Origin of the sequence: Vibrio sp. B1FIG11 (genome assembly GCF_905175335.1) — a bacterium.
GTDB lineage: Bacteria > Pseudomonadota > Gammaproteobacteria > Enterobacterales > Vibrionaceae > Vibrio > Vibrio campbellii.
On sequence record NZ_HG992751.1, the window covers coordinates 115,343 to 346,028 of the forward strand.

General features: G+C 45.0%; 214 protein-coding genes, 13 pseudogenes and 1 riboswitch (2 of these 228 cut by a window edge). Of the genes and pseudogenes, 143 read left to right on the plus strand and 84 right to left on the minus strand.

From position 1 onward, the window contains the following. Positions 1-323, minus strand: the beginning of a protein-coding gene (locus KHO06_RS00550; protein ID WP_212581929.1) for a DMT family transporter. The gene continues 586 nt to the left of window position 1, outside the view; the window shows 323 of its 909 coding nt (coding positions 1-323); its start codon is at positions 321-323; its stop codon lies off the left edge, out of view. Between the two features lie 169 nt (positions 324-492). Here KHO06_RS00550 and rmuC point away from each other — a divergent pair, with 169 nt between their 5' ends. The 7 genes from rmuC (at position 493) to tatC (ending at position 6,678) form a co-directional block, all read left to right on the plus strand. Then, positions 493-2,025 (plus strand): DNA recombination protein RmuC, encoded by a 1,533-nt coding sequence (gene rmuC, locus KHO06_RS00555; protein WP_005430064.1) that lies wholly within the window; start codon positions 493-495, stop codon positions 2,023-2,025. A gap of 78 nt (positions 2,026-2,103) precedes the next feature. Beyond that, a complete protein-coding gene (ubiE, locus tag KHO06_RS00560) occupies positions 2,104-2,883 on the plus strand; it encodes a bifunctional demethylmenaquinone methyltransferase/2-methoxy-6-polyprenyl-1,4-benzoquinol methylase UbiE (protein ID WP_005429980.1) in 780 nt (259 codons plus the stop codon). Positions 2,884-2,894: 11 nt separating this feature from the next. Then, entirely contained in the window at positions 2,895-3,530 is a 636-nt protein-coding gene (locus KHO06_RS00565) for an SCP2 domain-containing protein (protein WP_212581930.1), read from the plus strand. Further along, positions 3,527-5,161, plus strand: coding sequence for a ubiquinone biosynthesis regulatory protein kinase UbiB (gene ubiB, locus KHO06_RS00570; protein ID WP_038890193.1), 1,635 nt, complete (start codon positions 3,527-3,529; stop codon positions 5,159-5,161). Before KHO06_RS00565 ends, ubiB begins: the two co-directional genes overlap by 4 nt. A 48-nt stretch (positions 5,162-5,209) precedes the next feature. Then, entirely contained in the window at positions 5,210-5,458 is a 249-nt protein-coding gene (tatA, locus tag KHO06_RS00575) for a Sec-independent protein translocase subunit TatA (protein ID WP_005429959.1), read from the plus strand. 3 nt (positions 5,459-5,461) lie between these two features. After that, complete coding sequence (tatB, locus tag KHO06_RS00580) at positions 5,462-5,860, plus strand: Sec-independent protein translocase protein TatB (RefSeq protein ID WP_005430029.1); 399 nt, start codon at positions 5,462-5,464, stop codon at positions 5,858-5,860. 68 nt (positions 5,861-5,928) lie between these two features. Next, positions 5,929-6,678, plus strand: a complete 750-nt coding sequence (gene tatC / locus KHO06_RS00585) for a twin-arginine translocase subunit TatC (protein ID WP_005429982.1) — start codon at positions 5,929-5,931, stop codon at positions 6,676-6,678. A 590-nt stretch (positions 6,679-7,268) separates the two neighbouring features. Here tatC and KHO06_RS00590 read toward each other — a convergent pair. Next, positions 7,269-8,033, minus strand: a complete 765-nt coding sequence (locus KHO06_RS00590; RefSeq protein WP_212581931.1) for a TatD family hydrolase — start codon at positions 8,031-8,033, stop codon at positions 7,269-7,271. A 186-nt stretch (positions 8,034-8,219) separates the two neighbouring features. Here KHO06_RS00590 and hemB point away from each other — a divergent pair, with 186 nt between their 5' ends. The 3 genes from hemB to polA all read left to right on the plus strand — a co-directional run bounded on the left by hemB (position 8,220) and on the right by polA (position 13,254). Further along, positions 8,220-9,281 (plus strand): porphobilinogen synthase, encoded by a 1,062-nt coding sequence (gene hemB / locus KHO06_RS00595; RefSeq protein ID WP_212581932.1) that lies wholly within the window; start codon positions 8,220-8,222, stop codon positions 9,279-9,281. A 125-nt stretch (positions 9,282-9,406) separates the two neighbouring features. After that, positions 9,407-9,841 carry a GNAT family N-acetyltransferase gene (locus KHO06_RS00600; protein WP_038890195.1) on the plus strand — a complete coding sequence of 145 codons (435 nt, stop codon included), beginning with the start codon at positions 9,407-9,409 and terminating at the stop codon, positions 9,839-9,841. 620 nt (positions 9,842-10,461) lie between these two features. Further along, positions 10,462-13,254 carry a DNA polymerase I gene (gene polA / locus KHO06_RS00605; protein WP_212581933.1) on the plus strand — a complete coding sequence of 931 codons (2,793 nt, stop codon included), beginning with the start codon at positions 10,462-10,464 and terminating at the stop codon, positions 13,252-13,254. Between the two features lie 757 nt (positions 13,255-14,011). Here polA and yihA read toward each other — a convergent pair. Then, the gene (yihA, locus tag KHO06_RS00610) at positions 14,012-14,671 is read right to left on the minus strand and encodes a ribosome biogenesis GTP-binding protein YihA/YsxC (RefSeq protein ID WP_005429993.1); all 660 of its coding nucleotides are present in this window, start codon (positions 14,669-14,671) and stop codon (positions 14,012-14,014) included. Positions 14,672-14,830: 159 nt separating this feature from the next. Between yihA and KHO06_RS00615 the strand changes: the two genes are divergently transcribed. The 5 genes from KHO06_RS00615 (at position 14,831) to hemN (ending at position 19,477) form a co-directional block, all read left to right on the plus strand. Beyond that, entirely contained in the window at positions 14,831-15,448 is a 618-nt protein-coding gene (locus tag KHO06_RS00615; protein ID WP_005430024.1) for a c-type cytochrome, read from the plus strand. Positions 15,449-16,223: 775 nt separating this feature from the next. Beyond that, positions 16,224-16,862 (plus strand): class I SAM-dependent methyltransferase, encoded by a 639-nt coding sequence (locus KHO06_RS00620; protein ID WP_005430039.1) that lies wholly within the window; start codon positions 16,224-16,226, stop codon positions 16,860-16,862. Further along, a complete protein-coding gene (gene yihI / locus KHO06_RS00625; RefSeq protein WP_045402659.1) occupies positions 16,862-17,404 on the plus strand; it encodes a Der GTPase-activating protein YihI in 543 nt (180 codons plus the stop codon). The genes KHO06_RS00620 and yihI overlap by 1 nt, the downstream gene beginning before the upstream one ends. 7 nt (positions 17,405-17,411) lie before the next feature. Beyond that, positions 17,412-17,900, plus strand: coding sequence for a DUF2489 domain-containing protein (locus tag KHO06_RS00630; RefSeq protein WP_212581934.1), 489 nt, complete (start codon positions 17,412-17,414; stop codon positions 17,898-17,900). Between the two features lie 185 nt (positions 17,901-18,085). Then, complete coding sequence (gene hemN, locus KHO06_RS00635) at positions 18,086-19,477, plus strand: oxygen-independent coproporphyrinogen III oxidase (RefSeq protein ID WP_212581935.1); 1,392 nt, start codon at positions 18,086-18,088, stop codon at positions 19,475-19,477. Positions 19,478-19,545: 68 nt separating this feature from the next. Here the strand turns inward: hemN and add are convergent. The 6 genes and pseudogenes from add to glnA all read right to left on the minus strand — a co-directional run bounded on the left by add (position 19,546) and on the right by glnA (position 28,189). Continuing rightward, positions 19,546-20,549 (minus strand): annotated as a pseudogene (gene add, locus KHO06_RS00640) (adenosine deaminase). Between the two features lie 151 nt (positions 20,550-20,700). Beyond that, positions 20,701-23,247, minus strand: a complete 2,547-nt coding sequence (locus KHO06_RS00645) for an EAL domain-containing protein (protein ID WP_212581936.1) — start codon at positions 23,245-23,247, stop codon at positions 20,701-20,703. 112 nt (positions 23,248-23,359) lie between these two features. Next, positions 23,360-24,763 carry a nitrogen regulation protein NR(I) gene (glnG, locus tag KHO06_RS00650; RefSeq protein ID WP_038890201.1) on the minus strand — a complete coding sequence of 468 codons (1,404 nt, stop codon included), beginning with the start codon at positions 24,761-24,763 and terminating at the stop codon, positions 23,360-23,362. Positions 24,764-24,823: 60 nt separating this feature from the next. Beyond that, positions 24,824-25,870, minus strand: a complete 1,047-nt coding sequence (gene glnL, locus KHO06_RS00655; protein ID WP_005430202.1) for a nitrogen regulation protein NR(II) — start codon at positions 25,868-25,870, stop codon at positions 24,824-24,826. Positions 25,871-26,000: 130 nt separating this feature from the next. Next, a complete protein-coding gene (locus tag KHO06_RS00660) occupies positions 26,001-26,582 on the minus strand; it encodes a DUF4124 domain-containing protein (protein ID WP_212581937.1) in 582 nt (193 codons plus the stop codon). A gap of 197 nt (positions 26,583-26,779) precedes the next feature. Beyond that, a complete protein-coding gene (gene glnA / locus KHO06_RS00665; RefSeq protein WP_005529054.1) occupies positions 26,780-28,189 on the minus strand; it encodes a glutamate--ammonia ligase in 1,410 nt (469 codons plus the stop codon). Positions 28,190-28,720: 531 nt separating this feature from the next. On the opposite strand from glnA, the gene typA reads away from it, so the two are divergent. Together typA and KHO06_RS00675 are read left to right on the plus strand one after the other, a co-directional pair. Further along, positions 28,721-30,550, plus strand: a complete 1,830-nt coding sequence (gene typA / locus KHO06_RS00670) for a translational GTPase TypA (protein ID WP_005430066.1) — start codon at positions 28,721-28,723, stop codon at positions 30,548-30,550. 74 nt (positions 30,551-30,624) lie between these two features. Then, a complete protein-coding gene (locus tag KHO06_RS00675; RefSeq protein ID WP_212581938.1) occupies positions 30,625-31,179 on the plus strand; it encodes an AAA family ATPase in 555 nt (184 codons plus the stop codon). A gap of 89 nt (positions 31,180-31,268) precedes the next feature. Here the strand turns inward: KHO06_RS00675 and KHO06_RS00680 are convergent, their stop codons facing one another. Further along, a complete protein-coding gene (locus tag KHO06_RS00680; protein ID WP_005529068.1) occupies positions 31,269-31,910 on the minus strand; it encodes a DUF2959 domain-containing protein in 642 nt (213 codons plus the stop codon). A gap of 35 nt (positions 31,911-31,945) precedes the next feature. Here KHO06_RS00680 and KHO06_RS00685 point away from each other — a divergent pair, with 35 nt between their 5' ends. The 3 genes from KHO06_RS00685 to KHO06_RS00695 all read left to right on the plus strand — a co-directional run bounded on the left by KHO06_RS00685 (position 31,946) and on the right by KHO06_RS00695 (position 34,322). After that, positions 31,946-32,890 carry a virulence factor BrkB family protein gene (locus KHO06_RS00685; RefSeq protein ID WP_047480163.1) on the plus strand — a complete coding sequence of 315 codons (945 nt, stop codon included), beginning with the start codon at positions 31,946-31,948 and terminating at the stop codon, positions 32,888-32,890. Then, positions 32,862-33,296 (plus strand): D-aminoacyl-tRNA deacylase, encoded by a 435-nt coding sequence (dtd, locus tag KHO06_RS00690; RefSeq protein ID WP_010650498.1) that lies wholly within the window; start codon positions 32,862-32,864, stop codon positions 33,294-33,296. The genes KHO06_RS00685 and dtd overlap by 29 nt, the downstream gene beginning before the upstream one ends. Positions 33,297-33,404: 108 nt before the next feature. Beyond that, positions 33,405-34,322: a bifunctional GNAT family N-acetyltransferase/hotdog fold thioesterase gene (locus KHO06_RS00695; RefSeq protein ID WP_038890206.1), complete on the plus strand. Its 918-nt coding sequence runs from the start codon at positions 33,405-33,407 to the stop codon at positions 34,320-34,322. Here KHO06_RS00695 and KHO06_RS00700 read toward each other — a convergent pair. From KHO06_RS00700 to hslR, 4 genes are all read right to left on the minus strand, one after another. Beyond that, entirely contained in the window at positions 34,308-36,503 is a 2,196-nt protein-coding gene (locus tag KHO06_RS00700; RefSeq protein ID WP_212581939.1) for an AsmA family protein, read from the minus strand. The genes KHO06_RS00695 and KHO06_RS00700 overlap by 15 nt on opposite strands. 160 nt (positions 36,504-36,663) lie before the next feature. Then, positions 36,664-38,292: a phosphoenolpyruvate carboxykinase (ATP) gene (pckA, locus tag KHO06_RS00705; protein WP_045368262.1), complete on the minus strand. Its 1,629-nt coding sequence runs from the start codon at positions 38,290-38,292 to the stop codon at positions 36,664-36,666. A 338-nt stretch (positions 38,293-38,630) separates the two neighbouring features. Then, on the minus strand, positions 38,631-39,506 hold the full coding sequence (gene hslO, locus KHO06_RS00710; RefSeq protein WP_212581940.1) for an Hsp33 family molecular chaperone HslO: 876 nt from the start codon (positions 39,504-39,506) through the stop codon (positions 38,631-38,633). A 31-nt stretch (positions 39,507-39,537) separates the two neighbouring features. After that, the gene (gene hslR / locus KHO06_RS00715) at positions 39,538-39,924 is read right to left on the minus strand and encodes a ribosome-associated heat shock protein Hsp15 (RefSeq protein WP_005430076.1); all 387 of its coding nucleotides are present in this window, start codon (positions 39,922-39,924) and stop codon (positions 39,538-39,540) included. 256 nt (positions 39,925-40,180) lie between these two features. On the opposite strand from hslR, the gene gspC reads away from it, so the two are divergent. The 12 genes from gspC to KHO06_RS00775 are packed head-to-tail and all read left to right on the plus strand — an operon-like array spanning position 40,181 to position 51,575. Next, entirely contained in the window at positions 40,181-41,104 is a 924-nt protein-coding gene (gene gspC / locus KHO06_RS00720; protein ID WP_005430158.1) for a type II secretion system protein GspC, read from the plus strand. Positions 41,105-41,140: 36 nt separating this feature from the next. Continuing rightward, complete coding sequence (gspD, locus tag KHO06_RS00725) at positions 41,141-43,168, plus strand: type II secretion system secretin GspD (RefSeq protein ID WP_038890211.1); 2,028 nt, start codon at positions 41,141-41,143, stop codon at positions 43,166-43,168. Next, positions 43,161-44,663, plus strand: a complete 1,503-nt coding sequence (gene gspE / locus KHO06_RS00730; protein ID WP_038890212.1) for a type II secretion system ATPase GspE — start codon at positions 43,161-43,163, stop codon at positions 44,661-44,663. The genes gspD and gspE overlap by 8 nt, the downstream gene beginning before the upstream one ends. Next, entirely contained in the window at positions 44,663-45,883 is a 1,221-nt protein-coding gene (gene gspF / locus KHO06_RS00735) for a type II secretion system inner membrane protein GspF (RefSeq protein WP_005430086.1), read from the plus strand. Before gspE ends, gspF begins: the two co-directional genes overlap by 1 nt. A gap of 60 nt (positions 45,884-45,943) precedes the next feature. Further along, positions 45,944-46,387 carry a type II secretion system major pseudopilin GspG gene (gene gspG / locus KHO06_RS00740; protein WP_005430189.1) on the plus strand — a complete coding sequence of 148 codons (444 nt, stop codon included), beginning with the start codon at positions 45,944-45,946 and terminating at the stop codon, positions 46,385-46,387. Positions 46,388-46,418: 31 nt separating this feature from the next. Beyond that, positions 46,419-47,024 carry a GspH/FimT family pseudopilin gene (locus KHO06_RS00745; protein WP_005430102.1) on the plus strand — a complete coding sequence of 202 codons (606 nt, stop codon included), beginning with the start codon at positions 46,419-46,421 and terminating at the stop codon, positions 47,022-47,024. Continuing rightward, on the plus strand, positions 47,005-47,400 hold the full coding sequence (gene gspI / locus KHO06_RS00750) for a type II secretion system minor pseudopilin GspI (RefSeq protein WP_005430093.1): 396 nt from the start codon (positions 47,005-47,007) through the stop codon (positions 47,398-47,400). Before KHO06_RS00745 ends, gspI begins: the two co-directional genes overlap by 20 nt. A 22-nt stretch (positions 47,401-47,422) precedes the next feature. Next, positions 47,423-48,139, plus strand: a complete 717-nt coding sequence (gene gspJ, locus KHO06_RS00755) for a type II secretion system minor pseudopilin GspJ (RefSeq protein WP_086371192.1) — start codon at positions 47,423-47,425, stop codon at positions 48,137-48,139. Continuing rightward, the gene (gene gspK, locus KHO06_RS00760; RefSeq protein ID WP_010650507.1) at positions 48,132-49,142 is read left to right on the plus strand and encodes a type II secretion system minor pseudopilin GspK; all 1,011 of its coding nucleotides are present in this window, start codon (positions 48,132-48,134) and stop codon (positions 49,140-49,142) included. The genes gspJ and gspK overlap by 8 nt, the downstream gene beginning before the upstream one ends. Then, entirely contained in the window at positions 49,111-50,313 is a 1,203-nt protein-coding gene (gene gspL / locus KHO06_RS00765; RefSeq protein ID WP_212581941.1) for a type II secretion system protein GspL, read from the plus strand. The genes gspK and gspL overlap by 32 nt, the downstream gene beginning before the upstream one ends. A 7-nt stretch (positions 50,314-50,320) precedes the next feature. Next, positions 50,321-50,812: a type II secretion system protein M gene (locus tag KHO06_RS00770; RefSeq protein ID WP_005430160.1), complete on the plus strand. Its 492-nt coding sequence runs from the start codon at positions 50,321-50,323 to the stop codon at positions 50,810-50,812. Position 50,813: 1 nt separating this feature from the next. Beyond that, a complete protein-coding gene (locus KHO06_RS00775) occupies positions 50,814-51,575 on the plus strand; it encodes a type II secretion system protein N (protein ID WP_212581942.1) in 762 nt (253 codons plus the stop codon). Between the two features lie 290 nt (positions 51,576-51,865). On the opposite strand, the gene cysQ is transcribed toward KHO06_RS00775, so the two are convergent. From cysQ to KHO06_RS00795, 4 genes are all read right to left on the minus strand, one after another. Then, positions 51,866-52,693, minus strand: a complete 828-nt coding sequence (cysQ, locus tag KHO06_RS00780) for a 3'(2'),5'-bisphosphate nucleotidase CysQ (protein WP_005430183.1) — start codon at positions 52,691-52,693, stop codon at positions 51,866-51,868. A gap of 47 nt (positions 52,694-52,740) precedes the next feature. Then, the gene (nudE, locus tag KHO06_RS00785) at positions 52,741-53,307 is read right to left on the minus strand and encodes an ADP compounds hydrolase NudE (protein WP_005430103.1); all 567 of its coding nucleotides are present in this window, start codon (positions 53,305-53,307) and stop codon (positions 52,741-52,743) included. Positions 53,308-53,482: 175 nt separating this feature from the next. Then, positions 53,483-54,067, minus strand: a complete 585-nt coding sequence (nfuA, locus tag KHO06_RS00790; protein ID WP_005430072.1) for a Fe-S biogenesis protein NfuA — start codon at positions 54,065-54,067, stop codon at positions 53,483-53,485. Positions 54,068-54,164: 97 nt separating this feature from the next. Continuing rightward, positions 54,165-54,890 (minus strand): ComF family protein, encoded by a 726-nt coding sequence (locus KHO06_RS00795; protein WP_212581943.1) that lies wholly within the window; start codon positions 54,888-54,890, stop codon positions 54,165-54,167. An 84-nt stretch (positions 54,891-54,974) separates the two neighbouring features. On the opposite strand from KHO06_RS00795, the gene bioH reads away from it, so the two are divergent. After that, the gene (bioH, locus tag KHO06_RS00800; RefSeq protein WP_212581944.1) at positions 54,975-55,739 is read left to right on the plus strand and encodes a pimeloyl-ACP methyl ester esterase BioH; all 765 of its coding nucleotides are present in this window, start codon (positions 54,975-54,977) and stop codon (positions 55,737-55,739) included. Between the two features lie 135 nt (positions 55,740-55,874). Further along, a complete protein-coding gene (locus KHO06_RS00805) occupies positions 55,875-56,339 on the plus strand; it encodes an ATP-dependent Lon protease (protein WP_212581945.1) in 465 nt (154 codons plus the stop codon). Positions 56,340-56,461: 122 nt separating this feature from the next. Here KHO06_RS00805 and KHO06_RS00810 read toward each other — a convergent pair whose 3' ends face one another. Beyond that, positions 56,462-58,783 carry a Tex family protein gene (locus tag KHO06_RS00810; protein WP_212581946.1) on the minus strand — a complete coding sequence of 774 codons (2,322 nt, stop codon included), beginning with the start codon at positions 58,781-58,783 and terminating at the stop codon, positions 56,462-56,464. Positions 58,784-59,005: 222 nt separating this feature from the next. Between KHO06_RS00810 and KHO06_RS00815 the strand changes: the two genes are divergently transcribed. Further along, positions 59,006-60,877 (plus strand): RimK/LysX family protein, encoded by a 1,872-nt coding sequence (locus tag KHO06_RS00815; RefSeq protein ID WP_212581947.1) that lies wholly within the window; start codon positions 59,006-59,008, stop codon positions 60,875-60,877. 72 nt (positions 60,878-60,949) lie between these two features. On the opposite strand, the pseudogene KHO06_RS00820 reads toward KHO06_RS00815, so the two are convergent. Beyond that, a pseudogene (locus KHO06_RS00820) lies at positions 60,950-61,283 on the minus strand (GreA/GreB family elongation factor); the annotation flags it as partial. 379 nt (positions 61,284-61,662) lie between these two features. Here KHO06_RS00820 and gmtY point away from each other — a divergent pair. From gmtY to greB, 5 genes are read left to right on the plus strand one after another with little or no spacing between them, the layout of a single operon-like run. Then, positions 61,663-62,733, plus strand: a complete 1,071-nt coding sequence (gene gmtY / locus KHO06_RS00825) for a gamma-mobile-trio recombinase GmtY (protein WP_244858372.1) — start codon at positions 61,663-61,665, stop codon at positions 62,731-62,733. Then, complete coding sequence (locus KHO06_RS26420; protein ID WP_244858373.1) at positions 62,666-62,935, plus strand: site-specific integrase; 270 nt, start codon at positions 62,666-62,668, stop codon at positions 62,933-62,935. Before gmtY ends, KHO06_RS26420 begins: the two co-directional genes overlap by 68 nt. Continuing rightward, complete coding sequence (locus KHO06_RS00830) at positions 62,935-66,738, plus strand: VPA1269 family protein (protein WP_212581948.1); 3,804 nt, start codon at positions 62,935-62,937, stop codon at positions 66,736-66,738. The genes KHO06_RS26420 and KHO06_RS00830 overlap by 1 nt, the downstream gene beginning before the upstream one ends. A gap of 1 nt (position 66,739) precedes the next feature. After that, positions 66,740-67,363: a gamma-mobile-trio protein GmtX gene (gmtX, locus tag KHO06_RS00835; protein WP_212581949.1), complete on the plus strand. Its 624-nt coding sequence runs from the start codon at positions 66,740-66,742 to the stop codon at positions 67,361-67,363. Positions 67,364-67,381: 18 nt separating this feature from the next. Further along, the gene (gene greB / locus KHO06_RS00840) at positions 67,382-67,861 is read left to right on the plus strand and encodes a transcription elongation factor GreB (protein WP_042604367.1); all 480 of its coding nucleotides are present in this window, start codon (positions 67,382-67,384) and stop codon (positions 67,859-67,861) included. On the opposite strand, the gene KHO06_RS00845 is transcribed toward greB, so the two are convergent. Further along, a complete protein-coding gene (locus KHO06_RS00845; RefSeq protein ID WP_212581950.1) occupies positions 67,858-68,172 on the minus strand; it encodes a helix-turn-helix transcriptional regulator in 315 nt (104 codons plus the stop codon). The two genes, greB and KHO06_RS00845, sit on opposite strands and share 4 nt — an antisense overlap. Before the next feature lie 98 nt (positions 68,173-68,270). Between KHO06_RS00845 and KHO06_RS00850 the strand changes: the two genes are divergently transcribed. The 7 genes from KHO06_RS00850 (at position 68,271) to KHO06_RS00880 (ending at position 79,533) form a co-directional block, all read left to right on the plus strand. Next, on the plus strand, positions 68,271-68,801 hold the full coding sequence (locus KHO06_RS00850) for a hypothetical protein (protein WP_212581951.1): 531 nt from the start codon (positions 68,271-68,273) through the stop codon (positions 68,799-68,801). Then, the gene (locus KHO06_RS00855) at positions 68,795-70,177 is read left to right on the plus strand and encodes a DEAD/DEAH box helicase family protein (RefSeq protein ID WP_212581952.1); all 1,383 of its coding nucleotides are present in this window, start codon (positions 68,795-68,797) and stop codon (positions 70,175-70,177) included. Before KHO06_RS00850 ends, KHO06_RS00855 begins: the two co-directional genes overlap by 7 nt. A gap of 80 nt (positions 70,178-70,257) precedes the next feature. After that, positions 70,258-72,354, plus strand: coding sequence for a type I restriction-modification system subunit M (locus tag KHO06_RS00860; RefSeq protein WP_212581953.1), 2,097 nt, complete (start codon positions 70,258-70,260; stop codon positions 72,352-72,354). A gap of 14 nt (positions 72,355-72,368) precedes the next feature. Next, on the plus strand, positions 72,369-73,940 hold the full coding sequence (locus KHO06_RS00865; protein ID WP_212581954.1) for a type I restriction-modification system subunit M: 1,572 nt from the start codon (positions 72,369-72,371) through the stop codon (positions 73,938-73,940). Then, complete coding sequence (locus tag KHO06_RS00870) at positions 73,937-75,178, plus strand: restriction endonuclease subunit S (RefSeq protein ID WP_212581955.1); 1,242 nt, start codon at positions 73,937-73,939, stop codon at positions 75,176-75,178. Before KHO06_RS00865 ends, KHO06_RS00870 begins: the two co-directional genes overlap by 4 nt. A gap of 67 nt (positions 75,179-75,245) precedes the next feature. After that, positions 75,246-78,134: a type I restriction endonuclease subunit R gene (locus KHO06_RS00875; protein WP_212581956.1), complete on the plus strand. Its 2,889-nt coding sequence runs from the start codon at positions 75,246-75,248 to the stop codon at positions 78,132-78,134. A 1-nt stretch (position 78,135) separates the two neighbouring features. Then, a complete protein-coding gene (locus tag KHO06_RS00880; protein WP_212581957.1) occupies positions 78,136-79,533 on the plus strand; it encodes a hypothetical protein in 1,398 nt (465 codons plus the stop codon). 38 nt (positions 79,534-79,571) lie between these two features. On the opposite strand, the gene KHO06_RS00885 is transcribed toward KHO06_RS00880, so the two are convergent. The 3 genes and pseudogenes from KHO06_RS00885 to KHO06_RS00895 all read right to left on the minus strand — a co-directional run. Beyond that, positions 79,572-79,829, minus strand: coding sequence for a bacteriocin immunity protein (locus tag KHO06_RS00885; RefSeq protein ID WP_212581958.1), 258 nt, complete (start codon positions 79,827-79,829; stop codon positions 79,572-79,574). After that, a complete protein-coding gene (locus tag KHO06_RS00890; protein ID WP_212581959.1) occupies positions 79,826-82,405 on the minus strand; it encodes an S-type pyocin domain-containing protein in 2,580 nt (859 codons plus the stop codon). Before KHO06_RS00890 ends, KHO06_RS00885 begins: the two co-directional genes overlap by 4 nt. A gap of 313 nt (positions 82,406-82,718) precedes the next feature. Next, positions 82,719-82,859 (minus strand): annotated as a pseudogene (locus tag KHO06_RS00895) (transcription elongation factor GreB); the annotation flags it as partial. A gap of 214 nt (positions 82,860-83,073) precedes the next feature. Here KHO06_RS00895 and ompR point away from each other — a divergent pair. Both ompR and envZ read left to right on the plus strand, forming a co-directional pair. Beyond that, positions 83,074-83,793, plus strand: a complete 720-nt coding sequence (ompR, locus tag KHO06_RS00900; RefSeq protein WP_005430151.1) for a two-component system response regulator OmpR — start codon at positions 83,074-83,076, stop codon at positions 83,791-83,793. Between the two features lie 125 nt (positions 83,794-83,918). After that, complete coding sequence (envZ, locus tag KHO06_RS00905) at positions 83,919-85,211, plus strand: two-component system sensor histidine kinase EnvZ (protein WP_041057249.1); 1,293 nt, start codon at positions 83,919-83,921, stop codon at positions 85,209-85,211. Between the two features lie 78 nt (positions 85,212-85,289). Here envZ and KHO06_RS00910 read toward each other — a convergent pair. The 14 genes and pseudogenes from KHO06_RS00910 to KHO06_RS00975 form a co-directional block, all read right to left on the minus strand. Beyond that, positions 85,290-86,680: pseudogene (locus tag KHO06_RS00910) on the minus strand (uracil-xanthine permease family protein). A 252-nt stretch (positions 86,681-86,932) separates the two neighbouring features. Continuing rightward, positions 86,933-88,918, minus strand: a complete 1,986-nt coding sequence (locus KHO06_RS00915) for a S9 family peptidase (protein ID WP_212581960.1) — start codon at positions 88,916-88,918, stop codon at positions 86,933-86,935. A 234-nt stretch (positions 88,919-89,152) separates the two neighbouring features. Beyond that, positions 89,153-91,233: pseudogene (gene recG, locus KHO06_RS00920) on the minus strand (ATP-dependent DNA helicase RecG). Positions 91,234-91,605: 372 nt separating this feature from the next. Beyond that, positions 91,606-92,289, minus strand: a complete 684-nt coding sequence (trmH, locus tag KHO06_RS00925) for a tRNA (guanosine(18)-2'-O)-methyltransferase TrmH (RefSeq protein WP_005430068.1) — start codon at positions 92,287-92,289, stop codon at positions 91,606-91,608. A gap of 53 nt (positions 92,290-92,342) precedes the next feature. Beyond that, positions 92,343-94,463, minus strand: coding sequence for a bifunctional GTP diphosphokinase/guanosine-3',5'-bis pyrophosphate 3'-pyrophosphohydrolase (gene spoT / locus KHO06_RS00930; protein WP_005434453.1), 2,121 nt, complete (start codon positions 94,461-94,463; stop codon positions 92,343-92,345). A gap of 39 nt (positions 94,464-94,502) precedes the next feature. Beyond that, on the minus strand, positions 94,503-94,775 hold the full coding sequence (gene rpoZ / locus KHO06_RS00935) for a DNA-directed RNA polymerase subunit omega (RefSeq protein ID WP_005379346.1): 273 nt from the start codon (positions 94,773-94,775) through the stop codon (positions 94,503-94,505). Positions 94,776-94,938: 163 nt separating this feature from the next. Further along, entirely contained in the window at positions 94,939-95,562 is a 624-nt protein-coding gene (gene gmk / locus KHO06_RS00940) for a guanylate kinase (RefSeq protein ID WP_005430186.1), read from the minus strand. Positions 95,563-95,927: 365 nt separating this feature from the next. After that, entirely contained in the window at positions 95,928-97,142 is a 1,215-nt protein-coding gene (locus tag KHO06_RS00945) for a hypothetical protein (RefSeq protein WP_045368228.1), read from the minus strand. Between the two features lie 11 nt (positions 97,143-97,153). Next, positions 97,154-97,786 carry an energy transducer TonB gene (locus tag KHO06_RS00950; RefSeq protein WP_005529132.1) on the minus strand — a complete coding sequence of 211 codons (633 nt, stop codon included), beginning with the start codon at positions 97,784-97,786 and terminating at the stop codon, positions 97,154-97,156. 4 nt (positions 97,787-97,790) lie between these two features. Further along, positions 97,791-98,198, minus strand: a complete 408-nt coding sequence (locus KHO06_RS00955) for a biopolymer transporter ExbD (RefSeq protein ID WP_005430119.1) — start codon at positions 98,196-98,198, stop codon at positions 97,791-97,793. 25 nt (positions 98,199-98,223) lie between these two features. Continuing rightward, positions 98,224-98,751: a MotA/TolQ/ExbB proton channel family protein gene (locus KHO06_RS00960; protein ID WP_005430146.1), complete on the minus strand. Its 528-nt coding sequence runs from the start codon at positions 98,749-98,751 to the stop codon at positions 98,224-98,226. Between the two features lie 9 nt (positions 98,752-98,760). Further along, positions 98,761-100,122 carry a MotA/TolQ/ExbB proton channel family protein gene (locus KHO06_RS00965; RefSeq protein WP_045368224.1) on the minus strand — a complete coding sequence of 454 codons (1,362 nt, stop codon included), beginning with the start codon at positions 100,120-100,122 and terminating at the stop codon, positions 98,761-98,763. A 3-nt stretch (positions 100,123-100,125) separates the two neighbouring features. Next, positions 100,126-100,890, minus strand: coding sequence for a DUF3450 domain-containing protein (locus KHO06_RS00970; protein WP_045368222.1), 765 nt, complete (start codon positions 100,888-100,890; stop codon positions 100,126-100,128). A 73-nt stretch (positions 100,891-100,963) separates the two neighbouring features. Then, on the minus strand, positions 100,964-103,567 hold the full coding sequence (locus KHO06_RS00975; protein WP_045379240.1) for a TonB-dependent receptor: 2,604 nt from the start codon (positions 103,565-103,567) through the stop codon (positions 100,964-100,966). An 821-nt stretch (positions 103,568-104,388) separates the two neighbouring features. On the opposite strand from KHO06_RS00975, the pseudogene KHO06_RS00980 reads away from it, so the two are divergent. The 8 genes and pseudogenes from KHO06_RS00980 (at position 104,389) to KHO06_RS01015 (ending at position 112,348) form a co-directional block, all read left to right on the plus strand. Beyond that, a pseudogene (locus KHO06_RS00980) lies at positions 104,389-105,415 on the plus strand (ABC transporter permease subunit). 1 nt (position 105,416) lies between these two features. Continuing rightward, positions 105,417-106,460, plus strand: a complete 1,044-nt coding sequence (locus tag KHO06_RS00985; protein WP_005430115.1) for an ABC transporter permease subunit — start codon at positions 105,417-105,419, stop codon at positions 106,458-106,460. 38 nt (positions 106,461-106,498) lie between these two features. Next, complete coding sequence (locus KHO06_RS00990; protein ID WP_045368218.1) at positions 106,499-108,325, plus strand: extracellular solute-binding protein; 1,827 nt, start codon at positions 106,499-106,501, stop codon at positions 108,323-108,325. 9 nt (positions 108,326-108,334) lie between these two features. After that, positions 108,335-109,192 (plus strand): ABC transporter ATP-binding protein, encoded by an 858-nt coding sequence (locus KHO06_RS00995; RefSeq protein WP_005430191.1) that lies wholly within the window; start codon positions 108,335-108,337, stop codon positions 109,190-109,192. 36 nt (positions 109,193-109,228) lie between these two features. Then, positions 109,229-110,068, plus strand: coding sequence for an ABC transporter ATP-binding protein (locus tag KHO06_RS01000; RefSeq protein ID WP_005529144.1), 840 nt, complete (start codon positions 109,229-109,231; stop codon positions 110,066-110,068). 163 nt (positions 110,069-110,231) lie between these two features. Beyond that, positions 110,232-110,657, plus strand: coding sequence for a phosphate-starvation-inducible PsiE family protein (locus KHO06_RS01005; protein WP_212581961.1), 426 nt, complete (start codon positions 110,232-110,234; stop codon positions 110,655-110,657). 167 nt (positions 110,658-110,824) lie between these two features. Then, on the plus strand, positions 110,825-111,196 hold the full coding sequence (locus KHO06_RS01010; protein WP_050910382.1) for a hypothetical protein: 372 nt from the start codon (positions 110,825-110,827) through the stop codon (positions 111,194-111,196). A gap of 198 nt (positions 111,197-111,394) precedes the next feature. Further along, a complete protein-coding gene (locus KHO06_RS01015) occupies positions 111,395-112,348 on the plus strand; it encodes a DMT family transporter (protein WP_212581962.1) in 954 nt (317 codons plus the stop codon). A gap of 66 nt (positions 112,349-112,414) precedes the next feature. On the opposite strand, the gene KHO06_RS01020 is transcribed toward KHO06_RS01015, so the two are convergent. After that, positions 112,415-113,281: a YicC/YloC family endoribonuclease gene (locus KHO06_RS01020; RefSeq protein WP_045402608.1), complete on the minus strand. Its 867-nt coding sequence runs from the start codon at positions 113,279-113,281 to the stop codon at positions 112,415-112,417. 174 nt (positions 113,282-113,455) lie between these two features. On the opposite strand from KHO06_RS01020, the gene rph reads away from it, so the two are divergent. Together rph and pyrE are read left to right on the plus strand one after the other, a co-directional pair. After that, entirely contained in the window at positions 113,456-114,172 is a 717-nt protein-coding gene (rph, locus tag KHO06_RS01025) for a ribonuclease PH (RefSeq protein WP_212581963.1), read from the plus strand. Positions 114,173-114,413: 241 nt separating this feature from the next. Then, on the plus strand, positions 114,414-115,055 hold the full coding sequence (gene pyrE, locus KHO06_RS01030; protein ID WP_005379384.1) for an orotate phosphoribosyltransferase: 642 nt from the start codon (positions 114,414-114,416) through the stop codon (positions 115,053-115,055). A gap of 70 nt (positions 115,056-115,125) precedes the next feature. Here pyrE and KHO06_RS01035 read toward each other — a convergent pair whose 3' ends face one another. From KHO06_RS01035 to coaBC, 3 genes are all read right to left on the minus strand, one after another. Next, positions 115,126-116,076, minus strand: a complete 951-nt coding sequence (locus tag KHO06_RS01035) for a Kdo(2)-lipid IV(A) acyltransferase (RefSeq protein ID WP_212581964.1) — start codon at positions 116,074-116,076, stop codon at positions 115,126-115,128. A 5-nt stretch (positions 116,077-116,081) separates the two neighbouring features. Next, entirely contained in the window at positions 116,082-116,672 is a 591-nt protein-coding gene (gene slmA, locus KHO06_RS01040) for a nucleoid occlusion factor SlmA (RefSeq protein ID WP_005434407.1), read from the minus strand. A 169-nt stretch (positions 116,673-116,841) separates the two neighbouring features. Then, complete coding sequence (gene coaBC / locus KHO06_RS01045; RefSeq protein ID WP_212581965.1) at positions 116,842-118,044, minus strand: bifunctional phosphopantothenoylcysteine decarboxylase/phosphopantothenate--cysteine ligase CoaBC; 1,203 nt, start codon at positions 118,042-118,044, stop codon at positions 116,842-116,844. 207 nt (positions 118,045-118,251) lie between these two features. Between coaBC and KHO06_RS01050 the strand changes: the two genes are divergently transcribed. The 6 genes from KHO06_RS01050 to mutM all read left to right on the plus strand — a co-directional run bounded on the left by KHO06_RS01050 (position 118,252) and on the right by mutM (position 123,023). Next, on the plus strand, positions 118,252-119,925 hold the full coding sequence (locus KHO06_RS01050; protein ID WP_005434404.1) for a methyl-accepting chemotaxis protein: 1,674 nt from the start codon (positions 118,252-118,254) through the stop codon (positions 119,923-119,925). A 113-nt stretch (positions 119,926-120,038) separates the two neighbouring features. Next, positions 120,039-120,713: a DNA repair protein RadC gene (gene radC, locus KHO06_RS01055; RefSeq protein WP_103410327.1), complete on the plus strand. Its 675-nt coding sequence runs from the start codon at positions 120,039-120,041 to the stop codon at positions 120,711-120,713. 303 nt (positions 120,714-121,016) lie between these two features. Beyond that, entirely contained in the window at positions 121,017-121,253 is a 237-nt protein-coding gene (gene rpmB, locus KHO06_RS01060) for a 50S ribosomal protein L28 (protein WP_005384783.1), read from the plus strand. Between the two features lie 13 nt (positions 121,254-121,266). Continuing rightward, positions 121,267-121,437 (plus strand): 50S ribosomal protein L33, encoded by a 171-nt coding sequence (gene rpmG, locus KHO06_RS01065; protein WP_004410866.1) that lies wholly within the window; start codon positions 121,267-121,269, stop codon positions 121,435-121,437. A gap of 165 nt (positions 121,438-121,602) precedes the next feature. Then, complete coding sequence (locus KHO06_RS01070) at positions 121,603-122,079, plus strand: hypothetical protein (RefSeq protein ID WP_047480269.1); 477 nt, start codon at positions 121,603-121,605, stop codon at positions 122,077-122,079. A 134-nt stretch (positions 122,080-122,213) separates the two neighbouring features. After that, on the plus strand, positions 122,214-123,023 hold the full coding sequence (mutM, locus tag KHO06_RS01075; protein WP_212581966.1) for a bifunctional DNA-formamidopyrimidine glycosylase/DNA-(apurinic or apyrimidinic site) lyase: 810 nt from the start codon (positions 122,214-122,216) through the stop codon (positions 123,021-123,023). 23 nt (positions 123,024-123,046) lie between these two features. Here mutM and KHO06_RS01080 read toward each other — a convergent pair whose 3' ends face one another. From KHO06_RS01080 to KHO06_RS01100, 5 genes are read right to left on the minus strand one after another with little or no spacing between them, the layout of a single operon-like run. Next, a complete protein-coding gene (locus KHO06_RS01080; RefSeq protein WP_005428228.1) occupies positions 123,047-123,973 on the minus strand; it encodes a glycosyl transferase family 90 in 927 nt (308 codons plus the stop codon). Continuing rightward, positions 123,970-124,449 carry a pantetheine-phosphate adenylyltransferase gene (gene coaD, locus KHO06_RS01085; RefSeq protein WP_005428202.1) on the minus strand — a complete coding sequence of 160 codons (480 nt, stop codon included), beginning with the start codon at positions 124,447-124,449 and terminating at the stop codon, positions 123,970-123,972. The genes KHO06_RS01080 and coaD overlap by 4 nt, the downstream gene beginning before the upstream one ends. Further along, on the minus strand, positions 124,446-125,477 hold the full coding sequence (locus KHO06_RS01090; RefSeq protein WP_009707936.1) for a glycosyltransferase family 4 protein: 1,032 nt from the start codon (positions 125,475-125,477) through the stop codon (positions 124,446-124,448). Before KHO06_RS01090 ends, coaD begins: the two co-directional genes overlap by 4 nt. A gap of 1 nt (position 125,478) precedes the next feature. After that, the gene (locus KHO06_RS01095) at positions 125,479-126,261 is read right to left on the minus strand and encodes a glycosyltransferase family 2 protein (protein WP_212581967.1); all 783 of its coding nucleotides are present in this window, start codon (positions 126,259-126,261) and stop codon (positions 125,479-125,481) included. A 38-nt stretch (positions 126,262-126,299) separates the two neighbouring features. Continuing rightward, entirely contained in the window at positions 126,300-127,355 is a 1,056-nt protein-coding gene (locus KHO06_RS01100) for a glycosyltransferase family 9 protein (RefSeq protein WP_069542510.1), read from the minus strand. Between the two features lie 103 nt (positions 127,356-127,458). Between KHO06_RS01100 and KHO06_RS01105 the strand changes: the two genes are divergently transcribed. The 5 genes and pseudogenes from KHO06_RS01105 to KHO06_RS01125 all read left to right on the plus strand — a co-directional run bounded on the left by KHO06_RS01105 (position 127,459) and on the right by KHO06_RS01125 (position 130,570). After that, positions 127,459-127,863, plus strand: coding sequence for a diacylglycerol kinase (locus KHO06_RS01105; RefSeq protein WP_020195869.1), 405 nt, complete (start codon positions 127,459-127,461; stop codon positions 127,861-127,863). Positions 127,864-127,890: 27 nt separating this feature from the next. Then, positions 127,891-128,607 (plus strand): 3-deoxy-D-manno-octulosonic acid kinase, encoded by a 717-nt coding sequence (locus KHO06_RS01110; protein ID WP_212581968.1) that lies wholly within the window; start codon positions 127,891-127,893, stop codon positions 128,605-128,607. A 3-nt stretch (positions 128,608-128,610) separates the two neighbouring features. Further along, positions 128,611-129,336, plus strand: coding sequence for a glycosyltransferase family 25 protein (locus KHO06_RS01115; RefSeq protein WP_005428216.1), 726 nt, complete (start codon positions 128,611-128,613; stop codon positions 129,334-129,336). Position 129,337: 1 nt separating this feature from the next. Then, positions 129,338-129,805, plus strand: a complete 468-nt coding sequence (locus KHO06_RS01120) for a serine acetyltransferase (protein WP_182052816.1) — start codon at positions 129,338-129,340, stop codon at positions 129,803-129,805. A gap of 67 nt (positions 129,806-129,872) precedes the next feature. Further along, positions 129,873-130,570: pseudogene (locus tag KHO06_RS01125) on the plus strand (acylneuraminate cytidylyltransferase family protein). Here KHO06_RS01125 and KHO06_RS01130 read toward each other — a convergent pair. The 9 genes and pseudogenes from KHO06_RS01130 to KHO06_RS01170 all read right to left on the minus strand — a co-directional run bounded on the left by KHO06_RS01130 (position 130,565) and on the right by KHO06_RS01170 (position 139,989). Next, positions 130,565-131,560 (minus strand): glycosyltransferase 52 family protein, encoded by a 996-nt coding sequence (locus KHO06_RS01130; protein WP_212581969.1) that lies wholly within the window; start codon positions 131,558-131,560, stop codon positions 130,565-130,567. The pseudogene KHO06_RS01125 and the gene KHO06_RS01130 overlap by 6 nt on opposite strands. Positions 131,561-131,563: 3 nt before the next feature. Then, complete coding sequence (waaA, locus tag KHO06_RS01135; RefSeq protein ID WP_212581970.1) at positions 131,564-132,829, minus strand: lipid IV(A) 3-deoxy-D-manno-octulosonic acid transferase; 1,266 nt, start codon at positions 132,827-132,829, stop codon at positions 131,564-131,566. Continuing rightward, positions 132,823-133,881, minus strand: coding sequence for a lipopolysaccharide heptosyltransferase II (gene waaF, locus KHO06_RS01140; protein WP_212581971.1), 1,059 nt, complete (start codon positions 133,879-133,881; stop codon positions 132,823-132,825). The genes waaA and waaF overlap by 7 nt, the downstream gene beginning before the upstream one ends. Further along, a complete protein-coding gene (gene lpxM / locus KHO06_RS01145; protein ID WP_212581972.1) occupies positions 133,878-134,867 on the minus strand; it encodes a lauroyl-Kdo(2)-lipid IV(A) myristoyltransferase in 990 nt (329 codons plus the stop codon). Before lpxM ends, waaF begins: the two co-directional genes overlap by 4 nt. A 116-nt stretch (positions 134,868-134,983) precedes the next feature. Further along, positions 134,984-135,926: pseudogene (gene rfaD / locus KHO06_RS01150) on the minus strand (ADP-glyceromanno-heptose 6-epimerase). Positions 135,927-136,062: 136 nt separating this feature from the next. Then, on the minus strand, positions 136,063-138,261 hold the full coding sequence (locus tag KHO06_RS01155; protein ID WP_212581973.1) for a YjbH domain-containing protein: 2,199 nt from the start codon (positions 138,259-138,261) through the stop codon (positions 136,063-136,065). 2 nt (positions 138,262-138,263) lie between these two features. Continuing rightward, positions 138,264-139,026: pseudogene (locus KHO06_RS01160) on the minus strand (YjbG polysaccharide synthesis-related protein). Next, positions 139,023-139,697: a YjbF family lipoprotein gene (locus tag KHO06_RS01165; RefSeq protein WP_212582435.1), complete on the minus strand. Its 675-nt coding sequence runs from the start codon at positions 139,695-139,697 to the stop codon at positions 139,023-139,025. The pseudogene KHO06_RS01160 and the gene KHO06_RS01165 overlap by 4 nt, the downstream one beginning before the upstream one ends. A 73-nt stretch (positions 139,698-139,770) precedes the next feature. Then, a complete protein-coding gene (locus KHO06_RS01170; RefSeq protein WP_017449110.1) occupies positions 139,771-139,989 on the minus strand; it encodes a hypothetical protein in 219 nt (72 codons plus the stop codon). 653 nt (positions 139,990-140,642) lie between these two features. Between KHO06_RS01170 and KHO06_RS01175 the strand changes: the two genes are divergently transcribed. The 24 genes and pseudogenes from KHO06_RS01175 (at position 140,643) to KHO06_RS01295 (ending at position 168,158) form a co-directional block, all read left to right on the plus strand. Then, positions 140,643-141,158, plus strand: coding sequence for a porin family protein (locus KHO06_RS01175; RefSeq protein WP_045482916.1), 516 nt, complete (start codon positions 140,643-140,645; stop codon positions 141,156-141,158). 68 nt (positions 141,159-141,226) lie between these two features. Next, on the plus strand, positions 141,227-143,920 hold the full coding sequence (locus KHO06_RS01180) for an SLBB domain-containing protein (RefSeq protein ID WP_212581974.1): 2,694 nt from the start codon (positions 141,227-141,229) through the stop codon (positions 143,918-143,920). A gap of 307 nt (positions 143,921-144,227) precedes the next feature. After that, the gene (locus KHO06_RS01185) at positions 144,228-145,220 is read left to right on the plus strand and encodes a Wzz/FepE/Etk N-terminal domain-containing protein (RefSeq protein ID WP_212581975.1); all 993 of its coding nucleotides are present in this window, start codon (positions 144,228-144,230) and stop codon (positions 145,218-145,220) included. 161 nt (positions 145,221-145,381) lie between these two features. After that, entirely contained in the window at positions 145,382-146,572 is a 1,191-nt protein-coding gene (locus tag KHO06_RS01190; RefSeq protein ID WP_212581976.1) for a UDP-N-acetylglucosamine 4,6-dehydratase, read from the plus strand. A gap of 12 nt (positions 146,573-146,584) precedes the next feature. Continuing rightward, entirely contained in the window at positions 146,585-147,736 is a 1,152-nt protein-coding gene (locus KHO06_RS01195) for a LegC family aminotransferase (RefSeq protein WP_212581977.1), read from the plus strand. Continuing rightward, positions 147,736-148,729 (plus strand): annotated as a pseudogene (locus tag KHO06_RS01200) (GNAT family N-acetyltransferase). Before KHO06_RS01195 ends, KHO06_RS01200 begins: the two are co-directional and overlap by 1 nt. Before the next feature lie 8 nt (positions 148,730-148,737). After that, entirely contained in the window at positions 148,738-149,739 is a 1,002-nt protein-coding gene (neuB, locus tag KHO06_RS01205; protein ID WP_212581978.1) for an N-acetylneuraminate synthase, read from the plus strand. Next, positions 149,739-150,902, plus strand: a complete 1,164-nt coding sequence (neuC, locus tag KHO06_RS01210; protein WP_009707911.1) for a UDP-N-acetylglucosamine 2-epimerase — start codon at positions 149,739-149,741, stop codon at positions 150,900-150,902. The genes neuB and neuC overlap by 1 nt, the downstream gene beginning before the upstream one ends. Next, positions 150,886-151,872: a pyridoxal phosphate-dependent transferase gene (locus KHO06_RS01215; RefSeq protein WP_212581979.1), complete on the plus strand. Its 987-nt coding sequence runs from the start codon at positions 150,886-150,888 to the stop codon at positions 151,870-151,872. The genes neuC and KHO06_RS01215 overlap by 17 nt, the downstream gene beginning before the upstream one ends. Then, a complete protein-coding gene (locus tag KHO06_RS01220) occupies positions 151,869-152,372 on the plus strand; it encodes a GNAT family N-acetyltransferase (RefSeq protein WP_032803136.1) in 504 nt (167 codons plus the stop codon). The genes KHO06_RS01215 and KHO06_RS01220 overlap by 4 nt, the downstream gene beginning before the upstream one ends. After that, positions 152,369-153,427: a nucleotidyltransferase family protein gene (locus tag KHO06_RS01225; RefSeq protein WP_212581980.1), complete on the plus strand. Its 1,059-nt coding sequence runs from the start codon at positions 152,369-152,371 to the stop codon at positions 153,425-153,427. The genes KHO06_RS01220 and KHO06_RS01225 overlap by 4 nt, the downstream gene beginning before the upstream one ends. Before the next feature lie 342 nt (positions 153,428-153,769). Further along, positions 153,770-155,176 carry an O-antigen polysaccharide polymerase Wzy gene (gene wzy, locus KHO06_RS01230; RefSeq protein ID WP_212581981.1) on the plus strand — a complete coding sequence of 469 codons (1,407 nt, stop codon included), beginning with the start codon at positions 153,770-153,772 and terminating at the stop codon, positions 155,174-155,176. Beyond that, positions 155,148-155,489, plus strand: coding sequence for a hypothetical protein (locus KHO06_RS01235; RefSeq protein WP_212582488.1), 342 nt, complete (start codon positions 155,148-155,150; stop codon positions 155,487-155,489). Before wzy ends, KHO06_RS01235 begins: the two co-directional genes overlap by 29 nt. A 1,059-nt stretch (positions 155,490-156,548) precedes the next feature. After that, positions 156,549-156,866 carry a hypothetical protein gene (locus tag KHO06_RS01245; protein ID WP_212581983.1) on the plus strand — a complete coding sequence of 106 codons (318 nt, stop codon included), beginning with the start codon at positions 156,549-156,551 and terminating at the stop codon, positions 156,864-156,866. Then, complete coding sequence (locus KHO06_RS01250) at positions 156,866-157,738, plus strand: glycosyltransferase (protein ID WP_212581984.1); 873 nt, start codon at positions 156,866-156,868, stop codon at positions 157,736-157,738. Before KHO06_RS01245 ends, KHO06_RS01250 begins: the two co-directional genes overlap by 1 nt. Before the next feature lie 162 nt (positions 157,739-157,900). Further along, positions 157,901-158,755: a hypothetical protein gene (locus tag KHO06_RS01255; RefSeq protein ID WP_212581985.1), complete on the plus strand. Its 855-nt coding sequence runs from the start codon at positions 157,901-157,903 to the stop codon at positions 158,753-158,755. A gap of 2 nt (positions 158,756-158,757) precedes the next feature. Continuing rightward, positions 158,758-159,795 (plus strand): polysaccharide biosynthesis protein, encoded by a 1,038-nt coding sequence (locus KHO06_RS01260; protein ID WP_212581986.1) that lies wholly within the window; start codon positions 158,758-158,760, stop codon positions 159,793-159,795. After that, complete coding sequence (locus tag KHO06_RS01265) at positions 159,796-160,899, plus strand: capsular polysaccharide biosynthesis protein CapF (protein ID WP_212581987.1); 1,104 nt, start codon at positions 159,796-159,798, stop codon at positions 160,897-160,899. 20 nt (positions 160,900-160,919) lie between these two features. After that, the gene (gene wecB, locus KHO06_RS01270; RefSeq protein ID WP_212581988.1) at positions 160,920-162,050 is read left to right on the plus strand and encodes a UDP-N-acetylglucosamine 2-epimerase (non-hydrolyzing); all 1,131 of its coding nucleotides are present in this window, start codon (positions 160,920-160,922) and stop codon (positions 162,048-162,050) included. Position 162,051: 1 nt separating this feature from the next. Further along, positions 162,052-163,260 carry a glycosyltransferase family 4 protein gene (locus KHO06_RS01275; RefSeq protein WP_212581989.1) on the plus strand — a complete coding sequence of 403 codons (1,209 nt, stop codon included), beginning with the start codon at positions 162,052-162,054 and terminating at the stop codon, positions 163,258-163,260. Further along, positions 163,257-164,171 (plus strand): NAD-dependent epimerase/dehydratase family protein, encoded by a 915-nt coding sequence (locus KHO06_RS01280; protein WP_212581990.1) that lies wholly within the window; start codon positions 163,257-163,259, stop codon positions 164,169-164,171. Before KHO06_RS01275 ends, KHO06_RS01280 begins: the two co-directional genes overlap by 4 nt. Before the next feature lie 3 nt (positions 164,172-164,174). Then, the gene (locus KHO06_RS01285) at positions 164,175-164,723 is read left to right on the plus strand and encodes a sugar transferase (protein WP_212581991.1); all 549 of its coding nucleotides are present in this window, start codon (positions 164,175-164,177) and stop codon (positions 164,721-164,723) included. A 165-nt stretch (positions 164,724-164,888) separates the two neighbouring features. Next, positions 164,889-166,835, plus strand: coding sequence for a nucleoside-diphosphate sugar epimerase/dehydratase (locus KHO06_RS01290; protein WP_212581992.1), 1,947 nt, complete (start codon positions 164,889-164,891; stop codon positions 166,833-166,835). Positions 166,836-166,991: 156 nt separating this feature from the next. Next, the gene (locus KHO06_RS01295; RefSeq protein ID WP_212581993.1) at positions 166,992-168,158 is read left to right on the plus strand and encodes a nucleotide sugar dehydrogenase; all 1,167 of its coding nucleotides are present in this window, start codon (positions 166,992-166,994) and stop codon (positions 168,156-168,158) included. Positions 168,159-168,232: 74 nt separating this feature from the next. Here the strand turns inward: KHO06_RS01295 and KHO06_RS01300 are convergent, their stop codons facing one another. Continuing rightward, complete coding sequence (locus KHO06_RS01300; RefSeq protein ID WP_212581994.1) at positions 168,233-169,582, minus strand: MBL fold metallo-hydrolase; 1,350 nt, start codon at positions 169,580-169,582, stop codon at positions 168,233-168,235. A 572-nt stretch (positions 169,583-170,154) separates the two neighbouring features. Further along, positions 170,155-170,925 carry a triose-phosphate isomerase gene (gene tpiA, locus KHO06_RS01305; protein ID WP_005428123.1) on the minus strand — a complete coding sequence of 257 codons (771 nt, stop codon included), beginning with the start codon at positions 170,923-170,925 and terminating at the stop codon, positions 170,155-170,157. Positions 170,926-171,196: 271 nt separating this feature from the next. Between tpiA and KHO06_RS01310 the strand changes: the two genes are divergently transcribed. From KHO06_RS01310 to KHO06_RS01320, 3 genes and pseudogenes are all read left to right on the plus strand, one after another. Further along, on the plus strand, positions 171,197-171,544 hold the full coding sequence (locus tag KHO06_RS01310; RefSeq protein ID WP_212581995.1) for a 5-carboxymethyl-2-hydroxymuconate isomerase: 348 nt from the start codon (positions 171,197-171,199) through the stop codon (positions 171,542-171,544). 63 nt (positions 171,545-171,607) lie between these two features. Continuing rightward, a pseudogene (locus tag KHO06_RS01315) lies at positions 171,608-172,029 on the plus strand (DUF805 domain-containing protein). A gap of 405 nt (positions 172,030-172,434) precedes the next feature. Beyond that, on the plus strand, positions 172,435-172,722 hold the full coding sequence (locus KHO06_RS01320; RefSeq protein WP_212582436.1) for a GIY-YIG nuclease family protein: 288 nt from the start codon (positions 172,435-172,437) through the stop codon (positions 172,720-172,722). On the opposite strand, the gene KHO06_RS01325 is transcribed toward KHO06_RS01320, so the two are convergent. The 3 genes from KHO06_RS01325 to glpX form a co-directional block, all read right to left on the minus strand. Beyond that, positions 172,719-173,081, minus strand: a complete 363-nt coding sequence (locus KHO06_RS01325; RefSeq protein ID WP_080992253.1) for a DUF3135 domain-containing protein — start codon at positions 173,079-173,081, stop codon at positions 172,719-172,721. The genes KHO06_RS01320 and KHO06_RS01325 overlap by 4 nt on opposite strands. Before the next feature lie 120 nt (positions 173,082-173,201). Then, positions 173,202-173,816, minus strand: a complete 615-nt coding sequence (locus KHO06_RS01330; RefSeq protein WP_212581996.1) for a metalloregulator ArsR/SmtB family transcription factor — start codon at positions 173,814-173,816, stop codon at positions 173,202-173,204. A gap of 325 nt (positions 173,817-174,141) precedes the next feature. After that, on the minus strand, positions 174,142-175,149 hold the full coding sequence (glpX, locus tag KHO06_RS01335) for a class II fructose-bisphosphatase (protein ID WP_012126871.1): 1,008 nt from the start codon (positions 175,147-175,149) through the stop codon (positions 174,142-174,144). Positions 175,150-175,496: 347 nt separating this feature from the next. On the opposite strand from glpX, the gene zapB reads away from it, so the two are divergent. After that, a complete protein-coding gene (gene zapB, locus KHO06_RS01340; RefSeq protein WP_005428165.1) occupies positions 175,497-175,739 on the plus strand; it encodes a cell division protein ZapB in 243 nt (80 codons plus the stop codon). A gap of 107 nt (positions 175,740-175,846) precedes the next feature. Here the strand turns inward: zapB and rraA are convergent, their stop codons facing one another. From rraA to priA, 7 genes and pseudogenes are all read right to left on the minus strand, one after another. After that, on the minus strand, positions 175,847-176,368 hold the full coding sequence (gene rraA / locus KHO06_RS01345; RefSeq protein WP_212581997.1) for a ribonuclease E activity regulator RraA: 522 nt from the start codon (positions 176,366-176,368) through the stop codon (positions 175,847-175,849). A gap of 75 nt (positions 176,369-176,443) precedes the next feature. Beyond that, positions 176,444-177,361: a 1,4-dihydroxy-2-naphthoate polyprenyltransferase gene (locus tag KHO06_RS01350; RefSeq protein WP_010646387.1), complete on the minus strand. Its 918-nt coding sequence runs from the start codon at positions 177,359-177,361 to the stop codon at positions 176,444-176,446. Between the two features lie 293 nt (positions 177,362-177,654). Next, the gene (gene hslU, locus KHO06_RS01355; RefSeq protein ID WP_212581998.1) at positions 177,655-178,986 is read right to left on the minus strand and encodes an HslU--HslV peptidase ATPase subunit; all 1,332 of its coding nucleotides are present in this window, start codon (positions 178,984-178,986) and stop codon (positions 177,655-177,657) included. Positions 178,987-179,015: 29 nt separating this feature from the next. Continuing rightward, positions 179,016-179,567 carry an ATP-dependent protease subunit HslV gene (gene hslV, locus KHO06_RS01360; RefSeq protein ID WP_005435051.1) on the minus strand — a complete coding sequence of 184 codons (552 nt, stop codon included), beginning with the start codon at positions 179,565-179,567 and terminating at the stop codon, positions 179,016-179,018. Positions 179,568-179,682: 115 nt separating this feature from the next. Beyond that, entirely contained in the window at positions 179,683-180,234 is a 552-nt protein-coding gene (locus tag KHO06_RS01365; protein WP_212581999.1) for an SPOR domain-containing protein, read from the minus strand. Positions 180,235-180,402: 168 nt separating this feature from the next. Beyond that, positions 180,403-181,413: pseudogene (cytR, locus tag KHO06_RS01370) on the minus strand (DNA-binding transcriptional regulator CytR); the annotation flags it as partial. 203 nt (positions 181,414-181,616) lie between these two features. Then, positions 181,617-183,818 (minus strand): primosomal protein N', encoded by a 2,202-nt coding sequence (gene priA / locus KHO06_RS01375; RefSeq protein WP_212582000.1) that lies wholly within the window; start codon positions 183,816-183,818, stop codon positions 181,617-181,619. 295 nt (positions 183,819-184,113) lie between these two features. Here priA and rpmE point away from each other — a divergent pair, with 295 nt between their 5' ends. The 29 genes from rpmE (at position 184,114) to rplQ (ending at position 198,467) form a co-directional block, all read left to right on the plus strand. After that, complete coding sequence (gene rpmE, locus KHO06_RS01380) at positions 184,114-184,332, plus strand: 50S ribosomal protein L31 (protein WP_038890899.1); 219 nt, start codon at positions 184,114-184,116, stop codon at positions 184,330-184,332. Between the two features lie 473 nt (positions 184,333-184,805). After that, the gene (gene rpsJ / locus KHO06_RS01385) at positions 184,806-185,117 is read left to right on the plus strand and encodes a 30S ribosomal protein S10 (protein ID WP_004410492.1); all 312 of its coding nucleotides are present in this window, start codon (positions 184,806-184,808) and stop codon (positions 185,115-185,117) included. Between the two features lie 14 nt (positions 185,118-185,131). Continuing rightward, positions 185,132-185,761, plus strand: coding sequence for a 50S ribosomal protein L3 (rplC, locus tag KHO06_RS01390; protein ID WP_005435072.1), 630 nt, complete (start codon positions 185,132-185,134; stop codon positions 185,759-185,761). A 17-nt stretch (positions 185,762-185,778) separates the two neighbouring features. Beyond that, complete coding sequence (gene rplD, locus KHO06_RS01395; protein WP_005435074.1) at positions 185,779-186,381, plus strand: 50S ribosomal protein L4; 603 nt, start codon at positions 185,779-185,781, stop codon at positions 186,379-186,381. Continuing rightward, positions 186,378-186,680 (plus strand): 50S ribosomal protein L23, encoded by a 303-nt coding sequence (gene rplW / locus KHO06_RS01400; protein ID WP_004398471.1) that lies wholly within the window; start codon positions 186,378-186,380, stop codon positions 186,678-186,680. The genes rplD and rplW overlap by 4 nt, the downstream gene beginning before the upstream one ends. 15 nt (positions 186,681-186,695) lie before the next feature. Continuing rightward, complete coding sequence (rplB, locus tag KHO06_RS01405) at positions 186,696-187,520, plus strand: 50S ribosomal protein L2 (RefSeq protein WP_005528534.1); 825 nt, start codon at positions 186,696-186,698, stop codon at positions 187,518-187,520. Between the two features lie 21 nt (positions 187,521-187,541). After that, positions 187,542-187,820 (plus strand): 30S ribosomal protein S19, encoded by a 279-nt coding sequence (gene rpsS / locus KHO06_RS01410; RefSeq protein WP_005431614.1) that lies wholly within the window; start codon positions 187,542-187,544, stop codon positions 187,818-187,820. A 10-nt stretch (positions 187,821-187,830) separates the two neighbouring features. After that, the gene (gene rplV / locus KHO06_RS01415; protein ID WP_005528535.1) at positions 187,831-188,163 is read left to right on the plus strand and encodes a 50S ribosomal protein L22; all 333 of its coding nucleotides are present in this window, start codon (positions 187,831-187,833) and stop codon (positions 188,161-188,163) included. Positions 188,164-188,181: 18 nt separating this feature from the next. After that, positions 188,182-188,880 (plus strand): 30S ribosomal protein S3, encoded by a 699-nt coding sequence (gene rpsC, locus KHO06_RS01420; RefSeq protein WP_005435080.1) that lies wholly within the window; start codon positions 188,182-188,184, stop codon positions 188,878-188,880. A gap of 11 nt (positions 188,881-188,891) precedes the next feature. After that, positions 188,892-189,302: a 50S ribosomal protein L16 gene (rplP, locus tag KHO06_RS01425; protein WP_005379577.1), complete on the plus strand. Its 411-nt coding sequence runs from the start codon at positions 188,892-188,894 to the stop codon at positions 189,300-189,302. Continuing rightward, positions 189,302-189,493: a 50S ribosomal protein L29 gene (gene rpmC, locus KHO06_RS01430; RefSeq protein WP_004410456.1), complete on the plus strand. Its 192-nt coding sequence runs from the start codon at positions 189,302-189,304 to the stop codon at positions 189,491-189,493. Before rplP ends, rpmC begins: the two co-directional genes overlap by 1 nt. After that, positions 189,493-189,747 carry a 30S ribosomal protein S17 gene (gene rpsQ / locus KHO06_RS01435; protein WP_005435082.1) on the plus strand — a complete coding sequence of 85 codons (255 nt, stop codon included), beginning with the start codon at positions 189,493-189,495 and terminating at the stop codon, positions 189,745-189,747. Before rpmC ends, rpsQ begins: the two co-directional genes overlap by 1 nt. 164 nt (positions 189,748-189,911) lie before the next feature. Next, positions 189,912-190,283 carry a 50S ribosomal protein L14 gene (rplN, locus tag KHO06_RS01440; protein ID WP_004410450.1) on the plus strand — a complete coding sequence of 124 codons (372 nt, stop codon included), beginning with the start codon at positions 189,912-189,914 and terminating at the stop codon, positions 190,281-190,283. Between the two features lie 13 nt (positions 190,284-190,296). After that, the gene (gene rplX, locus KHO06_RS01445) at positions 190,297-190,614 is read left to right on the plus strand and encodes a 50S ribosomal protein L24 (protein ID WP_005435084.1); all 318 of its coding nucleotides are present in this window, start codon (positions 190,297-190,299) and stop codon (positions 190,612-190,614) included. Positions 190,615-190,637: 23 nt separating this feature from the next. After that, entirely contained in the window at positions 190,638-191,177 is a 540-nt protein-coding gene (gene rplE / locus KHO06_RS01450; protein ID WP_005528536.1) for a 50S ribosomal protein L5, read from the plus strand. A 17-nt stretch (positions 191,178-191,194) separates the two neighbouring features. Then, positions 191,195-191,500: a 30S ribosomal protein S14 gene (gene rpsN, locus KHO06_RS01455; RefSeq protein WP_004410442.1), complete on the plus strand. Its 306-nt coding sequence runs from the start codon at positions 191,195-191,197 to the stop codon at positions 191,498-191,500. Positions 191,501-191,529: 29 nt separating this feature from the next. After that, positions 191,530-191,922: a 30S ribosomal protein S8 gene (rpsH, locus tag KHO06_RS01460; protein WP_005450567.1), complete on the plus strand. Its 393-nt coding sequence runs from the start codon at positions 191,530-191,532 to the stop codon at positions 191,920-191,922. Between the two features lie 12 nt (positions 191,923-191,934). Then, complete coding sequence (gene rplF / locus KHO06_RS01465) at positions 191,935-192,468, plus strand: 50S ribosomal protein L6 (RefSeq protein WP_005528537.1); 534 nt, start codon at positions 191,935-191,937, stop codon at positions 192,466-192,468. Between the two features lie 9 nt (positions 192,469-192,477). Further along, positions 192,478-192,831 carry a 50S ribosomal protein L18 gene (gene rplR, locus KHO06_RS01470; protein ID WP_005435088.1) on the plus strand — a complete coding sequence of 118 codons (354 nt, stop codon included), beginning with the start codon at positions 192,478-192,480 and terminating at the stop codon, positions 192,829-192,831. 14 nt (positions 192,832-192,845) lie between these two features. Next, the gene (gene rpsE, locus KHO06_RS01475; RefSeq protein ID WP_005435090.1) at positions 192,846-193,349 is read left to right on the plus strand and encodes a 30S ribosomal protein S5; all 504 of its coding nucleotides are present in this window, start codon (positions 192,846-192,848) and stop codon (positions 193,347-193,349) included. A 7-nt stretch (positions 193,350-193,356) separates the two neighbouring features. Further along, positions 193,357-193,533 (plus strand): 50S ribosomal protein L30, encoded by a 177-nt coding sequence (gene rpmD, locus KHO06_RS01480; RefSeq protein ID WP_000201159.1) that lies wholly within the window; start codon positions 193,357-193,359, stop codon positions 193,531-193,533. A 5-nt stretch (positions 193,534-193,538) separates the two neighbouring features. Beyond that, complete coding sequence (gene rplO / locus KHO06_RS01485) at positions 193,539-193,973, plus strand: 50S ribosomal protein L15 (protein WP_005528539.1); 435 nt, start codon at positions 193,539-193,541, stop codon at positions 193,971-193,973. 20 nt (positions 193,974-193,993) lie between these two features. Then, positions 193,994-195,328 (plus strand): preprotein translocase subunit SecY, encoded by a 1,335-nt coding sequence (gene secY / locus KHO06_RS01490; RefSeq protein ID WP_005435093.1) that lies wholly within the window; start codon positions 193,994-193,996, stop codon positions 195,326-195,328. A gap of 38 nt (positions 195,329-195,366) precedes the next feature. Beyond that, positions 195,367-195,480 carry a 50S ribosomal protein L36 gene (gene rpmJ, locus KHO06_RS01495; RefSeq protein WP_000868186.1) on the plus strand — a complete coding sequence of 38 codons (114 nt, stop codon included), beginning with the start codon at positions 195,367-195,369 and terminating at the stop codon, positions 195,478-195,480. Between the two features lie 149 nt (positions 195,481-195,629). Then, a complete protein-coding gene (rpsM, locus tag KHO06_RS01500) occupies positions 195,630-195,986 on the plus strand; it encodes a 30S ribosomal protein S13 (protein ID WP_005450559.1) in 357 nt (118 codons plus the stop codon). A gap of 18 nt (positions 195,987-196,004) precedes the next feature. Beyond that, positions 196,005-196,394 (plus strand): 30S ribosomal protein S11, encoded by a 390-nt coding sequence (rpsK, locus tag KHO06_RS01505; protein WP_001118870.1) that lies wholly within the window; start codon positions 196,005-196,007, stop codon positions 196,392-196,394. Between the two features lie 28 nt (positions 196,395-196,422). Continuing rightward, positions 196,423-197,043, plus strand: coding sequence for a 30S ribosomal protein S4 (rpsD, locus tag KHO06_RS01510; RefSeq protein ID WP_005383146.1), 621 nt, complete (start codon positions 196,423-196,425; stop codon positions 197,041-197,043). Between the two features lie 24 nt (positions 197,044-197,067). Next, positions 197,068-198,060 carry a DNA-directed RNA polymerase subunit alpha gene (gene rpoA, locus KHO06_RS01515; protein ID WP_005383143.1) on the plus strand — a complete coding sequence of 331 codons (993 nt, stop codon included), beginning with the start codon at positions 197,068-197,070 and terminating at the stop codon, positions 198,058-198,060. A 26-nt stretch (positions 198,061-198,086) separates the two neighbouring features. Further along, entirely contained in the window at positions 198,087-198,467 is a 381-nt protein-coding gene (gene rplQ, locus KHO06_RS01520) for a 50S ribosomal protein L17 (RefSeq protein WP_005383141.1), read from the plus strand. A 158-nt stretch (positions 198,468-198,625) separates the two neighbouring features. Here rplQ and KHO06_RS01525 read toward each other — a convergent pair whose 3' ends face one another. Then, positions 198,626-199,105 carry a DUF2780 domain-containing protein gene (locus KHO06_RS01525; protein ID WP_045370153.1) on the minus strand — a complete coding sequence of 160 codons (480 nt, stop codon included), beginning with the start codon at positions 199,103-199,105 and terminating at the stop codon, positions 198,626-198,628. A gap of 153 nt (positions 199,106-199,258) precedes the next feature. Continuing rightward, complete coding sequence (locus KHO06_RS01530) at positions 199,259-199,879, minus strand: FKBP-type peptidyl-prolyl cis-trans isomerase (protein WP_005437303.1); 621 nt, start codon at positions 199,877-199,879, stop codon at positions 199,259-199,261. A gap of 231 nt (positions 199,880-200,110) precedes the next feature. Here KHO06_RS01530 and KHO06_RS01535 point away from each other — a divergent pair, with 231 nt between their 5' ends. Beyond that, positions 200,111-200,707, plus strand: a complete 597-nt coding sequence (locus tag KHO06_RS01535; RefSeq protein ID WP_212582001.1) for a LysM-like peptidoglycan-binding domain-containing protein — start codon at positions 200,111-200,113, stop codon at positions 200,705-200,707. Positions 200,708-200,789: 82 nt separating this feature from the next. Here the strand turns inward: KHO06_RS01535 and KHO06_RS01540 are convergent, their stop codons facing one another. Further along, the gene (locus KHO06_RS01540; protein ID WP_086369744.1) at positions 200,790-201,644 is read right to left on the minus strand and encodes a DMT family transporter; all 855 of its coding nucleotides are present in this window, start codon (positions 201,642-201,644) and stop codon (positions 200,790-200,792) included. Beyond that, positions 201,645-202,097, minus strand: coding sequence for a GNAT family N-acetyltransferase (locus KHO06_RS01545; RefSeq protein WP_045370147.1), 453 nt, complete (start codon positions 202,095-202,097; stop codon positions 201,645-201,647). It abuts the gene before it with no gap. A gap of 146 nt (positions 202,098-202,243) precedes the next feature. On the opposite strand from KHO06_RS01545, the gene dbpA reads away from it, so the two are divergent. Beyond that, on the plus strand, positions 202,244-203,623 hold the full coding sequence (gene dbpA / locus KHO06_RS01550; protein WP_005430562.1) for an ATP-dependent RNA helicase DbpA: 1,380 nt from the start codon (positions 202,244-202,246) through the stop codon (positions 203,621-203,623). Between the two features lie 66 nt (positions 203,624-203,689). Here dbpA and KHO06_RS01555 read toward each other — a convergent pair whose 3' ends face one another. Together KHO06_RS01555 and cpdB are read right to left on the minus strand one after the other, a co-directional pair. Next, positions 203,690-204,262, minus strand: coding sequence for a Crp/Fnr family transcriptional regulator (locus KHO06_RS01555; protein WP_012126886.1), 573 nt, complete (start codon positions 204,260-204,262; stop codon positions 203,690-203,692). A gap of 97 nt (positions 204,263-204,359) precedes the next feature. Then, positions 204,360-206,321, minus strand: a complete 1,962-nt coding sequence (gene cpdB / locus KHO06_RS01560; protein WP_047480418.1) for a 2',3'-cyclic-nucleotide 2'-phosphodiesterase — start codon at positions 206,319-206,321, stop codon at positions 204,360-204,362. Between the two features lie 275 nt (positions 206,322-206,596). Between cpdB and cobA the strand changes: the two genes are divergently transcribed. The 5 genes from cobA (at position 206,597) to cysC (ending at position 212,466) form a co-directional block, all read left to right on the plus strand. Continuing rightward, on the plus strand, positions 206,597-207,472 hold the full coding sequence (cobA, locus tag KHO06_RS01565; RefSeq protein WP_212582002.1) for a uroporphyrinogen-III C-methyltransferase: 876 nt from the start codon (positions 206,597-206,599) through the stop codon (positions 207,470-207,472). A gap of 59 nt (positions 207,473-207,531) precedes the next feature. Then, positions 207,532-208,440 (plus strand): sulfate adenylyltransferase subunit CysD, encoded by a 909-nt coding sequence (cysD, locus tag KHO06_RS01570; RefSeq protein WP_005430587.1) that lies wholly within the window; start codon positions 207,532-207,534, stop codon positions 208,438-208,440. An 18-nt stretch (positions 208,441-208,458) separates the two neighbouring features. Beyond that, entirely contained in the window at positions 208,459-209,889 is a 1,431-nt protein-coding gene (gene cysN, locus KHO06_RS01575; protein ID WP_005528550.1) for a sulfate adenylyltransferase subunit CysN, read from the plus strand. Between the two features lie 210 nt (positions 209,890-210,099). Beyond that, a complete protein-coding gene (locus KHO06_RS01580; RefSeq protein WP_005528556.1) occupies positions 210,100-211,824 on the plus strand; it encodes an SLC13 family permease in 1,725 nt (574 codons plus the stop codon). A gap of 24 nt (positions 211,825-211,848) precedes the next feature. Next, complete coding sequence (gene cysC / locus KHO06_RS01585; RefSeq protein WP_005430514.1) at positions 211,849-212,466, plus strand: adenylyl-sulfate kinase; 618 nt, start codon at positions 211,849-211,851, stop codon at positions 212,464-212,466. Between the two features lie 91 nt (positions 212,467-212,557). Here cysC and KHO06_RS01590 read toward each other — a convergent pair whose 3' ends face one another. From KHO06_RS01590 to KHO06_RS01620, 7 genes are all read right to left on the minus strand, one after another. Next, positions 212,558-213,463 (minus strand): TIGR03899 family protein, encoded by a 906-nt coding sequence (locus KHO06_RS01590; RefSeq protein ID WP_212582003.1) that lies wholly within the window; start codon positions 213,461-213,463, stop codon positions 212,558-212,560. Between the two features lie 371 nt (positions 213,464-213,834). Further along, positions 213,835-214,329, minus strand: a complete 495-nt coding sequence (locus KHO06_RS01595; protein WP_005430529.1) for a DUF3299 domain-containing protein — start codon at positions 214,327-214,329, stop codon at positions 213,835-213,837. A 5-nt stretch (positions 214,330-214,334) separates the two neighbouring features. After that, positions 214,335-215,594: an ABC transporter permease gene (locus KHO06_RS01600; RefSeq protein WP_212582004.1), complete on the minus strand. Its 1,260-nt coding sequence runs from the start codon at positions 215,592-215,594 to the stop codon at positions 214,335-214,337. After that, the gene (locus tag KHO06_RS01605; protein WP_212582005.1) at positions 215,591-216,319 is read right to left on the minus strand and encodes an ABC transporter ATP-binding protein; all 729 of its coding nucleotides are present in this window, start codon (positions 216,317-216,319) and stop codon (positions 215,591-215,593) included. Before KHO06_RS01605 ends, KHO06_RS01600 begins: the two co-directional genes overlap by 4 nt. A 52-nt stretch (positions 216,320-216,371) precedes the next feature. Continuing rightward, positions 216,372-217,085, minus strand: coding sequence for a DUF2796 domain-containing protein (locus KHO06_RS01610; RefSeq protein WP_005430523.1), 714 nt, complete (start codon positions 217,083-217,085; stop codon positions 216,372-216,374). A gap of 98 nt (positions 217,086-217,183) precedes the next feature. After that, positions 217,184-217,483 (minus strand): DUF2607 family protein, encoded by a 300-nt coding sequence (locus KHO06_RS01615; RefSeq protein WP_191117780.1) that lies wholly within the window; start codon positions 217,481-217,483, stop codon positions 217,184-217,186. A 164-nt stretch (positions 217,484-217,647) separates the two neighbouring features. Beyond that, complete coding sequence (locus tag KHO06_RS01620; RefSeq protein ID WP_005430577.1) at positions 217,648-218,199, minus strand: YtfJ family protein; 552 nt, start codon at positions 218,197-218,199, stop codon at positions 217,648-217,650. 216 nt (positions 218,200-218,415) lie between these two features. On the opposite strand from KHO06_RS01620, the gene KHO06_RS01625 reads away from it, so the two are divergent. After that, the gene (locus KHO06_RS01625; RefSeq protein ID WP_005528565.1) at positions 218,416-218,616 is read left to right on the plus strand and encodes a DUF1107 domain-containing protein; all 201 of its coding nucleotides are present in this window, start codon (positions 218,416-218,418) and stop codon (positions 218,614-218,616) included. A 49-nt stretch (positions 218,617-218,665) separates the two neighbouring features. On the opposite strand, the gene msrA is transcribed toward KHO06_RS01625, so the two are convergent. Further along, entirely contained in the window at positions 218,666-219,304 is a 639-nt protein-coding gene (gene msrA, locus KHO06_RS01630) for a peptide-methionine (S)-S-oxide reductase MsrA (RefSeq protein ID WP_081234229.1), read from the minus strand. Between the two features lie 166 nt (positions 219,305-219,470). Here msrA and KHO06_RS01635 point away from each other — a divergent pair, with 166 nt between their 5' ends. The 5 genes and pseudogenes from KHO06_RS01635 (at position 219,471) to KHO06_RS01655 (ending at position 226,211) form a co-directional block, all read left to right on the plus strand. Further along, a complete protein-coding gene (locus tag KHO06_RS01635) occupies positions 219,471-221,183 on the plus strand; it encodes an autotransporter assembly complex family protein (protein WP_212582006.1) in 1,713 nt (570 codons plus the stop codon). Next, positions 221,180-225,051, plus strand: a pseudogene (locus KHO06_RS01640) (translocation/assembly module TamB domain-containing protein). Before KHO06_RS01635 ends, KHO06_RS01640 begins: the two are co-directional and overlap by 4 nt. 33 nt (positions 225,052-225,084) lie before the next feature. Then, positions 225,085-225,432 carry a gamma-glutamylcyclotransferase gene (locus KHO06_RS01645; RefSeq protein ID WP_005430563.1) on the plus strand — a complete coding sequence of 116 codons (348 nt, stop codon included), beginning with the start codon at positions 225,085-225,087 and terminating at the stop codon, positions 225,430-225,432. Between the two features lie 64 nt (positions 225,433-225,496). Next, on the plus strand, positions 225,497-225,835 hold the full coding sequence (locus KHO06_RS01650; protein ID WP_038890882.1) for a DUF2799 domain-containing protein: 339 nt from the start codon (positions 225,497-225,499) through the stop codon (positions 225,833-225,835). Between the two features lie 16 nt (positions 225,836-225,851). Further along, positions 225,852-226,211 (plus strand): DUF2799 domain-containing protein, encoded by a 360-nt coding sequence (locus KHO06_RS01655; RefSeq protein WP_005430559.1) that lies wholly within the window; start codon positions 225,852-225,854, stop codon positions 226,209-226,211. 80 nt (positions 226,212-226,291) lie between these two features. Here KHO06_RS01655 and ppa read toward each other — a convergent pair whose 3' ends face one another. Together ppa and fbp are read right to left on the minus strand one after the other, a co-directional pair. Continuing rightward, the gene (ppa, locus tag KHO06_RS01660; protein ID WP_038890881.1) at positions 226,292-226,822 is read right to left on the minus strand and encodes an inorganic diphosphatase; all 531 of its coding nucleotides are present in this window, start codon (positions 226,820-226,822) and stop codon (positions 226,292-226,294) included. Between the two features lie 125 nt (positions 226,823-226,947). Then, a complete protein-coding gene (fbp, locus tag KHO06_RS01665) occupies positions 226,948-227,964 on the minus strand; it encodes a class 1 fructose-bisphosphatase (protein WP_005430527.1) in 1,017 nt (338 codons plus the stop codon). Between the two features lie 314 nt (positions 227,965-228,278). On the opposite strand from fbp, the gene mpl reads away from it, so the two are divergent. The 3 genes from mpl to thiB form a co-directional block, all read left to right on the plus strand. Then, positions 228,279-229,637 carry a UDP-N-acetylmuramate:L-alanyl-gamma-D-glutamyl-meso-diaminopimelate ligase gene (mpl, locus tag KHO06_RS01670; protein WP_212582007.1) on the plus strand — a complete coding sequence of 453 codons (1,359 nt, stop codon included), beginning with the start codon at positions 228,279-228,281 and terminating at the stop codon, positions 229,635-229,637. An 8-nt stretch (positions 229,638-229,645) separates the two neighbouring features. After that, a complete protein-coding gene (locus KHO06_RS01675; RefSeq protein ID WP_212582008.1) occupies positions 229,646-230,275 on the plus strand; it encodes a flavin prenyltransferase UbiX in 630 nt (209 codons plus the stop codon). A gap of 32 nt (positions 230,276-230,307) precedes the next feature. Continuing rightward, positions 230,308-230,457: riboswitch (TPP riboswitch) on the plus strand. Positions 230,458-230,525: 68 nt separating this feature from the next. Beyond that, positions 230,526-230,686 carry the start of a thiamine ABC transporter substrate binding subunit gene (thiB, locus tag KHO06_RS01680; protein WP_212582009.1) on the plus strand. It continues 832 nt past the right edge of the window, so the window shows 161 of its 993 coding nt (coding positions 1-161); it begins with the start codon at positions 230,526-230,528; its stop codon lies beyond the right edge, outside the window.

Here is a 230,686-nt window from a genome sequence, read left to right on the forward strand (position 1 = left end):
ATCGCCCAGCTGTAGTTGATTGCCTGCGCTTGAGAGGCTGGCAGTAAGTCGTAGGCTTTAAACAGAATAAGGTAGTACGCTAGCGGGTTAATCAGCCCAAGTAGTAAGTAGTACCAAGGGTTGGAAAGGAATGTTGAGCTGAGCTGATTCAACTTCCCCTGTACACCACATACCATGATGAGTGCGATGGCCGAGACAATACTCGCCATGGTCAGCATCTGAATCGGTGTGAATTCCGCCAAAGTCAATTTAAATGCGGTCGCTACTGTTGACCAAAGTAATACCGCTGATAGCCCAAATCCTAGGGCGCGACGCTCGTTCATGATGCCTCTGTGTGATGATGTACCGCTCATTGCTGTTGGTTTGAGCTAGTGTGAGAATGTTGTACGGAGCGCCTAGTGTATGCGAGGATTTTTCATCCAACAAACTGGACATTTATCCAGTATGTAAATACCATTATTAGAGATAAAAAACACAGGCTAACTCGCTATTATGCAATGGATTCTTGAGCATCAATCTCTCATTTTGTCTTCTCTTTTTACCGCGACCATCAGCGGTGTTGCAGTGGGTTGGTGGGTCAAACAGCGCTTTGCCACACAAACTCAATTGCTCGAACAACAGCTCTCCTCTGAAAAACAGCTTCATCAACAACAACTTGAACAGGTGAAGCAAAACCTCTCCGATGCGCAGCAGGAATTGGATGAGCTCGATGATGAACGCGATAAAGCGGCATTCGAGGTGCGCCAAACTCATGGTAAATTGATGGCGGCGATGGAAAAACTGCGCTATTTCGAAGCTGTGAAGCAAGAGCGTCAGCAGTATTTTGATGAGCTAGGGCAGATGCGTGAACACAAATCGCGCCTTGAAACTCAGCTTCGTGAACAGCAAGCGCGCCACGAACAAATCAACCAAGCCAATGCGGAAAAACTGCAAATTCTTGAGCAAGCAGAAACGCGTTTGAAGCAGCAATTTGAGCACTTAGCGAATCAGTTGTTTGAAGAGAAAACCGCCAAAGTCGACATGCAAAACCGCCAGAGTTTGGAAGGTTTGCTGTCTCCACTGAAAGAGCAGTTAGAAGGGTTCAAAAAACAAGTTAACGACAGCTTCAGCCAAGAAGCCAAAGAGCGTCACACCTTGGTGCACGAGCTTAAAAACCTACAACGCTTGAATGAACACATGACCCGAGAAGCGGTCAATCTGACTCAAGCGCTGAAAGGTGACAACAAACAGCAAGGCAACTGGGGTGAAGTGGTTCTGGCTCGTGTCTTGGCAGAATCTGGCTTACGTGAAGGGCACGAGTATCAAACTCAGGTGAGCTTGCAAAACGAAGCCGGCAAACGCTATCAACCGGATGTGATTGTTCACTTACCGCAAAACAAACAAGTGGTGGTTGATTCGAAAATGGCGTTAGTGGCGTACGAGCGCTACTTCAACGCAGAGAACGACATTCAACGAGAGCAGGCGCTGAGCGATCACTTAGCCGCGCTGCGCGCGCACATCAAAGGCTTGAGTCTTAAGGATTACCACCAGTTAAAAGGCATACAGAGCTTAGATTATGTGTTGATGTTTATTCCGGTAGAGCCGGCATTCCAAGTTGCGATTCAAGCTGACCCAAGCTTGGTTAAAGATGCAATGGAACAAAACATTATTTTGGTCAGCCCGACCACTTTGCTGGTGGCGCTACGTACGATAGATAACTTGTGGCGTAACGAACGCCAAAACGAAAACGCCCAATTGATCGCTGAACGTGCTGCGAAGCTGTATGACAAACTGCGCTTGTTTGTAGACGATATGGAAGGGCTTGGCGGCGCATTAGACAAAGCCAACCAGACTTACCAAGGGGCGATGAATAAGTTGGCGACAGGGCGTGGCAACGTGATCCGTCAGGCGGAGAGCTTTAAGCAACTTGGTGTTGAGGTAAAACGTCCTATTTCTCCTGACCTTGCTCAGTTGGCGCAGACGGAGTCATTTTCGGAAAATGCTTCTTTAGTAGAAAGACATCCGGCTGAGGATAAAGTAAACTAATCGCCCGCAGTACAGTGGGCGAATATATTTGTCAGCAACCGCCCCGAAGTGAGAAAGTGCTGCCCAAGAGGAATCAGAATGACGGACACAAGTGTGCAATCAAATACAGCGTTAGATAACGACACTACCCACTTTGGTTTTACCACAGTGGCAAAAGACGAAAAAGTGACCAAAGTTGCCGAAGTTTTTCACTCAGTGGCAGCGAAATACGACATCATGAATGACTTGATGTCCGGCGGCGTTCACCGCCTTTGGAAGCGATTCACTATTGATTGCAGTGGCGCTCGTCCAGGTCAACGTGTTCTTGACCTAGGTGGTGGTACTGGTGACCTGACGGCGAAATTCTCGCGCATTGTTGGCGACCAAGGTCACGTGATCCTAGCGGACATCAACAACTCAATGCTGAATGTAGGTCGTGACAAACTGCGCGACAACGGCATTGTAGGTAACGTGCATTACGTGCAAGCGAACGCAGAAGAACTGCCGTTCCCAGATGATTACTTTGACGTGATCACTATCAGCTTCTGTCTACGTAACGTAACTGATAAAGACAAAGCACTGCGCTCGATGTTCCGTGTGTTGAAGCCAGGTGGTCGTCTGTTGGTGCTTGAGTTCTCAAAACCAATTCTAGAGCCGCTATCAAAAGTGTACGACGCGTACTCTTTCCACCTATTGCCGAAAATGGGTGAGCTAGTGGCAAATGACGCAGACAGCTACCGTTACCTAGCAGAATCTATCCGCATGCACCCAGACCAAGACACGCTGGAAGGCATGATGAAAGAAGCGGGCTTCGAAAACACCAAATACTACAACCTAACGGGTGGTATTGTGGCGCTGCACCGCGGCTACAAATTCTAAGGATAAGCGGTATGCCATTTGAACCTCTTATCACTGCCGTTATTGAAACGACATTAAATACGCTGATTAAAGACGATCCTGAATTGGGTCGTCGTTTATCACGTCTTAAAGGTCAGGTGATTCAAATTCATCTGAAAGAAATCAATAAGACGCTGACGTTCATCTTCAGCCAGCAAATTGATGTTTTGGGCAACTACGAAGGTCAACCAGATTGTTATCTGTCACTGAATCTAAGCGTACTGCCTGAGTTGCGCGATCAAGCCAACATCACTCGCCTTATCAAACAAGACAAACTTGAACTTGAAGGTGACATCCAATTGGCACAGAAATTCTCTCAATTGATGGTGGATTGCAAACCCGATATCGAAGAGTGGCTGTCTCGCGTGACGGGTGATGTTGTGGCGCATACTTTTGTGCAAGGCACCAAAAACGTCGGCGGCTTCTTTGCTTCTCAAGCAGAAAAACATCAACGCCATCTTGCTCAAGTAGTAACAGAAGAGTGGAAACTGGCGCCAGTACCGCTAGAAATTGCCCACTTCTGTGACCAAGTGGACGACGTACGCAGCCAAGCCTCTCGCGTTGAAGCGCGCCTAAACGCATTACTAAACAAATTCGATTCGGATAAGCCTGCGCTGGAGAACTCATGACGCCAGCAGAAATAAAACGCTTATACCAAATCATTAAAGTTCAGCTGGAATACGGCTTGGATGAGTTGCTGCCTGATCATCAACTGACCAAAGCGCCGCTTTTGATGCGCAAAAGCCTATTCTGGATTAAGAACAAGCACCCAGAGAAACCGCTGGGTGAGCGCCTTCGTCTCGCTCTGCAAGAACTTGGTCCGGTTTGGATTAAGTTCGGTCAGATGATGTCGACTCGCCGTGACCTTTTCCCTCCGCATATCGCTGATCCTCTTGCGCTTTTGCAAGACCAAGTAGCGCCATTTGATGGGCAGTTAGCGAAAGAACAAATGGAACTCGCTCTGGGCGGTCCATTAGAAAACTGGTTTACTGAATTTGATATCAAACCGTTAGCGTCTGCGTCGATTGCTCAGGTGCATACCGCGCGATTAAAAGACACTAACCAAGAAGTGGTATTAAAGGTCATCCGTCCAGATATTCGTCCGGTCATTGATTCAGATCTAAAACTGATGCACCGAATGGCGCGTATAGTCGCCGGAGCGATGCCTGAAGCACGTCGTTTGAAACCCGTCGAAGTGGTTCGTGAGTACGAAAAAACCTTACTTGATGAACTCGATTTGCGTCGTGAAGCGGCGAACGCGATTCAACTGCGTCGTAACTTCGAAGGCAGTGAAGAGCTTTATGTACCAGAAGTTTTTCCTGACTTTAGTAATGAAACTGTCATGGTTTCTGAGCGAATATATGGCATCCAAGTCTCTGATATTGAAGGCTTGGAAGCGAATGGCACCAATATGAAATTGCTCGCGGAACGCGGCGTGAGTGTGTTTTTCACTCAGGTGTTCCGAGACAGCTTTTTCCATGCCGACATGCACCCGGGCAACGTGTTCGTTAAACCGGAGCATCCAGAGAATCCGATGTGGATTGGGCTGGATTGCGGGATCGTTGGTACACTTAATAGTGAAGACAAACGCTATCTGGCGGAAAACTTCCTCGCTTTCTTCAATCGTGACTACCGCCGCGTAGCGGAATTGCACGTTGATTCGGGCTGGGTACCTGCTGATACCAATGTCGATGAATTTGAATTTGCGATTCGCATTGTGTGTGAGCCAATCTTTGCCAAGCCACTTTGTGAGATCTCTTTCGGTCACGTATTGTTGAACCTATTCAACACAGCGCGTCGATTCAATATGGAAGTGCAGCCGCAGCTTGTATTGTTACAAAAAACGCTGTTGTACGTCGAAGGTCTGGGCCGCCAGTTGTACCCGCAACTTGATTTGTGGGAGACCGCGAAGCCTTTCCTTGAAGAATGGATGATGAACCAAGTTGGTCCGCAGGCTTTAGTGAATGCCATTAAAGACCGCGCGCCGTTTTGGGCAGAAAAGTTACCGGAACTGCCGGAGCTGCTTTACGATAGCCTGAGACAAGGTAAAGCCATGAATCAACGCATGGATCAGCTTTATCAAGGTTACCGTCACAGCAAGCGTCAGCAGGCGACAGGAAAGTTTTTATTTGGCGTTGGAGCCACTTTAGTCGTATGCTCGGCAATATTGGTGGATAACGCTTATGAGCAGCTATCGATCGCTAGCGGTATCGCAGGGGTCACATTTTGGCTGCTTAGTTGGCGAGCTTATCGTCGATAGACGTTAAACTCTTGAAATAATTTTGTTTAAAGACCCGAGGTAAAAAGAATGGGTGGTATCAGTGTTTGGCAACTTCTAATCATTGCTGTAATTGTTGTATTGCTATTCGGAACTAAGAAACTACGCGGTATCGGTGGCGATCTGGGTGGTGCCGTTAAGGGCTTCAAAAAAGCAATGAGCGAAGATGAGCCTGCGAAGAAAGACGACAAAGACGCAGACTTCGAGCCAAAAAGTCTAGAAGAGCAGCAAAAGAAAGAAGCAGCTCCTGAATCGAAAAAAGACAAAGAGCAGGCGTAAAACGTGTTTGATATCGGTTTTTGGGAACTGGTATTAATATCTGTTGTTGGTCTGGTTGTTCTTGGTCCCGAGCGTTTGCCACATGCCATCCGCAGTGTCTCTCGTTTTGTCGGAGCAGCGAAGAGTATGGCAAACAGCGTCAAAGACGAGTTGTCACACGAGCTGAAAGTTCAAGAACTGCAAGAAAACTTGCGCAAAGCTGAGCAAATGGGGATGGATGATCTGTCTCCTGAGCTAAAATCTTCAGTCGAAGAATTGAAGAAAGCGGCGCAATCTGTAAACCGCCCTTACGCGGAGCCAACCAAATCAGAAGCGGAGCCTAAACAAGAGGCACCTGCGACTGAAACCGTTGAGAAAGCGGAAGAGATTAAGGTTACAGCGGCAGATAAGAAAGCCGAATAGTCTCATTAGGAGGAGCTACTAGTGATTGGTAGCTCCTTTTTGATCAGGTTTTAAAAAAGAGGTTTGCCATGTCTACCGTCGAGCAGACACAACCTTTAATTAGTCATTTATTAGAACTTCGCAACCGACTGCTTAAAGCCATTGCTGCAGTATTGGTGGTGTTTGTTGGACTAATTTATTTCTCTAACCACATCTATGAGTTTGTCTCAGCTCCTTTGGTAGAGCGTCTACCTGAAGGTGCCACGATGATTGCAACCGATGTGGCTTCACCGTTTTTCACGCCTTTGAAGCTAACCTTGATTGCTTCGGTGTTTATTGCGGTGCCGTTTATCTTGTACCAAGTGTGGGCATTTGTTGCACCGGGCTTATACAAGCATGAACGTCGATTGATCATGCCATTGCTGTTTTCTAGCTCACTGTTGTTCTACTGCGGTGTGGCGTTTGCTTACTTCGTGGTATTCCCACTGGTGTTTGGCTTCTTTACCGCCATCTCTCTTGGTGGGGTGGAATTCGCAACCGACATCTCGAGTTACCTCGACTTTGTACTGGCGCTGTTTATGGCGTTTGGTATCGCGTTTGAAGTGCCTGTAGCGATTATCTTGCTATGTTGGACTGGCGCAACCACACCACAAGATCTGAAAGAGAAGCGTCCATACATCATCGTGTGTGCGTTTATTGTCGGTATGCTATTGACGCCGCCAGACATGATCTCGCAGACCCTACTGGCAATTCCTATGTGTTTGCTGTTTGAGGTAGGCTTGTTCTTCGCGCGTTTCTACACACGTAAAGACGACGAACAAGAAGAAGTGGAAGAGTAATTCCAAACTTCAATATTGAAAAAGCGGCGTACAGCCGCTTTTTTGTTTAACTTCAATCATCACCTGATTCGTCTGATGTGCCCGCATTGAGAACAGACATATACTTCTTTAATTCCAATCAATTTTTGAAACCAACTGCGCTGTTGACGTTGTAAATACACTCCGTGATTACACATTGCTAATCCTATCTTTTTTATTTTATAAGCCGGCGGGCATTTTATGTAAAACAATGTGCATAACTCAATAGGACTAACTATATAGTTGAGTATGAGATTGTATGATTATGAAATGATTGGTTTGTAGCACTAAATTATCCATACCAAGACTATGTAATTTTGCGGATGTATCCACATTTAGTGCAAATGTAGATCTCTTTAATGCCTATCAGTCTTTGCAGTAGAGTGCGCTTTTGACGTTTTAGGTAAATACCATGCTGGCAAGTATTCATAGGTTGCCCACTGTGTTGAATGTGTGGGCAATATTTTAGGAAGGACAAGTGTTACATCTCAATAGCACATTATTTATACTTTCAAATATAATGCCATGAAATATAAGAAGTTGTTTGATTGTAACTTATATAAGTGCGGGTATTAGCTTAGGTTAAACAATGCCTCGGCGTTTTTGGTTGTAATAGCATCAATTGCTTCAACGCTCTCTCCGCGTAATTCCGCTACTCGCGCTGCCACCAGAGAAGTGTAAACCGGCTCGTTGCGTTTACCACGATGTGGTACCGGTGCAAGGTAAGGACAGTCTGTTTCTAGAATCACCCAATTCATGTCCAGATGCGGTATAACTTTATCCATACCGCCATTTTTAAACGTAGAGACACCACCCAGACCTAAGTGGAAGCCTAGCTCATTGATTGCTTGCGCTTCTTCTACACTGCCACCAAAACAGTGGAACACACCACGCAAACTGCCGTCTTGTTCTTGACGAAGTAAGGTCAGCGTTTCTTCAATCGAATCACGAGTGTGGATAACGACAGGTAAATCCATCTCTTTTGCCCAGTTTAACTGAGTCACAAACGCCATCTCTTGTTCTGCTCGGAAGGTTTTATCCCAGTACAGATCGATACCGATTTCACCCACTGCAATGAAGTTGTGCTTTTCAAACCAGCCACGAATGATTGCTAGTGTTTGCTCGACATTACCATCGACGTAGCATGGATGCAGACCCATCATAGAACGACAAATCTCAGGATAAGCCGCCTCGGTTTTTAGCATCGGCTCAATAGATTCAAGATCGATGTTCGGCAGCAGAATTCTATCAATGCCTTGTTCTAAAGCGCGCTTCACCACCTCGTCGCGGTCGTTATCAAATTCGCTAGCGTAAATATGAGCGTGAGTATCGATCATGGTTGGTCTCTATGGGTTATCGGTGCATGGAATTAGTGAGAAGTATACTTGAGTGTGAGTGCTGGGTCATTTTCGGTTTTTTTCATGCCGTTTTTCCATATTGCTGCTCGCAAGGTGCATCAAGAGTGATATGATTTTGCCACCAGATGATTTGATCATCGTAACCTTCCAGACAAGGAGAAAGTGGTGTCTGTATCAATTCAAGGTCCATTCCCTGCACGCCGTATGCGTCGTATGCGTAAGCACGATTTTAGTCGTCGTCTGATGGCTGAAAACCAAGTTTCAGTAAACGATTTGATTTACCCAATGTTCATCCTGATGGGCAAAGATCGTCGTGAAAGTGTTGAATCGATGCCGGGTGTAGAACGTTTGTCGATTGATTTAATGCTAGAAGAAGCACAATACCTAGCAAACTTAGGCGTACCAGCAATCGCGCTTTTCCCTGTCGTAAACCAAGACGCTAAAAGTTTATGTGCTGCTGAAGCTTACAACCCAGAAGGTTTGGTTCAGCGCGCAGTACGTGCATTAAAAGAGCACGTGCCTCAAATCGGCGTGATCACAGATGTGGCACTCGACCCATTCACTACACATGGCCAAGATGGCATCATCGATGAAGATGGCTATGTAATGAATGATGAGACAACTGAAGTACTTGTAAAACAAGCGCTGTCTCATGCAGAAGCGGGTGCAGATGTGGTTGCACCATCAGACATGATGGATGGTCGTATTGGTAAAATCCGTGAAGCACTAGAAGAAGCGGGTCACATCCATACTCAGATCATGGCTTACTCTGCGAAGTACGCATCAAACTACTACGGTCCATTCCGTGACGCAGTTGGTTCATCAGCGAACCTAAAAGGCGGCAACAAGAAAAACTACCAAATGGATCCTGCGAACACGGATGAAGCGCTACATGAAGTGGCTCTCGACATCAATGAAGGCGCGGATATGGTGATGGTTAAGCCAGGCATGCCTTACCTTGATGTGGTTCGCCGCGTGAAGACTGAGCTTCAAGTTCCAACCTTCGCTTACCAAGTTTCTGGTGAATACGCGATGCACAAAGCGGCCATCATGAATGGTTGGTTGAAAGAGCGTGAGACTGTGATGGAATCGCTTCTTTGCTTCAAGCGCGCAGGTGCTGATGGCATCCTGACTTACTTCGCGAAAGATGTAGCAGAATGGCTAGCGGAAGAAAACGCACAAACTGCAGAGCACTTAGTGAAAGCGCTAGAAGCGACAGACGAGTAATTATCGCTCAATGAGAAAAGCCAGACCGACAATTGTTGTCGGTCTGAATATACCCAAGTACCCTCAAGACGGAATACAAACGGCTTGAAGTTACTTGGGTATATTTATTTCTGGAGAGTAAGACAATGACAATGCTGATTCGTGAAGGCACGCTGGAAGAAGCGATCCAAGTGGTGGCTCGTGTTACTGAGTTTGCACGTGGTGAGACGGTTGAATCTATGGCGGAGCGCCTTGGAGAGAAAAAGAGCCTAATCTTAGTGGCTGAGAAAGCTGGGACGATCCTTGGTTTTAAAATTGGCTACGAATTAGATGATTACACCTTCTACAGCTGGTTTGGTGGCGTTGCACCAGAAGCGCGCAATGAAGGTGTGGCGCAGATGTTGTTGGAAGCACAAGAAGACTGGGTCGCTGAGCAGGGTTATAAAACGTTAAAAGTAAAATCGCGCAACCAATTTCCTGCCATGCTTCGTCTATTGCTAAGAAATGACTACATCATTGAAAAATTTGAAGAAAAGTCGAATTTGCGTGAGTCTCGAGTCCACTTCATTAAAGCGCTATAAAAAATAAATGAGATTTCTTCTCATTTATTTGTTGACTGTTAAATGAGAATCATTATTATTAAACCTGTCTTAGGGAATGAGGAAAGTTCATAAGGACGTTGAATTGCTAATTAACTGCAGTTTATTAACTGAGTGTTGAGAAGGTGATGAAACAATTTTCCCAGAACTTGCACGAATTCTTTTTGACACGACATTGCTCACATTGCTTCCAGTGTAATTTATAGCTTCTTGGTTAAGCTGCCATACAAATGGAAATAGCTTCACCACTTCTGCTAGGCGACCCAATTGGGTCGCTTTTTTCTTTTCTGAGATTTCTAATTGACGCCTCTATTGGCAACTTTTCCACATGACATGATCATTTTAGGATCGTTGATCTTCTCGCCTGTTGGTATTTATTTTTAATAAAAACAAGTATTTATTGTTGTGTTTTGTTGGTTTTATTTCCGTTGGATAACCAGTGGATAATTTCTATAAACAGAGTTATCCACAAGAGAGTGCAAATTTCGTGAATAATATCGGAAAATTTCCGCGACCTCGATCGAGCGAACAAGATAGATTCAGCTTAGCAGTCATGGCATTCTAAGCAGATCTATTAAGTACTGATTTGGATACAGACAATTATGGCAAGTATTCCTGAAAATCCGTTGATTCTGATCGACGGCTCTTCTTATCTATATCGCGCTTTTCACGCTTACCCAGGCACGATGAGTAACGGTGAAATTCCAACTAACGCAGTTTACGGTGTAGTAAACATGTTACGCAGCATGATGCGTCAGTTTGCTTCTGATCGTATCGCAGTAGTTTTTGATGCGAAGGGTAAAACCTTCCGTGACGATATGTACCCGGAATACAAAGCGAATCGTCCACCAATGCCGGATGATCTTCGTTGCCAGATTGAACCTCTGCATAACGTTATTCGTGCTATGGGCCTGCCATTGATCTGTATTCCAGGTGTAGAAGCCGATGACGTGATTGGTACTCTGGCTTATCAAGCATCGCAGCAAGGCATGCCTGTTTTGATCAGTACTGGCGATAAAGATATGGCGCAGCTGGTGGATGACAACGTTACCTTGATCAACACCATGACCAACGTCGTGATGGATCGTGAAGGTGTGGTTGAGAAGTTTGGTATCCCACCAGAATTGATCATCGACTACCTAGCGTTGATGGGCGATAAAGTCGATAACATTCCTGGCGTTCCGGGCGTGGGTGATAAAACCGCAACTGCTCTGCTACAAGGTATTGGCGGTCTGACAAAGCTGTATGAAAACCTCGATGATATTGCAGCGCTTGGCTTCCGTGGTTCAAAAACCATGGCGAAGAAGCTAGTCGATAACAAAGACAACGCAATGCTGTCTTACGAGCTTGCGACCATCAAGCTGGATGTGGAACTGGAAGAGACGCCAGAATCATTGCAAAAAGCAGAACCAAGCACCGATGAGCTGATCAAACTGTACGGTCAGTTGACGTTCAAGTCTTGGTTGAACGAGCTATTAGAAGGCGGTACAGGTGTGGTTGAAGCGGATGAATCAACTGGCGCAGCGCGTGGTGGTTCTGCTGCATCTAAAGCTGATATGGATACTTCAGCGGTAAAAATAGACCGTAGCCAATACGAAACCATCCTAGATGAAGCTTCATTCAATGCTTGGTTAGACAAACTAAAAGCATCGGAGTTATTCGCGTTTGATACCGAAACTGACAGCCTAGATTACATGGTGGCAAACTTGGTTGGTTTGTCATTTGCAACTGACGAAGGCATTGCTGCTTATGTACCAGTGGCCCACGACTACCTAGATGCGCCGCAGCAGCTGGATCGTGATTGGGTACTGGCACAGCTAAAGCCGATTCTTGAAGATGAGGCTCAGGCGAAAGTTGGTCAAAACCTAAAATACGATGCATCTGTGTTGGCTCGCTACGGCATTGAGATGAAAGGCATCAAGCACGACACCATGTTGGCGTCTTATGTCTACAACAGTGTAGGTGGCAAGCACGATATGGACAGCTTGGCACTGCGCTTCTTGCAGCACAGCTGCATTTCATTCGAGCAAATTGCAGGTAAAGGTAAGAACCAGCTGACCTTCAACCAAATCGATCTGGATGAAGCTTCACCATATGCTGCGGAAGATGCGGACGTGACACTTCGTCTGCATAACCGTTTGTTTGCTAACATCGAACAAGATGAAAAGCTAAAAACCGTATACGAAGAAATCGAAATGCCACTCGTGCCCGTGCTGTCTCGCATAGAGCGTACTGGTGTGTTGATTGATGACATGAAGCTTAGTGCGCAATCTGTAGAAATTGCTGCACGCCTAGACGAGCTTGAGCAAAAGGCGTACGAGATTGCAGAACAAGAGTTCAACATGAACTCACCAAAGCAACTGCAAGCGCTTCTGTTTGAGAAAATGGGTCTGCCAGTCATCAAGAAGACACCATCAGGCACACCTTCTACCAATGAAGAAGTGTTGCAAGAGCTGGCTTTGGATTACCCATTACCAAAACTGATTTTGGAATACCGTGGTCTGGCGAAGCTAAAATCAACGTACACCGATAAGTTGCCGAAGATGATCAACCCATCGACGGGTCGTGTGCATACTTCTTACCACCAAGCGGTGACCGCAACGGGTCGTCTATCATCCACTGATCCTAACTTGCAGAACATCCCAATTCGTAATGAAGAAGGTCGTCGTATTCGTCAGGCATTTGTTGCCCCTACGGGTTACAAGATTCTGGCAGTCGACTACTCTCAAATCGAATTGCGTATTATGGCGCACCTATCAGGTGACCAAGCACTGCTTGATGCGTTCCGTGACGGTAAAGATATCCACGCGGCAACCGCAGCAGAAATCATGGGCGTTTCTATTGAAGACGTTTCAAGTGAGCAACGTCGCCGTGCGAAAGCGGTTAACTTCGGTCTTATCTACGGCATGAGTGCGTTTGGTTTGGCGAAGCAACTGGGCATTCCTCGTGGTGAGGCACAAGCATACATGGACAAGTATTTCGAGCGCTACCCAGGCGTAATGCAGTACATGGAAGACACGCGCAGTGCGGCTTCAGAGCAAGGTTTCGTCGAGACAATCTTTGGTCGTCGTTTGCACCTTCCTGAAATTCAATCTCGCAACGGCATGCGTCGTAAGGCGGCAGAGCGTGCAGCGATCAACGCGCCGATGCAAGGCACCGCTGCGGACATCATCAAGAAAGCGATGCTGTTAGTTGATCAGTGGATTCAAGAAGAAGGCAATGGTCGAGTGAAACTTCTGATGCAAGTACACGATGAACTGGTGTTTGAAGTTGAAGAGTCGTCTTTGTCCGAAATTGAAAGTAAAGTACAGAATTTGATGGAATCTGCAGCAGAGCTGAAAGTGCCTCTAGTGGCAGAAGCGGGTCACGGTGACAACTGGGATCAAGCACACTAGTCATTTTTAAGCCAATTTAGCCGATTTAATATGAGCCAGCGCACAAACGCTGGCTTTTTTGTGCCATTAAAAAAGCAAATCCGATCTGAGATTTAATGTTAATTAATAAAACTTTCATGAAAAAAAACTACAAAAGTTCTTTGCATATCTGACCAATTGTTGTACATTATCTCTCGTAGGGTACAGAGGTAAGATGTTCTATCTTTCAGACCTTTTGTTTCACGTTATTGGATTAGGCTGATTCAGCCGCCCCAGTCAGTTTTTGACTGGGGCGTTTTTTATTGGGCGAAAGAAAGTTTTTCTTTTTGATCAATAAGTTAAACTAAATCCTCAAAAACCTTCTCTTTTGACCTCTCTAAGTCACTGCAAAATCAAAAGTTTTCCTTCAAATTTATTGCGTTATTCATGCTGTAAATTTACGCCAGTCACACTATTATTTTTTCTTGAAAGAAACTAAGTTACGTACTTCTGATACTTTGTTTAACTTAACTATCTGAATATTAAAGTTATTGGATGGTTTGAGAGGAAATGTTTGGTATGAGGCAGGATGTAAGATTGCTTTTTAACCTATTGAAATCGAATCTCAGTTCAGTAATGCTTCGCCACATAACAATAATTACCAGTTTTTCTCTCCCGTTATCCCTGCCAGGAAGGTGGGGATTTTTATTGCCTGAAATTCACGTTTTCCGATAGCGAATAAACAAAAGCCCCACCAAAAGGCAGGGCTGTGTCGAAAAATTTTAACAAATTTTGTTAATTATTCTTCGCCGTTCTCTGGAACGTCTTGCTCGTCTTCTTCAATCAAGTGTGCAAATGCTGGTGCAAACCAAGTGTCCAGTTTGGCACGAAGCTGATCGACACCTAGACCTTTCAGTGAAGAGAACACATCAACCGATACGTCACCACCAAATGTTTCCACTTGTTTGCGGATTTTTAGCAGCGTTTGTTTGCGAGCACCGCTTTTCAGTTTGTCTGCTTTAGTCAGAAGAACTTGAACAGGGATGCGGCTGTCGATTGCCCAGAAAATCATTTGCTGATCGAGGTCTTTCATTGGGTGACGGATATCCATCAGAACCACCAAGCCTTTTAGGCACTCGCGTTTCTGTAGGTATTCACCTAATGATTTTTGCCATTTGTTCTTCATCTCAACCGGTACTTGAGCGAAGCCGTATCCTGGCAAATCGACAATGTGACAACCTTCTTCCACTTTGAAAAGGTTGATCAATTGAGTACGACCGGGTGTCTTTGATGTCTTCGCTAAGCTTTTTTGGTTAGTAAGACGGTTAAGTGCACTCGATTTACCAGCGTTTGAGCGTCCTGCAAACGCAATTTCGACACCTTCGTCCTCAGGTAAGTGACGAATATCGGGTGCGCTGGTGATGAAATGCGTGTTTTGGTAATGAATTTTTACGCTCACTGTTAACTCCATCTCGACTTTGTGTAGTCGATTGATTACTTTTTTGTGAAATTGTGTAAAATAACCGTGCTCGGCATAAGGTCGCCTATTGTACCATGAGTGTACGCGGTATGTTCACATTCCGTGGTACTGGAAGCTTGATAATTATAATGGAATGTCATGAAGAAATTAGCGCTAATTTTGAGTCTTTTAGCCAGTTGCTCAGTATGGGCCCAAGGTAATATTGAAGCTGGTAAAGCAAAATCACAAACTTGTGTCGCCTGTCACGGAGCGGACGGTAACAGTGCAATCGCAATGTACCCGAAACTTGCAGGCCAACACGCTAAGTATCTTGAGAAGCAGTTAAAAGATCTGAAACTAGGAATGACTAGTGGTGGTAAGCAAGGTCGTTACGACCCTGTAATGAGTGGTATGGCAATGCCACTGAGCGATGAAGACATCGCTGATCTATCTGCATACTACGCCTCTCTACCAATCTCAGAGAGCTCAACACCAGAAGACGTTGTTGAGAAAGGTAAAGTACTGTACACCGCTGGTGATGCAGAACGTGGTCTAACCGCATGTATCGCATGTCACGGCCCTCGTGGTAACGGCACTGAGCTTTCAGGTTTCCCTAAAATTTCTGGTCAGCACTCTGACTACATCAAAGCTCAGCTAGAGAAGTTCCGTGATGGTAACCGTGGTAACGATATGAATGCCATGATGCGTGACATCGCGAAGAAAATGACAGACGAAGACATCGAAGTTCTGTCGAAATACGTTGGCGGTCTGCACTAAACCCCTACAAAGTTCGAGCACAGTTATACAAATATGCCCTAGCGTTCTCGCTGGGGCATTTTTGTTGGTGGTGCATTGGCTAACGTCCGGTGCGTTAGTGATCTCAGTCACACATGGTTATTCAAGGTAAAGAGATAGTTCGCTCGGGGCTTTGTGAGATATTTGCCATACTTGTTCGATACTATTTCTCTCTCCTTGTTTTAAGTTATTGATAGAAATGGCTATTTATTTTTCTGGAAAAATTCGTATCAATAATTGCTTTCAATGACTTGTTGGTTTTTATCCAATCCGTAAAGTAGACGTTGTTCACAGGGAGTGAATCACAGGAATTTAGACCATGGATATGAGGTCTCCAAGGACGCAAACGAAGGATGTTTGGTAGTCGGAAAAGGGACTTAGATAGGCAAGGAGCCTATCAGATATGGATGGTCATCTAGTCTAACGGTTAAGACAGCGAAACGGATCAAGCTCAGGAAGTAGCTCAGCTGACAGGAAGTAAAAGGATAGCCAAAACTCATCAGGAAGATGAAGAACAACACTTTTTGGCATGGAAAGCTCGAAAAACAAAAGGATTCTTGGTGCACCAAATGAGTGCAACACAGTTTCGCCACCAATGGTGGCATTCAGAAAGCGACAGTATCACTGTCGCTTTTTTTTATATCTATTTTTCCCAATCAAAGTTTTTTTAATAAAAACTGCTGAAAAAGTATCCAGTAACACTCCAATCTGAGTCCACTTTCTGGTATGTTTCGCATCCCTGTTTGAGGAAGTCAGCATGCACACCTGTCCTTTATGCCAGAATCAGCGCACTCACCACTTTTTTGAAGACAAGCAACGCGAGTATCTTCAGTGTGAGCAGTGCAGTTTGGTATTCGTCAATCCAGATCAACGTTTGGATGCGGAAACTGAAAAAGCTCACTATGATCTGCATGAGAACAATCCTGAAGATATGGGATATCGCCGCTTTTTGGCGAGAATTGCTGATCCAATCTCAGAGCGAATTTCACCACAATCGAACGGAATCGACTTTGGTTGTGGTCCGGGCCCAACGCTTTCCTTAATGTTAGAAGAAGCGGGGCACAACATGGCGTTGTACGATCTTTACTATCACCCAGATACTTGTGTGTTAGAAAAGCAGTATGACTTCATGACAGCAACAGAGGTGATCGAACACCTCTACCACCCAGATTTGGTGTGGAAGCAATGGTTGAATTTAGTTAAGCCAGGTGGCTGGATAGGCCTGATGACGAAAATGGTCATCGACGTAGAAGCCTTTCGGACATGGCATTATAAGAACGATCCTACGCATGTGGTGTTCTTTAGCCGTGACACGTTCCAGTTCCTAGCAGAGCGGGATAAGCTCGAACTCGAATTTATTGGTAATGATGTAATTTTACTGAGGAAGACCCAGTAATGAGCCGTAAAAAGAAATCAAGAAAGCCGGGTGCCTCTGGTGCACCTGAGTTTGTCGTCACTCGTAACCGTACAGAGTCAGATGTAGAAGGTCGTCTACGCAAGCGTGCGAAAAAGCGCAAAGGCTTGAAGACTGGTAGCCGTAACTCTGATGCGGAAGAGCAGAAGAGACAAGCAGCAGCACAGAAACGCGATCCTCGCCTAGGCAGCAAGAAGAAAATCCCTCTGATTGTTGAACCGGTGAAGAAGCAAACTAAACAAGAGCGTCGTCTATCTGCAGAGCAAGAGCTGGAGATGCTAGAGAACGATGCACAATTGAACGTGTTGTTGGATCGCATCGAAGCGGGTGAGAATCTAGGCACTGGTCTACAAAAATACGTAGACGAGAAGCTAGATCGCATCGAGAAGCTGATGGATCAACTGGGTCTACTAGAGCCGGAAGAAGACGAAGACTTTACTGCACCAGCGGCGAAAGGTTCTCGTAACGACGATGATCTGCTAGCAGACTTCGACGATATCAACTTCGACGACTACAAAGGATAAGTAATTCATGAATGTAACCTTATTAGCGATTGCGGGTGCAGTGATCATTATCGCGCTGGCTTCTTATGCAGGTTACCTTCTGCTTCAATTGAAAAAGCAAAAGGAATTGCAGCTGAAGCATCAAAAATTGGCGATCGATAAGCGTAACGCCAACATTTTTGAGAACGTGCATACCTTGTGTCAGGCGGGCATCCAAGGCCAGTGTGATTTGTCGGAAATCACTATCCGTGTTTACAACATCATGGACTATGTTCAAGGTGAAGACCGTGTTGATTTTGACGCCACATATCCTGCGATTTCAGAGCTTTACCATGTCGTGAAAGATATGGCGCGTGGCGAAGATCGTCAGCAGCTTGCCAAGAAAGAACGTATGCAGCAGAACCTGACGCGTCATAAAGCAGAACAGCGCTTAACAGACGCGATCATCGAAGAGCTCAAAGTGTTGCAAAAAAACGTTAAGCCACTGAATAACCAAATCAATATTCAGATGATCTAATTGCTGCCCCTAATGGTTTCCTTATAACTATTAGGGGTATCGTGATCACGCTAGCACTTCTTTAGTTTTATACTTAAAAAGCCGCCTGTGGCTGCCGTAGTTGTCATCGTCGTATGGCAGAATAACGGTTTCTGAATATTGGGGGACGGCTTTCGTCTCCCTCGCATTTTACGGAAAGTACCACCATGTCGAATCAACATACTGAATCGAAACAGCAAATCGTCTGGGATCAAGCGGTATTGGATAAGTACAACTATTCCGGTCCGCGTTACACGTCGTACCCGACAGCACTGGAGTTTCATGAAGCGTTTACCATTTCGGACTATGATATGGCATGCACTCAGTACCCAGATCGTCCGCTGTCTTTGTACGTTCACATTCCGTTCTGTCATAAGCTTTGCTACTACTGTGGCTGTAATAAAGTGATTACTCGTCATTCGCACAAAGCTGACGAATATTTGGATGTACTTGAGCACGAGATCCGCCAACGCGCGTCACTATTGGGTGAACGCCAAGTGACTCAATTGCATTTTGGTGGTGGTACACCAACTTTCCTATCTGAGAAGCAGATTACGCGTGTGATGGACTTGTTGCGCCAAGAGTTCACTTTCAGTGCCGATGCGGAAATCAGTATTGAAGTTGATCCACGTGAGATTGAGCTCACTATGCTGGATCACTTACGCAGTGAAGGCTTTAACCGTCTAAGTATTGGTGTACAAGACTTCAACAAAGAAGTTCAGCAGCTTGTGAACCGTGAGCAAGATGAGGAATTTATCTTTGCGATGGTTGCTCGTGCAAAAGAGCTTGGTTTCCGCTCTACTAACCTTGATTTGATTTACGGCTTGCCGAAGCAAACCAAGGCATCTTTTGCGAAGACACTAGAGCAAGTGCTAGAAATGCAGCCGGGTCGTTTGTCCGTGTTTAACTACGCGCACATGCCACAACTGTTTGCGGCGCAGCGTAAGATTAAAGATGAAGATCTGCCAAAAGCGGAAGAGAAGATGGCGATTCTGCAAGATACCATCGCGACGCTAACAGGTGCTGGTTACCAGTTTATCGGTATGGACCACTTTGCGATGCCGGATGATGAGCTTGCTGTGGCTCAGCGTGAAGGCATTTTGCACCGCAACTTCCAAGGCTACACTACACAAGGTGAATGCGACTTGGTTGGCTTTGGTGTTTCGGCGATTTCAATGATTGGTGATGCGTACGCGCAAAACCAGAAAGAATTGAAGAAGTATTACGCACAGGTGAATGAATCTCGCCACGCGCTGTGGAAAGGTGTGTCACTGGATGCGGATGACTTATTGCGCCGTGAAGTGATTAAACAGCTTATCTGTAACTTCAAGCTGGATAAGAAGTCGATTGAGTCTGAGTTCGGCATGAAGTTCGAGCAATATTTCAAAGAAGATTTAGGTCTACTGCAAACCTTCATCAATGATGAATTGGTGGAAGTGGATGACAACGAAATTCGCGTAACACTGCGTGGCCGCCTTCTGATTCGTAATATCTGTATGTGCTTTGATAAGTACCTACGAGCGAAAGCGCGTCAGCAACAATTCTCTCGCGTGATTTAATCTCTTACAGATTTTCGGATACAAAAAATGCCAGCAGATGCTGGCATTTTTTATACCTTTCGCGGCAATTATACGCGATCTTTCACTTTTTCTTTCAGTTCAGTTTTCTCTGCATCTGATAGGAAAGCGATGTCTAGACCGTTGATTTGCGCTTGGCGAATTTGCTCTTGAGTCAGGCCTGCTGCTGGTGCCGCCACTTCGTATTCGTATGGCAGTTCAATGCCTTCCACCGCTGGATCGTCCGTGTTCAGACATGCAAGTACACCGTGCTCAAGGAATTGCTTAAGAGGGTGGTTAGCTAGTGATTCAACTGTACTGGTTTGGAAGTTTGACGTTAGGCACGATTCAATACCAATGCGGTTTTCTGCAAGGTAGTCCATCAGTTTAGGATCGTGGATTGCTTTCACACCGTGGCCGATACGTGTTGCACCAAGCTCTTGAATTGCTTGCCACATGCTCTCTGCACCCGCTGCTTCACCAGCGTGTACGGTCACGTTCAGGCCTGCGTCGCGAACTTGTTTGAAGTGAGACACAAAACGATCACCCGGTTGACCAAGTTCATCACCAGCTAGGTCAACAGCAACCATGTGGTCCTTCTGACTAAGAATCGCATCCAGCTCTTGCTGACAAGCGTCAGTGCCGAAAGTACGGCTCATGATACCGATTAGGTTTGCCTTGATGCCAAAATCACGCATACCCGCTTGTACGCCATCAACCACGGCTTCTACAACACCAGCTACAGGTAATTTGTGTTTCATTGCCATGTAGTAAGGTGAGAAGCGAAGTTCGGCATAGTCGATTTGTGCGTTCAGTGCGTCTTCTACGTTTTCGTAAGCAACGCGGCGGCATGCGTCTAGATCGCCCAACACTGCCACGCCCCAATCAAGCTTAGAAAGGAAAGCAACAAGAGATGGCTCAGCTTCAACAATTTGAACGTGTGATGTTAGCGACTCGATATCGTAACTGGTAGAGCAATACCAAATTGCTGGCCAAGCTCAAGAATAGTCTTAGTGCGAATGTTGCCGTCAAGGTGACGGTGCAAATCAGTTAGGGGAAGATTCTTAGTTATCATTATGTCGATCCGGGTTGTTTGTTGTGAACAGGAACTCAGCCCAAACATTATCAATGACAATACATGGGGAAGATTTGCAGTTAAGTATAAATAACAGTTAGGTAGATTGTCAGTAGACGATGACTAGGAAATCAACGATTTCAGCTGTTTTCTACTTCATGTTAACCAAATGTGTTGGCCATTCTTCCATCGCCATCGGGCGGCTATAGTAGAAGCCTTGAACTTGGTCACAGCCAAGTGAACGGAGCAGTTGTGCTTGTACTGCGGTTTCTACTCCTTCCGCGACCACATTCGCTTTCATACCTTTCGTGATGTTGATGATCGCCGCTACCACTGAGCTGTCGAGATTCTCTTTGGTCAGACGGTTAATGAAGGTGCGATCTATCTTCAAACAGGTGAATGGCAGAGCATGCAAGTAGGCGAGTGACGAGTAACCCGTACCGAAATCGTCAATCCCAATACCCAGCCCCATCTCTCTGAGCTTGATTAAGTTATCTAGCGTGGTTGGTGCGCTATCAATGATACGCGACTCGGTGATCTCTAATGTTACGTTAGTTGCCGATAGACCTGTTTTAAGCAGTATTTTCGCGACAGATTCGACGAAGTTAGGGCTCGATAACTGATGAACGGACACATTGACGTGTAGCTGGAAGTCTTCAGGCCATTGCTTATTATCGATGGCTTTACGTGTGTCACGGCAAGCTTGAAGTAGGATTTGTTGGCCAATCGCTTTGATCATGCCATTTTCTTCAGCGATAGGAATGAAGTCCAATGGGGAAATCATACCGGATTCACTGTGCCAGCGTGCGAGCGCTTCTGCACCACAAATATTGCCGCTCTCAAGGTCAATAATTGGTTGGTAGAAAGGGACGAATTCATGATTATCGATGCCCGTTTGAATCTTCGCCAGCATTTGTGTCCGGAACTTAGATGCACTCGCCATCTCTGGACTGTAGTGACACACGCTGGTGCGCGAGTCTTGCTTGGCAGAGCTCAGAGCAATACTTGCGTTACGTAACCAGAGCGACATGCTTTGCGAAGCTTGCGTACGCACGACGCCGATAGAGATCTTTATCACCACGGTTTCTCCGTCTAGCATAAACGGAGCAGCGAGCAACTGCTGTAGGCGTCGCTCTGTCGAGCGTATTTCTTCATCATCGTGTGTGTTTGGCATAAATACCGCAAACTCATCACCGCCGATTCGAGCTAGAATCGCTTCATCTTGCAGCTGCTGTTTTAGGCGCTCAGCGATGTGGACCAGCAGTTGATCACCATTGTGATGGCCGATGCTGTCATTGATATCTCTAAATTTGTTGATCCCGATAAGGTACAAGCTGCTTTGGCCTGAATGAGTCAGGGTTTCACTTACTTCAATTAAACCTTGTCGGCTGTATAAGCGCGTTAAGGAGTCAAATTCGAGTTGCTCGCGAAGCGCTTTGAATGAGGCTTTTAGGTTGCTGGCCATTTCATTAAATGCTTGTACTAACACAGTCGTTTCGTACACGTAACCTGGGCGAGGCATGGAGCTATCCCAATCCCCTTCGGCTAAGTGCTGCGCCGCTGTTGCCGTGGCATTGATAGGGCGAGTAACGCGATTGAATATCAGTAGGCTAATCCCAATACCAAATAAGCTCACCAAGGCACCGACCATCCAACTTTTCTGTTGGCTATTGGGCAGGTTGCCGAGTAGATCGGTTTCAGAAACCGAAGTGCCAATAAACCAAGTTAAGCCATTGGCGTCATGATATGGCGTGATACGGCTAAAGGTGCGTTGACCGTTGAAGTCGAACTCGAATGTGTAAGGTTTGTCGCTGTGGCTGAGGTCTTGGCCCATTAGGCGAGACGCACTCATTTGGATGATAGGATCTGCACTTTCCGAAGCCAGTAAACGCTGTCCCTTTTCTGAGAACTTCGTTCCCCAAGAAATCACACTGCCTTGCCCTGAATGCGCCACTAAGCGGTGTTCCTGATCCATGATGTAAACGGATGCGCTGGTATCTCGCTTGAGATCTTGTAAGAACAAGTTAAAGGTGTTGATGCGAATGTCGGTAACGAGGACTCCTGCAAACTCACCCAGCTCGTAAATGGGAGTCATGGCCGAAAGGGTGATGTCTTGGCGCTCATCGGCATTGGCGTAAATCGGTGACCAACGGGCTCTGTGGTCTTGTGCGACGGGCTGATACCAAGGGCGGGTGCGAGGGTCGTACGGAGCAATCACAGTACGAATATCATCACTGACGTCTTCACTGCCGTAAATAACCAAATTACCATCAGTACGATGGTCTTGAACCATCAGCGTGTAGCTGTCACCCGCTTCGCGTCGGAAGCCGGTAAAGTCACCGGATTCAGATCCAAATGCAATCACATCCAGCTGCGGTATTGAGTGGTACAAATCTTTAAATGCACTCAACAAATAAGCTTGGATATCTTTGGTGTCGTTAGGATGATATAAGTTGTGGTAGCTAACGTTGTGCCCCAGCGCATTGACTGCGGTGAAAGGTTTACGCAGGTAGTCGTTGAGGTGGTCGTGAACACTTTCGGTCAATACTGAAAGTTGCTTATCACTGATGTCGGTGACAACTTCCTCATAGCTCTGTTTTTGGACGTAGACAATCACACCGATAGCCAGCAGAAAAATCATCACGAAAGGGATGAGAACAGCAGTACGTAGTGTAATTTGAGTCGTCGCGTTTGACATTGCCTAGTCACATAAGGGGTGTCGTACCATAATTGTACTGACACTTAGGTTATCAAGCGAGGGAAAAATTGTGCGCTTGATAACCATTGGCCAAACTCGTATCCGTTCGAGATCAGTACAATTCTTTCAATTTTCGGGTTAGGGTATTGCGTCCCCATCCTAGTACTTTAGCGGCATCTTGCTTGTGACCTTTAGTGTGTTCTAACGCAGCTTCCAATAAAATGCGTTCAAACTCAGGTAATGCGTAGGAAAGCAGCTCTTTGTCTCCAGCTTCTAAGGCTTGGCGAGCCCAATCTGCTAATTGATCTTGCCAGCTGCCGCTGGTGGTTTCCGTGGCGATTTTCTTCTCTTCCAGCAACTCTGCGGGTAAATCACTTGGCAAGACTTCACTGCCGCTTGCCATAACGGTCAGCCAACGACAGATGTTTTCCAGTTGACGCACGTTACCTGGCCAGTCAAGGCGGTTCAAAATCTCCACCGAAGAAGGGTGCAGGGTTTTGGTTTCAACACCGAGTTCATCCGCCGCTCGAACGAGGAAGTGTTGCGTCAGCTTCTCTATGTCTTGCTTACGTTCTCTCAGCGCAGGGATCTGAACTCGAATGACATTCAAGCGGTGGAATAAATCCTCACGGAAATCTCCCTCGTGCACCAACTTTTCAAGGTTTTGGTGGGTTGCCGCTACGATGCGAACATCCACGCGAATTGGCGAGTGGCCGCCGACTCGGTAGAACTGACCGTCCGCCAAAACACGCAGCAAACGAGTTTGGATGTCCAGCGGCATGTCACCGATTTCGTCCAAAAACAGGGTGCCACCATTGGCCTGCTCGAAACGACCTTGACGGACGCTATTCGCACCAGTAAACGCGCCCTTCTCATGACCAAACAGTTCCGATTCAATCAAGTCTTTCGGGATTGCAGCCATATTGAGGGCAATAAAAGGTTTGTTGGCGCGCGGGCTGTGGCGGTGTAAGGCATGAGCAACTAACTCTTTACCGGTACCAGACTCACCGTTGATTAGAACGGAAATAGAAGAACGCGATAAGCGACCGATGGCGCGAAACACTTCTTGCATCGCTGGTGCTTCACCAATGATTTCAGGCGTATCGGTTGGGATGTCGTCTGGCAGAAGTTGCTCACGCTTATTCTCTTGGCTATGGGCTATCGCACGCTCTACCAGCGTTAGTGTTTCATCAATATCAAACGGCTTAGGCAAATATTCAAAAGCACCTTTTTGGTAAGCGTTCACCGCCGCATCCAAATCGGAATGTGCTGTCATGATGATCACGGGTAGGTCTGGGTAGTCACGTTGAACTTGTTTGAGTAGCTCTAAGCCATCGATACCCGGCATGCGAATGTCTGAAACCAAAACGTCTGGTACTTCGCGCTCTAGCGCCATTAACACGCTTTCCCCATCCGCATAGGTTTCGCATTTGATGTTGGCAGAGGAGAGGGTTTTCTCCATTACCCAGCGAATTGAACTGTCGTCGTCGACGACCCAAACATATCCTTTACTCATGTAATAAATCCTTGCAGCAAAAGCCTAAAAACTGACGGATTGAATAGCCTTTCAATCAAGTCAGATTGGCAAATAAATCGTAAAAGTGGTGTGACCCGGCCAGCTCTCGACATCAATCTTGCCGCTATGCTGGTCGATCAAATTTTGGGAAATTGACAGCCCAAGTCCTGTACCGCCCTCACGGCCACTGACCATCGGGTAGAAGAGGGTGTCTTGTAACTCGGGTGGAATGCCCGGACCGTTGTCGGTGATCTCGACACGAGCCGCGAGTTTGCAACGCTGGCCATGAATGTTGGCTTGATGCACCGTTCTGGTGCGTATGGTTATTTTGCCGTGCTCTTGGTGAGAGAGGATTTGCGCTGCATTGCTAACAATGTTGAGCATCGCCTGCTCGATTTGGTCAGCGTCCATCAAGATCTCTGGCAAGCTCGGGTCGTAATCACGCTCAATCACAACCGAATGTTGCGATTCTAACTCAACCAATTGACGCACTTTTTCAAGCACTTGGTGTAGGTTCTCTTGGGTCTTTTTGCCCGGTTTTTGAGGTCCTAGCAAGCGATCGACGAGTGCTCTCAAGCGGTCGGCTTGTTCAATAATGATGTGGGTGTATTCCGTCAAAGAAGGATCGGGCAGCATTTTCTCCAGCAGCTGTGCTGCGCCGCGTAAACCGCCAAGTGGGTTTTTAATTTCATGCGCCAAACCACGCACTAAAAGCTTCGCCGCCTGTTGTTGGGCATGTTGGTTAAGCTCTTGAGTGAGTCGGCGTTGCTGATCAATTTTGCGCATCTCAACCAGCAGCATTAACTGCTTCTGCCATGTGATCGGGCTGACAGTCACTTCCAGCATCAAAGGGCGGCCATCAACCACAAAGGTCACGTCACTGTCCGTGATGCTTTGTCCGCTCTGCAATGGCTGAGTGAGCAGCGCAAGATCCAATGACGCATGCTGAATTAGCTGAGACAACGACTGCTCGACAATACGCTTGGCGCTTTGTGAGAACAATAACTCAGCCGCAGGGTTGGCGTAGCGAACGGCTAATCCATCATCGAGAATCAGCGTTGCTGTCACCATGTTGTTGAGAATGGCACTGGAGAGACTGGTATCCACATTACGTCCTTGTTTGCGTTGTATTTGTGCGCTGCACTATATTGGTGCAATAGAACGTAAGTATGGCGAATAAACCTAAGAAGAAAAAGTGAAAAGCGCCATCAGAGTGCGGTTTTTTTCACTTAATATTCTACTTTGCCCCTTTAATGGTTGGCTTGATACTCGCTCTATGTAAATGCACCGTTATAGGGCTAGTAGATGCAATAAGCTTGCCGCTTCTTTTGGCTTGTACCGCGAGGGTGTGTGTACCACGATCGATGTTCTTCAATTGCCAAGTTAAACGGCTTTGTGGCGCCCCATATGGCTTACCATCAAGGAAGAGTTGCAATTGCTCGCCAATCCCCAATTTACGGTTGGCTTCGAGTTGGATATTGATAGCGCCAGGGTTGCTGCGAATGGTTTCATCATGCTGTGGCGTGAGCATAGAAAGGGAAAGAGGCAGTGGCTTTTCTGCCTTTGTTTGCTCATCTGTTGTGGGCTCTGATGTCGTTTTTGCTTGTGGTGCCAGAGACTCGGTACTTTCTACTTTTGGTGCTGGCGCACTGGATTCTAGATTAGGTAGCGAGATGGCTTTTGCGCCTTGGTTTGGAGTATCGCTAAAATGCACAACGCCGTCTTTATCGACCCAAGTGTAAGCGACTTGAGCAGAGGCTGTTGTGGCGATCAGTAAGCCACTTAAGGCGTATAGCGATGGTAAAAGCTGAACTTTCATTGCTCACCTTCTTTTGATAGATGATTTCACGTTTGGATTGCTTAGCTCTTTGACTTAGCAAGTAAAAGAGTTTGAGCGTATTTTAGTTATCCCTCCATGTTAAACGCCCATATAGGGCGAGCGAATACAAAAAAGGCCCGCCTGCGAGGCGAGCCTAATATTTTGTTTCTGTGTTTACATTTTACACAGTTGAGACCTTATACAGAGTAGTAAAGTTCGAACTCAAGTGGGTGAGTTGTCATGTTTACTTTCTCTACATCTTGAGACTTAAGACCGATGTAAGAATCGATGAAGTCATCAGAGAATACGCCGCCTGCTGTTAGGAACTCACGGTCAGCATCTAGTTCTTCTAGAGCATCTTTCAGTGAGTATGCAACAGTTGGGATTTCTGCTGCTTCTTCAGCTGGTAGGTCGTAAAGGTCTTTATCCATCGCTTCGCCTGGGTGGATCTTGTTCTTAATACCGTCAAGACCAGCCATTAGCATTGCTGCGAACGCTAGGTATGGGTTAGCCGCTGGGTCACCAAAACGAACTTCGATACGACGCGCTTTAGGGCTTGGTACCACTGGGATACGGATAGAAGCAGAACGGTTACGTGCTGAGTAAGCTAGCATAACTGGCGCTTCGAAGCCTGGTACAAGACGCTTGTACGAGTTAGTTGATGGGTTAGCAAATGCGTTGATTGCGCGAGCGTGCTTGATGATACCGCCGATGTAGTAAAGTGCAGTTTCAGATAGGCCGCCGTACTTGTCACCAGCAAATAGGTTTACACCGTCTTTTGCAAGAGATTGGTGAACGTGCATACCGCTACCGTTGTCACCAACAAGTGGCTTAGGCATGAATGTCGCTGTCTTACCAAACGCGTGAGCAACGTTGTGTACAACGTACTTGTAGATTTGGATTTCGTCAGCTTTCGTTGTTAGCGTGTTGAAGCGAGTTGCGATTTCGTTTTGACCCGCAGTTGCTACTTCGTGGTGGTGCGCTTCAACAACTAGGCCCATCTCTTCCATTACTAGACACATAGCAGAACGGATGTCTTGAGATGAATCTACTGGAGCTACTGGGAAGTAACCACCTTTAACGCCTGGACGGTGACCTTTGTTACCTTCTTCGTAATCAGAACCTGTGTTCCACGCTGCTTCTACGTCGTCAATCTTAAAGAAAGAACCAGACATGTCAGTCGCGAACTTAACGTCGTCAAATAGGAAGAACTCTGGCTCAGGACCGATAAGAACAGTATCTGCAATACCAGTAGAACGCATGAAGTCTTCAGCACGCTTAGCGATAGAGCGAGGGTCACGGTCGTAGCCTTGCATTGTTGCAGGCTCAAGGATGTCACAACGGATGTTTAGCGTTGCATCTTCAGTGAATGGGTCAAGCACTGCAGAAGATGCGTCTGGCATCATAACCATGTCTGATTCGTTAATGCCTTTCCAGCCAGCAACTGATGAACCATCGAACATTTTACCTTCTTCGAAGAAGTCTGCGTCGATTTGGTGAGCAGGGATAGAGATGTGCTGCTCTTTACCTTTTGTATCAGTGAAGCGTAGGTCAACAAACTTAACTTCGTTTTCTTGGATCAGTGATAAAACGTTTTCTACTGACATCTTGGATAACCTCCAGTGTTAATAAAGCGGTAAAAGCTCGATTTATGAAAAATTGATTAAATCCAGCATTGATTAATTTATTTGACATTTTATTAATCGATGCTGTTTTCTCTAAAGCCAAAACCGTGCCAAAAAAATTATTCCATTAATTTCAAGGAATTATGTTTTTAGATACTAGTTTGGTGCAAACGATTGCACCAAAATGATCTTTGGCTGCACTGTAATGGTGCATATTTTTATTATTGCACCACAATGTGACAACCGTGTTGCTTATCTAGCCCAGTTTTTGAGCAAGAGTCAATTTCTAATAAGCAACGATTGGAATAAAATTGCGTTGAATCAATTCGCTGGGCGAGAGAAAGTGGGCGCTAAGCGTAAATTTGCTATAAAAGCTAAGGAGTAGATCACATATTTCTAGGCTTTTTGCTAAAATCTGGTACATTATGGCCGTTTTTTTAATCAGCAAATGTCGCCAGAGAGCACCCGTTCTCGGCATGGGGGCATTTCATCTATCTAAGTGAATCAATATCCATGGCTACTCCACAGATTGATAAATTAAGAAATATCGCGATTATCGCGCACGTTGACCACGGTAAAACAACCTTGGTTGACAAGCTGCTACAACAATCAGGCACGCTAGAGTCTCGCGGTGAAGCTGAAGAGCGAGTCATGGACTCGAACGACATTGAGAAAGAGCGTGGCATCACCATTCTTGCTAAAAACACAGCAATTAACTGGAATGACTACCGCATCAACATCGTAGATACTCCGGGACACGCGGACTTCGGTGGTGAAGTAGAACGTATCATGTCGATGGTAGATTCAGTACTACTTATCGTTGACGCAGTTGATGGCCCAATGCCACAAACGCGTTTCGTAACGCAAAAAGCATTTGCTCACGGCCTTAAGCCAATCGTTGTAATCAACAAGATTGACCGCCCTGGTGCACGTCCTGATTGGGTTATGGATCAAGTATTCGACCTATTCGACAACCTAGGTGCAACTGACGAACAGCTAGACTTTAAAGTTGTTTACGCGTCAGCACTTAACGGTTGGGCTGCGCTAGAAGAAGGCGAAACTGGCGAGAACATGGAACCACTGTTCCAAACTATCGTTGAAGAAGTAACTGCACCTCAAGTTGACCTAGACGGCCCACTACAGATGCAAGTTTCTCAGCTAGATTACAGCTCTTACGTTGGTGTTATCGGTGTTGCTCGTGTAACTCGTGGTAGCGTTAAGCCAAACCAACAAGTAACAGTTATCGGCGCTGACGGTAAAACTCGCAACGGTAAAGTAGGTACAGTAATGGGCTACCTAGGCCTAGAGCGTCACGAAGTTGAGCAAGCGAATGCGGGTGATATCATTGCAATCACTGGTCTTGGCGAGCTAAAAATCTCTGACACTATCTGTGCACAAAACCAAGTTGAAGCACTACCACCGCTATCTGTTGATGAACCAACAGTAACGATGACGTTCCAAGTAAACACGTCTCCATTCGCTGGTAAAGAAGGTAAGTTCGTAACTTCACGTAACATCCTTGAGCGTCTAGAGAAGGAACTGGTACACAACGTTGCACTACGTGTTGAGCAAACAGACGATCCAGACAAATTCCGCGTATCAGGCCGTGGTGAACTTCACCTATCTATCCTGATCGAGAACATGCGTCGTGAAGGCTTCGAGCTTGCTGTATCTCGTCCAGAAGTAATCATCAAAGAAGAAGATGGTCAGCTAATGGAACCGTTCGAGACTGTAACGATCGACGTTATGGAAGAGCACCAAGGCGGCATCATGGAGAACATCGGCCTACGTAAAGGTGAGCTGAAAGACATGTCTCCAGATGGTAAAGGCCGTGTACGTATGGACTTCGAAATGCCATCACGTGGTCTGATCGGTTTCCAAACTGAGTTCATGACACTGACTTCAGGTTCTGGTCTTCTATACCATACATTTGACCACTACGGCCCACACAAAGGCGGTAACATCGGTCAACGTGTTAACGGTGTACTAATTGCTAACGCAATGGGTAAAGCGCTAACTAACGCACTATTCAACCTTCAAGAACGTGGTCGTCTATTCATCGGTCACGGTGTTGAAGTTTACGAAGGCATGGTTATCGGTATCCACAGCCGCGACAACGACCTAACAGTAAACGCACTGAAAGGTAAGCAGCTAACTAACGTTCGTGCATCTGGTACAGATGACGCACAGGTTCTTACTCCGCCAATCAAGATGACTCTTGAGCAAGCACTAGAGTTCATCGATGATGACGAACTAGTAGAAGTAACACCTGAAAGCATCCGTATCCGTAAGAAATTCCTAACGGAAAGCGATCGTAAACGTGCTTCACGTTCAGCAAAATAATCTGCTGTAACGGATTCGATTAAGAAAAACCCGAGTTTCGCTCGGGTTTTTTTTGTATCTAAAGGAATAAGGCTATGCAGCCAATCGTGATTACGGGTGGTCCTGGGGCGGGTAAAACCACGTTACTGAATGCGTTAGGTGGGTTGGGCTATGCCACCTTTGCTGAGGGCTCTCGCACTTTAATTGAACAGCAAAGCCAGCTGGATAAGGGTGTCTTGCCTTGGACCAACCTACCTGAGTTCGCTAACTTATGCCTTGAGTTGATGGGTAAGCAAAAGCAAGAGGCACTGAGTCATGAGGTCGCTTTCGTTGACCGCGCTATCCCAGACATCGTGGCATACCTAAAAGTGGGCGGCTGCCCTGTTGAGCAAACCTTCTTGACCGAGAGTGCTGGGTACCAGAGTAAGGTGCTCACTTGTCGACCTGAAGCCTCTATTTATGTTCAAGATGATGTGCGTCCACACAGTTTTGAAGAGGCCCTGCAAATCCATCAAACCTTAGTCGATACCTATGCTGAGCTGGGCTATGAGGTGATCGATGTTCCATGGGGTAGTGTCGAAAAGCGTGTTGCGTTTGTCCGCCAAGTGATGGGCTTAGTGGTCGAGGTAGACGGGGATAAAGGTGAATAGAGCTTGGCCGGTATTTAGCTCACTTAGCGAAGAACTGAGTTTGGTCGCCAGATAGCAAAACCTCCTCATGAGGAGGAGGCTTTATCGAATTACTTTTGATTCAGCTGTTGCAAGAACTTGTCTGATTCAGCAATCGCGGCATTCATTTGCTTAATTGCGTATTGAATGTCTTTCTCTAGGCTAGAGAACTCGCCTTTCAGTGAGCCGATCGCGCTCGCGTTCAAGTTATGCTTGAGGTAAAGCGTGTTGTCACGCAGCGTATTCAACACCGGCGTCATCTTGTCTTCTGCACGCTTCATCGCGCTTAGCATACTCTTGTAAGAGGCTTTGGTTTCACGCAGCTTCTGTTCGCTAGAGCGACGCAGTTTGGCGCTAGTATACAGGTCTAGCTCGCCTTGCCACTCTTCAAATAGTGCATCCGACACATCTTCAATTGCCGCAATACGGTCGCGCACATCTTGCGCCGCTTTTTCGCTGTCTTCGTATTTGTCGTTAATGTTGTTGTAGACGCTTTCTAGCTCACCGCCATCAAAGTTGGTCAGTGCCGAAAGGGCTTCTAGCGCACTGGTAAATTCTTCTTGTGCATCTTGTTGAGACTCTTTGGCGTCTTCCACGCGGTCAACCATAATGTCGCGTTTGTGGTATCCCACTTGCTCCATTGCTGAATAATATGCGGATTGACATCCTGTCAAAGTGAAAATTGATAGTACAATTGCTAATAAATAAGGCATTCTTATGTCCTCGACGCTAATTTATGGGATGAACTATGAACCAGTTATCAGAGAGTTACAAGGTGAGATTGAGCAAGCTCGTGCCGGGGAGCGTCGCGTTTTTCCAATATTTGCTCAAGCGCATGACGCACGATCGCGTCAATGTTAACGCAGGCTATTTAGCTTACATCACTTTGTTGTCTATTGTGCCGATGTTGACGGTATTGCTGTCGATATTGTCGAAGTTTCCGGTATTTGAGAATGTGGGCGAAACCTTGCAAGGGTATATCATTGATAACTTCGTCCCCGCTTCTGGTGATGCGGTAAGAACCGCATTGCAAGAGTTTGTATCGAACACAGGCAAGATGACCGCCGTGGGTGGTGCGTTCTTGTTTGTCGCAGCCTTGATGCTGATTTCCAACATCGACAAAAACTTAAACTACATTTGGCGAGTGAAAGACAAACGTCGTCCTGTGTTCTCTTTCTCTATGTATTGGATGGTGTTGACGCTTGGCCCTATCTTAGTAGGTGCAAGTATTGCAGCAACCTCTTACGTAACATCGCTTAAGCTGATTGAAAACGAAACCTTGTCGGGCGCTTATAACCTGTTTTTGCGCTGGCTGCCTCTGCTGCTGTCATTCTTCGCATTCATGGGGCTGTACTTCTTAGTGCCAAACAAGAAGGTTTATCTGTCCCACGGTGCTATTGGTGCTGCCATCGCTGCGGTGTTGTTTGAATTGAGTAAGAAGGGCTTTGCTTTCTACATTACTCAATTCCCTTCTTACCAATTGATTTACGGCGCGCTTGCTGCGATTCCGATTCTGTTTGTGTGGGTGTATTTGTGCTGGTTGATTGTGCTCATTGGTGCGGAAGTCACGGCCGCTCTGGGTGAAAGAGAGCACTGGAGTGACGACTTAGAAATGATACACTCGACCGCTGAATTACAATTAACAGATGAAGGAAGCGAGAGTAGTGATAGCGCTAATTCAACGAGTCAGTGAAGCCGCCGTTCGTGTAGACGGTGAAGTTGTCGGTGAAATCGACCAAGGTCTACTTGTCCTACTTGGTGTAGAGAAGGACGATGATGAAGCAAAAGCAAAACGTTTGATGGAGCGCGTAACCACTTATCGTGTGTTTGAAGACGATGAAGGCAAAATGAACCTCAACGTCAAACAAGTGAACGGTCAGGTTTTGGTGGTGTCTCAATTTACGTTACCAGCGGATACTAAAAAGGGCACTCGCGCAGGTTTTTCTCGCGGCGCGCATCCTGCGGATGCAGAACGTCTGTATGACTACTTCTCGGACTTGTGTGAGCAAGAACTGCCAACACAACGCGGTCGCTTCGCGGCGGATATGAAAGTGTCATTAATTAATGACGGTCCAGTGACTTTTTGGCTACAGGTCTAATCTGGCAACCACAACATCATGGTCTAAGCTTTAAGCCCAAGTAAATTGAATTTGCTTGGGTATTTTCTCCTAAGGCTTTCATTTGATTTGTACTTTCAAAGGATTGATATGTTCAAACTCATAACTCCAAAAACAGAAAATCAGCTCAACAAGTACTATCAATTTCGTTGGCAGTTGCTACGCGAACCTTGGCGTATGCCTGTAGGTTCCGAGCGTGATGAGTACGATGGCATGAGCCATCACCGCATGATTACCGACAGCCGTGGTCGTCCGATGGCGATTGGTCGGTTGTACATTACCCCAGATAACGATGGTCAGATCCGCTATATGGCGGTGAAGAACAACCGTCGCAGCAAAGGCATGGGCTCATTAGTGCTGGTGGCGCTTGAGTCGTTAGCTCGGCAAGAAGGGGCGAAGCGTCTGGTGTGTAATGCCCGTGAAGACGCGATTGCCTTCTATGAGAAGAATGGTTTTGAGCGTCGCGGTGAGCTTACCGATGAACGTGGTCCTGTACGTCACCAACAAATGGTTAAACAGCTTGACCCAATGGCGGATGTGCTACGTCGCCCGGATTGGTGTACCGAGTTGCAACAGCGTTGGGAAGCGCAGATCCCGATCGCGGATAAAATGGGGATCAAAATCAACCAATACACAGGTTACCAGTTTGAGTGTAGCGCGCAGCTTAACCCAAACTTGAATCCACATAATACCATGTTTGCAGGCTCTGCTTTTACTCTGGCGACACTGACTGGGTGGGGCATGACGTGGCTGTTGATGAAAGAGCGTGGCTTGCACGGTGACATCGTATTAGCAGACAGTTCAATTCGTTATCGTCATCCGGTCGAGCAGAACCCAGTAGCGAGTACCTCGCTCGATGGCATTAGTGGTGATTTGGACAGGCTCGCATCGGGGCGTAAAGCGCGTATTGTTATCCATGTGGTGATTTACAGTGGAGACGTACCAGCGGTTGATTTTGTCGGCACGTACATGCTGTTGCCAAATTACTCTCAGTTACTTAGCTGTTAGGCTGGCTGAGTCTGGTGTTTCTTGTGGCGCATCTTGGTTAGCTGATGCGCCTTGCTCCATCGCTGAATGGTTCGTCTCTGGAGTATTACGTTCTTCTGGAGATGCTTCTTCGTTAATCGAGTCGTTCGCTGAGATCTCTGGAGCAGAGATAAGTTGCTCTTCGGAATGTGATGTTGCGGTTGGCTCTTCCTCCTCCATCACTTCCTCACTTACCTCTTCTTCATGCTGTTTTAAGTTGATTGCCGCAATGTGCGTGACCTTGCTTGGTTCGGGAGTGCTTTGTTCTGGCTCCGCTTGCTCAGTCTGTTTTGGCTTATGTTGGCACTCATTTGTTTCGATTTCGCCACTCAGCACATCACCTTTAATCACGCCACACGTGTCTTTGAGTTGATAAATCACGCCAGAAAGCGGGTTGTTTGCCATATCAAATTCACCAGACAAGTTACCCGAAATAGCCTTGCCTGAAATGGTCACTGGTTGAAGTTTTACTTCACCACGCTGAGCACGTAAACGTAATGGGCTGAAGGTGATCGCCTTGAGTGAATCATCCGCTTGTGACTTCAGGGTGGTATCGCGCAGGTTGGCTTCCACTTCTCCCGACAAGCTGTAAGCAAGCATATTTTGATCACCCGCCAAGCCTTTTAAATCGAGGCTTAAATCGGAGAAACCATTGACCGCGAGTGCTGTTGGTAAGTAGGGATGAAGCAACAGCAGAGGGATTCCATCCGCATTGAGGTTAAGCGTCCAAGGTTGGCTGGTGGTACTGAAGTCGATTTGGCCTAAGCCTTCAATATAGCCTTGCTCCAGAGGGGCGAACAAACGCGTTAACTGCCAGAGTCCATCGTCACTTTGTGTTGTAATCGCAGCATGTGATGTGATGACTTGGTCGTAACTTGCGTTTACCACGCTGGCATCAAGCTTGCCACTCCAAATGCCCCAATGACCGTTGTTGTGCTTTACTTCGAGCTGGTCACCTTCCAAATTCAAGCCAGAAAGCTGCCAGTAAGGCTGTTTGGATAACTGGATAACTTGGCTGCGTTCAATCTCTAATTGCTTCACATTGACTTGCTGGAGCCTCTCCGTGGCTTTTTGCCACCAGTCCACCTTGTCATCTGGTTGGATCGCCCATTTCAATCCACTGATAGTCGCGTTGTTGATTTTCCAATGCTCAGGCTCAAACTCACCAGATACCTGCACACGACCTTGTTGCCAATCCAAACTCAGTTCTTTCAGTTGAATCGAACCCGGCTTGAGCGTGGCATTTAAGCGAGGTTCAATCGCAGTTTGATCTTGAAAACTGACGCTGTCTGCCTGCAGAGAAAGCTGCGCAGTTGTCCCCCACAGTGACAACGGTAAAGAGGCGTTTTCTAGCGATAGCTCTAGGTTTTGCCAATGCCAATCTCCGTATTCGATATCTGCATTCAACAGATCGAGACTGTTGATATGGCTGATATGAACCGGCAGGGCTTGCCAAGGCTTAGCAAGCAAAGATTGTAGTTGTAGGTTGTCGATTTTCAGTTTATCGACGGTCATGTTGATGATTGACCAACCTTGTGGGTATTGTTCGCCTTGACCCGATACTTCGCTGCCACGCCAGTTAAATGAGGCGCCGTAAAGTGTACTGTCTTGTACTTTGTAATCTACGTCGATGAGTAATTTATCAAAGGCTTCGCCATTCCAATGCAATTGTTCGGCAGAGAGCTGAATCTCACCGTATGGCACTTGCTGAGTGTCGCTCGACCATATTGGCTCTTGGATTTGTACATTTAATCCCGTAATGCTGAATGCATCATCGGCGTAATCGAGGTTCTTCAAGGCGATTTGATGGAAGTAAACGTTGCCCAGCGCCGGCAGTGTTGGCATACCTTGCTGTAGACTCAACCCATCAATCAGCAAGCTGTCGACAATCCATTTTCCATCGCGACGAACATCTGGGTTCAGCCAGAGATCGACTTGCTCAATGAAGGGTAGATTTTGTTGTTTGGTTGCCACGCCATTGAGTGTGAGGTGGTAAGGAAACTCGTATTGAACGTTATCCGCTTGCAGTGGCAAATCGACTAAATCGGAAAACAGATTCCACGTTTGGCGAGAATGCGAGGTGGTCAGCATGCCTAAAAAGACGGCCGGAACTGCGATCGCCAGTATGAGTATTAGAAGTAGAACTCGACTTGCTGTTTTCATCCCTGCCCAAACCTGTACATAAATTGGAGTAAGTGAATATTGAATTACTTAGATAGGCTTAAGCTTGTATCAATCTTGGGCTGGATTCAATAAAAAGCCCCTCAAAAGAGGGGCTTGAAGATTCTTTTTGTAGCTAGGTCACTAAGGTCTAGTGAGTGGCTTAATCCAGCTGAGGACCTGCTGCCACTAGTGATTTACCTTCTGCGTTGTCAGTGTACTTATCAAAGTTGTTGATGAAGCGCTCTGCCAAGTCTTTCGCTTTGCTTTCCCATTGTAGTGGGTCAACGTAGGTATCACGAGGGTCAAGGATGCTTGGATCGACGCCTGGAAGTGAAGTTGGTACTTCTAGGTTGAAGATTGGAATGTGTTTGGTTGTCGCATCTTCAATAGAGCCATCAAGGATTGCATCAATGATGCCGCGTGTATCTTGGATGGAGATACGTTTGCCGCTACCGTTCCAGCCGGTGTTGACTAGGTAAGCTTCTGCACCTGCTGCTTCCATACGTTTCACTAGCACTTCAGCGTACTTAGTTGGGTGTAGGGTTAGGAACGCTGCACCAAAACACGCCGAGAAGGTTGGTGTCGGCTCAGTGATGCCACGCTCTGTACCCGCTAGCTTAGCGGTAAAGCCAGACAAGAAGTGGTACTTAGTTTGCTCAGGCGTTAGTTTTGAAACCGGAGGTAACACGCCGAACGCATCTGCCGATAGGAAGATCACTTTGTTTGCGTGACCGCCTTTTGATACTGGCTTCACGATGTTGTCGATGTGATGCAGTGGGTAAGACACGCGGGTATTCTCTGTCTTAGAGCCATCATCAAAGTCGATAGAACCATCGCTACGAACCGTCACGTTTTCTAATAGAGCATCGCGGCGGATTGCGTTGTAGATATCAGGCTCGGCTTCTTTCGATAGCTTGATGGTCTTCGCGTAACAGCCGCCTTCGAAGTTGAATACGCCGTCGTCGTCCCAGCCGTGCTCGTCATCACCAATCAGTGCACGTTTAGGATCGGTAGATAGGGTAGTTTTACCTGTGCCAGACAGGCCGAAGAAAATCGCTACGTCGCCTTCTTCGCCCATGTTTGCACTACAGTGCATCGATGCGATGTCTTTCAGCGGAAGGAAGTAGTTCATCATAGCGAACATGCCTTTCTTCATTTCGCCGCCGTACCAAGTACCGCCGATCAGTTGCATGCGCTCTGTTAGGTTGAACACAGTAAAGTTTTCAGAGTTCAGTCCCTGTTCTTCCCACTTGTCGTTCGTGCACTTCGCGCCGTTCATTACCACGAAGTCAGGTTCAAACGTCGCCAACTCTTCTTCTGTTGGGCGGATGAACATGTTTTTCACGAAGTGCGCCTGCCACGCTACTTCGGTGATCACTCGAATGCTCAAACGAGTGTCTGGGTTTGCACCACAATAACCGTCAATCACAAATAGACGCTTACCTGAAAGCTGGTTGGTCACTAGCTCTTTTAGGTCGTCCCATACTTCTTTGTTGATTGGTTTGTTGTCGTTTTTCACTGCGTCAGAAGTCCACCACATGTGCTCTTCTGTCGTTGCATCTTTAACAATGTACTTATCTTTTGGTGAGCGACCAGTAAAGATACCAGTGTCTACGGCAACCGCGCCGAGTTCTGTAACCACACCACGTTCATAACCTGTTAGGTCAGCACGGGTCTCTTCCTCAAACAGCATTTCGTAGCTTGGGTTGCGAACAACCTCTTTAACGTTATGCAGTCCGTGTTTGGTCAGATCAATTGTTGCAGCCTTTGTATGTTCCATAACGGTCATAGGTGCTCCTTATAAGGATTTTTGTAGGGATTTTGTAAGAATGTTTTAATTTTTATCTGCTCACCATGCTAGCAACGGGGTGGGGATAAAACAGGGATATAGCTCAAAAAAATACCCATGATTTAAGTAAGGTTTTAGGTAACCCGTCACATATTGGTGCGAATAGTTTATCGTGGGCGCAAACCTTTGCGCTAGGGGAAAAGAATTATTAATTATTTAAAATTAAGCGGTTGCTTTATTACGTCTGAGGCTAGGTAATTAGAGGGTTTGATCACAAAAAGGCCAGCATGATGCTGGCCTTTTGAAGGGTAAATTACAAGCTTGTTAAGCTATGAAAATTAATGCAGTGTTTTCTTCTCTTGAGCGGCTTGTGCATACAGCTCAGTGATCTCCGCTTCGTCAAACGAATATGACGTGCCACAGTAATCACAATGTAAAGAAACTGATCCTTCTTCCGCTAAAATGTCATTAATTTCAGCACGCTCAACGGTAATGATCGCTGCACCACTACGTTCACGAGAACAGCCACAGTGGAACTCCACTGGTTGAGGTTCGTATAGACGAACAGAATCTTGGTTGTACAAGCGGTAAAGCAGTTCGTTTGCCGGTAGAGTGAACAGTTCTTCGTTCTTAACGGTTGCTGTTAATTGCTCTAGGTGCTCGAAGTCTTCTGGTGTACCTGTGCCGTCTGGCATTACCTGAATCATCATGCCTGCTGCGTGAGCTTTACCTTCGTGTTCACCAGTACGGATCCACAGACGCGTCTTCAACTGCTCTGAGTTTGCGAAGTAGCCTTCGATAACGTCAGCCAGTGTTTCACCTTCTAGGCCAACGACACCTTGGTAACGTTCGCCTTTCTTCGGCTCGATAGTGATCACTAGGTAGCCTTTACCCATCATGTCGTGCAGGCTTGCGTCATCCGCAATGTCGCCTTCCCAACGTGCAACGCCACGGATCTTCTGATCGTGATCGCCATTGATTACAGCCAGTGATACAGGACCATCACCTTGTAGTTGGATAGTGATTGAGCCTTCGAACTTCAAAGTTGCCGTTAAAAGAGTGGTTGAAACGAGTAGCTCACCCAACAGTTTTTGCAGTGCTGCCGGATATTCCTTGCTGGAGATAATACGTTGGTATGCTTCATCCAATTGAACCAACTCGCCACGTACTGAAAGATCTTCGAATAGGTAGCGGTTTAAAACATTATTTGCCATGGAGTGCTTTCCTCGTCGGTAATTCCGGCTTTTATTGGTGTTTGAACTTAATGATGTCACGGCGCTGCTTCTTATCTGGGCGGCGTTCCGGACTTGGGTTGTGGGCGTTGAGTTTACGCTGTTTCGCGAACTCTTCGCGTTGGCTGACGCTTTCGTCAGTTTCACGATAGAGCGTTTGAGCGATTGGTGCGCCCATGCGACGATCAGAGATTTTCTCGATAATCACCGTCTTCTCTTCATTACCTTGGCGAAGACGAATCTCAGCGCCCAACTCAACGATTTTGCTTGGTTTGCTTCGTTGCCCATTATAGTGGACTTTACCGCCATCGACCATATTGCGTGCGATGGAGCGGGTTTTATAAAATCTGGCAGCCCATAGCCATTTATCTAGCCTTACGGCTTCATTTGCGGAACTCATACGACTCTACACTATCTAATCACTGCGATAATAAGGCAGTGACTGGTGGATTATTCACCTACAGATGGAGCCAAGGCTGTTTTTTTTTCAAGGGAGTTGGCAAAAACTGCATAAGAAAAAGGTATGAAAAAGAACTTGTGATATAGTTCACTGCTCTTTGTTGAGTAGTAATTTTATTGCAAATTTAGCAAGATAGAGTCGACAATCTTTACTTATACTTAAGGTCGACCGACGTCAGAATAAAGGAATCAATTCAGTGAAGCGTTTAGAGCTAAGTGCAGGATTAGCAAGCAGCCCGCTACTGGCTCAGATTAAGTCCAACAATCACACCATACAAGCGAAACTCAGTTTGTTCTTAACTTGTCTATTTATAGCAATGACAGGCTGGATATTGGGTAAAGTGGTGTGGTTAGCAATGCCTCAAACTTCTGATGTGACTCAATGGAAGCCATCAGCAGGTGCTGTTGCGTCTACGAATAAAAAGGACGCGATTGATTTCAATGCCCTTCAAAATGCGAACTTGTTCGGAAAGTACACTGAGCAAAAGCCGGTCGTAGTAGAACAACCTGTTGTGCAAGATGCGCCTAAAACTCGCTTAAACCTAACACTTGTTGGTGCAGTTGCGAGCAGCAACGCAAAAACGAGCCTAGCGGTGATCGCCAATCGAGGCAAGCAAGCCACTTATGGTATCGGCGAAGAAATTGATGGCACACGTGCAGAATTAAAAGCGGTATTGGTCGATCGTGTGATCATCGACAACCAAGGCCGTGATGAAACCCTAATGCTCGAAGGTATCGAGTACAGCAAACTGTCTGAAACACGTCCAGCAGCCCGCCCGCAAGCGGCGAAAGCGGATAAATCATCAGCGGTGAGTGAGAAGGTCGACCAAATTCGTGCGGAGATTTCCAAAGATCCGCAAAGCGTATTCAAGTACATCAACATTTCTCCAGTCAAAAAGGATGGAGGAATCGTCGGTTATCGCGTCTCACCAGGTCGTGATGCGGCGTTGTTTAATGATGTCGGTCTAAAACCTGGTGATATTGCGGTGCAATTAAATGGGATCGATTTAAGTGATCCTTCATCTTCAGTAGAACTGATGCAAGTGATGAACGATCCGCAAGAACTGAATTTGACTGTTGAGCGCGATGGCCAGCAGTACGACATCTATATCCAATTGTAATACTTAGGCAAGCTGCGTAAGTTCAGGGAGACATACGTGAAACATTGGTTTAGCAAAAGTACTTGGTTACTTGCAGGGACACTACTCTGCGCTCCGGGTGCGATGGCGAACGAGTTTAGTGCCAGCTTCAAAGGCACTGATATTCAAGAATTCATCAATATTGTTGGTCGCAATCTAGAGAAGACCATCATCGTTGACCCGTCTGTACGCGGTAAGATTGACGTACGTAGTTACGACGTTCTTAACGAAAAGCAGTACTACAGCTTCTTCTTGAACGTTCTGGAAGTGTACGGTTATGCCGTTGTCGAAATGGACAATGGTGTGTTGAAAGTCATCAAAGCGAAAGATTCAAAAACGTCAGCAATCCCGGTTTTGGGTGATGACAGCGCGCAAGGCGACAGCGTGATTACCCGTGTGGTTGCGGTGCGTAATGTGTCGGTTCGTGAACTTTCTCCGCTACTGCGTCAACTGATTGATAACGCAGGTGCCGGTAACGTGGTGCACTACGATCCAGCTAACATCATCTTGATCACGGGTCGCGCTGCGGTAGTAAACCGCCTAGCGGAAATCATCAAGCGCGTTGACCAAGCGGGTGACAAAGAAATTGAAGTCGTAGAGCTGCGCAATGCGTCTGCTTCTGAGATGGTGCGTATCGTTGATGCCCTGAACAAAACGACCAACCAAAAGAGCACACCTGAATTCCTAGAACCAAAAATCGTAGCGGATGAGCGTACTAACTCCATCCTGATTTCTGGTGACCCTAAAGTTCGTGCACGTCTGAAGCGTTTGATTCGTCAACTTGACGTTGAAATGGCGACCAAAGGCAATAACCGCGTGGTTTACCTAAAGTACGCGAAAGCGGAAGACCTGGTTGATGTACTAAAAGGCGTATCTGACAACCTACAGGCTGAGAAGCAAGCTGGTCAAAAAGGCGCATCAAGTGCACAGCGTGGTGAAGTGGTGATCGCCGCTCACGAAGCAACCAACTCGCTAGTTTTGACTGCGCCGCCAGATATTATGATGGCACTGCAAGATGTGATCGCTCAGCTTGATATTCGTCGTGCACAGGTTCTGATTGAAGCGCTCATCGTGGAAATGTCAGAAGGTGACGGCATCAACCTAGGTGTTCAATGGGGTAACCTAGAAACCGGCGCAGTGATCCAATACGGCAATACTGGCGCACAAATCGGTAATGTCATGGTTGGTCTTGAAGAAGCGAAAGACCAGACTCGTACAGAGTACTACACCAACAGCGACGGTGAACGAACGCCTTATGATGTCACGGAATCTGGTGACTACTCTACTCTAGCGGCAGCACTTGGTGGTGTTAATGGTGCGGCAATGAGCATCATGATGGGTGATTGGACGGCATTGATTACTGCTGTGTCATCGGATTCAAACTCAAACATTCTGTCTTCTCCAAGCATTACAGTAATGGATAACGGTGAAGCATCATTCATCGTAGGTGAAGAAGTGCCGGTAATTACAGGTTCGACAGCAGGCTCAAACAACGATAACCCATTCCAAACGGTCGATCGTAAAGAAGTCGGTATCAAACTGAAAGTGGTTCCTCAAATCAACGAAGGTGACTCAGTTCAGCTAAACATTGAGCAAGAAGTGTCTAACGTGTTGGGTGCAAATGGTGCGGTTGACGTACGTTTTGCTAAGCGCCAGCTAAATACCTCTGTGATGATCCAAGACGGCCAAATGCTTGTGCTTGGTGGTCTCGTCGATGAACGTGCGCTAGAAAGTGAGTCAAAAGTGCCACTATTGGGTGATATCCCAGTGATTGGTCAATTGTTCAAATCAACCAGTACGCAAACTGAGAAACGTAACCTAATGGTATTCATTAAGCCAACTATCATCCGCGATGGTATGACGGCGGATGGCATCACTCAGCGTAAATACAACTTCATTCGTGCAGAGCAGTTATACAAAGCGCAAGAAGGCTTGAAGTTGATGGATGATTCAAATATTCCAGTGATGCCAGAATTTGGTCAGGAGCGTAAGCATCCTACTGAAATCCAAGCGTTCATTGATCAGATGGTAAAGAATAATGGTTGATATGTTAGACACCGCGCCAAGTATGCGCCGTCTGCCATTCAGTTTTGCCAATCGCTTTAAACTGGTTTTGGAGACGGAGCACCCTGAGCGCCCTCCAATTCTGTATTACGTAGAGCCGCTTAACCCTGCGGCTCTGGTTGAAGTACGCCGAGTACTGAAACAAAACTTTATTCCTCAAGTGATGGACAAAGAAGCGTTCGATAAAAAGCTCACTGAAGCTTATCAACGTGATTCTTCTGAAGCCCGTCAGTTGATGGAAGACATTGGCGCAGACAGTGATGACTTCTTCTCATTAGCAGAAGAACTGCCTCACGACGAAGATTTGTTGGAATCGGAAGATGATGCGCCAATCATCAAATTGATTAACGCCATGTTGGGTGAAGCGATCAAAGAAGGGGCGTCGGATATCCATATTGAGACGTTCGAGAAAACCCTTTCGATTCGTTTCCGTGTCGATGGTGTATTGCGTGAAGTCTTAACCCCGAGCCGCAAGCTAGCCCCTTTGCTGGTTTCTCGTGTGAAGGTTATGGCGAAGCTGGATATTGCGGAAAAACGCGTACCTCAAGATGGTCGTATTTCACTGCGTATCGGTGGTCGTGCGGTGGACGTGCGTGTATCGACCATGCCTTCATCGCATGGTGAGCGTGTGGTAATGCGTCTACTGGATAAGAACGCGACTCGTCTTGATCTGCATAGTTTGGGTATGACCCCTTCAGTGCATGACAACTTCCGTCATTTGATTGGTCGCCCTCACGGCATTATCTTGGTAACCGGTCCGACAGGTTCGGGTAAGTCGACGACCTTGTACGCGGGTTTGCAAGAGATCAACAGCAATGAACGCAACATTCTGACTGTTGAAGATCCTATCGAATTCGATATCGATGGCATTGGCCAAACACAGGTAAACCCTAAGGTTGATATGACCTTTGCGCGTGGTCTGCGTGCGATTCTTCGTCAAGACCCGGATGTAGTGATGGTCGGTGAGATCCGTGACTTAGAGACTGCACAGATTGCGGTGCAAGCCTCTTTGACTGGTCACTTGGTTATGTCGACACTACACACCAACACGGCTGTGGGTGCGATTACTCGTCTGCGTGACATGGGTATTGAACCCTTCCTGATCTCTTCTTCGCTATTGGGCGTGCTAGCACAGCGCCTAGTTCGCACCCTTTGTTCTGACTGTAAAGAGCCATACGAAGCGGATAAAGAACAGAAGAAACTGTTCGGTCTGGAAGAGCACGAATCGCTGGTTCTACATCGTGCAAAAGGCTGTGAAGTGTGTAACCAAAAAGGTTACCGCGGTCGTACTGGTATTCACGAACTTCTAATGGTGGATGAGAAAGTTCAAGAACTGATCCACAGTGAAGCGGGTGAACAAGAAATTGAAAAAGCCGTACGAGCGCACACGCCAAGCATTCGTAGTGATGGCCTAAGCAAAGTCAGTCGTGGTATCACTTCTCTTGAAGAGGTGATGCGAGTGACCAAGGAAGCGTAATGGCAGCATTTGAATACAAAGCGCTAGACGCGAAAGGCAAACAAAAGAAAGGCACCATTGAAGGGGATAATGCTCGTCAGGTGCGCCAACGCCTAAAAGAACAGGGCATGATCCCTGTTGAGGTGATGGAAGCCAAAGCCAAAGCTGCGAAGTCTTCAGGTGCATCAGTTGGATTCAAACGTGGTATCAAAACCGCAGAGCTTGCCCTAATTACGCGTCAGCTATCAACGCTTGTGCAATCTGGCATGCCATTGGAAGAGTGTTTGAAAGCCGTCTCAGAGCAGGCTGAAAAGCCACGTATTCGCTCAATGATTGCGGCCGTGCGCTCGAAAGTCACTGAGGGTTATCCGCTTGCAGACAGTTTGGGTGATTATCCACATGTGTTTGACGAGCTATTTCGTTCTATGGTGGCGGCTGGTGAAAAATCCGGTCACTTAGATGCGGTACTTGAGCGTTTGGCGGATTATGTAGAAAACCGTCAGAAGATGCGCTCTAAACTGCTTCAAGCCATGATTTACCCAGTGGTGCTGGTGGTGTTTGCGGTGGGCATTGTGTCATTGCTGCTTTCTTCAGTGGTGCCGAAAATCATTGAGCCAATCATTCAAATGGGGCAAGAGCTACCACAGTCTACGCAAATGCTATTGTCTGCGAGTGAGTTTGTCCAAGAATGGGGCTTAATCATTTTTGTTGTCTTTGTGGTGTTCTTTTACGGTTTAAAACTGGCACTACAGAAACCAAATTTTCGCTTGGCTTGGGACCAAAAAATTCTTAGCTTACCGCTAATTGGCAAGATTTCTCGCGGTCTGAACACATCGCGATTTGCTCGCACCTTATCGATTTGTACTTCAAGTGCGATTCCTATTCTTGAAGGCATGCGTGTGGCAGTTGACGTTATGTCGAACCGTTATGTGAAACAACAAGTGTTAGTGGCGGCAGACAACGTACGTGAAGGGGCAAGTCTGCGTAAAGCGCTCGACCAAACTCGCTTATTCCCACCAATGATGCTGCACATGATTTCCAGTGGTGAGCAGAGTGGTGAGCTTGAAAGCATGTTGACACGTGCGGCGGACAACCAAGACCAAAACTTTGAATCTACAGTGAATATCGCTTTAGGGATCTTCACACCAGTGCTGATAGCATTGATGGCTGGTCTCGTTCTTTTCATCGTAATGGCGACATTGATGCCAATGTTGGAAATGAATAACTTGATGAGCGGATAAAATTCGAGTTAAGTCGTGTCTACTAATGACATGGCTTGAATCTAACTTTCGGAGAAAATAATGAAATTTAAACGCAGTAAACAACAAGGCTTTACACTTCTAGAAGTGATGGTTGTTGTCGTTATCCTAGGTATTTTGGCAAGTGTGGTTGTTCCTAACCTACTAGGCAACAAAGAAAAAGCAGACCAACAAAAAGCGATTACTGACATCGTGGCGTTGGAGAATGCGTTGGACATGTACAAGCTGGATAACAGCGTTTACCCAACAACGGACCAAGGTCTAGATGCGTTGGTGAACAAGCCTTCTAACCCAGAGCCACGCAACTACCGCGATGGTGGTTACATCAAGCGTCTACCATCTGATCCATGGGGCAACGAATACCAATACCTGAGCCCTGGTGACAATGGCACGATTGATATCTTTACTCTAGGCGCGGATGGCCAAGAGGGCGGTGAAGGTCCTGCGTCGGATATCGGCAACTGGAACATGCAAGATTTCCAATAAGCTCTAGCTTAAACCAGCACTAATGAAGAAAATGCAAAAACATCTCGGTTTTACATTGATAGAAATTCTATTGGTGCTGGTTTTGTTATCTCTTACCGCCGTTGCGGTGATCGCTACCTTGCCTACCAGTCAAAAAGACCTTTCCAAACAATATGCGCAAAGCTTTTTCCAGCGCTTACAACTGCTTAATGAAGAAGCGGTACTAAGTGGTAAAGACTTTGGCTTGCGTGTTGATGACGTTAAATCCACCTACACTTTGTTGAGCCTGACCCAAGACGGTTGGCAACCACTTGAGTTAAAGCAAATCCCAAGCGAAACAAAGCTTGAAGGGGATATCTCAGTGCAATTGGAATTAGGCGGTGGCGCTTGGGGTGACGATGACCGATTGTTCGAGCCCGGCTCGCTGTTTGATGAAGACATGTTTGCCGAGGAAGAGGACAAGAAAAAGAAGAAAGTGAAACCACCTCAAGTGTTCATTTTCTCAAGTGCTGAGATTACGCCATTCACCTTATCTTTCTTTCCTGAAGAAGGGGATGCATTCAATGATGGCTGGCGAATCATTGGTAAAGAAACAGGTGAAATTAAATTGTTAGCACCTGGGGAAGAAGCGGAAGACGATGACAATTCAATATTCTAAGCCAAGCCGTATTGGTTCATCGCACCGCAATGCTCGAGGTATGACGCTACTTGAGGTGCTAGTCGCACTGGCGATTTTTGCTACTGCTGCGATCAGTGTGATTCGCTCAGTGAGCCAGCACATCAATACCGTCAGTTATTTAGAAGAAAAAATGTTTGCAGCCATGGTTGTGGATAACCAAATGGCCAATGTGATGCTCTCGACGGAAAAACTCAAAGCTAAAAAAGGCACTGAAGAGTTGGCGGGGCGTACTTGGTATTGGAAGGTCACTCCTGTTGCCACCGCGCAGCCATTGCTGAAAGCATTTGATGTCAGCGTCGCAACTGAGAAAGAAGCGAGCCCTGTTGTCACGGTGAGAAGTTATGTTGCTGAGTAATAAGCGATATAAGGCGCCAACAATGAAATCAAATCGAGGTTTTACCTTGATTGAGGTACTGGTTTCGATTGCGATTTTTGCCAGCATGAGCGTGGCCGCTTACCAAGTCGTATCGCAAGTGCAGCGCAGTAATGTTCTGTCGCAAGAACGCACCCAACGCTTGAATGAACTGCAGCGTGCGATGGTGATGATGGATAATGACTTCCGTCAGATGGCTATGCGCCAGGTGCGCACCAATGGTGAAGAGCCATCAAAGCAGTTGCTGTTTTGGTCCGAATACCTGCTGGATTCGGATGCGAAAGGTGTGCTGTTTGCGCGTTTGGGTTGGCACAACCCACAACAGCAATTTCCACGTGGTGAAGTCACGAAAGTGGGCTACCGCATTAAAGATGAAGTGCTGCAACGTGTGTGGTGGCGCTACCCAGATACGCCAACAGGGCAAGAAGGCATTGTGACGCCATTGCTTACCAATGTCGAAGAATTCGATATGCGCTTCTTTGATGGAAAATCATGGAAGAAAACGTGGGAAAACGGCAGTGAGTTACCCAAAGCTGTGTCTGTGATATTGAAGCTGAAAGACTACGGAGAGATCTCTCGTACTTACCTGACACCAAATGGAAAACTAGTATCAAGTAGTCAAGATAACTCTGGTGGTGGCAATTCATCTGGAGACAGCAACTCATCTGGTGGTAACAGTTCATCTGATGGGAGCGATTCATCTGGAGGCAGTAATGGCTAGTCGTCAACGTGGGGTCGCGCTCCTTATCGTGCTGATGTTACTTGCCATCATGACCACGATAGCCGCAAGCATGTCAGAGCGATTGTTTCTGCAGTTTCAGCGTGGTTCGAATCAAATTAATTACCAACAAGCTTACTGGTATAGCTTGGGGGTAGAAGCGTTGGCTGAGATTGGTATCGAACAGAGCTATGAAGACGACGATAACATCAACTTAAGTCAGCCTTGGGCGATAAAAGAGCAGGTCTACCCGTTGGATTATGGTCAAGCCGCTGGTCGCATCATCGATAAACAAGCCTGCTTCAATTTGAACGTGTTAGCGAGTGTACAACCCTCCGGGGATTCAACAAATCGTCCATACTTAGTACAAGTCTTCCAACGATTGATGGAAGAGAAAGACGTTGAACCTTATCAAGCTGAAGTGATTGCAGACTCGACTTGGGAATATGTCGATAGTGACAGCACGGTACGTTCGACGGCTGGTGTTGAAGACAGCACTTATGAAGCAATGAAACCGCAATACTTACCACCAAATGGTTGGATGGCCGATGCGAGTGAGTTACGTGCGGTTTACCAAGTGAGTGGCGATATCTACCAGAAGATAGCCCCAATGGTTTGTGCGCTTCCTAGCGATGATTGGCGTTTGAACGTAAACACAATTGACGTTGAACAAGCTCCTATCTTAGTTGCGATGTTTACGCCGGGCCTTAGCAGCAGCGATGCGGTGCAGTTGATAGAAAAGCGTCCTTTTGATGGTTGGGACAGCGTAGATGAATTTTTGTCTGAGTCAGAATTAGCTGGCTTAAGCGATGACGTAAAGAAAAATGCCAAAGGTTACTTAGGAGTCGACAGCGCTTTCTTTGAGCTGGATGTTCAAGTACTGGTGGATGAATCCCGAGTACGCCTCCGTAGCCTTTTACAAAGTACAGATAGAGAAACGGTGACTGTCGTTCGCCGTCGTTTTGGAGGAATCAGTGAGCGAGTTTCTGACCGTTCGGCTGAGTAGCGAACAACAAAGTACCATTCCATGGTTGGTATGGTCGACACAACAGCATGAAGTGATTGCCAGTGGTGAGCTTGCCGGATGGGAACATCTGGACGAACTGGCTGCTTACGCCGATCAGCGACAAATTGTGGCGCTACTGGCGAGTAATGATGTTGTGTTAACAAAAGTGGATATTCCACCAGGTGCTGCGCGTCAGTTTGACAGCATGCTGCCTTATTTGGTGGAAGATGAAGTCGCGCAAGACGTGGACAACCTGCATTTCACAGTATTAGACAAGCAAGCGGAAGCAGCACAAGTGTGTGCTGTCGAGCGTGCTTGGATTCAAACCATTTTGCAACGTTTCTCCAGCCAAGGCCTTGTTATTAAGCGCATGCTGCCTGATGTTCTTGCGATGCCTGTTGACGAAGAAAGCAGTTCTGCCGTCCAATTGGGTGAGCAATGGCTGATTCGTCATTCTCAAACTCAAGGTGCGGTTGTCGATGCGTCTTGGCTTGACCTGTACTTATCCTCTTACTTACAAAGTCATGAAGGCTGGAAGCTCGGTTGCTACAGTTCTGTGCCTGAGTCTGCAGTGTCAGATATCTGGGTCGCCAAGCCAGAAGAAATGGCGATGGCTCTTTTGGCGAAAGGAGCGACAGAAAGTAAGGTCAACCTACTGACTGGTTCTTTCAAGCCAAAATCCTCTTGGGGTAAGTACGTTAAGGTTTGGCAAAAGGCCGCGATTGCTGCGGGTGTATTACTTGTCGTGTTGGTTGGTCAGCAGTTGTTGATGGTGCATAAGTACGAAGCACAGGCCCAAGCGTATCGTGAAGAGAGTGAGCGCATCTTCCGCCAAGTTTTCCCGAATAAAAAACGCATTCCTACCGTTAGTTACTTGAAGCGTCAGATGACCGATGAAGAGCGTCGTCTGTCTGGTGGTTCGAGTGATGTGGCGATGCTGTCTTGGATTGCTGCACTGCCTTCGACATTAGGTCAGGTTAATGATCTTCAGATCACTAGCTTCAAATATGATGGTCAACGTGGCGAAGTTCGTATTCAAGCGAGCAGCTCTGACTTCCAGCCATTCGAGCAAGCTCGTGTGAAATTGGCAGAGAAGTTTAACGTTGAACAAGGTCAGCTGAACCGCAACGGCAATGTTGTGATGGGCAGCTTCGTGTTGAAGCGTCAGTGAGGTGATGATGAAAAACTTAATCGCACAAGCTCAAACTTGGTGGAGTAGCATCTCACAGCGTGAACAACGTTTGGTGATGGGCTGTGGCGCAATTGCTGTGTTAGGTATCATTTATTGGGGCATCTTGCAGCCAATGAATCAACGTGCAGAGCTAGCGCAGTCTCGAATTCAAAGTGAAAAGCAGCTATTAACGTGGGTGCAAAACAAAGCCGATGATATTACCGCACTACGTAAAAGCGGTGGTGTCAGCTTCTCTAATCAACCATTGAACCAAGTAGTCTCCTCATCGGCTCGTCGTTACAAAGTTGAGCTCATTCGCGTACAGCCGCGTAATGACAGTGTCCAAGTGTGGATCAAACCATTGGCGTTTAACCAGATGGTGGATTGGTTGCGTTATCTAAAAGAACAACAAGGGATTGAGGTGGAATTCCTAGACATCGACCGTACCGACCAAGCCGGTATGATTGACGTAAACCGCCTGCAATTTAAGCGAGGTTAAGGTGAAGAAAGCCGTTCTTTATGTGGTGATTTTTATTGCCTTTTTCTCGACCAGTTTGATCGCTGGCTTGCCAATCTCTTGGGTATTGCAACAAGTGCCGACGGTAAGAGGTTTGGATATTCAAGGTGCGCAAGGCACGGTTTGGCAAGGTAGTGCATCCAATGTGCGTTGGCAGCGTCAAAACTTAGGTGAAGTGAACTGGGACTTCCAACTTTCTGGCCTATTTACTGGTAAAGCAGAATTCGCGGTACGTTTTGGTCGTGGGAGCGATATGGACGTGCGTGGACGTGGCTTGGTTGGCTACAGTCTTACCAGCGGTCCATACGCAGAAAACTTAGTTGCGTCGATTCCAGCGGCCAAAGTGGTGGAGCAAGCTCGCCTTCCTGTACCTGTTGGTGTGGATGGGCAGCTTGAGTTGAACATCCGTCATGCGACGTATGCGGAACCTTGGTGTAAGACGGCTGAAGGCACGCTAGTTTGGAGCGCAAGTGGTATTCAAAGCCCACTTGGCAGTCTTGAACTAGGCCCTGTCATTGCTGATTTAAACTGTAAAGACAGTGTGCTTTCGGCATCGGGTGAGCAAAAGAGCAAGCAAGTATCGGCGGCGTTTTCTGCTGAGCTAATGCCAAATCAACGTTACTCTACCAAAGCGTGGTTTAAGCCAGGAGCAGAGTTCCCATCAGGCATGAGTGACCAGCTGAAATGGTTAGGTAATCCAAACGCTCAAGGGCAATACGAGTTTGATTACAAAGGGCGTTTCTAGCCAAATCTGTCATTCAGAACATTATCAAAGAGCTGCCAGTGTGCAGCTCTTTTTGCTTTTGGATCATGGTAGGCCAAACCCTCTATTCGCTGTACAAGAAATCCAGCTGATTATGGGGTTTGGAGTAAACTGTTGATTTTTAATTGAATAACTTAAGTGTGTACAGCTAAGTAAGCATTTAGATCATAGTAGGCCAAATGCTTCTATCGCTGTACAAGAAGAAAAAAGAAAGGCCACGAACTCGATTCGTGGCCTTTTAAAATCTAGCAATGGGGCTGATTGGGTTGGGGTTAATCTTTGCGCTGTAGAATCTCATCCCATGGCAAATCCGCATCGCCCAGTACGATGAAGTTCGGGTTCTCCAACGTCTCGCGCTCATTGTAAGACAGCGGTTCAAGTTGCGTACTGAGAATTCGTCCGCCCGCTTCCTCAACAATGCACTGCGTAGCAGCGGTATCCCACTCGCCAGTTGGACCTAGACGTAAATAACAGTCCACTGCACCTTCAGCAACAAGGCACGCTTTGAGTGCGGCAGAGCCGAGTGGAATTAAATCATAGTTCCAAGCGCTGCTCATGCGGCTCGTGATGCGGTTGATGTCTTGGCGACGACTGATTGCGATAGCGATGTTTTGCCCAGGTTGTTCATGTTTGTGAGTGTGGATTTTCACGCTCTCAGACATGTCTGGAATCTTCCACGCGCCCTTGCCGTTGTAAGCATAATAAGTCACGCCAGAAACCGGACCGTAAACCACACCCATGGTTGGCTTGTTGTTGTCGATAAGGGCGATAATGGTCGCGAAGTCACCGCTGCGCGCGATGAACTCTTGTGTACCATCAAGTGGGTCAACCAGCCAGTAGCGTTCCCATTGCGCACGTTGCTCTAAGCTGATGTCCGCGGCTTCTTCAGAAAGCACGGGGATATCTGGCGTAAGCTCGCTTAAACGCTCGGTAATCAGCTTGTGCGCTGCGATATCAGCACTGGTGACTGGGGTCTCGTCACTTTTGGTGTAAGCTTCGTACTGCTTTTTCTCGTAAATATCGAGAATCAATTGTCCCGCGCTGCGAGCAATTTCGATGACTTGCGGGAGCAGGTGAGATAAATCTTTTGTCATTGGCATAAGTAATGGTCCTTTCTCACAATTATGGTCCAGCTCTTCGGCTGCGATTAGTTTTGTTTGTGAGTGGTGTTTTGTAAGTGTTTCAGTGCCAACATCAACGCTGTGATGCTTCGTGCTTCACAAAAATCTAAGTGCGTTAATAGTTCTTCCGCTTGCGCTAATGGCCAGCGAACGATTTCTAATGGTTCTGGCTCGTCACCTTCTTGTTTCTCAGGGTATAGGCTCTGTCCTAAGAACAGCGTCATTTTGCTGGAGAAGTAAGAAGGTGCAAGGATCACCTGTTTTAATGGCGTTAGCTCATGAGAGCCGAAACCAATTTCTTCTTTTAACTCTCGATCGGCCGCTTGTAATGGTGTCTCTCCTGGGTCGATAAGACCTTTCGGAAAGCCCAGTTCGTAGCGTTCTGTGCCTGCCGCGTACTCGCGTACTAACAGTAAGTCACCTTGCTCAGTGACAGGCACAACCATCACGGCATCGCGACCACTTGGTTTCATGCGTTCATAAGTACGCAGTTCGCCATTAGAGAAGCGAAGGTCGAGGGCTTCCACAGCAAACAGCTTAGATTGTGCGACCGTCTGACAAGAGAGAATCTCTGGTGGGGTCCTTTTCGACATAACGCTGGCTCCTTAGTGTCGTTAACTCATCGAGGGAAATGAGATTTCTTAATATATGAGAAGAAAGCTCGAGTTTCTAGCGTGATGATTCAGCTTAACTCAATTGAAAACAAAAATGGGAGGCAAACGCCTCCCATTTCTCGTCGATATGCATTACTAGCAAGCCATGAACGACTTAGTAGTAAGAGTGATCACCACGATCGTGCTCAGTTGCATCGCGAACTGCTGTCAGTTCACCAACGAATTGATTAAGAAGCTCTTTTTCAATACCTTCTTTTAGTGTCACATCGACCATTGAACAGCCGTTACAACCACCGCCAAATGCAACGATTGCGATGCCATCGTCCGTGATTTCAACTAGGTTTACGTGACCACCGTGACCTGCAAGTTGCGGGTTCACTTGAGTTTGGATCACGTACTCAACACGCTCTACAAGCGGTGCATCGTCAGACACTTTACGCATTTTTGCGTTTGGCGCTTTTAGCGTTAGCTGAGAGCCCATTTTGTCTGTCACAAAGTCGATTTCAGCGTCTTCTAGAAACGGTAGGCTTAGCTCGTCAATGAATGCCGAGAAACCGCTGTAAGGGATTTCTGTGTCAGTGCCTTCAACCGCTTCTGGTGGGCAGTAAGATACGCCACACTCTGCGTTTTGGGTTCCTGGGTTAACAACGAAAACTCGGATGTTAGTACCTTCAGGTTGTTGGCCTAAAAGGTTGGCGAAATGCGTTTGCGCAGTTTCTGTAATAGTAATATTTGACACGACGAATACCTGAGTAAATTTGTAGGCTATTGCTGCTATTCTACTCCTGTTACCGCCTCGGTCTAGTCTTTTTGATGCTAAGACATGGCGAAGCGATCTAGAGCGAACCGGGCGCAGGAGTTCTGCAGATGCAGTAAATATCGATGCTTTCTACGCCAACTTCAAGTAGTAAATGACATAATTGTCGGACCGTACTACCTGTTGTAACCACATCATCCACAATCGCGACGTGGGAAAAGTCCACCTCACCTTGTAGGGCAAATGCCCCTTGCAAATTTTGCTCGCGACTGGCTTTTTTGTTTCCTCGTTGTGATTGGACGCTTTTGACGCGTTTAAATACCTTGTTTTCATAGCGCACATCTAAATGATGGGCGAGGTGTTTGGCCAAGATGTGGCTCTGGTTGAAACCTCGTTTTAAGAAGCGCTGCCAGTGAACTGGCACACTTGTCATCACTGGGGCAGGCTGCTCAACTCGCTCTGCTAATAATTGAGTGAGCGCGCCCACATGCCAGACTTCGCCGTGATCTTTAAAACGCTGTACTTGTTGAGAGAGCGGGAAGTCATAATCCCCCAAGGTATACAAACGCCGCCATGGTGGTGGCTCTTTCAGGCATTCTCCACACTCTGTGGCGGCTTGTGATTCCTCTTCTGTCATTTTTAAACCACAACGTACGCAGCGCTCAATTGGTGTGAGGTGGTCAAAACAGCTGTCACACCAACGCATTAGGTTGGGCGTTTGGCGGTGAGGCATGGGAAATCGGCATAATCCGCATTGGCTACTGAGTACGCGATGCATGATGTTTTGCCATTGATGAGATAACATACAATCCATCCGAGGTGTGCGAGTCATTAGACTAAAGCTTGGATTGCATGGTAAGGAATAAGATAAGTGGGAGAGAACGAGAGCATGAGCACGAATTTACACTGGCAGTCATTTGGTCAAGGACCAGATTTGGTGTTGCTTCATGGTTGGGGTATGAATGGTGCGGTATGGCAGCAGACCGCCGAGTCTCTTCAACCTTATTTCCGAGTGCATGTGGTCGATCTTCCGGGGTACGGACACAGCGCAGAATCTCACGCTGAAGACTTAGCAAAAATCGCTGACCTTGTTCTGCAAGACGCACCAGAAAAAGCTGTCTGGCTTGGCTGGTCATTAGGTGGCTTGGTGGCAACCCACATTGCACTTAATGCTCCGCAGCGTGTAAGCAAGTTAATCACGGTAGCAAGTTCACCAAAATTCGCCGCTGAGCGTCCTTGGCGTGGCATTCAACCTAACGTGTTAACCGCATTCACCGATCAATTGCTGGAAGACTTCTCTGTCACTATTGAGCGCTTTATGGCGCTGCAAGCGATGGGCAGTCCATCTGCGCGCAAAGACGTTAAGCAACTCAAACAAGCAGTATTATCGCGTCCGCAGCCGAATCCTGATTCATTGTTGGTTGGCTTGAATATTCTTGCCGATGTGGACTTGCGCGATGCGCTGACTTCTCTCTCTATGCCGATGCTGCGTCTTTATGGTCGACTTGATGGTTTAGTGCCAATCAAAGTGGCAAGTGACTTAAGTGAGCAGTTGCCAAGCACTCAGCAGTTCGTTTTCAACCAATCTTCTCATGCGCCGTTCATGACCGAACATGAAGCGTTTTGTCTCCAAGTGCGAGAATTTGCCGCTTAATTAGCGAGTCTACAACTCTAAGCGAATAAAACCCTAAAGCTGCTTAAAAATTGGTCGATATAAGTTTTAGCGAACTCTTCTTGCGGGAGGAGTTTGCTGTATTGACGAGTTGGGCGACTCTGAGGAGGGTTCGCAATGATTGTGTCACCGGCTAACGTAAGCGTGCCACTGATCGCCCCATCCGTTAATGTGCAGACGGAACAAGCTGCTCGTGACAATAAAGTCCGAGAACCTGTGACGCCAACAGTCGCACTGGCGAAAACCAATGCGGAGCGCAAAGTAAAAAGTGATGAGAAGCGGCGACGCCAATCCTCGTGGGACCCATCGGAGCATCCAGGCTACGAAGTGGGACCCGAGGTGGATACCCGTTATCACGAAGAACCGGAAGACACGCTAGAACGTCTGTTCGGTTTGCTTGCGCTCAAGAGTTACAGCGAAGATCAGGGTAAGGGTTACGCGATACGCTTTCGATTACCTAAGCGCATTTTGGATGCTGCGGTCAAAGAGGGATTGATGGAAAAGCGCAGGAAGGTGATTAAGTTTCATTATGGTCACTCGGTCGCGCCCCATACACCGTCAGAAGTGATAGCAGTATTATGACGACTCAATATCCTACTCAAATAAAAACGCTCCAAGCAGAACAACTGATTGGAGCGTTTTTTTTAGCTATCAAAGCTCGTTAGCGGTGAAGCCTCGTTATTGGTGGTGAAGCCTAGGCGAGATTACTTTTTCGCTTTAGCAAACGCTGCTGCAAAAGCACCGCCCATTGCGCTGTTAGATGATGAGTCATCACGGCGAGGGTGACGACGCTGCGGTTGGTCATTACGACGCGGCGCTGCTGATGAGCGTTGGCTACGGTTGTCTTGACCCGGCTCGTCGTTCAAACGCATCGATAAACCAATACGCTTACGCTGCACGTCCACTTCCATCACTTTCACTTTTACGATGTCGCCCGCTTTCACCACTTCACGTGGATCAGACACAAAGTGGTCTGTCAGTGCGGATATGTGCACGAGACCATCTTGGTGAACGCCGATATCAACGAAAGCACCGAAGTTGGCTACGTTCGATACCACGCCTTCTAGAATCATGCCCGGCTCCAAGTCAGAAACCGAGTTTACGCCTTCTGCGAACGTTGCTGTTTTGAATTCTGGACGCGGGTCACGACCCGGCTTATCTAGCTCTTTGATGATGTCTGTAATGGTTGGAACACCAAAGTTATCGTCGGTGTAATCGACCGCATGCAGACCTTTTAGGAAGCTTGAATCACCAATCAGTGCTTTGATGTCTTTGTTGTTCTTCTCAGAAATCGCTTTTACCACGGGGTACGCTTCTGGGTGAACCGCAGACGCATCAAGTGGGTTCTTACCATCCATAATGCGTAGGAAACCTGCACACTGCTCGAACGCCTTAGGACCTAAACGAGGTACTTTCTTCAAGGTTGTACGTGCTTCGAAACGACCGTTTTCATCACGGAAGTCGACAATGTTCTGTGCGATGGTGCTCGACAAGCCCGCTACGCGCGTCAGTAGCGCCGCAGAAGCAGTGTTCACGTCCACACCGACCGCGTTTACACAGTCTTCCACAATCGCATCTAGGCGTTTTGCCAGCATTGATTGGCTAACATCGTGCTGGTATTGGCCCACACCGATCGACTTAGGATCGATTTTCACTAGTTCAGCCAGTGGGTCTTGTAGACGACGAGCAATCGACACCGCACCACGTAGAGATACGTCCATATTGGGGAACTCTTTCGCTGCAAGCTCAGATGCTGAGTAAACCGAAGCGCCCGCTTCACTCACGATGATTTTCTGAACTTTCAGGTTGCCACGTTTGATGACGTCTGCGACAAAGCTGTCGGTTTCACGTGAAGCCGTGCCGTTACCGATCGCAATCAAATCGACGTTGTACTTGCGCACCAACTGATCAACGATTTGCGCTGACTTGTCGTATTGCTTTTGTGGTGGGTGAGGGTAGATGGTTTCGGTTGCAAGCACTTTACCAGTCGGATCGACAATAGCGATCTTCGAGCCTGTGCGCAGACCCGGATCGAGACCAAGTGTTGCACGAGGGCCCGCAGGCGCAGCCATCAACAAGTCTTTTAGGTTGGTGGCGAATACTTCAATCGCTTCGATTTCTGCGCGCTCTTTCATTGCGCCCATTAGCTCGGTTTCCATGTGCATCGATACTTTGATACGCCATGACCAGCTGATCACTTGCTTGCGCCATGCATCCGCCGGTGCGCTGCTGAGTGTCACGCCGTAGTGGTCTGCAATGATAGTTTCGCAGTAAGACTGACGTACGCCTTCTTCTTGCTCTGGATCGGCATTCATTGCCAATGTCAGGAAGCCTTCATTGCGACCACGCAGCATCGCCAACGCACGGTGTGATGGTACTTTGCTTAGTGGTTCGTTGTGGTTGAAGTAATCTTTAAACTTCTCACCTTCTTGCTCTTTGCCTTCAACGACGCGAGCGCCCATTTCCGCATTGCGGTTTAGGTGGCCACGAATTTTCTCTAGCAGGTTCGCGTCTTCAGCGATGCGTTCCATGATGATCGCACGCGCGCCATCCAGTGCGGCTTTGGTGTCTGCCACACCTTTGTCTGCATCAAGGTATTTGCTTGCTTCGCTTTCTGGCTCAGTTTGTGGGTGATTCCAAAGCTGGTCTGCAAGTGGCTCAAGACCGGCCTCAATCGCGATCTGGCCTTTGGTGCGACGCTTTGGTTTGTATGGTAGGTACAAGTCTTCAAGGCGAGTCTTGCTGTCTGCCTGAGTGATCTCTTGTTCGAGTTCTGGCGTGAGTTTGCCTTGTTCTTGGATCGATTTCAGGATGGTTTGACGGCGATCGTCCAGTTCACGAAGGTAAGACAGACGGCTGTCTAGAGTACGCAGTTGGGTATCATCAAGGCCGCCCGTCACCTCTTTACGGTAACGAGCAATAAATGGGACTGTGTTACCGTCATCGATAAGGGTTACAGCGGCATTGACTTGCTCAGGGCGAACATTCAGCTCTTGAGCAATCATGCGACAGATAGCTTGGCTCATCCGTGTATTCTCTTTAATTCTGTTTGGGTATTGGTTGTGTATAGAACATTGGGGTCATTCATGGAATTTGCAATGTTTTAAACTAGTAACTCAAAAATTTACTGAGCGTCGGTGGACATTGGTCAATTTTGTGTCAAAACTGTAATTAAATTCAGAACTTATTCAAAAATGACTGCCTATATTCTGTACCTTGGCACTTACGGAAAACAATAATGAAAAAAAATGTCTTTGGCTGTGGCGCTTTCAGGTGCCTTGTTAGTCGCTCCATTTTCTTGGTCGCAATCTTTATCTGCGACTACTCAATATCCAATCTATCAACTTGACGGCAAAGTGGTTCTCGGTCGTGTTGAAAGCGTTTATTACAGCGAGATTCCAGAGCTAAGTGATGTTCCTTTCATCGGCAAGATTGATACCGGCGCCGACACGACCTCAATGCACGCAGAAAACATTCACGTCAGCAGCAGCAACCCAGAATACAAAAGCCTCAAAGATAACAAGCTGATGTGGGCAATCATTGATGATCTTGGTGGCACCAAAGCCAAGTGGGATGCTGACAGTTTTAAGCCGTACCAAGTGACCGTGAGTTTCACTATTCATCATCCGTACACAGGCAAAGAAATTAAGATCACTGATGATCTTGAACGCATCAGTGCGATCCGCAGCCGTACCAGCGAAAAACCAATTCTCCGCCCGACGGTGAAAATGCCGATGACCATTGCAGGACATACTGTGGACACCGTGGTTAACCTGACCAAGCGCACTCAATTCTCAGCACCTATCTTGATCGGTAAGACTTACCTCGACAACAACGCGTGGGTATTTGCTGGTTACGATTACCTGCAAGAGCAACAAAAGGCGCAGATGATCGGTAAGAAAGAAACGGTTGAAGTGGAAGGGGTGCCATACAAGGTGAGCATTTCAACTTCTAGCCGTTACACCAACGTGCATGCGTTGAATATCAAAGTGGATAAGAAGAAAAAACAAGTTTCTTTCACTTTAGAAGGTGAGAACGGCAAGCGTCATCCAATGACCCTACCATTAGTACGTATGTTGAAAACCAGCAAGAGTGAGCGTCCTTTGGTTTATCTTCCGGTGAAAGTGAGTGAAACCGAGACGCAACAATGGCTGGTTTACTTGCGCGATCGCAGCAGCTTTAGCTCGCAAATTCGTCTGGGTAAAGACGTTGCAAGCCAGCACTTCGTGATTGACACTGACAAAGAGAACTTGCTCGGTGGCGTTGAGAAGTCATTTAAGAATGCTCTGAAATCTAAGCCATTGGTTATCTCACCTGAAGAGTCAGTCAATATTGATGGTCATGTACTGCCTGCGTATCCAACCTTCGCGGTTAAAACGCCATTGTTGCGTGTGGATGGCTTTGAATTGACGGAAAAAGACAAGAAAGAAGTCGTGACCTTCTATCTGCCAAGCGCGAAAGGCAAGGAAGAGAAAATCACTAAACACGTATTGAAGAAGCTCAAAGTGGGTGACTCGGTTCGCCCAGTCGTTGAGGGTGACTTCCTATTTGGTGATGAAGAGAAGAGCATCGAATTTGCCATTGATGTATTGGAGAAAGACGATCAAGAACAGCCGTTCTTTGTCTTCGGCCACAGCATGGCGAAAGGCGGTGTGCTGTTGAATACACGCGCTGATCACTTATTGGATGCGCGTCCGCTGTTTAAAGCCGGTCATATTGAAGTGGCGGAAGTGGAAGGCATGTCTTTCCCGGTGAAATTGGATACGGGCGCGGATGTGAGCTCAATTAATGCCAAGAACATCAAACAGTTCAAGAAAGATGGCAAAGACATGGTGAGCTTCACCTATGAGAACGACAGCGGCATGAAGAAGGAATTTACCAAACCCGTTGTCGACGTGATGCGCATTAAAGCCAAGAAAGGTGAGAAAGCCAACGTCCGTCCGGTGGTGGAAATGCATGTTAAGCTTGGCGAACTAGAGAAGAAGGTTCGCGTTAACTTGCAAGACCGTAGCCGCTTCCATTACAGCATGATTCTGGGTAAGAACTTCTTGAAGCACGGTGCGATCGTTGCCAGCGATACCAACTACATTGTGACCGAGAAGCCTGACTACGAAGAGTAACCTTCAAGGTTGATATTCAAAACGTAAAAGCCGCACTCTTAAGTGCGGCTTTCTTTTTATCGGGTCATTCAATCAGTTTTCTTCGCCTTGGTAGCGAATACTATTGATAAACCATTCTTTGTAGCCTTCTGGCGTTCTTACTGCGAATTCGTCATCGACTTCTTTTTTTTAGGAGCGCACGCGCCATTGGGGAATCAATCGAGATATAGCCTTTTGCATCGCCATAGATTTCATCGGGACCAACGATGCGGAAATTCTTCACATCGCCCGCTTCATTCTCAATTTCCACCCAAGCACCAAAGAACACTTTGCCTTCTTGCTGAGGTGAGTAATCCACCACTTTGACTTGCTCTAGACGCTTTCGTAAGTATCTGACACGACGGTCAATTTCACGCAGACGTTTTTTTGTTGTATTGATATTAGTTCTACTCTTAAGAGCGTACTAATAGCTAAAATACTACTTCTAAATATCTGATATTAAGCTGGTCTGTTTTTATAGCTGAGTCATTTGAATTAGTGAGAACCATCAACTATATACTAAGTAGTATGTTAAGAACTCCTTAGTATTTGAGGTGATCTATGAACTATGAGAAGCGATGGACGGGTTGGAGTGAGTTTTTAGAGAATAGTCGTCGATTCCCTGATAGTAATGAGCAGGAATGTAAAAATGCACAGCAGTTTAAACATGTTCCTATAAATATGACCCGTTATTACGCCAAGAACTAGTCTGGATGGCGTGACTACTTCAAACAGGCAAAGAAATGAGCTTCGTAATCAAGCGCTCAGTGAACTACAAAGCTAGTGCAAGCCGGCCCTCATTTCGCTTTCCTGCGCTTTTTACTGAAAATGGTTTGCTGATTTCTCACTTGAGATTTTTGCATGAGAATCGCTACAAATCTCAGTCGTGGCTAGAGCGCAATACCTTCGCTGTAGAGCTTCTTTTAAAGTACATAGAGCGCCAATTATTAAGCGCCTCATCGGCTACAGATCTACTAAGAGCTTTTGTTGAAGCGTTACAGTTCGGAACGATTCAAGATGGGCAAGATAACTCTGGTTTGTTCTGGTCTCCTCGAAGAAGTGAAGATGTGAATGTTCTTCTTCGTCATATCACTGATTACTGCGACTACTTAGACACAATCCATGGTACTGATTTACCGAAGCTAAATCCCTTGAAGAAAGCCAATTATGTCGAAGAACGCTTGCAGTGGTGTGCTTACTACAGAAGGCACAGTCGTAGTTTCCTGAATCACTTAGCTAAACCATCCCGACAGCAATTCTCAGTTGTTAGAAAGATTCGAGGACCTGAGAGGCACCTAGTTGATATCGAAGCGGTATATCGCTTTCCAGAAGACCGAATTGAAGACTTACTGCTGCATGGGTTTGTTTCTGCTTCAGGAGAACCGGATTATGGTAGTCAGTTAATCGTAATGTTGATGCATTTTGGTGGGTTGAGATTGTCGGAGTGTTTTCATATATATGCTCATGATGTTCATCTAGATGAGAAATCCGGCTCAGCTCTCATATCGGTTTTTCACCCTAGTGATGGAAAATCTCCTGACAAGCGGTTTAGTAGCCGAAGAGAATATTTGGCTCATGTATACCAACTTAGTCCACGAACTGACTATCCGAGAAGCCATAGGCTCTACGCTGGCTGGAAAGGACCTTTGCTTACAAATCGCAATCTGTCTTTTGATGTCATGTTTTATCCACTAAGTAAAGCCGTTGAGTTCACTCTGTTACTACAAAAATACCTTTCGGTTAAGCCAGCTTCAGAATCTCCTTTCCTATTTGTTAACTCAAAAGGCGATACTGAGAGTAAAAAAAAATTTCAATCAAAAACACAATCGAGCAGTTAAACGAATCGGACTCGAACCTTCCAAATCGCGAGGGACGACCCCACATGCACATCGACATTCCTACGGCTATAGATTAAGCCAAGGAGGTTTCTCTCAACTAGAGATTCAAAAAGCGATGCATCATAAAAGCCCTGACAGTTGCTTGGTTTACTTGACACCTTCTGACGACGAGGTTCGTCAGCAAATGAGAGGCGCTCACTGATGAAAAAGTTTTACGCAACCATAAACCAAGCAAGTAAAGCGGCGATAGGATTGGGTATTCAATCGCTGACGGAATATAAGCAGCGTTACAAAGAAGATGAGCGTCTTCCCTCGCATCCAAATAAGGCTTATGCCAATGATTGGGTTGATTGGTTTAGTTTTCTGGATAAAGAAAAGCGGTCTTTGTATTCGACATATGCAGAGGCCAGCGAAGCGGTGATAGAATTGGGCATTCAATCGCTGGCGGAATATAAGCAGCGTTACAAAGAAGATGAGCGTCTTCCCTCGAGTCCAAATAAGGCTTATGCCAATGATTGGGTTGATTGGTTTAGTTTTCTGGATAAAGAAAAGCGGTCTTGGTATTCGACATATGCAGAGGCCAGCGAAGCGGCGATAGGATTGGGCATTCAATCGCAGCCTGAGTATTCGCAGCGTTACAAAGAAGATGGGCGTCTTCCCTCGAGTCCAAATAAGGTTTATGCCAATGATTGGGTTGATTGGTTTAGTTTTCTGGATAAAGAAAAGCGGTCTTTGTATTCGACATATGCAGAGGCTAGCGAAGCGGCGATAGGATTGGGCATTCAATCGCTGGCGGAATATAAGCAGCGTTACAAAGAAGATGAGCGTCTTCCCTCGCATCCAAATAAGGCTTATGCCAATGATTGGGTTGATTGGTTTAGTTTTTTGGATAAAGAAAAGCGGTCTTGGTATTCGACATATGCAGAGGCCAGCGAAGCGGCGATAGGATTGGGTATTCAATCGCAGCCTGAGTATTCGCAGCGTTACAAAGAAGATGAGCGTCTTCCCTCGAGTCCAAATAAGGCTTATGCCAATGATTGGGTTGATTGGTTTAGTTTTCTGGATAAAGAAAAGCGGTCTTTGTATTCGACATATGCAGAGGCCAGCGAAGTGGCGATAGGATTGGGTATTCAATCGCTGGCTGAGTATTCGCAGCGTTACAAAGAAGATGAGCGTCTTCCCTCGTGTCCAAATCAGTTTTATAAAGATGATTGGATCAACTGGATTCAATTCTTATTGCCCAGAGATATATCTAATCTGAAACAGTTCAAAACAGCATGTGCGATTCTAAAAATCAAAGACTCTGCTCAATATAGAGTTACGCAGAAGAACTATCCTCAATTACCCTCCAAACCTGAAAAAAGAATACCTGACTGGAGCAATTGGTATGACGCTCTCGATATACCACGACCTTATGGATATGACGAACTAGTCGCTTTAGTTCGAAGCAAAGGTGTTTTCAGTCTCGCTGAATATGCGAAGCTTCGATCAGAGTCCAACGACCCTAGAATGCCAGCCAAACCAGAAGAGTATTATCACGGAAAGGGCTGGACTAACACTTATGACTTCTGGGGAGTAAAACGACCGTACCAGGTAAAATACTTTACCGATGAGTGGTCTTTGTGGGCTGAGACGTTAAAAGAGTTTCTCAAGTCTGCACGTGGTGGAGATACCAAAGCGAAAGACCTGTGTGAATTTGTTCGTGAATACATTGAGCCAAATGGTTTTGAAACATCCCCGTTGGAGTTTCTTACTCGTGGCTCGACAAACATTCAACCCATGCTGAATCTGTTTGAACAAGTTCCAGTGACTCGAAGAAAAAAATGGGCATTCTCAATCAATGAGTTCTTAGATTGGATTATCTCGAGTTATCTTATTTTGGAAGACACAGAGACGGGAGAAATTACCCATATCAAGGGCGCTAAAAACCCTTTTAGTCACATCAACTTTAATGGAGAGACTGCTCCTCAAGTGATCAATGAAACAGACAAGATGGCTCTGCCCTATCAATATGTAAAAGCAGGGCGAGATTGGATATTTCCATTGGACTCTGTAGAGAAAAAGTTAAGCTATCGGGATTTAGCTCATTTGCAGCGTTTTTCATCAGATTGGGTGCAAATCAAAGACAGCTCTATCCTTGATGAGAGTGATCCTGACTGCGTTTTCAAAGTTGAAAATGGAAAAACCTACCTTTGGTTTCCAACATACTGGACCTATACATACTCACTAATGCAACTCCCCGCACGAGGTATGCAAATTATTTATTGCGATTCTGGAGAAGCCGATCAAGAACTCGCCGACTTTAAGAATAATAAAGTCGTTTGGAAGAAAAATAGGACTAAGTTAGCTGGCCTAACCAATCGGCAGAGCATGGTGAGTAAGTCAGGGCAAGGAGAGTTCGGTGTTCACTACACGTCCAACAAAACTAAGTTTGATGGTTCGGGTTACACGATTCCTTTCATGCCCATAGAGCTTGCGTATTGGTTGGTAAAGCTGAGAAAGTGGCAACAGAAATATAATCCACTTGAGGAGCCAACGAAATGGCTTGATTGTGAGCGCACCAATCTAAACGAAGTCCAGCGTAAGCAAAAAGGGTCTAATTGCTTTTTATTCCGAGACTATCTAGAGAAAGAGCCAGGGACATTTGGTGGCAGACTAACGACACGGCTCGCAGCTGCGCTATATTTCTCTGGCAAGAATGATATTAATACGGCTACCTACAAAGGGCTGAAATACGATCAATCGATTAAAGAGTTTGAAAATAGCCAAACGATACCGCTTTCACACTTCAAATCCCCTTATACTCCACACTCAATGCGCGTCAGTCTGATTAACGCGTACGCCTTTGAATTTGGTATTCCTTTGGAAGTCATTATGAAGTTGGTCGGTCACTCCAGCATTCTGATGACAATCTATTATACCAAGAGCGGTAAAACAGGCGCCAACTTGCGAGAAAAAATGGATGTGGGAGAAAAGGAGGCGATAAGCAAAGCAACTCAGACGCTCAAATCCTTTGTGGAGCAGCAGCGAATTGAAGAGGTGAAATCACAGTTGGTAGGCTCATCTGTGGATCTACTGAATTCACTAGACAATGCTCGGCCGGCCTCCAGCTATCTTTGGAAAGACTTTGGTATCTGTCCGGTGGGAGGTGCTTTTTGTTCAGAAGGAGGCTGCCCTGTAGCCACAAAAGCCAACATATATCACCCCGTGCCAGCAGGTTATTTAGGTGAGCAGAACTGTTTTCAGTGTCGATTCTTTATCACCGGTCCTGCTTTTTTGGTTGGACTTGCCGCCATGTTCAATGAGATAAGCCTAGCCGTAAATACGCAATCTATACGTTACACTGCACTTGGTCAGAAGCTTGATAATATTGCAGAGAAGATAGATGTCATTGATCACCAGCTTTACAAAATTAAAGCGGACAGCTCAGAGAAGTCAGCTTTAGAGTCTGATAGACGTGGGTTAGTTGGGAAACGTACGCACTTGAACTCGGAAATTGAAACACGAGCGAAGAAGCTAGATTTGTACCTCTCGGACATGAATGCGATTCACCGACATATCCATAATTGTCAAACCCTTATGCGTAAGCCTCAGGAAAACACGGAAAAGCACTATCAGCTTATTGTTCCGCATGAATTCACTCTAGGTGTTGAGCTAGATGAAGTAAGCAGCTTTCATCAGCTATCAGAGGTATGCTCGAACGCAGAGCTGTACCATAGTTGTAGTGATGATTTAGCAGTTACCAGACGCTCCCAAATGATCGACAAGATGATGGCCGAAAACGGTATTCAGCCGCAATTCTTCTTACTGTCAGAAGAAGAACAGCTTGCAGTGGGGAATCAGTTAACAGAGCTAATGCTGACACGGTTGAAAGGCTGGGAGAACGTTGACCGTCTCATGGATGGGAGTTTGACCCTAAAGGACTTATCGATAGATAACCAGTTCGACGAAAAGACGATTCGTGAATTGTTTGAGAAGTCGAAACCAGTAAAAAGGATCGGTTAGCATGTCAGAAATTACCCCTGAGCAAGTACTGAGTCAGCTAAAAAAGAAAGCGTCATCTCGGGTACAGAACTCATTAGAGGCCGTGTTTACCATATGCAAGGAACAACAAGAACGCGGATTGAACGACTTTAGTTATTCAACGATAGCTCGACTTGGAAAAGGGCGAGGTGTTCCAGCTGCACAAAGTATCCGGAACAAGACGGGAGAATCGTACCGAACCTTAATTGCTAGTTTCAACTCTTCAGCAAAAGACCAACCAAGGTCGGCGCGAAGCACTTCAAAAGGTAAGATGCACGCTTGGATTGATGAACTAGACGATCCAGTCGTTAAGCTTCAAGCCAATATTCTCTATGCTCAAAAAAAGGAAGCGGAACGACTACTTAATGAAGTAGTGCCTATCAATCAGGTCATTGAAGTGTTCGATAATGTTGATGTGTCCTTTGCGTCTATCAAGCTCACTGAGCTGGAGCGAAGCGCATTGGAGTACCTCATTTCTAGTGAGTTTTTACGCAGACACCAATTGGAGCTTGGAAAAAATGGCAGTATAGTTTCGACTGATACTCAAAAGTCTTTTTTCCCTGTCGCAACTTTGGATGCAATCAAAAAGGCTTTACAGAACTTATAAATAACTTGGATTGTAGAAGTGAAAACAAAACTAATCACCAGAGAAGGTTATAACAAACTCAAAGCGGAACATGACCATCTGTGGAATGAGAAGCGTCCAGAGATTACCAAAATCGTCACATGGGCAGCTAGTTTGGGTGATCGCTCGGAAAACGCTGACTACACCTTCAACAAACGCTTACTTCGTCAAATAGACCGTCGTGTGCGCTTTCTTCGTAAGTTTCTGCCTGAAGTGACCATTGTTGACTACTCTCCTCAACAAGAAGGAAAGGTCTTCTTCGGAGCTTGGGTTGAGATTGAGAATGAAGCCGGTGATGTTAAGACATTCAGAATTGTTGGTCCTGAGGAAATTTATGGCGGCGCAAAAGACTACATCTCAATTGATTCACCAATGGCGAGAGCATTGTTGAAGAAGGAAGTAGATGACGAAGTAACGGTACGCACACCTGAAGGTGACAAAGAATGGTTCGTTAACTCTATTAGCTACAACAAACCTTAACTCTCTTCGGAACCGCTCAACTTATTGATAAGCTCTTGCCTCTCTTCTTCACTCAATTTTGCAATCAGGCAGGCCAACTTGGCAGAGCTTTCTTCCTCACAAAAGAAATAGTTCAAAGGGACGCCTAGCTCGTTAGCAATGAGCTTTAGAGTCTGTATGTCTGGAGCGTGTTTTGCTTTCTCATACTGATTCATTCTGGCACTTGCCGAACCCTCATCCATACCTATTCGCACCCCCAAGGCTTTCTGGGAGAGTTTGGCTTTTTTGCGTGCTTTTTTAAGTCGCGCTGGGATTGGGCTAGTAAATGACATTTTCGGTTCATTTGTGAAAACCTATATTAACTAAGATTTTCTTAGTTTTATTCATTTCTGTATACTAAGCAATCCTTAGTTTTGTGTGTGGGCGGGAAATGAAACGTTCTATAAGAATCAGTGCAGTAATGCATAAGTTGTTGGTTGAAGATGAAATGGACGGGTTTTCTGTCGTTGAGGTGAGAGATGCTTCATTGAAACTTGAAGAAGGTACACAGAACTCTGATGAGGCTCGGAAGAAGGTTTATCGCCAAATATGGCAATATCAACAAAGGGGTTGGCTGCGAAGTGAAGGTAAAGGAAGAAACAAAAAGTACTTTCAAACCGAACAATTTAGAGAACTTCAGACAGTGCCTCGAAAAAAAGCCAAACGTGAAGTTTTAAGAAAAGAATGTTCTCCAGACTACTCGATTTTGCTTCGTGAGAGTAATGAATATAAAGGCGAATTAGAGATCGTACTTGGTGAAATCGATGAATATCAATCACTAAGATGCCGTTTCCCTGAGCTAGAGAATCGATTAACCCCATTGTTACAGCAAGCAAGAGAACGTTCAGCGCACTTGCTTGGCAAAATAAATGGATTAACGAACCTCCTTAATACTCTCTCAGAGGGGAGCCAACCGTGCTAAGACAGTGGCAGACAGAGTGCGCTGCAAAAGCTATCCAGAAATTTAGAGCAAAGCACCAACACTTTTTCTGCCAAGCGACACCGGGAGCCGGAAAAACCGTACTTGCGGCAACAGTTGCATCAAGACTACTTTGTGATGATTTGATCGACCTTGTGTTATGTTTTTCTCCATCTTTAACGGTAGCTGATGGAATCAAAAGAACTTTTTCTCAGACTCTGAATTGCACTTTTAATGGTGGCCTAGGCTCTATTGGGCAATCGCTAACATATCAATCAATCCAATTTCTCAACGACGAGTTTTGGCAGACGTTACGTAATCATCGAGTGTTTGTTGTCTTTGATGAAATTCATCACTGCTCTGGATCTGACTTTGAAAATGCAAATGTTTGGGGGCAACAAGTGCTAGCCAAGATACAGGGTTTAGCAACCTATACGTTAGCTATGTCAGGGACTCCGTGGCGCTCAGATTCTCTACCTATAGTCATGTCCGAATACAGTGATCCAGAAGGTAAGCTTTTGGTTGATTACCAATACACTTTGAGGCAGGCGATCGTAGACAAGGTTTGTCGAGTTCCAAAGTTGGTTTTGGTTGATAGTGAGCATCTCTCTGTGAGCAACGAAGATAAAGTGGAGTCGTTTTCTTCAATCTTAGAAATGCTCAAGCAGACCAGAACCTCATATCAAAGTGTTATACATAACCAGGAAGCGATGGAGTATTTACTCGGCCTTGGTTGTAACAAGCTTGCAGAAATACGTTCTCTCTCGCCCAATGCGGGAGGTTTAGTCGTGGCCTCTTCTGTTCAGCACGCTCAAGCAATCCAAAAGATACTCTCTCAAAAGTACTCTCAATCTGTATCAATCGTTACTTATCGCCATGAAGAGCCATTAGCTGAAATAGAACGCTATCGTCAAAGTGATGCTCAATGGATTGTCAGCGTTGGAATGATCAGCGAAGGCACTGATATACCTCGACTTCAAGTTTGCTGTCATATGAGCGCGGTGAAAACTGAGCTGTACTTTAGGCAAGTACTGGGGCGTATTCTTCGGGTAAATGGAATAGAAAATCAACAGGCGTGGCTGTTCACTTTTGCAGAGCAAAGTTTGATTCAATTTTCTGAGCGGATTGAGCAAGACATTCCTGACTCTTGTATGTTTGCGAAAATAGAGAGTTTGATAGCGTTTGAGTCAGAATCTCAACGTACTTGCTTAAGTGGTCATGGTCTCTTAGAAGATCGAGAACAAGTAAAATCAAAGTTGGTTTGGAGTAGTGCTATCAGCACCGAACTTAACTCAACCGGATCTCTTAGTGCAATCGATGAACTTAGATTGGGAGCTTTTAAGCAGCGCGTAATCTCAGCTTTTCTAGCCACTTCATAGTTTAAAAATGATCTCTGTACTCTTGTTAGCTTTAAGTTTCAGTTACAATGCGCTTCTTCATCATATGTAACTGTACTTCTATGGACGATAAACAAAAACAAGAACTTAAGAGCAAGATTTGGCGTGTTTCTGAATCCTTGCGTGGAAATATTAGAACAGAGGAGTTCCGTGTTTATTTTCTAGGGTTAACTTTTTATCTCTTTATTTCTCTGAAGCTTGAACGATATGCAGATGAGTTACTTCGTGGTGAGGGAGTTCGATTCCGTGATATCGAGGACTTGAATGAAGAAGGCAATAACTACATCGAAGATATTCAAGAAGAAGCCTTGCATGAACTCGGGTATTTCTGTCGACCTTCCGAGTTATTTCATAACGTGGTTCAGGCCAGCACTACAGATGATTATATAGCTGAGTTGTTGGATGATACCCTTAGAAAGATCGAGTACCGTTCACTGGGACATCTTTTTGATGGAGTGTTTACTAGCATAGACTTTTACTCCCCAAAGTTAGGCAAAACAACCAGAGAGCGTAATAGAGTCATTGCCAGTATTTTGATTGCTTTGAACGATTTTAATATTCAGGATGATCAAAATATTTCATGGGGTGACTTCTATGAGTACTTGATTAATATGTTTGCAGGCGCAGCGGGCAATCGAGGTGGGGAGTTTTATACCCCTAAATCGATTTCCAAATTAGTGTCGAAACTTGTCATAATAGGTGGCGATGATATTCAGTCGATTTATGACCCAGCATGTGGCTCAGCCTCTATGCTATTGAATGTTGCATCTGAAACTAACAATTCTGATGTGAAGTTATATGGACAAGAGATTAACTTTGAAACATATAACTTGGCACGCATGAATATCATCTCGCATGGTATTCCACAGGCTGACTTTGACTTAGCTCATGGTGATAGCCTTGAAGATCCGACTCATCTAGACCAAAAGTTTGATGTGGTTGTTTCTAACCCACCATTTTCTTCCTCCTGGTCACCCTCTCCTTTGCATTTTAGGGATGAACGTTTTGCTCGTTATGGAAAGCTAGCTCCGAAAAATAAGGCAGACTTTGCTTTCATTCAGCATATGCTTTGCCAACTTAAAGATGATGGTTTAATGGTTTCCATCGTTTCTCATGGTGTGCTATTTCGTGGTGGTTCCGAAGGTGAAATTAGACGTCACTTATTGGCTGGACTGAACTGTCTAGATGCAGTTATAGGGCTACCTGCTAACTTATTCTTAGGTACTTCAATTCCAGTTTGTGCTCTGATATTCAAGAAAAATCGAAATAAAGGTGATGGCGTTCTTTTTATAGATGCTAGTCAGCTTTTTGAGAAGAAAAATAGGCGTCGTTTCATTGATGATAAGTCGATAGATAAAATACTGACGGCAGTCGACGCACGTAAGACAGACAGCGGCTTTTCAAAAGTAGTTTCACTTAAAGAAATTGAGCAAAATGACTTTAAACTCTCAATCTCAGATTATGTGGATGTTATTCCCCATACCAATATCTCGAACTTTGCAGACTTCCATAGAGCGGTAAGTAAACTAAACCCAGATTTTGCAGTGTTCCGAGGTGTTGAAAATAAAGCATATAAGCTAGAGCCTTCTATTATGCGTTTGGGGTATGACAAAGAAGATGAGCTCATTAATGCAGAAAAAAGGCTGTTCAAACACTTTAAAGAACAAGCTATTCCTCATTTAGAATATAATCCAAGTAATGATTGGGAGTGGCTTGCACTCGCACAGCATCACGGTTTACCTACACGTCTACTGGATTGGTCTAGAAACCCTCTTGTCGCTCTGTATTTTGCGATTGAATCTGAGAGTGATACAGACGGTGCTGTCTATATCCTTACAGACAGAAAAGATCCTTTTGACATGGATAAGCAGATGAAACCCTTAGAGTTGACCTCAAAAGATGAGGTTAGGAAGTATATGCCAGCGAATTTAACACCAAGAATTATTGCCCAGAGCGGCTTGTTCACAGTGCAAACCAATTTGATGGCACCATACGAGCCTAAAGGGTTAACAAAGCTCATCATACCTAAAAATGCCAAAGTAAGGATTAGGAAAGACTTATCTCGCTACGGGGTAAACCGTTATACAATCTATCCCGGATTAGATGGGCTGTCATATCACTTGAAGTGGTCTAACACCAAGCAAACTCAAACGAATTAATTTGGACACAAGTAATGGTCGAACAACACCAACAAGAACTAAAGAAACAGCTTTGGAACATCGCCAACACCCTTCGTGGTAACATGTCTGCCGATGACTTTCGTGATTACATCCTTGGCCTAATCTTCTACAAATACCTTTCAGATAAGCTAAATCGCTACGCTAATGAATTGCTTTCAGAAGATGGTATTCAGTTCGCGCAAATCGATGAGAAGAGCGAAAAAGGCAAAGAGTACCTAGAGGCAGTCCAAGAAGAGGCGCTAGACAAACTCGGTTACTTCTTTAAGCCATCAGAGCTGTTTCATGTGGTTGCTGAAGCTGGTGCTAATGGTGAGTTCATTCTTGATGATGTGCGTGATGTTTTGAATGACATCGAGCAAAGCACTATGGGAGCAGACAGTGCCGACGACTTTAACGGCCTGTTTGATGAACTCGACCTAACATCAAACAAGCTAGGTAAAACGCCAGATGCTCGTAACAAACTAATTGCTAAAGTATTGGAACACCTAGATAACATTGATTTTCACTTAGAAAACAGTGAGATTGATATTCTTGGTGATGCTTACGAATATCTCATTGGCATGTTCGCCAGTGGTGCGGGTAAAAAAGCTGGCGAGTTTTATACGCCGCAGATGGTTTCTAAGCTGTTAGCTAAGCTTGTGACACTTGATAACCCAAATCTAAAGTCTGTTTATGATCCAACGTGTGGTTCTGGTTCGTTACTATTGCGTGTTGCGAAAGAAGCCAACAACCCAGACTTAAAGTTCTACGGGCAAGAGCAAAACCCAAGTACTTATAACTTAGCTCGTATGAACATGATCATGCACGATGTTCATTACAATCGCTTCGACATTCAGAATGACGATACGTTAGAAGCTCCAGCGCATATTGAGCAACGCTTCAGCGCAGTAGTGGCTAACCCTCCATTCTCTGCTGGTTGGTCAGCTAACCCTTTACACCTAAACAATGAGCGTTTTTCTGACTACGGTAAGCTTGCACCTAAATCTAAAGCGGATTTTGCTTTTGTTCAGCACATGGTTCATCAACTTGATGATGGAGGAACGATGGCTGTGGTATTGCCTCACGGTGTGTTGTTCCGCGGCGCGGCAGAAGGGCATATTCGGAAGCATCTAATCAAAGAGAAAAACTATCTGGATATGGTGATTGGTTTACCTGCTAATATCTTCTTTGGCACGCCCATCCCTACTTGTGTTCTTGTACTAAAGAAAAATCGAAAAGCTGACGATGATGTGTTGTTTATTGATGCCAGCAACCATTTTGAGAAAGGCACTAATAACAATTTTATGCGCGAAGAGGATTTACAGCGTATTTTAGATGCTGTCGCTAAGCGTCAAAAGATTGATAAATTCGCTTTTGCAGCAACCCCTGCTGATTTAAAAGAGAATGAATATAACCTAAATATCCCTCGTTATGTGGATACTTTTGAAGAAGAAGAAATTGTAGATTTGGCGGAGGTATCAAAGCGGCTAGTCACGAATGATAATGCCATGCTGGATACAAATAGTACAATTGCAGCGTATTGTTCAGAACTAGGTATTGATACTCCTTTTGAGGTAAAAGCATGAGTTTTAAAGAACCAATGCTATCGTTTGATAAAGAAGCGCATTACCCTATAACCACTAATGACGCTGTAAAGTCTATATCTTCAGGTGTAAGTGTTAACTCAGAAGATACACCTATAACTAGTGATACTCAGCTTGGAGTACTTAAAACTAGTTGTGTCTCAAGTGGCCGCTTTATTCCTAGTGAAAACAAAACCATTCTGGCTTCTGAGTTTTCTCGCATAAAGCAACCGGTTGAATCAGGGACGATAATTTTTAGCCGAATGAATACTCCACTATTAGTCGGAGAGGTTGGGTATGTTTCATCGTCTCATAAAAACTTATTTTTACCAGATCGACTCTGGGCAATAAAGACTAAAAGCGGCTACGATCCTCGATGGTTAGCCAATTACCTTACAACGCCCAAAATCAAGTTTCGATTAAAAGAGCTAGCTACAGGTACAAGTGGCAGCATGAAAAATATTTCACAGCCAAGTTTCTTAGGTATTCAATTACATTCGCCAAAACTTGAAGTACAACAAAAAATCGCTGACTTCTTAACTTCCGTCGATACTAAAATCAGCCAATTAACCGAAAGGCAACGCTTACTCAAAGAATACAAAAAAGGTGTAATGCAGCAGATTTTTAGCCAGCAAATTCGCTTTAAAGATGAAAATGGCAATGCGTTTCCTGATTGGGAAGAGAAACCTCTGAGCCAATTAGCATCAAAAATAACGACTAAAAATAAAGGTAGGTTAGTAAAGGCTGTACTAACGAATTCAGCAAAGTATGGGATAATTTCTCAACAGGACTATTTTGAAAAAGATATAGCGAAAGGGGATAATACCGACAACTATTGTGTGGTTGATATTAATGATTTTGTTTATAACCCGAGAATATCTGAGTTAGCGCCTGTTGGTCCAATTGGTAGAAACAAAATTGAACAAGGAGTGATGTCTCCGCTGTACTCTGTTTTTCGCTTCAATTCGAAAGTTTGTCTAGATTTCATGGAGTACTTTTTTAAAGGGACAACATGGCATAAGTACATGCATAGTGTTGCTAACTTTGGTGCAAGGCATGATCGAATGAATATATCAAGTGCAGACTTGATGGCACTTTCATGCCCATGTCCGTGCTCTGATGAACAGAAAAAAATAGCTCGTTTCTTAAAAACTATCGATCTCAAAATTGAGGGCGTTGCAGAGCAGATAGAACAAACCAAGCAGTTTAAAAAAGGCTTACTTCAACAGATGTTTGTGTAATTTCTTAATGTATAGCTCTGTCTGCTAGAGCTGTACATGAAAGCACTCAAGGATATTAAATCGTCAAATGGCTTATCAATCAGAACAACAATTAGAAGATAACTTAATTGCTCAGCTTGGCACTCAAGGTTTTGAAGTTATTGCGCCTAGAGACAATACTGCGCTTGAAGCTAACCTAAAGGCTCAACTTGAGAAAGTGAATGAATGCACGCTTTCGGATACTGAGTTTCGTCAGGTATTGGGTAAGCTAGAGAAGGGCAATATCTTCACCAAAGCGAAGACATTGCGTGATCAGCTTGATGTCACCTTGGATAATGGTGACAGCCGACATCTAACTCTGTTGTTTGATGAAGCCAGTAAAAACAAGTTTCAGGTTGCCCAGCAAATAACGGTGAAGGGTATCTATACCAACCGATATGATGTGACGGTATTGGTAAATGGTCTTCCTTTAGTGCAAATCGAACTCAAGCGACGTGGCATAGAGCTAAAAGAAGCATTCAATCAAGTTAAACGCTATCAAAAGCACTCGTATCATGCCAACCACGGTCTGTTCAATTATGTTCAACTGTTCGTGATTTCAAATGGGGTTAATACACAGTATTTCTCCAATAATAGCGAGATGTCCGCTAAGCAAACTTTTGATTGGACGGATTTTGATAATAAGAAAATCAGTCAACTTCCGAGCTTTGCTAGTGCTTTCCTAACAACACCGCATTTAACAGCGATGCTGACTAAGTACATTGTCTTGAACGAGACAGGAAAGTTCTTAATGGTGCTGCGTCCGTATCAGTTCTATGCGGTGGAAGAGATCATTAAGCAAGTCAGAACTACAGACTTGAACGGTTACATATGGCACACCACGGGTTCTGGCAAAACGCTGACATCTTTTAAAGCTGCACAGATTATGACTTCATTAAGTGAAGTCGATAAAGTCGTTTTTGTTGTTGACCGTAAAGACCTCGATTACCAAACAGCGTTAGAATTTAATGCTTTTGCCAAAGGTTGTGTCGATAGCACAGACAATACCAACATGCTGTTTCACCAGCTAATCGATAAGCCAATCAAAGGCAAAAAGATTAACGAAAATCGCAACAACAAACTTGTCGTCACTACGCTGCAAAAACTCAATAATGTGGTGACTAAAAAGCGCTACCTAAGTGAGATGGAAGCACTGAGAGATAAACGTATTATCTTTATCTTCGATGAGTGCCACCGAAGCCAGTTTGGTGATACACACCAGAATATTACCCAGTTCTTCCAAGGGGCTCAGTTGTTTGGTTTTACGGGAACGCCAATCTTTGCTAAAAACGCAGTGGCTAAAAAGTCCATAAAGAAAACCACAAAAGACCTTTTTGGCGAATGTTTACACCCTTATGTGATCGTTGATGCCATTCGTGACAATAACGTTCTTAAGTTTGCCATCGAGTATGTGGGGCGCTATCAATACAAAGATGGCTCGAACAACAACCTTGATATTGAAGTTGAAGATATCGACACCAAAGAGCTTTTAAGCTCTCCTGCGCGTCTTGATAAGATTACCGACTACATTATTGCTCATCACCGAAGAAAGACACACAGTCGCGATTACAACGCAATGTTCTGTGTATCTGGTGTACCAGAGCTGATCCAATACTACGAGTTGCTTGCTAAGAAGAAAGCGGAAGGTAAACACAACCTTAAAGTTGCGACCATTTTTAGCTATGAAGCCAATGAAGAGGAAGAGTACGAGCTAGGTAATGGTGATGCGGTAGAGATTCAAGAAGTCGCAGCGAAGTATCTTAATGATGGAGATGCTGTAAAACTGCACAGCCGAGATAAGCTTGAGTCTTTCATCGGCGACTACAACAAGATGTTCGGCACAAACTATACAACCAAAGATAGCGAGTCTTTCTATAACTACTACAAGAACATCTCTAAGCGAGTGAAAGCCAAAGAGATCGATATTCTTTTGGTAGTCAACATGTTCCTGACTGGCTTTGATGCTCCAAGGCTAAATACCCTGTATGTCGATAAGAGCCTGAAACACCACGGGTTGATTCAAGCCTTTTCGCGCACTAATCGCCTGCTGGATGAAACCAAGTCTCACGGTAATGTGGTGTGTTTCCGCAATCTCAAAACTGCGGCTGATGATGCTTTCAAAATGTTCTCCAATAAGCAGCCGACCGAAGTGATTGAAATGCCATCATACGATGATCTGATGGCCGATTTTGATAAGGCATATGCCGCACTCATTTCGATCACGCCAACGGTAGATTCAGTCGATAGCTTGCCAGATGAAGAGGCACAAGCGTGGTTTGTCAGACAGTTCCGCGAACTGATGCGTTTAAAAAACATGCTTGGTAACTTTGCTGACTTCGACATGGATGCCACTGAGATGAGCGAGCAAGAGTTTCAGGACTTCACCAGTAAATACGCTGACTTGAATCGCCAGTTGCGTGAGAACTCAACTAAAGAGAAAGTTTCGATATTGGATGATGTCGACTTTGAACTTGAGTTGATGCACCGAGATGAAGTGAATGTCGGTTACATCCTTCACTTACTGCGAGAGCTACACGAAGAGGAAAGTACGGAAGAGAAGGCTCGTAAACGTCAGGTTATCGCCAACCTAATCGGGTCAGATCCAACGCTTCTTAGTAAAAAGGCTCTTATCGAGAAGTTCATGAATGATCACCTCGAAGGTATCCCGGCACACGCCGATGTTGAAGAAGAGTTTGAGTTTTTCTGGGAAAAAGAGAAACGTAAAGCACTAGAAAGCATGGCTAATGAGGAAAATCTAGATACTGAGAAGCTAGAGATTCTGGTTAACCGTTATGAGCTTAGTGAAGAGATGCCACTACGTGATGATTTCGCAGGAACACTGCAAACAAAGCCGACAATATTACAGCGTAAGAAAATTGTTGGACGCTTGGCTGAAAAGTTTAAAGGGTTTGTCGATACGTTTATTGGTGGTTTTTAGAGTGAGTGAAACTGTAAAGGAACTCTTTGAGTCAGTTAGTAGCAATGTAAATAGCCGGATCACAAGTCCATTTTTCGGGGCTTTTATTGTGTCATGGGGCATTTTTAACTGGGATAAATTAGCTCTGTTATTTTTTGGGCGTCAAAGTGTTGATAGTCGTGTCTCCGTTTTCAAAAACTCCGTTGAATGGCTTTCTATTGGACATAACAATGTGTGGGATACTTTGTGGTGGCCATTAATTCTATCTTGCTCCTATCTACTTATTTCTCCTTACTTGCATCTAACTATTCAGCAAATCCAAAAACATAGTGAAAAACTAAGATATGGTCACAAAGTAGACCAAGATGTTGATAAAGAATTAGATCGTGGTCGATTAGTGAAAGCGACAGCAAAGGCCAACTTACAAGATAAGGTCGCGGAAGATGAAGTGCGAGCTGAGATTGAAAACTCAGTTGCCAGAACTAAAATGCTGCAAGAGCAAGCTGCCGCCTCTGAAGCCAGAAAGAAACTAATTGAAGAGAAGTACCTTGAGGCGCAAGAAAAAGCTAAAGAGTTGAGACTCAATAACGAAGCTTTGGCACGTAAAGAAGCTAAAAAAGCGCAAGAAGCAAAGAAAGCTGCGTTTGCTTTTGAGAGAAGCAAAGCTGAACATGAAAACGAACTAATCACTCTCCGATTGCCATTTGTATATCAATTCATGAATACCCTTTCGGATAGCTTGAGTGATGATGAAAGACGATACTCGTTATTCCATTTGTCAGAAATCATCGCTGCAACCTTCGGCTACAAAGATTTTGACCAATTGATCAACGATGCATCATTCACAGCCAAGAACATAAAAAAGATAAAGTACCTCTCGTACGACTCGGAAACTTTATTTGATTGTTTGAATAATGTAGTCGAATCAGAAAATGAAGAAGATTATGACTCAAGCTGGTTGTTCGAACATATCCAAATGACGTTGGATCAATATTCATTGCAGTTACAAGACTTAGACAGTGTAGCTGAAGAAGCGATCAATGAACTTTGGGATGCCGACTTGATTGGAGACATTGTTAATTCTGACGCAGGAAGTTCAGAAACAGCCACTACGAACGTTGATTGTTTTGACCAACTAGACGATTTAGAAAGAACAGGATATCGGTGGGTAAATGGTGAAGGGCTCTACATTCGTTACTCTTGTAATCTTTCAGGAGATAGTCACCCTGACAAACCGTTTTCTGGGGATACAATTCACGTAGACTTTGAAGTTAAACATCCGTTAGTAATTGGTGAAGCTGGTCTGGGTGAATTCGAGATGTGTGATGTTAAAGCTCGGGGAAAAGACTATTCAGATGAAAGTGACTGGGCACACTTAAATTTAGGTAATAAACCTGCTGAAGCCAGTACTGAGTTTTAGTTGACTTTCAAAAGGCGTCACGATGACGCCTTTACTCCTTACTCTTTGAAGCAGGGAAGCCCCTGGCTAACACGCCAATCTTTCACTATTTTTACTATCCCTTCAGGCGTATCCTCACCCGGGTTCTCTGGGTAGTAAATTAAGTCTGAACCCGCAGGATGCTCGGTTATTTCCTCAAAAATATCAAGCAGTTCGTCAAGGACTTCATCTGAATCTGATGCATTCTCTTTAAAAATATCTTCGACAAAGCGCAAGAACTCAGCTTCGTTGTAGTCCGTTATACTTTTTTTACTCACTTCATACCTCTATGAATATCAATATGATTTTTGGGTGTGGTCACTTTTAAATTATCTAAATCGTAAACCTTGCCACCATTCTGCACTTCATCTACATGATGTAGCTCAAAAGATTTTCTCTTTCCTACTTTATCTCGACTTCTTGCTTTAGGAGCCTTCCCTAACCCGATTCGAATTTGGTTTTGTGCATTAAATTGTCCCTTTAAATCGCTGTCTTTAGATACCTCTAACCAGAATGCTTTTCGAAACGCATCAAAGCTGCTGAATTCTTTTCCTCTCAGCTTATCAGCTATTTGAGAGGGTATTGGGGCTCCTAAGTCCTTACCTGCACCTGCCAACCAAATGCCAAAGATATCTTCGCCTTTCCCGGTAACGACTCCGGGCTTATCCCTCGGGCTTTCTTTGTAAACCACATAGAGCGGAGCAATACCTGAGCTTTCCGGGAATACCAAGATCGCATCACGCCAGTCTTTCTCTTCTGGCGCAGGCGTAACCGTGACGTTAGCATCGCTATCCGAGTGGATTGGCGTGACCAGTATATCGTCTTTTTCAAAGCCATCACTATGATCGGGCGTGCTTTGCCAACTTGCTTCACCGTTTTCTTCTGGTGTCCAATAGATGGTTGGTCCGTTCTTTTCAATCGCAACGGACAGTTGGCCATTATTTCCCTGTTTCACGTATTTGATGGGGATGCGCGTGTCGTCTACATGATAGCCCTGCACGTGCGGGTAAAACTCTCCATCTTGGGGCTCGGTAATGTGGACACGAACGCGGCTTTGCGCCGTGGTCACCTGGCGTAAATCTTGGTCTGTGTATTGGGTGTTATCGCCAAACAAGCTTTGCTGCATGGCAAACAAGGCGCCAATGCCTTCTACTTGCCAGCGGTAGCCCTCAACGATTTTATCTTTCAATGTACCTGCCAGTTTATCCAACTGCATCGCCGCGGTTTGGGTTTGTTGCGTTTGCTCTGGTGAGCCGGCGACAGCTGCGGAACTTCCCATGGCCATTTGTGCTTGTGTTGCTTGAATGGCGGGTATGACAGCGGCAGGATTTGCATTCGCTTGCGCAAAGAAGAATGACCAAGGGCCGAAGTTACTGATTGACTCTTGTTGGTCACCAATTTCAATACACCCTTCTGGCCTGGTGCAGGATTTAGCGAACACGAGCGAGCTTGTGGCGTCTTTTAAGTTAAGGATGGCGACATCACCTTCGACGAAATCGGCAGCGTTGATGGCTCTATGGGTGGTTAGCCAAAGTAATGCGTCGCTGTGCTGATAATGGCTGTTGCGGATGTTGTTGTAAGTTTGTGGGCGCAGTGGCGGAAAGGTGTCCTTTTTGTCCGGTGCTTGTTTTTGCTGTGCTTCTGCAACAACAATTTCATCACCAATTGCGAGTGATAGAGGGTCGGCCTCAAACACTGGGTTAAGCGAGAGCAAGGCTTTAGCTCCCATACCATACTGTTCAGCTATGCTCTGCCAGGTTTCCCCCGCAACTACGATGTGCGTTGCTGCGGTTTGTTCTGCTTCCGTCTCATCGTTGTTATCTTCTACGCGTGCTTCTTCCGGCTGTTTAGCTGCATCAAACAGTGCAGGAATATCCAACTTTATCCCGTTTTCGCTCAGCCAATCTTCACTGAGGTTATCGAGCTCTTCTCGTGTGATTTGGCGCTCAAGATAAATGATGAATTGGTTCTCAAGGACTTGGTTGGCCAACTTCCAATACACCAATATAGCGCTTTGGTCTTTGGTAAAACCACGCTCATTATTGAGCTTGTCTTGTGTCGATCGCGTAGCGTAAAACGCCCACTTTTCTTGTCCGAGAATTTTGTACTCTTGGACCAGTTCACCATCATTAAAGTGGTAGTAATAGCCCTCTGTCGGCAAGCCTAGGCGTTCGCCCAATCGTACAGCCGGAACGACAGGTATAAAACCTTCCTCAGTTTTATGGCTGCCAGCTTTTTGTAGTGTGACGGCTTCCAGTGGCGTCAGCCCGAGATTGTCATCGGCGATGTGGATATTTAAACGCTTTGGCTCATCAAACACACATAACGCTGTGTAGCGGGTACCTTGCTCGGTATTGGCTTGCTCCCAGCGGGTTACCGCGTTCTCTTTTTCAGTTTTCGCTAAAGCAAAGTCACTGTGCACCATTTTCTTTATGGTGGCATCCGAGCAGCCAACTTCGAAGCTGTACTCGAATTCCTTGGTGATCTCCTCTTCACTTTCGGTTGCTATTGGCTGCGGCGTGTAAGCTCGTTCGAGTGTCGCGGTCTCTACAATACGTGTGCTGTACCCTCCCGTTGCTCTGGGGATTTTAGTCTTTGCTAACAATTCCTTAGTCGCATCATCCGAAAATGCAGAGATAACCTCAGAGTTTAGGCGCCATGTTTTAGGACCAATTGGGTCGTTGTAACTCAGAAGTGCGGGAATTTGAGGTGTATCACTCACGAGTACGAGCTTACCCTCGTGGAGGTGTTGTTTTAGCTGCTCAAAGGTAAGATGAGCAGGAATAGCAGAGACGACATCTGCTTCCGCGAGGTTGTGGAAGTTGCCCTCTATCAACCCGAATTCATGGGACATCAATTCCGAAAGCGGGAGAACTTTGTATGACACGATTTAACCCAAGTTAAGCCAATAATGCCTCTACTTCGCAAAAATCACGCCATTTGCATTAGTCATTAAAAACAATGGGTTACATATACAGTGCTATTAGGTTGTTCAAAATATTGTCGAATTTTCTAATTTATTGGAAATCTAGCCAACTTATTGCGGAGACTTCGAAAGGTAGGTGGGAATTTGAATAGTATGCCTAAAGGTTATGCATACTAATTATAATCGCTTTAAAATCAGTATCATATGAATAATATTATGAGAATTATAGTTCTATTGGTTAATCAGCGTTTTCACTTCGGTCGCCTAAGCTTGCTGCCCAAGTGACTTTTTTGGTGACTTCTGGGCGTTCTTCTCGCCATAAAAAGTCGAGTTCGGTTTTTAGGCGATTGTAGCCTTCACGGGTAATTAAATTGGTTTTCATTTGAGGTAAATCAGCCGTTATTGGATTCTGTTGATCATATTAGCCTTGATTTTGTCTGACTGTAAATTGTTGTGATGACGAGAAAAATAATGCGAAACATCGAAATAATTCATCAAAACCGTGGCTAAGATAAAAAGAGTAACAATTTGCACAAGCACGTTTGAAAAAACAGTGATACATTTTTGACTATAGATGCCTCTGAAAGGATGTTTCAATGCAGGAAAATCATAAAATATTAGTGGTTGATGACGATGCTCGTTTGCGTGCTCTGTTGGAGCGTTACCTTTCTGAGCAAGGTTTTCAAGTGAGAAGTGTCGCTAACGGCGAGCAGATGGACCGTCTTCTGACCCGTGAAAACTTCCACCTTATGGTGCTGGATTTAATGTTGCCGGGCGAAGATGGCTTATCGATTTGTCGTCGTCTACGTCATGCTAACAACATGCTACCTATTCTGATGCTGACAGCGAAAGGCGATGAAGTCGATCGTATTGTTGGCCTTGAAGTGGGTGCAGACGATTACCTACCAAAACCGTTTAACCCGCGTGAACTGTTGGCTCGAATTAAAGCAGTACTTCGCCGCCAAACGGTTGAACTACCTGGTGCACCAAGCACGGAAGAGAAAGTCGTTGAGTTCGGTGACTTCCGTCTGAACCTAGGTACGCGTGAAATGTTCCGTGGTGACGAAGCGATGCCACTGACGTCGGGTGAATTCGCGGTGCTGAAAGCGCTTGTAACTAACGCTCGTGAGCCAATGTCGCGTGATAAGCTGATGAACATGGCTCGTGGTCGTGAATACTCAGCGATGGAGCGTTCTATCGACGTTCAAATCTCACGTCTACGCCGCATGCTAGAAGACGATCCAAGCAAACCACGCTACATCCAAACGGTATGGGGCTTAGGTTACGTGTTCGTCCCAGACGGCAAAGAAGCGTAATACCTGCTAAGGTCTGCCGATAATACTCGGCTGCTCATATTCCACCCTCAAGCTTCCTTCCTGCTTGAGGGCTGGAAACTCGCAATTAATGTTGTTCACTAGGAACAGTCCATTAGGAACTCTCCATGCGAATCCGAAGTTCATTTACACAATCCATTCTGCTGTTCATCTCTTTGCTTCTCGCTAGCCAAGTCTTTTCTTACTACGCCGTTTTTAACTACGCGTTGATGCCAAGTTTGCAGCAGTTCAACAAAATTCTCGCCCACGAGTTGAATCTGGTGCTCGATGAAGATGGTCTACTCAAGGCTGACGCGCCGCTGCGCCACCAACTGCTGGAAAACTTGGGCGTGACGGTACATAGCGTCGATAGCGAGATGATGAATGAGTTCAATCATGCGATGTCGATTGATTTGATGTCGGAAGAGATGACGCAAGAGCTCGGCTCTCCAACAGAAGTGCGTTTGCTGCTTGGCAGTGAAAGTTACATTCTGTGGATGCGCATCGATCAGTTGCCTAACTCCATCATCCGTATTCCGCTTTCAGAACTGCAAGAAGAAGACTTTGCTCCGCTGTTCCGTAATAGCTTAATCATGGCGCTTCTGATCATTGCTGGTGGTTGGTTGTTTATTCGCTTACAAAACCGACCTTTGATTGCGCTAGAGAAAGCCGCGAAAGGAGTAGGTCGAGGTGAAATTCCACCGCCATTGCCAGAGAAGGGTGCTTCAGAAATCCGCTCTGTAACTCGCGCCTTCAACCAGATGTCGAAAGGCATTCAAGAGCTTGAAGAAGACCGTGCGCTACTGATGGCAGGCATTAGCCACGACTTACGTACGCCACTGACGCGTATTCGTCTTGCGACAGAAATGATGTCACCTGAAGACAGTTACTTAGCTGAAGGCATCATCAGTGATACCGAAGAGTGTAACGAGATCATCAGCCAGTTTATGGACTACCTCAAGCCAGTAAATAAAGAGTCGTTTGAGCAGGTGGACATCAATACCATCACTAGCGATGTAGCAACGTCGGAAGGGGGTTATGAAGTCGAAATTGAAACTGACCTCAACCCAACGATGCCAACCGCAAAAGGCAGCCCAATCGCCATCAAACGCGCGGTGAGTAACCTTGTGGTCAATGCTCTGCGTTATGGTAATGGCTGGGTGAAAATCAGTACGGGTGTCACTGCCGACAAACAGTTGGTATGGGTGTGCGTTGAAGACAACGGCCCGGGCATCGAGCAATCGCAAATCGCACGCTTGTTTGAACCTTTCACTCGTGGTGATACGGCACGTGGCAGTGAAGGGACAGGCTTAGGATTAGCCATTGTGAAGCGTATCGTTAGCCAGCATTCTGGCTCGGTTGTGGTACGTAACCGCAGTGAAGGTGGCTTAAGCGCGCAAATCAGTTTCCCAACCAAGTAAGCTTTCTTTGACCAATTGATTCCAATAAAACAGCCCAACCAAAGTTTGGTTGGGCTTTTCGATCATCCTAGTGCAAGGTTAGGATTCTTTTACCTCTTGAGCAACCAGCTCATCTTCCTCTTCCAATTTCTCTGGAAGCAGTAGGTTCAATACGATAGCGGTGATGCCGCCTGCCGCCACACCTGTTGAGAAAATGCTCTTAATGAACTCAGGCATAAATTGCAGAATTTCAGGTTTTGTGCAATGCCCAAACCCATTGAGAACGACAGCGCCATGATTAGGATTGCGCGGCGATCGAGGTCGACACGAGAGATGATGCGCACGCCCGCAGCGGCAATGGTACCGAACATCACGATAGTCGCGCCGCCCAGCACTGGCTCAGGAATCAGCTGAACAAAGCTTGCCACACCCGGGAACAGACCCAGAATCACCAACATGCCTGAGATGAAGTAACCTACGTAACGGCTTGCTACGCCAGTGAGCATTATGATGCCGTTGTTTTGGCTAAAGGTAGAGTTCGGGAAGCTGTTGAATACTGCTGCAATCGCTGAGTTCAGACCGTCAGCTAATACGCCGCCTTTGATTCGCTTCATGTAAACCGGACCTTTCACTGGCTCACCGGAAACTTCAGACGTTGCTGTAATGTCACCAATTGCTTCTAGCGCTGTGATAAAGAAAATCAGAACCAGTGGAATAAACAGCGACCAATCGAAGCTTAAACCGTATTGCATTGGGATTGGCAGCGCGATGAGGTCAGTTTCGCCCAGTGTTGAGGTGTCGACCATGCCCATGAAGTACGCCATGACGTAGCCAACCAGCATTGCAATTACAATTGATGCAACACGTAGGTATGGGTTCTTTGAGCGGTTAAGAATTACGATTAGGCCAAGTACTGTGCCAGCGAGAGCTAACTTGTCTAGGCTACCGAAAGATCCATCGCCCATTGCCGCGTAGCCACCACCCATTGATACCAAACCCACTTGAATTAGGGTCAGGCCAATAAGCGTCACGACAATGCCAGATACCAATGGTGTAATGATGCGGCGTGCGTGTTCTAGGACGCGAGATAGCAGGATTTCAGCAAAAGACGCCACCAAGATAGTACCGAAAATCGCTGCCATCATGGTGCTGATGTCTGCGCCGCCGGCTTTAAGAGAAAGACCCGCACCAATGATTGGACCAAGGAAATTAAAGCTGGTGCCCTGCACTGAAAGCAAACCAGAGCCGATAGGACCAAAGGTACGAATTTGAATAAAAGAAGACACGCCAGATGCAAACAACGACATGCTGATGATAGTGTTGGTTTGGTCAGCAGGCACACCCAAAGACTGACAAATGATCAGAGAGGGAGTGATAACGGCTACGAACATCGCCAATAAGTGCTGAAGTGCAGCAAAAATGGTCTGAGGTAGTGGTGGACGATCGTTTAACTGATAGACCAGTTCCGAAGTTCGGTTTGAAGTTGTCATGTTTGTCTCGCTAGTCGCAATAATTCTTGCCCCAGAGCTCGCTGAATGGGAGTGCTGGGTGGAGTTGACGTTATGACCTGTGATTGCTGTTAATCAGTGTCAACTCAGGTTGGTTTGATGTGACAAGGCGCACACCATAAATTTTGAGCGCGATTATAGAGGGATTTATTCAAAAAGCAAACGTTTGCTTTGGGCTGAAAAGAAAAGGCGATAACGGAATGGTTATCGCCCTTGAGGTTTTACTTTGGGAGGCTAGTTTTTTAAGTGCTTATCGAAGAAGCCCAACACATGAGCGTAATATTTAGCTCGGTGTTCATCTTTGTAAAAGCCATGTCCTTCATCGTCTAACACAAAAGATTCGTATGGGTAGTTGAGCTTGTCGAGTGCTTTAGCCATTGCCTCATAATGTTCAATAGGTGCACGTTGATCTTTTCCCCCATGCACGAGAAGGATAGAAGCTTTCAACTTGTCTGCATTATGAGTTGGAGACATGGCTTTCCAGACTTTAGGGTCGGTTCCCAGTACTTCTTTCAAAAAGCTTAACCCCATGCGGCTATCGGGCACATCACCTTCGGTGAACATCAACTCAAGGTCATAAACACCGGCACTGCCTACGGCGCACTGAAACAACTCAGGTGCAAGGGTGGCTGATTGCAATGCACTGTATCCGCCAAAGCTTCCGCCAGAAATACAGATGCGTTCTTTATCTGCGATGCCTTTTGCGACAATGTGTTTGGTGGCGTCGATGATGTCATATTGAATGTTCGTTCCCCATTTACGATAGCCAGCCTCTTCAAACTGCTTACCGAAACCACCACTGCCACGGAAATTTACTTGCATCACAGCATAGCCATTGTTAGCAAGAAATTGATTCTCCTCGGTAAAACGCCACCAATCTCGTGGACCATGAGGACCGCCATGCGGATTGACGATAAGAGGGAGATTTTTTGCTTCAGTATTTGGTGGCAACGTCAGATAACCAGAGATGGTTTTCCCGTCGCGACTGGTGAACTCAAAAGGCTTCACTTCGGCCATTTTCTCTGGGTCTAACCACTCTCGTGCCGAGAACAGATAACGAATTTCTTTTGGCTCGGTTGTAAATAGGTAGTAATCCCCAGGGTTTCTATCGTTAAAGGCCATAATGACGTAAGCATCACCAGCTTCTGTCTCACTGACTAGGCGAACTTGATGACCAGGTAGAGAAGTTAGGATTTGCTTTAAGTATTCGCTGCGTTTGTTTTTTGGATCAACAAAGGCATAAGTAGGGTAATCACTTTCAAACTCGACCGCGTACAGCTGTTTTGAGTCTGGATCTAACCAATACTCCTTCGGATCGACGGTATCATCCGAAGCAACTTTTGTACTTTTACCGGTTTTTAAGTTGAGGTGATGGATTGCTCTTGGCTCACCTGACTGACTAATCGCGGCATAAACGGAATCTTGATTCTCTGCAAAGGAGATAGGATAGAACTCTTTGAAATTTTTTAAAGCCGCCAATTTATCGGAGCTTTTCCATTGATCGTTGACGCGATAATAAAGCTCGACTTTGTTATTGCTATTCAAACCTGAAACAAAGCGAACTTCACCATCATGGTCGGTGAGAAACCGACTAAACGGGATGGGTGCTGTCGTTATCTTTGAGCGCCTACCGGTGTATACGTTGACGCGGTACACCTCTCTTGGTGCTTCCAAGTTGAAACTGAATTCACCGAAAGGAAGAGCTGAAACTAAGATATGGCGGTCGTCCTCAGGCAGAATATCTAAGACATCACCGTAAGCTCTTACGATAGATGATGCTCGCACTAGGCGGCTAGTTTGAGGAGGGTTATAACCAAATATATAAGCGTATTTGTTTCCATCCACATTGGCCGAGACGAGTTCGCCATAGTAGCGAGGAGCGGTAGACCAACTCTTTAAATATTCTTTGGATGCGACAACTCGTTCATTATTGACCCAATAATAATCACCCACTTGCTCGTTACCTGAGAAGCGCAGCACACTGCTCGGCTGCATGGTTTTACTGTCGAGTATAACCAGAGCATCTTTGCCATCGATGCTGGACTCAAAGGCTAAGTGCTTGCCATCTGGTGAGATTTTTGGATTAAAGTAAGCCGAACTTTTGGCAAAAAGCTCTGCCGACTGAAGAATCGCGCTCTGTTTATCTTGCGCTGCTATGGGGGCGGAGTGTACAGAGCCAACTAATGCTGCTGTGACCGCAAGCAAGGTACGTTTTTTCATGCATCTATCCTTGATGACATTGTGTATTTATGACGTTTTTTATATCCGCTTGGAGTATTAACTTTATGTAGAGTTTACTTGCTCTAACTTGTCGTAATTATTGAATAAAGTCGAGTTGGCTTTTATTAAATGAGATATTCATTGGTGCAATGAATGTATGCGAAACCAACCTTACAGAACAGTGTCTGTAAGGAGGTTTATTGATGGAGCGAGGGTCGGTGAGAAAAGAAGAGCTTACGCCTTAGAGTAAATGTCACGCTCACCTAACCAACGGTCAATAATTGCTGTCGCATTCGTTGGGTAGTTGTCATGAATGTAACGCGCGATGCGTTGAACTTCCGGAATCAAGCGCTGGTCTCGCACTAAGTCGGCAATTTTAAAATCTGCCAAGCCAGTTTGTTTGGTACCTAGAAGCTCACCCGGTCCACGAATCTCTAAGTCTTTCTGTGCAATCACAAAGCCGTCGTTGCTTTCACGTAATACGCCTAAACGTTTTTGGGCGGTTTTGATAGTGGCGAGTGATACAGCAACACACAATGGCTCGCCACTGAACCTCGACCAACACGACCTCTAAGCTGATGCAACTGAGCCAAACCTAAACGCTCTGGGTTCTCGATGATCATCAGGCTGGAGTTGGGGACGTCAACGCCAACTTCAATCACTGTCGTTGCAACCAGTAAATGCAGCTTGTTGTCTTTGAAATCCTGCATTACCGCTTGCTTCTCAGCGGGCTTCATTCGTCCGTGCACAAGGCCAATTTTTACGTCAGGCAGTTTACGTTGCAGCTCTTCTGCAGTGTCAGCGGCGGCTTGAGCTTCCAAGACCTCAGATTCATCAATTAAGGTACATACCCAATACGCTTGTTTGCCTTCGTTTAAGCAAGCATTGCGCACTCGTTCGACGATATCATCGCGTTTGGTGTCTGGAATCGCGACGGTCTGGATTGGTGTTCGACCTGGCGGTAACTCATCAATCACCGACGTTTCTAAGTCAGCATAAGCTGTCATGGCTAATGTTCGCGGAATTGGCGTTGCTGTCATGATGAGCTGATGTGGATAAGCGCCTTGTTTCGCGCCTTTCTCGCGTAGCTCTAAGCGCTGGTGGACACCAAAGCGGTGCTGTTCATCAATAATGACCAAAGCAAGATGATGAAACTCAACATGTTCTTGGAAAAGAGCGTGAGTGCCCACGACCATTTTCGCTTCACCGCTGGCAATGCGCGCCAATTCGGCTTCTTTGGCTTTACCTTTTAATTTGCCCGCCAGCCAACCGACCTGAATGCCCATTTTCTCAAACCAATTGGCGAAGTTAATCGCGTGCTGCTCGGCGAGCAGTTCGGTCGGTGCCATTAAAGCGACTTGATAGCCGTGTTCAATGGCTCTGACGGCAGCAAGCGCAGCAACTAAAGTTTTCCCCGAGCCTACGTCACCTTGAACAAGGCGCATCATTGGGTGCGTTTTTTCTAAGTCAGCTTCAATTTCTTTAACGACTCGTGCTTGAGCATTGGTCGGCGAGAAGGGCAATTGAGCCAGTAGTTGCTTTTTCAGCGAGTCACACGACGCCAAAGGCAATGCAACGTCCTGTTGTCCTTTGCTGCGCACTGCCAACATAGAGAGGTTCTGCGCCAGTAATTCTTCCATGATCAAACGAATTTGAGCTGGGTGTTTACCTTCATCAAATTCATCCAAATTAATGGTTGGAGGCGGTCGATGAATCGTATGCAGCGCTTGCGACATAGTGATCTGGTGATTGTACAAACCGGAAGGCAGCAACTCTTGCACTGCGGCTTTATCGAGGAGTGATAAGGCTTGTTCCGTCAGGTTACGCAAAGTGATTTGACGTAACCCATCGGTGGTTGGATAAACGGGGGTTAAGCTTTGTTCCACATCCGGCTTTTGTTCACTTACATAAAACTTGTAGTCAGGGTGAACAATCTCTAAGCCCATACCACCACGCTTTATTTCACCGTAAGCGTGTACTAACTTACCATTCGAGAAATTGTTCTTCATCGCGGCAGTAAAGTTAAAAAAGCGTAGAGTAATGGTGCCATTGCCGTCGCTGATTTTTACTGTCAGCATTTTGCGTTTGCCGAAAGTAGTATCGACAGCCATGACTTTGCCCTGTACCGCTGCCCAGAGCCCAGCATGAAGCTTGGCTATTGGGTAAATGCGAGTGCGATCTTCGTAACGAAGAGGAAGGTGGAACAGTAGATCTTGAACGCTATGCAAGCCAACTTTGGCGAGTTTTTCTGCGACTTTGGCGCCAACTCCAGACAGAGAGGTTAAAGGAACAGCAGATAACATTTGGGCAGACATAGCGGGCTCAAGAAAATAGTTAACATAGCAGTATGTTAACCACGAAGCTGTGTTTTTGTACAGGATTAAGTTAGAGAAAGGGATATGGGAACGCTTACGCTCCGAGATTCGAGAACGCTTCGCTTTGGGAATCGGGATGTGTGCACTGGGGTATGGACTGAAAGAAGCTTAAGTATAGAAATAGTTGACAGAACTTGTCCCCAGAAAGGCAAAATAGAGTCGAATCCCGAATCCCGAATCCCGAATCCCGAATCCCGAATCCCGAATCCCGAATCCCGAATCCCGAATCCCGAATCCCGAATCCCGAATCCCGAATCCCGAATCCCGAATCCCGAATCCCGAATCCCGAATCCCGAATCCCGAATCCCGAATTTATTTCTTCTGCATCTCTTTCCACCATGATTCGTCAGCCACAATTTGGCCTTCGTCATCAAGTTGTGGATATTCTAGCCCTTTGCGTTTCGCTACCTTTGCTAAGACTGGATGGCCACGTTCAAACAGAATGCGGTTGATGGTCTCTTTTGGTAGCGCGCTTTCCTCACGCTCGTACATGCCAGCGGCTTCACGCTGACGCTGCGCTTCATAAAGAATCACAGCACTGGCGACTGAGACATTCAAAGATTGCACCATACCTATCATTGGAATAATGATGTCTTGGTCTGCGAGTTTCTTCGCTTGCTCTGAAGCGCCAATTTTTTCGCTACCCAGAATGATCGCCGTTGGCTTGGTGTAGTCGATTTCACGAAAGTCGACTGCGGTGTCCGAAAGGTTGGTGACCAGAACTTGCATGCCTTGTGCTTTGAGCTCGGTAATCGCAGTTTCAATCGAATCGTGAGTATCCACTTCAACCCAGTTGCGTGCACCTGCTGAGGTGTGGGTTAGTGTGCGCATTTTGTCTGGCCAAATCGCATGAACTTTGTGTAAGCCTGTTGCGTCAGCGGTACGGATTACGGCGGAAACATTGTTCGGCTTATGAACTTCTTCAAGGCACAGGGTGAGGTCGGTTTGGCGTGCTTTTAACACCTGATGGATGCGGTTGTAACGTTCTAAATTCATAATAAATAGGGATATAAAAAAATCGCCACCCAGAGTGTGGGTGGCGATAGAGTTTAGTTCTTTCTTCGTCTGACTCGAGTCGCCTGTGGCATGGTCTTAATCTTACGCATGATGCCAGCAAGGTGAACACGATCTTTGGTGGTTAGCAGAACGGTAACGGTGTACAAGCGACCGTCGCGTTCTTCGGTTGAAAGACCGTGAATGTTCGAACCGGTTTTCGAAATCACATTGGTCAATTCCGCTAACGCACCTTGGTTGTTGAGCATATCGACTTTCAGTTCCGCGATGAACTCTTTGTCGTACTCTTCAGACCAAGCGACTGCCATGTATTTGTCCGGCTCTTTCTGGTATCCGCGAACGTTTGGACATGTTTCACGGTGAACCACAAGACCACGACCTGGTGATACGTGAGCAATGATGTGGTCATCCGGTATAGGGTGACAACAATTTGCGAAAGTCAGTAGCAGACCTTCTGCACCACGGATTGGCAGTTTCTTGTTGGATTCGTTTGGAATCGAGCTTGTGGTGGTCAATTCATCAGTGTCACCCAATAAGCGACGTGCGATGACGATACTCATCAACTCACCCAAACCAATTGCTGCTAGCAGATCATCGACGCTTTCTAGGCGCAGATCCGTCAGCACTTCTTGGATGTTTTCTGGGTAGATTGAATCAATCGAATGACGACCTAAAGCGTGATTCAGTAGACGACGACCCAAGGTAATCGACTCTTCACGACGCATGGTCTTCAACACTTGACGAATCTTAGTGCGAGCGCGAGAAGTCACGACATAGTTTAACCAAGCCGCGTTTGGACGCGCACCTGGTGCACTGATGATTTCTACTGTCTGACCGTTCTTCAGTGCCTTACTTAGTGGGTAAGGGTTACGGTCAACGCGAGCACCAACACAAGAGTTACCGACATCAGTATGTACGGCATAAGCAAAGTCGACAGCCGTTGCGCCTAATGGCAGTTCAACGATACGACCTTTTGGTGTGAAGACGTAAATCTCATCTGGGAAAAGATCCGATTTTACGTTTTCAATGAATTCGAATGAGTTACCAGCGCTTTGTTGTAGCTCAAGCAGGCTTTGCATCCAACGCTGAGCTTTCACTTGCGCTGTTGTGCCAGACTTGTCGCCCTTGTCTTTGTATGACCAGTGCGCAGCGACACCTTTGTCCGCCATTTGATCCATATCTTCGGTACGGATCTGAACTTCAACTGGCACGCCATGAGGGCCAACCATAGAAGTATGCAGCGATTGGTAGCCGTTCGCTTTCGGTACCGCAATGTAATCTTTCATGCGACCAGGACGGGGCTTATACAAGCTGTGCACTTGGCCTAGAACGCGATAACAAGTATCGGCAGTATCAACAACCACTCGGAAAGCGTAGATATCCATGATGGTGTGGAAACGCTGTTCTTTGGTTTTCATCTTGTTGTAGATGGAGAACAGGTTTTTTTCACGACCTAACACGCGCGCATTCAAGCCAACATCTTCGAGTCGACCTTCAATTTCGCTGTGAATACGTTGGATCATCTCTTTACGATTACCACGTGCCGCTCTTACCACTTCTTTTAGAACGCGGTAGCGGTTCGGGTAAAGCGCTTCGAAGCCAAGCTCCTCAAGTTCCGTTTTGATATTGTGAATACCAAGACGGTGAGCCAGTGGCGCGTAGATTTCCAGTGTTTCACGAGCAATACGGCGTTTTTTGTCAGGGCGCAGGGCACCTAACGTGCGCATGTTGTGCGTACGGTCAGCCAGTTTGATCAGGATAACGCGGATGTCTTGCACCATCGCCAGAACCATCTTACGGAAGTTCTCGGCTTGAGCCTCTTTCCTATCGCGGAATTTGAGTTTGTCCAGTTTAGATACACCATCAACCAGCTCAGCGACGGTATTGCCGAATTTCTCTTCGAGATCTTCTTTTGTAACGTCACAGTCTTCGATGACGTCATGCAGCAACGCAGCTTGGAGGGTTTCGATATCGAGGCGCATTTCGGCCAAGATTCGAGCCACAGCGACTGGGTGGATGATGTATGGTTCACCGCTTGAGCGGGTTTGCCCTTCATGGGCATCTCTTGCTACCACATAAGATTGACGCAGAGCCTCAATTTGAGGCTCTGTTAGGTATTCTTGGGCAACGTCTTTGAGGCTATCGAATAGATACAAATTATAGGCCCGGGAGGTTGTTGAATTCTAAAGTCAGAATTAACGGTTGTGAGCGATGCTGCTTACTGCCGCTAGCTCTGCCGCTTCTTGCTCTTGCTGTTCTTGACGTTCACGAGCGTCTAGAACTTCTTTAGTAATTAAACCTTCTTCGATTTCGCGTAGAGCGATAACCGTTGGCTTATCGTTCTCTTCTGGCACTAGTGCATCTTTACCGCCAGTTTGCATTTGACGAGCGCGGCGAGCCGCAATCAGTACTAGGTCGAAACGGTTGCCAACTTTTTCAACAGCGTCTTGAACAGTTACGCGTGCCATGAGGACTCCAAATAGTTAACTAAATTTTGAATGACGAGAAAGTATACAGTCTCAGCGTAATATTTACTAGCGATAAGACGTGCAACAACAATGACTTTCTATATAAGCAATATAAGCTTCCTTACCGTAATAAAGAAGCGAAAATTTGTGTTTCAGTGCAGAATTACTCTGCTAGAAGCGCATCAAGCATACCTTTATATTTAGCAGCTTGCTTTTCTTCCTTCAATCTTTCCGCACGTAGGATGGCTTTAAAGTCCATCAATGCAGTATCGAAATCGTCGTTTACGATTACGTAATCGTACTCGTTGTAGTGTGAGATTTCAGATTTTGCTTCTGCCATGCGTTTTGCGATCACTTCTTCGCTGTCTTGACCACGAGTGTTTAGACGGCGTTCTAGCTCACCATTTGATGGTGGTAGGATAAAGATGCTTTTCGCTTCTGACATTTGCTCACGGATTTGACGTGCGCCTTGCCAGTCGATGTCTAGGAAAACGTCGATGCCTTTGTTTAGCGTTTCTTCAATCCATACGCGTGATGTACCGTAGTAGTTACCAAACACTTCTGCGTATTCTAGGAAGTCGCCTTGTGCAATCAGAGCTTCAAACTCTTCTTTTGCAACGAAATGGTAGTGGATACCGTTTTCTTCGCCAGGGCGCATGCCACGAGTAGTATGAGACACAGACACTTTCATTGCATATGTTGGGTTACGCTCCAACATTGCTGAGATCAAGCTAGATTTACCTGCGCCGCTAGGTGCAGATACGATATAGAGAGTACCTTTGCCCATTGTACTGTTCCACTTTTGGTTGGATTGAGTGAATGCCGAAAGAAGTCTCGACCTTGTTGTCATGCCAATGACGTTTATTCACGAGATTGGTATAACGATAGCACTGGCGTTGATGACTTCCTCACCAAACTGCTTGAGATTGGTGATAAACCCGCCAGAAAAATGGAGGCGAAGAGTATCATGATCTCCCTGAGGTTGCTAGCCGATCTTTTGGATCTTTGAGGTGTGGTATGAATTCGCCTTCCTTATACGGAAACGAAAAAAGGGGAAGCTTTCACTTCCCCAGGCGTGCGACTGACTCACACTTAATTTTCGGAGCTACCATTAACCACTTTGGTTACTACTTCGCAGATGTTGGTTTCCTGTTAGCCTTGGGACTCTAGGAAGTTGATCCAAGGGCTCGCGACAGGCTTCATGTCAGGCGATTGCGCCGCACTCTTCATTGCTTTTAGTGCATTACTTGGCTGATTTAATTCGAAATATGCCATACCTCGAATGTAGTTCAGCTCACCTTTATCATCACGCTTGGCGTCTGGCGCAGCATTCTTGGCAAACTTGGTTGCTGCAGAGTACTGCTTATCCAAGATCATCAAACGAGCAATCTTGATCTGCGTTTTTGCTTTTGGCGCTAAATTATAAGCCGCAACATAGGTTTCAATCGACTTATCGAGCTCCTGTGCTTGCTGCCAGAAAGAAGCCAACTTCTCCAAGTTTTCAGCATTACGCGTGATCTTGCCTTCATCCATCGACGCTTGCATTGTCTTGGCTGCGCGGAAAGGTACACCTTGATAAGCTTGGAAGTTCACTAAACGTAAGTACTCTTTTTCTTCCTCTAGAAGGCCTAATTTATGAGCCATCTCCAACGTAGAAAGTGCATTTCGTTCTTGATTTAACTCCATGTAAATACCAGACAATTGAGTCCAGTAGCGCTTATTTTTTGGATACTTGGTGGTTAAAATTTTCAGTACTCCAGCAACACTTTTGAATTGCTTAAGTTCATAATGCGCGGACATCAGCAATTGATACCAAGACTCACTTGGATTCTTACTCATTGCGATTGCTTTTTTGGTCGGTGGAATCGCATTTTTGTAATCAGATAACTGAACATAAGCACTCGCTAATGTTATGTATGCGTGTGCTTGTGGCTTTTCTTCCGTCGTTTCAGCAATCTTGAACCATTCCTTCATCGTAACAACAGACTTTTTAAACTGGCCTTCTGCTAGATAAAGCTGAGCTAAGCTATAACGTACTTGTTGTGCTACTGGTACTGGTAGAGCGTCTAAACTCAAAGCTTGAGCAAAGTATTTCGCGGCCTTAGGGTAGTCGTCCTTTAATGAATATAGGAACCCCATTTGTTGTAGCAAAACGGCTTTGTCATATTGCTTCTTGCCAGAGCTTTCCAGCGCCGAGTTAATCTTTGAAATCGCTTTAGAGTAATTTTCTTCGGCGATAAGTTCTTGAACTTTATTTACTGTTCGAAACGTTCTGTCAGACAACTCTGGTGTTTTTGCTAGGGCAGGTGCGCTGTACGCACCTGCAATAACCAATAGAGAAGCTAACAATTTTGTATATGTTTTCATGTTGCAACTCCTTAGTTAGTAGAGAACTCAATTTCTTGAGATAAGCGTGAAGTAACCGGCTTTCCATCAACCATTTTTGGTTTAAAGGTCCACTTTGATACGGTTTTTCTAGCTGCTTTACCCAAGCCTAACTTACGTGGAGTTTCTTTTAAGACTTTGACATCTTGAACACTGCCACGCTCGTTAACAGTAAACTCTACTAAAACGATACCTTTCTCAATCCCAGCTCGTGCCGCTTTACGTGGCATTTGAGGTTGGAATGTTGCAAGAGGAACAGGGCCTCCGCTTCCAGCCAGTTGAGCACCACCACCTTGTGAGTAGTGACCGAGTACAGAACCACCTGTAACATTGACTGGTAAGTCAAGCTTTGGCATGTCCATAGGGATTTGATCCATCACCGGCTTGACCGTCGCTGTCACCTTCATTTCAGGTGGTGGCGGTGGGCGTTTCGGTGGTGGTGGTTTCGGGAGTTCGCGCTTTTTCTCCTGTATTTTTTCGTCCGGTTTAATGCGAATGAATTCAACCATACGGAGATCATCATTCGACACTAGCTCGTGGCGCTCTTTGTTTACTAGCTTGTCCATCCCCCAGAACAATCCGAGGGAGACAATGAGCGCCAGTGCAATTGAGGCCAGATACCGCATAGGCTTAATCCTTATTGGTTGCGGCAATGGAGATGCTTTCTACACCTGCCATCTTAATCTGGTCCATAACCTTCACGACTACACCAGCGTTAGCTTCAGTATCCGCTTGGATAACAACCGCACCGTCTGGGCTTTCTGCACGTAGACGTTCGATGTTGGCACGTACTGCATCTACTTCGATGCGACGCTTATCAACCCAAACATCACCCGCAGCGCCGATGGCAACCATGATGTTACCTTTCTTCACGGTTTGCGCTGAGCTTGCCGTAGGGCGATTTACTTCTAGACCGGCTTCTTTAACGAACGATGTTGTTACGATAAAGAAGATCAACATGATGAAGACGATGTCGAGCATCGGTGTCATATCGATAGCAGCTTCATCACTGCTGTCATTGCTATAGCGTCTCTTCATGACCTATACCTCTAATTCCGTTTACTCAGGCAATATGCTTTAGCTTGTCTTCAAGCTTCTGCGTGGTGACTTTGGCTAAATGATCAAGACGAGTACTAAAGAACAGTCCTGATAGAGAAGCCACCATTCCCGCTAATGTTGGGATTGTTGCCTTTGAGATCCCCGAGGCCATTGCTCGAGGGCTTCCTGTACCTGTAACCGCTAAGATATCGAATACTTGAATCATGCCGACAACGGTGCCGAGTAGACCAAGTAGGGGACAAAGTGCAATCAGTACTTTAACGATTGGTAGTCCCTTTTTATTCTCAATATCCTGACGAGAAACGATTTCTTGTCGGATCATCTTAGCGTTCCAGCTTTTATGTTCTGAGCGCTCTTCCCAAAAGCTAACGGCTTTTTTCATTGCTTTTGGAGCGACGGCAGCGAAGTAAAACCAACGTTCTAGCAATACTGCCCACAACATGAAGCTGAGGATAAAGATGACGACAAGCACGTCGCCACCCATTCCCAAGAAGCGCCTAATTGATTCAAGTTCTCCAACTAACCACCACATAACGCCTCCTTAGCTTTCGGCTTTATGCAGTTTTTCCTGATAGCGAGCGATGAAGCCTGCACTCTGTTCTTCAAGAGTTTGAACCAAACGACGACCTTTACTGTGTACGATGGTGTACAGGAACAGTAGAGGAATTGCGACAACCAGACCAAGCATCGTAGTAACAAGTGCTTCTGAGATACCGCCAGCCATTAGCTTCGGATCACCTGTACCAAATAGTGTGATGGCTTGGAACGTACCGATCATACCCATAACTGTACCTAGTAGACCTAGAAGTGGTGCTACAGAAGCGAACAGTTTGATTGAGCTGATAAAGCGTTCAATGCTCGGTGCGTTACGTAGGATGATTTCGTCCAGTTTCGCTTCAAGATCTTCAAGGTTGTCACCTTTATGTTCTTGGTAAGCTTGGATAACTTCACCTAGAGGGTTGCCAGGAATAACAGTGTCGGATTTAGCTTGCTTACGCATCTTGCCACCGATAACCAATAGGCGTAGGTAACAAGCGAGTGCGATCAGTGCACCAACTGCACCCATAGCTAGGATTACGTAGCCAACAATACCACCTTGGTCAATACGTTCCTGAACCGTAGGGCTTTGTACAAGTAGAGACAGAATCACACCACGAGATGGGTCGATAAACAGTGGTTCGTATGTGCCGTCTGCTGATTCAAAACCGCCAACTAGGCGAGTGATGTTTTTGCTTGGTTGACGTGACAGCTCTTCGAACTTACCAGTTTGAGGTACGTAAGTTACGTATTTGCCATCTGCAATTGCGTTAAACTCACCCACTAGGGTTACGTCACGTACCGCTTCTTTACCTTCACCATATACAACGGTTGCCGGTGCTGTTGTGGTATCACCTGATGCAACTACCTGTTGTAGAATAGTATGCCAAAACGCTTCAAGTTCTTGCGTTGATGGCAGTTCTTTACTTTCTGCTAGTTTAGCCAGCAGTGCATCACGCTCAGGGAAAAGAACGGCATTTTGCGAAGCGGCAAATAGACCTTTAAACTCACCAGCATACTGGCGAACCACACCAAACATCTCACCTAAAGTACCTGAACGAACGCGCAGTGTTTCAGTCAGTTCAGTTAGCTGCTTGTCGTTTTCATCAAACGTGGCTTTTAGCTCATCACCAAGTGCTTGTTGCGCTGCAAGTTCTGCACGAGCTTTTTCAAGAAGTGCAGCTTGTTGGTCACGGTTGTTTTTGAACTCAGCTTCACGAGCTTTGTTCTCTTTTGATTCAACGATACTTTCTGATTTTACGTTTTTCAGTAGCTCAGATAGGTTCTGTGGCGCTTCAGCTTGAGCACCAGAAATCATGAATAAGCTCGCTAGCAAACCAGCGGCTAGAGTTTTGAATCCTTTCATTTCTTATTCCTCCCCAGCAAATACAGGCAGTTTGATCAGCGCTGGTGGCGCTTGTTTCTTAGCGATACGAAGGCCTTGCTGTACAGCGATACGGTAGTTTTCAGGTAGTGACTCCCATTGACGGGTTTGTTGATTCCACATTCCTGTTTCACCGCCATCCGGAGATTGGAATAAAAGCGCAGTACGACCAATACGTAGGAAGTCGTAAGTCACGGTCTCGCCGTTGCGCTCTAGGCTAGCTTTGTAAGATTCAATCGAGCGAGAGAAGCCTTCTTCGATTTGATACGCTTCCATCACTTTACGGAATTTTTCTGAAGTCGTTACGTCTGCACGGTCCATTAGGTCGCGCAGTTCATTGACACGCTTGGTACGCTCTTCTTTTTGGAAAGGAAGGTCGAGTACGACGAATTCATCAAGTGCATCAATCATTTTCAGCGTCAAAGGTACAACCTCAGTCGCCGTTTGGTCGATTTGAGCAATCTGACTGTTCAATGAATCCAGCTCTCCCTGCTGAGATTGAACCATGCGATTGATTTGTTCGTTGTAGACTTTCATGCTGTCGATTTGGCGAAGCAAGCCTTTGTATTCAGCTAGCATGCTTTCCGCGCTTTCAGCGTATCCGTCGATTTTTTGTTGTGAAGCCTGAGAAGACTTCGTTGTCTTTGCTTGGTTAGCGACAACAGTACCGGAGTCTGCAGCAATAGCTGCTCCACTTACCGATAAAATTGCGGCAGTAACTGCACTTACGCCAAATTCCTTTAACGTCATAGTAGCATCCTTGTCAGTGTATAAAAGTCAGTCGAATGGGGCGCAGGAAAAGCTCCTGCGCCAAAGTTTTTAATTAAAAGTTTTGAGAGTAGTTCAAGAAGAAAACTCGGCCTTGAATACTGTATAGGTCAGAGTTGTATGTCACACCATCAGACTCAAATGCTGGATCTTCATCTGTAAGGTTACGTACACCTGCGGTTAGTTTCGCATCCCATGGCGCCATGTAGTTGTATGCTACATTGAAAGTAGTGTAGCTAGGGATCTTGCCTGTTTTGTTGTAGTTCTTATCTACATCTTGTGCTTGAGAAGCAATGTAATCTGCAGATAGGTAAACGTCGTGATCACTCAAGATATTGAAGCCAACACCCGTTTGGAAACGGTACTCAGGAAGACCGTTACGGCCGACTTTGTTGTTTGTTGGGCCATCAACATACTCAGGGCTGCTGTAATCTAGTACGTAAGTACCAGCAAAGTCATAACGTACAGTTGCAACATCAAAGTCGTATAGGTAGTTTACTTTCAAGTCGATACCCGATGTTTCAAGGTCACCGATGTTTGATAGTGGAACTACAGCGTGCGTAATGCTGCCAGCAGAGTCACGCGTAATATTTGAGTTTGGCTGACCACTGCTACGCTCTTGGTCGATCATGCTCTGTAGCGTGTTCATTACGATAGTGTCTTCAATACGGATATTGTAGTAATCCGCTGTTAACGCTAGATCTTCGATTGGCGAGTAGCTTACACCGAAGTTAAATGATGTTGATGTTTCAGCATCTAGATCTTCATTTGATGTACGCGTTGTTGTGTACTGCTTCTCAGGACAATCTGCATCAGAGATACCTTGGTCTTCACAGTAAACGTAGTCTTTTGCGTAGTCATTTGATTCGCTATCCGCACCGTAAAGGTTACTTAGAGAAGGAGCGCGGAAGCCCATACCTGCACCAGCTCGGAACATTAAGTTGTCGAGAGGTTGGTAACGGAATGATGCTTTTGGTGAAACAGCACTACCAAAGTCGCTGTAGTGGTCGTAGCGTAGTGCTACGTTCATTTCTAGCTCATCTGTGAATGCGATCAGAGATTCTGCAAAGAGTGCGTATGTTTGGCGGTCACCGGCAGCTGAGTTACCAGCACTACCAATGATGTTACCCGCTTCACTTTGTGAATCGTATTGGTCAAAGTAGTCATACGTTGTTGCTTCAGCACCAATGTATAGTGGAATGGTTACATCACCGATATCTGCTAGGTCGAACTGTAAACCACCATTGATCTGGTGCATTTCCATTTGCGATTCACGAGCAGTAGTCGCGGCCAGATCTTTAGTCGCGTCAGCACTAAACTCGCCATTTACAAATTGACCAGAGTTAGCCAATGCTTCTGCTGGTGAGCGTAGAACATAACCAGTACCGCGTTCATTACTATTTGAGTAGTTAAGGTGGTAGCCTGTTTCCCAGATTACCTCACCAAATCCGTCAGTATAGAAGGAGCCATCTAGACCCGCTTTCATATCCGCTTGGAAATCCGTAACGTTTGTGTCACGCGTGCCTACGTTCGTGAAACGGTAGTAAACACTTGCAGGGCCCTTAGATGGATCCAAGCCGTTCTCTGTAAAGAAATCAGCGCCGCCCGATGTTGTTGGATCAACTTCAAAGTAACCTGCTGCTGGGGCAAAACGACCGAAACTTTCGTTACGGCTTAAAAGCATTTGTGCGTTAAAGGTTGTTGTATCTGATAGGAAAATATTACCATTTACAAAAACTGTATTTCGTTCAAGAGAAGCGGTTTGAGCTGCTTCTGAGGTGTAATCATAACCACACATAGGGCCAAGACCAGGGTACTCAGTCACACCCACGAAGCCTTTAGACGAGTCACACTTCGCATCAGTTTCATAACCGTTCAGAGGCTTTAGTTTGCCATCATGATATACGTTACGGCCGTAAATACTTACGCCAGACATGTCAAAGTAGTTATCTGAGCTAGTATTCTTTGAGCTCAAGTAGTCACGGTCTCTTTGGTAGATCTCGCCTTTGGAATCGTGTTCAAACGAGAAGTAAATGTTACCTTTTTCGCCAGAAGTACCCGTTACGATAGAGAAGTTTTGTTCGTCACCGCCTTCTTGCGAAGGAATGCCGCCACCAACAGTTACGTTAATGCCGTCAAACTCGTCTTTTAGAATTACGTTCACAACACCTGCAACAGCGTCTGAACCGTATACTGCAGAACCACCATCGGCCATTACCTCTACGCGCTCAACGATAGCTGCTGGAATGACGTTCAGGTTTGCTGCGCCGCCACCCATTGTTGCAGAACCTGGTAGACGCTTACCGTTGATTAGAACAAGTGTTCGTGAAGCACCTAGACCACGTAGTGACATGGTTGCTTGGCTCTGCCAAGAGCTGCCTGAACTTTCGCTGTATGAACCGAAAGAGTTGAATGAAGATTTACGTAGTACATCAGCGATAGAGATATCACCGGCGCGCTCAATTTCTGCTCGGCCGATAACCGCTACTGGTGTGCTTCCTTCCATAGACGCACGCGTTAGACGCGAACCAGTAACTTTCATTTTTTGAAGTTTTTCAACTTGCTGCTCTTCTGCCTGTGCTGCTAGTGGGGCCACTGCTGCCGCCGTTCCCAGTGCAAGGCTGATCGCAACAGATAAAGCGGTTGTGTTTTTATACATCCTTGTTGCTCCGATTATTATTATTTCCTATGTGCGGTCATATAAAGACCAATTATGACGTTAATATTTCGTTAACGTTCTGGACATGTATAACCGAGATGAAAAAAGGAAGTCAAACCAGTGGTAAACAGAGATAAAGAAATGTAAAAAAGATGTAAAAGTCCAAAAGTGATGTGAATCACAGCATATTTTGCTGCATGACGTTTATAAACCGAGATCAAATTTTAATAAAACACCGTATTTTGTGTTTCTTGTAAAGATTAATGACTTATCTTGCCTATAGTTTTTAAGTGGGCGATTAGTACTGAAAGTTGGTGTATATGTAGAGAATTATTCTGTTGTGAGGTTTTTATGGAATGCTCTGTATGTTAACTCGATCGCATGGGGTGGTATCAGAATATGATACCCACCGTTATAAAAGGGCTCACTCGTATTTTTAGGTCAAATGGAAGTTAGGTTGTTTTGTCTATTTATTCTGCAGAACTGCATGTTTATATAGGGTTTTGGCTCTAGAGTGCCTAGATTGATATTCTGTGTGAATTAGTTTTGTGGTTTTTTATAATTATTTACAAAAACATTTCTATTTTTCGACATCGGAAGAAGTTTGTCATGTTTTGGATTCAAACACTTGAAGCTTACTCAGATTCAAGATAAATATGACGCTGAAATTATTGCAGTAGTGGAAAAAACTGGCTTTTGAAATTCAGGGAGTGTGTTTCAACAGCTTTAGTTACTACAGGATAGAAATGCACCATTTTGGGCCGGATTTTTCCTATCCAACCCCGCCTAATAATGGACAGTAGACAAGGAGCAAGTTGTATATGCTGTCGTACTTTTTACGCCGTTTAGCGCTGGTGATCCCAACGTTTCTCGGAATTACCATTCTTATCTTCGCGATCACTCGATTTGTTCCCGGTGGGCCAGTAGAGCGCATGCTGTCACAAATGCAAGCACAAGGTGATGGCGCCGCTTCAATGACCTCAGCTGGTGGTAACACCGCACTTTCTGATGAGCAAATCGCAGAACTTAATGCGTTTTACGGTTTAGATAAACCAGTCATGGAAGCGTATGTTGAGTGGTTAAGTCGCTTGGTTACGCTTGATTTGGGTGAATCTACCCGATACTACGAACCGGTATCTGACATGATTGCCGAGCGTTTACCTGTATCTCTGTTTTATGGCGGAATGACTTTTTTTTATCAGTTACTTTATCTCAATTCCGCTTGGGTACTATAAAGCGTTGAAGCATGGCTCCGTGTTTGACTCCGCTTCTTCCATTCTTATCTTCGTTGGCTACGCCTTACCGGGTTATGTGGTTGGTGTTTTGTTGATTACGCTATTTAGTTATCACCTAGAATGGTTCCCAATGGGGGGCTTTGTTGGCGATGACTTTGATGATTACGAAACCTTCTTTGAGCGCGCTAAAGACATTATGTGGCATGCGGTATTGCCTCTGATCTGTTACTTGATTGGTGACTTTGCAACGCTGACGATGACGATGAAAAACAACCTGATGGAAAACTTATCGTCAGATTACATTCGTACTGCGATTGCTAAGGGCTTACCGTTTAAGAAAGCGGTACGTAAGCACGCTTTGCGCAATAGCTTGATCCCTATCGCTTCTCACTTTGGTAACTCGCTGCTGTTCTTCATGACAGGTGCATTCCTTATCGAAGTAATCTTTAACATTGATGGTATCGGTCTGCTTGGTTATGAATCCATCATGGAGCGTGACTACCCTGTAGTAATGGGCATCGTAGCTATCAACGCGGTATTGCTACTTATCGGCAATATCATTTCAGATATCTGTGTTGCTTTAGTCGACCCACGTGTGAAGTTTGGAGCGTAATATGATTAAAGTTAGCCCATTAACTCAAAAGAAAATCCGTCACTTTAAAGAAATCAAACGTGGTTACTGGTCGTTTTTGATCTTATCCACCATGTTGATCCTTTCTCTGTTTGCAGAGCTGTTGATCAACAGTAAAGCTTTAATGGTGAAATACGATGGCAGTTACTATTTCCCAGTCGTCAGTGATGTACGCTTAGGTAGCGAGTTTGGCCAAGCTTCTTCGAGTGAAGCCGATTATCGAGAGCTGCAGAAAGTATTTGAAGCTGAAGGCGGCGATAACTTCGTGATTCTACCGATTGTGCCTTGGAACCCATACGAGCAAGACTTTAGTGGTGATTTCCCTCCAACGGCACCCGATGCTGAAAATAAACACTACCTAGGTACGGATGTAATCGGTCGTGATATTTTGGCTCGATTGGTTTACGGCTTCCGTACTGCGATGGGATTTGCGCTACTAACAATGGCAATCTCTTACGCGATTGGTACTGCCGTTGGCTGTGCGATGGGCTTCTGGGGTGGTAAGTTCGACCTGTTTGTTCAACGCTTGATCGAAGTGTGGTCTATGGTGCCGTTCTTGTACGTCATCATGATCTTGGTATCCATTGTGCAGCCCACCTTTACCTTGTTCGTCGCCATTAACGTACTGTTTGGTTGGATGGGGATGACTTGGTACATGCGTACCATGACCTATAAAGAATCGGCTCGCGAATATGTGATGGCAGCGCGTGCGTTAGGGGCATCAACAGGTCGTATTTTGTTTAATCATATCCTACCAAATACCATGGTGATGATCGTGACGCTTGCGCCATTTACTATCGCGGCCAACATCACGGCACTGACCGCGCTAGATTACCTAGGCCTTGGTCTGATGCCACCAACACCAAGTTGGGGTGAACTGCTGCAGCAAGGTAAGTCAAACCTAGACTCGCCATGGATTGTGTCTTCAGTAGTGACTTCAATTGTACTGGTACTGGTGATGGTGACCTTTATTGGTGAAGCGATTCGAGCAGCTTTCGACCCGAAAAAATTCACACGCTATGTTTAAGCAAGCATTGTGAGCAAAACATAAAAAAGGGAAGTTTTATGAAAAAATTATTTTTAGCGTCCACGCTGAGCGCCCTAAGTTTTGGTGCGATGTCAGCAACGCTACCGACTGACTTAAACTGGCAAACAAACTGGGATGAGCCGCAATATGGCTCACCTGAAGCGAAACGTGGTGGTACTTATCGTACTTACATGTCGAGCTTTCCGCAGACACTACGTAGCGTCGGCCCGGATGCGAACTCTGGCTTGCGTTCGTTCATCTTGGACGAGACGCCAGGGTTGGTGGTTCGCCACCCAGACACCCTAGAATTTATCCCTGAACTGGCCAATGAGTGGGCACTAGCCGGTGATAATAAGACGGTTTATTTCAAACTGAACCCAGAAGCGAAATGGTCCGATGGCAAACCAGTCACGGCAGACGATTTTGTTTTCATGCTTAAGTTCTATCGTTCGAAAGACATTCTTGAGCCTTGGTACAACGATTACTACAACAAAACTGTCGCTGATGTGATTAAGTTTGATGATCATACGTTCGCCGTGAAGGCAGCGAAAGAACTTAATCCCGAAGAGTTGTTGTTAAGAATGGGGGCGTTGCGTCCTCGTCCTGCTCATTTCTATGCGAATCCAAAGAAAGATGAGAACGGTGATGGTATTCACGACAACTTTGTCCGCTATTACAACTTCAAGAGCGAGCCTACGACCAGTGCTTACTACCTAGACGATATCAAAAAAGGTAAAAGCGTAACCTTTAAGCACGTCGGTGAGGACTGGTGGGGTTACACCAATAAGTACTACGAGAACCGCTATAACGTAGACAAGATTCGCATCACGGTTATTCGTGATAACGACATCGCCAAGAAGCACTTCGAGAAAGGCAGTTTAGATGCGTTTGGTCTTGTGCTACCAAGTTTATGGCATGACAAGTCCAATACCGCACCTTATCAAAAAGGTTACATTCAGAAGTTTTGGGGTTACAACCAATACCCTGTTGGCGCTGGCGGCGTTTGGATGAACACCGCAATGCCATTATTGGATGATTTAAACATACGTAAGGGTATTACATACGCGATCGATTTTGATGGCATGATTGAAAACATCATGCGTGGTGATTACAGCCGTAAGCCAAACCCAACAGGCTATGGCCACGGTAAATACACACTACCAGATGCGAAAGCACCAAAGTTTGACCCAGAAAAAGCGGCTGAAGCATTTGCAGCCGCTGGTTTCGATAAGATTGGCTCCGATGGTATCCGTGTCAATGACAAAGGCCAGCGTTTGAGCTTTGAGTTGACCTATGCGACACCTGTTCATACACCACGAATTGCCTTTGTGCGTGAACAAGCCAAGTTAGCTGGCTTGGATATTGAACTTAAATTGATTGATGGCTCATCGATGTTCAAATACGTACGCGAGAAAAAGCACGATTTAGCGTTTTTAGATATGGGTACGTCTGAGATCCCAACATATTGGGAGTACTTCCACTCAGTGAATGCCAATAAGCCACAAACTAACTCGTTCACAAACTACAGCACACCAGAGCTTGATGAGAAAATCATCGAGTACCGTTTCAATATGGACATGGATAAGAAGATCCAACTGGGACATGAAATCCAACGTGACATCATTGACGCGCACGTGATTGTTCCGGGTTATATGGTGCCATACGTTCGTTACGGCCACTGGAGCTGGTTGAAACTACCAGAGAAGCCAATGAACCGAATGACAGAAGCGTTGTTCAGTGGTGGCATTATTGGCGATGGTACTTACTGGATTGATAAGGACGCTAAGAAACAAACCCAAAAGGCGATGAAGTCGGGTAAAACCTTTGAACCGGTTGTTGTCGTTGATGACACGTATAAGCTGTAAGGATGTGTTATGGAAAACGATGTAATCCTGAGTGTTAAAGACCTAGAAGTCGAATTCACTACTGATGACGGCCCAGTGAAAGTACTGCATGGCGTGAACTTTGATGTTCGCGCTGGGCGTACCCTTGGCCTTGTAGGCGAATCGGGCAGTGGTAAGAGTGTGACCTCCATGTCCATCATGGGTTTGCTGCCGAAACCTTACGGTAATATTGTCAATGGTGAGGTTGATTACCGCGGTACAAACTTGGTGACACTGCCGGCAGAAGAAATGTATGCCATGCGCGGTGATCGCATTTCAATCATCTTCCAGGATCCAATGACGGCGCTTAACCCAGTGCATTCTATTGGTCGTCAGCTTTGTGAGGTGTTAGAGCTACACCGTCCTGAGTTGGATAAGAAAGAACGTGAAGCTTACGCTATTGAAATGTTGGCGAAAGTGAAAATCCCAATGCCAGAAAAGCGCTTGAATGAGTATCCACACAATCTGTCTGGCGGCATGCGTCAGCGTGTGATGATCGCCATGGCGTTGGCGTGTAAACCCGATATTCTGATCTGTGATGAGCCAACCACTGCACTGGATGTAACGGTACAGGCGTCTATTCTTGAACTAATGAACGAGCTGCAAGAAGAAACGGGCATGGCGATGATCTTCATTACCCACGATCTTGGTGTAGTTGCTGAAGTGTGTGATGACGTGGCAGTGATGTATGGTGGTCGTATTGTTGAAAAGGCAGAGATTTTCGAGCTATTCGATAACCCGCAACACCCATACACTGAACGTTTGATGGGCTTGATGCCAAGCTTAGATAACGAGCCTAAGCAAATGATCGACATTAAACCGATCGATGCCAGCATGTTTGCTAGCTAACTGGTGCAAAGTGAACAAGTCATAAAAGAGGATGTTATGGCCAAAGAAGTATTAAGAATTGAAAATCTTAAGCAGCACTTTGTATCTGGTAAAGGACTGTTTAAGAAAGGCTACACCATCAAAGCGGTGGATGGTGTGTCGCTATCAGTAGGTGAGGGGGAAACCCTTGGCCTAGTAGGTGAGTCTGGTTGTGGTAAGAGTACCCTTGGCCGCACGATTCTCAAGTTGTACGAGCCAACGGAAGGTAAGATTTTCTTTGAAGGTAAAGACATCACCAAGTTTTCTGTCAAAGAAATGCGCTCACTGCGTAAAGACATGCAGATTGTCTTTCAAGACCCAATGGAATCACTCAACCAACGTCATACCATTGGCATGATTCTCGAAGAGCCGTATGTGATTCACAATATCGGTACTTCTGCAGAGCGTAAGCAATGGGTGAAAGAGCTACTGGTTAAAGTTGGCTTGCCAGAAACCGCAGTGAACCGCTATCCGCATGAGTTTTCAGGTGGTCAGCGTCAGCGTATTGGTATTGCACGTGCGATTGCGCTTAAGCCTAAGTTGCTGATTTGTGATGAATCGGTGTCGGCACTGGACGTATCGGTTCAGGCGCAAATCCTAAACTTATTGCTTCAACTGCAACAAGAGATGAATTTAGCAATTATCTTTATCTCTCATGATTTGTCTGTCGTGAAGCATGTCTCTGACAAAGTGGCGGTGATGTATTTTGGTAAGGTAGTCGAAGCGGGTAACGCGAAAGAAATCTACGCGAATCCTCAAAATGACTACACCAAGAAGCTCCTCTCTGCGATCCCAATTACTCATCCGAAGTATCGCAAGAAAAAGCGCTTAGCAGAAAAAAAGCAGCAAGTGGCGTAATGCCATCCTCCGATTAAAATAATCATCGAAAACGCTCCACTTAGTTGGAGCGTTTTTATTATGAGCGTATTTTTCTAACCGGAGGGAGAACGCGTCTTCAGCTTCTTGAAAAGAGCGTGCTACACTGCAAGCTTATTCCTTTGATTTTTTTGGATAGTTGACTATGCCGTCGCATTTACCTAAATCATTCAGTCGTCCATTTCTGAAGCTGTTTCACCTACTTGAAGCCGTACTTTTGGTTGCCATCACTCTGGCGACGGTGTGGGCGATGGTTGAAGAGTTTGTCCATATATATGTGCAAAAGCGCGTGTCACTTGATGACATCCTATTGATGTTCATCTATCTGGAAGTGCTGGCCATGGTCGGGCAGTTTGTGATGAACGGTAAAATACCGGTCCGATACCCGATCTACATTGCCATGATGGCGATTGCTCGTTATATCACTTTAGGTATGAAAGAGCTCGACTCCGTGATGATCGTATGGCTTTCTTTAGCGGCATTTATTCTGGCGGCTGCAACCTTGGTTATTCGACTTGGCCACCATTATTGGCCGTATATCGATAATCAAACCGCCGAAAAAGACGAATGATGTTAAGCCTCGCTCAGTGCGAGGCTTAATTTTTTGTGTGAAGGGGAATCACATCTAAATGGCATTGGGGTAAAAAAGTGTAAAGTCATCTCAAGCCATCTTGTTTCTTGTCTAATTGATGAGTATCTTCACAATAACCTTTTTACCTGTTCTGATGAGATATTGTGATGTTGGCGAAAAGCACATCGACAATTTATTTTCTGTTGAGTGTCTTGATTGCATTTGCGCTTTCAAGCGGTATCGCTCGTGCAGAAATATCATCAACAGTGAGCCACATCACGACGGCTGAGTCTCTGCATATTAGCTACTGTGATTTAACCTTTGGTTCAGCTAAACAGGACGAACCGGGTTGTTGTGAACCTGGCGGAACATGCTTTGAAAAGCAGTGTTGCTCCCATGGCCACGCATCGGGTACGGCTGTTGTTGAAACTCAGCCAAGATCTTATGAGGCTCCATTCCGAGATGAAATGGCGGTAAGTAAAGCCGCGCTCTACACCAGTGCAGACATGCACTCTCACTATCGTCCTCCGATAGCTTAATTCCTATCTCGCAGCGTATCGCTGCCAACAATGTTACTGCACGAATTGCCGTGTGAATTTGTTATGCGTGTGAATAGCTCTCTATTTGCACCATCCTGTGATGGGAATGAAAAATGAAAATCAATCTAATTGCTCGTACCGTGCACCTTGCTGCGCACCTACCAAACCTTGTTATCAACCGACAAGCGGGAGGTCGCCATGACGCATAAGCATTTACCGATCATCTTGTTTGTGTCTGTGTGTTTAATTTGGGGCACCACGTGGTTTGCGATGGAAGTGGCGGTGCGAACTATTCCGCCCATTTTTGCTACCGGACTGCGCTTTTTAATCGCAGCACCGCTATTAATCATGTTGGCGAAACACCTCAATCAGCCCCTGTTCTTTCCTAAGGGAAAAGTATTTTGGATGTTCGTGGTCGCGATTTTCTATTTCGCGATTCCATTTACCTTGATGATTTTTGGCGAACAGTACATTTCATCAGGTCTTGCTTCGATCATCTTCGCCAATATGCCAATCGCAGTCATGATGACATCGAGCTTGTTCCTTGGGCTTAGGTTGCGGAAATTGCAGATTGCGGGCCTTTTGGTGGCGGTTCTGAGCTTAATTCTGATTCTGGCTAAAGAGATGAGTTTAGGTGGCGAGGATTATCTACTGGGCTTTCTCGCTTTAGGTGGGGCGGTCGCAATTCATTCGGTGATGTATGTGTTTGTCGAAAAGTTCTGCAAGGGCATTCCTGTACTGACTTACAACGCCTTTCCGAGCTTTGTCGCTTCCGTACTGTTGTTTATCACCTCATTGCTTGTTGAACGGCCAGACATTTCTCAGTTCTCAATAGATTCGATTACCGCGGTGATTTACCTTGGTATGTTTGCCAGCGTAGGTGGCATTGTAGCGTACTTTAAACTTGGGCAAGTGTCGACGCCGTTTACCGCTTCGATCTGTTTTCTGTTTTTCCCGTTGATTGCGCTGAGTCTTTCAACATGGATCGCGGGTAACAGTTTGTCGTTGGTTTCGGTCGCTCTGCTGCTGCCATTACTTGGCGGTATTTTTGTGACTAAAGCTGAGCCTGCTTTCTGGCAGCGCTTTCGCCTTAAATCTGCAGAGTCAAAGCCGATGCTATGTGAGCATTGTATGAAGAATCTCAATGCCTAACACAGACTAAAGTTTATTAAAAAAGCCCTGCAATGCAGGGCTTTAGAAGATAAATCGAAAGGTCTGTTATTCGATGTTCTGAATTTGTTCACGCATTTGCTCAATCAGAACTTTCAGTTCAACACCTGATGCGGTGATGTCTGTGCTGATAGATTTTGACGCTAGCGTGTTCGACTCACGGTTGAACTCTTGCATCATGAAATCTAGACGACGGCCAACTGCGCCACCTTTCTTCAGGATGTTTGTGGTTTCTTTCACGTGAGAATCAAGACGATCTAGCTCTTCTGCTACGTCTGATTTCTGTGCCAGAAGGATAAGCTCTTGCTCAACGCGAGATGGGTCTAGCTCTACTTTCGCATCTTCAAACTTCGAGAACAGACGCTCACGTTGCCACTCGAGGATTTCTGGCATGCGTGCGCGCACTTTCACAACTTCTGATGTGATCGCTTCTAGGCGTTGCTCGATAAGCGCTTTCATGTTGTCGCCTTCACGGCCACGCGCTTCGATGAACTCGCTGATTGCTTCGTCAAAAGCAGTAAGCAGTTCTTTGTTAACTTCATCCATGTTTTGCTCTGGCGTTTCCATCACGCCAGGCCATTGCATTACTTGGAATGGGTTGATGCGGCTTAGCTCGCCAGTCATGTGCATCACTTGCTCAGCGGCTTTGATCACTTGGTTTGCCAGTGTTTCATTGATGCTTAGTTCAGCTTTTGCTGCTGGGTTCGCTTCAAAACGCAGGCTACATTCTACTTTGCCGCGTGCTAGGCGCTTACGAAAACGCTCACGCAGTACTGGTTCAAGAGCACGGAACTGCTCTGGCATACGGAAGTAAGTTTCTAGGTAGCGTTGGTTTACACTGCGGATTTCCCACACTGCGCTACCCCAATCGCCTTTCACTTCTTTACGCGCGTACGCTGTCATACTGTAAATCATTGAATTTTCCTGTCTTCTAATTTGCTGAAAATTACCCCGCAATAGTAGCACAGCCAGATGGCAGTGGCTTTGCTATTCTGAGTCGAGATTGTCCAGATAGCTTTATTTAATCGATTCCGTTATAATCTGCGCCCAACCAAATCGTCTTCTCCTCATTACTTAAGGTAGATGTCCATGCGTCCAAACGATCGCAAGGCGGATCAAGTTCGCCCAATCAAAATTACTCGTAACTACACAGCTTACGCTGAGGGCTCAGTGTTAGTTGAATTTGGTAACACCAAAGTGTTGTGTAATGCGACCGTTGAAGAATCTGTGCCTCGTTGGCTAAAAGGTCAAGGTAAAGGCTGGGTAACGGCTGAATACGGCATGCTACCTCGTGCGACTCACTCGCGTACTCGTCGTGAAGCAACGAACGGTAAGCAAGGCGGTCGTACTATGGAAATCCAACGCTTGATCGCTCGTAGCCTACGCGCTGTGGTTGATCTACAAGCGATGGGTGAGTTCATGATCACAGTTGACTGTGATGTTATCCAAGCAGACGGCGGCACTCGTACTGCATCTATCAGTGGCGCAAGCGTTGCAATGGCAGATGCATTCCAACACCTAGTGGATAGCGGCAAGCTAAAAGCAAACCCAATGAAAGGCCACGTAGCGGCAGTTTCTGTTGGTTTGCTAGGTGATGATGTTCTGTGTGACCTTGAGTACGTTGAAGATTCAGCGGCAGACACAGACATGAACGTTGTGATGACAGAAGAAGGCAAGATGATTGAAATTCAGGGCACCGCAGAAGGTGAACCGTTCAGTCATGAGCAGCTGATGGCTCTGTTAGAGTCGGCGAAAGTCGGTATTACGGAAATTGTCGCAGCGCAGAAGGCTGCTTTAGCCAATTGATTTAGATAGCTCCCATTAGTGGGGCTATTTTTTTTATCTCCGTCGTATATGAATCTACAGCGTTGTTCGCTTCATTTTTCTACTGGATCGCCAGTCCGACCTATTTACATAGAAGACTATGCTCATAGGGATAGAAAAACTTGCTGCCTAGCTGTAAATCCATCTATTTAGGAGATAACGCATTAGTGTTTATTAACTGCTTGGGAATATGGATACCAAGCCTGCATTTAGAGAGAAAATAATGAAAGCATACCAGCGTGAATTTATTGAGTTTGCACTTGAGAAAGAAGTTCTTAAGTTTGGTGAGTTTACTTTGAAATCTGGCCGTAAAAGCCCGTACTTCTTTAACGCTGGTCTTTTCAATACTGGTCGTGACCTAGCTCGTCTTGGTCGTTTTTACGCAGCAGCACTTGCAGATTCAGGCATTGAATTTGATGTACTGTTTGGCCCTGCTTACAAAGGTATCCCAATCGCGACGACAACAGCAGTAGCGCTAGCGGATCACCACGACATCGACACGCCTTACTGCTTCAACCGTAAAGAAGCAAAAGACCACGGCGAAGGCGGTAACCTTGTAGGCTCGGCGCTTGAAGGTCGTATCATGCTAGTAGATGACGTAATCACAGCAGGTACCGCGATTCGCGAATCAATGGAAATCATCCAAGCAAACGGTGCGGACCTAGCAGGTGTGTTAGTTGCGATTGACCGCCAAGAAAAAGGCAAAGGTGAGCTATCTGCGATTCAAGAAGTGGAGCGTGATTTCGGTTGTGCAATTATCTCAATCGTTAGCCTGACAGACCTTGTGACTTTCCTTGAAGAGAAAGGTACAGACAAAGAGCACCTAGAAGCAGTAAAAGCGTACCGCGCGGAATACGGCATTTAATTGTTCTTTCATCATTAAAGAAAAAGGGGCTGGTGGATATCCATCAGCCCCTTTCTTTTATCTTTATCACTTACTTGTAGCGAATGCCTTTTGGCGCACTTTCATCAGCCATGGTCTTGTAGCGTTTGTGTAGCCACATCCACTGCTCTGGTGCGCGTAGAATCACTTCTTCCACAAAAGTATTCATGTAAGCCGCTGCTGCAGCTTCGTCTTTTTTCGGATAGTCGGCCTCAATGCACTTATCAGCAATGATTTCATACTTGCCGTCTTCATTACGGAAGCCTGAGCCCGGAATAATCGAGCACTTAGACGTGTAAGCCAGAATGCTGGTGCCAGTTGTAGTACAAGCGTCTTCAACTGCGAAGAAAGGCACGAATACCGACTTGTTACGACCGTAATCGTGGTCTGGTAAGTAGAACAAACGCTCACCGCTACGTAGAACACGAATCATCTGTTTAACGTCTTTACGATCAATCAGCTTATTACCGTTGTGTGTGCGTCCCCAGTACTGAATGAAGTTGTACGCAGGGTTGTTGTGCGGACGAAATGCGCCGTAACCCGCCACGCCAAGCACTGCAAAGGCACGTGCCGTGATTTCAAGATTAAGTGCGTGCACGCAGCACAGCAATACGCCTTTGCCTTCTGCATTTTTCTCATGCAGAGCGCCTAGGTCTTTCTCAATGATCAGAGTTTTGAAACGCCATGTCGGCCAAAACCAAGTGATACCGGTTTCGATCAGTGCCATACCGGTATTCTTGAAGTTCTCTTCAACAATGTGTTGGATCTCTTCAGGCGCTTTATCTGGAAAAGCCAGTTCAAGGTTACGTGTCGCGACATGGACACGACCTTTGCCGTAGCGCATACCGAGGTGGCCAAGTGTGCGACCTAACGATAGCAGCATGCGATATGGAAGGATATTGACCACGATAGCCAAAAAGCCAAAGCCGAGCCAAACGCCCCAGTTACGGGGGTGGAGAAGGGAAAGAGAAAACTCCGGCTTAGTGAATTTGTCTTTACTCATAATCTCTACTTAATTTGTGCGCTAAGAAGTGCCCAATACTCGTCAAAGTTCGCCGTTGGTTGGTATTTGAAATCACTACGAACAAAGCGGTTTAAGCTGCCTTCAACTTGTCCTAGGATTTGAGCTGCCAAAATGCGCTCTTCCACTGGGAACGATTTGCCTTCACGGATCTTACGTTCACGCAGGATCTGACGAAGCTGTGTTTCGATACGTTCAAACAGTTGGTTGATGCGATCGCGTAGACGCTCATTTTCAAACATTAGAGCATGGCCAGAAAGAATGCGTGTCAAACCTGGGTTACGTTCTGAGAATGCCAGAATAAGGTGCATTACCATGCGAATGCGCTCTAGTGTGTCTTTCTCATCATCCAAAATACGGTTGATGCGTGTCATGAGCGCTTCTTCGATGAACTCAATCAAGCCTTCAAACATGCGAGCTTTACTTGGGAAGTGGCGGTAAAGTGCCGCTTCTGAAACACCGACCTGCTTCGCCAATTTTGCCGTAGTAATGCGTGAAGCGCCTTCTGTAGATTCAAGCATCTGCGCGAGCGCTTGCAAGATTTCTTCACGACGATTGGATTTTTTACTGCCGGCCATTTAGTTACTTCCTTTCAAAATACAAAGTTGAGCGGAGGGGATTATAAGACGCTATTTGGCATCAAACTAGACCAGTGAGGGTGTAATGGGAGCTTTAACACCCTCAGTTGTCATGTTTGTACCAAATTTGTGCCAGTTTTCGATGAAAGCCGCGTGGTATTTTCAACCGTTATGGCATCAACTCGTGCATTTTTTCCAAAATTCTGAAACTTAGTACTTCTTTGGATTCTAAGGCCAACGCCTGCTTGCCTTGTGGCCAGAATAGAGTGATGGCGTTGTCGTTACTGTTAAAACCTTGGCCTTCAACAGAAACATCGTTCGCACAAATCATGTCGAGGTTTTTCTTTACCAGTTTACCGCGAGCGTAGGTCTCGACATCGTTGGTTTCAGCTGCGAACCCAACTGTGAATGGACGTTGCTCTACCATATTGGCGACGGTCGCTACGATATCAGGATTTTTGACCATGTTGATGGTCATCTGATCGTTGTTTTCGGTCTTTTTCAACTTTTGAGACGCCACGTTTTCTGGACGGTAATCGGCTACGGCGGCGCAGCTAATGAAAGCATCGTGGCTAGGCGCGTGAGCCATTACTGCATCATGCATCTCTTGTGCACTCGCAACATTGATACGCTCAACACCCGCTGGCGTGTTCAAGCTGACAGGCCCACTGACTAGCGTGACTTTCGCACCTAGTTGTGCTGCTGCATTTGCTAGTGCAAAGCCCATCTTTCCTGAGCTGTGGTTAGAAATGTAACGCACTGGGTCAATCGCTTCACGAGTTGGACCTGCGGTGATCAGTATCGATTTTCCTGCCAACAGTTTCGGTTGGAAGAACTGCTCACATAAGCCGACAAGTTGCATTGGCTCTAACATTCGACCAGGGCCAACATCGCCACATGCTTGCTCACCAGCTGCAGGGCCCCAGATGTGCATACCACGGCGTGCCAGTGTCGCGATGTTTTCCTGAGTTGCGACATTGCGGTACATCTGTTGATTCATTGCCGGAGATACCGCTACTGGTGAATCTGTCGCAAGCACTAACGTGGTGAGCAAATCATTACCCATGCCTGCCGACATACGCGCAATCAAATCTGCAGTTGCAGGAGCAAGAAGAACCAAATCTGCCCATTTTGCCAGTTCAATGTGACCCATCGACGCTTCTGCTGCTGGGTCTAACAAGCTGTCCGACACCGGACGCCCAGAGACTGCCTGCATGGTCAAGGGAGTAATGAACTCCTTCGCCGCTTTGGTCATCACTACTTGAACTTGCGCGCCTCTTTCTATTAGGCGACGGGTTAGCTCCGCACATTTATACGCGGCAATACCGCCACTGATGCCGAGTAGAATTTTCTTTCCTGCTAGTGTTTGCATGTGAGATCTCCAATTTTTCTGGCGACGAGTTTAGCACAACTGAATCTCTCATCGCCCAAGCAAATCTGATGAGAAGCTAATCCATATCAAACTACAGAATATTAATTGCTGAGCCTTATATAAAACTTTTGCTTACTTCACAGACAATCTTTGCCCGCTCTGCAAGATAGAGGGGGAAAAATAACAATAATGAGGTAGTGGAATAAGATGGTGCTGAAAAGTCGAAGTAAATTGCTGCTGGTGACTCTGATCCCTTTGTTGTTGATCACCACATTGATCTCGGTGGTCTATTACATCAACGGCAGTAATAGCTTAGAAGCGGAATTGGCTCGGGATAGACAAGAGTTAATTGATACACGCAAGAAAGAGCTGCAAGCCTACATGATGATGGGGGTTACAGCGATAAAGCCGCTTTACGATACGGACGTAAACGGCAATAACAAACAAGCGGCAAAAGAAATCCTCAAAGCGATGCGTTTTGAAAGTGACGGTTATTTCTTCGCTTATGATTCGAAAGGTGTCAACACGCTGCATGCGATTAAGCCGTCCCTAGAAGGTAAAAACCTTATCGGCTTGAAAGATGAAAATGGCGTGGCAGTGATTGGTGGGCTAATTGATGCATCTAAGAACGGCGATGGCTTCCTTTATTTCTCTTGGCATAAACCAACCATCGATGCGCAAGCACCAAAATTAGGTTATGCCGAGTACTTGTCTAAATGGGACTGGGTGCTTGGTACGGGCATCTATATTGATGATATTGATCAGCAAGTGGCGATGCAGCGTGAACTGCGCACACAAGAGTTGAATGAACATACGCTCTCTGCGGTCACCATCTCGGTCATTGGTCTTATTATCACTAGCGTGCTTACCAGTATTATCGTGTCTAAAGGCATTCAACCACTGCAGCACATTGCCGCTTCTTTACAAGATGTGGCTGCGGGGGGCGGTGATCTGACGGCTCGTTTGAAAATCGAAAGTAAAGATGAAGTCGGTGAGGTGGCCTCGGCATTTAATGAGTTCATGGATAAGCTGCATCCGCTTATGCAGGACATCCAACGTTCTGCCAATACAGTCCAAAGCGTCTCTGGACAATTGGATCAGCAAACCTCTCAAGCCAGTGCTCAAATGCAAAACCATTGTCTAGAAACCGATAAGGTGGTGACGGCCGTAACGCAAATGAGCATGACGGCAAAAGAAGTCGCAAGTAATACCAATGCAACGGCGCAGGCGATTGATGATGCGAATGGACAAGTTACCGAAGCGCAGCGCGAAGTCGATCAAGCGATTGATGGCATTAGCAAGTTAGTCGATGAAGTGAACAGCACCTCTGAGGCGATTGCCGAACTGAGTCAACAAACCGAGCAAATTACCAAGGTGCTCGATGTGATTGGAGAAATTGCCGAGCAGACCAACTTACTCGCATTGAATGCAGCGATTGAAGCTGCGCGTGCCGGTGAACAAGGTCGTGGTTTTGCCGTGGTGGCTGATGAGGTTCGCTCGTTAGCAAGTCGAACGCAGAACAGTACTCATGAAATTGGCGATATGCTCAAGCAGCTACAAACGGGCGTATCAAGAGCGGTCACTACCATGGCGGCGAGCCAAGAGCGTGGGGCTAAGACGGTTGAGGAGTCCTCTATGATTCAGCAATCGCTATCTGGCGTGCACCATTCTATTGGTACGATCCGAGATATGGGTATCCAAACTGCTTCTGCAGCAGAAGAGCAGAGTGCGGTCGCTGAAGACATCAACCAGAATCTAGTGGCGATTCAACAAATCGTGAATCGTATTAATGACACGCTTCAGCATGCGGAAGGCATCAGTACTCAGTTATCGCAATCAGGATCTGAAATTCACGATCTGGTTGGAAACTTCAAGCTTTGATGGATCGCTCGATTACATAGAAAAGCAGTGGCTAACGAAAAAAGCGAAAGTCAGGTTCGACTTTCGCTTTTTATTTTGTGCAATAGGTGCTCACTTATAGAGAGAGCCGCCTAATGACACTGAAAACCTTGCCCAATGAGTCCATGCCAAGAGAGAAATTGCTACAACGCGGACCACAAGCGTTGTCGGATGCCGAATTGCTCGCTATTTTCCTACGCACTGGAACGCAAGGTATGAACGTCATCGAATTAGCGGACTTTCTGATCCAAGACTTTGGATCGCTTCGTCAGTTGTTTTCTGCCTCAGAGAAAGAGTTTTGCCAACATAAAGGGTTGGGGCAAGCGAAATACGTCCAGTTACAAGCCGTTTTGGAAATGACCCAACGCTATTTAGCCGAGACATTAAAGCGTGGTGATGCGTTAACCAGCCCAGAACAAACCAAACTTTATCTTTCTTCTATATTAAGAGACCGACAAAGAGAGGCTTTTTACATTCTTTTCTTAGATAACCAACATCGGGTGATAAAAGATGAGATTTTATTCGAAGGAACACTCGATGCTGCATCGGTTTATCCGAGAGAAGTCGTCAAACGCGCCTTGCACCACAACGCCGCTGCATTGATTTTGGCTCACAACCACCCGTCAGGTGTGGCGGAACCTAGCCAAGCAGATAGAAGGATTACCCGGCGTTTAATCGACGCTTTAGCGCTGGTGGATATTCGAATTTTGGACCATTTCGTTATCGGAGATGGGGAAAGCGTCTCTTTTGCCGAAAGAGGTTGGATATAACTGTGCGTTTTTTAGGTTGTTAGTTGCTAAAAATCTGCTATCATCCTCGCCACTAAATTTTTAACTGAATTCAGCTTGGACTGCTAGAAAAAACCTGCTGTCTAAAAAAAGATCACGAAAACCTGTAAAAAGGATCTGTTCGGGTCTTGAGCAATGCATATCAAGTTAGTATAATGCGCGACCTTTGATAGCCTTGTATGGATTTTCCATAGCGGTTCTTAACCTCTAACTTCTTTCCAAGAAATAGAGAGGTTCGGCCACCAAGGTTGATATCGAGCTGAAACGATTTTGGAGAAGACATTCATGTCACGAGTATGCCAAGTAACTGGTAAGCGTCCAGTAACGGGTAACAACCGTTCACACGCACGAAATGCTACTAAGCGTCGTTTTCTGCCGAACCTACAAACTCATCGTTTCTGGGTAGAGAGCGAAAAACGTTTTGTTAAACTACGCCTATCTGCAAAAGGTATGCGTATCATCGACAAGAAGGGTATTGATACTGTTCTTGCTGATATGCGTGCACGTGGCGAAAACGTTTAAGAGGAAATAGGCAATGGCAAAGAAAGGCGTTCGTGAGAAAATCCGTCTAGTATCTTCAGCAGGTACAGGCCACTTCTACACAACTGATAAGAACAAGCGTAACATGCCAGGCAAATTTGAGATCAAGAAATTTGATCCAGTTGTACGCCAGCACGTTATGTACAAAGAAGCTAAAATCAAATAATTGGTTTTATCTCTTTGATGATTTGAAAAACCCAGCTTTCGAGTTGGGTTTTTTATTACCTAAAATTCCTCATTTTACTTCAACCTTACCTTCACCACGTTTGTTCTAGTCAAAATTGACCAGCTTTGATAGTTTGTCCCTAGTCTTATGAGATTAGGAACCGTTATGCGTGTTAGTCCGGCTCGTCGCCGTCGTTGGAACAACATTCTTATCCTAGGCATCATCGTATTTATGCTGATCCTCAATGCACCAACATGGATCAAATCTTACCTTATTGAAGAACCCGCGGATCCTTATCCAAACTTGCTGCGCTCCGATCATGACGTCAGTGCTATCTACTATGCAGGTTGGGAATTAGATAAGCAGAATGGCCAATGGCAATCGAACATTAAAGCCAATATCCCCGTACAAGAGATCGTGACTCGGTGGCAGTCATTGGAAGGTACAGAGCTGACTCCTGAGCAATACGAACAGCTAAAGCCGCGCTTATCATCTCCAGAGAGTATCGAGATTTGGTATCAAGGTCTCGAAGAACCACAGCGAGTGACCTTTTACCGCCTTGGCGATTTCTGGCTGTTTAAAAACTGGCAAGATAAATGGATTGCGATTTCTGTCGATGGCAACTACATCATGCCCAAGTAACTTAATAGCTAACTAGCTTGATACCAAGTAACGTTATTGCCAATAACCCTTTGCATAACCTGTATTTGTCTTAACTTTTTTCGATTATGCTAACCATCCAGTATCAAAGTTCTTAGCGCCGTAAGGAGAATCAAATGCCTGAATTACCTGAAGTTGAAGTAAGCCGAATGGGCATCAGCCCACATATGATTGGCCAAACGATCAAGGCATTTGTATTCAGAACTCCGAAGCTGCGTTGGGATATCCCGCAAGAACTTAAAAAGCTAGAAGGGCAGGTGATTCGTAGTATCAGTCGCCGTGCTAAGTATCTGTTGATAGAAACAGACGAAGGAACTGCGATTGTTCACTTAGGCATGTCGGGTTCACTGCGTGTGCTTGATGCTGATTTTCCTCCAGCGAAGCACGATCATGTGGATCTCAAACTAACTAATGGAAAGATACTGCGCTATAACGATCCACGTCGTTTTGGCGCATGGCTGTGGAGCGCGCCCAATGAGCCACATGCAGTTTTAGGTCATATGGGACCGGAGCCTTTAACTGAAGAGTTCAACGCGGACTACGTAGCAGAGAAAGCCAAAGGTAAGCGCGTTGCGATTAAGCAGTTCATCATGGACAACAAAGTCGTCGTCGGAGTCGGAAACATCTACGCCAACGAATCTTTGTTTAAATCACGCATTCATCCCACTCGCCCTGCAGGTAAGCTAACCAAGAAAGAGTGGCAATTGTTGGTAGAGAACATCAAAGCTACGCTAGAGATCGCCATTCAGCAAGGCGGAACCACACTGAAAGACTTTGCCCAAGCAGACGGCAAACCAGGTTACTTCGCACAAGAGTTATTAGTTTACGGAAAAGCCGGAGAGCCATGCCCAGAATGCGGCGAAGCTCTCCAAGAACAAAAGATAGGCCAACGCAATACCTTCTTCTGCGGGGAATGTCAGAAGTAAAACTTAAGAGCGGAACGGCAAGATTACATTTGTCCTGATTTCTCGAAGTATTTTTTCGCGACTAATAAAGAAATTAAACGCTCGCGTTTTTGATCTCGGAACTGATCGACCCATGCGTGAGCGTTTTTGATGATGCTTTCCGCTTCTTCTGGATGCGCGATGTAGTACTCCATTTTCTCGATTAAATCAGAGTAGTCATCCGCAACTTCAACATAATGAATGCCCGCTTCGAGGCGACCCTCCATAAACCAAGTTTCGCAAGTTGGCTTCGACATGAGCACTAGTGAATTTGAGGACATTGCCCATTTAAGGTTGGTGGCAACGTCATTTCCTTCAATGGCCAGAAGGAACTTGTAAGTAAGTTGCTCTTCTATTGACATAAACTCTTTCTCCCATGGGTTTCCATCTAAAGGTCGAGTCTGGCCAATATTGCACATTGGATTATCATGAAATTTCTGTAACACAACCTGTCTACGTGGTTGGAATCCTACACCACGCCAAGCCACCATATTTTTCTTTGCTTCAAATGACAATTTATCGCGAACAAAGTAAAAGTGTCGAATTGCATTTAATTTTAATATTACTGAGTTGCCATTATCGTCGCTAATGGGGCGACTTTTCACAAATGTCGGCTCATCTGGGACGTGTCGAACATCACCGTTGAGGTAATGAAAAGCGAAGTTTGACGGAAAGCCTTTAATGACTTTGAGTAAATCGAAGTAATATGTTGTCCCACTAGTTTTCTTAAAACTACCGACTTTAGTTCCTTTATTGCCTACTTCAAATTGCTCTATGATCTTGTTGTAATATTTGACTCTAGCTTGAATGTCACTTTGCTCATTCTCGTCGTATGCCTTTAGCTTTCTTTTGGCATACAGTCGAAAAAGCGAGGCGGGAATGAGCGATATTAATGAGTTGCTGGAATAGTATTTGAATTTAGTGAAGCTCATTTGGCTACCTTTGTTTTGATAGCTGTATGAACACATTTTGGCACAAACTGCTCGACATCACCGCCATGGATTGCTACTTCACGGACGATGGTAGAAGAGAGAAAAGCATACTCTTCTGCTGGCGTCAGGAACACGCTCTCAACACCTGGTAACAGTTTGCGATACATGCTCGTTAGGCCAAATTCGTATTCAAAGTCGACAGTTGTTCTAAGGCCGCGCACCAGTACATTTGCTTCTTGTTCACGAGCAAAATCAACCAGTAAGCCACTAAAACCAGCGGTTGATACATTGCTTAAGTGCGCTGTTGATGCTTCAACGAGTTTTACTCGTTCTTCTAGGCTAAACAGTGTTTTTTTCGAAGGACTTGCTGCGACACCGATAATAATTTGGTCAAACATGTTTGCGGCACGCGTAATGATATCTAGGTGACCGTTAGTGATTGGGTCAAACGTTCCTGGGTAAATGACTTTTTTCATCGTAAAACTTTCTCGTAAACATCTACGTATTGGTTAGCAGTGTAGCTGATATCAAATAACTTCAGTTTCTCTTGCCCATTGGCGATGAATTCTTGTTGAAGCTTTTCATCTTGAGCGATCTTCATTATTGCGTTCGCCAGCTCTTGTGCATTACCTGGTTCAACAAGTAAGCCGTTTGAATTGTGATCGATAATGTCAGGGATACCACCTGCATTAGTACCTATAACAGGTAAACCAGAGCCCATACCCTCCAAAATGACAGAGCCCAGCCCCTCTGTGTAAGAAGGATGAACCTGCAAATCTGCCGCAGCAAACCAATTACCCATATTGCTTTGTTTGCCCTCGAAACTGATGTTAGTTAGGCCTTGTGCTTGAGACTCAAGAGCCTCTCTCTCTGAGCCATCACCTAGCAAACAAAAATGAACAAAGGGTGCGGACTTTTCTAATAGCCTTGCCGCGTCGACAGTGACATTGAAGCCTTTATGTTTCAGCATATTTGCTCCATGTATCACTATAAATTTGCCTGCGAAGCGGTCTCTAATTGCTTGTACAGTTGCAGCGTTAGCAGGGTATGTCACCGGTGAACTTGGGATTTTGTAGGTTACTGAAGTTGGGTAAGCGTCTTTCACTCTCTGAACTATTTCAGTACTTAAACCTACCACAGCGGAGGCTTTCGAATAGGCTAAGTTTGCCAACCATTTCTTTTTCAATGCGTTGTCGATTCGGCGAGTGACAATATATGGTTTGCCGTAGAGCATATGTTGGATCAGAGCCCAATAAATAGCACGTCCTTCATGCACATGGATCAGAGCACAATCCTTAGTAATAGATTTTGAGTGTGCTTTGGTAAAGTGGTTCGCTAATACCACTTTAACACCTAACGCTTTTACCGCATCGGCGAAAGGGCTTTTAGGGTTTGCAACAACTGTCAGTTGATAGCCGAGCTTCACTTGCTGCTTAATGAGTTGCAGCGTCTGATTCTCGCCACCATGGTATCCAGAAGCTAAGTTAACGTGGCAAATGTTCATGTTATTGCTCTTTATTATGTTTTTTGACGTAATCACGCAGCCACAGGTCTGCATAGCGAGTAAAGGTTGTATTTGCACTTAGTACGGCGAGTAAAAAACCATGTCGACCATCTAAGAAGCCACGTTTAATAATATACATTTTGAAGAAACGGAAGAAACCATGGGTAAATGCACTAAAAAGTGAGGCTGACTTTTTACCTTCACGCTGGTCTGCCCAAGATTGCATGTACAGTTGGGTTTTTCGCGTGTACTCACCAAGCTTTTCATAAGTAAAATGCTTCAAACGACCATTTAATGAAACAACTTTAAAGCCATCGGGAATAACAACGCTTTCATGAACGAGCGCGTCGTTATATTTCGTTTCTGATGTTTTGTATAAACGTACAACCCAATCAGGTGACCAGCCTGAGTAACGAATCTCTTTTGCAAAGGCTGTCGTCAGTCGGTTCACACGATAAATATTTTTATCGCAGTGTTGGCTGATTGCGTTGAGTATGTCTTCGCGTAATTCATCGGTAACACGCTCATCGGCATCCAACCAAAGCACGAAATCCGATTCCACATAGTCTTGAGCAAGCCGGCGTTGCTTGCCAAACCCAGGCCATTCTAAATTGGTATAAAACTTATCAGTATACTGCCTAGCGATCTCTTCAGTGGTGTCAGTACTACCTGAATCTAGAAGAACAATCTCATCGACCCAATCTTTTACTGTGTCTAGACAAGCTTTTAGATGCTTCTCTTCATTTTTAACGATCAACGCGACGGCTAAGGTAGGTTTAGACAAGGTAGTTTCCTTCTTAAACAATCTTCTACAGGTATAATTTACTGATATTGTGGATACAAATCTTCTACGACTTGGTCGAACATAGCGACGACACGGTCGCTTGTAATGCGGTTCATTGCGGCTTCATCCTTTGCTCGGGTTCGCCAACTTAATTCTTGGCTCGTCTTTCCTGTTTCTGCAAGAATCACTTCTTCATATACAGATACGGCATACTTTAAAAAGCGATAAGGGCCTACTCGAATAGGATTGTGATGGGCATATAAACCAATAATCGGTGTGTTCATTGCACTCGCCATGTGGGCTGGGCCAGTATCTGGTGCTATCACCATCTGCACAGTATCAATTAAAGCTAGCATTTGTAGGATGGAGCTTTCTCCTACTAAGTTTAAACAAGGTTCACGCAACAAAGCTTGAATCTCATTTGCTAGGTCAACTTCGACCTTTGCAGGACTGCCCGCTAGTATGACATTCCAGCCTTTCTCTCGCGCATGATTAATGACATCCACATAACCCTTCGCGTTCCAGTTCTTGTAAGCTTTACTTGCTCCGGGAACCAATAACAAGTTTGGTTTCACCTTATCTAGTTTTGCCTTAGCCCAAGTACTATCCTCTTCTGAGTAAGATAAAGACCAAGATAGTTCCGATTGAGGTACTCCAATCTGATTGGCAAACGCCATTAAACCATCCGCAACATGCAAAGAGCTTGGTGAAGGAACTTTGACATTGGTGAACAAAGTCTGAAAGTCTTGGCTACGGTCAGAAGAGAAGCCAAGTTTGTATTTTGCTTTAATACCTAACGTTGCCACACTCGCTCGAATGGCATATTGCATATGAAGCAAAGCATCAAACTCGCGCCCTTTGAGTTGCTTCCACAATGACTTGTAGCCATCAAGTCCTGCTTTTTTATCAAAAACAATCACTTCAACGTCATCTATCGCTTGTAGCAATTGAGCTTCAAGTTTGCCAGTAATCCAAGTGATATGGGTCTCAGGCCATTGTTTTTGAATCGCTTGAACCGTCGCGATAGTATTACAAACGTCACCAATTGCAGATAAACGCAATATACAGAGTGAAGAAGGGGCAGAAGTGAACATAGTTATTGTCTGATCAGATAAATAGATGCAGGTAAATTATGCAGACATCCCCAATAAATGTAAAATACACCGCTTCTATACTGAGCACTGACGAGTCTTCGCAATGTCAAATAGCCAACAACATCAATCTCCAAATTCGGGTAAACCTGGAAACACTGGTTTAAAGCGCATCATCAAAGCGACGGGATATTCTGCGAAAGGCTTAAGGGCGGCGTTTAAACACGAAGCGGCGATTAGACAAGAGCTTGTGATGCTAGCCATTGCTATCGTTTTGGTTTGTGTTTTTGACTTGAGTGTCATAGAACGCATTTTGATGCTTGGTGTCGTCGTTCTTGTTTTGATTGTTGAGTTGATCAATTCCGCGATAGAGGCGGTAGTGGATCGCGTAGGCGTCGAACATCATGAGTTGAGTGGGCGAGCAAAAGATATCGGCTCAGCGGCAGTTATGGTGGCATTAGCATTCGCTGGATTCACATGGCTGTATATCTTGCTTAGTCTTTATCTCTAAATCACTTTAGCTGTGAGTATCAAAGATATGATTCAAACTTCACAACAAGGTAATTGCACTATTTGGTTTGATGATGAAATCATTTCAGACCCAACATTGCCATTGTTTGATGCCGGCTATTGGCAAGAACAAGGTAAAATCTTAGGCAGCGCTTCTGGTCGGGGAACAACCTGGTTTGTTCAACTCGACTCTATGCAAGCAGCCCTTCGACATTATCGCCGAGGTGGTCTATTCGGCAAACTTGTGAAAGACCAATACTGGTTTTCTGGTTGGGAACAAACTCGTAGTGCTCAGGAGTTAAATCTTTTGCAGGTTTTGATAGATGCCGGCGTTAATGTTCCTCGCCCGATTGCCGCGCGAGCAGTTAAAACAGGTTTGACTTACCAAGCGGATCTGCTCAGCGAAAGAATCCCAAATGCCAGAGACTTGGTCAGTATTTTGCAAGAAAAATCGTTACCGGAAGTGATGTACCAGAAGATTGGGCAAGAAATTGCCAAGATGCATAAAGTTAATGTGAACCACACTGACTTGAACATTCATAACATCTTAATTGACGACCAAGACAAGGTCTGGATTATCGACTTTGATAAGTGCTTTTCATCTACAGATAATAAGGTTTCTGAAGAGAATTTAGAGCGGCTATTGCGCTCGTTTAAGAAAGAAAAAGGTAAATGCGCGATTGCGTGGAGCCTCCAAGATTTTGACTGTTTGCTAAGCGGTTACCACCAAAGTAATAAAGGATAGAGAATGCGTACGTTTGTGATTAGTTTGGAAAGCGCAGTTGAGCGCCGCGCGCATATCGAAGCTCAATTTGCTGGTGTAGAGCAAGACTTTGAGTTTTTTGATGCAATAGATGGACGTAAAGGCGAGCATCCTCTGTTTAGCAAGTACAACGTTGAGAAAAGACTTAGAGTGAAAGGCTATGGAATGACACCAGGTGAATTGGGGTGCTTCGCCAGTCACTATTTGCTTTGGGAAAAGTGCCTAGAGTTAAATGAGCCGATTGTTGTCATTGAGGATGATGCTCAACTAGAAGAATGTTTTGATGATTCGATGAAAAACATCAACGAGCTCCAACCATATGGTTATGTTCGTTTATTTGTTAATGGACGCAAACGGCCATTCGTCAAAATTGGTTCATATAAATCTCATGATGTCGTCGAGTATTTACGAGGCCCAGGCGCAACTCGATCTTACTTCGTCACTCCAATGGCTGCAAAAAGGTTCATTGAATCTGCTCAAGAATGGCTACTGCCTGTTGATGATTACATGGACCAGTTTTGGTCAAATGAAGTTGCATGCCGAGGCATAATGCCAGGTATCGTTAAGAATGAAACAGATTTTGATTCTAGTGTCGGTAAGCTCGAGAAGAGTAATAAAATGAATCGACTTACGCGGGAGTTGTATTCTATTCAGTGTGCTCTTTGGCGTAAGTGGCATTTATTTCGTAACCCACCGAAGAAGGTCAAATAGGATGCTTAAACTATTGATAACATGGCTTTCTACGTCTGAACCCTCAAAAAAGTTTCGTGCCGAATTAGATCTAATGTTTTGGGGGACGCAACACTCTCGCTTTATACGCAAGCGTTTTCAAAGACGTATTTTTTATGTTTACAACTGTGATGTTAGCCATTTAGCCGACATTCATCCAACAGTATTGTTTCCTCACCCTTGTGGAATTGTGATCGGTTCGCAAGCAAAAGTGGAAAAAGGATGTCGAATTTATCAACAAGTCACGATTGGCAGCAACTTTGACTCCGATAACTCGATGGCCCACGTGTTAGAAAATACTTACATTGGCAGTGGGGCAAAGATCATTGGCGGGATTTCAATTGGTAAGAATTGTTACGTTGGAGCAAATGCGGTCATCACAAAAAACGTGGCTGATAATAGCTCGATAGTGGGCAATAATAAAAGTATTACTAATAAAAAAGAAAGTTAAGCATAGAAAATGAATCGTAATGTTTTACTTAAATTAAAGTATGTAGATTGAACTTAAGGACATATTAATGATTGATGGAAAAAAGGTATTAGCGTTTATCCCTGCTCGAGGAGGGAGTAAACGGTTACCAAGAAAGAATATCTTGCCAATTGCAGGGAAGCCATTAATTGGTTGGTCTATTGATGCGGCGAAAGGTAGTGAGTATATTGATGATATATTTATAAGCACAGATGATCAGGAGATCGCTGATGTAGCTGCAGGTTTAGGGATTCCTGCACCTGAACTTCGTCCAGAGCACTTAGCTTCTGATACTGCATCGACAGCGAATGTCCTAACGTACACGTTGGAAAAATTTGGTACTGATTTTGATATAGTCATTTTACTCCAACCCACGTCGCCTTTGCGTACTTCACAGCATATCGATCAGCTCTAGAGCTATTTATTGAGAAACAAGCTTTTTCTGTTGTATCTGTGACACCGTGTGAGCATCCTCCACTTTGGTCAAATACATTGCCAGACAATGGTTCAATGGAAAACTTTATTCGACCAGAAGCTCTAAAGCGTTCTCAAGATTTAGGGAGCTTTTATCGCTTCAATGGTGCGATTTATATATTTGATGTTGAAAAATTACTCGAATACCAAGAGATCTGCTATACAAGTGAGTCCTTTGCTTTTGTCATGGAAAACAAGGACTCATTCGATATTGATCAACAGTTTGATTTTGAATTAGCTGAATTCTTCCTTAATAAAAGAAGATTGTCATAAATCTTGAAAGCTATTAATTTTCTTTACATTAATAGCTTTGAACTGTCTTCTTAGTTCTGCTCGAAACACTTTATCAGGGTAGTCATCGGATATCGTATAGATGGGCATATCTGGATAGAGTAGTCTGCAAGTAAACATTACAGTTGAATAAGTCCCTACGAATCCAGAGAGTTCAATACCTTTATCTATTAACTCTATTTCTAGAGGATATTCACTACGGTGGTATATAATATAGCTTTTCCCTTGTAGTGCCTCTTTTACTTCATCTCGCTCTGTTCGGTGAGGGAAGTATACAATTTTTCGATTGCTAGACTTAGCGAGAGTATCAATCTCTTTAATGTATTGTGATACCGACTTTTGATATTTGTCACCAATAGCCCCTTGTCCTATATAGCCAATTGGAGCATCTCTATTATACAGAGATGGGTTACCATACTTCCCCTTTAATCTGCTCAAGGAATTCTTATGTACTTTATGTGCTATTGGATTTAAGTTGAACATCGTAAAAACTTCTAGATTATCAGAAGGTTTTAAATGACCAATTGGTTTACATCCATTAAGGCGCACCACTAAATCTTGAAGGAACCTTGGGCGGTAAAAGTCTTTTTTAGGCAATATATACTTCGGGTACTCCGACAGTGTAAGCGTACCATCATCAAAATAGATTTGTTTCTCTATATTGAGGTTTTTTAGTATTAGTTTTGTTCGCCAAGCATTAAATTCAGCATAGAAAAAACGTTGTATCGAACACCCATTTAGTGCTTTCTTGATCTCTTTGATTGCTTTAGGGACAGCAACACTACGGTTTCCCCTATCAATGGTGATGATATTTTGCCACTCTTTAGCATTTAAAAGTCGGTTTTGCTGCTCTAAACCAAGCGTACTTTTCTGGTTTACCAACAGTAAGATCGCCTCTTGGCTGTTAAAGAATGTTTTAGCCTCTAAGGCACAAACATACTGCATGGGTGATGTAACAACAAAAAGATCCATAGTTTATAAAGTTACCTTATCCAGAGTTTTTTGTAATGAGCCTTGGTTTGAGTTTACGACAGAAAGTAGGCTTACCTTGGTTTGATGGTAAGCTCTTTCATTTTGAATTAGATCCTTTATTTCAATTGCAAGGGTGCTTGCGTTTGAAGTAATCGCTATCGCGGAAAAAGATACCATCTTGTCGACAATTTCTTGGAAATTAAAATAGCTCGGCCCAGTGATGACTGGCACACCCAAAGCCGCAGGTTCTAGGACATTATGCCCACCAACCTTATCACCAATTAAACTACCGCCCATAAAGCATATATCGGATGCACCCATCAAGACCAGCATCTCACCCATGGTATCTCCAAGATAAACTTGGGTGGACTCTGTTACTTCGGTTTGGCTTGTGCGTCGAGCAGTTTCAAAGCCTTCACCTTGGCAAAGCTCAAATACATCTTCGAATCGCTCTGGATGACGTGGAACAAGGATTAAAAGAGCGTTTGGGTGAGATTCTAAGATTTTTTTGTGGGCTTCTAATACCTGCTCGTCTTCGCCTTTATGAGTACTGGCAGCAACCCAAATAGGACGTTCTAATCCAAGAGCATCCCGTAGCATTTTGCCTTTTTCTTTTACGTCCTTGGATATTTGAATATCAAACTTTATTGAGCCAGTAACAAAAAGTTTGTTTTTCTCGATACCTAAACGTTCAAAGCGCTCAGCATCTGACTCCGTCTGGCAAAGGAGTTTATCTATGCATGGATGTAGGAGGTCAAACAGTGGCTGCACTTTTGCGTAGTTCCTACACGACTTTTCAGAGAGGCGAGCGTTGACCACTATGATAGGGATTCCTGCATTGTGGACAGTATTAAGCGTGTTTGGCCAAAGCTCGGTTTCGATTATCAACATTTGCTGTGGGCGTATTGCCTTTAGAAAGCCTTTCACGGCAAAACCAAAATCGATAGGCATATAGCGGTGTTCCACTAAGTCGCCCAACTTAGCAATTTGTTCCGCACCAGTACTGGTTGTGGTGGTGACCAAAATAGGTTGAGTGGGATCTTGTTTTTTCAACTCTTTAATTAGGGGAATAGCCGCAATGCTTTCGCCTACCGAAACCGCGTGAATCCAAATGGGGCGCTCAGTTGTCTTTAGCTTTGGGGTTATACCAAAATGCTCTTTCCATCGTTGACCAAACTTAGGCTTGTTTGGTTTGCTTTTATACAAACCAAACAATAGGAATGGGGACGCAAGTGTAAGCAGCAATGTGTAAAAAAAACGAATTAGCATGAACTTACCGTTATCGCTTCAAGTTTTTGGATACTATCTAGCACCTGTTTTGGTGATAACTCAGTTAAACACTTAAGGTGCTTAAACTCACACTCACGCTTAAAGCATGGACGGCAGTCAATATCGGTATGAACAATCTCTACCTTTTCCGCAAGCGGTGGAGTGTACTTTGGAGATGTTGAACCATAGACCGCAATGACGTTACAACCAACGGCAGCTGCCACGTGCATAAGACCCGAGTCATTTGCTACAACAGTCTGACATGCCGCCAGCAGATCAACGGCTTCAATCAGGCTCGTTTGCCCTGCCAAAACATGAACCTGGTGCTGGTGTTCTTGTGGTACTAATTGCTTGATGTTGTTACAGGTCTCAAGATCTTTTTGAGAACCAAATAGCCACACTTGCTTTCCTGCATTCGCCATAGCTGATGCAACTTCTGCGTAATGTGTCTCTGGCCATTTTTTAGCAGGGCCAAACTCTGCACCAGGGCACAGGCCAACAACAGGCGCTTCTTGATTGAGGTTAAACTTAGCAATCGCTTCAGCTTGCTCTTTTTTATCAATAAACAGGCTAGGGCGAGGTAGGGTATCTAAACCACCTAGAGAAGAAGAGTCGATCATCTCTTCTTGTGAGTAAGCTAATGCCACATAGCGTTCAACCATGAATTGAAAAGACTTCATGTTTGGTCGCAAGTCATTGAGCAGACCGTAACGCATCTCGCCTTTCCAACCTGTTCGAAGCGGAATATTTGCAAACCAAGGGATAAGAGCTGATTTTGCAGACTTCGGCAGGATGTAGGCGTGGTCGTATTGTTTTTCTCGGAGTGATTTACCGATTTCGCGACGACCAAGTAAGTTGAATTCACCATGACCAATAGGCATTTCAATGGCTTGATGGATTTCGGGCATGCGCTCAAGAATTGGTTTACACCAACCTGGTGCAATCACATCAATTTGGCTTTCTGGATGAAGTTGTTTTAAGACAATATAAAGAGACTGCGACATCACCATATCGCCAACCCAAGAAGGGCCAATAATTAAGATTTTTTTCATTTGCTTATTTGCCAGTCAGTGTTGTATCTCGGTTTAAATAGGTTGTAATAGTTATTGCCGTCTTCTTGAGAGTGCAGAAGTTGTAGCACCCACATGTATTGTTCTGGTTTATTTGCAACAAAGTACTCGATTGCTTGATTACAAGTGCGAGCGTCTTGTTCTTCGCCTTTATCTAGCTCAAATGCCGGTAAGATTTCGATATCAAACGTACCATCTTCTGTGTTCATAGAAGCAAACATAGGTAACACTTTAGCGCGTGATAGTTTGGCAATTTTACCTAAACCAGGAAGCGTTGCTTTTCTGGTCGCAAAGAAATCGACAAAAACGCTGTGTTCAGGACCATGATCCTGATCGGGTAAGTAATAGCCAATGTAGCCATCACGAACTGATTTCAAAAACGGCTTAATACCACCAGAACGTTCATAAACGCGACCGCCATATTGCACACGTTGTTCGTGCATTAGCCAATCTGCCACTTCATTTTTCTGCTTTTTTGCCATTGCCGAGACGGGCATTCCCATCGAAGCAAGCAACACCGCGGGAATATCAATTGCCCATGAGTGTGGAACCATCAAAATGACTTTCTCATCATTGTCGATGTGTTTTTGAAGGATGTCTAAACCTCGGATTTGGCAACGCTGCTGTAACCATTTAGATGAACGTAAGCTAAGTAAGCTGAAACGGAAAAAGAACAATGCTGCGGTATAAAGCGTTTTTTCAATCAGTGCTTCGCGCTCTTCAAATGATTTCTCTGGGAAGCACAGCTCGAAGTTGACACGAGCTCGGTGAGCTGGACCGTTGTGCGATTTAGCCAGCTTCTTCGCGATGGTTTTTGCTAGCCATTTCTGAACCCCTAAAGGTAATAAAGCAAGCGGCAAAGAAAGGACAACGCCTATCCACGTCCCCCAATACTTCGGCGCTAAAAAGTGGCGCTTAAATTCAGGGTTATAAGCTTTAGGATCGAAATCATCACGTTGATTAGTCATGAAGTTTTAAGTACCTATATTTTTTGGAGAGAGGCGAGTGGAGGTATGTAGAAATGATACTAGTAATAATACCAGAGTAAAGGTGGTAGAGAGTTTACTACCACCTTTGTGGGGAATTAACGGTTTTGAATCGCTAGGTATTCAGCAACACCCTCTGCTACCGTTTTGAATTCTACATCACAACCAGCTGCACGAAGCTTAGTGAGATCCGCTTGAGTGAACTCTTGGTAAGCGCCTTTTAGGTGATCAGGGAACGGAATGGTTTGGATTTCACCTTTGTTGTGGTGTTTGACCACTGCTTTTGCCACTTCCTCAAAAGATTCTGCACGACCAGTACCGCAGTTGAAGATGCCAGAAACACCATTTTCTAGGAACCAAAGGTTTACTTTGCACACATCACCAACGTAAACGAAATCGCGTTTGAATGATTCGCTACCAGCAAATAATTTAGGGTTTTCACCTGCATTGATTTGGTTATTTAGGTGGAAGGCTACCGATGCCATGCTGCCTTTGTGATCTTCACGTGGACCGTACACATTGAAGTAGCGGAAACCAGTGATTTGAGAAAGCTGCTCGCCATGATCCTCTGCGTCTTTCCACAGGCGACGAACGTAGTTGTCAAATTGCTGTTTCGAGTAGCCGTATACGTTAAGCGCGCCTTCGAATTCACGCTCTTCAACAAACGTTTCTGTCTCACCGTATGTCGCCGCTGATGACGCGTATAGGAATGGGATTTCACGATCTAGACAGTAATGAAGCAACTCTTTTGAGTACTCATAGTTGTTTAGCATCATGTACTTACCGTCCCACTCTGTTGTTGCAGAACAAGCACCTTCATGGAAGATGGCTTCGATTGGGCCGAAGTCGTCACCTGCCATGATTTGAGTAAGGAAGTCATCACGATCCATGTAATCTGTGATATCAAGATCAACTAAGTTTTTAAACTTCTTGTCCATTTTTTAGGTTGTCGACAACCAGAATATCGTTAATACCTGCTTCATTCAGTGCTTTAACAATGTTGCTGCCGATCATGCCAGCACCACCAGTTACGATGATCATAAGACTTCCACCATAGATTAAAATTTTCTCAGGAATTCTAGCAAGAAACAGAAATTAGCGCTATTGGAAGGAAAAGAAAGGTATATAGCGCTTGAGTATAAACAAAAGGGAGCCGAAGCTCCCTTAAATTGTGTTGTTATTCAGCGTTTGACGCATTTGGTCTTTGGTACCAAGGATTACGTTCATCAGTAAGTTCAATCAAGCTGTACTTGCGACCTAGCTTCTGACCGCCATCGCGAGTCAGCGGCTGCCAGCTAAAGAACGCGCGGTTGTTGCTTGGTTTCACCGTCATGATGTCGAATGGAATCGAAATGTAGAACCCTTTAGTAAAGCTACCTTCACCGAATTCGTCAGCCGACAAATCACTGATTGATGCGAATGCACCAGCGATCACGCCACTCTTGAATTGCTTAGACACGTTCACTTGCGTACCAACATCGCCCGCTAGGAACTGGCCGACATCAACTTGAATCATCAAATCTTGTAAGAAGTCCCATTGAGGGTAGTAATAACCCGACACAAAACCAGTAAAGCCTTTATCTACAACTTGGAACGGACGCCCATATTCTGGAACGTATTGCCATTTCTCATCGTATACACCGAAGTAACTTTGCGGGTCACGTTGAGAGATCAAGTTTACATCTGCACCGATTGCCCAGTTTGCGCCTTTCGGTCGGTACAGGAATTCGGTACCCACACCCGCAAACATACTTTCTAGATAACCAGCGTATAACTGTTGGTCCATGGTATCTGAGTACTCTTGGAACCAAGTTAACTGCAGGTTGGACATGGTTACCGCGTGTTCATTTTGATACGCGCGGAACATGGTACGCACACGAGGAATCGAAGTAGCGTCCGGTGGGGTGACGTAGTTAAACTTGTCGTAGTTGTTGTACCAATCCCAATATAGCGAGCCTCCAATTTCTAGGTTATCTGTCAGCCAGTAAGAGGCGCTGCCACTTAAGCCAACACTGAACAGATAGAACTCTTCGGGGTTGCCTAAGGTCTGAGCCAGTTTTGGTGAGAAGCCCCAATCAAAGCGCTCAAAACCGTCGTAAGCAGGTTTACCTTGCGGTTTATCGCTCGAGGTTGATGTTGCATCTTCGATATTTGGATTGATGTAGTTAACTTCTGCAAAGTCACGGTATTTCTCTTTGGAGATAACCGTTTGATCGCCGATCAAACCACGACTGCGTTCATTGATAGTAAAGGTATCAATGTTGTCTGGCATTTCGTTGTACAGAACTGCCGCTGCTTTCTCATGAGCTTCGTTGCGATCACGATACTTTTTCTGCTCGCCAACAACCGAAACGGTATTATCTTCAACATAGAGTTGAGTGTTCTGGTAGCCAGCAATTTTATCCAGCTCCTCGGTAACACGTTCCCAGTCTACATCAGACAGTTGTTCTGGTTGCATGTCTTCCACTTCTGGCGTTGGTGTATCACGCCAGAAAGACGGCATATCATTGAAGTTTGTGTAAAGGCTTACGCCTGCCACTAACGTATCACCGCGCTCGTAGCTCAAGCGCAAATCTGCCATATGTCCTAAACGATACAGAACACCAAAGTTCCAAGGTGTATGAGGTGTCATGTCTACACCACCACTTACCACAGGGAAATCTTCGCTGTAATCGTTGCTGTCGTATTCAAGCTTAAATCGCAGTGGCGCGTACAAAGTTTGATACTCGACACCACCAAAGAGTGCTGCAGGCCCCTTGAAGAAACGGTCTACGTTTGTTGTCCCACCAGTGGAAACGTTATCTCTTGGTCTTTGGCAAAAACTATCGGACAGCTTACATGCTGGGTTACTGATGTTGTCGCGCGTGCCTAAATAACCCCAGCCCATACCTAAAGTGAAATCAAAGGTACCAAGGTTTGGGTTAGAGTAACGCTTTGTCGCGGCAACAAACTCACCATCAAAAAGGCCTGTACCTGCAAAGTCACGCACGCCTACAGAAAGCTCTGGTAAGTATTCGGATTCTTCTAGCAAGCGAACTTTAAAATCGATGCCTTTGTCGGTGTATTCATTGTCGCCAGAAAAATTAGGGTCTTCGCTGTAAAGAACATCTTTTGCAGTAGTATAACGAATAGTAGTTTCTAACCATGGCATCACTTGCAAAGTAACATTGTAAAATGTGTACTCATTACTGTTGTTAATAGCAAAGTTAAACTCGCCTTCAGGCGCCATACGACCAGTTGGCATTTGCATTAAGCCGACGCCACCAAAGTCCATTTGTGATGGTTGCAATGGCGGCACTTCGAAAGGCATATCTTGAGCCCACACCAACGCTGGACCCATTAAAGAAAGGGATAAACTGGTTTTGATCAGGTTCATTTTTAGTTCTTCGATGAGGTTGGTTTACGTTGTGCAAGCAGAGCGACAATATCTTGATCCATTTGTGATTTTTCAAACTCATCAAATGGGATGTATACCATGGTAAGTGGTGGCAAGTAATATTGAGTGGTTAACCAACTGCCATGGTGAGGATGAATAACCTTGCCATCCGGGTAAATTAGGATTGGCGGATAGGCGAGCTCACCAATATCACTTGAACGTAGATGATTGATCTGTTCATGCAGAGGAATACCCGCTTGGTTTTCTACTGCGTAGACTTTTTCCAAGTTACCCACATACAACACTTTCTCTTCACGTTTTGGCGCACTTAATGCAAGTTGACCTTTTAAAAGAGGGTTATCAAATTTATCTAGACGGATGCGATCAACATCAATGGCTGACAGCACGCGAGGTGCAAATTGGCTTTGTTGGATAAACTTGTAAAATGGGTGCGCAACTAAATTATGTTGAATCAATTGGTTCAACACCGAATTCTTTAAGGCAGTACTTTCTTGCACTACTGCTTCGGAATTATCAAATAGAGTCACAGCTAAAGGGTATTGCAGGGCGACTTGTTGTTCTTGTGCATGCTTAAGTACGCTCTCTAAACGTGCCGCTTGTGGGAACTGCAATGCTTTGCCCGTTCCGACAAGTTCAACATTAAGCGGTGAAGAGGGGGGGGGTTTGAGCTTGAACAGTAGTAGGTGTCGCCAGAATCGTTGCCGTTAAACTTAGGCTTAATAAAGATAGCAGTCGCTTATTCATGATTTGCTGTACCCTTTCAGAATTGTCAATTCAACAGGTACCATGTTTGGACCTAAGTGTTGACGTGTTTTCACTACTTCTCCTTTACCGTTTACCCAGTATTGGTTCTCTACACTTTTTTCTAAGCTGGCAAATGTTACAACCTCTGTATAAACATCAGTAGTGGTAGATGAAATAGGGGTTATGACGGTTTCTTTACCTTGACGAGAACGCTGGACTTTAGCCGGGAACCCATAACGGTATTTGTCAGCCCAATCGTAAGAAAGAGAATATTGCACAGAGGGCGCTAAGTAGGCAGGAACGTTGCCATAAATGCCAGCTAGATTGGAGGTTTGCAAACCAATAGTTTTAACGATATGACCGTTCTCTGTTACCACCATTGCTTTGTCTGCACTGACCCACTTTAGTTGAGTATTGCCGGTTAATGGATTTGGTTCGGCGAAGGCTAACACTACGAAAACCTGTTTTTGGTCGCCAATTTTTAGGTAAGCACTGGCATAAGGAACCGCTTCAATTTCTTCTGGTGTTAGTTCAACATCGATGTAGTTGCCATAAGCTTCTTGGACAGTCGCGGAAACGTCATTAAATTTTTGTGTACAGCCAAAGATTGAACTCAGCAAAGGTAGGGCAATAAGTAAGCGCATCCATTTTAGCGATAGAAAGGTGTTCATCATTCCCTCATTACAAATAAAATCGCCCTGAATAGTTCAGGGCGATTGTTTCCATATCTACAAAACTAAAAAATTATTTAGTTACTGAAGTAGAAGTAGACGTTGAAGTAGACGTTGAGTCGCTGTCTGACGCTGCAACTGCTACTACAGTTACTGCTGCTGCTGCACCTACTGCTACTGCAGTTGTGCCAGTTGCTGATGCTGCTGCTGTACCAGTAGTACCAGCTTCAGTTGCTGCAAATGCAGTTGATGCGCTTAGAGCCATAAGAATAGCTAGAGCTGTGTTCTTCATTATTAATCCTTGTATTTCAGATTTTAAAACATCGATGTTTGGTCTGTTTAGAACATACCATCTGTCATTTTAGTTAAAAAACAATCAGCATGTAAATAGTTTCCTATGGAATTTTACCAAGTTCTAAAGAATGCGTCTCATTGAAAAGACAATTTATTTGCAGGCGGTTTTAGTTATTTTAACTAGGGCTTACTGGTGTAATGAAGGATAACTCGGTCATAGCTAGCACTAACCGATCAATATCGAAGTAAGGAGCGAATTGACGTTCGAGATAAGTACAACGTTATGCTTTGTTACACTTAGGGGAATGATGTTTAGATTGCTATTGCTCTCAAAAACAAGAATACCCCTTCTCAAACCTTAGAGTGAGCCCCCTTGCCGTTTTGCGCTAATCCATGCATAATTTGCCAGCTTTTATGCTGTGCTTATCAAGTATGATTTTTTGATTTTCTTGTCACAAAAGCGACGCTTGAAAAAAGCACTTATATCAATAAGCCGAGAAACTCGGTAATCAGCGAACAGTGGCTAACGCGTAATGCCGCAGGGCGGTAGCGTGAAAACGCACAAGCAAACAGACTAAAGAGTTAACAGACATTCACTGCGTGCGTCATTCATGTGCAGCGGTAAGTCAATACCCAAGGAACATTTACGTGATGAACAAACGACCATGGCTAGGGGCGTTGAGTGCAATCAGCTTAGGCTTGTGCTCATTTACGGCCTCAGCAGATTTTTATGCAGGTGCGTTGGTGAGCTACTCTAATGCCGAATACCACCACTCTTCTACTTCTTCCGTAACCGAAGGCAATCCATTCCTTCTTCAAGCGCAAGCAGGTTATTTCTTTAACGATTATGTCGCGTTAGAAGCGCGTTACGGCACCTCAGTACAGCGTGAAAGCGGACTTGCAGTAGACAGCTTAGCAAGTGGTTTTGTTAAGTTGAACATGCCGGTTTCTGAACGTTTCGCACTTTACGGGCTGGCGGGTTACTCCAGTGTCCAAATTGATCAACAGAACGTCGGTTCTAACAAAGATCAAGGTTTTAGCTTTGGTTTAGGGATGCATTACGCCTTAGATAAGCACAATGCGGTTGTTTTCGAGTTTGTTGACAATACATCAGAAGACCAAGTTCGTTTGAATGCCCTGACACTCGGCTTTCAGCACCGATTTTAATTAAAAGACCTAGTGCCTAGTTTTAGTAACTAGGATTTTTTAACTCTCGATTTAAATAGCGAATTATCATGCTTAAAGGATATTTCTCGATTGCCGCTTGTGTATTGGCAAGTGTTTTTGCGCCATTCAGTCATGCGCAAACTCCAACCCCGGAACAAATGCAAATGTTCCAAAGCCTACCTGCTGACCAACAACAAGCACTAGCAAGTAAGTACGGCATTTCTCTCCCTTCTGGCTCTTCTTCTCAGCCGAGTAACTATCAAAACTCTCAAGTGATTGATCCTCGCCCAAAGGTGAGTAAAGCCAATCAAACGAACCAAGCGGATGTGATTAAAGAAGATGAAGAGCTTAAGCGCTTTGGCCTAGATCTGTTTGCTGGCTCACCAACGACATTCGCCCCAGTAAGTGATGTACCTGTTCCGGCCGACTACACGGTAGGAGCTGGTGATGAAATCGTTATCCAGCTGTTTGGTAAAGAGAATACGACCCACCGTTTACGAGTCAATCGCGCGGGTACCATCAACTTCCCGTCACTTGGCCCAGTTCAAGTAGCTGGCATGAGCTTTTCTGACGTTCGTGATTCACTAAACCAACGTGTAAAAGAGCAAATGATTGGTGTTCGCAGCGATATTTCACTGGGTGAGATGCGCACCATGCAAGTGTTTGTAATGGGGGATGCCTACAAACCGGGTGCTTACACCGTCAGCGCGCTAACCACCATTTCTCAAGCCATTTATTACAGTGGTGGTTTTGGTGAGAGTGGTGCACTACGTAACGTGCAGTTAAAGCGTAATGGTCAGGTAATTCGCAAGCTTGATATGTATGACCTACTGCTAAAAGGCGACGCGCGCAACGATGTACGACTGTTACCTGGTGATGTGGTCTTTATTGGTGCTGTTGGTAATACCATCGCTATTGATGGTGAGGTAAACCGCCCTGCAATCTATGAAGTGAAATCAGGTGAAACCTACAAGAAAGCGATTCAAATGGCAGGTGGTTTTACTGCTAACGCTTACAGTGATCAAATTGAAGTCAAACGTTATGCAGCAAAAGGTGCTCGCGATGCATTAACCCTTAACTTCAGCCAGTCTCACGATCAACAAACCAAAGTCAAAGATGGCGACGCCGTTAATGTACTGAAGAAGAGTGAAGAACTAACCCGTTACGTGCAGATTGAAGGTGATGTTCGTCATCCGGGCTTTATCGAATGGAAGAGCGGCCTGCGTGTTGCTGATTTGTTCCAGTCGGTAGATACGTCATTTAACTCTACCGCTGACGTTAACTATGCTGTCGTTGTTCGTGAGATTAACCCACAACGTGACATCGAGGTTTATCAAGTAAATCTTGCTAACGCGATTCTTTCGCCGAGCAGCAAAGATAACCTAAAGTTAAACTCACGTGACCGAGTGCTGGTATTTAACCGTTTCAATAATGAAGATTTAGATACCCTTGCAGATCAAGATACGGTTACGAAAGCGAAAACGCTTGAGCAAGCACAATTTAAAGCCGAGCTGGATCAACAAAAAGAGCAAGAGGTGATGAGCTCTTCTGTTGCGATATCTTCAACGACAGACAATATGGCAATGGGACAATCTTCAACTGAAAAATCAGAGCAACCGAAAATCATATTCCGTGGAAAAGAAATCACCAAAGAAGATTTTGATGCGTTGAAGCAAAACACCCGTCGCACTTTACTTGCTCCCGTACTTTTGCAGCTCCAACAGCAATCTCGTTTAGGCTTAGCACCGCAAATCGCTGAAGTATTTGGTGAGGTCAAACACCCTGGTCGTTACCCACTCACGCCACGCATGTCAGTGTCTACCCTAATCGAAGCAGCGGGTGGTCTAACGTACAATGCATTTACTATTAATGCAGAACTGGCTCGCACCGTGATCAGTAGTAAGGATGAACGTGCATCGATCGATGTAGAACGCATTGACTTACGCAAAGCTATTCAAGGGGGCACAGCCGATGATGCGATTCTTGTTGGCCGTGACCGTTTGAACATTCTTGAAAAGCCGAATGTTAAACTACAAAGCACCGTAACCCTACAAGGTGAAGTTCGTTTCCCTGGTACTTACACAGTGCGTCAGGGAGAAACCTTAGGTGAACTATTAGAGCGTGCTGGCGGTTTAACTGAATTTGCACACCCACAAGGGGCTATCTTTACTCGCGAGGCTTTGCGCCTTCAAGAGCAAAAGCTACTAAACCAATATGCTGCAGATATGCGAGCAGAAACCGCGAAGAAAACCTTCCGTGCAGATAGCAATATGGGCTCGGTGATTTCTGACCCAGATAAAACGCTTAAGTTTGTTGAGGAAGCAAGCAAGAGCAAAGCGCTTGGTCGCATGGTTGTGCAGCTTAATCGCATCTTGAAAGATGAACGCTCAGCTGACTTTATGTTGGAAGATGGAGATTTCTTGTTCGTACCGACCTTCCGTAATACGGTTTCAATCATGGGCGAAGTTCAGGTGCCAATCACGTACTTGTTGGATAACAAGCTAGATGTGGATGACTACCTAAACAAAGCTGGTGGTGCGAAGAAGCAAGCAGATGAAGACCGTATCTTCGTTGTGCGCGCAGATGGCTCGGTTTACAAACCAACATCAGGATATTGGTTTGGTAATAACCATGAAGAACTAAAAGCGGGCGATACCATTGTTGTACCAATTGATACTGACTACCGCGATGCATTAAGCACTTGGACTGCTGCAACACAGATTCTTTACCAAACAGGTGTAGCGATTAACGCGCTGAAGTAAGGTATTAAGAAGTAACTTTCAGACATTGATCAAGGTTTAAAACTTATTAATAGTAAGAGCTTATGTGATTGTTTAGGTCGCATAAGCTCCGCTTGTTAGCACGACTAATCTAATAGAATAAATATTGCAGAAAGTACCTTAACGGTATTAGTCACCTTAACAACCCGTCATTCCAGCGAGCCGAAGCGAGACTAGGTTAGGAATCTAGAACCGCGTGGCTGAGTTTCGAAAAGTGGAATCAATCTATTAAATTTCACCAATCTCTGAATTTAATATAATGAAGTTCAGAGCTTAGGATTAAAGACCAATGGAACAACAAAAAGAACCCAATCCAAATTATCTATCATACCCACTACACCCCAAGTCCATAGATGATGAAATCGACCTACGCGAACTATTCGGCGCATTGTGGAAAGGTAAATTGATCATCATTGTGGCTACATTTGTCTTTGCTGTCGGCGCGGTACTCTACGCACTAAGTTTGCCAAATATCTATAAATCAGATGCGTTGCTTGCCCCGGCAGAAAGCTCAAATGGTGGCGGCCTTTCAAAAATGGCAGGGCAGTTCGGTGGCCTTGCGGCACTAGCAGGCGTTAATTTGGGTGCAGGCGAATCTTCTCAAACAGATTTGGCCGTACAAGTGATGAAGTCTCGCCAGTTTGTAGACGCATTCATCAACAAACATGATTTACTCGTGCCACTAATGGCGGCAAAAGATTGGGATTTAACAAATAACAAGCTCATCATAGATGAAGAGCTCTATAACCCAAATACGGGTGAGTGGTTACGTGACACAAAAGGCCTACGTGGCGCAACCCCAACAGCGCAAGAAGCGTTTGAAGTGTTCAGCAAAGATGTCTTGAGCGTTAATCAAAATAAAGAAAGTGGTTTATACACAGTATCAGTTAAAAACTACTCACCTTATTTGGCACAGCAGTGGGTGGACTGGTTGATTGAAGACATCAACAAAGTAATGCGTGAACGCACAATAGCAGAAACGTCTCAAAACTTAGCATATTTAAACACACAATTACAAAAAACCGCCGTGGCTGACATGCAAAGCACGTTTTACAAGTTGATTGAAGAACAAACCAAAAGCCTAATGTTGGCGGAAGTACAAGAAGAGTTTATCTTTAAAGTTGTTGATCCAGCCGTGGTACCTGAACTAAAAGACGGACCAAAACGCGCATTGATTTGTGTGCTAGGCACATTACTTGGTTGCATGTTAGGCGTGGCGATTGTGCTAGTACGTTTTGCGATTCGAAAAGAAGATATAGACGACCTAGGACCTAGGACCTAGGACCTTGAGTTACCTATTGGGGCTGATTTAGTCAAATGGGTGAAACCAATTAATAACAATGAGATAGCCGGAATAAGTCGTCTCATTTTGAATGAAAATGTCTCAGATGGGGTTATATGTCTGAGATGAAACGAATGAATAATTTAAGTTAGGTATCGTAAATGAACCAGATTTTGCCACTGATTGGCCGTACTGATGCGTTGTTTACGCAAGATATTGAAAATTATGAAGCAGAGCTATCACGTATTGTTTCTGCGTCAAGTTTCCTTGTTCTGGGCGGCGCTGGCTCAATCGGACAAGCCGTAACTAAAGAGATTTTCAAACGTAACCCTAAGAAGCTACATGTTGTCGACATTAGTGAAAACAATATGGTAGAGCTTGTTCGAGATATCCGTAGTTCATTTGGTTACATTGATGGTGACTTCCAAACATTTGCTTTGGACATTGGTTCTCTAGAGTACGACGCATTCATTAAAGCCGATGGTAAGTTCGATTATGTATTGAACCTATCTGCGCTTAAGCATGTTAGAAGTGAAAAAGATCCTTATACATTGATGCGCATGATCGATGTAAATGTTTTTAATACCGACAAAACAATTCAGCAGTCTATTGATGCTGGTGCGAAAAAGTACTTCTGTGTTTCAACAGATAAAGCTGCAAACCCTGTTAACATGATGGGGGCGTCAAAGCGCATTATGGAAATGTTCCTTATGCGTAAAAGTGAGCAAATGGCAATCTCAACTGCTCGTTTTGCAAATGTGGCATTCTCTGATGGCTCGCTGCTACACGGATTTAACCAACGTATCCAAAAGCGTCAACCTATCGTAGCCCCAAACGACATCAAGCGTTATTTTGTTACTCCTCAAGAGTCGGGTGAACTATGCTTAATGTCTTGTATCTTTGGTGAAAACCGTGACATTTTCTTCCCGAAACTGAGCGAAGCTCTGCATCTTATTTCGTTTGCAGATATTGCGGTGAAATACCTAGAGCAACTTGGTTTTGAACCTCACCTATGTGAGACAGAAGAAGAAGCACGCCAACTTGCACATACGCTGCCAGAGCAAGGTAAGTGGCCATGTTTATTTACTGCAAGTGATACAACAGGTGAAAAAGACTTCGAAGAGTTTTTTACAGATAAAGAAGAGCTGGATATGTCTCGATTCGAAAATCTGGGCATCATCAAAAATGAACCTCTTTATGAGCAAGAGCTTCTTACTTTGTTTGAAAGCAGCATCTCTGAGATGAAAGGTGAGCGAGCTTGGACTAAAGAGCAGATTGTGAAACTGTTCTTTACCATGATCCCTGATTTTGGGCACAAAGAAACGGGTAAATACCTCGATAGCAAGATGTAAGTGGAGCATTCGATGAAAGCGACATCTATTGTTGAATTTGTGAGAGATACTTACAAAACAGACGAATTTATTCCTTTACATGCACCGACGTTCGATGGCAACGAAAAAGCGTACGTAATGGAAACGATTGAAAGTACATTTGTTTCTAGCGTCGGTAAATTTGTTGATGATTTTGAGAGAAAAATTGAAGCTTACACTGGTACGGCTAAAGCTGTAGCGACAGTGAATGGCACAGCAGCATTGCATGCTGCATTGTACATGGCTGATGTTCAAAGAGGCGACTTGGTCGTCACGCAAGCTTTGACTTTTGTTGCAACCTGCAATGCTCTTTATCATATGGGGGCTGAGCCTATTTTTCTGGATGTATCTCCAGTGAGTTTAGGGTTGTGCCCTAAGGCTGTGGATACATTTTTAGAAGAGAATGCTGAAGTCACAGACGCGGGGTGTATCCATAAAAAAACAGGTAGAAGAATCAAAGCCGTTGTACCAATGCACACGTTTGGTCACCCTGTAGAGCTTGATGAACTGGTTGCCGTTTGCTTGAAATGGAACATCACGTTGGTTGAAGATGCCGCAGAAAGCCTAGGCTCGTTCTATAAGGGCAAACACACCGGTACTATTGGTGATTTTGGTGCTGTCAGCTTCAATGGCAACAAGATCATCACCACAGGCGGTGGTGGCATGGTGTTATGTAAGACTCAAGAATTAGGTGCGCGTACTAAGCATGTCACGACGACAGCAAAAGTTCCTCATCCGTATGAATTCTTCCATGATGAACCTGGTTTCAACTATCGTATGCCAAACCTGAATGCAGCTCTAGGGTGTGCTCAGATGGAAGTTATCGAGCAGTACCTAAAACAAAAGAGAGTGCTTGCTGAAGGTTACAATGACTTTTTTAAAGGTTCAGACATCAAGTTTGTCACTGAACCTGAATATGCGCAGTCAAACTATTGGTTAAATGCGATCATTTGCTCGGATAAAGAAAGCCGTGAAGAGGTACTTAAAGGCACAAATGGTTCAGGTGTGATGACTCGACCGATTTGGCAGCTCATGCACAGATTACCTATGTTTGAGAATGCAATACGTGGTGACCTAACTTACTCAGAGTTTATTGAGGCGCACCTAATTAATTTGCCTAGTACTCCAATACTTCGAGCTAGATGATGACTGATATTACAATTAGAAATTTACCCTCAGATATCTATTACCAACGAGAATATTCCGCGTTGTATGAAGGTGAATGTGAACACTTTGAATTCAAGTATGAAGAAGGTGATTCCAATGTGCAGTTTAGTGCTCTAAAACGCCGTATCAAAAATGTTTCAGGCAAAGAAATTGACGAAGAACTATATGATTTAGAAACTCCATATGGTTACGGTGGTCCAGTTTCGAACTCATTAGATGAGCAGTTTTTATGTCGTGCTTTTGGTGCCTACAGAGATTTCTGTAAAGAGCAAAACATAGTATGTGAATTTATCCGTTTTCATCCATTTAATTCTTTAGGGAATATGGCCTCGCTTTTCGAAATGAACTTACCAGAAAGGCAAGTGGTCATTGTTGATTTGGAAAAAAGCACAGAAGAACGACGCAAGTTATATTCAAAAACGACAAGAAACATAATAAAAAAGGCTGAGAAAAAACTCACAATAGAGACGAGCTCAGTCGAGCTTTCCAGCTTTATGGAAATGTATTACGAAACGATGCAGAAAAACTCTGCAAGTGACTTTTTTTATTTCCAAGAAGATTATTTTAATGCTCTGAGCGCTCTGGAAGGAGTCGACTTACTAGCAACGAAGAAAGAGAGTACTTTCGCCTCTATCGGTTTTTTTTATGTGTGGGAAAGAATTAGCTCACTATCATTTGTCGGCGAACAACCAAGCGTTAGCCAAAGAAAATGGTAACTACCTGCTACTTGATGCCGCCTTTGAACATGCTAAAAGCAAGGGCTGCCGTTATATGATGCTGGGTGGTGGCAGAACGTCTTCTCCTGATGACAGCCTGTTTAAGTTTAAGTCGAAGTTCTCACCACTTACGATGCCATTCTATATTGCGGGCTTAGACTTTCTTCCTGAAAAACGTCAAATGCTGAATCAAATGTGGGCTGAACAACATAAAGATGTAAGCCCTCCAAAACTATTTCAATTATACCGAGCTTAGAGGTAACCATGACAAACAAGACTTTTATCATCGCAGAAGCGGGTGTAAACCATAATGGTGACTTTGAGCTAGCAAAGAAATTGATTGATGCAGCCGTAGAGGCTGGCGTTGACGCTGTAAAATTCCAAACATGGAAAACAGAGCTGCTGGTTACGGAAGATGCGCAAATGGCCGAGTATCAAGTAGAGAATACTCAGCGAGAAGAGACGCAGTTTGAGATGCTGAAGCGTTTAGAGCTTAGCTACAATGATTTTTCAGATTTGAAGGCTTACTGTGACTCAAAAGCGATTACTTTTATGTCTACGCCAGATGAAGAGCAAAGCGCAACATTTCTTGATCAGCTGCAAAATGTCTTCAAAATTGGCTCTGGTGAATTAACCAATACACCATTCTTACGTCATATCGCTAGCTTTAAAAAGCCAGTTATTCTATCTACTGGAATGGGCTACTTACATGAAGTTGAACATGCAATCATGACCCTAGTTGATGCAGGATTAACTCTAAGTGACATTACGGTTTTGCATGCGACGACAGATTACCCTACTGCACCTGAAGACGTTAATTTGGCGGCGATGTTAACGATAGAAAAGGCCTTTCCAGGTATTACAGTCGGATACTCTGATCATACTTTAGGCATCGAAATTCCCGTTGCAGCCGTAGCAATGGGAGCAAAGGTTATTGAGAAGCACTTTACACTAGACAACACTATGGAAGGACCAGACCATAAAGCGAGCCTTGAGCCACAAGAGTTGTCAGATATGGTCACATCAATTCGTAATATTGAAAAAGCGCTTGGTTCAGGTTGGAAAGTACCGACAAAAACAGAGCAGGCTAATCGAAATGTTGTTAGAAAAAGCATTGTTGCAGGACAAGAGATATCGGAAGGGCAGTTGATTACTCCTGATATGCTAGAAATTAAACGCCCTGGTAATGGCATCTCTCCAACAAGATGGGATGAAGTCGTTGGCTCTGTAGCCAAAAAAGACTACCAAATTGGAGAGCTAATCTGATGAGAAAAATCTGTGTCGTGACGGCTACGAGAGCTGAGTATGGTTTATTAAAATGTCTATTGGAAGACATTGAAAATGATCCAGAGCTAGAGTTGCAGATCATTTCAACAGGCAGCCACCTGTCTCCTGAATTTGGCCTGACGAATCAGCAAATTCTTGATGATGGATTTTGTGTAAACAAGAAAATAGAAATATTGTTGTCATCAGATACTCCAATCGGAGTAAGCAAAAGCATGGGGCTTGCGCAGATCAGCTTCGCTGAAGCATTTGATGAATTGCAGCCAGACATCGTGGTTGTATTAGGTGATCGTTACGAGTTAATCCCAATTGTTTCTGCCGCAAATATTGCGCGTATTCCAGTGGCTCACTTAAGTGGCGGAGAGCTAACAGAAGGCGCGATTGACGAACTGATTCGTCACGCAGTGACCAAATTGTCTCATTTACACTTTACCGCAATGGATGAATATTCAACGCGTGTGATTCAAATGGGAGAGTTGCCAGAGAGAGTGTTTACGGTTGGGGAAGTCGGCTTAGATAACTTGCTGCGCATGCAGTTGATGTCCAAAGAAGAATTTGAAAACTCGATAGATTGTAAGCTGAAAGCAAAAAACTTGCTATTTACCTATCATCCAGAGACCACTCAGGATGTTGAAGAGGTTGAACGTGACTTCTCTGAGATTCTGTCAGGTTTTGACAATCTCAATGACACGTTAATCATATTTACTAAGGCAAATGCTGATGTTGGTGGTCGTTTGATTAATAAAATGATCGATGCCTATGTTGCAGAGAATAGTGACAAAGCGATTGCATTTACTTCGCTGGGGCAGCTCAGGTATTTATCAGCATTGCAATACGTTGATGCCGTGGTCGGGAACTCATCTAGCGGTATCGTAGAGGCGCCATCGTTTAAACTTGCCACTATTAATATCGGCGATCGCCAGAAAGGAAGAGTGAGAGCGAACAGTACTCTTGATGTAGCCGTAAGCGCTACCGAAATCTCGTCTGCTTTAGACCAAGTGTATAGCGGTGCATTTAAAGAGTCTCTATTGCAAACGGTGAACCCTTACGGACAGGGAAATAGTTCTAAAAAAGTGGTAGATGTTCTGAGGGCTGTTGATTTGAATAGTTTAAAAACTAAGCCATTTTATGATGTTAAATACTGAAAATAGAACGATAGGCGGTGAGCAAGAGCTTGCCAAGGATGGTCTCTTTTATGGAGTGACGAATAGTGGGCGCTCTTCGCTAAGATGGGCTGTTCGTTCAATGTCACTTCAGGGGAAAAAGGTTCTTGTTCCAGACTTTGTATGTCAAATTGTTGTTGATGTATTACTAGAATTCGATATCGAAGTACTATTTTATGCAGTTCAAGATAACTTTGAATTCGAGTTTTCTGATGATTATCAAGATATTAGTGCAGTATATTTAGTTAAGTATTTTGGTCATGAGAGTACTTCGTTTCGTAATTTGATAGAGCACTCTCAAGTTCCATTCATTATCGATGATGTTTTTGGTGTCGAGCCTCCTAAGGTCTTGGCTGATGTACAGTGGTGTTACTTTAATAGCTTAAGAAAAATAACCGCAATAGCTGATTTCAGCCAACTGATATCAAACGTACCATTAGAACGATTGAATAAGTTACGTTTGTCAGAATTTTCAGAGATCAAATATCAAGCAAAAAACATAAAGGCTGAGTTTCTCAGTAATTCTATCGGTAATGAGAGTGATTACTTATCACCTTTTTCATATGCCGAAAATTTGTTGGATAGCGGTGTTGGAATCTATGAACCAGAAGATAAAAGTACGGTTCTAGCATGTCAGTTCTATAGTGATAAACACGTAGAATTAAAGATACGTAAAGAAAATCTGACGACCGCCAAAGAACTTCTTAGAAGCGACCAATATATAGATATTAATGTGAACTTCCCCTCTTTCTTGCCACTACTGTTAGCTAATCGCGATAAAGTGAGAAAGGGACTGATGGAGCATTCAATCTTTTTGGCGGTCCACTGGCCTGAAGTTGAGCAGGTTTCAAATCAGTTATCAGAAAACGTTCTTTCCTTACCTTTGGATAGTCGCTATACGCAAGAAGATATCTCACGAATTTGTAACTTGATTAAGAAACTAGATAAATGAATGAAGAAAAATTAGAGTTGAAGCTCGCTAGTTATGAATATTTTGAAAGCTTTTTTCGATTGAGAAGCCAACCCCAAAATATCTACTGGTCGGGCTTTTCTGAGGCTCCCATTAAAGAAAAACTAGAGCATCATTTTTTTGCAGCCATCGAGAGTAGCTCTAGAGAGTTCTACCTTTTATGTGAAAAGGGTGAAGCGATAGGTTATTTGTATATAGATTATAATTCTGATGCTGACGAAGTTGAGATTGCATATGGTATATCTTCTGAGAAGAGTGGGCGTGGGTTAGCAAAGTTCATGATCAAAGAAGGATTATCTGTAACGAAATATAAAGTCGATAAAGTAATCGCGTGGATTGCAACTTCAAATATCCCTTCTATTAAATCGGTTGAATCATTAGGATTTATAAAAACGATAGAAGAAGAAGTTCGATCTTTTAATCAAGAAGTCGAGCCAGTAAAATTCTGTAAGTTCATAAAGATTTATGGTGATTGTCAATGAGTCACGAGTGGAAAAATGTGTTGCTAGAACCTTCAGCAACAATTCTAGAAGCATTAGAAATTATCAACAAAGAAGCCTTGCGCGTTGCTTTGGTTATTGATAAAGAGCAGCACCTAGTTGGGGTCGTTACAGATGGTGATATTCGACGAGGTTTGCTCAATAATCTTTCCTTAAATGATGCCATAGCTCTAGTTATGAATACAAACCCAACAGTTGCAGAGGTTGGTGCTGAAAGAGAAACCTTAATTGATTTAATGGAATCTAAAGGTGTTCTTTCAATTCCATTGCTCAAAGATGGCAAAGTTGTAGGTTTGGAGACGCTGCACGGTGCATTAAGTAAAAATAAATATCAAAATCCAGTATTTATAATGGCAGGAGGTTTTGGTACCAGATTACGCCCTTTAACAGACACATGTCCAAAACCGATGTTAAAGGTTGGTGATAAACCTATCTTAGAAACTGTTGTTAAAAGTTTTATTAAAGCAGGCTTTAGTAACTTTTATATTTCGACTCATTACATGCCAGAGCAAATTCACCAACACTTTGGTGATGGAAGTAATTTAGGCGTTAATATCTCGTATGTACATGAAGATTCACCGTTAGGAACTGGAGGAGCTCTTGGCTTACTGCCAGAAGATATGCCAAGAGATTTGCCTCTAATCATGATAAATGGAGATGTATTAACCAAGGTGGATTTCCAACGGTTATTAAACTTCCATATAGAAAATGATGCGGACGCTACTATGTGTGTTCGTGAATATGATTATCAAATACCATATGGTGTTATTAATGGTGAAGGTAACCAGATAACAAGCATGGTCGAAAAACCAGTGCAGCGCTTTTTTGTAAATGCTGGTATCTATGTTGTTTCTCCAAGAGTTATTCAGTCTGTGGAAAAAAACCAGAATATCGATATGCCTACATTACTCGAACAGCATATGAAAGAACGTCAAAAAGTACTTATGTTCCCTATTCATGAATATTGGTTAGATATTGGTCGCATGGATGATTTTAAAAGAGCTCAAGTGGACATTTTAACTTTAAGGATGGACTAGTGATAAGCGTTAAAAAGATTATAGCGTTGTTTCTGCTAGAAGTGTAAGCAAACGACCACTAAGAAAAACGTGTGCCTCTAGCCGGTAAACCTCAGTAAGTACATAGACAGTATTTTTGTCAGTAAAGATGATTCAGAAATCGCTGAGGTAGCAAATGAATATGGAATTAATATTCCCAAATTACGGCCTAAAAGGTTCGTTTCAGATGCAGCAAAAAAAGATTTTTTATGATTCACAATCATATACTTATCTAATGGGTAATAGTGTCTCAATTGATATAGATCATAAACTTGATTTTGAACTTGTTGAGTTTATTTTGAATAAATATGGCCACAATTAAACATGAGAAATGCTCACTTAATAATAAGCTTGTTTTCAAGCATATTACTAATTTCTTTGACTTTGTTTCAAATATCAGGATTAGAACTTGATTTTAAAGATTTAGAACTGTTGATATTTATTCTAGTGATTTTGAATTTAGTCTTAATGTCAACCTATAGAAAAGATTGGTCAAGTTTAGCCTATCTTTTTAATTTGACTTTTATTGTATTTTTATTATCGAAGCCATTTGTGGATCTTTTTGGTTATCAAGATGCTCTTATTATTAACTCTCTGATAATAGAAACATTTTCAGAGGTTAAGTATAACTTAATATTAACCTATGTAGCGGTTTCATATTCAATTATAAACATGGGGCTTGTTTTTCTATCTGATAGAGTTAAATTTCCTGTTTATGATGAGAAGATCTTCAACCTGTCAAAGCGAGTGATAATAATTTCCACACCTTTGATAATATATAAGTATTACCTTGAAATTATATACTTAATGAATAATGGTTATTTGTCATTATTTACTGGAGGGTTAAGGTATGTGGACTATGGGAATGTTATAATTGCCAATTCCCATAGCATCTTTATAGCTGGTTTTTTCCTCTTGATTGCATCAAACCCTAAGCTTGAATCATCAAAATGGTATTTGTATATTTTCTTGATAGTAAGTCTTTTAGATGCGTTAAAGGGTGCTCGTGGATTATTCGTATTGCCTTTGTTATATTATTTCTGGTATGTTAATGCAAAAAAAGCTACTGGTATATCAAGAAAGACAAAGTTAAAGATAATAGTTGTGGGGTTTGTTCTTGTGATTTCATCTCAATTGGCTGTAGATCTCAGGATGAAAAACTCGGATTATAAAGTTGATATTTTTGACTCAATAGCAACATTCTTCTATCAACAAGGCAATTCTTTAAATGTTGTTTATTTCTCAGAGTTGTATCGGGATGAACTTAATTCGAATAATGAATCGGTGCCGTTTGTATTAGAGCCTGTTATTTTTCCATATTTATATGTTTTTCACAAAGATGAGTTAAGTCAGGGCCAAACTGATGAAGCTGTTGCAATAAGACCTAATCTCAATCATAGACTAACCTATATGTTGAACCCTCGGTATTATATCAATGGCGGAGGTCTGGGTAGTTCATATGTAGCAGAACTAGCTGTGATGAATCTAATTTATGTTATTTTGGGCTCTCTATTAATTCCAATAGGGATTATTTTGTTGGTTAAGGGGCTTAAGTATAGGATGGTCTTATTTTTGTCTTATTTTTTGATTGCTCACATATTATTCTTGCCCAGAACTAGTTTAATTCCAAATTTTTGGGTCTTAGGCAAGTATTGTTTGTTTTTTCTATTCTTGTATTATTTATCAAGGTTTTGTTTTATAAATGGTAAAGTTAAATTCAAGTCTCACTGATGTTGAAAGTGAAAAAGTTACAAGTGGAATATTATTTTCTACATTAAGAATATTTTTTTCAGTAATTATACCATTTTTAATGATACCAATGTATGCGAAGGCATTTGGCGTAGAACTTCTTGGTGTCTTTAATCTATCCTTGAGTATTGTTAATTCTGCATTAGTTTTAGGCACATTTGGTCTAACTATTTATGCTATAAAGGAGAGTGGGTCAAATAAGTATTCGAATAGAAAACTAGCTGGAAAAGCCATTGACGTTATAAAAATAAGACTTTTTTTTTACTTTTTTGTTCCTAATAGTTTTAGGTGGTAGTGGGTATTTATTCGGTGGGTTTGATAATACGTTAATTTTATCTATTTTGTTACTATCGTTTTCAGTATTTGGTGAAATAATTTCTAATGATTGGCTGTTTGTTTACTTTAAACAACAAAAAATACTTTTTCTTAGAGGAGTTGTTTTAAAAATTCTACTCCTAATGGCTATGTACTTTTTAATTGATGATAGTGATGATTATTTTACATTTTTAATATTGTATTCATCAGCCAACTTTATTCTTTGTTTTATTTTTCTTTATAAGTCAGTCGATTTAATTTCAGTTAATTGGCTATGCCTCCCTGATTTATCACTTATTTATAAAGCTTTGCCAATACTAGGTTTAACTTTGGCAAGTTCATTCTATGGAAAATTTGACTCGGTCATTTTAGGGTATATACTTAGCAACTTTGACTATGGAATATATTCCGCTGCCTATAAACTAATACAAGTTGCATTAGTTATAATAACCTCATGGGCAGTTGTTTTGTTGCCTTATGTAGCTCAGGGCAACAACTCTTTTGCTAAATATCTTAAGTTCACGTATATCACATCGCTTTTAGTTAGTCTTTTTATATTTCATAATGCTGAACTAATAATAATTAGTCTATACGGTGATGATTTTATACCTTCTGTAAATCTTATGAAATATATGTCATTAATTATACCAATCGTAAGTGTGTATAACTATATGATATACCAAAATAGTAACAAGCTTTTACTTAGGAAAAACGTCTTTTGGTTTCTGCTTTTTGTTGGGTTTAATATTTTATTTATTTTTATGTTTCGACATTCAATCAGCCCAATTGTGTTTGTTTATCTTACTATACTTTTCAACTTTTTGATTTTACTTAGTGTTGTTTATTACACTAGGATAAATGCGTTTTGTGAGATCACTGTGCAGTTATTATTGACAACTGTTTTGGTTTGTTTTCTATACTATGTATTATTACGTTTTTTAATCGGCTCTAATATTTATTTGCTAATTACTGCGCAGATGATTTTTTTAGTGGCTGTTTTTATTGTTTTACTATTTATATTAAAGGTTGTTGATAAAAAATGGATAATAGTTTTATTTTGGCGACTTCAGGATCGTTAAAAGGTATAAATGGAGTTGCTAGCTTTATAAAAAACTTAAATAACCATCTGAGTTCCGAGGAATCATATCAAGGAGTCTTTCATTTTGGAGGGCGGGGAGGAGAACGCTATCAGGCTCAAGTTACATCTCATGGTGAGCGCAAAGAAACCGTTGAATATAGTAGAAGTAAATTTCTATTGGCAATTAAAAATATGCTAATTCGTGTGCCATTGTTTGCTTTTTTTTTTGGCTGTGTTATATATATTTGTACCCAGCTAAAGTTGTTGCTAAGAAAATAATGCTGAGTTCTTCGTCAAATACGGTTATATCTAATGATATGTTCCTTTCTTTTTTTCTTTCAAAATCTAATAGAAAGCTGATTACAATTTTACATTCATCAGATAACCCTGTTAATCAGCTTTTAATATACTTCCCAAGCATTAAGGGAGGCTTTTTTGAAAGTTTGATAAGAAAAATATTGTCCCGTGCAATTGTTAACTCGGATGCTGTAGTAACTCTGAATAATTCTTTAAGAAATACTATTTCTAAAGAGTATCCAGCGAAACTCGTTTATACAATATATAATGGTGTTCCGCATGTTAAATACGAAGCCTCATCTGAATCTAATTCTCAACATTTAAGGCTTGTTGGAGTAGGTTCGTTAACCGTTAGAAAAGGCTTTGATTTAATAGTAGATGCATTTATAGACTCAAATTTGATTAGAGAGCGCCTCACTATCGACATATTAGGTGATGGTCCTGAAAGAGCACCTTTAACAAAAAGAGTCATTGATAATGGTTTGAAAGGTGTTATTAACTTTAAGGGAAATGTGTCTAATGTTAGTGAAGCTCTAGGTGGTTACGATGCGTTTATATTACCTAGTCGCGATGAAGGACTGCCTATAGCAATATTAGAAGCTTGCTCTGTATGTTTACCTATCATTACGACTCGAGTTGGTGCTATACCTGAAGTATTCACAGAACAGGAAGTTATCTATATCGAAACTAATTCACAATCAATACAAAAAGTATTAGAGTCAGTAGTCAATAGTGATTTGGACTTGAGCGGTTATTCAGATAAAGCATACAAGAAATTTAGTAATTGCTTATCAATTGAAGCGATGTGGAAGCAATATTCTAAAGTATTGGAGGTTGTAAATGCAGAGTATTGACATAGAAAACTCAAAAAAAACATCTTGAGTTTTTAAAAAAAAACAATCTGACTAGATTGAATGTCGTATTTTTTGCATTATTAGCTCTTTATTATTTTGTTTTTATTTTACTTTTGGTTTTAAAGACATCATTTAGAATAAAGTTTGCAACTAATGAACTAAATGAAGCGTTTTTATCATGGAGTGATACGCATAAAAAAAAACCTAAAGGTGTTAGCAAAAGGTAAAGATATTACGACCTTAAATAACAAGATGGGTTATTCTTATTTTAATGCATCTTTAAGTGTTTCAGAATTGTTTTTTTGTATTCGAGAGGTTGGACTTCGAAATATATTATGTAGTGAAGGTTTTGTTTCATTTGCAGAGTTGCTCATATTTGAAAGATGGTTATCAAATAGCCGTGTTCGTAAAGTTTTTGTTGCAGGACATTATGATCGGTTAGTATTTAATATTTCACTTGCGTGCAAGAATAGTAAAGTTGATTTTGCTGTTTGTCAGCATGGTGTTGTTTCTGTCATTGAGCTGCCAAAAAAAATCTTTGTTGACGAGGTATATCTTAAATATGGAGTTTCGGAAGTAACTTTCGAGAAGTTTTATGTGGTCGGCAAGTTTTTTCTAACGCCGGAGCTTGACTTTGACAGAAGCCGAATTATCAACGCTGAACGCGCTAAGAATAAGAGAACTGTGCTCTTTATTGGACAGTTTGGGCAGGTTGAAAAAACTTTAGATATTTTGAAGTATTGTTCGAGTTTTAATGATGTCGAAATTCTTTTTTTACAGCACCCTACTGATAAAGCTTCTGGGTATGAGAAATACTCTAAAGTAATAAATGAACCTATTTTAGGTCCATTTTTGGTAATATCTCTATTTTCTTCATTTGCTTATAGTTACCATTTGTTGGGGTATCGTACGGTTTTTTTTCCTGGTGATACTCAATTAGATTTTTTAAACGATGGCACTGTGACGTGTTTGAAAACACCACAGGGTCTGTGTGAATATTTAAAGATTCAGGATTAATTATGTTTAATAATGCCACATTATTGATTACAGGCGGAACAGGCTCTTTTGGTAATGCTGTCTTAGACCGTTTTTTAGAAACGGATATTAAAGAAATTCGTATATTTTCCCGAGATGAAAAAAAACAGGATGATATGCGTAAGAAATACAACAACGATAAACTCAAGTTTTATATTGGTGATGTGCGCGACTATCAAAGTGTCCTTAATGCCACCCGCGGTGTGGATTACATTTACCATGCGGCAGCGTTAAAACAGGTACCTTCTTGTGAGTTTTACCCTCTAGAAGCAGTAAAAACCAACGTATTGGGTACTGAGAACTTACTCGAAGCGGCGATTGCAAATAATGTGGAACGCGTGGTTTGCCTAAGTACCGATAAAGCGGTTTACCCTATCAACGCGATGGGTATTTCAAAAGCGATGATGGAAAAAGTCATTGTTGCTAAGAGCCGTAACCTAGAGCACACCAACACAACTATTTGTGCCACTCGTTACGGTAACGTGATGGCTTCTCGCGGTTCAGTTATTCCACTGTTTTTACGTCAAATCATCAACGGCCAACCAATCACCATCACTGATCCAAACATGACTCGTTTCATGATGACCCTCAACGACGCGGTTGACCTTGTGTTGCATGCTTTTGTTAACGGAACCAATGGCGATATCTTTGTACAAAAAGCGCCTGCAGCGACTATTGATGTATTAGTTCAAGCACTATTACGCATTACTCATAAGGATGAGCACCAAGTTAACGTTATTGGTACTCGTCACGGTGAGAAGTTGTATGAAGCACTGTGTAGCCGTGAAGAAATGTTTGTAGCAGAGGACCAAGGCAACTACTACCGCATCCCATCAGACAATCGAGATCTTAACTACTCAAAATACAATGAAGAAGGCGAGAAAGACCTATCCCTTATTGAAGATTACAACTCTCATAATACTGAGCGTTTGGATGTCGAGGGCATGGTTGAGCTGTTACGTAAGCTTGATTTCATTGTCGATATTGAAGCGGGAAGCTTGGTTGTTCCAGAGGGCGTATAGATGAAGATTGTTGTAACTGGAGCAAAAGGTTTCATTGGAAAAAACCTCTGTGTCATGCTTCGTGAGCATGGCTATGAAGACCTTGTTGAAGTTGACCGTGATACCACAAGTGAGCAAACGACGTATGCGTTAGCGGAGGCTGACTTTGTTTATCACTTAGCAGGGATTAATCGCCCAAAAACAGAAGCGGAATTCCAAGAGGGCAATGCCGATTTTACTGATTTCGTTGTCGAACAGCTTAAAGCCCATGGGCGAAAGACTCCCCTTGTGGTGAGTTCTTCCACTCAAGCTCTTCAAGACAACGCATATGGACAGAGCAAACGCTCTGCCGAGGAGAGTGTTGAGCAATATGGGCAAGAAAGCGGTGCGCCATTTTATATCTATCGTTTTCCTAATGTGTTTGGGAAATGGTGTCGCCCAAACTACAACTCATTTGTTGCCACTTTCTGTTACAACACACTCAATGACCTAGATATTACCATCAACGACCCTAAAGCTCCGGTAACGCTTGTTTATATCGATGATGTTTGTCGTAGCTTAATTGCTTTACTTGATGGTACAGAGCCGAGTGGGGCCAAAGCCGTTTCACCGGAGTACCCAACTACAGTTGGTGAGGTTGCGGATTTACTGCGAGCGTTTAAAGAGAGTCGAGAGAACTTAGTTACGGAAGATGTGGGTACAGGATTGGTTCGTGCATTGTACTCGACTTACTTAAGCTATATGTCACCTGAGCAATTTAGCTATACCATCCCTAGTTATGGTGATGAGCGTGGTGTGTTTAGCGAGATGCTAAAAACAAAGCAAGCAGGCCAATTTTCTTTCTTTACCGCGCACCCTGGTATAACTCGAGGTGGGCACTATCATCATAGCAAGAATGAAAAGTTCCTTGTCTTAAAGGGTAAAGCTCGCTTTAAGTTTGAACACATTGGGACGGGGGAGCGCTATGAGCTGGAGACAGAAGGCTGCGTTCCTCAAATCGTCGAGACTGTGCCAGGTTGGTCACATGACATCACGAATATTGGCGATGAAGAGATGATCGTTATGCTTTGGGCAAATGAGATTTTTGACCGAGAAGCGCCAGATACCTTTGCGTTCCCACTGTAAACCTTGAAGAGAAAACAAAAATGAAGAAATTAAAAGTCATGTCGGTGGTTGGCACGCGTCCTGAGATTATTCGTCTGTCCCGTGTGTTGGCAAAATTGGATGAGCATTGTGAGCATATTCTAGTGCACACCGGTCAAAACTATGACTTCGAGCTTAACGAAGTCTTCTTTAACGACTTAGGGGTCCGTAAGCCGGATTACTTTCTTAATGCTGCAGGTAAGAACGCGGCTGAAACTATTGGCCAGGTCATCATCAAAGTAGATGAAGTGCTGGAAGAGATAAAGCCGGAAGCTATGCTGGTTCTAGGCGACACCAACTCTTGCATTTCTGCCATTCCAGCGAAACGTCGTAAGGTGCCTATCTTTCATATGGAGGCGGGAAATCGCTGTTTCGACCAACGAGTTCCTGAAGAGACCAACCGCCGTATTGTAGATCATACCGCAGACATTAACCTTACTTACAGCACGATTGCTCGTGATTACTTGTTAGCGGAAGGGCTTCCAGCTGATCGCGTTATTAAAACGGGCAGTCCGATGTTTGAGGTGCTGAACCACTACATGCCTCAAATCGATAACTCAGACGTTCTTGAGCGTCTTGGCTTGATTAAAGGTGAGTTCTTTGTAGTGAGTGCTCACCGCGAAGAGAATGTCGATTCACCAAAGCAGCTTGCTAAATTGGCGGAGAGCTTGAATGCAGTGGCGGCGAAGTATGAATACCCAGTTATCGTATCGACTCACCCCCGCACACGAAACCGCATAGAAGCACAAGGTATTGAGTTTCATGCCAACATTCAGCTTCTGAAGCCGTTAGGTTTTCATGACTACAACCATCTTCAGAAAAACGCGAAAGCGGTGCTTTCAGACAGTGGCACAATCAATGAAGAGTCATCGATTATGAACTTTCCTGCGTTGAACTTGCGAGAAGCGCACGAGCGCCCAGAGGGAATGGAAGAAGCCGCGGTGATGATGGTGGGTCTAGAAGTTGAGCGCATCATGCAAGGCTTGCAGATACTGGAAGGTCAGCCAAGTGGCGAGAGCCGTTTACTAAGAAGAGTGGAAGATTACAGTATGCCGAATGTGTCCGATAAGGTTGTTCGTATTTTACACTCCTATACAGATTACGTTAAACGTGTTGTATGGAAAGAGTATTAAAGTGAGCCGAAATAAAGTTCTCATTCTCGCCGAGTATATCGGTGAGAACCATAATTCAACTGCTTATTATTGGTCGCAAATTGTAAAAAAATTACAACAAGAATATGATGTTATTCTTATTACTCCCGATACGGAATATGCTCGAGGCTTTTCCAAACAATATACAGTCGAAACACGCTATGTGAAGTTTGCTAAACATAATAAAAATAGTCTTATTTCTCGACTTAAAGGGCAGTTAAGCCAGACAATATCATTTATTCGGGCTATTAAGGTAGAATTGAAAAGTGTTGACTTGGTGTTTTCTGGGACTAATCCCATAGTAACAATGTTTGGGTTATCTTTATTAAAGTTTTTCAAAGCTTTTAAATGGTTGGTTTTGGTTCATGATGTATTTCCCAATAACTTAGTACCAGCAAAAGTTATCACTAAATCTAGTTTCTCTTATCGAATTTTGACTACCTTGTCTAAGAAAGTTTATTCGTCGCCTGAGCAGTTGATATGTATTGGTCGTGACATGAAAGAGTTGTTAGGTAAAAAAACAGGAAAAGAAAGTCAAATTGAATTTATACCAAACTGGGCATCAACAGACCGAGTCACAGAGATACCCAAGAAACAGAACGAATTGATCCTTGAACTGGGTTGGCAGGATAACACAGTGTTTCAGTTTTTTGGCAACATGGGGCGCTTACAGGGGGTCGATCAATTGTTAGAAGCTATAGGAAAAACGAAATGTGAACGAAGTCGCTTTTTGTTTATTGGCTGCGGATCAGAAGTGGAACAAGTACAACGTGTAGCAAAAAGGATTAATTCAGAAGTTGGTTATGAACGAGTTCACTATTATGGACGGTTGGATTTAGAGAAAAATAATTTAGGTCTAAATGCTTGTGATGTTGCTTTAGTGACATTGGCACCAGAGATGTTCGGTTTGGGAGTACCTAGTAAGGCGTATTTTTCTATGGCTGCAAACAAACCTATCATTTATGTAGGTGATAAAAATTCAGAGCTAGAACGCCTTCTCTCTGAGTATGAGCTCGGATGGTACTGTAATAATGGCAAAGTCTCAGAGTTATCACGACTTCTAGATCATGTTTCAGATTTGAATTGCTCGGGTAACTTGTCTCAAACAAGGGATGTATTGATATCCCATTTTTCTGAGAAAATCGCCCTAGATGCTATTGCTAACCAAGTTTCCAAAACGGTGTTGTTATGAAAATTCTAATGACGGGCTCTACAGGCTTTATTGGAAGAAACTTAGCCTCTTTAGGAGTTATCCATAGGCATATTGTACGTTCGGATGAGAAACATGATTATCAATCGTTTTTCACTATTGATAGTTTAGGTATTGGTACTAATTGGGACGGAGCTTTTGATGGTATTGATGTAGTGATTCATTTAGCGGGGTTAGCTCACTCAAACAGGTTCTCCGATCACGATTACGAAAGCGTGAATGTGGCCGGGGCATTACGTTTGGCTCGCGAGGCATCAGAGCAAGGTGCTCGACGTTTTGTATTTGTTAGCTCTATAGGTGTAAATGGTACATGTACGAGTAAGAAGCGATTTTCTGTTAACTCATCAGTTAACCCTCATAATGCGTACGCTAAGTCTAAATACAAGGCAGAGCTTGGACTAAAAAAAATAGCTGAAGAAACTGGGCTTGAGGTTGTGATCGTGAGACCAACTTTAGTATATGGACCAGAAGCTCCAGGAAATTTTGGAATGTTAACAAAGCTAGTCGCTAAACTTCCATTGGTACCTTTTGGTTTAGCGAATAACAGGAGGGATTTTATCGCAGTTCAAAATTTAGCGGATTTACTTGTTACTTGTGCAATCCATCCGGATGCTTCAGGGCATACTTTTTTAGCGAGTGATGGTGAAACGGTTTCGATTAAAGAATTCACTAATGCCATTGCTTATGGGCTAGGTAAAAAAGTGGTTCAACTTCCAGTACCAGTGAGTGTCATGCGCTTAGTTGGTAAACTTACGGGTAAATCGGCTATGATTGAACAACTCTATGGTCACTTAGAAGTGGACTCTTCTAACATCAAAGAGGTGTTGGGTTGGACTCCTCCTCTAACAATGAAGGAAGCAATGGCGACTTTGCGTGATTCAGGAGTAAAATAGTAAATGATCCGTTTAATTGATTTCCTAGCAGCCTTTTTCGGTTTGCTTTTCTTATGGCCAATATTACTCATTGTTACCATCATTGGTCTGTTTGATACGGGCTCACCAATTTTCGTTCAAGAGCGTGTTGGGCGTAATAAAAGACCGTTTAAACTAATCAAGTTTCGTACTATGTCGGTGGAGACTAAGTCAGTGGCGAGCCATTTAGCGAGCAATGCTTCTATTACTAAGCTTGGTGCCTTTTTACGTAAAACCAAGATTGATGAACTACCACAATTGATCAATGTGGTAAAAGGTGAAATGAGTTTGGTCGGACCGCGGCCGAATTTGTTCAATCAAGAAGAGCTTATTGCTGAACGTGATGCAAAGGGTGTCTACAACGTTTTACCCGGCATCACAGGTTTAGCGCAAGTTCAAAACATCGATATGTCAACACCAGCTTTGTTGGCAAAAACAGATAGAGAGATGATCGACTCTTTAACATTGAAGAGTTACTTCAAGTACATCGTGATGACTGTTACTGGTAGCGGCTCTGGAGATGCCGTAAAATAGTAATAAAGAGCGACAAAAGTCGCTCTTTTGGTCTTTGTCGCCTTTACCTCTTCCGGGAAGGGTTCTCATAAGAGGATTTTGTGTCTGGGCTTATTGCGACGATGTTTATACTTTTATGTTAAACTTTATTCTGTTTTCCAGATACACCAACAAATAAGAATTATTATGCAACGTCTACAATTTATATGGCAGCTTTCTAGAACGCATAAAAGAATTGTCAGTGTTCTGATTGATGTAGTTCTGATCTCTTTGGCTTTTCATTTGGCGATATTAGTTCGCTCAGGTGAAACCAACTACTTCACATATCCTACTGTTTGGGGCATTCAAATTGGCGTGGCGATTGTGACAATTGCAGTCTTTGCTCGATTGGGGCTCTACAGAGCAGTGCTTCGCTACTTAACTTTTCAGGCTCTGTTTGTAGTGACAGCTGGCGCCATTATATCCGCGACGCTTGTGGCAGCTTTAAGTTTCTACATGAGTGATCCATTCCCAAGAACGGTTCCTGTTATTTATGCTGCGTTTCTTGCTCTTTTTTGTGGTGGCCCTCGCGTTATAGTTCGCTCTTTAATTGCACAGAGTTACTCTACACAGAGCAAAGAGGTTCTTATTTATGGTGCGGGCTCCGGTGGCCGACAACTCGCAATGGCATTGAGAAGTAGTGGTGACTATCGTGTAAGAGCGTTTATTGACGGCGATTCAACGCTGTGTAACACAATGATTTTAGGCTTACCTGTTATTGCTATTGAAGATGCAATGCCAATCATTAATAAATACGATGTTTCTCAAGTCTTACTCGCGGTACCAAGTGCTAAACGTTCTCGTCGTAAAGTCATTCTTGATGAGTTGGCTAAGCTGCCTGTTGAAGTGCTTACTGTTCCTGATATGACGGATATTGTCTCTGGCAAAGCAAAAATCGACGAGCTGAAAGATGTTGCTATTGAAGATTTACTTGGACGAGATCCGGTCGCCCCACAGCAAGTATTGTTGGAAGCAAACATCAAAGACAAAGTTGTTATGGTGACGGGAGCTGGTGGTTCTATTGGTTCCGAGTTGTGTCGTCAAATTGTAGAGCAGTCTCCTAAGTCTATTATTTTATTTGAATTGTCTGAATTTGGCCTATATCAGATTGATCGTGAACTAAATCAACTTAAGGTTGAAAAAGGGCTGACTTGCGACATTATTCCTTTGTTGGGTTCTGTTCAGCGTCAACATCGTCTAGAAACGACAATGTCTTCTTTTAAAGTTCAAACGGTATATCACGCCGCTGCATATAAGCATGTTCCGTTGGTTGAGTTCAATGTAATAGAAGGTGTTCGCAACAATATTTATGGGACTTATTATACTGCGTGCGCGGCGATTAAAGCCGGTGTTGAATCATTTGTATTAATCTCTACTGATAAAGCCGTTCGCCCTACTAACGTAATGGGCACAACTAAACGAATGGCAGAATTAGGTTTGCAAGCTCTAGCTGATCAAGAAAATGCAAAACCAAATGGCACTCGATTTTGCATGGTACGATTTGGTAATGTTCTTGGCTCTTCTGGCTCCGTGATTCCTGTGTTTAAAAAGCAAATTGCATCAGGCGGACCAGTAACCGTTACTCATCCTGAGATCACTCGCTTCTTCATGACAATTCCTGAAGCTGCGCAGTTAGTCATTCAGGCTGGTGCAATGGGTAAAGGGGGCGATGTATTTGTTTTAGACATGGGTGAGTCAGTAAAAATTACAGACTTAGCATGTAATCTCATTCAACTATCTGGTCTTGAAGTAAAATCTGAGACTAATCCTCATGGTGATATTGAGATTCAATTCTCAGGACTTCGCCCTGGTGAAAAGCTGTATGAAGAACTGCTCATTGGTGACAATGTAAAGCAGACGGCGCATGAGAGAATAATGACGGCTCATGAGGTACATTTACCTCTGGAAGAATACGACCTATTGTTGAATGAACTTGATTTTGCATGCCATAGCATGGATCACGAAAACATCCGCTCATTGCTATTAAATGCTCCTACAGGATTTAATCCTACGGACGGTATTGGTGACTTAGTGTGGAGTCACAACCAATTGGAGTTAAATCTGATTGATACAGAGCTAGCTGTAAACGAATAGATTTAAATGGACACTTAGTGTCCATTTCTTTTTATTATGCTGAATGGTTTGACATCGCTCAATTCCAAACAACAAACACCTATAGATTGTTTAAGATCTATGTTGTTTAATTCTAATCTTATTCAGAAGTGTAACTCTTAGAGTTAGGGTAAAATTATGAAAATAGCTGTTGCCGGCACGGGCTACGTAGGGCTTTCCAACGCTATGTTGTTAGCTCAAAATCATGAAGTGGTTGCACTAGATATCGTTCCTGAAAAGGTTGAGTTGCTAAATAAAAAACAGTCTCCAATTGTTGATGTTGAGATTGAACATTTCCTTGAAAACAGGGAACTAAACTTCATCGCAACAACAGACAAGCAGAAAGCTTATCAAGGTGCAGAATATGTTGTGATCGCAACGCCAACGGATTATGACTCAATCACGCATTACTTTAATACCTCCTCAGTTGAAGCGGTGATTAAAGATGTTATGTCTATCAATCCTGATGCAGTAATGGTGATTAAGTCTACTGTTCCTGTTGGCTATACTGCTCGAATTAAGGAAGAGTTGGGATGTGAAAATGTCATATTCTCCCCTGAGTTCTTGCGAGAGGGGAAAGCGCTTTACGATAACCTTCATCCGTCACGTATTATCGTTGGTGAACGCAGTGAACGTGCTGAAGTGTTTGCAGGTCTGCTTGTTGAAGGAGCTGTAAAAGAAGACATTCAAGTTCTATTTACTGACTCTACAGAAGCTGAAGCAGTCAAACTGTTTTCAAACACTTACCTTGCTATGCGTGTAGCATACTTTAATGAGCTGGATTCTTATGCAGAAGCTCATGGCTTGGACGCTCGTCAAATCATTGAAGGTGTTGGCTTAGATCCTCGTATCGGTAATCATTACAACAACCCATCATTTGGTTACGGTGGTTACTGCTTACCAAAAGACACGAAACAGCTTTTAGCCAATTACCAAGATGTACCGAACGACATCATTGGTGCAATTGTAGAAGCAAACCGTACGCGTAAAGACTTTGTCGCTGAATCTATTCTTAAGCGTGAACCAAAAGTTGTGGGTATCTACCGCCTTATCATGAAGGCAGGCTCTGATAACTTCCGCGCTTCCTCTATCCAAGGTATCATGAAGCGTATCAAGGCAAAAGGTGTTGAGGTCGTAGTTTACGAACCAGTACTCAAAGATGAAGATTTCTTTAACTCTCGAGTGATTAAAGACCTGAATGAGTTCAAACAAAGTGCGGATGTGATTGTTTCTAACCGCATGGTGGAAGAGTTAGCAGACGTAGCGGATAAAGTTTACACACGTGACTTGTTTGGTAGCGACTGATCAATTTCCGGTAAGGTCCTAGTTTGCTAGGACCTTCTTTCTTTACTCTTACTTAAGTATCTGCTTCGCTCTAATCAATAAACCACCTCAATTCCCTCTGCTTCCAACCTCTCTCCTAACTCATTTTTTGCTTCTTTCTCTCCATGTATCAAATGCACGGCTTTTGGTTGTGTTGGAATCCCAGTAACAAACTTTAATAAATCGCTTTGGTCTGCGTGTGCAGAATATCCAGAGATGGTATGGATCTGTGCATTGGCTTCGATTGGTTGATTATCGATATCCACCGTGTGGCTGCTTGATTGGATTTCTCGACCTAAGGTTCCTTGTGCTTGATAACCCGCAAACAGCACATCATTTCTTTCGTCTGGTAAGAGTGCTTTTAAGTAATTGACGATTCTTCCTCCTTCGCACATACCGGATGCCGCGACGACAATTGCAGGCTCATCGGTGGAGGCTAGTCGATTCACCAATGCTTGATGTTCTCTATGGCTTTTCACAGTAATGCATTGTTCAAAGGCGAGGGGATGACGATGGTTGTTGAGCTTTTGTTTTGCTTCTTTTCCCCATAGTTTTTTGAAACGCCGGTAGGTCTTCGTGACTCTTTTCGCAAGCGGTGAGTCTAGGATAATTGGCAAAGAAGACGACAAGTCGCGTTGGTGAATCAGTTGCTCAATATCGAATAACAGTTCCTGCGTACGTCCTACGCTGAAAGCCGAGATCAGAATTACGCCACCGTCTTGCAGTGCGTGATCGATAATGGTGTTCAAGCGCTCAGTTCGAGTGGCAATGTCTTCATGCTCTTTGTTGCCGTATGTGGACTCGATGAACAGATAGTCGGCACGCTTTGGTGGCTTCGGGTCGGGTAAGAGCGGGGTATTGGTTGGGCCTAGGTCGCCGGAAAATACAATGATTTCATGATTGTGGAGTTTGAATTCCACGTAAGCGGAACCAAGAATGTGCCCCGCAGGCTGAAAGCGCAGGTAACATTGTTTACCAAGTGGCAGCCATTGTTGGTAGTCATGGGGCCTTAGCTGTTTTTTAATAACATTGAGGACTTGTTGACGTTGATGGTAGTTCAAACCCAGTTGCAGTTTTAGTCCGTCTTCTAACATGAGCGGTACCAGTTCGGCTGTTGCTTTGGTGCAGTAAATTGGGCCTTTAAATCCAGCAGCCAGTAACCAAGGTAGGCGTCCGATATGGTCGATATGAGCGTGAGTCAGGACTAATGCTTTGATGTGTTTAACCGGAAACTCAATATCCAGTGATGCCCTGCGGTTGCCAAAGTGGATGTCTTTGCCCTGAAAGAGGCCGCAATCGATCAAGATGCTGCCGTGTGGCAGTTTCAATTCATGACAAGAGCCTGTGACGGTATGCTTTCCACCATGATGAATCACACTGGCGATGTCTGATATTGGTGTTGTCATGTCGATTGCTCCTCCTTGAACAAGCATCGGTCAATACTAAATCTTGAGGTTAGGTTAAGTGAATAGAGCTCGTTGGTTGGATGGAATTGAATGGGAATAATCGGAAGTGCGATTTAGTTCTTTGTTTTGATGTAAGTGGTTTGTCGTTGTTTTGGGTTTAGCGCGTGTGGTGAGTAGATTCCTAATGTCGCTTGGGCTCCTGGAATGAAGAACTTCTTTTAGGTTATGTTTGTTGTTTGGTTGCTTTGAGTTGAGGGCGTGTGGTGAGCAGATTCCTGATGTCGCTTAGGCTCCTCGGAATGACTGAATTCTTTTAGGTTATGTTTGTTGTTTGGTTGCTTTGAGTTGGGGGCGTGCGGTGAGTAGATTCCTGATGTCGCTTTGGCTCTTCGGAATGACGGATTTCTTTAGGTTACGTCTGCTGTTTTGTTGGTTTGATTTGGGGGCGTGCGGTTAGTAGATTCCTGATGTCGCTTGGGCTCCTCGGAATGACAGAACTCACTAGATCGTAAGCAAACAAAAAGGGATGCGCGATGCATCCCTTTGTTATTTCTGCTTAGCAAAAAGCGAAATTAAGCTTTAGCTGCTGCCGCTGCTTTAGCGATAGCTACGAAGCTCTTAGCGTCTAGAGAAGCGCCGCCAACTAGAGCACCGTCGATGTCTGGTTGTGAGAAGTAAGCTTCAGCGTTTTCTGGTTTAACAGAACCGCCGTATTGAATGATTACTTGTGCTGCAACTGCTTCGTCTTTCGCTGCGATTAGTGCGCGGATAGAAGCGTGGATGCGTTGTGCATCTTCAGCTGTTGCTGCTTTACCAGTACCGATAGCCCAGATTGGTTCGTAAGCGATGATTGCACCGTTTAGAGCTTCAACACCGTAAGTGTCGATAACTGCGTTGATTTGACGTGCACATACTGCTTCAGTTTCGCCAGCTTCGTTTTGAGCTTCAGATTCACCGATACAGAAAACAGGAGTTAGACCGTTTTCTTTTAGGAAGTTGAATTTCTTAGCGATGAACTCGTCAGATTCGTTGTGGTATTCACGACGCTCTGAGTGACCGATGATGATGTGAGAAGCACCGAAGTCTTTCAGCATTTCTGGAGACATGTCGCCAGTGAAAGCACCGCTGTTGTTTAGGTCAGTGTTTTGTGCACCTAGGATAACTTTGTTACCGCCTTCAGCGATTACGCGCTCAGCTAGATCGATGTAAAGAGCTGGTGGAGCTACTGCTACGTCTACACCTTCAACGCCTTCAAGTTCAGCGTTAATACCAGTTAGCAGCTCAGTTACCATTGCTTTGCTACCGTTTAGTTTCCAGTTACCCATCACTACAGGACGACGCATAGGAATATCTCCCTTATCTTTAATGTAAATAGTCTATTAATGTAAAAAATCTACGTAGGAATATAACAGAATAATGTGAACAGATCATGATTGGCGTCATGTCTTATTCGGCTTTCTTCATCTGGTCGGTGCTGCATTTGTTCTGTTATTTTTGTTAAAAGCAATCGATTGGTGATCGCGTAGACAGAATGATAGTTCATTCCTCGGAAAATGCGCCTTAGATTGGTATTACTACGGGCTAAAAGTTAGCCGTAATAAGAAAGGAATCAAAATGCCAAACTTAGTTTTAGAATATTCCAACTCGGTCGATGAGCGTGTGAATGTTCAGGGCCTATTAGAAGACTTACACAAAGTGACTTTAGACAGTGGTTTGTTTGAACTGGCGTCCGTAAAATCACGCGCACTTCGCTGCCACAACTGGCTGGTTGGCGAAGAGGGCGATAGTGTTGATTTCATCCACATCAACTTTGATTTGCTAACAGGAAGAAGCCCAGAACAAAAACGAGAATTATCAAGAGCGCTGATGGTGGTGCTACAAGAACAAGCGAGCCACGTACACAGTTTGACGGTGAATGTTCGAGATATGGATATTGATTGCTTCCAGAAGGTGGTAAATTAAACACACTAGATTTACTTAGTGCGGCCAAGGAGTTGTCGCACTTTCAATATGTTGAGTGTTTCGATGTCGATTAAAGAACTACTGTTTTCTTTCCAAGGTCGTATAGGCCGTAAAACTTACTGGATGTGGAATATCATCTACTACATCATGATCTTGGGCTTCGGTGCGGGCATCAGTAAGTTGTTCCCAGCGTTTTCTTATATTCTTCTGCCTATCTTCCTGCTAATTCTTCTTATCCCAGATTTGGCGATCACCACTAAGCGTTGGCATGACCGTAATAAGTCGATTTACTGGTTGGCGTTAAACATCCCATTGATCATTGGTCGAGTTGCAACGCCGATGACGAACCCTGCTGCACAAGACCCATCGACACCGCAATGATGATCGCTTCGATTTCTCTGATTTGTGGCCTGTGGATTCTGGTGGAGTGTGGTTTCTTGAAAGGTACGGCAGGTCAAAACAACTACGGCCCTGAGCCGAAGTAAGCTCCTTGGATATTGGACTCGTTGGACGTAGATTCTTAGTCTCGCTGGAGCTCGCTAGAATGACAGTTTACTTTTAGTCATCTGGCTGCTAAACGCACAATGTCCCCAGATTTCCGTCATTCTGAACAGTGAGGAACGAACGTGATTCAGAATCTACTTACCAAGCGCTCCTTAGATAATGCCCCTACATCTCTAGCGTTGAAATTGGATTCTTAGTCTCGCTGAAGCTCGTTAGAATGACGGGTTTCTTTTATTTAATAGTAAGTTAAATTAACTGTCATTCTGAACAGCGAGGGACGAGCGTGATTCAGAATCTACTCACCGAGTGCTCCGAGTTTGAAGTAAGCTGACTTTGCTGGTGGGTCACAATAGGAAACTAAAACAACTCATTAAGGAGAATGAACCATCGACAAAACACCTTGCGTTTACATCCTAACTTCAAAAAATAACTCAGTTCTCTACATTGGTGTTACCAGCCAACTACCCCAAAGAATATGGCAACATAAAAACGGAGTAGTCGAGGGCTTTACCAAGAAGTATCACGTTCACAAGCTCGTTTACTTTGAGCTGTTTGAAGATATGGCAACTGCCATAAACCGAGAAAAGCAACTGAAACAATGGAAGCGTGAATGGAAGTTAGATTTAGTGAGAGAATCTAACCCTGACTTTCTCGATTTATCCAATGAGTGTTAGTAAAAATCATCTCTATCTTTAAACGCTCTCAGCTCAACCACATCGGCTTTTTGAGTTGGTGCAGACTCCCCTTGTAATGCTTCTCTAAATTTCACCACCTGTTTCTGTAGCTCATTCATCAATACAACATTGGTGTGGTTGGGGTTTTTGCAGTTATGAATGACTCTATCTATGTGGCTTTGCTGAGCCCACAATCGTGGTTGCATCCGTTCTGAGGCACCTTCAATCATGTCTTTCGCCATATCATGACGGAACTGTTCAAAGGCTTCGGGATCGCGTTCTGCCATTTTTACCATTTCATCGAATGAGGGCAAAACTTGTGGTTTGTGGGTGCTTGGCATGACTATCTCCAAATCCATTGGATGTTGCTCCTAGTTACTAAAAGCTTAATCCATGCAGAAACGGAGATAGAAGGAATGACAGCATCGTCTCACTAATAAGAGTGCATGTTCATAACAAAGTGGGAGTGAGTCGAGATATTAGGCTTGAATGCGGTACACGCAGCGACGTTGGCCACTGATGATGTGCTCGGCGCGTTCGATTTTGGTTTCATTGCCGAGAAGTGATTGGAAGATGTTAAGCTCAGATTGGCACAAGCTTGGGCAGCGAGTCGCGGCTTTGCAAATAGGGCAGTGGTTTTCGATCAGAATAAACCCATGCTCATCTTGTTCCAGTTCGGCCATATAGCCTTCTTGCTCACGCAGGGTAACCAGTGTCTGTAACTTGCTCTCTAGCGAGTCACACTGCTCAAGGTGTTGTTGGTAGCTTTGTAGGGTGAGCTTCTCGCGCTCAGACGTGACTTTTTCCAGTCCGTCTTTACCGAAGATATGCTCGACGGCCTCAATAAATTGAATGGTTAGTTCACCGTGGCGATCAGCAAATTGCTCATGGCCTTTTTGTGTCAGAGACCAATGACGAGTTGGGCGACCAACTTTGACTTTTACATCATGAATTGACAGGACGCCGTCATCTTCCAAACCTTGCAGGTGCTGACGCGCACCCATGGTTGTCATACCCAGTTCAGAAGAGAGTTGTTTCGCGGTGACAGAGCCATCACGCTTAACGATTTGCAAAATCCTATCTACGGTCTTCATATACCCACCATTTATACGTCAGTACATATTATGCTCGATAGGGTTAGTAAAGAAAAGTGTTGACTTAATTTGTGTGTGGATTTGTTGGGTCTGTGTTAATGCGCACAAATATATGTCGTCATTCTGAACAGCGAGGGACGAGGTGATTCAGAATCTATTATCCATTGATTCTATAGCCTGAGTTTAGGCATAAAGATGGGGAGCTCGCTGGAGCTAAATTCTTGCTCGCTAGAGTGAGGCACTCTGATGATGACAGAGGAAGCGTAAATGACTTGCAAGGAAAGAAAGGCTCCAGCTCTAGGTGAGCGGGAGCCTCGACTAATGCTTAAAGAATAATATCGCGCACTTCTGGGTCTTTACGCTCTAGGTAGTGCGTAGACTTGATGCGGCGGATAGTACGACAACGACCGCGAATCAATAGAGTTTCTGTTGTTGCGATGTTGCCTTGGCGAGAGATACCTTCTAGCAGGTCTCCTTTAGTAATCCCCGTTGCAGAGAAGACTACGTTGTCGCTGCGCGCCATGTCTTCCATCTTCAATACAACATTCGCTTTTACACCCATCTCTTCACAGCGTTGTAGCTCAGCTGAGCCGTAGATGCGGTTTTCTTCTGTATCGCCTTTTACTTCATGACGAGGAAGAAGACGACCATGCATGTCACCGTCTAGTGCGCGAATCACTGCTGCAGATACTACGCCTTCAGGTGCACCGCCGATGCAGTACATCATGTCTACTTCGCTATCTGGCATACAAGTTAGGATTGAAGCAGCTACGTCACCGTCTGGCACTGCGAAGACGCGAACGCCCATGGCTTGCATCTCTGCGATCACTTCATCGTGACGAGGCTTCGCAAGCGTAATGACGACTAGCGTATCAAGAGGCTTGTTCAGCGCTTTCGCTACGTTTTCTAGGTTTTCTTTTAGTGGTTTACCTAGGTCGATAACGCCTTTTGCACCTGGGCCAACAACCAGTTTTTCCATGTACATGTCAGGCGCTTTCAGGAAGCTGCCTTTCTCACCCGCTGCCAATACTGCCAGTGCGTTAGATTGGCCCATCGCGGTCATGCGTGTGCCTTCGATTGGGTCTACCGCAATATCGACTTCGTCGCCACCAATACCCACTTGCTCACCGATGTACAGCATTGGTGCATCATCGATTTCACCTTCACCAATAACGATTTCACCACTGATGTCTGTTTTGTTCAGTAGGGTGCGCATCACTTCAACTGCAGCACCGTCCGCTGCGTTTTTGTCGCCACGGCCAAGCCATTTGTAACCAGCCAAAGCGGCACCTTCAGTAACACGGGAAAATGCCATTGCTAAATCGCGTTTCATGATGTCTCCAAGTAACAAGAGGGAAGAATAATTTGCGCGGCGATTTTATCACATCGTCAGTTAAACGTTTGCCTTTTTGCTGAGCTTTTACTTTAACTAAGTTGAATTTGATCAATACTTGGGTGAGTTTATGGGGTAGTGATGGGAAAATGCATTGCGCAAAAATGCTTCGATGATAAGAAAAGTCAGCGTTTAGTGAGATTGCGCCGATTTTTTAACCGAATGATGCAAAATATCGAATATAGTAAGTGTTTCTCGTCGCTACGCTGAGTAGAATGAACCTCATAGGTAAGGTGCAAGCGAATGCTCGCGCATCGTCCCAACGGAATAACAATAGGTAGGCCAAGATGTCTTTTGAAGTACTAGAACAACTAGAATCGAAAATTCAAACTGCAGTTGACACAATCACTCTTCTTCAGATGGAAGTCGAAGAGCTGAAAGAAGATAAAGTGAAGCTTGAAACAGAAGCAAACGAGCTTCGTTCTCAGCGAGAAGAGCTAGAGCAAAAATCTCAGCAAGCTCAACAAGAACACGCACAGTGGCAAGAGCGCATTCGTGCACTACTTGGCAAGATGGACGAAGTGGAATAATCCACTTAAGTATCCAGAATCAAAAACACCCGCTTCGGCGGGTGTTTGCGTATTTGGCGATGGGTTTTTAGCGACTGGCTCGTTGCTAATAAAGGAGTGAGGTTAGTTTAACCTTCCTCACCTTCGTCTTCTTCATCGAGCTCTAAATCTACATTGAGTGGCTCAGGAGAAAGAATGATGCCGGTGCTGTCTGCGTAGATGTAATCTTCAGGTAGGAAGCTAACGCCACCGAAGTTCACTGGTACGTCGATTTCACCGATACCTTGGTTTGCTGCCCCAACAGGGATAGACGCGAGTGCTTGGATGCCTAGGTTCATGTCTTCCAGCTCGTCCACTTCGCGGACACAACCGTAAACGATGATGCCTTCCCATTCGTTTTCTTCTGCAAGCGTCGCGATTTCTGCATCGATTAAGGCCCTGCGTAGGGAACCACCACCATCAATCAACAATACTCGTCCGATACCATCTTGTTCTAAAGTTTCGCGGATCAGTGCGTTGTCTTCAAAACACTTAATCGTTGTCACTTGCCCGGCAAACGAAGCTCGTCCGCCAAAGTTACTGAACATCGGTTCAACCACGTCTACCTGATCAAGGTAGATATCACAGAGTGCTGAGGTATTGTATTCCATAGCGTACCTTTCTAAACAGAAACTGTTGTCTTTGAGTATATCTAGGCATTAAGTCAATGCAATGACAATCCTTTTTTAACTCATTAGAGTTTGAGCTACCACAATTGTTGCAAATAAAACATTGGTAACAAGCGAACACTTCACAACTACGGGCATCATTGGAGCGATTTGCGCAGGTTTCTCGGTATTCCAAACCGCTTTACCATGGTTCGCCACCACGAAAATACTGATCAGGAATGGCAAGCTGATCCACACCGGTTTGTCTTGAATAAGCAAATAAACAGCAAAAGCCAGTAGTGCGCCACCAAGTAAGATGAAGTGGTATTGTTTCGCTTTGCGTTGGCCAAGTCGAACCGCCATGGTGCGTTTACCACATTCGCTATCGTTCTCGATATCGCGCATGTTGTTGATGTTCAGTACAGCTACTGCCAACAGACCACAACCTAGTGCTGGTAGGAATAGTGTCGCATCTACATGACCTGTGTGTAGGAAGTAAGTGCCAGATACACCAAGTAGGCCAAAGAAGATAAATACAGACAGGTCGCCTAAGCCAACATAACCGTAAGGCTTGCTGCCCATGGTATAAGCAATCGCCGCGATAATGGCAAGAATGCCCAGACCGATAAAGGTAATGATGCTTTCAAAAGAGCTCAGTGCGTAAAACACTAAGGTTAAACCAGCAATGGCGGTCAGGATTATGTTGAAGATGATCGCTTTCTTCATTTGATCCGCAGTTACCGCGCCAGACTGCATCGCACGCTGAGGGCCTAAACGGTTGTCGTTGTCCGTGCCTTGCACTGCATCGCCGTAGTCGTTCGCAAGGTTAGACAATATTTGCAGTAGCGTTGCGGTGACAAAGGCCATTACAGCGATAGTCAGCGAGAAGTGACCCGCGGAGTAGGCGAGTACGCTACCGGTCAAAATAGACACTAGTGCGAGGGGTAATGTTTTTGGACGAGCGGCTTCAAGCCAGATCTGCAATGATTGTTTCATGGATATTTCGTGCTAGTAACCAATGTGCCCAGTATAAGCACAAAGCGCCCGTTACGCTATTGACCTGAAACAACTCAATTAAGAGTCAAAGGCTTGCGGAGAAGGAACACAGTTTCCATATTTGAGGTAATAAATGGCGCTTTTGGGGAAAGAGAGAGTACGGCGCACGTTGTTATTAGATCCTTAGTCTCGCTGGAGCTCGCTAGGATGACGAACTCTTGCTAAGGTAACTGCCATGCGGAATGAAAAAGCCCAGAAGCATCGTTCTGGGCTTTGGACTCTAGAGAGCGTTATTAAAGAATAAAGCGGCTTAGGTCTTCATCTTCAATCGTATCGCCTAGGCGGTCTTTCACGTATGCCGCGTTGATGACGACCTTCTCACCGGCTTTTTCAGTCGCGTCGTAAGAAATCTCATCCATCAAACGCTCCATCACAGTGTGTAGACGACGAGCTCCGATGTTCTCAGTGGTTTCGTTTACTGTCCATGCCGCTTCTGCGATTTGAGTGATACCATCTTCAGTGAATTCTACATCTACGCTTTCTGTTTTCATCAGCGCAATGTATTGCTCAGTTAGAGACGCTTTAGGCTCTGTCAGAATACGTTTGAAATCGTTGCTGGTCAGCGCTTCAAGTTCTACGCGGATTGGTAGACGACCTTGCAGCTCTGGGATCAGATCAGAAGGCTTCGCTACTTGGAATGCACCAGATGCCACAAATAGGATGTGGTCTGTTTTTACCATGCCGTGCTTCGTTGATACCGTGCTACCTTCGATTAGTGGTAGTAGGTCACGCTGAACACCTTCACGAGAAACGTCAGGGCCAGAGCTTTCACCGCGCTTACAAATCTTGTCGATTTCGTCGATGAATACGATGCCGTTGTTCTCTACGTTGAAGATTGCAGATTCTTTCAGCTCTTCTTGGTTCACCAGTTTCGCTGCTTCTTCTTCCGCTAATGCTTTCATTGCGTCTTTGATTTTCAGCTTGCGTTTCTTCTTGGTGTCACCCGCTAGGTTTTGGAACATGCCCTGTAGCTGGTTAGTCATTTCTTCCATACCAGGAGGCGCCATGATCTCCACACCCATTTGCGGTGCAGCTACATCGATTTCGATTTCTTTGTCGTCTAGCTGGCCTTCACGCAGTTTCTTACGGAAGATTTGACGCGTGTTCGATGTGTCTTCTTTTTGCTCAGATTGACCCCAAGCATCACGAGCTGGTGGCAGTAGCGCGTCTAATACACGTTCTTCTGCTTGCTCTTCTGCGCGGAATTTTACTTTTTCCATCGCTTGCTGGTGGGTCATCTTCACTGCAACGTCGGTGAGATCGCGGATAATGGTTTCCACTTCCTTACCGACATAACCCACTTCAGTGAATTTGGTTGCTTCTACTTTGATGAATGGTGCGTTTGCCAGTTTTGCAAGACGACGAGCGATCTCAGTTTTACCTACACCAGTAGGACCAATCATTAGAATGTTCTTTGGCGTGACTTCGACACGCAAGCTTTCTTCAAGTTGCATGCGACGCCAGCGGTTACGCAGTGCAATCGCAACCGAACGTTTTGCTTTGTCTTGACCAATAATGTGGCGGTTCAGTTCATGAACGATTTCGCGAGGAGTCATTTCAGACATATTCTTTCCTTACTTCGTTACGATTACGCTTAAGCCGTTGGCTTAGGAAGCTCTACTGTAGATTCTAGTTCTTCTACAGTGTGGTGATGGTTTGTGAATACACAGATATCGCCAGCAATGTTCAGTGCTTTCTCTGCGATTTCGCGTGCGTCTAGGTCTGTGTTTTCTAATAGTGCAGTTGCGGCTGCTTGTGCGTATGCGCCGCCCGAGCCAATAGCGATCAGATCGTTTTCTGGCTGAACCACATCACCGTTACCAGTGATGATTAGGGAAGCAGTTTCATCCGCTACGGCCAGTAGGGCTTCTAGTTTGCGAAGTGCACGGTCGCTACGCCAGTCTTTTGCTAGCTCTACAGCCGCCTTAGTTAGGTGGCCTTGGTGCATTTGAAGTTTGCTTTCGAAGCGCTCGAATAGGGTGAAGGCATCCGCGGTACCGCCAGCAAAACCGGCAAGTACTTGGTTGTTGTATAGGCGGCGAACTTTACGTGCGTTGCCTTTCATTACGGTATTACCTAGCGACACTTGGCCATCACCCGCGATGACGACTTTATTGTTTCGACGTACAGATACAATGGTAGTCACAGTCGACCTCTTAATTATTTCTCTTTGGATTTAATTAAGTATATGGGGTAAGTGATTGGGGGATTCAAGGGGGCGAAAAGAAAGGCCCTAGGATCTTAGCTCCTAGGGCCTGTGTTTAAAGATTCTCTTTCCAAATTGCACACGGCTCAATCTTGGCGCGTTGCAACTTGTGGCGATCTTTCTCTGCCTCACGTTTGAACTTGTATGGACCAAGTACTACGCGATACCAAGAGCTGCCTTCTTTTTTAATCACACGGCTGCTCATACCTTGGAAGGCAATGGCGAGCTTACGCTCTTCTGCCTGACTTTGGTTTTTGTAAGCACCACACTGCATCACATAAGGTACTTTGGATACCTGAATTTCTTTAGCGACGACTTCTACTTCACGCTGTGGTAGAGATTCCACGTATTCCCACTTTTCTTCTGGTGGAGGTGGAATGTCTGTCTTCGGCTTTGGTTTGCTGGTGGTATTCGTTACAGGCTTTTCTGCCACAACGGTTTGTTCAGGTTCTGGATCTGAGCTCAATAAATACAGGCCATAGCCGAAACCGCCCACGAGCAATATTGCTAGTAGACCACTACGCCAAGGTTTTTTTCTTGAAGGTTGTTTTTTTGTCGACTTCTTCGGAGCGCCGCGTCCGCGTCTTACATAATCTCTATTTGCCACGGTTACTTCTGGTCATCAAGGATTCTGGCAAATATGTTAATCCAGAATGCGACGAGAAAACACCCTAATTAGATAATCTTGTTAGCTACGTGCAGGAAAGTAGACATTAAAAAGCGACGCTAAATGCGTCGCTTAGAATGAAATGGTTGTTGCTGCGGAAGAGTTTTCTTATCGAAGTGGCGGTGGCGCTGCACTGCCACGCACAACAAGTTTGGTCTCGAGTAGGCGAGAACCAGAATGCACGTCGTGACCTTTAAGCAATTCAAGCATCATCAACATCGCTTGGCGACCGATCTCATAACGAGGTTGAGAGATGGTGGTTAGCGGTGGATCGCAATATTGAGCGAACTGAATGTCATCAAAGCCGACAACGGACAGGTCTTGAGGAATACGCAGACCTAGGCGCTTCGCTTCTTGAATAGCACCAATTGCCATGGTGTCACAGTGACAGAATAGAGCGGTCGGTGGCTCTGGAAGCTCAAGCAGTTTACGCACGGCTTGTACTCCGCCGTCAAAAGAGAAGTCGGCAATAACGGTGTATTGCTCCTCTTTATTAATACCCGCACGACGCAGTGCTTGTTGGTAACCTTGGTGGCGGAACTGACACAGAGCAGCAGAGTCTGGACCAGAGATCTGAGCAATACGCTTATGACCTAACTGAGTAAGGTAGTTCACTGCTTCAAATGCTGAGGTTAGGTTATCGATATGAACGGTTGGCAGTTCCAACTCTGGAGCAAATTCACACGCCATCACCATAGGTGGCAGGTTTTTCTGTTCAGGCTTGCTGACATCAAACGGCAGATCAGTACCAAGCAAAAGCATACCATCTGCTTGTTTAGTAAAGACTAAGTTAACAAACGAGCTTTCACGCTTTTTCTGCTGACCACTGTCGCCCAATAGAACAAGATAGCCGTGTTCCATTGCTGCATCTTCAATACCACGAATGATCTCTGAGAAGTACGGGTCGCAAATGTCCGGTACGATGGTGACAATGGTTTTTGATTCATTTCTGCGTAAGTTACGAGCTAATGAATTTGGTGAATAACCAGCTTCTAGTACGGCATCTTCCACTCTCTTTCTTGTTGAAGAAGAGACTTTTTCTGGATTCATTAATGCTCTTGATACCGTCGCAGTAGATACCCCTGCAAGCTGGGCAACATCCTTCATTGTCGCCATAGTTTTTACCCTCTTAAAATATTCGCCAAGGTGACGTTTGTCATTGTTCTAATTGAAGCCTATGTGACTGATCCACTTTAGACTTTACTAATTTGAATAGTCTATTCATTTCTAAAGGGAAAGTTACGGTCTGTTTAACAAAAATTGCAATCCTAATGTGAACCTCATCACATTAAAAGGCAATTCATTACATGGTTAAACGTTTGCTAGCTGAGATCCTGTGGCTCTATGTCTAAATTCCAGCGAACTTTCTTGGCATTTGGCAACAACTCAATAGCAGGTTTCGCACTGGTTAATAACTTTTGCATCAATGAGCGATGCTGAGTTTGCAGTAAAAGCTGCCATCGATATTTGCCAGCGCGCTTAGCCAGTGGTGATGGTGTCGGCCCCAACACCATGCAGCTATCATCGAACAATGGGTGCGATTCAAGGGTAAAACGTACCTGACGTAAAAAGTCTTCGACCACTTCGCTTTGGTTGGCTTCTGCTTTAAATAAGGTCAAGAAGCTATACGGTGGCAGTTGGGCGAGTTTACGCTCTGCCAATGCGGTCATAGCGAAGTGGCGATAGTCTTTCTGCAGTAGAGCTTGCAGTAAACTGTGTTCTGGGTGGTGAGTTTGCAATATCACTTCACCAGGTTTGCTTGCGCGACCTGCGCGACCTGCGACCTGAATAAACAGTTGAGCCAGTCTCTCGGAGGCGCGGAAGTCACTACTGTAGAGGGAACCATCAACATCGAGTAGCGCAACAAGCGTCACATTTGGGAAGTGGTGACCTTTTGCTAACATCTGCGTGCCAATCAGAATTTGGTATTCGCCTTTACGAATCGATTCGAGCGCATCTTCTAGGCTACCTTTACGGCGCGTGCTGTCTCTATCAATACGAATGGCTTTGTATTCTGGGAAGAGCTCAGCCAGTTGCAACTCAAGCTGTTCGGTACCCACACCCACAGTGACCAACTGAGTCGAACCACAACCTTGGCATTGATTAATGACAGGTTGCTGTGAGCCACAATGGTGACAGCGAATCTCATTGCTGTATTGGTGGAAGGTGTAGTAAGCATCACAGCGTTTACATTCCGCAATCCAGCCACATTCATGGCACATTAACGCCGGTGAGAAGCCGCGACGGTTTAAGAACAGCATCACTTGGTTGCCCGCTTTTAGATGTTTGCGCATTTCAGCAATCAATGGCGCGGATAAGCCACTGTCTAGATAGAGGCCTTTAACATCTAGCACCTTGTTAGTGGTCGGAACGGCAGAACCGGCGCGTTGCGTCAGCGTTAAATGGTGGTACTTGCCTGTCAATGCGTTGTGTAGTGTTTCTAAAGCTGGCGTGGCAGAGCCGAGGACAATAGGTACTTGCTCTTTATGTGCACGCATCACCGCAACATCACGAGCATGGTAGCGCAGGCTATCTTGTTGTTTATAAGACGAGTCGTGTTCTTCATCGACAATGATAATGCCAAGATCAGCAAAAGGCGTTAGTAGGGCAGAGCGCGTACCAATAATGATGCCAGCGGCTTTGTCTCGCGCAGAAAGCCAAGCGTTGAGTCGCTCGGTATCATTTAACCCAGAGTGAATGACATCCACAGGCACATTAAAGCGACGCTTGAAGCGGTTAATGGTTTGGGGCGTCAGACCTATCTCAGGGACGAGCACCAAAGCTTGCTTACCTTGTTCAAGTACTGGCTTAATGAGGTTAAGGTAAACTTCGGTTTTGCCGGAACCTGTAACGCCCTCTAATAAATAGCAGGCAAAGCCGGTTTGGCTGTTTACGCTAGCAATCGCCAGAGCTTGTTCGTGGTTGAGCTTTGGTTTTTCAACATCGAACTCAACTTGTTGGCCCCACTTAGTGATCGTCGGCTTTTTCTCTATGCGTTCGACCCAGCCTTTCTCTTCCAAAGACTTAAGTACGGTAGAGCCAATTTCTTGGTCGATGAACTCTTGGTGTGGCACTGAACCATTGACCAGCATCTGCAAAGCACGCTGTTGCTTGACTGCACGCCCTAAGCCTTGCATCAGCTTATCTTTACCCGACGCAGTGATTTGCCACTCTTGTAATGTCGCGAAATCGGCAGGTTTTCCCTTACGCAGGGCAGCAGGCATTGCATTATGAAGTGTGTCACCAAGTGGATACTGATAAAACTGGCTGCACCAAGTCAGTAAAGAATAGAGTTTTTCTGGCCAAACTGGTTGGGCATCTAATACCGCTTTAAGCGCTTTCAGTTGCTCTTTAGGAAAGTCTGAATGATTAACCATGGCGGTCACGATGCCAACCAAAGTCTGCCGACCAAAAGGCACAGAAACGCGTCCGCCAATCACAGGGAAAAGGTGACTAGGTATGACATAGTCAAACTGTTTGTCGAGCGGGACTGGCAGTGCTACTCGGGCGATGGATGGACGCATAGAATCTTTACTATATAAAAGAGGGAAGAGGGCTATAGTCTATTAAAACGCGTTAAGAAATTCGAGCGATCTGCATTTTGGGTAACTTGATTCCCATCAGTACTAAAGTACTGGTGAAAAAAGTGGCGAAAAAGTTGCCAAATGTGTTGATCCTATCCTAGTGATTCATTACTATACTGCGCCTTAGATATGGCTTCGGCATTTGGTCGATGCGGTATCGCACTTTTATTTTTCATTACGTGTGGTGTGCGGCTTAGATTCGTATAGCGACACGGCCTACAATTGAGGTTATCCCATGAAAGCTGGTATCCACCCAGAATACAAAGCAGTAGCTGCTACTTGTTCTTGCGGCAACTCTTTCGAGTTCAAGTCAACTCTAGACAAAGAGTCTATCCACCTAGACGTATGTGACAAATGTCACCCATTCTACACTGGTAAGCAACGTATCGTTGATACAGGCGGCCGTGTTGATCGCTTCAACAAGCGTTTCGGTGCTCTATCAAGCAAGAAGTAATAGCCAGCGCTATTATTCCTGTTTAAAAAAGGACGCTTCGGCGTCCTTTTTGTTTATTCGCCCATCGTAAAATAGGCGATTTGGCGTAAAAACCGGGATAAGCCGAGTGGTTGAATTTTGTTCGATTATTTTTCACTCAGCTCTTGCATCCTAAAGTGTGATCTGTATAATGCGTCGCACTGGTTAAGCCAGTTGTGAACCAATGAGCAATGAGGAGCGAGCAAGTCTTCGGATTTGCAAGGTAATGTAGACTCAGCTTATGTTCGCGGTTAATACAATTAGCTATCTTTTCTTCGGAAAAACTATCCCCAGACGTGACTCTGGCATATAGGGATAGTTAATCGAAAATTAACTGACAATGCATCCTAATCTTGGATGCTACGGTTTCACATAAATCAATCGGCATTCTCTCGTCTTGACGAGTTTGAGTGGCGATATTGTTTGTGTAATTTTTAATATTGGAGCTCTGTCTCATGCAGAACCAACGTATCCGTATCCGCCTAAAAGCATTCGATTACAAACTAATCGACGCTTCTACAGCGGAAATCGTTGAAACAGCTAAGCGCACTGGCGCACAGGTTCGTGGTCCAATCCCACTGCCAACTCGTAAAGAGCGTTTCACAGTTCTTATCTCTCCACACGTTAACAAGAAAGCACGCGACCAGTACGAAATTCGTACTCACAAGCGTCTAATCGACATCGTTGAGCCAACAGACAAAACTGTTGATGCTCTAATGCGTCTAGACCTTGCTGCGGGCGTTGACGTTCAAATTAGCCTAGGTTAAGGGAGATTAGAAGAATGATTGGTCTAATCGGTCGTAAAGTGGGCATGACCCGCGTATTTACTGAAGACGGCGTTTCTATCCCAGTAACAGTTGTTGAAGTTGAAGCAAACCGTGTTTCTCAAGTTAAAACTCTTGAGACAGATGGCTACGCTGCAATCCAGGTAACTGCTGGTTCAAAGAAAGCTAACCGTGTAAACAAAGCTGAAGCAGGTCACTTTGCTAAAGCTGGCGTTGAAGCTGGTCGTGGTCTTTGGGAATTCCGTTTGGAAAACGGTGAAGAGTTCGCAGTTGGCGCTGAGCTAACAGTTGAACTATTCAACGAAACTAAGAAAGTAGACGTTACTGGTACATCTAAGGGTAAAGGTTTCCAAGGCGCTGTTAAGCGTTGGAACTTCCGTACTCAAGATATGACTCACGGTAACTCATTGTCTCACCGTGCACCGGGTTCAATTGGCCAATGTCAAACTCCAGGTCGCGTATTTAAAGGCAAGAAAATGGCAGGTCACATGGGTGCTGAGCGTGTAACGACTCAAAACCTAGAGATCGTACGTGTTGACGCTGAGCGCAATCTGCTTCTTATTAAAGGTGCAGTACCAGGCTCAACAGGTGGCAACGTGATCGTTAAACCAGCTGTTAAAGCATAACGTCTCAGGAGTAAGTAATGGAACTAATGGTTAAAGGTGCTGATGCACTAACTGTTTCCGAAACTACTTTCGGACGTGAGTTTAACGAAGCTCTTGTACACCAAGTAGTTGTTGCATTTGCAGCAGGTGCTCGTCAAGGTACTCGTGCTCAAAAAACACGTTCAGAAGTTTCTGGCGGTGGCGCTAAGCCATGGCGTCAAAAAGGTACTGGCCGTGCGCGTGCTGGTACAATCCGTAGCCCAATCTGGCGTACAGGTGGTGTTACTTTTGCTGCGAAACCACAAGATCACAGCCAAAAAGTTAACAAGAAAATGTACCGCGGTGCTATGAAGAGCATTCTTTCTGAGCTAGTTCGTCAAGAGCGTCTAATCGTTGTTGATAACTTCTCAGTTGAAGCGCCAAAGACTAAAGAGCTAGTTGCTAAGCTTAAAGAGCTTGAGCTAACTGACGCTCTAATCGTGACTAGCGAAGTAGATGAGAATCTATTCCTAGCTGCTCGTAACCTATACAAAGTTGACGCACGTGACGTTGCTGGTATCGACCCAGTTTCACTAATCGCGTTCGACAAAGTTGTAATGACTGCTGAAGCAGTTAAGCAAGTTGAGGAGATGCTAGCATGATCACTGAAGAGCGTATCCTAAAAGTTCTACGTGCTCCGCACATCTCTGAAAAAGCAACTATGGCAGCTGAGAAAGCGAACACTATCGTTTTCAAAGTAGCTAAAGATGCAACTAAGAAAGAGATCAAAGCAGCTGTAGAAAAGCTTTTTGAAGTTGAAGTTAAGTCTGTAAATACTCTTATCACTAAGGGTAAGACCAAACGTCAAGGTCTACGCCAAGGTCGCCGCAGCGACGTTAAGAAAGCGTACGTTACTTTGAAAGAAGGTCAAGATCTTGACTTTGTTGGCGGCGCGGAATAACAGGAGTAGTTAAAAATGGCTATTGTTAAATGTAAGCCGACTTCCCCTGGTCGTCGTCACGTTGTTAAAGTTGTTAACGCTGACCTACACAAGGGCAAGCCATACGCACCTCTTCTAGAGAAAAACTCTAAGAACGGTGGTCGTAACAACAACGGTCGTATCACAGTACGTCACATCGGCGGTGGTCACAAGCACCACTACCGTGTAGTTGACTTCAAACGTACTAAAGACGGTATCCCAGCGACAGTTGAGCGTCTAGAATACGATCCAAACCGTAGCGCAAACATTGCTCTAGTTCTTTACAAAGACGGTGAGCGTCGCTACATCCTAGCACCTAAAGGTGTTAACGCGGGTGATGTTATCCAATCTGGTGTTGATGCACCGATTAAAGCTGGTAACACTCTTCCAATGCGTAACATCCCAGTAGGTTCAACTGTACACAACGTTGAACTAAAACCTGGTAAAGGTGGTCAGCTAGCTCGTTCGGCTGGTGCTTACGCTCAAATCGTTGCTCGCGACGGTGCGTACGTAACTATCCGTCTACGTTCTGGCGAAATGCGCAAAGTTCTTTCTGAAGGCCGTGCAACAATCGGTGAAGTTGGTAACTCTGAGCACATGCTACGTGAACTTGGTAAAGCTGGTGCTTCACGCTGGCGCGGCGTACGTCCAACCGTACGTGGTGTAGTAATGAACCCGGTTGATCACCCACACGGTGGTGGTGAAGGTCGTACATCTGGCGGTCGTCACCCAGTATCTCCTTGGGGTATGCCAACTAAAGGCTTCAAGACTCGTAAGAACAAACGCACTGACAAGTACATCGTACGTCGTCGTAACAAGTAATCTATATAAAGAGGAATCGCCATGCCACGTTCTCTCAAGAAAGGTCCATTTATTGACCTACACTTGCTGAAGAAGGTAGAGAAAGCGGTGGAAAGCGGAGACAAAAAGCCACTTAAGACTTGGTCCCGTCGTTCAATGATCATCCCATCGATGATCGGTTTGACCATCGCTGTCCATAATGGTCGTCAGCACGTACCTGTTTTCGTAACCGAAGAAATGATCGGTCACAAACTAGGTGAATTCGCACCAACACGTACTTACCGCGGTCACGCTGCGGATAAGAAAGCTAAGAAGCGTTAAGGAGTAAATAATGGAAGCTATTGCTAAACATAACTTTGCTCGCATTTCGCCTCAGAAAGCTCGCTTAGTTGCGGATCTAATTCGTGGTAAATCTGTTGACCAAGCTCTAGAAATCCTAACTTTCAGCAACAAAAAAGCTGCTGTTCTAGTTAAGAAAGTTCTAGAGTCTGCTATCGCTAACGCGGAGCACAACGAAGGTGCAGATATTGACGATCTGAATGTCGCAAAAATCTTTGTAGATGAAGGCCCAACCATGAAGCGTATTATGCCTCGTGCTAAAGGTCGTGCGGATCGTATCTTGAAGCGTTCAAGCCACATCACTGTTGTTGTAGCAGATCGCTAGAGACTAGGAGAGTAAGCAATGGGTCAAAAAGTACATCCTAATGGTATTCGTCTTGGCATCGTTAAGCCTTGGAATGCTACATGGTTTGCTAACACCAAAGATTTCGCTGACAACCTAGACGGCGACTTCAAGGTACGTCAGTTCCTAACTAAGGAACTACAAAAAGCGTCTCTTTCACGCATCGTTATCGAGCGTCCTGCTAAGAGCATCCGTGTGACTATTCACACTGCTCGTCCAGGCGTTGTAATCGGTAAGAAAGGTGAAGACGTTGAGAAACTACGCGCAGCTGTAGCAAAAATTGCAGGTGTACCAGCGCAAATTAACATCGCTGAAGTACGTAAGCCTGAACTTGATGCACAACTTGTTGGTGACAGCATCGCGTCTCAACTAGAGCGTCGTGTTATGTTCCGTCGTGCTATGAAGCGCGCGGTACAAAACGCAATGCGTCTAGGTGCTAAAGGCATCAAAGTAGAAGTAAGTGGTCGTCTAGGCGGCGCTGAAATTGCACGTTCTGAGTGGTACCGTGAAGGTCGTGTACCTCTACACACTCTACGTGCTGACATTGATTACGCAACTTCTTCGGCTCACACTCAATACGGTGTGATCGGCATTAAAACTTGGATCTTCAAAGGTGAGATCCTAGGTGGTATGCCAGCAGCTAACGCTGTAGAGCCTAAAGGCGACAAGCCTAAGAAGCAGCGTAAAGGCCGTAAGTAAGGAGTCGACAGATGCTACAACCTAAACGTACTAAGTTCCGTAAGGTTCAGACAGGTCGTAACCGTGGTCTAGCTAAAGGTACTGATGTAAGCTTCGGCGAATTCGGTCTTAAAGCTGTTGGCCGTGGTCGTCTAACTGCTCGTCAAATCGAAGCGGCACGTCGTGCAATGACACGTCACGTTAAGCGTCAAGGTAAAATCTGGATCCGTGTGTTCCCAGACAAACCAATCACAGAAAAACCACTTGAAGTTCGTCAAGGTAAGGGTAAAGGTAACGTTGAGTACTGGGTAGCCCAAATCCAACCTGGTAAGGTTATGTACGAAATGGGTGGTGTACCTGAAGAATTGGCTCGTGAAGCGTTCCGCCTAGCGGCTCGTAAACTGCCATTCAAAACTACATTTGTAACTAAGCAGGTGATGTGATGAAAGCACAAGATCTACGCGAGAAAAGCGTTGAAGAGCTTAACGCTGAGCTATTGAATTTGCTACGTGAACAGTTCAACTTGCGCATGCAAGCTGCAACTGGTCAGCTACAGCAAACTCATACTCTGAAAGCTGTACGCCGTGATATCGCACGTGTGAAAACTGTTTTGACTGAGAAGGCAGGCGCATAATGAGCGAAGTAAAACGTACTCAACAAGGTCGTGTTGTTAGCGACAAGATGGACAAGTCTATCGTAGTTGCTATCGAGCGCATGGTTAAACACCCAATTTACGGTAAATTCGTAAAGCGCACGACTAAAGTACACGCACATGACGAGAACAACGAGTGTGGCCTAGGCGACACAGTTGAAATCGCAGAGTGTCGTCCTCTGTCTAAGACTAAGTCTTGGACATTGGTAAAAGTCCTAGAAAAAGCGAAGATCTAATCTTCTTTATTCTATGATTAAAAACGCTCCAAAAATAATTTTTGGAGCCGTTTATTTTTTGACTACCCAATTGAAAAAAAGGGTGGTACAATTCGCGTCCCTTTTAAAGAGGCAGCCCGACCCGAGAGGGTCTAGTTTTTTTTATTATTTAGCGGAGCACTAACATGATCCAAATGCAAAGTATGCTGGACGCAGCTGATAACTCAGGCGCACGCAGCGTAATGTGTATTAAGGTTCTGGGTGGCTCTCACCGCCGTTATGCACATATCGGTGACGTTATCAAAGTTACTGTTAAGGAAGCAATTCCTCGCGGTAAAGTTAAGAAAGGTGACGTTCTGAAGGCGGTGGTAGTGCGCACCCGTAAAGGCGTACGTCGTCCTGACGGTTCTGTCATTCGCTTCGACCGAAATGCTTGTGTATTGTTGAACGACAACACTGAGCAACCAATCGGTACACGTATCTTTGGTCCTGTGACACGCGAACTTCGTGGCGATAAGTTCATGAAGATCGTTTCACTGGCTCCAGAAGTTCTGTAAGGAGCACGTAGAAATGGCAGCTAAAATCCGTCGTAACGACGAAGTAATCGTTCTTGCTGGTAAAGACAAAGGCAAGAAAGGTAAAGTAACTAAGGTCCTAGCAACTGGTAAAGTTATCGTTGAAGGTATCAACCTTGTTAAGAAACACCAGAAACCTGTTCCTGCACTAGGTATCCAAGGCGGTATCGTAGAGCAAGAAGCAGCTATCGATGTTTCTAACGTGGCGATCTTTAACGCAGCTACTGGTAAAGCTGACCGTATCGGTTTCCGTTTTGAAGATGGTAAGAAAGTTCGTTTCTTTAAGTCTAACAACGAAATCGTTTCTAACTAATAGAAGTAATTTGGAGTTCTACTATGGCGAAACTGCATGATTACTACAAGTCGTCTGTAGTCGCTGAACTGACCAAACAGTTTAGCTACACAAGCGTCATGCAAGTCCCTAGAATCGAGAAAATCACCCTAAACATGGGTGTTGGTGAAGCAATCAACGATAAGAAACTGCTAGAAAACGCAGCTGCTGATATGGCAACGATCTCTGGTCAAAAGCCACTTATCACTAAAGCTCGTAAATCTGTTGCAGGTTTCAAAATCCGTGAAGGCTACCCTATCGGTTGTAAAGTAACCTTGCGTGGCGAACGTATGTGGGAATTTTTAGAGCGTTTAATCTCTATCGCACTTCCACGTGTACGTGACTTCCGTGGTGTTAGCGCTAAGTCTTTTGACGGTCGCGGTAACTACAGCATGGGCGTTCGCGAGCAAATCATCTTCCCGGAAATCGACTTTGATAAAGTTGATCGAGTACGCGGTCTAGACATCACTATTACGACGTCTGCTGGTACTGATGAGGAAGGCCGTGCTCTGCTGGCTGCCTTTAACTTCCCATTCCGTAAGTAAGGTGAAGGGTTACTGTTATGGCTAAAAATTCAATGAAAGCACGTGAAGCAAAACGTGCGAAGCTAGTAGCTAAGTTCGCTGAAAAGCGTGCTGCGCTAAAAGCTATCATCAGCGATGTAAACGCATCTGAAGAAGATCGTTGGAATGCGGTTCTTACACTGCAATCTCTTCCACGTGATTCAAGTGCATCACGTCAGCGCAACCGTTGTAACCAAACTGGTCGTCCACACGGTTACCTACGTAAGTTCGGTCTAAGCCGTATTAAGGTTCGTGAAGCTTGCATGAAAGGCGAGATTCCGGGTCTTCGTAAGGCTAGCTGGTAATTGCCACTTAATCATTTGGAGTAAATCATATGAGCATGCAAGATCCGATTTCGGATATGCTGACCCGCGTTCGTAACGGTCAGGCAGCAAACAAAGTTGCTGTTAAAATGCCTTCTTCAAAGCTTAAAGTTGCAATTGCTGCACTACTAAAAGCTGAAGGTTACATCGTTGACTTCGCTGTTGAAGGCGAAGCAAAACCTGAGCTAGAAGTTACACTTAAGTACTTCCAAGCTAAACCAGTAATCGAGCAACTTAAACGTGTTTCTCGTCCAGGTCTACGTGTTTACAAGAAGAAAGATCAACTTCCTTCTGTAATGGGTGGCCTTGGTATTGCTATCGTTTCTACTTCCAAGGGTCTGATGTCAGACCGTGCTGCACGTAAAGCAGGTCTTGGCGGTGAAATCATCTGTTACGTAGCTTAATAGGAGTAGACTATGTCTCGTGTTGCAAAAGCACCTGTCGCTATTCCAGCTGGCGTAGAGGTGAAACTAAACGGCCAAGAAATCACTGTAAAAGGTGCTAAAGGCGAACTGACTCGCGTTCTAAACAACGCTGTAGTTATCGCTCAGGAAGAAAACAACCTAACTTTCGGTCCGAAAGAAGGTGCTGCTAACGCATGGGCACAAGCTGGTACAGCTCGCGCTCTAGTTAACAACATGGTTGTTGGTGTTACTGAAGGCTTTACTAAGAAGCTAACTCTTAAAGGTGTTGGTTACCGTGCTGCTATCAAAGGCAACGCTGTAGGTCTAACACTAGGCTTCTCTCACCCAGTTGAGCACGAGTTGCCAGCGGGTATTAAAGCTGAATGTCCAAGCCAAACTGAAATCATCATCACTGGTTGTGATAAGCAACTAGTTGGTCAAGTTGCGGCTGACATTCGTTCTTACCGTCAACCTGAGCCTTACAAAGGCAAAGGTGTTCGTTACGCAGATGAAAATGTGCGTACTAAAGAAGCTAAGAAGAAGTAAGGTAACACTATGGATAAGAAAGCATCTCGCATCCGTCGTGCTACACGCGCACGTCGTAAGATTGCAGAACTGGGTGCGACTCGCCTAGTTGTACACCGTACTCCTCGTCACGTGTACGCACAGGTTATCGCGGCTAATGGCTCTGAGGTTATCGCAGCAGCTTCTACTGTAGAAAAAGCGATCCGTGAGCAAGTGAAATACACTGGTAACGTTGATGCAGCTAAAGCAGTAGGTAAAGCTGTTGCAGAGCGCGCTCTTGAAAAAGGCGTAACTGCAGTTGCATTTGATCGTTCTGGTTTCCAATACCACGGTCGAGTAGCGGCGCTAGCAGAATCTGCTCGCGAAGCTGGTCTGAAATTCTAAGGTAGGGTTGGAAGATGGCTAAAGAACAACAAGTTCAAGCGAATGATTTGCAAGAAAAGCTAATCGCAGTTAACCGCGTTTCTAAAACGGTTAAAGGCGGTCGAATCATGAGCTTCACTGCACTAACAGTAGTTGGTGACGGTAACGGTCGTGTAGGTTTCGGTTACGGCAAAGCTCGTGAAGTACCTGCAGCGATTCAAAAAGCAATGGAAAAAGCGCGTCGTAACATGACTACTATCGCGCTAAACGAAGGCACTCTTCACCACCCAGTGAAAGGTCGCCATTCGGGCTCTAAAGTTTACATGCAGCCTGCTGCAGAAGGTACTGGTGTTATCGCAGGTGGTGCGATGCGTGCAGTACTAGAAGTTGCTGGCGTACACAACGTACTATCTAAAGCATACGGTTCTACGAACCCTATCAACATCGTTCGTGCAACGATCGATGCACTAGGTAGCATGAAGTCGCCAGAAATGGTTGCTGCTAAACGTGGTCTAACTGTTGAAGCTATTTCGGAGTAAGAACACCATGGCAACTATTAAAGTAACTCAAACTAAAAGCTCAATTGGCCGCCTACCAAAGCACAAAGCTACTTTGCGTGGTCTAGGTCTTCGTAAAATCAACCACACAGTAGAACTTGAAGATACTCCGTGCGTACGCGGTATGATCAACAAGGTTTACTACATGGTTAAAGTTGAGGAGTAATCAGAATGCGTTTGAATACTCTTGCACCGGCTGCTGGCTCTAAGCATGCTCCTAAGCGTGTAGGTCGCGGTATCGGTTCTGGCCTAGGTAAAACTGGTGGCCGTGGTCACAAAGGTCAAAAATCACGTTCTGGCGGTAAAGTTCGTCCAGGTTTCGAAGGCGGTCAGATGCCTCTGAAACAACGTCTACCAAAATTCGGTTTCACTTCTCGTAAGAGCCTAGTGTCTGCTGAAGTTCGTCTAGGTGAACTAGCGAAAGTTTCTGGTGACGTGGTAGATCTAAACAGCCTTAAAGCTGCTAACATCATCACTAAGAACATCGAATTCGTTAAAGTTGTTCTTTCTGGTGAAATCAACAAAGCAGTGACTGTTAAAGGTCTACGTGTGACTAAAGGCGCTAAAGCTGCAATCGAAGCTGCAGGCGGTAAAATCGAGGAATAATCTCGAGGAACGAGGTACAGATGGCTAAGAAACCAGGACAAGATTTTCGTAGTGCTCAGAGCGGCTTAAGTGAACTAAAGTCGCGCTTGTTATTCGTAATTGGTGCACTTTTAGTATTCCGAGCCGGCTCTTTTGTGCCGATTCCTGGTATTGACGCTGCTGTACTTGCCGATTTGTTCGAACAGCAAAAAGGTACCATCGTTGAAATGTTTAACATGTTCTCCGGTGGTGCTCTTGAGCGTGCATCTATACTAGCGTTGGGCATCATGCCGTATATTTCGGCATCTATTGTTGTCCAACTGCTAACTGTAGTTCATCCAGCGTTAGCGGAACTCAAAAAAGAGGGTGAAGCAGGCCGTCGTAAGATCAGCCAATACACACGCTACGGCACGCTTGTACTTGCAACATTCCAAGCTATTGGTATTGCAACTGGCTTACCAAACATGGTCGACAATCTGGTTGTTATGAACCAAACCATGTTTACGCTAATTGCTACCGTAAGTTTAGTAACCGGTACCATGTTCCTAATGTGGTTAGGTGAACAAATTACAGAGCGAGGAATCGGTAATGGTATTTCCATTCTGATTTTTGCAGGTATTGTTGCTGGATTGCCTTCTGCAATCGGTCAAACAATCGAGCAAGCGCGTCAAGGTGAATTGCATGTACTTCTTCTGCTGCTAATCGCGGTATTAGCTTTTGCAGTAATTTACTTCGTTGTTTTCATGGAACGTGGTCAACGCCGAATCGTCGTTAACTACGCTAAGCGTCAACAAGGTCGTAAAGTATTTGCTGCGCAAAGCTCGCATCTGCCACTTAAAATTAATATGGCAGGTGTTATTCCAGCGATTTTTGCATCAAGTATTATCCTGTTCCCAGGAACACTGGCTCAGTGGTTTGGTCAGAACGGTGAGAGCAGCGCGTTCGGTTGGTTAACTGACGTGTCTTTGGCTCTTAGCCCAGGTCAACCGCTGTATGTAATGCTTTATGCAGCAGCGATTATTTTCTTCTGTTTCTTCTACACGGCGTTGGTTTTCAACCCGCGTGAAACAGCAGATAACTTGAAGAAGTCCGGTGCATTCGTACCCGGTATCCGCCCAGGTGAGCAGACAGCTAAGTACATTGATAAAGTGATGACACGTTTAACCCTAGCGGGTGCACTGTACATTACCTTTATCTGTCTGATTCCCGAGTTCATGATGGTCGCGTGGAACGTACGTTTCTACTTCGGCGGTACATCTCTACTAATCGTAGTAGTTGTTATCATGGACTTTATGGCACAGGTACAGACTCATCTGATGTCTCAACAGTATGATTCTGTGTTGAAGAAAGCGAATCTGAAAGGCTACGGTCGTTAATTCGACGGTAGACTCAGTTTCAATTACGGAGTTTAGCAATGAAAGTTCGTGCTTCCGTTAAAAAAATCTGCCGTAACTGTAAAGTAATCAAGCGCAACGGTGTTGTTCGCGTGATTTGCAGTGAGCCAAAGCACAAACAGCGCCAAGGCTAATTAGCAGAAATTTTTACTTGAAAACGAAGGTTAGGTCGAGTATATTCCTCGGCCTACCTTTTGCGTGCAAAAGAAGTAGTATCCCGCAGCGTATCCATAACGGGCTTTGCTGCGGCTAATTCTTTTATAGAAACACTTAGGAGTGAATAATGGCCCGTATAGCAGGCATTAACATTCCTGATCAAAAACACGCTGTAATCGCTCTAACGGCGATCTACGGCATCGGTAAAACTCGCTCTCAAGCTATCCTAGCTGAAGTGGGTATTGCTGAAGATGTTAAGATCAGTGAACTAACTGAAGAGCAGATCGATCAACTGCGTGATGGTGTAGCTAAGTACACTGTAGAAGGTGATCTACGTCGTGAAGTATCTATGAACATCAAGCGTCTTATGGACCTTGGCTGTTACCGTGGTCTTCGTCATCGTCGCAGTCTACCACTACGTGGACAGCGTACTAAAACCAATGCTCGCACCCGTAAGGGTCCGCGTAAGCCGATCAAGAAATAATCGGGAAGGTAGAGTACAATGGCTAAACAACCAACTCGCGCTCGTAAGCGCGTACGCAAGCAAGTTGCAGATGGCGTTGCGCACATCCATGCTTCTTTCAATAACACAATCGTAACCATTACTGACCGTCAAGGTAATGCTCTAGCTTGGGCTACTGCAGGTGGTTCTGGTTTCCGTGGTTCTCGTAAGTCTACTCCGTTCGCTGCACAGGTTGCTGCTGAGCGTTGTGCTGAAATGGCTAAAGAATACGGTCTAAAGAACTTGGAAGTTATGGTTAAGGGTCCAGGTCCAGGTCGTGAATCTACTGTTCGCGCTCTGAACGCTGCTGGTTTCCGCATCACAAACATCGTTGATGCTACACCAATCCCTCATAACGGTTGTCGTCCACCTAAGAAACGTCGCGTATAACGTTTTTTTAGATTACTGGAGAAAGATCATGGCAAGATATTTGGGTCCTAAGCTGAAGCTTAGCCGTCGTGAAGGCACTGACTTATTCCTTAAGTCTGGTGTTCGCGCGATCGATACCAAGTGTAAAATTGATAACGCACCAGGTGTACACGGCGCTCGTCGCGGTCGTCTATCTGAGTATGGCGTTCAGCTTCGTGAGAAGCAAAAAGTTCGTCGTATGTACGGCGTTCTAGAAAAACAATTCCGTAACTACTACAAAGAAGCTGCACGTCTTAAAGGCAACACAGGTGAGAACCTGCTTCAGCTTCTTGAAGGTCGTCTTGATAACGTAGTTTACCGCATGGGCTTTGGCGCAACTCGCGCAGAAGCACGTCAGCTAGTTAGCCACAAAGCTATCCTAGTTAACGGTAAAGTTGTAAACGTTCCTTCTTTCAAAGTAGCGGCTAATGACGTTGTTTCTATCCGCGAGAAAGCTAAACAGCAAGCTCGTATCAAAGCAGCTCTAGAAGTTGCTGAACAACGTGAAAAACCAACTTGGATTGAAGTAGATGGTGGCAAGATGGAAGGTACATTCAAGCGTATGCCTGAGCGTTCTGATCTATCAGCTGACATCAACGAACAATTGATCGTCGAGCTTTACTCTAAGTAAGGTTTAAACTAAAGAGAGGACACAATGCAGGGTTCTGTAACAGAATTTCTTAAGCCACGTCTAGTTGACATCGAACAAATCAGCTCGACTCACGCAAAAGTAACTCTTGAGCCATTAGAGCGTGGCTTTGGTCATACTCTGGGTAATGCACTTCGCCGTATTCTTCTATCTTCTATGCCAGGTTGTGCTGTAACAGAAGTAGAAATCGAAGGCGTACTTCATGAGTACAGCACTAAAGAAGGCGTTCAAGAAGATATTCTTGAAATTCTTCTAAACCTTAAAGGTTTGGCTGTACGCGTTGCCGAAGGCAAAGATGAAGTGTTCATTACTTTGAACAAATCAGGCTCGGGCCCTGTGGTTGCAGGTGACATCACCCATGACGGTGATGTAGAGATCGCTAACCCTGAACACGTTATTTGTCACCTAACGGATGACAACGCTGAGATCGCAATGCGTATCAAAGTAGAACGTGGTCGTGGTTATGTTCCAGCTTCTGCGCGTATCCATAACGAAGAAGATGAGCGTCCAATCGGTCGCCTACTAGTAGATGCTACTTACAGCCCTGTAGACAAAATTGCCTACGCTGTAGAAGCAGCTCGTGTAGAGCAGCGTACTGATCTAGACAAGCTTGTTATCGATATGGAAACGAACGGTACTCTAGAACCTGAGGAAGCAATCCGTCGTGCAGCTACTATCCTAGCTGAACAATTGGATGCGTTCGTAGATCTTCGTGATGTACGTGTACCTGAGGAGAAGGAAGAGAAGCCAGAATTCGATCCGATCCTACTGCGTCCTGTAGACGATCTTGAACTAACAGTTCGCTCTGCTAACTGTCTGAAAGCAGAAGCGATTCACTACATCGGTGATCTAGTACAACGTACTGAGGTTGAGCTACTTAAAACGCCTAACCTTGGTAAAAAATCTCTTACTGAGATTAAAGACGTACTTGCGTCACGTGGTCTGTCTCTGGGCATGCGCCTAGAAAACTGGCCACCTGCATCAATCGCTGAAGATTAATCGATACTAGTTAGAAGGATTAGGTCATGCGCCATCGTAAGAGTGGTCGTCAACTCAACCGCAACAGCTCACATCGTAAAGCGATGTTCAGCAACATGGCTAGCTCTCTAGTACGTCATGAAGTTATCAAGACTACTTTGCCAAAAGCAAAAGAGCTACGTCGCGTAGTTGAGCCTTTGATTACACTAGCTAAGACTGACAGTGTTGCTAACCGTCGTCTAGCATTTGCACGTACTCGTGACAACGAAGTAGTTGCAAAACTGTTTAACGAACTAGGTCCACGTTTTGCTGCTCGTCAGGGCGGTTACACTCGTATCCTAAAAGCTGGCTTCCGTGCTGGTGATAAAGCTCCAATGGCTTACATTGAGCTTGTAGATCGCCCAGCTGCTGAAGAAGCTGCTGAGTAATCTCAGTTCGTAAGAACAAAAAAAAGCCGAGCATTAGCTCGGCTTTTTTGTATCTGTCCTATTTGAAAGCGAAACAAATTGAGTTTTCCGTCTCCCCTCTCAACGCTAATCTTCGATCATCGAATCTTTCATCTTAATTTATGTTTAGGCGAAACTTCTTAGTTGTCTGAACCCCATAACCCGCTTAGCGAATTCAACAAACCTTCACTTGCGCCTTGGTCTCCTAAATAGCCAAGTATCACTGGCGCAAACTGACTGATCATCGATGGGTCTAAGCCCAGCTTATCGAACGTGCTTTGTACTGCACTTAAACTTTCAATATTACCCAATAAGCTTTGCGCACCATCCAAACTGGACATTCCTGGGATCAGAGATTTTAGTTCACTGCTGTTTTGATCTGACAGTTGGCTCTGTGCCAACGCTAAAAGGGCACCCGTACCGCCGGCTGCTTGTTCGGTCGAAACCGGCAGTTGGCTAGTGAGTAAATCGGTGAGCGGTGATGATTCCGCATTCATGCCTTGGCTGACCATGTCCATTAAACCTTCTTGGCTTTCTTTATCGGTGACAGCATCAAGAAAAGCGTGGGCTGTACCAATGCTCATTGAAAGCAGCGTTAAGGTGAGGAGTGTTTTACGCATAATACCTCCGTGTGGCTTGCGATTATTATTGTTTATTCACTACTTAAGATAACAGAGACATTAAGGTTGTTGAGCTTAAGTCTGTTTATTTTAGACAAAAAAAAAGCGGCGCTAGTGAGCGCCGCTTCGAATTTGTATTGAGGAGAGTCTCAATTACAGGATGTCTAGTAGTTCTACTTCGAATACTAGAGCAGCAAATGGAGGGATAGCAGCACCTGCGCCACGCTCACCGTATGCTAGATCTTGTGGGATGTATAGTTTCCACTTAGAACCAACAGGCATTAGTTGAAGAGCTTCAACCCAACCTTTGATTACGCCAGTCACTGGGAACTCAGCTGGTTGACCGCGAGATACAGAGCTGTCGAATACAGTGCCGTCAGTTAGCTCACCGTGGTAGTGAACACGTACTTGAGATGCTGCTGTTGGGATTTCACCAGTACCTTCAGTGATGATTTCGTACTGAAGACCAGACTCAAGAACGTTTACTTCTGGACGTAGAGCGTTGTCTTTTAGGAACGCTTCGCCGTCAGCTGCTGCTGCTTTAGCTGCTTCTTGACGAACTGCTTCTGCACGAGTGTGTAGCTCCTGCAGTGCGTTGTTGATCTCGTCGATTTCGATAGATGGCATGTCACCAGTTAGTGCAGTTGCAATACCAGCAGCGATAGCGTCTACGCTAAGACCTTCTAGACCAGAACCAGCTAGTTGCTGACCCATTTGCAGACCAATACCGTAGCTAGCTTTCTGTTCTGCAGTTTCAAATTTAATTTCAGACATGAATGTCGCTCTTATTAGGAGTGATAAAGGCACAGGATATCAGGTTCGAGCCTCGGTTTAAATGATTGCGCTCGAATGTCGCATTCTGGAGCAGAGGGTGTGACTTATCTCTTACTCCAAGTGAAATTTCTGCTAATTTACGCCAAATTACATTTTACTTTGGCGAAAAACATATACTCTCCGCGCTGGTATTTTTATACTGAGATTAGAAGTATTAAGGGACTCATCAGAATGAATCGTCGCAGAAAGAAAAAGCAGCAAGTCGACCATGTCGAATTGATGAAACAAAAGCTCGCTGCTATCGATTGGAAGCAGCCGTTTAACAAAGAGAAGTGGCAGGAGAGATTACAGCCAGTCACTCAGTTTTGGCAACGCCTTCCAAAACTACATCAGCGTGCACTAATGGTATTGGTGCCTGTGGTGTTGGTGCTTCTGATCATCCCAGTGCCAAAAAATACTGAAGCACCTATTGATGACACTCAAGTTGAAAATCAACGTGTTGCGATTCAGTTGAATGCGCAAAGTTTAAGTGAGCAGCGCTCAGCGCAAAACTCAGAGCTAAAATCTGAGCAATGGAAAGAGTACACGGTAAAGAACGGTGATACGTTGGCTCAAGTATTTCGTAGTAACCAACTGCCGATGGCGGACTTGAATGCCTTAGTTAAAATTGAAGGCAGCGACAAGCCACTAAGCCGAATCAAGCAGGGGCAATTGGTGCGCTTTAAGCTCGCTGACGATGGCAAATTAGATATGCTTCAGCTTGAGAAAAGTGGCGAGTCGGTGATGTTCTTCCGTTTATCTGATGGCACATTCGGGCGTAATAAATAACGTTCATTAACAAGTATTCTAAAGGCGCGATGATTCGCGCCTTTTTTATGTCATTCCGTTTGCTTGTGGTGGTATCCCAATCTTATGCCTCTCGATCGGAGAGTCGTCTTCTTTTATTCCATGGCAAGAGCGGCAACACAATCATTAGGATCCCTACCGCTGTCAGCCAGTCAGGGATCTCGTCAAACCACCATATCCCAAAGAGCGTAACAAACACTAAGCCAGAGTATTCGGCGAGCGCTATCTCTCCAGCTGGCGCTTTCTGATACGCTAGTACAGCCAAACCGTTATAACTTAAGATACAAACCGCACTCACGATGACTAATACCAACTCCTGTCCCGTCATAGGTTGCCAGTAAAACCCAGCCAGTACTGCAGAGATAGGTAACGAGAATAGAGTGGTCCACCAAAGTGTGGTGACGACAGACTGTTCACTGGGTAGCTTTCTTACCAATATATTAAACATCGCCAGTGTGGTCGCCGTGCCGAGTGCGAACAATGCAGCCCAATGAAAATGATCCGGTCTGAGTACCACTAGGACACCAAGGAACCCGAAGCAAGTGAGCAAGATTTTACTTAATGGAGGATGCTCTTTGAGGAACAATATCGACAGCGGCAACATTAAAATCGGCGCTGCGTAAAAAACCGCGTTTGCAGTTGCCAGAGGCAGGTGAGTCACCGCAACCATCATACATCCGCTACCAATTAATATTAGATGCGCTCGCAACAAGGTAATAGGTGCTTGCTTTAGGCTACGTTTATCCGGTTGTTGTCTGAGATAGAAAGGTAGGATGAGCAGCAGTGAAGCCAACTGGCGCACAAACATATATTGGAACGGGCTAATGCCGCCTTCAATCAGTTTGACGGCGACATCGGAGAGTGACGCCGCCAAGTTGCCGATAACCAGTAATAGTAACGCCAGGTGGTGGGGTGACATTTAGCTCACTCGGCGCATATCGACATGGGGGATACCATCTTCAAGGTAGCTTTCGGAAATGACTTCAAAGCCATGACTCGCATAGAAAGCCATCAGGTGTTCTTGCGCACCGATATCTATCGTTTGACCAGCCCAAAGCTGTTGGCAATGTTGTAAGGCTTGTTCAAGCAGTTCATGTCCAAGACCGCCACCACGGGCGCTTTGCTTGGTTACTACACGACCAATACTGACATTGTCGTAAGTGGTGCCAGCAGGCAATAGACGAGCGCAGGCAACCAGTTCATCGTCTTTGTAGCCCAATAGGTGAAAAACGCCTTCCAGTGTATCTTTGCCGTCCAGTTCTGGATAAGGACAGGTTTGCTCCACTACAAAGACATCAACGCGCAGGCGCAGCATCTCGTAGAGTTGTGTTGTTGTCAGTTGAGAGAAAGGTAGGGCAGTCCAGTTGATCATTTCCAATATCCATTAATAAGCGAATGCAGCTGACTTTACGTCGTTTTCTGCTATTACTCATTAACAATGGTTAATTTTCACTGGTCTTCGTGACAAATCTGGCGATAATGTGCCCTCTTTTTCATCCCACCTGAGGATATTTCCCTGTGAGCAAACAAACTTTTGACCAAGTAGGGCTTAATCCAGCGCTACTAGAGACGCTTGAATCATTGAACTACACCCATATGACGCCAATTCAAGCGTTGAGCTTACCTGCGATTTTGAATCAGCGTGATGTGATTGGTCAGGGCAAAACCGGCTCAGGTAAAACCGCGGCATTTGGTCTGGGCGTATTGTCCAACCTAAACGTGAAGCGCTTCCGTGTACAATCTTTGGTGTTGTGCCCAACGCGTGAACTGGCTGATCAGGTGGCGAAAGAGATCCGTACGTTAGGTCGTGGTATTCACAACATTAAAGTACTGACATTGTGTGGCGGCATGCCAATGGGACCGCAAATCGGTTCACTAGAGCATGGTGCTCATATTCTGGTGGGTACGCCAGGTCGTATCCTTGATCACCTAGAGAAAGGTCGCATTAACCTAGAAGAGCTAAACACGCTGGTTCTAGATGAAGCAGACCGCATGCTGGAGATGGGCTTCCAAGACGCCCTTGATGCGATCATTGATGCTGCGCCTAAACAACGTCAAACACTGCTATTCAGTGCGACTTTCCCAGAGAAGATCGAACAGATTGCTCAACGTATTATGCAATCGCCAGAGATGATCAAAGTAGAATCGACACACGATACGTCGAGCATCGCGCAGTACTTTTACAACGTTGAAGGCTCAGAAGCACGCGATGAAGCTTTGGCGAACCTACTACTGACGCACCAGCCAGAGTCAGCGGTGGTGTTCTGTAATACCAAGAAAGAAGTACAGAATGTAGCAGATGAACTGCATCACAAAGGCTTCAGTGTGGTGGATCTTCATGGCGATCTAGAACAGCGTGAGCGCGACCAAGCTCTAGTCCAGTTTGCTAACAAGAGTGTCTCTATCCTTGTTGCAACAGACGTGGCGGCGCGTGGTTTGGATGTCGACAACCTTGATGCAGTATTTAACTTCGAACTGTCTCGTGACCCTGAAGTACACGTTCACCGTATCGGCCGTACTGGTCGTGCGGGCAGCAAAGGTCTGGCGTTCAGTTTCTTTGGTGAGAAAGATGGTCTACGTGTGGCTCGTATTGAAGAGTACCTAGATATGGATGTGGTACCAGCAACACTGCCAGCGAAATCAACTCAGCAGCCATACCAAGCGAAGATGGTGACGATTAATATCGATGGCGGTAAGAAACAGAAAGTACGTGCGGGTGACATCCTTGGCTGTTTGACCGGTAAAAATGGTATCACGGGTGCACAAGTGGGTAAGATCCAGCTAATGGCGATGCGTTCTTATGTTGCGGTAGAGAAATCTGTGGCGAAGAAAGCACTGCAAACCATCAGCAACGGTAAGATGAAAGGTCGTCAATTCCGTGCTCGTATTCTGAAGTAAGCAGAACCTCATTTAGTGCAAAGGCGCTCGATATGAGCGCCTTTGTTTTTTCCTGCCTACCTGATCTTATTCATAGCCTTTCTTTAAGCGCGATTTAATTCGGCTAAGACTGATCGCTGTAATCCCCAAGTAAGCGGCAATCTGGCTATCGGTAATACGCTGCTCTAAGTCTGGATAATGCTGACAAAACAGTTGGTAGCGCTCTTCCGGTGAGTAGAGCAACATAAAGCGTTCTTTGTTTTCTTTATGCATCAGCTGTGCTTCGAGCAGCTTTAAGTAGATAGGATGCTTTTCTGAACGCCATTGGTGTAGCACTTCAATTGGTAAGCAAAACAGATGACAAGGCGTCAGTGTTTCCAATAAATATGGCGAAGGCTGATTCTTGATAAGCCCTTCAAAGCCAATCACCCAATCTTTTTCCCAGTAGAACTCTTTACTGAATTCCTTCCCTTTGTCGGTCAGATAACTGGCGTGGCACAAGCCCTCTAACACAAAGTAGATGTGCGAACTGGATTCACCTTGGTGATTGAGAATATGGCGTGTCGGCAACTCTAGCTGTTGCCCATGTTCAATTAGCTGATTCGCTTCATCTTCGAGGAAGCCATGATTGATTAAGTCAGAAAAAAGATCGCTGTGCATGTGATAACTCAGAAACGGTTTTTCTCATTCTAACGGTTTTTACTGACAACAAAAAAGCGGCTCATGAGAGCCGCTTGAAATCATTGCCAAACTTGCCTTACTTATTCAGGTCAATTTGGTAAATCGCGAAACCAACTTCGTCAGTTGCGACACGTTTCATCGGGTACTGCCCTTTCTCTTTGATGAACTGCGCAGCTTTATCACTTGGTGAGGTTTCAAAACGAACATCAAGTTTGTTATCCGATTTGATTGGTGCGAAAGACCAGTTGTTATCTGCGCTTGGTGTCACTTCGCCTTGCTCTTTACTGATGCGAGAGATGTAAGCGGCAACTACTGAACGGTTCTCATCTGGAGCATCAAACGCGATGAAGTCCGGACCAGTGCCTGGGAAGGTTGCGCTGTAAGCACGGTAGTTGTTGGTTGCGATGATGAAGTCTTGTTTTGGATCTACTGGCTTACCGTTGTAAGTCAGGTTCACGATACGCTGTGAATCTGGGTTGATCACTTTACAATCCGCATCGTACTTCGGCGGTTGAGTAACATCGATTTGGTAGTTCACACCATCAATCACGTCGAAGTTGTAAGTACGGAAGTTATCCCAGTTGATCAAAGACTGAGGTTGGGTGCTGTTAACATCAATATGATTGAACTGACCTGCACTACACTCTAGCCATTCGTGAACTTCTTTGCCTTTAACCTTCATTGCTACCAGCGTATTCGGGTATAAGTAAAGATCCGCGGCATTACGGAAAGTCAGCTGGCCGGACTCTACTTCCGTGAAGCCATTTGGATCGTCTTTACGTCCGCCCACTTTAAATGGTGCAGCTGCGCTTAGTACTGGAATGTCTGCAAGATCTGGGTCGCCTTGGATAAAGCGTTCCACGTAATCTTTCTGCGCTAGGTTTACGATTTGAATCGTTGGATCATCTTGTACAAGCGCTAGGAAGCTGTACATCACGTCATTTGCTTTACCAATTGGCTGGTTGACGAATTCACGTGTGCCTTTATGGTCATCAACAAGTGCATCCACGATGCCTTTATCGGCTTCTGCCAAAGATTTCTTGTTAGCTTTATCGAAGATAGGGCGCGCTTCAGATTGACCTTCAACCACTTGCCACTTGCCGTCTTTTTCTTTCAGCATTAAGTCCATTACACCAACGTGGCTACCCCAACGACCCGGCATCACTGCGGTTACGCCATTAATTGTGCCTTTGGCGTTGTCGACACCTTGCAGTTTGGCAAAGTCTTTACCCGGGAATACAGCGTGAGAGTGACCAAAGGCAATCGCATCAATGCCTTCAACTTCTGTGAGGTAGTAAACCGAGTTTTCAGCGCCTAGCTTGTATGGGTCAGTCGAAATGCCTGAGTGCGGGATCGCCACAATCACGTCTGCGCCTTCTTTCTTCATCTGAGGAACCAGCTTTTTCGCTGTCTCAGTGATGTCTTCAGCGAAGACTTTTCCTTCTAGATTCTTCTTATCCCATACCATGATTTGTGGTGGTACGAAGCCGATGTAACCCACTTTGATTTCGTGGCTTTGACCATCAGTGTCTTTGAACGTGTGCGTTTTAATGAGATAAGGTTTGAAGTAGTGCTCACCTGTCTTCTTGTCGAAAACGTTAGCACTAACATAAGGGAAGTTTGCACCGTCGATAGAGTTTTTCAGGAACTCAAGACCGTAGTTGAATTCGTGGTTACCAATGTTACCCACATCGTAATCCAACTGGTTCATCGCTTTGTATACCGGGTGGATTTCGCCAGCGTTAATCCCTTTCGCTGCCATGTAATCGCCCATTGGGCTGCCTTGAATTAAGTCGCCATTGTCGACCAAAACACTGTTCACTGCTTCTTCACGAGCTTGCTTAACCAGTGTAGCTGCACGGCTAAGACCGATTTGCTGAGAAGGCTGATCTTTGTAGTAGTCGTAATCCATCACATTAGTGTGAATGTCGGTGGTTTCAATAATACGAAGCTTAATAGTGTCCGCCATTGCTGGACCTGCAAGCGTCAACATTCCGCTTAAAACTGCGACGGATACGGGATTAACTGCCATTTTCATGAGGTGCTCCAATTAAATGGGATAGAGGGGTCGTACAGCGTAATGTAACAAATATTAGTGCAAGCTCAGGCTAAGATGCAGAAAACTGTGAACATTAGGCAATTAAATGCGGAGGAAAGTGTCAGACTGATGCCTTTTTCACCATTTTGAATTAGACCTAACAAAAGCTTCTTAGCAGTTTTTTGAATAAAAAATGAAATTTTAGAATTTCCGGTAATATAAACCCACCGCCATAATGCCATCCATAACGATATCAATGGATGATGAGCAAGCACATGGCAGTTAACGATTCAGTAACGAATTTCCCAATCAATAAGCCTCGGCTGGTTTCGGATAACCAAGCTGCCGATCTTCCGCGTTTCAGTAAGCAATCTCTTCAGCCAGGTGAAGTTGCCCTTGTTGGTGCTGGCCCGGGTGACCCTGAGCTATTAACGCTGAAAGCACTCAACTGCTTACAACAAGCTGAAGTCGTGCTTTACGACTACCTAGTGTCTGACGAGATCATGGCGTTAATTCCAAGCGAAACCATTTTGGTGTGCGTGGGTAAACGTGCTGGGCACCACAGTGTGCCGCAAGAAAAGACCAACCAACTGCTGGTGGACTTTGCTAAGCAAGGCTACAAAGTGGTGCGCATCAAAGGTGGCGATCCATTTGTGTTTGGCCGCGGTGGTGAAGAACTGGAAGTTTTGGCTGATGCGGGTGTGCGCTTTCAAGTGGTTCCAGGCATTACTGCCGCTGCGGGAGCGACCGCTTATGCCGGGATCCCGCTGACGCATCGTGATTACGCGCAGTCAGCACTGTTTGTTACGGGTCATCTGAAAGAAGAAAGTGACGACATGGATTGGTCGACATTAGCGCGCGGGAATCAAACTTTAGTGATCTACATGGGGCTGATGAAATCACACTATATTCAGAATCAGCTCATCAAACATGGTAGGGCAGCCTCAACCCCTATCGCCATCATCGAGCGCGGTACGCAAATCCAGCAAAAAGTTTTCACCGGAGAACTTTCTCAACTATCTGAATTATCTAAAGAAGCTCAAGCTCCGTCTTTGATTGTTGTCGGCGAAGTTGTGCGTCTGTCTCAAAAGTTGGACTGGTTTTTGTCTAGTACTGAATTCAACAAAAGTGCTATTGCCAGCTCCATATAATTTCAGACCAAAGATTAGGGACGTAATGAGCCTTCAAGCTTAAAAAGGAAAGACAAAACATGGACCAACAACGTTTAACTCACCTTAAACAACTCGAAGCGGAGAGTATTCATATCATCCGCGAAGTTGCTGCTGAGTTCGATAACCCAGTCATGATGTATTCGATTGGTAAAGATTCATCAGTCATGTTGCATCTTGCGCGCAAAGCCTTCTACCCAGGCAAAATTCCATTCCCATTACTGCACGTAGACACGGATTGGAAATTCCGCGAGATGATCGAGTTTCGTGATCGTACCGCTGAGAAATACGGCTTTGAGCTTTTGGTTCATAAGAACCCAGAAGGTCTAGCAATGGGTTGTAGCCCATTTGTGCACGGCTCTTCAAAGCATACTGACATCATGAAGACTCAAGGTTTGAAGCAGGCTCTGAACAAGTATGGTTTTGATGCGGCATTCGGTGGTGCACGCCGTGATGAAGAGAAGTCACGTGCAAAAGAGCGCGTTTACTCATTCCGCGATAAGAACCATACCTGGGATCCGAAAAACCAACGTCCGGAGCTTTGGAAAACATACAACGGTCAAGTAAACAAAGGGGAGAGCATTCGTGTGTTCCCACTTTCAAACTGGACTGAGCTGGATATCTGGCAATACATCTACCTAGAAAACATCGAGATCGTGCCTTTGTACCTTGCAGACAAGCGACCTGTTGTTGAGCGTGATGGCATGCTGATCATGGTAGATGACGACCGCATGAAGCTAGAGCCAGGTGAAGTGATTGAAGAGAAGAGTGTTCGTTTCCGTACTTTGGGTTGTTACCCGCTGACTGGCGCGATTGAGTCTGAAGCTAACACGCTAACAGGCATCATCGAAGAAATGCTGGTGGCAACTTCAAGTGAGCGCCAAGGTCGTGCGATCGACCACGATCAGTCAGGATCGATGGAACTCAAGAAACGTCAAGGTTACTTCTAAAGGATCTAAGGAAAGATAATGAACAGTGCAGTTGAAGCTCAATTAGCCGAGCTTGGTATTGAAGGCTATTTAAAACAACACCAGTACAAGTCGTTACTTAGATTCCTGACTTGTGGCTCGGTAGATGATGGTAAAAGTACCCTAATCGGTCGCTTGCTCCACGACTCAAAACAAATTTATGAAGATCAGCTAGCAGCAGTTCACTCGGATAGCCAACGCGTAGGCACCACGGGTGAAAAGCCAGATTTGGCATTGCTGGTAGATGGTCTACAAGCAGAACGCGAGCAAGGCATCACCATTGATGTGGCTTACCGTTACTTCTCGACGCAGAAACGTAAGTTCATCATTGCTGATACGCCAGGGCATGAGCAATACACGCGTAACATGGCAACAGGTGCATCGACCTGTGATTTAGCTGTGATTCTGGTTGATGCACGTAAAGGTGTGTTGGACCAAACGCGTCGTCACTCATTCATTTCTAACCTACTGGGCTTGAAACACTTCGTTGTTGCTATCAACAAAATGGACTTGGTGGATTACTCACAAGAACGTTTTGAAGAGATCCGTGATGAGTACTTACAGTTCTCAGAAAACCTAGCGGGTGAGACGGATATCCAGATCATTCCGTTGTCAGCGCTAGAAGGCGACAACGTAGTAGAGAAAGGACAGAACCTAAGCTGGTTTGAAGGTCCGTCTCTGCTTGAGTTACTTGAGACTGTGGATGTTGACCATGAGAAAGGCGAAGGCGACTTCCGTTTTCCTGTTCAGTATGTAAACCGTCCTAACCTCGATTTCCGTGGTTTTGCTGGCACGATTTCATCGGGTTCGGTGAAAGTAGGCGATGCGATTAAGGCGCTGCCATCAGGCAAAACCTCAACCGTTGCACGTATTGTGACTTTTGATGGTGATGTACAGGAAGCACAAGCCGGTCTGGCTGTGACGTTGACTCTGAATGACGAAATCGATATCAGTCGTGGTGATTTGCTGGTGCTAGAAAACGCACAAGTAGAGTCAACTAACCACTTGTTGGCGGACGTAGTGTGGATGACGGAGCAACCGTTGCAACCGGGTCGTGATTACGACATTAAGATTGCTGGTAAGAAGACGGTTGGTCATGTTGAAGCGATTCGTCACCAGTACGACATCAACAACCTTTCGACTCACGGTGCAGCTGAATTGCCACTTAACGGCATTGGCTTGTGTGAGTGGTCGCTGAACGAATCTGTCGCCTTGGATAACTACCAAGATTGTGCCGATACTGGCGGCTTCATCATCATCGACCGCCTAACCAATGTAACGGTTGGTGCAGGCATGGTGAAAGAAAGCCTAGCGGCTGTTGAGCGTGGTCTTGCGGATGTTTCAGCGTTCGAACTTGAACTCAATGCTTTGGTTCGTAAGCACTTCCCGCATTGGGAAGCTAAAGACCTGAGCCAGTTATTGAAGAAGTAATTGGTTCACCTAGCCTGACTGGATTGCGAAACCCGTCAGGCTGATTTCCCCCGAATCCAGAATGCTCCGGAAGCCCAAGAAACCGAGCATTCTGGCGTTCTTTTTCGCTTGCTTTGCTTTTTTGTCTGGTTACTCGTTTGTCACTCCGTGCAGCTAAGTTTGCACGAGTCGTTGTTGTGCCCGTATCGGGTTTATTGGTAAGGATTGGCTATGTGGGAACAAGGATTTGTATTAGCGATTTTGCTTGGCATTATCACTTGTTTACTCGTAACCAAAATTAAACCAAGTTACGTATTTGCAGGAGCTGCTTTCATTGCGTTTATGGCGGGGATGATTGAGCTCAATACCATTGCGGCAAACTTTACTAATTCTTCACTTCTGACCCTAGTGCTGCTGATCCTCGCATCGAGCGCATTAGAAAAAACCTTATTGATCAGTTGGGTCAGTCGCAGTATTTCTGAAGGCCATCTCGGCAGTGTGATTGCCAAGTTGGGCTTTTCTACCGCTTTACTTTCTTCTTTCACAAATAACACCGCGGTTGTGGTGTCGTTAATTGGTGCGATTAAACGCAACCAACAACATGCGCCTTCTAAACTTCTGATTCCACTCTCTTATGCGGCGATTTTTGGCGGCACTTTGACGTTGATTGGAACCTCGACCAACTTAATCATCAACAGTTTTGTTGAAGATGCCGGCCTGCCAAGCTTGAGCTTCTTTACTCCAACCATGATTGGCTTAGCGGTGTTGGTGGGTGGTGTGCTTATTCTTATTCCGCTGAGTTATCTGTTGCCCAATTACGATGACCAAAGCCAAGAAGATTTACCTTACTTCTTAGAATCTCGAGTTGAACCGGGGTCGCCGCTGGTTGGGCGCACCATTACCGAAAATAACCTGCGTGCCCTGAGAAAGTTGTTCCTTGCTGAAGTAATTCGCGATGGTGTGACGGTTCCGTCTGTTGGACCTGATTTTGTCCTCAACGCTAAAGACCGGCTGTTGTTCTGTGGCGATGTAGAGAGTGTCGCAACATTGCAAGAAATTCCAGGTTTAACGCTGTTTGGCCATCAGCACCTTAACGGACAGAACTTTATTGAAGTGGTAGTCAGTTCATCGGCGACTTTCTGTCATAAAACACTGAAAGAGAGCCGCTTCCGTGATCGTTTTGATGCGGTGGTTGTGGCGATTCGTCGTGGCCATGAACGTCTTGAAGGTGGCTTAGGTAACATCACTTTAGCTGCGGGCGATACGTTAGTTTTGGTGCCCGGTAAGCGCTTTGAGACGGAACGTCGAGCTCACCGTAAAGAGTTTGTATTGGTGAACGATCTGGATTCCAGCGCGCGTTTAGACGCCAACAAATCGGCTTTGGTGTTATTTGGTTTTGCAGCAGTGATTGGCTGTGCGTTGCTAGAGCTTGTACCGATTATCAAAGGTCTGGCGGCTTATTTGATAGCTCTGCTGGCCTTTGGCGTGATTCAACTTTCCGAACTTCGTCGTCGTTTCCCAATCGATATTGTGGTGATTGTGGGCTCGGCGTTGTCTATCGCCCAGCTGATGATTACATCTGGTTTATCGGTGCGAATGGGCGATATGTTTATTGAAGCCTTTAATGGCTGGGGTGTGTTTGGCGCGCTAGTCGCTACTTACATTATGACTTTAGTGCTAACTGAGCTCGTGACCAACAATGCAGCGGCGGCGCTGTCTTTCCCTATTGGCTACAGCATGGCGGTAGGTTATGGCGTTGACCCAATGCCTTTCATTATGGCGGTGCTGTTTGGCGCCAGTGCCAGTTTTATTTCTCCTTACGGATACCAAACCAACTTGTTGGTATACAGCGTAGGGAATTACAAATTGACCGATTATGTGCGAATCGGCGTGCCGATTTCCATCGTGTATTCAGTACTAGTACTGACGCTGATTCCGGTCTTCTTTCCGTTTTAATCTGTAAATTTACAAGGATACGTTATGACTGCCGAAACTCCGGTAAAAGATGAAAACATCGTTTGGCATCAGCACTCGGTTGATAAACAGTTTCGTGCTGGATTAAAAAAGCAGAAGCCTGCGGTACTTTGGTTTACTGGGCTATCTGGTGCAGGCAAATCAACAGTAGCAGGCGCATTGGAAAATCGCTTAGCCGAACTGGGTTATCACACTTATTTGCTCGATGGCGACAATGTTCGTCATGGCTTGTGCAGCGATTTAGGCTTTTCTGAGCAAGACCGTCGCGAGAACATTCGTCGCATTGGTGAACTGGCGAAACTGATGGCAGACGCGGGTTTGATCGTTCTGTCGGCATTTATTTCTCCTCACCGCGCAGAGCGTCAATTGGTGCGTGATCTGTTGCCAGAGGGCGAGTTTATTGAAGTGTTCGTCAATGCTTCTTTAGAAGTGTGTGAAGGTCGCGATCCGAAAGGCTTGTACAAAAAAGCACGCGCAGGAGAAATCCCGAATTTCACCGGTATTGACTCTGAATACCAAGCTCCAGCAAGCCCAGAAATTGATTTGCCAGCCGGCGAAAAGAGTGTCGAAGAGCTGGTAGAGTTGTGTTTAATCGACCTTAGACAACGCGGTGTGATCCGATAAAAAAAGCATTTGGATCATAGGTAGCCAAAAAGTCACTGAGCAGTTAAAAGAGCTTTTGGATCATAGGTGACCAAAAGCTCTTTTTTATGTACTAAACGGTGTGGTTTACTGTGGTTTTGGCTTCGCTATGAACGCTAAATCTTTGATTTAGAAGCGCTAGCATCTGGTCATAGTATTGATTATTAGGCTTGTTACCAAGCAGCTTACACAACTCATTACCTGTCGGAGTAAAGCGGTAGTACAACAGGCGCACGCCTTTGGTATTTACCTGCAGTGATAAGTTTTTACCTTGATAGGTGAGCATCAAAGGCGTTTCAATACCAATCTCTCCTGACTCTAGTTCAGTGCTGTGCAGCAGTCCCAGTTCAATCAACACTAACAAGCTCGAATAAGGCAGTTGGAAGCTGCCCATATTAAGGTTGCTGGTGGTGTCGCGTTTGCCAAAGCTGAACATCCCGCCATGCGCTTTGTAGCCAATCAGCAGTTTGCGACTGCTATCTCCACCAAAACTGCACGCTAGCGTCGCGGCACGTTGCAGAGTTTGGGCTTCTCTTGGCGACATGTCTTTCAACACTTTAAGTGCTTTCATCGAAGTTGAGCCGGGGTTGGTCACTTCGCGCTTCATGACTTGCGCCCAGAGCTTTTGCATTGAGCTGTTGTGGATGTCTTGCGCCATATCGAAAAAACGATACAACCAGTCTTGGTCTGGCTCACCAGCGGTCTCATCTCGACATGAGCTGTGCGCCAGTTTGAGGATCTGCTCTAAGTTCTTTTGTCTCTGTTCTTGGCGGCGTTGTTCACGTAACTGAGCGCGTTCAAGCGCAGTTTTAGCTGGAGGATCGTTTTGCAACAAAGCATCTAATCCGTAGATTTGAGCAATGCTTTGAACACGGCTCGCACTGTCTTTGATGTAGCCAGACTTCTTTTCGTGGTGAGTGTGTTTTTGTTGTGTGGGTTCGTGTTCAATAACAACATGTTGCTTTGTTGGTTCTGCCATTTTATTTCCTACCAAGGCTGGCGATTAGCACTTGCTTAAATTTACACCTTTCCTGTTTTCTCGACCAGAGAGGCATGTCCGGATTTTGACAGAATAGGGCTATTCAAAATGATAATGAGTTGTTAAAATTGTTATCATTATTTGGGAGGGGTGATGAGATATTCAGACGTAAGCAAACTGAGAAAACACCTGTCGATAGCGCTACTTTTGGTTTTGTATGTCGGTATACTCGCGTATTTGTCTCGCTATATCGTATAACGAAATATATATCTGGCAGGCATAAAAAAGGCGCCGAAGCGACGCCTAGTGTATCTATTCTACTAATCAACTGAGTTATTGATTATCAACCAAGTTATTAGCTATCAAACAAGCTACATATCATCGTAGGCTTCAATTGATGAGCCTTCAATCACGTAGGCCGTTTCTGCCAACTCATGTTCGATCGTTTCAGTTTTCAGAGTTCCCACCACATAAATGACATCCCATAGCTCCTGTACTGGTGCACCTTTCGGGAATTTGACATAAATGATCTGGTTTGGTGGTGGTGGTGGAACGTGGATACAAGCGCCAAAGTATGGCACCAATAAGAATTCCGTCACCGTATTCGCATCACCTTCTAATGGGATCACGAAGCCTGGGATTTTCACTTTGCTGCCGTTAAGCTCAGGACGAACATTACCAATCTTAGATTGAAGTGCCGCCCCACCGTTGTGGTCTGTAGCTGGCATGCCGACACTGTCGAACATCTTGCGCTCATTCTCTGGCACAAGATCAATCCAATCGAGTTTCAGCGGTTCGTCACTGGCCATTACTGGTGCAGTGAAGGAAATCAGTAGCAAACAGCTAGCGAGTATTTTTTTCCACATTTTTACTAAATCCTAATTGTCATTCCATCACTGAGCGATTGTCGGTAAGCACGGAATGCTGGGATGAAGCCAATCACAATACCTGCACACTGTACAAAGCCAAGCAACATCCATTCATACGGCGACAGTGCCGTTAAGGTTAGGTGTATACCATAACTTTGTTGGATTATTGGTTGCAAGAGGGCAAGAATGCAATACAAGCCCGCAACGCCGGTAATGATGCCAGCAAACGTGAGTAAACTTGCTTCACTGATCAGTAGCGAGAAGACGTGTTTAGGTCTTGCCCCCATTGCGCGCAGGATGGCCATTTCACGGCGGCGTTCTTGTAAGCTGGTCAGCAAGCTACTCAACATACCCAATAAACCTGCCACGACTACAAAGCCTGAGACTGCCATCAGTGCTTGTTCCGCAACCGACATCATTCCCCATAATTCATGCAGAGCGACGCCCGGCATGATGGCACTAAGAGGCTCTTTCGGATAAGTGTTGATTTGTCTTTGCAGAGCAAAAGTCTGGATGCGTGACTTCAACCCGACCAGCATCGCAGTGATCTGCTTTGGTTGAAAATCTCTGGCTTTGAGGTCTGCGGCACTTGGTGTCGGGCCCAAGCGAGCGCCACTTTCCCAACCGACGTGAATTGCTTCAATCGCTTCTAGGGAAACGTGGACGGTTTTATCCACTGGCGTGCCTGTCGGAGCCAGAATACCGACAACTTTAAATGGCAAGTTATCGTGACGACTAAAGCCAACATCACTGATGCCATGGGCAATGATGATCTCGCTACCAATTTTATAGCCGAGTTGTTTTGCAACATCAGAGCCAAGTACGGTTTCAAATAAGCCATTGAATTCTCGACCTTCAGAGAAGGTGAGTGGTTGCTTACTTCCGTACTTATAATGTTCGAAATAGCTGTGGTTGGTGCCCATCACTCGAAAGCCTTTGTGTGAATCACCCAACGAGATTGGGATTGCCCAATCGACGGCTCGGTGGTTCGCAAACTCTTGGTAGCTCTTCCAGTCAATATTGTTGGTGGCATTGCCGATTCTGAATACTGAGTACAGCAGCAGGTTCACTTGTCCTGAGCGACCTCCGACAATTAGGTCAGTTCCAGAAATAGTATTAGCGAAGCTATCTTTGGCTTGGGTTCGAATGCGTTCTACGCCTAATAATAGAACAACAGAAATGGCAACCGTCATGATGGTGAGAATAGCGGTCGCTTTACGGTTCATCAGGCTTTTCCAAGCGAGCTTTACAACAGCACTCATGATGCGGCTCCTGGGTTATGCGCTTGATTGATTTCAGGCAGATTAAGTGTTCGGTCAAATAAGGATTCTAGTGTCGGGTCATGACTGACGAAGACCAACGTCGCGTTGGCAAGGTTGGCTTGCTCCATCAAGAGTTCAATGAATGCTTTGCGGTTGTCATGATCGAGTGCCGATGTGGGCTCATCGGCAATCACCAGTTCAGGCTGACCAATCAAAGCACGCGCTGCTGCGACACGTTGTTGCTGACCAATACTGAGCTCTGATACCGGTTTGTCATGCAGGGCTTTAGGTAAACGCAAACGCTCCAGTAGCGTCGTCGCTTGTTCTTCCAGTGATGTCGTTGAAGCATTTGGAGTAACGCGGTCGCGGCGAATTTTACTGAATTGGCATGGAATAAGAACGTTCTCTATCACATTGAGATAAGGCAACAAATTGAATTGTTGGAAGATATAGCCAATGTGATCGGCGCGAAACTTGTCTCTTTGACTCGCTCTCAAACTCGCGATATCGATGTCTAATACAGATAGTGAACCGGATGTGAGCGTATTGATGCCTGTTAACAGGGCAAGCAGAGTCGATTTACCGCAGCCGCTTGGGCCTTTGATAAAGACATGCTCGCCTTGAGCAATGTGTAACTGGGGGATGTTAATGGTCGCGTTTTCAGAGCCGGGCCAGACAAACTGGGCATTAGAGAGCTCAACAACGTTTGACGTGGTTTCAGTCATAATAAATTACCAAAGCAATGGCGTGTAAGTAAGTACTTACACGCCATGTGATTTATTTAATTGCGATCTTTGCGTTGTCTTTGCTTAGGCTAGTCGCAGACTGAGTGGTGTCAGTGAATAGGTTTGCACTGATTGATTCTGTTGCAGGGAATTGCTTGAACCAAGTGGTATTGATGCTGTTTAGATCGGCAACAGAGTCACAGTGGTAGCGGTATTCTGCTGTGAATTCACCGTGGCCGCCGTGTTCATGATCGTGACCCTCATGCTCGTCGTGATGTTCATGACCTTCGTGATCGTGGTGGTCATCATCATGTGCATGTTCGTCGTGATCATGGTCTTTGTGCTTGTCATGGTCATGTTTGTCATGATCGTGACCTTCGTGGTCATGCTTATCGTGATCGTGGCCCTCATGGTCGTGGTGTTCATGACCTTCATGAGAATCTTGGCCTAGGGTGTGGGATACGTGAACATCTTCAATTACACATTTCGCTTGTTTGTTGATAGCAAACAACTGGTCGGTGTTTTTTAGAGCAGCAACAGCATCGCCAAGTGCCTTCTCTTGTTCTGCGTTTTCAGGTGCGTGCTCAAAGCCAACAACGTCCGCGCCTGGAGAAGTGATTTCGATCAGTAAGTCTTTACCATCTTGAGCAATATTGAATTCTACGTGACCATGCACGTGTGCTTCGTGTTGACGATATTCTTCTGCGTTTGCAGTTGCAGCTAGAGATAGGCCGATAACAAGAGCCAGAGCGTGTTTAGAAGGCATTTTCTTTTCCTAATTTGCTTAAATGTTTTATTGAAATTGCTAATTTAAATCATGTAGTTAGCAACTCGTTTAATTTCTAGTATGGAGGCTTCTTAAGTTTAAGCAAAAATAGGCGGCGCGCGCGCTGTATAACGCACATCACTGACATTTGAACGTTTTTTGATTACGTCTGAGTATGTCGAGCGTTGATAAGTTGGTGCGAGAAGCTCTGGTTGAGCCTTAACCAGACCATGATGCGAGCCAGCAAACATTTGGCAATGATGGTGGCTATGGTGCTCCGGGACTAGGTCAAGTTGATGAGCGATAGTGGCAAAATTCCAAGCGATCAGTAACGCAACACTGAGTAAGACCACAGTGCGACGCCAATGATGTGAGATTGCTTGCCAGCGATAGTGCATCTTAAAGCCCGAAACGATACCTAGTGTTATAATATAACACCCATTCGGCAGAAAAGTTCATTCTTTTATGAAATGGAGATGGATTATCTGTGATGAAATAATAACTTAGAAGCAAGTTTTCGGGAGTTTGCTCCTCACCTAAAGACGGTAAGGAGCAATTAAGACTAGATATTTTGCTTGATTAGACCAAGAACTTGGTTGATTTCATCCGTGCTGAGAGCCCCTTCTTTGATGAAGAGAATTTTACCTTGCTTGTCTTGCACAATGATGGCTGAGCTTTCTTCTTGTAGAGCCCAGCTATTTGCCACTACACCATTTTCATCTAAGACCATTGATGACCAAGGAAATTCTTGTTTGCTGTCTTGCGCCGATGATTTGACAAATGAACCAGTTCCCCAAACGGCATCATCTTGGTTAATGATGGTCGTGGTTTGGTAAGCATCTTCCGGGAATTTCGCTTCAGTTAGCGCTGTCATTAGTGGTGCGTTCATTGCTTTTGAGCTGCTGCGCCCTGCGATTGCATGAATGACACGGACTTTACCGAGCATTTGTTGCGTAGCCCAAGGTTGATAAGCCACGCCTTCACCTTGCAATACGATTTCACCGTAGGCGTCTACTTTCGCCGCTGGCACGCTTTCACCAACTGATAAGTTGTGAGCCAGTGCTAGACCCGGAGCAAGAGCAAGGAAAAAAGGGAGGAGAGTCTTAGTTTTCATATTGTTATGTTCCATATGGGGGTGTGAGACTTTCCAAGTATATACTTACAGTGAATAAAAATGTAGAACCGTTTATAACAATTTTTTAACGTATGATGTTTTAATTTTGTTGCTTTGAGAAAGGAATTTGATAGAATGAACCCTGTCGCAAATTGCGCATAAAGGTTGCCATGGAAAGAGCAATCGGTGTTTTCTCAAAAGGATATTGAGGTGGTTATGCTACGTGAGTTTGCTGTTTACCGTCCACGTCAGGTGGCGCGTTTCGTTAAGACTTTATTCAAAGGTCAGTTTTCAATTGCAGGTGTTGGTCAGTTCCGTTTTGATAACGGAAAGGTGCTGTTGCCTGATATCAAAAACCCCCAACAACTCTCTGTATTTAGAGAAGTAAATCAAGCAATTTTATCTCTCCCAGTGTAATGACAAGAATTGTAAAAGAGCGACTTTCGTCGCTCTTTTTAGTTTAGGCTTAACCTTGAAGGCTTGGTGGGAAACAAACCCCAGTGCCACCTAAACCACAGTAGCCGTTCGGGTTTTTCGCTAGGTATTGCTGATGGTAAGTTTCAGCGAAGTAATACGGACCAGCAGGTTCAATTTCTGTCGTGATGGCTGAGCGTTGACCTTCTTGCAGAGCTTGCTGATACTGGACCTTTGAACGTTCGGCTGCGTCTTGCTGTTCTTGTGAATAGGTGTAAATCGCAGAGCGGTATTGAGTTCCTAAGTCGTTGCCTTGGCGCATCCCTTGAGTTGGGTCGTGCTTTTCCCAAAATGCGGCAAGCAAATGCTCAAGAGAAATCACGCGATCATCAAAGACCACTCGGACCACTTCGGTATGTCCTGTCTTGCCTGTGCACACTTCTTCGTACGTTGGGTTTGGTGTGTAACCCCCTGCGTAACCGACGGATGTGGATACCACGCCCTCAATTTGCCAGAACAATCGTTCTGCTCCCCAGAAGCAACCCATTCCCAATAAAATCTGTTGTTGGTGAGCTTGCGGCTGTGCCGTTAAACTCGATTGATTTACAAAATGCGTGTCATCGATTTGCATTGATGCCTCTCTACCTGGCAGCGCATCTTCTATACTGATCATTGTCTGTTTGTTGAGCATGGTATTTGTCCTTCAATACGAGTCTTAATTTTGCGAATGATTATATTCAGTCTGAATATGATGTTGTGATGACATAGACCGTGGTAAACCTATTAATATTACAGACTTAGCCTTCAATTGGCGTTATTATTGTTTACGTTTATTTAACCTCATCCAGCTAAAAAGCATGATAAGAAAAGCTACCCCGATCATTGTCAGTCTACTTGCCTTTTCTCATAGCGCTTACGCCGATGTTTCCTTAAAGATAAAGGGCATTGATGGCGCGCTAGAAGATAATGTGAACGCTTACTTGTCTTCCATTCCAGAAGACGATTACTCCACGTCGTTGCGCTTTCAGGCGCGATTGGAACAAAGTATCACTGAAGCGCTCAATGCGCTTGGTTATTATCATGCGAAAATTTCATACACTATTACGAAAGATAATGATGAATTGATCGTCAACATCAAACCGGGCGAGCCTGTCAGAATCAAAGAAATGGACGTAGTGATTTCAGGTGAGGCGGGGGAAGATGAAGAATTCACGAACCTGATCAAAAAATCACGTTTGAAAGAAGGTCGAATCCTAAACCAAGGGGAATACGACGCTCTAAAATCGGGCATTCGTAACTTAGCGTTGCAGCGTGGCTACTTTAACGGTGACTTTAAATTGAGCCGTTTAGAGGTGGTGCCAGAGCTTAATGAAGCTAACGTTCGTCTGCACTATGACAGTGGTATCCGTTATCACTTTGGTACGGTTGAAATTTTGGGTAGTCAGATCTGGGAAGATCGCGTTGATTCTTTGCGCCCATTTAAAACCGGTGAGCCTTACTTGGTCTCTGAAGTGGGTGAATATAACCAGAACCTTTCGAATACGGATTGGTTCTCATCGGTATTTGTTGAGCCTGATCTCACCAAGTTAGATGATGGTCGAGACCTACCAATCAAAGTCTCACTTGCTCCTGCTGCGAAAAACCAAATTGAAACGGGTATTGGTTACTCTACCGATACTGGTGTGCGCGGTACGCTGAAATGGAAAAAACCATGGGTGAGTGCGCGAGGCCACAGCTTTGATACCGCGCTTTCTCTGTCTAAACCAGAGCAGACCATCACGGCTGGCTACAAGATCCCACTTGATGATGTATTGCACGAATACTACCAACTTCAGTTTGGTTTGAAGCATCTCGATAACCGCAATACGGAAAGTTTGGAATCGAATCTCGCGGTAGAACGTCACTGGATCACCGATGGTGGTTGGCACAAAACGTTGTATGTTCGTCACTTGTACGAAAACTTCTCGCAAGGTTTGCAAGAAGATGGTGTGCAGTTTGTTTTACCTGGTGCCTCGTTTTCTCGCACACGGACTCGTGGCGGTAACATGCCAATGTGGGGCGATAAACAGAGTGTGACGGTTGAATACGGTGACCCGGCGTTGTTGTCTGAAACTCGCGTACTTCGTTTGTTAGGTCGCACATCTTGGATTCGTGGTATCGGACAAAACCACCGTGGTTTATTCCGCCTTGAAGGTGGCGCCAACGTCACTGATGAATTTGAAAAACTCTCGCCATCGCTGCGTTTTTTCGCTGGTGGTGACAACAACATTCGTGGTTACGGCTACGAATCGATCTCACCAACAGACTCGAGTGGCGCATTGACCGGTGCGAAATACATGGTAACCAGTACGTTAGAGTACCAGTATCGTGTGCATGGCAACTGGTGGGGGGCGGTATTCTACGACATTGGTGACGCATTTAATAAAACCCCTGAATGGAAATCGGGTGCGGGTGTCGGTATCCGCTGGGCATCACCGGTCGGTCCGGTGAGCTTTGACTTTGCTTGGGGCCTAGACGCCGAGCCAGATCCAGAATTCCGTATCCACTTCTCTTTGGGGCCAGAGCTATGATGAAAACAACACTGAAGTGGACGAAATGGTTCTCAATCGGTCTACTGACTCTTATTGTGTTGCTGGCGATTTTAGTCGGCACCATTCTATTTACCCACCCAGGTCTAAAGTTGGCACTTTGGGGGGCAGAAAAAGCGTTACCGCAACTTAAAGTCGAGCAAATTCAAGGCTCACTATTCCCACGTTTTGCGCTGCATAACGTCAGCTTTGTGGATGAGTCTCTCCATGTTGATGCTAAGGTGGAAAGCTTAACGTTAGCGATGAACTTCCGTTGTTTCTTTGACCCTAAAGTGTGTGTGGATGAGCTCGCGCTGCAGGGTGTTAACTTCCAAATGCCAGAGTTGCCACCGGCAAGTGATGAGCCGGAAGAAGAAACACCACCGCTGCACTCCATCAGCACACCAGTGCCAATCTTCGTCAATAAAGTCAGCTTTAACGACATTAACCTGAACATCTTAGGTAACAAGGTTGATTGGCAAGAATTCTCTACCGCATTGTCGATGCAAGGTGACCGCTTGGTGATTGCTCCAACGGCATTGAAAGCTATCAATGTGGCACTTGCACCAAGTGACGAAGCCACAGAAGAGAAGCCATCACAAGCAGCAGATTCGGAACCAAAGGCCAAGAGCGAGCAAGCTAAAGCGACACCAAAGGCAACTGAAAGCCAGCCTAAAGAGGCGAAAACTCGAGCTACAGAGAAAGCTAAACCTACAGCTGAAACGAAGCCAGAAGGGATAGTGCTGCCTGAGGTATGGATTCCACTGACCGTTGAAGCAAAACGTCTCGATATTCATGACTTTAAATTAGCTGGTGACACACCTGTGATTGTTCACCACTTAGGGCTAGAGGCAACGGCTGGTGGTGATAACGTCGATGTCAAAACGCTAGAGCTTGATATGCCAGAAGTCGAAGGCCAGCTAAGTACGCAAGTGACATTATCGGCCGATTACCCAATTCAAGCGCAGATTGACGCTCTGGTTAAACAAGCGGACGTAAAGGGGCAGAAACTATCGCTTTCTGCGTCTGGCTCGGTTGGCGATTTATCATTGCAGGCGACGCTGTCTGACTTGGTGAAAGCGACGATTGAAGGTCAAATTCAACCGCTTAAACCTGAGTTACCATTGATATCAAGCTGAAAGATGTTGCTGCGCAATGGCCATTGAGTGGTAAGAGCGATTACCAAGTTTCTGTTCCTAGCCTAGTTGCCAAAGGTTCACTAGAGGGCTACACCGTTGCGTTAGATGCCAAGGCATCAGGTAAAGATATTCCTGCTGTGGATGTGGCGTTAAACGGTAAAGGTACCCTAGAACAGATTGATTTAGGCAGCATTGTTGTCAAAACGCTAGGTGGTGAGTTAGCGGGTAAGGTGATGGCCAACTGGGCTGCGCCAATCAACTGGCAAGCCGATCTAAACCTGAAGAACATTCAGCCAGGTTTACAATGGCGAGAAGCTGAAGGTGATATCAGCGGTAGTCTATCGACTTTAGGCTCACTAACCGATCAAGGTGGCTGGCAAGTGAGTCTGCCTAAACTGGACATCGACGGTATTCTGCGTGGCTACCCGCTGAATATTGAAGGTCAGCTAAAGGCATCTGACAAGACGGGTAAAGGCGAGGATATTCAGCTCAATACACAAGGTTTAGCTTTGTCCCATGGCCCCAACTCATTGAGAGCAAAAGGTAAGATCGACAAACAGATCTTGATGGATGTTGAAGTTAACTTCCCCGATTTCGCGAAAAGCGTACCGGACCTTGGCGGTAAGATGAATGGTAATATCGCACTTCGTGGTAGCCTGAAACAGCCAGACATCAACTTAGATCTCGCGCTTAACCAAGTGAATTGGCAACAACAAGCGAAGGTAGAAACCATTACGCTGAAAGGCGATGTGACTCCACTGCCTGCGCCGAAAGCTGATGTCAGCCTAATTGCGAAAAATATCACTTACGATGACATCAAAATCGATAGTGCGGACCTTGAAGTGACAGGAGATGAGAAGCTGCATCAACTCACGTTGGATGTGGTTTCAGACGTTGTTTCAAGTAGTTTAGAGATCGAAGGTAGCTTCAAGCAAAAGCCAGAAATGATCTGGGATGGTGCATTGCGTCGCTTAACGCTAAGTACCCCTCAAGGCCCTTGGGCGCTACAAAAATCAACGGCAGTTAAGGTTAACATCGATAAGCAGATTGCGAATGTACAGGCACATTGTTGGTTGCAAGCAAACTCAAAAGTGTGTCTAACGGAAGACATCAGTGTTGGTAAGAGCGGTGAAGCGAAGTTAGCCATCACTAACTTTGACTTTGACCAAATTAAACAGTTCTTGCCAGCAGAGACCAAGCTTCAAGGCTCGGTGAACGCGAATGCTGACGCAAAATGGGCACCAGACATGAAACCGGAAGTGACGGTAAATGTGGAGATGCCGAAAGGTCAGGTTGAGCAAGCGCTAGAACAGCCAATTAAGGTCGGCTGGGACAGTGTCAGCCTAAAAGCTAAGTTAGCCCAAGATAAACTGAATGCTGAGTGGTTATTTGATGTTACAGACAACGGCGATTTATCCGGTAAGGTGTCGTTAAATGATGTCTCGTCAGAGAGCCCAACTATTGACGGTAAAGTGTCGCTGTCGACGTTCCATTTAGACTTCTTAGCGCCACTTATCGGTGAGTACAGCCTATTCAAAGCGAACATGAATACGGATCTGGCTCTGTCGGGTGATGTGATGCATCCGAAAGTGAATGGTCAGTTCTTGATTGACCAGATGAAGTTGCAAGGTGATGTGACGCCAATTGATATCAACTCGGGCAAAGTCGCGATTAACTTCAGAGGGCATCAAGCAGATTTAGATGCAGGCATTATTACACCCGATGGTAAGCTGGAAATTAACGGTGATGCGGATTGGCGCGATCTGGAAAACTGGCACACCAAAGCTCGTGTTTTTGCAAAAGAGCTGAAAGTCGATATGCCGCCAATGGTGCGAATCAAAGTCGAGCCAGATATGACGATTGATGTGACGCCTCAACTGGCCAAGGTTGAAGGCAACATTAATCTTCCGTGGGGTCGTATCTTAGTGGATGAGTTGCCACCAAGTGCGGTTGGCGTGTCGAGCGATACGGTTATCTTGAATAAAGATATGCAGCCTGTCGATGGCGAGCAAGCGCTGCCGTTTAACGTAGAAACTGACATCAACATCAAGATTGGCGATGACTTCCAATTGTCTGCATTCGGTCTAAAAGGTGACTTGCAAGGTAACTTGAATGTGACACAAAAAGATAAAGGTCCATTCATTGTTGGTGAAGTGAATATCGTCGACGGTTCTTACCGCTCATTCGGCCAAGACTTGGTGATCGAAGAAGGTAAGATCATGATGAATGGCCCTGCGGATCAGCCTTACGTATCAATCAAAGCGATTCGTAACCCAGACAACACGCAAGACGATGTGACAGCCGGTGTTCGAGTAACTGGCCCAGCAAGTGACCCGACCGTAGAAATTTTCTCGGATCCGGCGATGCCACAAGCGAACGCACTGTCTTACCTATTGCGCGGTCAAGATATCGATGCGGAGTCGGGCGGTAACGCCATGACTACAACGTTGATCGGCCTAAGCTTGGCGAAGAGCGGCAAGGTAGTTGGTGAAATCGGTGAAGCTTTTGGTGTACAAGACTTGCAATTGGATACGGCTGGTTCGGGAGATGACTCTCAGGTGACAGTAAGTGGTTATATCTTGCCAGGTCTGCAAGTGAAGTACGGCGTAGGTATCTTTACCTCGTTGGGTGAGTTCACTGTTCGTTACCGTTTGATGAAAGATTTGTACCTAGAGGCGGTATCGGGCGTCGATAGTGCGGTTGATCTGCTCTACCAGTTTGAATTCAACTAAGCTTAGCTTTTAAAACATAACTAAGGAGTGGTTATGCAGCATTTGGTATTTGTGTATGGCACCTTACGCAAAGGAGAGTGCAATCATCACTTTTTGAAAACCGCTGAGTTTCTCGGGCATCATGAGACTGATGCCCAATTTGCTTTGTACGATTTAGGTCGTTATCCCGCGTTGTCGACTGGGCAAAAAGCGATACAAGGCGAAGTGTATTTAATTGATAACGATACACTCAGCGAGTTAGATAAGCTTGAAGATGTGCCAGTGGAGTACCGCAGAGAGAGTATTGCGACACCATTTGGCCAAGCTTGGATCTACTTATACCAAGATACTGAGCAACTCACGGAAGAGATTGCTTCTGGCGATTGGTGCCAAAGGGTGTGAACTATACTGAGAGCAGTAACGTATGCATTGACGATATATACAACAAAGACTTGGGAGGTCTGCGATGAAATATCTATCTCCAATCATACTACTGCTTCTTGTTGGTTGTTCAAACAGTACACCACCGAGCAGTAACGACAGCATGCAGTGGCAACAATACGGTATGCAGCGAGCGGAAGCGGGTGAATCAAAACTCTCCATGCAAGAGCTCAACAAAGGTGACGATTTATATATGGCGTACAGTAATGGCTATGAAAGCGGTCGAGCTAATTACTGTGCACAAGACGCTTTCACACTCGGTGAAAGCAGGCGTTATTACCGAGGCATTTGTGACGATTTAGATGATCGATTCCGTCGAGAATACGAACTAGGGCGTACATCTAAAGGCAGCAAACGCTACTAATGAGTGAGGAGTAATGATGAGACTATTCGCGATTGGCGCTATGCTTCTATTTCTCAACGCTTGTGCGCAAACCACACTACCCAGCTCTGTTAACGCGACAGACTGGCAAGCTTTCGGCAAACAAACAGCACTGAAGGGTTCGCTTGAGTTGTCCGAAGACCGTATTGCCAAGTTAGATGACACTAACCGTGCCACTCCTGAACTCATTATGGCCTACCAAACTGGCTACCAGGAGGGTAAGGAAGAGTATTGTCAGCAAAGCGCTTATATTCTCGGCGTACAAGGTGCTCCTTACTATGGCATCTGCGATGATTTAGACCCATTTTTCCACAACGATTATGAATCAGGCAGATTGTCGACGGCGGGTGGCTATTAAACCGGTTGTTGATTAAACCAAGTTATGAAAACGAAAAAGAGCTGCCAATTGGCAGCTCTTTTGTTATTTGTTACTTACGATTATTTGTTTTGAGCACGCTCGTAAGACTCTAGGATTTCCGCTTTTGCTGCAGCAACGTCATCCCAGCCATCAACCTTGACCCATTTGCCCGCTTCAAGCTCTTTGTAGCGTTCAAAGAACTGCGTGATTTGGGCTTTGAGTAGCTCTGGAATATCGTCAACATCTTGAATGCCTTCGTACTCTTTTGAGATTTTAGAGTGCGGGACAGCGAAGACTTTCGCATCTTCACCCGATTCATCTGTCATTTTCAGTACACCGACTGGACGGCAGCGAATCACAGAACCTGGCATTAATGGGTAAGGGGTCGGAACCAGCACGTCCACTGGGTCGCCATCTAGAGAAAGAGTATCGTTCACGTAGCCATAGTTACATGGGTAGAACATTGGCGCAGACATGAAACGATCAACAAACACAGCACCAGTGTCTTTATCTACTTCGTATTTGATTGGATCCGCGTTGGCAGGGATTTCGATGACGACGTAGATATCTTCAGGCAGTGATTTACCTGCTGGTACGTTATTTAAGCTCATTTGAATATTCCTTTTCATTGAGGATTAAGCGTGGAAAGGCTTAATCTGGCTAACATTTACGCAGTTCACTTTAACGACAAAAACGCGGCAGGTAAACACCCGCCGCGTTGGACAAAGGTCTGAAATTAGTCTTCTTCGCGATTCAGTTCAAGAAACTCTTCGACTTTGTTGACCATGTTCTTTGAACCCACAAAGAAAGGCACTCGCTGGTGCAGTTCGGTAGGTTTCAAATCCATAATGCGGTTTACACCGTCAGACGCCAAACCGCCAGCTTGCTCAATTAAGAATGCCATCGGGTTGCACTCGTACAACAAGCGCAGTTTGCCTTGAGGGTGGCTTTGCGTGCTTGGGTACAAGTAAATGCCGCCTTTTAGCAGGTTACGATGGAAGTCAGCAACCAATGAGCCAATGTAGCGAGAGGTGTATGGGCGACCATCTTCAGGCACATTCTCCTGACAGTACTTGATGTACTTCTTCACGCCCTGCGGGAAGCGGATGTAGTTGCCTTCGTTGATTGAGTAGATTTTGCCATCTTCTGGGATCATCATGTTTTCATGAGATAGACAGAAGCTGCCAATCGATGGGTCGTAAGTGAAGCCGTTTACGCCATTACCTGTGGTGTAAACCAGCATGGTCGATGAGCCGTAAATCACGTAGCCCGCTGCCACTTGTTTGTGACCTGGTTGTAGGAAGTCTTCTTCTGTTGGTGGGGTTCCAATAGGAGAAACTCGACGATAAATAGAGAAAATCGTACCAACAGACACGTTCACATCGATGTTTGATGAGCCATCGAGTGGGTCCATTAGTACAACGTATTTTGCGTTTTGGTTAAGTTCTTTATTGAACGCAACCGCTTCATCTTCTTCTTCACTGGCTACACCACACACTTGGTCGCGTGCTTCGAGCGCTGCTTTGAACTTGTCGTTCGCGTATACATCAAGCTTTTGCTGATCTTCGCCTTGTACGTTCTCTGTACCTACAGCGCCAGTGATATCACCAAGACCTGCCGCATTGATTTCGCGGTTTACGATTTTTGCAGCTAAACGAATAGAAGCTAATAGAGATGAAAGATCACCGCTAGCGTGGGGGAAATCCGCTTGTTTCTCAACAATGAACTCGCCTAGGGTGCGCAGTCCTGACATGGTTTATCCTTACATTTTTCATTTCGTTGGGGGTGTCGCGCAACGGGGGCATCTCTTTATGGATGTTAAACGATTGCGCTAGATGTAAGTTTAAGTCGCAGATCTTATTAATGGTAATGAAGTAACCGACTGAGATCTCAATTTATTTGTCTTATTGCATAAGACGTGAACCGCTTGGTTAATGCTTGGTCAGTCAGCCCTAAGCCTTGTCAGATTTGTGAAAGAGACTGCACGAACAGGGTGAAAGGCACTCGCTTTTCTGGTGGTTATCACGATAATGAAAGGATTAAAGAACGCATTACAAGGTTAAGTTTATGCACATTCATATCTTGGGTATCTGCGGCACGTTTATGGGCGGTGCGGCAATTTTAGCGCGTCAGCTAGGTCATAAAGTGACGGGTTCGGATGCCAACGTTTATCCACCAATGAGTACCCTGTTGGAGTCTCAAGGTATTGAAATTATTGAAGGCTTTGACCCTTCTCAACTTGACCCTCAACCCGACCTCGTGGTTATTGGTAACGCGATGAGCCGTGGTAACCCATGTGTTGAGCATGTGCTGAATACCAATATGCGTTACACCTCTGGTCCACAATGGTTACAAGAGTTCTTATTGCACGATCGCTGGGTTCTAGCGGTATCGGGTACCCATGGTAAAACGACTACTTCAAGCATGCTAGCTTGGATTTTAGAAGACTGTGGCTACCAGCCTGGTTTCCTTGTCGGTGGTGTATTGGGTAACTTTGGTGTGTCAGCACGCTTGGGTGAAAGCATGTTTTTCGTCGTTGAAGCGGACGAATACGACAGTGCTTTTTTCGATAAACGATCTAAGTTTGTTCATTACCATCCACGTACCTTGATCATGAATAACCTTGAGTTTGATCATGCAGACATCTTCGACGATCTTGAAGCGATTAAGCGTCAATTCCACCATTTAGTGCGTACTGTTCCTGGAAACGGTTTGATCTTGGCACCGAAGCAAGATCAGTCGTTGCAAGACGTGATCGAGCGCGGTTGTTGGACTGAAAAGCAGTTCTCAGGTGTCGACGGTGATTGGCAAGCACACAAACTGGTTATCGATGGTTCTAAATTTGAAGTGTCACTGCAAGGCGAGAAAGTGGGCGTCGTAGATTGGGACCTTGTTGGTGACCACAACGTGGGTAACGCTTTGATGGCCATTGCAGCTGCGCGTCATGTTGGTGTTGCACCAGAACTGGCTTGTCAGGCTCTTGGTCGTTTTATTAACACCAAACGTCGCTTAGAGTTAAAAGGCGAAGAGCAGGGCGTGACGGTTTATGATGATTTTGCTCATCACCCAACGGCGATTGAACTGACATTGGGCGGTTTACGTAACAAGGTTGGTGAAAAACGTATCCTTGCCGTTTTAGAGCCTCGTTCTGCGACCATGAAACGTGGTGTGCATAAGAATACTTTGGCGGCTTCTCTGCACAGTGCTGATGAGGTGTTCCTCTTCCAACCAGACAACATTGATTGGTCGGTACAAGAGATTGCAGACCAGTGTAAACAGCCTGCGTTTGTTGATGCAGAGATGGGCTCTTTTGTCGCAAAAATCGTCGAACGAGCGCAACCGGGCGACCAAATTCTCGTGATGAGTAATGGTGGTTTTGGCGGCATCCACGGCAAGCTTCTAGAACAACTGAAACAAAAAGCTTAATTACATCTATGCAGCAAAAAGTAACCCCTAAAAAAGCCATCACATTAGCACTAACGGGTGCCTCTGGTGCCCCATATGGACTTCGTCTTCTTGAATGTTTAGTGGCAGCGGATTACCACGTCTACGTGTTGATCTCTTCGGCTGCACGCGTGGTAATGGCGATCGAACATGACTTGAAACTCCCAAGTGGCCCTGAGGCGGCGCAAAAAGCGCTGGTTGAGCACCTTAATTGCAATCCAGATAACATCACCGTTTGTGGCAAAGACGACTGGTTTTCGCCGGTGGCCTCTGGCTCTGCGGCGCCTAAGCAAATGGTGGTGTGTCCATGTTCTGCAGGTAGTGTTGCGGCCATTGCACACGGCATGTCGGATAACTTGATTGAGCGCGCTGCTGATGTAGTAATGAAAGAACGCGGACAGTTACTGCTTGTGGTGCGTGAAACGCCTTTCTCAACACTGCACCTTGAAAATATGCACAAGCTTTCGCAAATGGGTGTCACCATTATGCCGGCAGCGCCGGGCTTCTATCATCAACCTAAAACTATCGAAGACTTAGTAGATTTTATGGTGGCGAGAATTCTTGATCACCTTGGCATTGAGCAAGGTTTAGTGCCACGTTGGGGTTATGACCAACGTTGATTGTGTAATCAATAAAAGACCTTTACAATCCATCCAACTCATCGGGGAGCAAACCCACTTGGCATTGAGCTTATCAATACCATTGGGCGCTGAGACCTAATCGCTTAACGTTGTTGAGCAAACAGGGACCCGTATTACCTGAACCAGATAATGCTGGCGTAGGAATTGAGTCTGGATATTGGAAGTCCTAAATACCGCCTCAAACCTGTGCCGCTCAATTCATGTCAATAATGCAAATGGAGAGCGAGCAGTGAAAACCACTCTTAGTCTGATTGCCCTTGCAGCCATCACTTCTACTTCGGCGTTTGCCGCTGAAAACACCCTAACTGTCTATACGTATGACTCTTTCGCTGCCGATTGGGGACCAGGTCCTAAGGTCGAAAAAGCGTTCGAAGCCAAATGCGGTTGCGA

What these genes read in the sequence shown, in the direction of transcription:
- rmuC (WP_005430064.1), top strand. Translation starts at nt 493, where the DNA reads ATGCAATGGATTCTTGAGCATCAATCTCTCATTTTGTCTTCTCTTTTT.
- ubiE (WP_005429980.1), top strand. Translation starts at nt 2,104, where the DNA reads ATGACGGACACAAGTGTGCAATCAAATACAGCGTTAGATAACGACACT.
- KHO06_RS00565 (WP_212581930.1), top strand. Translation starts at nt 2,895, where the DNA reads ATGCCATTTGAACCTCTTATCACTGCCGTTATTGAAACGACATTAAAT.
- ubiB (WP_038890193.1), top strand. Translation starts at nt 3,527, where the DNA reads ATGACGCCAGCAGAAATAAAACGCTTATACCAAATCATTAAAGTTCAG.
- tatA (WP_005429959.1), top strand. Translation starts at nt 5,210, where the DNA reads ATGGGTGGTATCAGTGTTTGGCAACTTCTAATCATTGCTGTAATTGTT.
- tatC (WP_005429982.1), top strand. Translation starts at nt 5,929, where the DNA reads ATGTCTACCGTCGAGCAGACACAACCTTTAATTAGTCATTTATTAGAA.
- KHO06_RS00590 (WP_212581931.1), bottom strand. Translation starts at nt 8,033, where the DNA reads ATGATCGATACTCACGCTCATATTTACGCTAGCGAATTTGATAACGAC.
- KHO06_RS00600 (WP_038890195.1), top strand. Translation starts at nt 9,407, where the DNA reads ATGACAATGCTGATTCGTGAAGGCACGCTGGAAGAAGCGATCCAAGTG.
- polA (WP_212581933.1), top strand. Translation starts at nt 10,462, where the DNA reads ATGGCAAGTATTCCTGAAAATCCGTTGATTCTGATCGACGGCTCTTCT.
- KHO06_RS00615 (WP_005430024.1), top strand. Translation starts at nt 14,831, where the DNA reads ATGAAGAAATTAGCGCTAATTTTGAGTCTTTTAGCCAGTTGCTCAGTA.
- KHO06_RS00620 (WP_005430039.1), top strand. Translation starts at nt 16,224, where the DNA reads ATGCACACCTGTCCTTTATGCCAGAATCAGCGCACTCACCACTTTTTT.
- yihI (WP_045402659.1), top strand. Translation starts at nt 16,862, where the DNA reads ATGAGCCGTAAAAAGAAATCAAGAAAGCCGGGTGCCTCTGGTGCACCT.
- KHO06_RS00630 (WP_212581934.1), top strand. Translation starts at nt 17,412, where the DNA reads ATGAATGTAACCTTATTAGCGATTGCGGGTGCAGTGATCATTATCGCG.
- hemN (WP_212581935.1), top strand. Translation starts at nt 18,086, where the DNA reads ATGTCGAATCAACATACTGAATCGAAACAGCAAATCGTCTGGGATCAA.
- KHO06_RS00645 (WP_212581936.1), bottom strand. Translation starts at nt 23,247, where the DNA reads ATGTCAAACGCGACGACTCAAATTACACTACGTACTGCTGTTCTCATC.
- glnG (WP_038890201.1), bottom strand. Translation starts at nt 24,763, where the DNA reads ATGAGTAAAGGATATGTTTGGGTCGTCGACGACGACAGTTCAATTCGC.
- KHO06_RS00660 (WP_212581937.1), bottom strand. Translation starts at nt 26,582, where the DNA reads ATGAAAGTTCAGCTTTTACCATCGCTATACGCCTTAAGTGGCTTACTG.
- glnA (WP_005529054.1), bottom strand. Translation starts at nt 28,189, where the DNA reads ATGTCAGTAGAAAACGTTTTATCACTGATCCAAGAAAACGAAGTTAAG.
- typA (WP_005430066.1), top strand. Translation starts at nt 28,721, where the DNA reads ATGGCTACTCCACAGATTGATAAATTAAGAAATATCGCGATTATCGCG.
- KHO06_RS00675 (WP_212581938.1), top strand. Translation starts at nt 30,625, where the DNA reads ATGCAGCCAATCGTGATTACGGGTGGTCCTGGGGCGGGTAAAACCACG.
- KHO06_RS00680 (WP_005529068.1), bottom strand. Translation starts at nt 31,910, where the DNA reads ATGCCTTATTTATTAGCAATTGTACTATCAATTTTCACTTTGACAGGA.
- KHO06_RS00685 (WP_047480163.1), top strand. Translation starts at nt 31,946, where the DNA reads ATGAACCAGTTATCAGAGAGTTACAAGGTGAGATTGAGCAAGCTCGTG.
- KHO06_RS00695 (WP_038890206.1), top strand. Translation starts at nt 33,405, where the DNA reads ATGTTCAAACTCATAACTCCAAAAACAGAAAATCAGCTCAACAAGTAC.
- KHO06_RS00700 (WP_212581939.1), bottom strand. Translation starts at nt 36,503, where the DNA reads ATGAAAACAGCAAGTCGAGTTCTACTTCTAATACTCATACTGGCGATC.
- pckA (WP_045368262.1), bottom strand. Translation starts at nt 38,292, where the DNA reads ATGACCGTTATGGAACATACAAAGGCTGCAACAATTGATCTGACCAAA.
- hslO (WP_212581940.1), bottom strand. Translation starts at nt 39,506, where the DNA reads ATGGCAAATAATGTTTTAAACCGCTACCTATTCGAAGATCTTTCAGTA.
- hslR (WP_005430076.1), bottom strand. Translation starts at nt 39,924, where the DNA reads ATGAGTTCCGCAAATGAAGCCGTAAGGCTAGATAAATGGCTATGGGCT.
- gspE (WP_038890212.1), top strand. Translation starts at nt 43,161, where the DNA reads ATGGTTGATATGTTAGACACCGCGCCAAGTATGCGCCGTCTGCCATTC.
- gspF (WP_005430086.1), top strand. Translation starts at nt 44,663, where the DNA reads ATGGCAGCATTTGAATACAAAGCGCTAGACGCGAAAGGCAAACAAAAG.
- gspG (WP_005430189.1), top strand. Translation starts at nt 45,944, where the DNA reads ATGAAATTTAAACGCAGTAAACAACAAGGCTTTACACTTCTAGAAGTG.
- KHO06_RS00745 (WP_005430102.1), top strand. Translation starts at nt 46,419, where the DNA reads ATGCAAAAACATCTCGGTTTTACATTGATAGAAATTCTATTGGTGCTG.
- gspI (WP_005430093.1), top strand. Translation starts at nt 47,005, where the DNA reads ATGACAATTCAATATTCTAAGCCAAGCCGTATTGGTTCATCGCACCGC.
- gspJ (WP_086371192.1), top strand. Translation starts at nt 47,423, where the DNA reads ATGAAATCAAATCGAGGTTTTACCTTGATTGAGGTACTGGTTTCGATT.
- gspK (WP_010650507.1), top strand. Translation starts at nt 48,132, where the DNA reads ATGGCTAGTCGTCAACGTGGGGTCGCGCTCCTTATCGTGCTGATGTTA.
- KHO06_RS00770 (WP_005430160.1), top strand. Translation starts at nt 50,321, where the DNA reads ATGAAAAACTTAATCGCACAAGCTCAAACTTGGTGGAGTAGCATCTCA.
- cysQ (WP_005430183.1), bottom strand. Translation starts at nt 52,693, where the DNA reads ATGCCAATGACAAAAGATTTATCTCACCTGCTCCCGCAAGTCATCGAA.
- nudE (WP_005430103.1), bottom strand. Translation starts at nt 53,307, where the DNA reads ATGTCGAAAAGGACCCCACCAGAGATTCTCTCTTGTCAGACGGTCGCA.
- KHO06_RS00795 (WP_212581943.1), bottom strand. Translation starts at nt 54,890, where the DNA reads ATGTTATCTCATCAATGGCAAAACATCATGCATCGCGTACTCAGTAGC.
- bioH (WP_212581944.1), top strand. Translation starts at nt 54,975, where the DNA reads ATGAGCACGAATTTACACTGGCAGTCATTTGGTCAAGGACCAGATTTG.
- KHO06_RS00805 (WP_212581945.1), top strand. Translation starts at nt 55,875, where the DNA reads ATGATTGTGTCACCGGCTAACGTAAGCGTGCCACTGATCGCCCCATCC.
- KHO06_RS00810 (WP_212581946.1), bottom strand. Translation starts at nt 58,783, where the DNA reads ATGAGCCAAGCTATCTGTCGCATGATTGCTCAAGAGCTGAATGTTCGC.
- KHO06_RS00815 (WP_212581947.1), top strand. Translation starts at nt 59,006, where the DNA reads ATGTCTTTGGCTGTGGCGCTTTCAGGTGCCTTGTTAGTCGCTCCATTT.
- KHO06_RS00830 (WP_212581948.1), top strand. Translation starts at nt 62,935, where the DNA reads ATGAAAAAGTTTTACGCAACCATAAACCAAGCAAGTAAAGCGGCGATA.
- gmtX (WP_212581949.1), top strand. Translation starts at nt 66,740, where the DNA reads ATGTCAGAAATTACCCCTGAGCAAGTACTGAGTCAGCTAAAAAAGAAA.
- KHO06_RS00845 (WP_212581950.1), bottom strand. Translation starts at nt 68,172, where the DNA reads ATGTCATTTACTAGCCCAATCCCAGCGCGACTTAAAAAAGCACGCAAA.
- KHO06_RS00850 (WP_212581951.1), top strand. Translation starts at nt 68,271, where the DNA reads ATGAAACGTTCTATAAGAATCAGTGCAGTAATGCATAAGTTGTTGGTT.
- KHO06_RS00860 (WP_212581953.1), top strand. Translation starts at nt 70,258, where the DNA reads ATGGACGATAAACAAAAACAAGAACTTAAGAGCAAGATTTGGCGTGTT.
- KHO06_RS00865 (WP_212581954.1), top strand. Translation starts at nt 72,369, where the DNA reads ATGGTCGAACAACACCAACAAGAACTAAAGAAACAGCTTTGGAACATC.
- KHO06_RS00870 (WP_212581955.1), top strand. Translation starts at nt 73,937, where the DNA reads ATGAGTTTTAAAGAACCAATGCTATCGTTTGATAAAGAAGCGCATTAC.
- KHO06_RS00875 (WP_212581956.1), top strand. Translation starts at nt 75,246, where the DNA reads ATGGCTTATCAATCAGAACAACAATTAGAAGATAACTTAATTGCTCAG.
- KHO06_RS00890 (WP_212581959.1), bottom strand. Translation starts at nt 82,405, where the DNA reads ATGTCCCATGAATTCGGGTTGATAGAGGGCAACTTCCACAACCTCGCG.
- ompR (WP_005430151.1), top strand. Translation starts at nt 83,074, where the DNA reads ATGCAGGAAAATCATAAAATATTAGTGGTTGATGACGATGCTCGTTTG.
- envZ (WP_041057249.1), top strand. Translation starts at nt 83,919, where the DNA reads ATGCGAATCCGAAGTTCATTTACACAATCCATTCTGCTGTTCATCTCT.
- KHO06_RS00915 (WP_212581960.1), bottom strand. Translation starts at nt 88,918, where the DNA reads ATGAAAAAACGTACCTTGCTTGCGGTCACAGCAGCATTAGTTGGCTCT.
- trmH (WP_005430068.1), bottom strand. Translation starts at nt 92,289, where the DNA reads ATGAATTTAGAACGTTACAACCGCATCCATCAGGTGTTAAAAGCACGC.
- rpoZ (WP_005379346.1), bottom strand. Translation starts at nt 94,775, where the DNA reads ATGGCACGCGTAACTGTTCAAGACGCTGTTGAAAAAGTTGGCAACCGT.
- gmk (WP_005430186.1), bottom strand. Translation starts at nt 95,562, where the DNA reads ATGGGCAAAGGTACTCTCTATATCGTATCTGCACCTAGCGGCGCAGGT.
- KHO06_RS00945 (WP_045368228.1), bottom strand. Translation starts at nt 97,142, where the DNA reads ATGAAAACATATACAAAATTGTTAGCTTCTCTATTGGTTATTGCAGGT.
- KHO06_RS00950 (WP_005529132.1), bottom strand. Translation starts at nt 97,786, where the DNA reads ATGCGGTATCTGGCCTCAATTGCACTGGCGCTCATTGTCTCCCTCGGA.
- KHO06_RS00955 (WP_005430119.1), bottom strand. Translation starts at nt 98,198, where the DNA reads ATGAAGAGACGCTATAGCAATGACAGCAGTGATGAAGCTGCTATCGAT.
- KHO06_RS00960 (WP_005430146.1), bottom strand. Translation starts at nt 98,751, where the DNA reads ATGTGGTGGTTAGTTGGAGAACTTGAATCAATTAGGCGCTTCTTGGGA.
- KHO06_RS00965 (WP_045368224.1), bottom strand. Translation starts at nt 100,122, where the DNA reads ATGAAAGGATTCAAAACTCTAGCCGCTGGTTTGCTAGCGAGCTTATTC.
- KHO06_RS00970 (WP_045368222.1), bottom strand. Translation starts at nt 100,890, where the DNA reads ATGACGTTAAAGGAATTTGGCGTAAGTGCAGTTACTGCCGCAATTTTA.
- KHO06_RS00975 (WP_045379240.1), bottom strand. Translation starts at nt 103,567, where the DNA reads ATGTATAAAAACACAACCGCTTTATCTGTTGCGATCAGCCTTGCACTG.
- KHO06_RS00985 (WP_005430115.1), top strand. Translation starts at nt 105,417, where the DNA reads ATGATTAAAGTTAGCCCATTAACTCAAAAGAAAATCCGTCACTTTAAA.
- KHO06_RS00990 (WP_045368218.1), top strand. Translation starts at nt 106,499, where the DNA reads ATGAAAAAATTATTTTTAGCGTCCACGCTGAGCGCCCTAAGTTTTGGT.
- KHO06_RS00995 (WP_005430191.1), top strand. Translation starts at nt 108,335, where the DNA reads ATGGAAAACGATGTAATCCTGAGTGTTAAAGACCTAGAAGTCGAATTC.
- KHO06_RS01000 (WP_005529144.1), top strand. Translation starts at nt 109,229, where the DNA reads ATGGCCAAAGAAGTATTAAGAATTGAAAATCTTAAGCAGCACTTTGTA.
- KHO06_RS01005 (WP_212581961.1), top strand. Translation starts at nt 110,232, where the DNA reads ATGCCGTCGCATTTACCTAAATCATTCAGTCGTCCATTTCTGAAGCTG.
- KHO06_RS01010 (WP_050910382.1), top strand. Translation starts at nt 110,825, where the DNA reads ATGTTGGCGAAAAGCACATCGACAATTTATTTTCTGTTGAGTGTCTTG.
- KHO06_RS01015 (WP_212581962.1), top strand. Translation starts at nt 111,395, where the DNA reads ATGACGCATAAGCATTTACCGATCATCTTGTTTGTGTCTGTGTGTTTA.
- KHO06_RS01020 (WP_045402608.1), bottom strand. Translation starts at nt 113,281, where the DNA reads ATGATTTACAGTATGACAGCGTACGCGCGTAAAGAAGTGAAAGGCGAT.
- rph (WP_212581963.1), top strand. Translation starts at nt 113,456, where the DNA reads ATGCGTCCAAACGATCGCAAGGCGGATCAAGTTCGCCCAATCAAAATT.
- pyrE (WP_005379384.1), top strand. Translation starts at nt 114,414, where the DNA reads ATGAAAGCATACCAGCGTGAATTTATTGAGTTTGCACTTGAGAAAGAA.
- KHO06_RS01035 (WP_212581964.1), bottom strand. Translation starts at nt 116,076, where the DNA reads ATGAGTAAAGACAAATTCACTAAGCCGGAGTTTTCTCTTTCCCTTCTC.
- slmA (WP_005434407.1), bottom strand. Translation starts at nt 116,672, where the DNA reads ATGGCCGGCAGTAAAAAATCCAATCGTCGTGAAGAAATCTTGCAAGCG.
- coaBC (WP_212581965.1), bottom strand. Translation starts at nt 118,044, where the DNA reads ATGCAAACACTAGCAGGAAAGAAAATTCTACTCGGCATCAGTGGCGGT.
- KHO06_RS01050 (WP_005434404.1), top strand. Translation starts at nt 118,252, where the DNA reads ATGGTGCTGAAAAGTCGAAGTAAATTGCTGCTGGTGACTCTGATCCCT.
- radC (WP_103410327.1), top strand. Translation starts at nt 120,039, where the DNA reads ATGACACTGAAAACCTTGCCCAATGAGTCCATGCCAAGAGAGAAATTG.
- rpmB (WP_005384783.1), top strand. Translation starts at nt 121,017, where the DNA reads ATGTCACGAGTATGCCAAGTAACTGGTAAGCGTCCAGTAACGGGTAAC.
- rpmG (WP_004410866.1), top strand. Translation starts at nt 121,267, where the DNA reads ATGGCAAAGAAAGGCGTTCGTGAGAAAATCCGTCTAGTATCTTCAGCA.
- KHO06_RS01070 (WP_047480269.1), top strand. Translation starts at nt 121,603, where the DNA reads ATGCGTGTTAGTCCGGCTCGTCGCCGTCGTTGGAACAACATTCTTATC.
- mutM (WP_212581966.1), top strand. Translation starts at nt 122,214, where the DNA reads ATGCCTGAATTACCTGAAGTTGAAGTAAGCCGAATGGGCATCAGCCCA.
- KHO06_RS01080 (WP_005428228.1), bottom strand. Translation starts at nt 123,973, where the DNA reads ATGAGCTTCACTAAATTCAAATACTATTCCAGCAACTCATTAATATCG.
- coaD (WP_005428202.1), bottom strand. Translation starts at nt 124,449, where the DNA reads ATGAAAAAAGTCATTTACCCAGGAACGTTTGACCCAATCACTAACGGT.
- KHO06_RS01090 (WP_009707936.1), bottom strand. Translation starts at nt 125,477, where the DNA reads ATGAACATTTGCCACGTTAACTTAGCTTCTGGATACCATGGTGGCGAG.
- KHO06_RS01100 (WP_069542510.1), bottom strand. Translation starts at nt 127,355, where the DNA reads ATGTTCACTTCTGCCCCTTCTTCACTCTGTATATTGCGTTTATCTGCA.
- KHO06_RS01105 (WP_020195869.1), top strand. Translation starts at nt 127,459, where the DNA reads ATGTCAAATAGCCAACAACATCAATCTCCAAATTCGGGTAAACCTGGA.
- KHO06_RS01110 (WP_212581968.1), top strand. Translation starts at nt 127,891, where the DNA reads ATGATTCAAACTTCACAACAAGGTAATTGCACTATTTGGTTTGATGAT.
- KHO06_RS01115 (WP_005428216.1), top strand. Translation starts at nt 128,611, where the DNA reads ATGCGTACGTTTGTGATTAGTTTGGAAAGCGCAGTTGAGCGCCGCGCG.
- KHO06_RS01120 (WP_182052816.1), top strand. Translation starts at nt 129,338, where the DNA reads ATGCTTAAACTATTGATAACATGGCTTTCTACGTCTGAACCCTCAAAA.
- KHO06_RS01130 (WP_212581969.1), bottom strand. Translation starts at nt 131,560, where the DNA reads ATGGATCTTTTTGTTGTTACATCACCCATGCAGTATGTTTGTGCCTTA.
- waaA (WP_212581970.1), bottom strand. Translation starts at nt 132,829, where the DNA reads ATGCTAATTCGTTTTTTTTACACATTGCTGCTTACACTTGCGTCCCCA.
- waaF (WP_212581971.1), bottom strand. Translation starts at nt 133,881, where the DNA reads ATGAAAAAAATCTTAATTATTGGCCCTTCTTGGGTTGGCGATATGGTG.
- lpxM (WP_212581972.1), bottom strand. Translation starts at nt 134,867, where the DNA reads ATGACTAATCAACGTGATGATTTCGATCCTAAAGCTTATAACCCTGAA.
- KHO06_RS01155 (WP_212581973.1), bottom strand. Translation starts at nt 138,261, where the DNA reads ATGAACCTGATCAAAACCAGTTTATCCCTTTCTTTAATGGGTCCAGCG.
- KHO06_RS01165 (WP_212582435.1), bottom strand. Translation starts at nt 139,697, where the DNA reads ATGAACACCTTTCTATCGCTAAAATGGATGCGCTTACTTATTGCCCTA.
- KHO06_RS01170 (WP_017449110.1), bottom strand. Translation starts at nt 139,989, where the DNA reads ATGAAGAACACAGCTCTAGCTATTCTTATGGCTCTAAGCGCATCAACT.
- KHO06_RS01175 (WP_045482916.1), top strand. Translation starts at nt 140,643, where the DNA reads ATGAACAAACGACCATGGCTAGGGGCGTTGAGTGCAATCAGCTTAGGC.
- KHO06_RS01180 (WP_212581974.1), top strand. Translation starts at nt 141,227, where the DNA reads ATGCTTAAAGGATATTTCTCGATTGCCGCTTGTGTATTGGCAAGTGTT.
- KHO06_RS01185 (WP_212581975.1), top strand. Translation starts at nt 144,228, where the DNA reads ATGGAACAACAAAAAGAACCCAATCCAAATTATCTATCATACCCACTA.
- KHO06_RS01190 (WP_212581976.1), top strand. Translation starts at nt 145,382, where the DNA reads ATGAACCAGATTTTGCCACTGATTGGCCGTACTGATGCGTTGTTTACG.
- KHO06_RS01195 (WP_212581977.1), top strand. Translation starts at nt 146,585, where the DNA reads ATGAAAGCGACATCTATTGTTGAATTTGTGAGAGATACTTACAAAACA.
- neuB (WP_212581978.1), top strand. Translation starts at nt 148,738, where the DNA reads ATGACAAACAAGACTTTTATCATCGCAGAAGCGGGTGTAAACCATAAT.
- neuC (WP_009707911.1), top strand. Translation starts at nt 149,739, where the DNA reads ATGAGAAAAATCTGTGTCGTGACGGCTACGAGAGCTGAGTATGGTTTA.
- KHO06_RS01215 (WP_212581979.1), top strand. Translation starts at nt 150,886, where the DNA reads ATGATGTTAAATACTGAAAATAGAACGATAGGCGGTGAGCAAGAGCTT.
- KHO06_RS01220 (WP_032803136.1), top strand. Translation starts at nt 151,869, where the DNA reads ATGAATGAAGAAAAATTAGAGTTGAAGCTCGCTAGTTATGAATATTTT.
- KHO06_RS01225 (WP_212581980.1), top strand. Translation starts at nt 152,369, where the DNA reads ATGAGTCACGAGTGGAAAAATGTGTTGCTAGAACCTTCAGCAACAATT.
- wzy (WP_212581981.1), top strand. Translation starts at nt 153,770, where the DNA reads ATGAGAAATGCTCACTTAATAATAAGCTTGTTTTCAAGCATATTACTA.
- KHO06_RS01235 (WP_212582488.1), top strand. Translation starts at nt 155,148, where the DNA reads ATGGTAAAGTTAAATTCAAGTCTCACTGATGTTGAAAGTGAAAAAGTT.
- KHO06_RS01245 (WP_212581983.1), top strand. Translation starts at nt 156,549, where the DNA reads ATGGATAATAGTTTTATTTTGGCGACTTCAGGATCGTTAAAAGGTATA.
- KHO06_RS01250 (WP_212581984.1), top strand. Translation starts at nt 156,866, where the DNA reads ATGCTGAGTTCTTCGTCAAATACGGTTATATCTAATGATATGTTCCTT.
- KHO06_RS01255 (WP_212581985.1), top strand. Translation starts at nt 157,901, where the DNA reads ATGAAGCGTTTTTATCATGGAGTGATACGCATAAAAAAAAACCTAAAG.
- KHO06_RS01260 (WP_212581986.1), top strand. Translation starts at nt 158,758, where the DNA reads ATGTTTAATAATGCCACATTATTGATTACAGGCGGAACAGGCTCTTTT.
- KHO06_RS01265 (WP_212581987.1), top strand. Translation starts at nt 159,796, where the DNA reads ATGAAGATTGTTGTAACTGGAGCAAAAGGTTTCATTGGAAAAAACCTC.
- wecB (WP_212581988.1), top strand. Translation starts at nt 160,920, where the DNA reads ATGAAGAAATTAAAAGTCATGTCGGTGGTTGGCACGCGTCCTGAGATT.
- KHO06_RS01280 (WP_212581990.1), top strand. Translation starts at nt 163,257, where the DNA reads ATGAAAATTCTAATGACGGGCTCTACAGGCTTTATTGGAAGAAACTTA.
- KHO06_RS01285 (WP_212581991.1), top strand. Translation starts at nt 164,175, where the DNA reads ATGATCCGTTTAATTGATTTCCTAGCAGCCTTTTTCGGTTTGCTTTTC.
- KHO06_RS01290 (WP_212581992.1), top strand. Translation starts at nt 164,889, where the DNA reads ATGCAACGTCTACAATTTATATGGCAGCTTTCTAGAACGCATAAAAGA.
- KHO06_RS01295 (WP_212581993.1), top strand. Translation starts at nt 166,992, where the DNA reads ATGAAAATAGCTGTTGCCGGCACGGGCTACGTAGGGCTTTCCAACGCT.
- KHO06_RS01300 (WP_212581994.1), bottom strand. Translation starts at nt 169,582, where the DNA reads ATGACAACACCAATATCAGACATCGCCAGTGTGATTCATCATGGTGGA.
- tpiA (WP_005428123.1), bottom strand. Translation starts at nt 170,925, where the DNA reads ATGCGTCGTCCTGTAGTGATGGGTAACTGGAAACTAAACGGTAGCAAA.
- KHO06_RS01310 (WP_212581995.1), top strand. Translation starts at nt 171,197, where the DNA reads ATGCCAAACTTAGTTTTAGAATATTCCAACTCGGTCGATGAGCGTGTG.
- KHO06_RS01325 (WP_080992253.1), bottom strand. Translation starts at nt 173,081, where the DNA reads ATGGATTTGGAGATAGTCATGCCAAGCACCCACAAACCACAAGTTTTG.
- KHO06_RS01330 (WP_212581996.1), bottom strand. Translation starts at nt 173,816, where the DNA reads ATGAAGACCGTAGATAGGATTTTGCAAATCGTTAAGCGTGATGGCTCT.
- glpX (WP_012126871.1), bottom strand. Translation starts at nt 175,149, where the DNA reads ATGAAACGCGATTTAGCAATGGCATTTTCCCGTGTTACTGAAGGTGCC.
- zapB (WP_005428165.1), top strand. Translation starts at nt 175,497, where the DNA reads ATGTCTTTTGAAGTACTAGAACAACTAGAATCGAAAATTCAAACTGCA.
- rraA (WP_212581997.1), bottom strand. Translation starts at nt 176,368, where the DNA reads ATGGAATACAATACCTCAGCACTCTGTGATATCTACCTTGATCAGGTA.
- KHO06_RS01350 (WP_010646387.1), bottom strand. Translation starts at nt 177,361, where the DNA reads ATGAAACAATCATTGCAGATCTGGCTTGAAGCCGCTCGTCCAAAAACA.
- hslU (WP_212581998.1), bottom strand. Translation starts at nt 178,986, where the DNA reads ATGTCTGAAATGACTCCTCGCGAAATCGTTCATGAACTGAACCGCCAC.
- priA (WP_212582000.1), bottom strand. Translation starts at nt 183,818, where the DNA reads ATGCGTCCATCCATCGCCCGAGTAGCACTGCCAGTCCCGCTCGACAAA.
- rpmE (WP_038890899.1), top strand. Translation starts at nt 184,114, where the DNA reads ATGAAAGCTGGTATCCACCCAGAATACAAAGCAGTAGCTGCTACTTGT.
- rpsJ (WP_004410492.1), top strand. Translation starts at nt 184,806, where the DNA reads ATGCAGAACCAACGTATCCGTATCCGCCTAAAAGCATTCGATTACAAA.
- rplC (WP_005435072.1), top strand. Translation starts at nt 185,132, where the DNA reads ATGATTGGTCTAATCGGTCGTAAAGTGGGCATGACCCGCGTATTTACT.
- rplD (WP_005435074.1), top strand. Translation starts at nt 185,779, where the DNA reads ATGGAACTAATGGTTAAAGGTGCTGATGCACTAACTGTTTCCGAAACT.
- rplW (WP_004398471.1), top strand. Translation starts at nt 186,378, where the DNA reads ATGATCACTGAAGAGCGTATCCTAAAAGTTCTACGTGCTCCGCACATC.
- rplB (WP_005528534.1), top strand. Translation starts at nt 186,696, where the DNA reads ATGGCTATTGTTAAATGTAAGCCGACTTCCCCTGGTCGTCGTCACGTT.
- rpsS (WP_005431614.1), top strand. Translation starts at nt 187,542, where the DNA reads ATGCCACGTTCTCTCAAGAAAGGTCCATTTATTGACCTACACTTGCTG.
- rplV (WP_005528535.1), top strand. Translation starts at nt 187,831, where the DNA reads ATGGAAGCTATTGCTAAACATAACTTTGCTCGCATTTCGCCTCAGAAA.
- rpsC (WP_005435080.1), top strand. Translation starts at nt 188,182, where the DNA reads ATGGGTCAAAAAGTACATCCTAATGGTATTCGTCTTGGCATCGTTAAG.
- rplP (WP_005379577.1), top strand. Translation starts at nt 188,892, where the DNA reads ATGCTACAACCTAAACGTACTAAGTTCCGTAAGGTTCAGACAGGTCGT.
- rpmC (WP_004410456.1), top strand. Translation starts at nt 189,302, where the DNA reads ATGAAAGCACAAGATCTACGCGAGAAAAGCGTTGAAGAGCTTAACGCT.
- rpsQ (WP_005435082.1), top strand. Translation starts at nt 189,493, where the DNA reads ATGAGCGAAGTAAAACGTACTCAACAAGGTCGTGTTGTTAGCGACAAG.
- rplN (WP_004410450.1), top strand. Translation starts at nt 189,912, where the DNA reads ATGATCCAAATGCAAAGTATGCTGGACGCAGCTGATAACTCAGGCGCA.
- rplX (WP_005435084.1), top strand. Translation starts at nt 190,297, where the DNA reads ATGGCAGCTAAAATCCGTCGTAACGACGAAGTAATCGTTCTTGCTGGT.
- rplE (WP_005528536.1), top strand. Translation starts at nt 190,638, where the DNA reads ATGGCGAAACTGCATGATTACTACAAGTCGTCTGTAGTCGCTGAACTG.
- rpsN (WP_004410442.1), top strand. Translation starts at nt 191,195, where the DNA reads ATGGCTAAAAATTCAATGAAAGCACGTGAAGCAAAACGTGCGAAGCTA.
- rpsH (WP_005450567.1), top strand. Translation starts at nt 191,530, where the DNA reads ATGAGCATGCAAGATCCGATTTCGGATATGCTGACCCGCGTTCGTAAC.
- rplF (WP_005528537.1), top strand. Translation starts at nt 191,935, where the DNA reads ATGTCTCGTGTTGCAAAAGCACCTGTCGCTATTCCAGCTGGCGTAGAG.
- rplR (WP_005435088.1), top strand. Translation starts at nt 192,478, where the DNA reads ATGGATAAGAAAGCATCTCGCATCCGTCGTGCTACACGCGCACGTCGT.
- rpsE (WP_005435090.1), top strand. Translation starts at nt 192,846, where the DNA reads ATGGCTAAAGAACAACAAGTTCAAGCGAATGATTTGCAAGAAAAGCTA.
- rpmD (WP_000201159.1), top strand. Translation starts at nt 193,357, where the DNA reads ATGGCAACTATTAAAGTAACTCAAACTAAAAGCTCAATTGGCCGCCTA.
- rplO (WP_005528539.1), top strand. Translation starts at nt 193,539, where the DNA reads ATGCGTTTGAATACTCTTGCACCGGCTGCTGGCTCTAAGCATGCTCCT.
- secY (WP_005435093.1), top strand. Translation starts at nt 193,994, where the DNA reads ATGGCTAAGAAACCAGGACAAGATTTTCGTAGTGCTCAGAGCGGCTTA.
- rpmJ (WP_000868186.1), top strand. Translation starts at nt 195,367, where the DNA reads ATGAAAGTTCGTGCTTCCGTTAAAAAAATCTGCCGTAACTGTAAAGTA.
- rpsM (WP_005450559.1), top strand. Translation starts at nt 195,630, where the DNA reads ATGGCCCGTATAGCAGGCATTAACATTCCTGATCAAAAACACGCTGTA.
- rpsK (WP_001118870.1), top strand. Translation starts at nt 196,005, where the DNA reads ATGGCTAAACAACCAACTCGCGCTCGTAAGCGCGTACGCAAGCAAGTT.
- rpsD (WP_005383146.1), top strand. Translation starts at nt 196,423, where the DNA reads ATGGCAAGATATTTGGGTCCTAAGCTGAAGCTTAGCCGTCGTGAAGGC.
- rpoA (WP_005383143.1), top strand. Translation starts at nt 197,068, where the DNA reads ATGCAGGGTTCTGTAACAGAATTTCTTAAGCCACGTCTAGTTGACATC.
- rplQ (WP_005383141.1), top strand. Translation starts at nt 198,087, where the DNA reads ATGCGCCATCGTAAGAGTGGTCGTCAACTCAACCGCAACAGCTCACAT.
- KHO06_RS01525 (WP_045370153.1), bottom strand. Translation starts at nt 199,105, where the DNA reads ATGCGTAAAACACTCCTCACCTTAACGCTGCTTTCAATGAGCATTGGT.
- KHO06_RS01530 (WP_005437303.1), bottom strand. Translation starts at nt 199,879, where the DNA reads ATGTCTGAAATTAAATTTGAAACTGCAGAACAGAAAGCTAGCTACGGT.
- KHO06_RS01535 (WP_212582001.1), top strand. Translation starts at nt 200,111, where the DNA reads ATGAATCGTCGCAGAAAGAAAAAGCAGCAAGTCGACCATGTCGAATTG.
- KHO06_RS01540 (WP_086369744.1), bottom strand. Translation starts at nt 201,644, where the DNA reads ATGTCACCCCACCACCTGGCGTTACTATTACTGGTTATCGGCAACTTG.
- KHO06_RS01545 (WP_045370147.1), bottom strand. Translation starts at nt 202,097, where the DNA reads ATGATCAACTGGACTGCCCTACCTTTCTCTCAACTGACAACAACACAA.
- KHO06_RS01555 (WP_012126886.1), bottom strand. Translation starts at nt 204,262, where the DNA reads ATGCACAGCGATCTTTTTTCTGACTTAATCAATCATGGCTTCCTCGAA.
- cpdB (WP_047480418.1), bottom strand. Translation starts at nt 206,321, where the DNA reads ATGAAAATGGCAGTTAATCCCGTATCCGTCGCAGTTTTAAGCGGAATG.
- cobA (WP_212582002.1), top strand. Translation starts at nt 206,597, where the DNA reads ATGGCAGTTAACGATTCAGTAACGAATTTCCCAATCAATAAGCCTCGG.
- cysD (WP_005430587.1), top strand. Translation starts at nt 207,532, where the DNA reads ATGGACCAACAACGTTTAACTCACCTTAAACAACTCGAAGCGGAGAGT.
- cysN (WP_005528550.1), top strand. Translation starts at nt 208,459, where the DNA reads ATGAACAGTGCAGTTGAAGCTCAATTAGCCGAGCTTGGTATTGAAGGC.
- KHO06_RS01580 (WP_005528556.1), top strand. Translation starts at nt 210,100, where the DNA reads ATGTGGGAACAAGGATTTGTATTAGCGATTTTGCTTGGCATTATCACT.
- cysC (WP_005430514.1), top strand. Translation starts at nt 211,849, where the DNA reads ATGACTGCCGAAACTCCGGTAAAAGATGAAAACATCGTTTGGCATCAG.
- KHO06_RS01590 (WP_212582003.1), bottom strand. Translation starts at nt 213,463, where the DNA reads ATGGCAGAACCAACAAAGCAACATGTTGTTATTGAACACGAACCCACA.
- KHO06_RS01595 (WP_005430529.1), bottom strand. Translation starts at nt 214,329, where the DNA reads ATGTGGAAAAAAATACTCGCTAGCTGTTTGCTACTGATTTCCTTCACT.
- KHO06_RS01600 (WP_212582004.1), bottom strand. Translation starts at nt 215,594, where the DNA reads ATGAGTGCTGTTGTAAAGCTCGCTTGGAAAAGCCTGATGAACCGTAAA.
- KHO06_RS01605 (WP_212582005.1), bottom strand. Translation starts at nt 216,319, where the DNA reads ATGACTGAAACCACGTCAAACGTTGTTGAGCTCTCTAATGCCCAGTTT.
- KHO06_RS01610 (WP_005430523.1), bottom strand. Translation starts at nt 217,085, where the DNA reads ATGCCTTCTAAACACGCTCTGGCTCTTGTTATCGGCCTATCTCTAGCT.
- KHO06_RS01615 (WP_191117780.1), bottom strand. Translation starts at nt 217,483, where the DNA reads ATGCACTATCGCTGGCAAGCAATCTCACATCATTGGCGTCGCACTGTG.
- KHO06_RS01620 (WP_005430577.1), bottom strand. Translation starts at nt 218,199, where the DNA reads ATGAAAACTAAGACTCTCCTCCCTTTTTTCCTTGCTCTTGCTCCGGGT.
- KHO06_RS01625 (WP_005528565.1), top strand. Translation starts at nt 218,416, where the DNA reads ATGCTACGTGAGTTTGCTGTTTACCGTCCACGTCAGGTGGCGCGTTTC.
- msrA (WP_081234229.1), bottom strand. Translation starts at nt 219,304, where the DNA reads ATGCTCAACAAACAGACAATGATCAGTATAGAAGATGCGCTGCCAGGT.
- KHO06_RS01635 (WP_212582006.1), top strand. Translation starts at nt 219,471, where the DNA reads ATGATAAGAAAAGCTACCCCGATCATTGTCAGTCTACTTGCCTTTTCT.
- KHO06_RS01645 (WP_005430563.1), top strand. Translation starts at nt 225,085, where the DNA reads ATGCAGCATTTGGTATTTGTGTATGGCACCTTACGCAAAGGAGAGTGC.
- KHO06_RS01650 (WP_038890882.1), top strand. Translation starts at nt 225,497, where the DNA reads ATGAAATATCTATCTCCAATCATACTACTGCTTCTTGTTGGTTGTTCA.
- KHO06_RS01655 (WP_005430559.1), top strand. Translation starts at nt 225,852, where the DNA reads ATGAGACTATTCGCGATTGGCGCTATGCTTCTATTTCTCAACGCTTGT.
- ppa (WP_038890881.1), bottom strand. Translation starts at nt 226,822, where the DNA reads ATGAGCTTAAATAACGTACCAGCAGGTAAATCACTGCCTGAAGATATC.
- fbp (WP_005430527.1), bottom strand. Translation starts at nt 227,964, where the DNA reads ATGTCAGGACTGCGCACCCTAGGCGAGTTCATTGTTGAGAAACAAGCG.
- mpl (WP_212582007.1), top strand. Translation starts at nt 228,279, where the DNA reads ATGCACATTCATATCTTGGGTATCTGCGGCACGTTTATGGGCGGTGCG.
- KHO06_RS01675 (WP_212582008.1), top strand. Translation starts at nt 229,646, where the DNA reads ATGCAGCAAAAAGTAACCCCTAAAAAAGCCATCACATTAGCACTAACG.